The sequence below is a fragment of the Enterobacter sp. TCD1-1 genome, assembly GCF_020567405.1.
GTDB lineage: Bacteria > Pseudomonadota > Gammaproteobacteria > Enterobacterales > Enterobacteriaceae > Enterobacter > Enterobacter quasiroggenkampii.
In genome coordinates this window covers 916,042-1,143,362 of record NZ_JAJCXF010000001.1, presented here as the reverse complement: position 1 = coordinate 1,143,362, position 227,321 = coordinate 916,042, and the positions used below count along the sequence as shown (strand labels likewise).

The window sequence follows — 227,321 nt, the reverse complement described above, 5'->3', positions numbered from 1 at the left end:
CGCCTACCGTGCAAAACCCATTGGGTGCCAGCATGCCCGTCGCGCGCAAGCAGGAACTGGTTGCTCTGCTTGAAGAAGCCGGTATTCCTCTGATTGAGGACGACGTTTACGGTGACCTGGTCGGTGACGGGCAACGTCCTCCGGCCTGCAAAGCCTTCGACCAGAGCGGGAATGTGATTTACTGCAGCTCCCTGTCTAAAACGCTTGCGCCGGGGTGGCGAATCGGCTGGATTGCCGCCGGACGCTATTACACGCAGGTCTTGCAGGCCCGCATGGCCGGAGAGTGGGCAGGTACGCCGCTGCTGGAAGCCGCGACGAGCGAGATGCTGGCAAGCGGCGACTACGACCGTCACCTGCGGCGACTAAAGCGGCGGATCGCAGAGGGAATCGCCGCCGTCGTGGCGCAGGTCGGGGCCAGTTTTCCCCCCGGTACCCGCGTAAACGTCCCCGCAGCTGGCTTTCTGTTGTGGGTCGAACTTCCTCCGCAGGTCAACGCGCTGGAGGTGCATCGTCGCGCACTGGCGCGGGGTATTGGCGTCAGCCCCGGTCCCCTGTTTTCTCCTGGCGCAGAACTCACGCACTTTCTGCGGCTAAACTGTGCAAACGAACCGACGCCCCGCCTGCTCAATGCCGTGGAGCAGATTGGTGCGCTATGCCATGAGCTGGCCGCTTTCACACCAGACTCTCCAGCCACTCGGTAAATACCCGCACCTTGCGGGAGAGATGGCGGTGTGGGTAGAGCAGTGACAGTTTGCGGTCCGGCGAGCGATAGGCTGGCAAGACCTCAACCAGCAGGCCGCGGTCAATGTAAGGCTGAAGAAAGAGATTCATCCCCTGCATTACCCCGAGCCCGGCCAGGCCTGCCGCGATGTAGGCCTCGGAGTTATCCACCACCAGCTTACCGGGTAGCGCGATCTCCGCGACGCCCTCTGGCGTGGTAAACGTCCACGGCTGAATGTGCCTGCTGCTGTTGTTAATCCAGTTGATAGCCTGATGCTTGCGTAAATCCTCCAGCGTTTCTGGCGTACCGTGTTTTGCCAGCCAGGCCGGGCTGGCACAGGTCGTGATTTTAATGTTCCCGACTTTACGCGCGATATAGTCGCCAACGTCCAGCTCGCCCACCCGCAGCACGCAGTCCAGGCCATCCCGCAGCATATCCCGACGGCGGTCAGAGCTGCTCAGAATGATCTCGATCTCGGGATGCTGACGATAAAAATCAGGCAGATTGGGTATCACCCGCAGTGTTGCAAAAGAGACAGGCATATCGACTCGCAGCTGGCCGTGTATTGCACGGTCCGTACCAAACGACTCCAGTAATTCATCCGCCTGCGCCAGCAGGGGTTTACTGCGGCGATAAAACGCTTCCCCATCCGGCGTCAGGCTAATCCGACGCGTTGTGCGCTGCAGGAGCCGCGTGCCGCTGTGTTGTTCCAGAAGCTGCAGCGCTTTGGTCACTGCCGGTCGATGGACCTGCAGATTCTCTGCCGCCTGGGTAAGGCTCCCCGAGTCGACAATTTCAATAAAAATCCGAATAGATTCAAAGAGGTTTATTTGCATAAGGGATGTCTTGCCGCGAGCGGGAGAAAATGATTGTTATTGATTTTATAACAGTGATGAATTTTTTTGGCTATTTTTCCTAACAATCTTACTCTCTACACTCTTCCTCATTCAAACGTAAGGGAGAGTCTGCTATGAAAAATAACCGTATCTGTCAGATCCTGGGTATCGAAAAGCCCGTTATTCAGGGACCGTTATCCTGGCTTACTGATGCCCGTTTAGTGGCCGCGGTCAGCAATGCCGGAGGACTCGGCGTGCTGGGTCCCAACGCAGGGTTAACCGCCGATACCGCGGTCTCCACGCCGGAAGCAACCGCCGAAAAAATGCGGGAAGAAATTCGTAAAACCAAACGGCTGACCGAAAAACCCTTCGGCGTCAACCTGATCCCCACCGCCGTTAATGACGTCTGGACCGGGCCAATTCTTAAGGTGGTAAAAGAGGAAGGCGTCAGGGCCGTGGTGTACACGGGCTACGGGGAAGGCAGCATTATTCCCGCGCTGTTTAGTGAGTTAAAAGAGGCGGGTATTGCCATTATCTACCGCGACATCAATCCCACGCCGGAAAACACCCTTCTGGCTGAAGAGATGGGGGCAGACATCATCGTCGCCACCGGTTTTGACGAGGGTGGGACGCTACCCGCGACGGCGCTGGGTACCTTTTCCATCGTGCCGCTGATTGCCGACGCCGTGAAGCACGTCCCGGTGATGGCCGCGGGCGGTATTACCGATAATCGCACCGCCAGAGCGGCGCATGCATTGGGGGCGGAAGGCGTGTTTGCCGGTTCGGTGTTTATCAGTACCGAAGAAAGCCGCGTGCCGCAGGGGGTCAAAGAGAAAATTGTTGCCGCCAACGGCCTGGACCTGCTGCTTTTCCGCACCGTCCCCCACTACTATCGTTCTCTTCCCGGCAAGCTGGCGGAAAAACTGGCGGCGATGGATAAAGCGGGCGCAAGCAACGAAGCGCTGGGCAAGGCGATGGGCGGATTACGGGGTCTGCGCCTGGGCATGCTGGAAGGTAACACCGATGAAGGCTATATCGCGCTCGGCACGGGGATCGGGAATATCCGCAGCGTGAGAACCGTGGCCGAGGTTGTCGATGCATTAACGGTTGAGTAAGCCCTTAACCCTGGTACTATGGACGCTGCCCGCGTGCGGCGTCCGCAAAGCGTCTGCGGTTCTTTTTCATAGATTGAGGATTGCGCGTTCTTTAATGACAGCGTCAGGATTGGCACGTTTTACCGCTGCCAGAAAAGCCGTGAAGTTATGATTCCAGAGTGTAAGATTGTTATAAAACTGCACCTGCTTTTCATTAACACCGTCGCGGTAAATAACAATCCAGACCCGTCTGCTGTTTATCTCTGTATTCCCCGGTCTGATTTTAATGATGTTAGCCAGCGCAATTTTACGGGTGGCGTTGTTTTTAACTTCATATAAAAACTGGTCATCATAAAACCAGGTTTTACCTCCATTCCCGCCAAATATTGAGGGACTGGCAGAGATCTTTTTCATCCCGTTACGGTCTGAAATGATGCGTTTTGCCTGGCGAATGCGTCTGACCAAAAAGCTTAACAGAATGAGAAGCGCAATGAGGGGCAGAGCGACTGATATCATTTTTAGACTTTCGTGCATATCCCTGCCCCACAATACATTTATTTTAACGCGTGAGTATAACGCGCCGATCGTTGATGACAACAACCCTTACGGTCAGGGAATAATCCGCGCGGCTCTCAACTGCGCGAACCGGTGGAAAAACATCTCATCCGTCGCCTGCATTTGCGTAAAGCCCGCCCTGCGCAGCTTGCTCCCGTCACCAAACATGTCGTAGTTCCAGCTAAAGACAAAATCGGCAAACCGCCCGTCGCTCAACTGCAGAATATCCGCTTCCACCAGCCGCTCTCCGGCAAGCTCGCACCATACGCCGCGATAGTCCGTAAACAGCTGTTGAAATGACAGCCTCACCGGCGGTGCAGAGTCCAGGTCAAACCAGCGTGCGATGCGCGGCCAGAGCTCGCTCCAGCGCCAGATATCACCATTATTCACGTTGAACGCCTGATTCTGTGCCGCAGGTGACGCGGCGGCCCACAGCGTTGCCTCGGCCAGCAGCCCGGCGTCGGTATGGTCAACGATACTGTGCCAGGTCTGTTCCGAACCGGGAAAACGCAACGGTAAACCCAGCGCCTTGCACAGGGAGGCGTACAGGGCAATGCTCAGCGCAAGGTTCATGGCATTGCCCGGTACCGCACTCCCTACCACGCCCGGCCTGATGGCATTCCAGTGCCAACCTTTCCCCCGCTGAAACTGGCTGAGCCACGCAAGCTGCGCGGCGTTAAATTCGGCACCCGGTACGCCGGGATCGCTTTCGCGCGCCGGGGTTTTAAACGGCCCCAGATGCGCGCCGTAGACCTTGTACCCCTGCATCAGGCTTACCGTCTGCAAAGGTGCCGTTTTTTCGAGGATGCTGACCAGATTACGCAGCATGGTGACGTTCGGCTCAACCATGTCTTCCCAGTTCGCCGCGTTCGCCCAGGCGCTGTAAAAGAGATGGGTGGCACCGTCCAGGGAGCACAGCGCCCGGGCGCTGTCCTTTTCATCCAGCAAATCGATCTTGACCATCGGAATGCCGTCAGGATGCGACCCGGCATGGCGGCTAAGGCCGATCACCTGCCACTGATGGTGCAGGAGCGTGTTGACCATCTGTCTGCCGACAATGCCGCTGGCGCCCGCGACCAGGGCGACGTTGTGTTGCTGCCTATTATTCATGGTATTTCTCCGGAAAGGGTGACAGACGCAGTGTGATATATTATTTTTTCTGGAGATATCCCATGAAACCGATGGCACTTATAAGCAAAATCATTAAATGAATAATAAGCTCAATGCCATTTCTACTTTTCTGCGCGTCGCTGAAGCGGGCTCGTTTTCAGCGGCTGCCCGTCAGACCGGTATTAAGCAGTCCGCCGTCAGTCAACAGATCGCGGCGCTTGAGGAATCGCTGGGTGTGGTACTGCTGCACCGTACGACGCGTACGATGAAGCTGACCGAACAAGGGGAACGCTACCGGCGTGATATGCAGCTCGTGCTGGACGCCATGGGGGAAGCGGAGAGGCGTTTACATCCTGTCGATCATAGCGTTCAGGGACGCGTCCATGTCCAGTTGCCGAGCGGCCTGGGGCAGATCATTTTGCCGCATCTGCTGGCGCTACAGCGCCTGCATCCCGAACTGCAGCTGATGCTTTCTCTGGATGACCGCCTTGCCGATCTGGTGGCGGAGGGCGTGGATGTCGCGATACGGCTGAGCAGCGAGCCTCCGCAGGCGCACGCGGCTCGCGTGCTGGGGCGTATTGAAGCTGCACTGTTTGCCGCTCCCGGTTTTCAGGCGGTACACGCGGTCAGCGAACTGGCGACGCTGCCACACGTACGGTTCAGCGGCATTCCGCCGGATGCTCCCCTGCGCCTGATGTCTGACGAGGAAACGGTCGAGGTCAACGTGAATACCGTTTTCCGTGCCAACACCAGTGAGGCGCTGCTGCAGGCGCTGGAGTCAGGCATCGGTATCGGCGGCATGCAGCGACCGCTCGTGGCCAGGGCTCTGCAGGCGGGCACGCTGGTACCGGTGCTGCCCGACTGGCGGTTACCCGATCGCTTCCTCTATGCCGTTTATCCTGATGCCCGCTTTATTCCGCAGCGCGTCAGAAAGGTCGTCAGCGTGATTGAGCAATTACTGCCTGAGATCGCGACCCACAACGCCACAAAATAACCGCCTTTTACCTCGCCACCGGTAAATCCGCGTACCGCGTCGTATAGGCCGGTGACAACATCTCTCGCTTCATCGCCCACGGTTTCTCAATCCCCTGCCCGGCGAACCATATCTTCCCTTTGCCGGAGTGATTGACGCTGTCGATCATCTCCATCAGCGCCGCGCTGTTGGCGCGCAGGCGATTGTCGTCAAACAGATTAAGCTGAGCGACACCGCTGCTGAAAAAGTCCGCCAGCATGACCCCGGCCTTCATATAGCGATACCCGTCGAGCCATCGTAGAACTTATCCTTTGTTATCTTTTCTGTTTTCAGGCGATATAATGCCTGTTAAACAAACAATGTTGGGTGAACTGCATGAGAGGACCATCCCGAATGGAAGCACTGATGCCGGTATTCAGTGCTGACGATGATCAGGACGAACAGATACGTATCGCCTATGAACCGCTGACGCCTTCGGTCATTAAGGACGAAAAGGCGCAAAGCTATATCGAAGCCCTTAATTTTGCCTGTTCTCGTCCTGATATCAGAAATATTGCCGTTACTGGCCCCTATGGGGCAGGTAAAAGCTCGGTATTACTGACGTGGGAGAAAGCGGAAAATAATAACTTCCGGATTATGACCGTTTCTCTGGCTGATTTTGAAATGCAGCAGGCATCATCAGCGGATGCCGGGGCGGGGGATGGCAAGGGCAACGGAGATACAGCTGATAAAAAAACGGCTAAAGCTGAAGAGAAAACAATTGAGTACAGCATCCTGCAACAGCTGCTCTATAAAGAGAAAAAAAGTGTGTTGCCCTATTCCCGTCTGGAGCGTATTTCCGACGTCAGCGCGCGTCAGATAGCCATGATGGCCGCCAGCTTGTTGCTCATTCTGGCGTTGACGGCCACGGGCCTGCTTTTTCTTTTTCCTGATTACATCCGTGCGAAGCTGTCTTTTCCGAAAGACCTGAGTCAGTTTATCCTGGCTTTGCCTGTACTCATCAGGGTTGGTGGCGCTGGGATGTTTCTTTTTTCTGCCTTATTCTTTGCTCTAAAAAAACTGCACCGTACAGGGATTTTTGACCGCCGCGTCAGTATTGATAAAGTTGATGTCCTGAAAGGGGCGATTTCTACCCGCGCCACAACCCCCTCTCTTCTCAATGTGTACATTGATGAAATTGTCTACTTCTTCGAACAGACGCAATACAATGTGGTCATATTTGAAGATCTTGACCGTCATAACGACGGAGCCATCTTTATCAAACTTCGTGAAATAAACCAGCTTATCAATAATTGTCTCCCCGCTGACAGGCCGGTGAGATTTATTTATGCGGTAAGAGATAATCTTTTCAGCACGCCAGAATCCCGAACAAAATTTTTTGATTTTGTCATGCCAGTGATCCCAGTAATGGATACGGAAAACGCATCCGAACATTTTTTTGAGAAGTTTACATCAGATGAACTGCAGGAAGAGGGATTCAGAGACTGCCTTGCTAGACTGGCACTTTTTATTCCTGACATGCGCGTGATGCACAATATTGCCAATGAATTCCGTCTTTACAGGAATATCGTGAATAACGGAGAAGATCTTAAGCGACTGATTGCACTTCTGGCCTATAAAAATCTTTGCGCTGAAGATTATCACAGGATAGACCAGAAAAACGGTTTACTGTACTCCATCGTTGCCGAATACACATCAGGAAAATTAAGAGAAACGTATTGTACTGAACTTAACGCAAGGATGATAAAGTATCAGCATGAACTTGACGTTTTACATAATGAAAAAGCATTACAGGAACCTGAAGTAAGAAGGGAAATTCTGCACGCTTATATTAATGAAAAAACAGCACCTGCTTTGTACATACTGGCCGAAAATGGTGCCCAGTATCAACTGGAAATGGTCACCGACGATGAAAATGCTTTCTATACTATGCTGAGCGGTACCTCTGTTCATTTCAGAACAAGACGCTATAATCAAGATATTGCAACAATTGACAAAACAACCATCGATAATTTAAAGAAACAATATGAAGAGAGAAAAACGATTCTCCGAAAAAAAATAGATGGGGGGCTCGCTCGTTTAGAGGAAAAAATCAAAACTGTCAGTTATGAGATTCAAAATGCCTTCTCATATCCTCTTGCATTTTTCATCAACAAAATGGGAAGAACAGATTTTGGGCTGTGGGCCAAGGAATGTATTTCATCTGATCAAGACGGCAATACGGCATTGCCTGATAACGCAGGACAAATCGATTTCCTTTATTTTCTGTTATCCCATGGTTACCTTTCGACTGACTATATGGCCTACCGCTCAGTGTTTATACCGGGTAGCCTGAGTACGGATGACAATAACTTTATCCGGGCTGTGACGGCGGGAAGAACGCCTGATGAAACGGCAGGAATGCCCCTCAGCAGTGTTGCTAACACCGTGGCAAAATTACGCGGACTGGGCATGCTTATGCATGACAATGCATGGCATTCACAGGTATTAAAGTATCTTATGTACAATGACACGGTTTCGCTGAAAACAATCATGGGAATGCAGGTGGAAGCAGGGGCAGAAGAGCGTATGGTACGACTGACCAGTCAGACCTTCCCCAACTGGGAAACTGCCGTGCGGCGGACTTACATTCAGTTAATGGTTGCGGGAAATGCTCACCTGCCCACATTTATCCATCAGGTCCGGCGCCTGAATGATACCGCTGCTGAACATACTCTGCTCCCGTTATTATTGTCCTTACCAGCGCTGCCCTGGAACTCAGTTTCGGAAGGACATCGGAAGGAATTGCAGCTGCTCATCGATTCGCAATTCAATCTCATCACGTCCTTGCCGGAAAGTTGTGAACAGTTTTTCTGTGAAAATCTGCGTAATTCAGGCTGTCGTCTGACTCATATTCCTCTGGTTCAGAGCACCTCCGGAAAGAAAACCCTGCAGTCGGTGGCACAGGAAAGATTGTGGTTCTATTCCACATTCAACCTGCAAAATCTCTGTTTATCACTTACACATGATGTAGAAAACGGCATTGAAATCTTCCGTAAGAAACCGATGGCAACGATAAGGTCGCTTCGTATTTCTGATGTTGAAGCATATGTTTATGAACATCTGCCATTGTTTGTTCGTGAAATCTTTATTCATTCAGAAGAAAATGAACTTATTCCTGAAGTCCTTAATTCGACATCGATTGACTGGGATGATTCACAATACCTGATAACAAGGATGCAGTTTGCGCTGGAAGATATAACGGTTATCTTGAACAAGGAAAATAACGACAGCACAAATATCAGCCATGTTCATAACCTGCACTCGCTCTTGGTTGAAAATAATCGCATCGTTCCATCATGGAACAATATCGCTTCCTTGCTTGATGTCGACACTAAAGTATCTGATGTCATTCTTTGTGAATGGCTCAATAAAAATCACAGCAAATTGAATGCCGGGTTAGTATGTTTGTCTGTTCCTGTTTTCTCGCAGTTAATCAACAAAGTTATTTCGTCTTCGCATATCAGTAAAGAAGCTCTAGCTTCCGTTATAGAAGCTTTAAAAATAAATCTCGTTACCGTTCCTGAGAATATTCCGCTGAATAATGCGGAAATACTGATCGGGCAGCAATGGCTGGCACCAACCAGAACTGTGTTTGAACAACTTTATCAGGCACTATACGAAGAAGGTGACAAACTTACACCACTACTTTACGCGCTGATCTGTGCCCGTCCTGAATTAGTGAGTGAGAATTACGAGCTTGTTTTGTATGCTGATGACCAGTTTGATCGGGGAATTACCCGTTTAATTCTGAATGGCGGTAAGATTGCAGACGAAGTCTGTATCAGTATCCTGAACTGGCTCTGGAAAAAAGATGAAGCCCTGCTCTCTGAGGGACCACTTCTCAGCCAGCAAGCCCTGATCAGGTTCTCCACGAAACTGACCGATGATCGGCAGAAGCAGGCACTGCTGATGCAGTGCCTTAAAAATGACGGGGGGGCGCGCAAGTTCATCAGACTAGTGCTAATGACGTTCGGGCATCAGGATTATGCTTCTTTCCTCACAGAGAGGAGTTACCGTAGCATTCCTTGGACTGAAGCCATGTGGCAACTTGCCGTCCAGCTGGGAAAAAGTGGATTTATCAGGCCGCCGAAACTCACGCATGGGAATACACGTATTCGTATAGAGCCGTTCAGTAACGATGAAAAGGAATATGTGTAACATCGCTGAATGACTGTCAGGCCACCGGATGGTGGCCTGACTACATTAGCATCCGGTCTTCAAGTATCAGACCAGGTACCCGCTCAAAATCTCTCACATTATTGGTCACCAACACGGCGGCGATGGCTTGTCCGGTAATCGCCACGTCGTTCGGGCTAATCGGCGTCCCGGCCATGGCCAAGGCTGCCATGGTCTCTATGTCGCATCCACCGCAGCGCCGTCCCAGAGCAGAGCCGAAGGTCTGTCCAAGAATGATACGCCGGTACAGATCCCATAAGGTGGCCTCCGGATCGACGATCCGCTTTTTATTAAAACTCGATCAAGCTGGTTAAGCATCATCGTTCCCCTTGATCTTTGCTACCGCCCTACAATACTGTATATAAACACAGTAATCATTAACGGTGATCATCATGCAGTTTTTCACGCCTACCGAGCTACGCCAGATAATGGCTTTTCCCATGTTCAATGACCTTGTTCCTTGCGGTTTTCCTAGTCCTGCACAGGACTATGTTGAGCGTCGTATCGACCTGAACGAACTTATGGTCCAGCACCCAAGTGCGACCTATTTCGTCAAATCTAGCGGCGACTCAATGATTGAAGCCGGAATTGGCGAAGGCGATTTGCTGGTTGTAGACAGCTCCCGGAAGGCCGAACATGGCAGCATTATCATTGCTACCGTTGACGGTGAGTTCACCGTTAAACGCCTGCAGTTGCACCCTATTGTTATGCTCAAGCCTGAAAATCCCGCTTACAAGCCCATACTGATCGGGAGCGAAGACAATCTTGAGGTTTTCGGTGTAGTAACCTATATCGTGAAATCAGCGAGATGACCATGTTTGCACTATGTGATGTGAACTCTTTCTATGCTTCCTGCGAAACCGTTTTTCGCCCGGACCTAAAGGGCCGACCCGTGGTCGTTTTGTCAAATAACGATGGCTGCGTTATTGCTCGTTCTATAGAAGCAAAACCCTTTGTAAAAATGGGCGAGCCCTATTTTAAACAAAAGGATCTCTTCAGGCGGCACGGTGTGGTGTGCTTCAGCAGCAACTATGAACTCTACGCCGATATGTCCAACCGGGTGATGACCACGCTGGAAGAGATGTCTCCTCGCTGTGAAATATACTCAATTGACGAACTATTTTGTGACCTAACCGGTGTTCAAAACTGTCGCGATCTTTCGGAGTTTGGACGTGAAATTAGAGAAACTGTACTACAACGTACGCATCTGACAGTAGGCGTCGGTATTGCACAGACAAAAACCCTGGCCAAACTGGCAAATCATGCGGCAAAGCGATGGCAGCGGCAGACGGGAGGCGTCGTTGATTTGTCAAATAAGGACCGCCAGAGAAAACTGATGGCAGTCCTGCCGGTCGACGAGGTCTGGGGAGTGGGCCGACGGATTACAAAAAATCTTGAAGCTATGGGTATCAAAACGGTATTGCAGCTGGCGGACTCCGATATTCGGTTCATCAGAAAGCATTTTAATGTTGTGCTGGAGAGAACGGTCCGCGAATTGCGGGGAGAACCGTGCCTTGAGCTGGAAGAATTTACACCGGTAAAGCAGGAAATCATCTGTTCTCGTTCGTTCGGCGGGCGCATCACCGGATATGAAGAGATGCGTCAGGCAATCTGTAGCTATGCGACCCGGGCCGCAGAGAAATTGCGTAATCAGCACCAGTACTGCCGATTTATATCAGCATTTGTTAAAACCTCCCCCTTCGCGCCTGACGAACCGTATTATGGTAATAGCGCTTCGGTAAAACTGCTCACACCGACCCAAGACAGCAGAGATATCATCGAGGCGGCCATACGCTGTCTGGATGTTATCTGGAGAAACGGGCACCGGTATCAGAAAGCGGGCGTCATGCTGGGCGATTTTTATAGCCAAGGCGTCGCACAATTTAATCTGTTTGACGACAATACACCAAGGAAAAATAGCCAAAAGTTAATGGATGTATTAGATCATCTGAACGCTGAAAATGGCCGTGGAACGCTCTACTTCGCGGGACAAGGTATCCAGCAACAATGGCAGATGAAACGGGAAATGCTCTCACCTCGATACACAACACGATTTGCTGATCTACCCACTGTTAAGTAGTTTGGATGATAAGAAAAGAGAGTGTCCACAATGCCTTTCCCGCCAGATACTGAGATGGATGACAAATCCCGCCATGAGTAATGTAGCGGCCTTTCTTGCCGGGTGACGCTACGCTTACCAGGCCTACAATCCGTATGGATATCAATACATTGCACAGTACATTCTAGGCTCATGCAGGCGTAACGTCGATGGTCGATGCACACAAAACACACACTGTGTATACATATACAGCATTAACGCGTTGAAGTGTCAGAAGATTTAAAACGCGCAAAGCCCGGAAGCGCATGTCGGGCTTTGCGCCTGTGACGATCAGTCCATCAGCGTATTCAATGTTTCCAGTGCGTCAGGCGGCAGCTGCAGTTCCCCCGCCGCGAGGTTTTGCCGCAGATGCGCCACGGAAGAGGTGCCCGGGATCAGCAGAATATTCGGGGAACGCTGCAGCAGCCATGCCAGCGCAACCTGCATTGCCGTGACGCCCAGTGAATCCGCCACAGCCTTCAGCCCGGACGATTGCAGCGGCGTAAAGCCGCCCAGTGGGAAGAACGGCACATACGCAATCCCCTGCTGCGCGAGCAGATCCACCAGCGCATCATCGCCCCGGTTCACAATGTTGTACATGTTCTGCACGCACACCACCGGCACCATCTTCTGCGCTTCCGCGACCTGGGTGGCCGTGACGTTGCTCAGGCCAATATGCCGCACCAGCCCCTGCTGCTGTAATTCTGCCAGGGTGGAGAGCGGTTCAGCAATCGACCCTTCCGCTGGCCCGTGCGCGCTAAACATGATCCGCAGGTTCACCACGTCCAGCACGTCCAGCTGCAGATTACGCAGGTTGTCATGCACCGCCTGCGTCAGCTCCTGCGCGGAAAAGGCCGGCAGCCAGGCGCCTTTGTCGTTGCGACGGGCACCAATCTTGGTGACGATCGTCAGATCGTCCCGATAAGGATGAAGCGCCTCGCGGATCAGCTGGTTGGTGACATGAGGGCCATAAAAATCACTGGTATCAATGTGGTTCACCCCCGCCGCCACGGCCTCGCGTAACACGTCCAGCGCGGCCTGCTTATCCTTCGGCGGCCCAAAGACGCCCGGCCCGGCCAGCTGCATCGCGCCGTAGCCCAACCGTTTCACCGTCCGCGTCCCAAGCGCGTATGTCCCGCTTTTATCAATGCTGCTCATGTTGACCTTCCTCATAAAAATGATCCGGATTTACAACAGGTTCCCTCTGGGAGCCTTTAGTTAAGCGCGAGTTAATTAAAGTTTACATTCTCTACGACGATAGTAATGAAGTAACCCTGCATCTTCTCTAACGGACGACCGCTATGCTGAAAAATCTGCACGTGATTACCGGTATTATCTTTGCCCTCACCATATTCTGTCTGCTGCAAGTTGTCACGGGAGGGTTGTTCTACTCTGCCGTCAGCAACGATCGCCATAACTTCCAGAACTCCGGCGTGCTCAACGCCCAGCAGGAAAGCCTGAGCGACAGCGTGAACACGCTGGTGAAAACGCGCGTCACCGTCACCCGCGTGGCGATCCGCTACCTGAAAAACCAGCGTGACCCGGCTTCCCTTGCGGCGATCAATAAACTGCTGGGCACCGCAAGCGACTCGCTGGCAAAAGCCGAAGCCTATAACAAAGAGTGGCAGAAACTGCCGCAGGTTAAGGGCCAGGAGGCGGCATTGACCGACGAGATGCAGAAATCCTGGAACCAGATGCACGAAGTCATGCGTTTATCGATTGAGTATCTGCGCGCCGATAACTATCAGGCCTATGGCGATCTGGACGCGCAGCAGGCGCAGGACGATATGGAAGCGGTCTATAACCGCTGGCGCGCCGAAAACAACACCCTGCTGAAGGCCGCAACCGAAGAGAACCAGAGCAGCTTTACGCAGATGCAGTGGACGCTGGCGGCAATTCTGCTGGCCGTTATCGCGGTTCTGGTGGTCATCTGGCAGGGTTTACAGCACCTGCTGTTAAAACCACTCCACTCCATTATGAACCATATTCGCGCCATTGCAGGGGGCGACCTGACGCAGGATATCGCTATCTCGGGCCGCAATGAGATGGGTCAACTGGCCGCGGGCCTGCATGAGATGCAGCAGTCGCTGGTAACCACCGTCAGCGCCGTGCGCGGAAGCACCGATTCCATCTACACCGGCGCAGGCGAAATTGCCGCAGGAAGTAACGATCTTTCCGCCCGCACCGAGCAGCAGGCCGCCTCGCTCGAAGAGACCGCCGCCAGCATGGAAGAGCTGACCGCGACGGTTAAACAGAACTCCGATAACGCCCGTCAGGCCACGCTGCTGGCGAAAAACGCCTCTGAAACGGCCGCGCGCGGCGGTCACGTCGTGGATAACGTGGTTCGCACCATGAACGAAATCGCCGACAGTTCGCAGCAAATTGCGCATATTACCAGCGTGATCGACAGCATTGCGTTCCAGACCAACATTCTGGCGCTAAACGCCGCGGTGGAAGCGGCACGCGCCGGGGAACAGGGGCGTGGCTTTGCGGTTGTCGCAGGCGAGGTCCGTACGCTAGCGAGCCGCAGCGCGCAGGCGGCGAAAGAGATCAAAGGGCTTATCGAAAACTCCGTCAGCCGGGTGAATACCGGTTCGGAGCAGGTTAGCGAGGCCGGCACCACCATGAAGGAAATCGTCGCCGCCGTTACCCGCGTGACCGATATCATGGGCGAGATTTCCTCTGCCTCTGACGAGCAGAGCCGCGGCATTGAACAGGTGAGCCTGGCCGTTTCGCAGATGGACAGCGTGACGCAGCAAAACGCCGCGCTGGTGCAGGAGTCCGCCACGGCGGCAGCGGCGCTGGAGGATCAGTCCGAACAACTGCGCCAGGCGGTAGCCGCGTTCCGTCTCAACGGAAAAGAAAAAGCGGTCACCCCGCGCCCGGCCAGCGTGAAGACGCCCCAGCTGTTGCGCCCGGCAACCGCAAACGCCGCCACCGACAGCAACTGGGAAACCTTCTGAGTTTCAGGCGGGCGAGAATATCGCCCGCTAGCGGCTGCGCTTGGCGTGCCGCTCCCAGTTCTCCTGCTTTGCTTCATCGGATTTACGCAGTGAAACGTAGCATGCCCCGCTGCCGCCGTGATGCGGCAGCGCCACGCAGAAGGCCTGTACATCCTCGAACTCGGTTAACCAGCGCGCCAGATAGCTGCGCACCACATTAGGATGTGAGTTCTGCTCCCGCCCTTTCCCGTGAATAATAATCAGGTTACGTAACCCGTCACGTCTGGCCTGGCAGATAAAAGAATAGAGCATCTGACGGCAGCGTTCGGCGGGCTGACGCAGGAGGTTTAAGCTGGCCTGGCGGGCATATTTACCCGAGCGCAGCTTATCGATAACGCCCTGCTGCACCCCTTCGCGCTGGAACGCCAGCGGTTCTTCCAGGGGAAGAAGGTCAAGAAAATCCAGCGTCAGGAAGTTATCCAGCTGTTCACTATCCACCTCCTGGCGCGTCCGCGTATTGCGGCTGGGCTGCCAGTGAATATCCGGGCCACGCTTCAGCGGCTGGACATCTTCCATGGCGTCAAGAAAAAAGGATTTGTCGTCAGGGTTCATGGATATCCTCCGGCTACAACTGAGGACGGTACTATACCTGCGCCCGAGACAGGCCTCAATCACCGTTACAGGCCGTCGTGCGCAACAAATATTAACCTGATGAATATATATAGTATTTATAAAATAAACTTAAATATGACTTAACTAAAATTTCAGCAAAGATGAAATAAGTGATTTGTGTTAAATTTTCGTAAAATCAAACACTCAATATCCTTTCATTTTGCGGGAAAGGTGTTATACCTAAATATACCTGCTTCATGGATATAATACTCAGGATTGGCGAAAGGACGCACTGCTGTGTGTACTGGAGGATCTGTCTGATGTCGGGCAGATCCTGTTTTTTTATTATCTCACTTTCACGCCACGATTATTTTCCTCGCTTCCCGCCTGAACTGTGTAATTAATGATTCAGCCAGGGGCGTCTGACGTGAATCGCGGCGCTGAATTAAATAATATGCTGCTTTCGGAAGCGATTCGACAACCGGCAGCATGACCAGGCGGTGCGCCAGCAGCGGGTCACACCCTAGCTCCTGCGGCAATATGCTTAGAAAATCACTTTGCGCAACCAGACTAATACAGGAGGAAAAGGTTTCGCAGACCACACCAATTCGCGGTATTTGCGAGCGATGGCTAAATACCTCTTCTAACTGCTTATAATAACTTCCCCGCGGCGTCGGCATTGTCCAGTTATAATGCAGAAGTTCATTAATTGACGTTGCCCCTGTTGCCGGATGCCCTTCGCGACAAAATACCGCAAACGGCTTCTCGAAGAGTTTTTCAAACGTAAATTCCTGGTCGTAAGGTCCCTGATAATAGGTGTTGATGGTGAAGTCCAGTTCGCCCTGCCGTAATTCGTTAATCATCGACACCAGCTGTCCTTCCATTATCCGCACTTTGACCTGCGGATGTTGGGCATGAAAGCGGGTGATGACGGCGGGCATCAGGCTGCGCGAAACGCTGGCCCCCATCCCGATGTTGATCTGCCCGGCCTGTTCCCCCTGCCGCTGACGAATATCATCCTGCGCCGCGCGCAGCTCTTCCAGAATTAGCCGGGCGCGCTGGTAAAAGCCCTCGCCGCATTCGGTCAACGCGACGCCCTTACTCCTGCGCACGAAAAGCTGCGCCGCCATGCCCTCCTCCAGCTCTTTGATGGATTTGGTCAATGCCGGCTGGGAAAGATTCAGCGTCCTGCTGGCACCGCGAATGCTGCCCTGGCGAGCAACTTCAACAAACGCCCGGAGATGATGGAATTTAACCTGAAATGACATAGCCCGACCGATAACCGTTGTTTATCAGAGTAAAGAAACTGTCATCTACTTTACTGGAAAGGGATGTGCGAGGGTAATTCCTGAACGGTTAAAACTGTGAAATATCGGTTAGTGATAAGTAAAAACTATCACAGCGTGAAGCAGTTCACATATTTTAATGATGACAGGAACAGATATGGACACACTGGCGCAGTACATCCAGACGTTAACCCCGCAGCTGAGCGCGTGGCGTCGCGATTTTCACCATTATGCGGAATCCGGCTGGGTAGAGTTTCGTACCGCCGCGAAAGTCGCGGAGACCCTGGACTCGCTGGGTTACGCGCTGGCGATGGGGCGCGACGTCGTCGATGCCGAAAGCCGGATGGGGCTGCCCGATGACGCGACCCTGGCGCGAGAATTTGCCCGCGCGCGCGCGCAAGGCGCGCCTGAGAAATGGCTGGCGCCGTTTGAAGGCGGCTTTACCGGCATTGTTGCCACCCTGAATACCGGCCGCCCTGGCCCAACCCTGGCGTTTCGCGTGGACATGGACGCCCTTGATTTAAGCGAAGCGCTCAACGACAGCCATCGCCCGTTCCGCGACGGGTTTGCCTCCTGCAATCCGGGAATGATGCACGCCTGCGCACACGACGGCCACACCACCATTGGTCTGGGGCTGGCACAGGTGCTTAAGCAGAATGAAGCCCGGCTGAACGGCACCATCAAGCTGATCTTCCAGCCTGCCGAAGAAGGAACGCGCGGCGCGCGCGCCATGGTTGCCGCCGGGGCGCTGGATGACGTGGACTATTTCACGGCCATTCATATTGGCACCGGCGTACCTGCCGGGACGGTAATCTGCGGCAGCGATAACTTTATGGCTACCACCAAGTTCGACGTGAGCTTCACCGGCGTGGCCGCACACGCGGGCGGTAAACCGGAGGACGGTCGTAACGCCCTGCTCGCCGCCGCGCAGGCCGCCCTCGCCCTGCACAGCATCGCCCCGCACAGCGACGGCGCATCCCGGGTAAACGTCGGCGTGATGCAGGCGGGCAGCGGACGCAACGTGGTCCCCGCGAATGCGCTGATGAAGGTTGAAACCCGCGGTGAAAGCGAAGCGATTAATCAGTATGTCTTTGAACGCGCGCAGGCGGTGATTACCGGCGCGGCGGCGCTCTACGGCGTGAGCGCGGAGATGCGCCTGATGGGGGCAGCCACCTCCAGCGCGCCGACGCCGGCCTGGGTTGATTATCTGCGCGAACAGGCGAGCCAGGTTTCCGGGGTTGTTCACGCCATCGATAAGGTGAAAGCCCCGGCCGGATCCGAAGACGCCACGCTGATGATGGCCCGCGTGCAGCAGAACGGCGGCATGGCGTCCTATATGGTGTTTGGCACGGATTTGAGCGCCGGACATCACAACGAAAAATTCGACTTCGATGAGCAGGTGATGCCTGTCGCCATCGAAACGCTGGCGCGAACTGCGCTGAATTTCCCGTGGACGCGAGGTGTGTAATGCAGGAGAACTACGCTTTTATTGCCGATGCGATCGATACGCGATGTCGGACGTTAACCGATATTGCCGACGCGATCTGGGATCGCCCCGAAACCCGCTTTGAAGAGTTCTGGTCCGCCGAACGGCTGGCCAGCGAGCTGGAAGCCGAAGGCTTCACGCTGACCCGCGAGGCAGGCGGTATTCCAAATGCCTTTATCGCCAGCTTCGGCAGCGGAAAACCGGTTATCGCCCTGTTGGGCGAGTACGACGCGCTGGCCGGGTTAAGCCAGCAGGCACACTGCGCGACCGCGCAAACCGCCACGCCGGGGGCTAACGGCCACGGCTGCGGACATAACCTCTTAGGCACCGCGGCGCTTGCGGGCGCGGTGGCGGTGAAAAGCTGGCTGGAGCAGCACGGCGGCAGCGGAACGGTGCGTTTTTACGGCTGTCCCGGTGAAGAAGGCGGCTCCGGGAAAACCTTTATGGTGCGCGAAGGGCTGTTTGATGACGTCGATGCCGCCGTCACCTGGCACCCGGAAGCCTTTGCCGGGATGTTTAACGTCAGCACGCTGGCGAATATTCAGGCCGCCTGGCGTTTTCACGGCGTGGCGGCGCACGCGGCCAACTCCCCTCACCTGGGACGCAGCGCGCTGGACGCCGTGACGCTGATGACCACCGGCACCAACTTCCTTAACGAACACATTATCGAGAAAGCGCGCGTCCATTACGCCATTACCGATACCGGCGGGATTTCGCCCAACGTGGTGCAGGCGCAGGCCGAGGTGCTGTACCTGATCCGCGCCCCGGAGATGGCGGATGCGCAGCAAATCTACGAGCGCATCGAGAAAATTGCCCAGGGCGCGGCGTTGATGACTGAAACCACCGTCGAATGCCGCTTTGATAAAGCCTGCTCCAGCTATCTGCCGAACCGCACGCTTGAGGCGGCGATGTATCGCGCCCTGCAGCACTACGGCACGCCGGAGTGGACCGACGAAGAGCGAGAGTTTGCCCGCGAGATCCGCGCCACGCTGACGCCCAACGATTTGCAAAACAGCCTGAAAAATATTGCCGCCACGGGTGGCGAAGCGGGTAAAGCGTTTGCCCGTCGTCATCAGGCGACGCTGCTGGTGGATGAAGTCGCGCCTTATGCCGTCACCGACAACGTGTTGGCAGGTTCAACCGACGTGGGTGACGTCAGCTGGAAAATGCCGGTCGCCCAGTGCTTCAGCCCCTGCTTTACCGTCGGCACGCCGCTGCACACCTGGCAACTGGTATCTCAGGGGCGAACCTCTATTGCCCACAAAGGCATGCTGCTGGCCGGGAAAGTGATGGGCGCGACCGCGCTCAATCTGCTGCAGGACGCCGCGCTGCTGAAAAAATGCCGCGAAGAGTTCGAACAACAAATACAAGAAAAACCGTACGTGTGTCCGATCCCAGGAGGCGTGACACCGTCACCTTTAAAATAAAAAAACACAACACAACAACACAACAACACAACAGTCCCGAGGAACGCCCATGAGTATGTCATCCATACCTTCGCATTCCCCATCCGGTAAGCTCTATGGCTGGGTTGAAAGGATCGGCAATAAAGTGCCGCACCCTTTCCTGCTTTTTATCTATTTGATTGTGATTTTGATGGTCGCCACCGCCGTGCTCTCCGCCTTTGACGTCAGCGTGCGCAGCCCAGCCGACGGGAGCCTGGTGGCGGTGAAAAACCTGCTGAGCATTGAAGGGCTACACTGGTTTTTACCCAACGTGATTAAAAACTTCAGCGGATTTGCCCCGCTCGGCGCCATTCTGGCGCTGGTGCTGGGCGCCGGGCTGGCTGAACGCGTCGGCCTGTTGCCCGCATTGATGGTGAAGATGGCTTCTCACGTCAGCGCGCGCTACGCGAGCTACATGGTGCTGTTTATCGCCTTCTTCAGCCATATCTCCTCCGACGCCGCGCTGGTGATCATGCCGCCGATGGGGGCGCTGATCTTCCTCGCCGTCGGGCGCCATCCCGTGGCGGGGCTGCTGTCCGCGATTGCAGGCGTGGGCTGCGGCTTTACCGCCAATCTGCTGATCGTGACCACCGACGTGTTGCTCTCGGGCATCAGTACGGAGGCGGCGAAAACCATTGATGCGGCCATGCACGTCAGCGTGATCGACAACTGGTACTTTATGGCAAGCTCGGTGATTGTCCTGACGATTGTCGGCGGGCTGATTACCGATAAGATCGTCGAGCCGCGACTGGGTAAATGGGAAGGCCGCAGTGATGAAAAGCTGGAAACGCTGAGCAAAGAGCAGCGCTTCGGCCTGCGCGTGGCGGGGATTGTCTCGCTGGCGTTTATTGCCGCGGTGGCGCTGATGGTGGTGCCGGAAAACGGCATATTGCGCGATCCGGTTAAACATACCGTCCTGCCCTCGCCGTTTATCCAGGGCATCGTGCCGCTGATTATTCTGTTTTTCTTTGTCGTCTCGCTCGCCTACGGTATCGCCACCGGTAAAATCCGCCGCCAGGGCGATCTGCCGCAGCTGATGATCGAGCCGATGAAAGAGATGGCGGGCTTTATCGTGATGGTGTTCCCGCTGGCCCAGTTTGTGGCGATGTTTAACTGGAGCAACATGGGCAAGTTTATGGCCGTGGGCCTGACCGACGCGCTGGAGGCGGCCGGGTTAAGCGGCGTACCGGCGTTTGTCGGCCTGGCGCTGCTCTCCTCCCTGCTGTGCATGTTTATCGCCAGCGGCTCCGCCATCTGGTCGATTCTGGCCCCGATCTTTGTGCCGATGTTTATGATGCTGGGGTTCCACCCGGCTTTCGCGCAGATCCTGTTCCGCATCGCGGACTCTTCGGTCATTCCGCTGGCGCCGGTTTCGCCGTTTGTTCCGCTGTTTTTAGGCTTCCTCCAGCGCTATAAACCCGAGGCCAAACTGGGTACCTACTATTCGCTGGTTTTACCCTACCCGCTTATCTTTTTAGGGGTATGGCTGGTGATGCTGGTGGCATGGTATCTTGTCGGCCTGCCGATTGGACCGGGGATTTACCCGAGGCTGAACTAAAGGAATGAGGATGCTGAGATTACTCGAAGACAAGATTGCGACGCCGCTTGGCCCGCTGTGGGTGATCGCGGACGAGCAGTTTTGTCTGCGCGCCGTTGAGTGGGAAGAGCACAGCGACCGCATGGAAGAACTGCTTGCGATTCACTACCGCTCACAGGGGTATGAACGTATCCGCGCCACCAATCCGGGTGGACTGAGCGACAAGCTAGAAGCGTACTTCGAAGGCGATCTCAGCATCATCGACACGCTGCCCACCGCCACGGCAGGCACCCCTTTTCAGCGCGAAGTGTGGCAGGCGCTGCGGGCCATTCCCTGCGGACAGGTGATGCATTACGGCCAACTCGCGGAGCAGTTAGGTCGCGCAGGGGCCGCACGGGCCGTAGGCGCCGCGAACGGCTCTAATCCGGTCAGCATCGTGGTGCCCTGCCATCGCGTTATTGGCCGCAACGGTACCCTGACAGGCTATGCCGGCGGCGTGCAGCGAAAAGAGTGGTTACTGCGTCACGAAGGGTATCTTTTGCTCTAGTTCCCAGGCTTTTTGTGCTTAATTTTCTACCGGTTAGGCTAAAAATCCATAATCAAGCTGTGGAATTTCAAGAAGATGGCGACGCATTGTCGTCTCTTGTCCTTATTGAGGGTTTGTCAGGCTTACGTACTTACCAAAAAGATGTTAAAATTGACCAATATCAATTAAGGCTTGAGCAAACCTATGATCCCGGAAAAGCGAATTATACGACGCATTCAGTCTGGCGGTTGTGCTATCCATTGCCAGGATTGCAGCATCAGCCAGCTCTGTATCCCGTTTACCCTGAATGAGCATGAACTCGATCAGCTTGATAATATCATCGAGCGTAAAAAGCCTATTCAGAAAGGGCAGACGCTGTTTAAAGCGGGAGACGAACTGAAATCGCTCTATGCTATCCGTTCTGGCACCATCAAGAGCTACACCATCACCGAGCAGGGTGATGAGCAGATCACCGGCTTCCATCTGGCAGGTGACCTGGTAGGCTTTGATGCCATCGGTACGGGCCATCACCCGAGCTTTGCTCAGGCACTCGAAACCTCGATGGTTTGCGAAATTCCGTTTGAAACCCTGGACGATCTGTCCGGCAAGATGCCTAACCTGCGTCAGCAGATGATGCGTCTGATGAGCGGTGAGATCAAAGGCGATCAGGACATGATTCTGCTGCTTTCTAAAAAGAACGCAGAAGAGCGTCTGGCCGCGTTTATCTACAACCTCTCCCGCCGCTTCGCCGAGCGTGGCTTCTCGCCGCGTGAATTCCGTCTGACCATGACGCGTGGCGATATCGGTAACTACCTGGGTCTGACCGTGGAAACCATCAGCCGTCTGCTGGGTCGTTTCCAGAAAAGCGGGATGCTGGCCGTTAAGGGTAAATATATCACTATCGAAAACGGTGAAGCGCTGGCCGTTCTTGCCGGGCACGCCCGCAACGTGGCGTAAACGCCATACGTATACAGCCAGACCGATAAATTTTCCTGATTTAGCGGTCTGGCCTGTCACCCCGTCCTTTATCTGACCTTTTCACCGTAGCACGTCCCCACACAGCACCCAAAAGGTTCTCGTTGAGGTTATCAATTGAGAGAAAGTTTGTTTTTCGTTTCAGTCGTGATTGCCTCCGTGACCTTTATCTTCATCTGGATCATGCTTGTCGGCCCAATGAAGGGGGAGGAAAAAACCTACGTTCAGGATTCCACGACCTTTGCGATAGCGGTGATGGTGCTGCTGTTTATTGCGTTTGTTGCGGTAACGACCACGGTGCTTTTCCTCTGATAAATTTTCATGAATTATTGATCTGGCAAAACCTCCCCTCTGTTTCATTCAGGATATATAGGTTACTCTTTTAATTACAGACTGTGGTGACAGTAGTAAGGAGACCTGTATGGCCAAGTATCAAAACATGCTGGTAGCAATCGATCCGAATCAGGACGATCAGCCGGCATTACGACGTGCTGTGTATTTACATCAACGGATTGGTGGCAAAATCAAAGCGTTTTTGCCGATCTATGACTTCTCGTATGAGATGACCACCCTTCTGTCGCCTGACGAGCGCACCGCTATGCGTCAGGGCGTCATCAGCCAGCGTACCGCGTGGATCCGCGAACAGGCGAAGTATTACCTGGAAGCGGGTGTGCCCATTGATATTAAAGTGGTCTGGCACAACCGACCTTTTGAAGCCATCATTCAGGAAGTCGTTGCCGGTGGGCACGATCTGCTGCTGAAGATGGCGCACCAGCACGACAAGCTGGAATCCGTGATCTTCACCCCGACCGACTGGCATTTGCTGCGTAAATGCCCTTGCCCGGTCTGGATGGTGAAAGACCAGCCGTGGCCTGAAGGCGGGAAAGCCGTTGTGGCGGTAAACCTCGCCAGCGAAGAGGATTACCACAATTCACTGAACGAGAAGCTGGTGAAGGAGACTATCCAGCTTGCCGACCAGGTCAATCATACCGAAGTGCATCTGGTTGGCGCCTATCCGGTCACCCCGATTAACATCGCCATTGAACTGCCGGAATTTGACCCGAGCGTGTACAACGACGCGATCCGCGGTCAGCATCTGCTGGCCATGAAAGCGCTGCGCCAGAAATTCAGCATCGATGAGAAAATGACCCACGTGGAAAAAGGGCTGCCTGAAGAGGTGATCCCGGACCTGGCTGAACACCTGCAGGCGGGGATTGTGGTGCTGGGTACCATTGGCCGTACCGGTATTTCTGCCGCCTTCCTCGGCAATACCGCCGAGCAGGTGATCGACCATCTGCGCTGCGACCTGCTGGTTATCAAGCCGGATGAGTACCAGACGCCGGTTGAGCTCGACGATCCGGAAGACGATTGACCCCTAACGCCCGGCGGCGCAAGCTTGCCGGGCCTACAAAACCGTAGGCCGGGTAAGCGTGAGCGCCACCCGGCAATAAAAAAACCGCCGGATTCGGCGGTTTTTTCGTTTCAACGCAACTTACAGCGCTTTCAGAATCGCATCCACGCTGGCTTTGGCATCGCCAAACAGCATATGGGTGTTCTCTTTGAAGAACAGCGGGTTCTGCACACCGGCATAGCCGGTATTCATTGAACGTTTAAACACGATCACGTTCTGCGCCTTCCACACTTCCAGAACCGGCATCCCGGCGATTGGGCTACGTGGATCGTCCTGCGCCGCCGGGTTAACGGTGTCGTTAGCGCCAATGACCAGCACGGTGTCGGTGTCGGCGAAATCATCGTTGATCTCGTCCATCTCCAGCACGATGTCGTAAGGCACTTTCGCCTCCGCCAGCAGCACGTTCATGTGGCCTGGCAGACGCCCCGCCACCGGGTGAATACCAAAGCGCACCTTGATACCGCGCGCGCGCAGCTTCTCGGTGATTTCCGCCACCGGATACTGCGCCTGTGCCACCGCCATGCCGTAGCCCGGGGTGATAATGACCGAGTGCGAGTTCTTCAGCATCTCGGCGGTATCTTCCGCGCTGATCTCACGGTGCTCACCCACTTCCTCATCGGAACCGGTAGACGAGCCGTCAGAACCAAAGCCACCGGCAATGACGCTGATGAACGAGCGGTTCATCGCCTTACACATGATGTAAGACAGGATCGCACCCGAAGAACCCACCAGCGCACCGGTAACGATCAGCAGGTCGTTGCTCAGCATAAAGCCCGCCGCCGCCGCCGCCCAACCTGAGTAGGAGTTCAGCATGGAGACCACCACTGGCATATCCGCACCACCGATGGACGCCACCAGATGCCAGCCGAAGGCCAGCGCGATGATAGTCATCACCAGCAACGCCAGCACCTGCAGACCGACGCTTTCGGTACGCACGAAGACCACCAGCAGCACAAACGACACCACCAGCGCCGCCAGGTTCAGCTTATGGCGGTTTGGCAGCATCAGCGGCTTAGAGGAAATCTTCCCGCGCAGCTTGCCAAACGCGACAATGGAACCGGTGAAGGTGACCGCACCGATGAAGATACCGAGGAACACTTCCGTCAGGTGAATATTCACCAGAATCGGTTCCAGACCCGGCGTGTGGTACAGGTAGCTGTTGAAGCCCACCAGCACCGCGGCCAGACCCACAAAGCTGTGCAGAATCGCCACCAGCTCCGGCATCTCGGTCATTTCAACGCGTTTCGCCAGGCGAATACCAATCGCACCGCCGATGATCATCGCCACCAGGATCCACGCTACGTTGCCAGTATCCGGCCCGAAGATGGTGGCAATCAGCGCAATCGCCATCCCGGCGATACCAAAGTTATTCCCCTGCTGAGACGTTTCGTGTTTGGAAAGCCCCGCCAGACTGAAAATAAACAGGATTGCAGCAACAATGTATGCGGCTGTCACTAATCCTCCAGACATATGCTACCCCTTAGCCTTTACGAAACATTTTCAGCATGCGCTGAGTCACGGTGAAACCACCGAAAATATTGATACTGGCGATCAGCACCGCGATAAAGCTCAGGAAGCTGATCCAGCCGCCGTGGCCAATCTGCAGTAACGCCCCCACCACGATGATCCCGGAGATGGCGTTGGTTACCGACATCAGCGGCGTATGCAGCGCATGGGAGACGTTCCACACCACGTAGTAGCCCACAACGCAGGAGAGCGCGAAGACGGTAAAGTGGCCGAGGAACTCTTTCGGCGCGACGTCAGCCAGCCAGCCGAAGAGAATAATCACCAGCGCCATGATCGCGTATTTGCGCCACGGGGAAGCCGGTTTGGCAGGTTCTTTTGGCTCAGGCGCCGCTTTAGGCGCTGCCTGAGGCTGGGCCGAAACCTGAATCGGCGGCGCAGGCCAGGTAATTTCACCTTCACGCACCACGGTCACACCGCGCACCACCACATCGTCAAAATCGACGGTGATGTTGCCGTCTTTCTCTTTGCAAAGCAGCTTCAGCAGGTTGACGAGGTTAGTGCCGTACAGCTGAGAAGACTGGGTCGGCAGGCGACCCGGCAGATCGGTATAGCCGATCACCTTCACGCCGTTCGCGGTCGTGGTCACCTGATTCGCTACGGTATATTCGCAGTTGCCGCCGTTTTGCGCAGCCAGGTCGACAATCACGCTGCCCGACTTCATGGAGTCAACCATTTCACGGGTAATCAGCTTCGGCGCTGGTTTGCCCGGGATAAGCGCGGTGGTGACAATGATGTCGACATCTTTCGCCTGGGCGGCGAAAAGTTCCATTTCGGCTTTGATAAAGGCTTCCGACATCACCTTCGCGTAACCATCACCGCTGCCCGCTTCTTCCTTGAAGTCCAGCTCAAGGAATTCGGCACCCATACTCTGGACCTGTTCCTTCACTTCAGGACGGGTATCGAACGCGCGCACGATAGCGCCCAGGCTGTTTGCCGCACCGATGGCGGCAAGTCCCGCCACGCCCGCGCCAATCACCATCACCTTCGCAGGAGGGACTTTACCCGCCGCGGTGATCTGACCGGTAAAGAAGCGCCCAAATTCGTGGGCCGCTTCAACGATGGCGCGGTAGCCCGCAATGTTTGCCATCGAACTTAAGGCGTCCAGCGACTGGGCGCGCGAAATACGCGGCACGGAGTCCATCGCCATGACGGTAACGCCGCGCGCGGCCAGCTTTTCCATCAGCTCAGGATTTTGCGCAGGCCAGATAAAGCTCACCAGCGTGGTGCCCGGATTCAGCAGCGCAATCTCACTCTCTTCCGGTGCGTTGACCTTCAGAATTACAGGCGACTGCCATACGTCGGCACCGTCCACCACTTCCGCGCCAGCCTGGATAAAGGCCTCGTCATCGAAACTCGCCAGTTTGCCTGCGCCGCTTTCAACCGCGACGGTAAAACCCAGCTTAAGCAGTTGCTCCACCGTTTTCGGTGTTGCCGCTACGCGGGTTTCATTGGCTAACCGTTCTTTTGGTACCCCAATACGCATAGTTTTCCCTTCCATCGGTTTTTGATGATGGTTTATCGATAAATGCCCGCGGTTTGTATCATTTTTCGCCATCACACAAGCAATGAGACACAATTCACCCCGGAAAATAAAACAGTAACAAACTGTCTATAACCTACTGAAAATACCGGCCGTGATCTACCGCCAGAAAACACTATTTCTTACTTTATCTGTGAAAAATAAGCGATCGGCGTCACTGACAGTGATATTTACCTTAAATTCATCGCCAGAACCGATAATTCGCGCAAGCGAAGCGGTAAAAACATGATATAGCGCCATAAGAGAACAACTTATTAACATTAAATTAACTTGTAAAAGTCATAAGCTTTATCAGTTTTACTTGTCAAACGCGTGTTTTTTCAACATATCACTAAATGTTATCGAATAAGGTGATTCAGTGAGCACTGGCTGTGAAAAATGGCGCAGACAGCGACGGGTTTTAAATGCCATAATCGGAACCGTCTCAAATTAACAACAATACCAGTACATGGTTTGCGCAAGGCGAAGGATCATTTTTATGAAGCTTAAGAACACACTCCTGGCGTCCGCACTTCTCTCCGCGACCGCCCTGTCTGCGAATGCCGCAACAGAGTTAACGCCGGAGCAAGCGGCAGCGTTAAAACCTTTTGACCATAAGGTCATTGTGGGTCGTTATAATTCTATTGGCGACGCCGTCGCCGCTGCATCAAAGGCCGCTGATAAAAACGGGGCAGCATCGTTTTATGTTGTTGACCAGTCTGATAACGGCAACAGCGGTAACCAGCGCGTGACTATTGCGCTGTATAAAGACAACGCGCCAAAAGCTGACGCACCGAAAAACCGCGTGATCAACGGTGTTGTTGAACTGCCGAAAGATCAGGCAATTGCGCTGGAACCGTACGACACCGTCACCGTTCAGGGCTTCTACCGCAGCCAGCCTGAAGTGAACGATGCCATCACCAAAGCCGCGAAAGAGAAAGGGGCCTACTCGTTCTACATCGTGCGTCAGGTCGATGCTAACCAGGGCGGCAACCAGCGTATTACCGCGTTCATCTATAAAGAAGATGCGAAGAAACGTGTTCTGCAGAGCCCGGATGCGATTCCGGCGAACTCAGAAGCCGGTCGCGCGGCGATAGCGAAAGGTGGCGAAGAAGCGAAGAAAGTGGAAATCCCAGGCGTCGCAACGACGGCTGCGCCAAGCGCTGAAGTGGGCCGTTTCTTTGAAACGCAGTCCACAAAAGGTGGCCGTTATTCGGTTACGCTGCCAGACGGTACCAAAATTGAAGAGCTGAACAACGCCACTGCCGCGCAGATGGTGCCGTTCGACAGCATCAAATTTACCGGCAACTACGGCAACATGACGGAAGTCTCTTACCAGGTCGCGAAGCGTGCGGCGAAGAAAGGGGCGAAGTTCTACCACATCACCCGCCAGTGGCAGGAACGTGGAAACAACGTGACCATCAGCGCCGACCTGTACAAGTAACAAAATCGTTTAAGAAAGGCGGCGCAATGCCGCCTTTTTTGTTACTTTTTTTGAATTTCTGCCACACGTCATTGCATGCTTTCGTTACACTCCGTAAAATCCCGCGCCTTAGTGTGATCCACCATTTTTATGCGCCTGAGCGAAATAATTATTCTGGATTTTGACCTTTCATAACAGGAAGCCAATGGAAAAGAAACTTGGCCTGAGTGCTCTGACTGCACTCGTTTTAAGCTCAATGCTGGGTGCGGGCGTATTCAGTTTGCCGCAAAATATGGCGGCCGTCGCCAGCCCGTCTGCGCTCATCATTGGCTGGGGCATTACGGGAGTCGGAATATTGCTGCTGGCCTTCGCCATGCTGCTGCTGACCCGCATTCGCCCGGACCTGGACGGCGGCATTTTCACCTATGCCCGTGAAGGCTTCGGCGAGCTGATTGGCTTCTGTTCCGCATGGGGATACTGGCTGTGTGCGGTTATCGCCAACGTCTCCTATCTGGTGATTGTCTTCTCGGCGCTCAGTTTCTTTACCGATACGCCTGAATTGCGCCTCTTTGGCGACGGGAATACCTGGCAGTCTATTGTGGGCGCTTCGGTATTACTGTGGTTCGTCCACTGGCTGGTGCTGCGTGGCGTACAAACGGCCGCCAGCATTAACCTGGTGGCGACGCTCGCGAAGCTGGTTCCGCTCGGCCTGTTTATCGTTCTGGCCTTCATTGCGTTCCGTCTCGACGTGTTTAAGCTCGATTTCAGCGGCGTTGCGCTGGGCGTCCCCGTCTGGGAGCAGGTGAAAAACACGATGCTGATTACCCTGTGGGTATTCATCGGCGTTGAGGGTGCGGTTGTGGTTTCTGCCCGGGCCCGAAATAAACGCGATGTAGGACGCGCCACGCTGCTGGCCGTACTGGCTGCGCTCGGGGTCTATCTGCTGGTAACGCTGCTGTCGCTGGGCGTGGTGGCGCGTCCTGAACTGGCTGAAATGCGTAACCCGTCAATGGCAGGCCTGATGGTGAAAATGCTCGGCCCCTGGGGCGACGTGGTGATTGCGGCGGGTCTTATTATCTCCGTCTGCGGAGCCTACCTGAGCTGGACCATCATGGCGGCAGAAGTGCCCTTCCTGGCCTCTACGCACAAGGCGTTCCCACGGCTGTTTGCGCGTCAAAACAAAAACAGCGCGCCGTCTGCCTCACTCTGGCTGACCAACATCAGCGTTCAGATCTGCCTGGTGCTGATCTGGCTCACAGGTTCAGACTATAACACGCTGCTGACCATCGCCTCGGAGATGATTCTGGTACCCTATTTCTTAGTGGGTGCGTATTTGTTAAAAATTGCCACTCGCCCCGCGCATTATGTCGTGGGTGTCGGAGCCTGTATTTACGGCCTGTGGTTGTTGTATGCTTCCGGACCTATGCATCTGCTGCTGTCAGTGGTGCTGTACGCACCGGGCCTGCTGGTGTTTATCTACGCCCGCCGCACGCATCAGCTGGAGAACGCGCTGAAACGCCGCGAAATGGCATTAATTGGACTCTTACTGGTTGCTGCCGTGCCGGCAACCTGGATGTTAGTGGGATAGCATCGCCTTTCCCATTGTTGAACTGTAAAGGAGAATACGATGGGAAATGCACCGCTTCGCCCCATACTGATCACCGGTGGAGGCCGCCGTATCGGCCTCGCTCTCGCCCATCACTTTCTCAACCTTCGCCATCCGGTCATTGTGAGCTACCGTACGGAATACCCGTCGATTGAAGGGTTACGCAAAGCCGGGGCGGTCTGCATTCAGGCTGATTTTTCAACCGATGAAGGCATTCTGGCCTTTGCGGAAAAGGTGAAATCCACCACTGCGGGGCTGCGCGCCGTGATACATAACGCCAGCGCATGGCTGGCCGAGAAATCCGGTACCTCGCTCAGCGAAACGCTTGCCGCCATGTTGCAGATCCATGTTAATACCCCTTATCTGCTGAACCATGCTCTGCAGGATCTGCTTCGCGGCCACGGGCATGCTGCGGGCGACATCATTCACTTCACTGATTATGTGGTGGAGCGCGGCAGCGACAAGCACATCGCCTATGCGGCCAGTAAAGCCGCGCTGGATAACATGACCCGCTCGTTTGCCCGCAAGCTCGCCCCCGAGGTGAAGGTGAACGCCATCGCCCCGGCGATGATTTTATTCAACGAAAACGATGATGCGGAGTATCGCCAGCAGGCGCTGAATAAGTCGCTCATGAAAATTGCCCCGGGCGAGAAAGAGGTCATCGACCTCGTGGATTACCTGCTCACCAGTTGCTACGTCACCGGCAGAACCTTTGCCGTGGACGGCGGCCGACCGCTGCGTTAGTGAAAGCGGCTCCAGAAGAAAATTAACAGCCAGGCGCTGAGCCCCCAGCAGACCACCGCCCCGCTCAGCGCCAGTGGGAGACGCAGAAAACCGGTGAAATACCACAGCGAAAGCAGGTAGAGAAAATACGGAATGATTGACCACATGCCAAACACGATGGTCGTGCGTAACGCTTCCGTACCGCGTTCAGATGCCACGATATAGTGGGCAATGAGCGCAAAGGTCGGGAAGAGAGGGATCAGCCCGGCAATATAGTAGTTTTTCGTTTTCGCCAGCATGCCAATCAGCAACACCACCAGCGCGCCCAGCCCGGCTTTGATCACCAGCCCCATCGTTTTCCCTATAATAATCAACTCACAATATCAGCCAGAATAACGGAACCGGCGTTAATTTTGAAAGATTAATGGAAGGTTAAGGTTTCGCGGTGTATGTTGGCTTTTTTCACGAAAACAGACGCTGTATGAATAAGATTGTTTATGTTGAAGACGAACCCGAAGTCGGGCAGCTGATCGCCGCCTATCTGGGTAAACATGATATGGACGTCATTGTTGAACCTCGCGGCGATCGTGCCGAAGAGGTGGTCGTCCGTGAAAACCCGGATCTGGTATTGCTGGATATTATGTTGCCAGGCAAAGACGGAATGACGCTCTGCCGGGACCTGCGCGCCCGTTGGGAGGGCCCTATCGTCCTGCTCACCTCACTGGACAGCGATATGAACCATATTTTGTCGCTGGAGATGGGTGCCAATGATTACATTCTGAAAACCACACCGCCTGCCGTCCTGCTCGCTCGCCTGCGCCTCCATTTACGCCAGCACGCCAGCATCGAACGTGAAGCACCGGCGCCGTCTCTGACGCCGCACAAAGCGATGCGCTTCGGTACGCTGTCTATTGATCCGATTAACCGTCAGGTGCTGCTCTCTGGCGAGCTTATCGCCCTTTCCACCGCAGATTTTGACCTGCTGTGGGAGCTGGCAACGCATGCCGGGCAGATCATGGACCGTGACGCGCTGCTGAAAAACCTGCGTGGCGTAAGCTATGACGGAATGGACCGCAGCGTTGACGTGGCGATTTCGCGTCTGCGCAAAAAACTGCAGGATAACGCCACCGAGCCCTACCGCATTAAAACCGTGCGTAACAAGGGCTATCTGTTTGCCCCACATGCGTGGGAAACCTGATCGCCGGATAAGATAACCTGTGCGAAATGAAGGCATTGCGCGACGATGCCTTCTCTTCGGGCGTTTATTTTTACGTTTGCGCAACAATTAACTTGCTAAGCACGCGAACTATTCCATAATTACCTTCTCGACTCTCCTTTCTTCAGCTCGCCCCGCTCTTGCGATTGTTTTACTCATTTTCGCCGTGAAGCTTTCACGACATCTCTCCTAAAAATCTTGAAATGAGGATTTAAGCTTATGAATTATGTATAGCTACGGTCAGGTAGAAGCGATAAAAACCAATCTTGAGTGGATTGTTAATCAGGCAACCCTGAACCACGCCTCCCCCTCACGCACCGATCAAAAAGCGCTCTTTGACCTGCTGGAACTCATTCAGTCTTACGAAATACTGCTGGACCTCATCAGCGAACACGGGACGGATGTAATTGATACGCACATTGCAGAAGGCCTGGCCGTGACGGAAAAACTCATCGCCAAGGTAAAAAACAGCGCGAAAGCCATGTAACACGCTCGACAGACGTGAAAAACTCGAAGGGTTTTCATGTATATTCTGCACATAGCGTTTTTTCGGTGAGATCCAATGAAAAAGCTGTTTGTGCAGTTTTATCTTTTACTGTTTGTCTGCTTCCTGGTAATGACCATGCTGGTCGGGCTGGTCTATAAATTTACCGCCGAACGTGCGGGCAGGCAGTCTCTGGACGACCTGATGAAAAGCTCGCTCTATCTGATGCGCAGCGAGCTGAGAGAGATCCCGCCACACGACTGGGCGAAAACCCTGAAAGAGCTGGATCTCAATCTTTCATTTGATTTACGCATCGAGCCGTTGAAAGATTTCGATCTGGACCCGCCCGCCATGCAGCGTCTGCGCGACGGGGATATCGTCGCGCTGGATGAGAAATACACCTTTATTCAGCGCATTCCGCGCAGCCATTACGTGTTGGCCGTCGGGCCGGTGCCCTATCTCTATTATCTGCATCAGATGCGCCTGCTGGACATGGCGCTGATGGCCTTTATCGCCATTTCACTCGCGTTTCCGGTTTTTATCTGGATGCGCCCGCACTGGCAGGACATGTTGAAGCTGGAATCCGCCGCGCAGCGTTTTGGTGAGGGACACTTTACCGAGCGCATTCACTTCGACAGCGGTTCCAGCTTTGAACGTTTGGGCGTGGCCTTTAACCAGATGGCCGATAACATCAATGCCCTTATCGCCAGTAAGAAACAGCTCATCGACGGGATTGCGCACGAGCTGCGCACGCCGCTGGTGCGCCTGCGCTATCGTCTGGAGATGAGTGAGAATCTGACAGAAGCTGAGTCTCAGGCGCTTAACCGCGACATTGGCCAGCTTGAGGCGCTGATTGAGGAGCTGCTGACCTACGCGCGCCTCGATCGTCCGCAAAACGAACTGAATCTCAGCACGCCGGATCTGCCCGCGTGGCTGCAAACCCACATTGACGACGTTCAGAGCGTGAACCCGCAGCGTACGCTGTTGACGCGCGTTACGCCGGGTGACTACGGAGCACTCGATATGCGCCTGATGGAACGCGTGCTGGACAATCTGATGAACAACGCCATGCGCTACAGCGAAAGTACGCTACAGATTGGGCTGGATTTGCAGGGCAGTCAGGCCAGCCTGACGGTAGAGGATGACGGGCCGGGGATTGCGCCGGAGGCACGCGAAACCGTGTTTGAACCATTTGTCCGCCTCGACCCCAGCCGCGATCGCGCCACCGGAGGCTGTGGTCTGGGGCTGGCGATTGTCTACTCTATCGCGCAGGCAATGGGCGGCACGGTGCATTGCGAGGAGAGCGAGCTTGGCGGCGCGCGCTTCTGCTTTAGCTGGCCGGTATACCATAACATCGCCCTTCCCGTTCCTGCCTGACCTCAACCGCACGCTGGCCTGACCCGGCGTGCTGTGCTATATGATAAGTATGTTGTAACTAATGAGGGTACTTATGGCGACCTACGATCTTATTGAACGGCTGAACAGCACGTTTCGGGAAATAGAACACGAGCTGCTGACCCTGACAGAACGTTTGCAGACCTGCCGCCTGCTGGCCGCGCGCGTTTTTACCCTGCCCGAGGTGGTCAAAGGGGCCGAGCACGATCCGCTGGACACCATCGACGTGAAGCAGCACATCGGCAAGGCCGCGCTGGAACTGGCGATGAAACACTATCGCCATCTTTTTATCCAGCAGCAGTCTGAACAGCGCAGCAGCAAGGCGGCCGTGCGGCTGCCGGGCGTGATCTGCCTGCAAACCGATGCCGCCGCGCGCGAGGCGCTGGAAAGCCAGATTGCCCATATCAACAGCCTGAAAGCGGCATTTGAGAAGATCGTTACCGAGGAGTCGGGCCTGGCCCCTGCCGCCCGGTTTGAATGGGTCCACCGTCAGCTTCCGGGGTTAATTACGCTGAATGCCTATCGTACGCTGACGGTACTGCGCCACCCCGCCACGCTGCGCTTCGGCTGGGCGAATAAGCACATCATTAAAAACTTCACCCGGGATGAGATCCTGGCGCAGCTGGAAAAAAGCCTCAAGGCGCCACGCACCGTCGCGCCGTGGTCGCGTGAGCAGTGGATTGAGCGCCTGGAGCAGGAGTACCACAGCATCGCCTCGCTACCGGCGGATACGCGCCTCAAAATTAAGCGCCCGGTGAAGGTTCAGCCTATCGCCCGCGTCTGGTATTCCGGCCAGCAAAAACAGGTGCAGTATGCCTGTCCAACGCCGCTGATTGCGCTCTATGATGCCGATCAGGGGGCTATCGTGCCGGATATTGGTGAGTTGCTGAATTACGATGCTGAAAATGTCCAGCACCGTTACCGACCCCAGGCGCAGCCGCTACAGCTGATTATTCCGCGGCTGCACCTGTACGTGGCGAGTTGATTATTTCAGACTGCCGACCATCGCTTCAGGGCGCACCCAGGCATCGAACTCCGCCTCCGTCAGATAGCCCAGCGCCAGGGCGGAGGCTTTCAGCGTCAGCCCCTCCTTATGCGCTTTTTTGGCGATCTCGGCGGCTTTGTCGTAGCCAATGTGGGTATTGAGCGCGGTCACCAGCATCAGCGACTCATTTAACAGCTGGCTGATGCGCTCGCGGTTTGGCTCGATCCCCACCGCGCAGTGTTCGTTAAAGCTCTCCATGCCGTCCGCCAGCAGACGAATCGATTGCAGAACGTTGTGGATGACCATCGGGCGATAGACGTTCAGCTCAAAGTTGCCGGATGCACCGCCCAGGTTAACGGCCACGTCGTTGCCCAGTACCTGACAGCAGAGCATGGTCATGGCTTCGCACTGGGTCGGGTTGACTTTACCCGGCATGATGGAGCTGCCCGGCTCGTTTTCCGGAATGCTGATTTCACCGATGCCGCAGCGCGGGCCCGAGGCCAGCCAGCGCACGTCGTTGGCGATTTTCATCAGCGACGCCGCCAGCCCTTTCAGCGCGCCGTGGGTGTGGACCAGCGCATCGCAGGTCGCCAGCGCTTCGAACTTGTTGGGCGCCGTGACGAACGGCTGTCCGGTAATGGCCGCAAGCTCCTCCGCCACGCGCACCGCATACTCAGGATGGGTGTTTAATCCGGTGCCCACCGCCGTGCCGCCGAGCGCCAGCTCCGCCAGGTGCGGCAGGCTGTTCTCAATGTGCTTCAGGTTGTGTTCCAGCATCGCCACCCAGCCGGAAATCTCCTGGCCGAGCGTCAGCGGCGTGGCGTCCTGCAGGTGCGTACGGCCAATTTTGACGATGTCGCGGAAGGCCTGCGCCTTCTCGTTGAGCGTAGATTTCAGGACGTTAAGCTGTGGGATAAGCTGTTCGCGAATAGCAATCACCGCCGCCACGTGCATGGCCGTGGGGAAGACGTCGTTAGAACTCTGGCTCTTGTTGACGTCATCGTTCGGATGAACCTTACGCTCCATGCCGCGCACGCCGCCCAGCAGTTCGCTTGCCCGGTTCGCCAGCACTTCGTTCATGTTCATGTTGCTTTGGGTGCCGGAACCGGTCTGCCAGATGGCGAGAGGGAATTCGTCGGGATGCTTGCCCGCCAGCACTTCGTCGGCGGCATTTATGATGGCGGTGGCCTTGTCTGCCGCCAGCAGGCCTAAATCCTGGTTCACTTTTGCGGCCGCACGTTTGGTGAGGGCCAGCGCCTGAATCAGCGAGACGGGCATTTTTTCAGTCGAGATACGGAAATGCTCCAGCGAACGCTGGGTTTGCGCGCCCCATAGCTTGTCAGCCGGGACGTCGATGGCGCCCATCGAGTCTTTCTCATGGCGTACCGTTGTCATTACTTTCTCCTTGATAACACTGTCGGGATTGCTCACATGCTTAAGAGATAAGTATTGATGACTTCTGAGAAACGTTATGGCGCTTTGTGCGCTCTTTTTGGTGTCGGGTGGCGGCTGCGCCTTACCCGACCTACGAGAATCCAGGCCGGGTAAGCGTCAGCGCCACCCGGCAATTTACAGAATTACTTCACACACGCCGAACACTGGGACGACTGGATCTGCTTGAAGAAGTCGTTGCCTTTGTCATCCACGAGGATAAACGCCGGGAAATCTTCCACTTCAATTTTCCAGATCGCTTCCATACCCAGTTCCGGGTATTCCACGCACTCCAGGCTCTTGATGCTGCCCTGCGCCAGAACCGCAGCCGGGCCGCCGATGCTGCCGAGGTAGAAGCCGCCGTGCTTGTGGCAGGCGTCCGTCACCTGCTGGCTGCGGTTGCCTTTCGCGAGCATGATCATGCTGCCACCGTTGGCCTGCAACTGGTCGACGTACGAGTCCATACGGCCAGCCGTAGTCGGGCCTAACGAGCCAGAGGCGTAACCTTCAGGCGTTTTCGCCGGGCCCGCGTAGTAGATCGGGTGATCTTTAATGTACTGCGGCAGCCCTTCGCCGTTGTCCAGGCGCTCTTTCAGCTTCGCGTGCGCGATGTCACGGCCCACGATAATCGTGCCGTTGAGGGAGAGACGGGTCGAAACCGGATACTGAGACAGCTGCGCCAGGATCTCTTTCATCGGACGGTTCAGGTCAACGCGAACCGCTTCCCCCTCGCCCGCTTTACGCAGCGCTTCCGGAATGTATTTACCCGGGTTGTTTTCCAGTTTTTCGATCCACACGCCTTCGCGGTTGATCTTCGCTTTGATGTTGCGATCCGCAGAGCAGGAGACGCCCATCCCGACCGGGCAGGAAGCGCCGTGACGCGGAAGACGGATCACGCGCACGTCGTGAGCGAAGTATTTGCCGCCAAACTGCGCGCCGAGGCCCAGGTTACGCGCTTCTTCCAGCAGCTCCTGCTCAAGCTGCACGTCGCGGAACGCCTGCCCGTGCTCGTTACCTTCGGTAGGCAGGCCGTCGTAGTATTTGGTTGAGGCCAGCTTCACGGTTTTCAGCGTGCTTTCCGCCGAGGTACCGCCAATCACAAACGCGATATGGTACGGCGGGCACGCCGCGGTGCCGAGGGTGCGCATCTTCTCAACCAGGTAGTTCTTCAGCTTGCCCGGGGTAAGCAGCGCTTTGGTTTCCTGATAGAGATAGGTTTTGTTGGCCGAACCGCCGCCTTTGGCGATACAGAGGAATTTGTACTCATCACCGTCGACGCTGTAGAGGTCAATCTGTGCTGGCAGGTTGGTGCCGGTGTTGACCTCTTTGTACATGTCCAGCGCGGCGTTTTGCGAATAGCGCAGGTTGTCTTCGGTGTAGGTGTTATAAACACCGTGCGCCAGCGCCGCTTCATCACCGCCGCCGGTCCAGACGCGCTGGCCTTTTTTACCGACGATGATCGCCGTACCGGTATCCTGACAGGTTGGCAGAATGCCTTTCGCCGCGATATCGGAGTTACGCAGGAACTGCAGGGCAACGTACTTATCGTTTTCGCTGGCTTCCGGGTCACTCAGAATATCGGCCACCTGCTGCTGATGGGCAGGACGGAGCATAAACGAGGCGTCGTGGAAAGCGTGCTGCGCCAGCAGCGTCAGCGCCTGCGGATCCACCTTGAGGATCTCTTGTCCTTCAAACTCAGAGACGGAGACGTGATCGCGGGTTAACAGGTAATACTCGGTCTGATCCTTACTGAGGGGAAAAGGATCCTGATAATGGAAGGGTTTATTCGACATTGTTCTCTCACTTACTGCTTCGGTCTGTTTATTCAGGGCAGATGTTCCGCTGCCCGGCTTAAAAGCGAGTCAGCTTATCCTACACAATTTTTTAACAAAAACTGAGACTAGTACGACTTTTTACATCCACAGGTTACTTCCATGTGGTTTATTGCTTTAATACCCGGAGTTAATTCCATCATTGAATCAGGGCTTGATAATGCAAAAACTCATTAACTCAGTGCAGAACTACGCCTGGGGAAGTAAAACTGCGTTAACGGATCTCTACGGTATCGCGAACCCGAACAACCTGCCGATGGCAGAACTGTGGATGGGGGCGCACCCGAAGAGCAGCTCAAAAATTGAAGACGCCAGCGGCCAGGTGCGCAGCCTGCGTGACGTAATAGAGGCCGATAAAGCCGCGCTGCTGGGCGACAAGGTGGCTCAGCGCTTTGGCGAACTGCCGTTCCTGTTTAAAGTGCTGTGCGCAGACCAGCCGCTCTCCATCCAGGTTCACCCGAACAAGCAAGCGTCTGAAATCGGCTTTGCGAAAGAGAACGCGGCAGGTATTCCGTTAGACGCCGCCGAGCGTAACTACAAAGATCCTAACCACAAGCCGGAGCTGGTGTTCGCGCTGACGCCGTTCCTGGCGATGAACGCATTCCGCGAGTTTTCAGAAATTATCTCCCTGCTGCAGCCGGTCGCGGGTGCCCATAACGCTATCGCGCATTTCCTTGAAAACCCGAATGCCGACGCGCTGAGCCAGCTGTTTGCCAGCCTGCTGAATATGCAGGGTGAAGAGAAGTCCCACGCGCTGGCGGTACTGAAAGCCGCCCTGGACAGCCAGCAAGGTGAACCGTGGGAGACCATCCGTCTGATTTCCGAATTCTATCCGGACGACAGCGGCCTGTTCTCCCCTCTGCTGCTGAACGTGGTGAAGCTGAATCCGGGTGAAGCAATGTTCCTGTTCGCTGAAACCCCGCACGCCTACCTTCAGGGCGTGGCGCTGGAGGTGATGGCCAACTCCGATAACGTGCTGCGCGCGGGCCTGACGCCAAAATACATCGACATCCCCGAGCTGGTTGCCAACGTGAAGTTTGTGGCGAAACCTGCCGCAGAGCTGCTGACTCAGCCAGTGAAAAACGGCGCGGAGCTGGACTTCCCGATTCCGGTGGACGATTTTGCCTTCTCCCTGCACGACCTGAGCAGCGCCGAAACGTCGGTCGCTCAGGAGAGCGCGGCGATCCTGTTCTGCGTGGAAGGCGAAGCGACGCTGCGCAAAGGCGAACAGTATCTGGTGCTTAAGCCCGGTGAGTCAGCATTCGTTGCAGCCAATGAGTCTCCGGTCAGCGTAAGCGGCACCGGTCGTCTGGCGCGCGTTTTCAATAAGCTATACCCTAAATAATTCGAGTTGCATGAAGGCGGCGACGCAGCGAATCCCCAGGAGCGTACATAAGTACGTGACTGGGGTGAGCGAGGAAAGCCAACGCACAGGCAACTTGAAGTATGACGGGTATTAGGGACTTACTGATTTTTTTAACAACTCTTGCTAAGCTAGTTGCAGGCTTAATATCTCCAGGCGGTTTTTACCGCCTGGTTTCATTTTAGGGATAGTCGCAATGAAAAAATCGGTCGTAGCGGTAGGAGTGATTGTAGCGTTAGGCGTGGTCTGGACGGGTGCCTCCTGGTTTACCGGGAAACAGCTGGAAGGCCGTCTGGCTGAGATGGTGGCGCAGGCTAACGGAGAGATTAAGCGTAGCGCGCCGGAAGCGGGCCTTGAGCTGAGCTACCAGAACTATGAGCGCGGTGTGTTTACCAGCCGTATGCAGGTTGTGGTGAAGCCGGTTGCCGGTACGGAGAACGGCTGGCTGAAACCGGGCCAGAGCGTGGTGCTGGATGAAGTGGTAAGCCACGGTCCATTCCCGCTGGCGCAGCTGAAGTCCTTTAATCTGATCCCGTCGATGGCGTCCGTTCACACGGTCCTGGTGAATAACGACGTCACCAAACCGCTGTTCGACCTGGCCAAAAATACCTCCCCTTTCGAGATCGACACCCGCATCAGCTATGCCGGTGACACGAGTTCTGATATTGCCCTGAAAGCGCTGAACTACGAGAAAGAGAATGAGAAAGTCGCTTTTAGCGGCGGTCACTTCAAACTTGACGCGGACCGCGACGGGAACGTGTTCTCCCTGACGGGTGAAGCGGAAAGCGGCCTGGTCAATGCCGTGAACGAATACAATCAAAAAGTTCAGCTCACCTTCAACAACCTGAAAGCCGACGGCAACAGCCGCATGACCGATTTCAAAGAGCGTATCGGCGATCAGAAACTGTCTCTCGATAAAGTTGCCATTGCGGTTGAAGGGAAAGAGATGGCCGTGCTGGAAGGCATGGACGTGAACGGAAAATCCGACGTGTCCAAAGACGGTAAGAGCATTAATACCCAGTTGGATTACACGCTGAAGAGCCTGAAAGTACAGAATCAGGATCTGGGCACCGGCAAATTGTCGCTGAAGATCGGCAATATCGACGGCCAGGCGTGGCACGAATTCAGCCAGAAATACAGCAAAGAGAGCCAGGCGCTGCTGACCGATACCGCACTGCAGCAGAATCCGGAAGTGTACCAGCAGCAGGCGATGGCGGTACTGTTCAACAACCTGCCGATCCTGCTGAAAGGCGAGCCGGTGATCACCGTTGCGCCGCTGAGCTGGAAAAACAGCAAAGGCGAAACCAGCTTCAACCTGTCTCTGTTCCTGAAAGATCCGGCCACTGCAACGGGTGAACCGCAGACGCTGGCGCAGGAAGTGGATCGCAGCGTGAAGTCGCTCGACAGCAAGCTGACCATCCCGATGGATATGGCGACCGAGTTTATGACCCAGATTGCGAAACTGGAAGGCTACGGCGATGAAGATGCCGGCAAGCTGGCGAACCAGCAGGTGAAAGGTCTGGCGGCAATGGGCCAGATGTTCCGCATCACGAAGGTGGACAACAACACGATTTCCACCAGCCTGCAGTACGCCAACGGCCAGGTCACGCTCAACGGCGACAAAATGCCGCTGGAAGACTTCGTCGGCATGTTTGGTATGCCTGCTCTGGGGATGCCGGAACCGGCTGAACCGGCAGCGCCAGCCGAACCGGCGGCGCCTCAGCAGTAAACGTCAAAACCCCTCGCATGAGGGGTTTTTTATTGCCGGGTGGCGCTGACGCTTACCCGGCCTACGATTCCGGGCCAGCGCAGCGCCGACGGGCGATATTATTTCACCGTCACTAACCGCGCCGCCACAATCTGGTGCCCGGCCTGTACATCCGTATTGTCGATACGCTGCATGATTCTGTCCGCCAGGGTGTAACCCATCTCCCGCGCAGGGGTGGTGGCCCAGACGATCGGCAGGTCGTCGAGGGCGTTTTCCCCGACGTCGGCGAACGCCCCCAGCGCCACCTGGTGGCCGAAGAAGGTTTCCACCCCGCCCTCGCCGCTCTGGCGCCCGGCGCGGATCAGGCCAAACCAGGCGCCCATGGCGATCACATCGTTATAGCAAATCACGGCGCTGATGGTCGGGCTGCTTCGCAGCAGCGCGCCTATCGCTTCCGCCGCCATCTTCTGGCTGGATTCACACTCCACGACCCACTCGCTGTGGAACGGCAGGCCGTATTTAATCAGCGTCGCACAATAGCCGCCGACCCGCTCGGCGCGGGTGAGGGACGAGCTTTTACCGCCCAGCCAGGCAATGCGCTGATGCCCACGACGAATAAGATGCTCGGTCAGCATTTGCGCGGCCTGCATGTTATCCGGGCGCAACGTATCGGCTTCGTCGAGGTAGCTGGCGCGCGAGGCAAACACCAGCGGCACGCCTTTTTCGGCGGCGCGCTCGCACAGTTCACTGCCCACGCCCGATGCTCCGGCGACGATCACCCCGTCCACCCCCTGGTTCAGCAGCATATCGAGCCGGGAAAGCAGCTGATCGGCCTCGCGACCGCCATGCAGCAGAAAGACCATCCGCCCCTGCGCTTCAAGCGCTTCGGTTAAGCCGGCGGTTAACTCCGCATAGAACGGTGACGTCAGGTCACGAACAATCAGGCCAATCACCCCGCTTTGCCCACCGCGCAACGCCGACGCCTGGCGGTTACGCACAAAGCCCAACTGTTCAACCGCCTCGTTCACCCGCTGACCGGTCGCGGGAGAGATGCGCCCTTTTCCGCTCAGTACCAGAGAAACGGTGCTGACGGAAACCCCCGCCGCCAGCGCGACATCGTTGATGGTGACTTTCTTCGCTACAGCCATGTCCTGGAGTGACTCCCTGAAAAATGAGATCGGTAAAACGTTTTATCAATACGTTATCTTTATACTACCAGTCAAAGCCTGAGAATGTGATTTAGCGCGCACTAAACTTTGATAAAACGTTTTATCTTCTCGCAGCATTGAAGCAGACAAACTGATTTTAACAATAAAGGAGTCGTTTTATGACGGCGAAAGCAGCACAAAAAATATCGCTGTGGGAATTTTTCCAGCAACTGGGTAAAACCTTTATGCTGCCCGTGGCACTCCTCTCGTTCTGCGGGATCATGCTGGGTATCGGCAGCTCCCTCAGCAGTAAAGACGTCATCACGCTGATCCCGTTCCTCGGCACCCCCGTGCTGCAGGCGATCTTTATCTGGATGAGTAAAGTCGGCTCCTTCGCGTTTAGTTTCCTGCCCGTGATGTTCTGTATTGCTATCCCGCTGGGCCTGGCCCGCGAGAACAAAGGCGTCGCGGCGTTTGCCGGTTTTGTGGGTTACGCGGTGATGAACCTCGCGGTTAACTTCTGGCTGACGGCGAAAGGCATTCTGCCGACCACTGACGCTGCCGTGCTGAAAGCTAACAACATTCAGAGCGTGATTGGTATCCAGTCTATTGATACAGGGATCCTCGGGGCGGTGATCGCTGGGGTGATTATCTGGATGCTGCACGAACGCTTCCACAATATCCGTCTGCCGGATGCCCTGGCCTTCTTCGGCGGTACCCGCTTTGTACCGATTATCACCCTGGTGGTGATGGGCCTGTTTGGTCTGATCATTCCGCTGATTTGGCCAGTTTTCGCGATGGGCATCAACGGCATTGGCCGCATCATCAACGGCGCGGGAGATTTCGGTCCGATGATCTTCGGTACCGGCGAGCGTCTGCTGCTGCCGTTTGGCCTGCAGCATATCCTGGTGGCCCTGATTCGCTTCACCGAAGCGGGCGGGACGATGGAGGTGTGCGGTCACGACGTGAGCGGTGCGCTGACCATCTTCCAGGCGCAGCTGAGCTGCCCGACGACACACGGCTTCTCCGAAAGCGCCACCCGCTTCCTGTCTCAGGGTAAAATGCCGGCCTTCCTCGGCGGCCTGCCGGGTGCCGCACTGGCGATGTACCACTGCGCGCGTCCGGAAAACCGTCATAAAATTAAAGGCCTGCTGATTTCCGGCGTGATCGCCTGCGTCGTGGGCGGGACCACCGAGCCTATCGAGTTCCTGTTCCTGTTCGTTGCGCCGGTGCTGTATCTGATTCACGCTGTGCTGACCGGTCTGGGCTTTACCGTGATGGCGGTGCTGGGCGTCACCATCGGTAACACCGACGGCAACGTGATTGACTTCGTGGTCTTCGGGATCCTGCACGGCCTCTCCACCAAGTGGTATCTGGTGCCGGTCGTGGCGGCAATCTGGTTCGTGGTGTACTACGGGATCTTCCGCTTCGCCATCACCCGCTTTAACCTGAAAACGCCAGGCCGCGATACCGATACGGCCACCAGCGTGGAACAGGCGGTTGCCGGTACCGTGGGTAAATCCGGCTACAACACCCCTGCCATTCTGGCGGCGCTGGGCGGTGCGGATAACATCACCTCGCTGGATAACTGCATTACCCGCCTGCGTTTGTCGGTGGCGGATATATCAAAAGTGGATACCAACGCCCTGAAAGCCAACCGGGCCATCGGCGTGGTACAGTTAAATCAGCACAATTTGCAGGTGGTTATCGGCCCGCAGGTACAGTCAGTGAAAGATGAGCTGGCAACCCTGATGCGAACAGTAGAAGCCTGATGCCTCCGCCCCCTCACCATGAGGGGGTTTTACGTTAAGGATTAAAGCATGTTTGATTTCTCCACCGTCGTGGATCGACACGGCACCTGGTGTACGCAGTGGGACTACGTCGCCGACCGTTTTGGCGCGGACGATCTGCTGCCCTTCACCATCTCGGATATGGATTTCGCCACCGCCCCCTGCATAATCGACGCGCTGCATCAGCGCATTCATCACGGCGTGTTTGGCTATAGCCGCTGGAAAAACGACGAGTTTCTCGCCGCCGTCGCGCACTGGTTCCAGCAGCGTTTTAACAGCCGGATTGATACTGAAAGCGTGGTTTATGGTCCGTCAGTCATCTACATGGTCTCTGAACTGATACGCCTCTGGTCAACCCCCGGCGACGGCGTGGTGGTGCACACCCCGGCTTACGATGCGTTTTATAAAGCCATAGAGGGTAACGCGCGTCGTGTTGTGGCGGTTGAGATGGAAAAGCAGGCTGCAGGCTGGCAGGGCAATATGGCGGCCCTCGAAGCGGCGCTGGCGAAACCGGAAAACAAAATTTTACTGCTGTGCAGCCCGCAGAACCCGACCGGCAAGGTCTGGACGCGGGATGAGCTGACGCACATGGCGGAACTGTGCGCACGCTATGACGTGGCGGTTATCAGCGATGAAATCCATATGGACATGGTGTGGGGAGAACATCGTCACACGCCGTGGAACGCCGTGGCGCGGGGCAAATGGGCGCTTCTGACCTCCGGCTCGAAAAGCTTTAACATTCCGGCGCTGACCGGGGCTTACGGCCTGATCGGCAACGTAGAGAGCCGTAACGGCTATCTCAGCGCGCTAAAAGGACGGGACGGGCTCTCTTCCCCTTCCGTGCTGGCGCTGACGGCGCATATCGCCGCCTACCAGCAGGGGGAGCCGTGGCTGGATGCCCTGCGGGGTTATCTCGAAGGGAATTTGTCGTATATTGCGCAGGAAGTAAACCGCGCTTTTCCGAAACTGAACTGGCAGCCACCGGAAGCGACCTATCTGGCCTGGATCGATCTGCGCCCACTGAACATTGACGATCGGGCGCTGCAAAAAGTGCTGATCGATCAGCAAAAAGTCGCCATCATGCCGGGATATACCTACGGGAAAGAGGGATATGGCTTCGTGCGCTTAAATGCGGGCTGCCCCCGCAGCAAGCTGGAGCAAGGAGTTCAACGCCTCATCGCCGGGATTAACACGCTCCTGTAATTAACTTGCGCAACGGAATATTCCCTTGCGCAAATAGCTTTTTACCCCGTTTTGTTTTTATAATATGGCGCACTTTAACCAGAAAAGAGTGCGACCATGATTGATACACGCCTGCCTTTAACTGATATTCATCGTCACCTTGACGGTAACATTCGTGCCCAAACCATCCTCGATCTTGGCCGCCAGTTCAATTTAACGCTTCCTGCTCAGACCCTTGAGTCCTTGATCCCTCACGTACAGGTGACCTCTAATGAACCGGACCTGGTGAGCTTCCTGAGCAAACTCGACTGGGGCGTGAAGATGCTGGCGTCGCTGGATGCCTGCCGCCGCGTGGCGTTTGAGAACATCGAAGATGCCGCCCGCAACGGCCTGCACTACGTCGAGCTGCGCTTCTCGCCGGGCTATATGGCGATGACCCACAACCTGCCCGTTGCAGGCGTGGTGGAAGCCGTCATTGAAGGCGTCCGCGAAGGGTGTAAAACCTTCGACGTTCAGGCCCGCCTGATCGGCATCATGAGCCGTACGTTCGGTGAAGCCGCCTGCCTGCAGGAGCTGGAGGCGCTGCTGGCCCATCGTGATGCCATCACCGCCGTCGACCTCGCCGGTGACGAACTGGGCTTCCCGGGTAGCCTGTTCCTCTCCCACTTCAACCGCGCGCGCGATGCCGGCTGGCACATTACCGTACATGCGGGTGAAGCGGCTGGCCCGGAAAGCATCTGGCAGGCCATCCGCGAGCTGGGCGCAGAGCGTATTGGTCACGGCGTGAAGGCAGTCGAAGATCGCGCGCTGATGGATTTCCTGGCGGAGCAGCGTATCGGTATTGAGTCATGCCTGACGTCTAACATTCAGACCAGCACCGTAGCATCGCTGTCGCAGCACCCGCTGAAAACGTTCCTTGAACACGGCGTGCTGGCCTCTCTGAATACGGACGATCCGGCGGTTCAGGGCGTGGATATCATCCACGAGTACAACATCGCAGCTCCGCAGGCGGGGTTGAGCCGCGAGCAGATCCGTCAGGCGCAGATTAACGGGCTGGAGATCGCCTTCCTGACGCCTGCGGAGAAGCAGGCTCTGCGGGATAAGGTGGCAACCGCGTAAACCCTTTTGCCGGGTGGCGGCTACGCCTTACCCGGCCTACAACAACGTCAAAACTTATGCCAGACAGAGCGTGGCGCGATGTTTGGCAGATTCGATGCCCAGCTCAATCAGCTCCATAATCTGTATCGCCTGGCTGGCCGGAACCGGGTTCTCCCCCGTGCCGTTTAGCGCATCGCGGATAGCGGCATAATACGCCGGATAGTTACCCGGTATCGTCAGCAAGGTCTCTTCGACCAGCTCCTCGCCTTCCACCCGCGTGACGACGCCGTCGCGCATATCATAGCCCCAGTCTTCCTGCGGCAGACGCTCACCGTTTTTCAGCCTGTCTTCCTGCGGGTCGAGACCAAACTTCACGTAGCTCCCGCGCGTGCCGTGAATAATATAGCGGGCAGATTCTGCAGCCGCGACCATCGTACCGTGCAGCACAATCCGCCGCTGCGGGTAACTGAGCACCGCGTGGAAGTAATCGGTTGTCTGCGCCCCGGGTCTGAGCTGGGCCAGATCGACCGTCATGCTCACCGGAAGGCCAAAAAGATTGACGGCCTGATCCAGCAGATGCGGGGCTAAATCATACCAGATGCCGCTGCCAGGGCCGGCCTGCTCGCGCCAGCGGTTTCGTACCTGCGGACGAAAACGGTCAAAGTGGGATTCAAAAAAGAGGATCTCCCCTAACGTGCCTTCACTGAGAAGCCGTTTTACCGTCAGAAAATCGCTGTCCCAGCGGCGGTTATGAAACACCGACAGCAGCCTGCCCAGACTCTTTGCTAGGGCATCCAGCTCGCGCGCCTGTGACAGTGTCACGGTGAAGGGTTTATCGACAACCACATGTTTCCCGGCTTCCAGCGCGGCCTTTGCCAGCGGAAAGTGGGTATCGTTCGGCGTGGGGATGACGATTAAATCAATATTGGGATCGTTGAAAAGATGTTTCGGCTCTGAGACAACCGGCACGGAAGGCCAGTCGGCATGGACTTTTGTAGCGTCGCTGCTGGATACCGCCGCCAGCGCCATGCCCGGCGTCCCGGCTATCAGAGGCGCATGAAACGTTTTGCTCGCGTACCCGTAACCGATAAGCCCAACGCGGATATTATCACTCATAGTGCCATCCTCTGTTATGACGTTCTTATTTCACACTGGCTAGCCTGGCATTACCACGGATTAATAATGTGCCCTATGACGTAAAATAGCAGGTTATACGGATTGTTTTTGTTACATAGTATTAACCTACTGATTTTGTTTAAGGGAACCGTTCCCAAAGCCCTTGCCGTCAGGGAAACGTCGCTGTAACATTTGCGCCCTGTCTTTATGGATAAAGTACAATTACGTATCATGACGTCAATTATTAATCGAATCATTGAATTAGCGGGATGGATTGTCCTTGGGGTTTCGGTCATTTTGCTGGGCGTTGCCAGCCATATCGATAACTACCAGCCGCCGGAGCCTGTCACCGTCGCTCAACCTAAGTAACCGGTTACTGCAATAAAGAGTGACATAATATGTCAGTTACTTATTGCCAGCCCTGGTGAACACGGTTAACCTTCTCTTCCAGGCATCGTCTGATGCCTGAATTTCAGCAAAGAAAACTCCTAATTTCGTCGCGTTACCTGAGTGGGCTGTTTACGTCTTTATTAATCCGTTTATTATTCGAACGAATTACCTTAACTGGTATTACTCACTTTTATATGGAAACTTATTAATATGACAGTTCAGGACTATTTATTAAAATTTCGCAAGATCAATTCGCTTGAGAGCCTGGAAAAACTGTTTGACCATCTGAACTACACCCTGTCGGATAATCAGGACATCATTAATATGTATCGCGCCGCTGACCATCGCCGTGCGGAGCTGGTCTCCGGTGGTCGTTTGTTCAACGTCGGCGAAGTGCCTAAGTCCGTATGGCGTTACGTTTTATAAGAAAGTAGCCATCCGCGCGAAATGTTATATACTCTCCGCCCTGCCAACTGGCTGTACAACATTTCGCGCAGATTATGGGAGAGTTCATGACCGCAACGCCTGGAGAACGCATTGGAGGCTGGTTAATCGCCCCACTGGCATGGCTGCTGGTTGCCTTATTAAGCGCATCACTTGCGCTGCTGCTTTATACCACCGCACTGATTACCCCCCACGCCATCCAGACCCTGATGTCGCAAAGCGTGCTTAATATTGCGTTGTGGTTTGTGTCGTTCGTTTTCGCGATCGGGATGTGGTACTACACGCTGTGGCTGACCATCGCCTTCTTTAAGCGCCGTAAGAATGTGCCTAAGCACTACATTATCTGGCTGCTGATTTCGGTCCTGCTGGCGGTGAAGGCATTTGCTTTTTCGCCCGTTTCAGACGCGCTGGCCGTTCGTCAGCTGCTTTTCCCGTTGCTGGCCGCGGCACTGCTGGTGCCCTACTTTAAGCGTTCGACACGGGTGAAAAACACTTTCGTGAACCCGTAATAACCCTACAGATAACCTGTTGTCGCCTGCGTGTGTTTGTCCGATAATAGGCGGCTTTTTTATTTCAGGCTAAATAATGACCGATTACTTACTGCTCTTTGTCGGCACCGTGCTGGTTAACAACTTCGTTCTGGTGAAGTTCCTTGGCCTGTGTCCGTTTATGGGCGTTTCCAAAAAACTGGAAACGGCAATGGGCATGGGGCTGGCGACGACCTTCGTCATGACGCTGGCGTCCATCTGCGCGTGGTGGATTGATACTTGGATCCTCATTCCGCTGGGGTTAACCTATCTCCGTACGCTGGCCTTTATTCTGGTTATCGCGGTGGTGGTGCAATTTACCGAAATGGTGGTGCGCAAAACCAGCCCGGCGCTCTATCGCCTGCTGGGTATCTTCCTGCCGCTGATCACCACCAACTGCGCCGTTCTCGGCGTGGCGCTGCTAAACATCAACCTTGGCCATAACTTTATGCAGTCGGCGCTGTATGGTTTTTCTGCGGCCGTCGGTTTCTCGCTGGTCATGGTACTGTTTGCCTCTATTCGCGAGCGCCTGGCCGCAGCGGATATTCCTGCGCCCTTCCGCGGTAACGCGATTGCGCTGGTGACCGCCGGTTTAATGTCTCTGGCCTTTATGGGCTTTAGTGGTCTGGTGAAGTTGTAATGAATGCTATCTGGATTGCCATCGCCTCTATCAGCGTCCTGGGGTTGGTGTTTGGCCTTATCCTGGGTTACGCCTCCCGCCGTTTCGCGGTAGAGGACGATCCCGTTGTAGAGAAAATTGATGAGCTTCTGCCACAAAGCCAGTGCGGGCAGTGTGGCTACCCGGGCTGCCGCCCCTATGCCGAAGCGGTAGGGGTTCAGGGTGAGAAAATTAACCGCTGTGCGCCCGGTGGCGAAGCGGTGATGTTGAAAATTGCGGCCCTGCTAAACGTTGATCCGCAGCCAGTTGACGGCGATGCGGATGTGCAGGAGCCAGTCCGCGCGCTGGCCGTGATCGACGAAGCGAACTGCATCGGCTGCACCAAATGTATTCAGGCCTGCCCGGTCGACGCCATTGTTGGCGCAACGCGCGCCATGCACACCGTGGTGGCGGACCTGTGCACCGGCTGTAACCTCTGCGTAGCACCCTGCCCGACGCAATGTATCGAGCTGCGCCCGGTTGAAACGACTACCGAAAGCTGGAAGTGGGATCTTCAAACCATTCCGGTTCGCAATATTCCTGTGGAACAACATGCTTAAGTTATTTTCTGCTTTCAGAAAAGAGAAGATTTGGGACTTTGACGGGGGTATTCACCCACCGGAGATGAAAACCCAGTCTAACGGCACGCCGCTGCGTCAAATTCCGCTGGCGACCCGTTTCGTTATGCCGCTCAAGCAGCACATCGGCGCGGAGGGTGAGCTGTGCGTGAAAGAAGGCGATACGGTTCTTCGCGGTCAGCCGCTGACCTTTGGTCGCGGACGTATGCTGCCGGTGCACGCCCCCACCTCCGGTAAGGTGGTCGCCATCGCGCCCCATACGGTGGCCCATCCATCAGCGCTCTCAGAGCTGAGCGTGATAATTGAAGCCGACGGCGAAGACCGCTGGATCGACCGTGACGGCTGGAGCGACTACCGCTCCCATAGCCGCGAAGCGCTCATCGAGCGCATTCATCAGTTCGGCGTTGCCGGCCTCGGCGGCGCAGGCTTCCCGACCGGCGTCAAACTGCGCGGCGGTGGCGATAAGATTCAGACGCTGATTATCAACGCCGCCGAATGCGAACCGTACATCACCGCCGACGATCGTCTGATGCAGGACTGCGCCGCCCAGGTGGTGGAAGGCATCCGCATCCTCACGCACATTCTGCAGCCGCGGGAAGTGCTGATCGGTATCGAAGACAATAAACCGCAGGCTATCTCTATGCTGCGCGCCGTGCTGGCGGGCAGTCACGATATTAGCCTGCGCGTTATCCCGACCAAGTACCCCTCTGGCGGTGCTAAACAGCTGACGCAAATTCTCACCGGTAAGCAGGTTCCGCACGGCGGACGCTCTTCAGATATCGGCGTGCTGATGCAGAACGTCGGCACCGCGTACGCCGTGAAGCGCGCGGTGATCGACGGCGAGCCGCTGACCGAGCGCGTGGTGACGCTGACCGGGGAAGCGGTCTCTCGTCCGGGCAACGTCTGGGCGCGTCTGGGTACGCCGGTGCGTCACCTGCTGGAGCAGGCTGAGTTTTGCCCGTCAAGCGACCAGATGGTGATCATGGGCGGTCCGCTGATGGGCTTTACCCTGCCGTGGCTCGATGTGCCGGTGGTCAAAATCACCAACTGCCTGCTCGCCCCTTCCCCGACCGAGATGGGTGAAGAGCAGGAAGAAAAAGGCTGTATTCGCTGCAGCGCCTGTGCCGACGCCTGCCCGGCGGATCTGCTTCCGCAGCAGCTGTACTGGTACAGCAAAGGCCAACTGCACGACAAGGCGAAAGCCCATAACCTGGCCGACTGTATCGAATGCGGCGCCTGCGCCTGGGTCTGCCCTAGCAACATTCCTCTGGTGCAGTATTTCCGCCAGGAGAAGGCGGAAATTTATGCCATCTCCATGGAAGAAAAACGCGCGGCAGAAGCCAAAGCGCGCTTTGAAGCGCGTCAGGCACGACTGGAACGCGAAAAAATTGCTCGTCAGGAGCGCCATAAGCAGGCCGCCGTTCAGCCTGGCGAGAAAGATCAGGATGCGATTAACGCCGCACTGGCGCGCGTTCGCGAGAAAAAAGCCACTGCGGCGCAGCCTGTGGTGATCCCGGCCGGCGAGAAGCCGGACAACAGCGAAGCGATTGCTGCGCGTGAAGCGCGTAAAGCTCAGGCCCGCGCCCGTCAGGCAGAAAAAGCGCAAACAACCCAGACGGATGCTGAGGTTGACCCACGCAAAGCCGCCGTTGAAGCAGCAATAGCCCGCGCCAAAGCACGCAAAGCCGGCGAGCAGAACGTGGTGGTTGAGCAGGAACCGGTCGACCCTCGCAAAGCGGCCGTTGAGGCGGCGATTGCCCGTGCCAAAGCGCGCAAGGCGGCACAGCAGACGCAAACCGCAGAACCCGAAGCGCCGGTTGACCCGCGTAAAGCCGCCGTCGAAGCGGCGATTGCCCGCGCTAAAGCGCGCAAAGCGGCGCAGCAGGATGAACAACCGCAGGCCGCCAACGATGACCCGCGCAAAGCCGCCGTCGCCGCCGCCATTGCGCGCGTTCAGGCAAAGAAAGCCGCACAGCAAGCAGTTAACGAGGATTAAATGGTTTTCAGAATCGCAAGCTCCCCTTACACCCACAATCAGCGCCAGACATCGCGCATTATGATGCTGGTCTGCCTGGCGGCGCTGCCGGGCATTGCCGTTCAGTGCTGGTTTTTCGGCTGGGGAACCCTGTTCCAGATAATCCTGGGCTGCGCCAGCGCCCTGGCGGCGGAAGCGCTTGTCCTTAAGCTGCGCAAGGCAGCGGTCTCCCGCATTCTTGCCGATAACTCCGCGTTGCTGACCGGCCTGCTGCTGGCGATCAGTATCCCGCCGTTTGCCCCGTGGTGGATGGTGATCCTCGGCACCGTGTTTGCGGTGATCATTGCCAAACAGCTGTATGGTGGACTGGGCCATAACCCGTTTAACCCGGCGATGATTGGCTACGTGGTGCTGCTGATCTCCTTCCCGGTACAGATGACCAGCTGGCTGCCACCGCACGAGATTGCGGCCACGGTTCCGGGCTTCATGGATGCTCTGCACGTGATCTTTACCGGCCATACGGTACTCGGTGCCGATATGAACGCGCTGCGTATGGGCGTGGACGGTATCAGCCAGGCGACGCCGCTTGATACCTTTAAAACGTCCCTGCATGCCGGGCACAGCGTTGAGCAGATCATGAAATCGGCGATCTACAGCGGCGTGCTGGCGGGTGCCGGCTGGCAGTGGGTCAACCTGGCGTATCTGCTGGGCGGCCTGTTCCTGCTGCAACAGAAAGCCATCCGCTGGCATATTCCGGTCAGCTTCCTCGTGACGCTGGCGGTCTGCGCCACGCTGGGCTGGGTATTCTCTCCTGAATCACTGGCCAGCCCGCAGATGCACCTGCTCTCCGGCGCGACCATGCTGGGTGCCTTCTTTATCCTGACGGATCCGGTAACGGCCTCAACGACTAACCGCGGACGCCTGATCTTCGGCGCGCTGGCAGGCCTGCTGGTCTGGCTCATTCGCAGCTTCGGCGGCTACCCGGACGGCGTGGCTTTTGCCGTCCTGCTCGCCAATATAACCGTTCCGCTCATCGACTATTACACGCGTCCACGCGTGTACGGTCATCGCTAAGGGTTTCGCCATGTTAAAAACGATGCAAAAACACGGCGTCACGCTGGCTGTCTTCGCCGCGGTCCTGACAGGGCTAACGGCGCTGGTTAACGCGCTGACCAAAACGACCATCGAAGAGCAGGCCTCGAAGCAGCAAAAGGCGCTGTTCGATCAGGTGATCCCGTCCGACTTCTACGATAACGACCTGCAAAAAAGCTGCTTTGTGGTAGACGCGCCGCAGCTTGGGAAAGGCCCGCACCGCCTCTTTATTGCCCGCAAAGGGGATAAACCGGTCGGCGCAGTAATGGAAGCGACGGCGCCTGACGGCTATTCCGGTGCCATTCAGCTGCTTGTGGGCAGCGATTTCTCCGGCACCATACTGGGCACCCGCGTGACGGAACACCATGAAACGCCGGGTCTTGGCGATAAAATTGAAACCCGTCTGAGCGACTGGATTTTGCACTTTGCCGGTAAAGTGATCCATGGTGAAGATGACACCGCGTTTGCGGTGAAGAAAGATGGCGGCGAGTTTGACCAGTTCACCGGTGCGACCATCACCCCACGTGCGGTGGTGAATGCCGTAAAACGAGCCGGGCTGTATGCTGAAACGCTGCCCGCGCAAATCAACAATCTTCCGGCCTGTGAGGAGTAATCATGAGCCAGGTTAAAGAGGTTATTGTCCAGGGGTTGTGGAAAAACAACTCCGCGCTGGTTCAGCTTCTGGGCATGTGCCCACTGCTGGCGGTGACATCCACCGCCACCAACGCGCTCGGTCTGGGTCTGGCAACCACGCTGGTATTGACCCTGACCAACCTCTCCATCTCTGCCCTGCGCCGCTGGACGCCGTCGGAAATTCGTATTCCGATTTACGTCATGATCATTGCGTCGGTGGTCAGTATTGTTCAGATGCTGATTAACGCCTACGCGTTCGGTCTGTACCAGTCGCTCGGGATCTTCATTCCTCTTATCGTCACCAACTGTATCGTGGTCGGGCGTGCGGAAGCCTTCGCGGTGAAAAACAGTCCAGCCATGTCGGCGCTGGATGGTTTTTCCATTGGCATGGGCGCCACGTGCGCCATGTTCGTGCTGGGATCCCTGCGTGAAATCCTCGGCAACGGTACGCTGTTTGACGGCGCAGATGCGCTGCTGGGCGGCTGGGCTAAAGCGCTGCGCATTGAAGTGTTCCACACCGATACGCCATTCCTGCTGGCGATGCTGCCGCCCGGTGCGTTTATTGGCCTTGGCATGATGCTGGCGATAAAATACCTGATTGATGAGAAACGTAAGCGCCGCGCGGCTGAGCGCAGCGTTCTGGAAGGGACACCCGAGAAGGCCTCATGAATAAAGAAAAGCGCATTGCGATCCTGACCCGTCTGCGGGACGAGAACCCGCACCCGACGACGGAGCTGAATTTTACCTCCCCGTTTGAGCTGCTGATCGCGGTGTTGCTCTCTGCACAGGCGACCGACGTGAGCGTCAATAAAGCCACCGCCCTGCTCTATCCGGTCGCCAATACGCCGAAGGCCATGCTGGAGCTGGGCGTGGAAGGCGTGAAGTCGTATATCAAAACCATCGGCCTGTTTAACAGCAAAGCCGAGAACGTCATTAAGACCTGCCGGATCCTGCTGGAACAGCACGGAGGCGAAGTGCCGGAAGACCGTGCTGCGCTGGAAGCTTTACCGGGCGTAGGTCGTAAAACCGCGAACGTGGTGCTCAATACCGCGTTTGGCTGGCCTACTATCGCCGTCGATACGCATATATTTCGCGTGTCTAACCGGACCAACTTTGCGCCGGGGAAAAATGTCGAGCAGGTCGAAGAGAAGCTGCTTAAAGTGGTTCCGGCTGAATTTAAGGTTGATTGCCATCACTGGCTGATTCTGCACGGCCGTTACACGTGTATTGCCCGTAAGCCTCGCTGCGGCTCCTGCATTATTGAAGATCTCTGCGAATACAAAGAAAAAGTGTATCCCTGAGCCACACAAGCCCACACCAAAAGAAGGGTGATGGTACACGCTTCTTTTGGCCGTTATTTGTTCGCCTTTCGTCTCTCCCAGGCTGTCACTTGTTCGGTGCTTTAACGCTCAAACAGGTTAATACTTTTTTCATAGCCGAAAATTTCTATACATCTGTGATCGCGATCACCCTGATAACTTCATGTTATTTTTTTGTTGTCAAAATCGAGCTAAAGCCTTTGTCTGACAAGACACTCTTCTTTTTTTACCGACGATAAGACCAGCTATTTTTCAGAATTTGGGCTATATCACTACCAGAGACGGCAAATAGCAGAACATATCGCCAAGCACCGGTCCTGACGGGTCTCTGCCAGTCGAAAAAACTACCTTTACACATCGTATAAAATTTAACGCTGAATAACATTTGTATGAACCGACGATTATACCACTCCAGATATATGTAACAGATTATTACAAACGTATTGCCAGATGGGGCAGGATAGTGAACATTACCCGCCGTTTCTCCTCCCAATATAACTATAAGGCGTATGGACTACGGCCATCACGCTATGAACACCCCCGTTAATATGGGATGTAAAAAAAGAGGTATATGTGTCTACTGCAAACAATAAACCAACAGATGAAAGCGTGAGTCTTAACGCTTTTAAACAACCAAAAGCGTTCTATCTCATCTTCTCTATCGAGTTATGGGAGCGTTTTGGTTATTACGGCCTGCAAGGGATCATGGCAGTTTACCTGGTGAAACAGCTGGGTATGTCCGAAGCCGATTCCATCACGCTGTTCTCCTCCTTCAGTGCTCTGGTGTACGGTCTGGTCGCGATTGGCGGCTGGCTGGGCGATAAAGTCCTTGGCACTAAACGTGTCATCATGCTGGGCGCCATTGTCCTGGCAATTGGCTATGGTCTGGTTGCATGGTCAGGGCACGATGCCGCTGTCGTGTATATGGGTATGGCGACGATTGCCGTCGGTAACGGTCTGTTCAAAGCGAACCCGTCCTCCCTGCTCTCTACCTGCTACAGCAAAGACGATCCGCGTCTGGACGGTGCATTTACCATGTACTACATGTCCATCAACATCGGTTCGTTCTTCTCAATGCTGGCCACCCCATGGCTTGCAGCAAAATTCGGCTGGAGCGTGGCGTTTGCGCTGAGCTTCGTCGGTATGCTGATCACCGTGGTGAACTTCCTGTTCTGCCGCAGCTGGGTTAAAAACTACGGTTCAAAACCGGACTTCGAGCCTGTGCATATGGGCAAACTGCTGGCGACCATTGTGGGCGTTGTTGCCCTGGCGGCGATCGCCACCTGGCTGCTGCACAACCAGGGCATCGCACGTGCCGTTCTGGGCGTGGTCGCGCTGGGTATCGTGGTCATCTTTGCGAAAGAAGCATTCGCCATGCAGGGTGCTGCCCGCCGTAAGATGATCGTGGCGTTCATTCTGATGCTGGAAGCGATTATCTTCTTCGTGCTGTACAGCCAGATGCCAACCTCTCTGAACTTCTTCGCCATTCGTAACGTTGAGCACTCCATCCTGGGTATTGCGTTCGAACCGGAGCAGTATCAGGCGCTAAACCCGTTCTGGATCATGATTGGTAGCCCGATTCTGGCCGCGATCTACAACAAAATGGGCGACCGTCTGCCAATGCCGCACAAATTCGCTATCGGTATGGTGCTGTGCTCCGGCGCGTTCCTGGTGCTGCCGCTGGGTACCAAATTTGCTACCGACGCCGGTATCGTATCCGTTAACTGGCTGATCCTGAGCTACGCGCTGCAGTCTATCGGCGAACTGATGATCTCTGGTCTGGGTCTGGCGATGGTTGCACAGCTGGTGCCACAGCGTCTGATGGGCTTCATTATGGGTAGCTGGTTCCTGACGACTGCGGGTGCAGCCATTATCGCAGGCAAGATTGCGAACCTGATGGCCGTACCGGAAAACGTCACTGATCCACTGGTTTCTCTGAACGTCTACGGTACCGTGTTCATGCAGATTGGTATCGCGACTGCCGTTATTGCCGCTCTGATGCTGCTGACTGCACCGAAACTGAATCGAATGACTCAGGACGACGACAAGACCGCTAAGGCGACCAAAACCGCTACTGCGTGATATCCGTGAGAAACGACTGACCAGAAGCCGCTAATTGATTAGCGGCTTTTTTTTTATCCGTTTGCGCACTAACATAGCTGAAACCTCAGCGAAAAGGAGTTACCGATGAAACTGTTCTACAAACCGGGCGCGTGCTCTCTTGCTTCCCATATCACCCTGCGCGAGAGCGGCAAAGATTTCACGCTGGATGGCGTTGATCTGATGAAAAAACGTCTGGAAAACGGCGATGATTTTCTTGCCATTAACCCGAAAGGACAAGTTCCGGCGCTCCTGCTGGATGACGGTACTCTGCTGACCGAAGGCGTGGCGATTATGCAGTTCCTGGCCGATAGCGTGCCCGATCGCCAGCTACTGGCCCCGGTCAGTACCATTTCTCGCTATAAAACGCTGGAGTGGCTGAACTACATTGCCACCGAGCTGCACAAAGGCTTTACTCCCCTGTTCCGCCCGGATACGCCGGAAGAGTTTAAACCTACCCTGCGCGCCCTGCTGGAGAAAAAGCTGCAGTACGTTAACGAATCGCTGAAAGACGAGCAGTGGATTGGCGGGTCGCGCTTTACGATTGCCGATGCGTACCTGTTCACCGTGCTGCGCTGGGCGCGTGCGGTTAAGCTGAATCTGGAAGGGTTAGACCACATTGCATCGTATATGAAGCGTGTGGCAGAGCGTCCTGCGGTGGCTGCGGCGCTGAAAGCGGAAGGGTTGAATTAACCGAGCAGACTGTGTTGCCGGGTGGCGCTGACGCTTACCCGGCCTACGAATTCCGTAGGCCCGTGCAAGCGCAGCGCCGCCGGGCGGTGTTTAAAGCTGGGTTGCGCTGAAATAGTGCTCTGGCTTCGCGATTCGATCCTGTGCTGCAACCACCTGCAGCTCATATTCCTGCATCTCTTTCGTCGCCATCATAATTTCGTACACTGCCGCAGTAACATGCTCCAGCGCATCGCGCAGCGTTGCCCCTTGCAGCAATTTCACCAGCAGCAGGCCGCTGGTCACATCCCCCACGCCCACCGGCTGGCGCAGGCCAAAATCCACCAGCGGACGGCTGATGTGCCAGGCATCCTCTTTCGTCACCAGCAGCATCTCAAAGCGATCCTGACTTAGCCCTGCGCGCGCGAGGTGTTTTACCAGCACAACCTCAGGCCCCTGCGCGATCAGCTCGCGAGACGCGCTTACGGCCTCTTCTACGCTGTTAACCGGATGCTCGCAGAGAATTTCCAGCTCAACCAGGTTTGGCGCAATGATATCGCTGGCGGGCAGCGCGTGGCGGACGTGGAACTCCGCTACACCCGGCGCCACGATGCAGCCTTTCTCCGGATGGCCCATAACGGGGTCGCAGAAGTATTTTGCAGCCGGGTTAGCGGCCTTCACCTGGCGTACGATGCCGAGGATATGCTCCCCCTGCTCCGCGGAACCAAGATAACCGCTCAGTACGGCGTCACAGCGCTTGAGCTGGCCGATATCGGCAATGCCCTGCACCACCTCGGTGAGGTGTGAAGGCGGCATTACGCAGCCGGTCCATTTGCCGTACTGCGTGTGGTTGGAAAACTGAACGGTATTGAGGGGCCAGACGTTGGCGCCGAGGCGGCGCATCGGGAATTCCGCTGCGCTGTTGCCAGCATGTCCAAAAACAACGTGGGACTGAATGGCGAGGATGTTCTTCATTTTATGCTTACCCAACCCTGAAAAAACAAAAGGGGCGTGGTTTCCCACGCCCCTGGAGACTGTGACTTATTTCCAGCAGACAAGGCAGTAGTTTTTCTTACCGCGACGCAGCAGGGTGTAGCGGCCATACAGACGGTCGCCGTCAACAAAGGTGTATTCCGGGTCGGCCTGCTTTTCACCGTTGATGGTGATGGCGTTGGACGCGATGGTTTTACGCGCCTGACCGCGGGAAGGCTGGAGTTCAGAGTCCACCAGCGCCTGCATCAGGTCAGCCCCTTTCTCCATCTCAACCATTGGCACGCCGTCCTGCGCCAGCTGTTCGAAGTCCGCTTCGCTCAGATCGCTCAGGGTACCGTTAAACAGGCTATCGGTAATGCGTTTTGCCGCGGCCAGACCTTCTTCACCGTGAACCAGTTTGGTCACTTCATCTGCCAGCACGTACTGCGCGCGTGGCGCTTTACCGCTGTTCTTGTCTTCTTCTTCCAGCGCATTGATGTCTTCAATATCCATAAAGGTGAAGAACTTCAGGAAGCGATAAACATCGGCATCCGCCGTGTTGATCCAGAACTGGTAGAATTTGTACGGGCTGGTTTTCTTCGGATCGAGCCATACCGCGCCGCCTTCGGTTTTACCAAATTTGGTACCGTCTGCTTTGGTAATCAGCGGAACGGTCAGACCAAACACCTGATTCTGGTGCAGGCGACGGGTCAGGTCGATACCGGAGGTGATGTTACCCCACTGGTCAGAACCACCAATCTGCAGGGAAACACCGTGCAGTTTGTTCAGGCAGGCAAAGTCATACCCCTGCAGCAGGTTGTAGGAGAACTCGGTAAAGGAGATACCCTGGTCGTCACGGTTCAGACGCTGCTTCACGGCCTCTTTGTTAATCATCTGGTTAACAGAGAAGTGCTTGCCGATGTCACGCAGGAAGGTCAGCACGTTCATGCTGCCAAACCAGTCGTAGTTGTTCGCGGCAATCGCGGCGTTATCGCCACAGTTGAAGTCGAGGAACGGTGCAACCTGTTTGCGGATCTTATCGACCCACTCCTGCACGGTATCTTCGGTGTTCAGTTTACGCTCAGCGGCTTTGAAGCTTGGGTCACCAATCAGACCGGTCGCGCCGCCCACCAGGGCAACAGGCTTATGGCCCGCCATCTGGAAGCGTTTCAGGCATAACAATGGAACAAGATGCCCCAAATGCAAGCTGTCAGCGGTGGGATCGAAGCCGCAATAGAGCGCGATCGGGCCTTGCGCCAGTCGCTCTGCTAACGCTTCCTCGTCCGTCACCTGGGCCACGAGGCCCCGCTCTTGCAATTGTTTAATCAAGTTACTGCTTGCCATCAAATTCTCCATGTATAAACGACTGCACCTTTGCCGGTACACGACTTTTCGCCTGATGCGAAAGGACCATAGAATAAAGCGCAAGCGCGGTGTGCGCTAGCGCTTAAATCAACAAATTTCGGGGATTACGGCGCCAGTCTGTCGATTTTCCAGCCGCCATTCTCGCGCTGGTATAAAAAGCGGTCGTGCAGGCGATGTTCGCCCCCCTGCCAGAACTCGATTTGCTCAATCGGGATGCGGAAACCACCCCAGAAGCTCGGCAGCGGGATTTCACCCTGCTGGAACTTCTGCTTCAGCTCCAGGAATTTACTTTCCAGCACGCCGCGGGCGGAAATGCGGCTGGACTGTTTTGATACCCAGGCACCAATCTGGCTGTCACGCGGGCGGCTGTGGAAATACTTCACCACTTCCAGCGTCGAGAGACGTTCCGCTTTGCCGGTCACCATGACCTGACGTTCCAGCATGTGCCAGGGGAACAGCAGGCTGATACGCGGATTGTTTTCCAGATGGTGTGCTTTGCGGCTGCCGAGGTTGGTGTAGAACACCAGTCCTTTCTCGTCATAATGCTTGAGCAATACGATGCGCTGATACGGTTGACCGTTTTCATCCACCGTCGCGACGACCATGGCCGTGGGGTCGGCCAGTTTCGCTTCGCAGGCCTGTTTCAGCCAGCGTTCAAAAAGCACGAGGGGTTCAGCGGGAAGATCCTGGCGACGCAGGCCGCCTTTGGTGTATTCACGGCGCAGATGCGCAATTTGCTGCAGTTCGTCGTTATCTGACATGGCGTTAGCTGACATTGAGAGTGGGTGGCGCTATTGTGCGCCGCCCCTGTAAAAATCTCAACGCTTCGGATTTTCGAGCTGGCAATTGTTCAGCACAATACGGTCACGTTTGTAGACCGTGGCGCTGTCGCCTTTCGACCAGAAGACATAGATACCGTCGGTGTAACGCGCGCCCGAGGCTGAAATGCCCTGCTTCAGCGTCAGCAGTTTATTGTCATAAACAAAACTGGCTTCCTGGCGTGGATTGTTCAGCTTCACGGTCAGCGGTTTTTCGTCGCAGCGATACTCAAGCGTATCGGTCTGCATGCGCTCAAGGAGCTGGTTGTAGACGCTGCATCCTGACAGCAACAAAGGGGCGGCAATAAGAAGAAGTTTTTTCATGGGCGTATTCCGAAGACTTTCCTGGTCCTGGAGGGCATGGCTGCCCCCCTGTTTCGTTCCATTTTAACGACGACGCGCCGCGCTGAATTTCAGTTAACTCTGATTATGACGCGAATTTGCCGGGAAAATCGCCCCAAGGACGCTCGCCTCGCGCGCGCCGGTTACCGACGGTAAATTGCCCGGCAGCCCGGCAATGGTGCGCCAGGCAAGCCAGGCGAAGGCCAGCGCCTCCATATCATCACCGCTGATGCCGGCCTCATCGGTTGTCGACACTTCGGTGCCCGGCAGCAGCCCGGCAAGACGCGCCATCACCAGCGGGTTACGGCTTCCCCCGCCGCACACCAGCAGGCGTTCACATCCGCCACTGAGGAGCACCTGTTCGGAAATCGACACGGCCGTGAGCTCGGCAAGCGTCGCCTGAACATCCTGCGGCGCGAGCGCCGGGAATGACGCCAGCTGGCGCTCAAGCCAGTCAAAGTTGAAGTATTCACGCCCCGTGCTTTTCGGTGCCGGTAAGGCAAAATAAGGATCGCTCAGCATGGACTGCAACAGCGGGATAATCACCTTACCCTCGCTCGCCCACTCCGCGTTTTTATCGTACGGTTGACCGCACTGTCGCCAGATCCAGGCATCCATTAACATATTGCCCGGGCCGGTATCGTAGCCGCGGACCGGCTGCCCGGGGATAAGCATCGACAGATTGGCGATCCCACCAATGTTGAGCACCATACGCCGTTCTGAAGGGTGCGCCAGCAGCGCCTGATGAAACGCGGGCACCAGCGGTGCGCCCTGTCCGCCAAGGGCAATATCGCGACGACGGAAATCGCCGACCACCGTGACGCCCGTCTTCGCCACAATCTGGTTGTTATCGCCGATTTGCAGAGTATGCGGGGCCTCTCCGATGGGCTCATGCCAGACCGTTTGTCCGTGACACCCGATGGCGACCACATCCTGCGGGCGAAGATGTTCTTTTTGCATCAAAGCCTGCACCGCATCCGCAAACAGCGCCCCGAGGCGGACATCCAGCTGTCCAAGCTGGGAGAGGGTCAGCTGCTGCCCCTGACAGATACTGAGAATATCCTCTTTCAGTGAAATGGGGATTGGCCAGGTCAGGCTCGCCTGCTGTGCCACCATGTTTTCATCAATGGCGGCCAGAACGACATCTACCCCATCCAGACTGGTGCCTGACATCACACCAATGTAGCGACCCGATTTCATGCGCTTTCCTTACGTTGCGTGGGCTAAGGATATCCACTCAACCATAAACGGCGTCGCTTTGCCATCCGGCAATAATATTTTTTAACAATGTCAGACGGGTAGCGCGGGCGGATCCTGTTTATGTCTCGTTAAGTCAAATTCAAGTACAATTTTCCTATTGTTAGTGCAAAGATATGAACTATGGCTCCTTATGCCATATAATTTAGCCATAACGGATGCCCCCAATCGGGCGTTTTTGGTGAACAGGAGATTCAAATGATTTTACGTGTACTGGGCGTTTCGCTGATTGGTTTAACTCTGGCTGGCTGTGTGAATGACAGTTCACTTTCTGGCGACGTTTACAGCGCTTCTGAAGCGAAACAGGTTCAGAACGTGACTTACGGTACCGTTGTTAACGCACGCCCTGTACAGATTCAGGGTGGTGATGAAAACAACGTGATGGGCGCAATCGGCGGTGCCGTTCTGGGTGGTTTCCTGGGTAATACCGTCGGCGGTGGTACGGGACGCTCTCTGGCGACAGCCGCAGGTGCCGTTGCGGGTGGCGTAGCCGGCCAGGGCGTTCAGGGTGCGATGAACAAAACTCAGGGCGTAGAGCTGGAAATTCGTAAAGACGACGGCAGCACGATCATGGTTGTTCAGAAACAGGGCAGCACCCGCTTCTCTGCAGGCCAGCGCGTTGTACTGGCGAGCAACGGAAGCCAGGTGACCGTTTCTCCACGTTAATTAAAAGTGGATGTGGTCTTCGGGCCACATCCATTTACAATATATATCACTCTCACAAATATAATTACAAAATACATTCACCCCATCCATTATTAATCACTCCTTATATTGTTTCTGCGCAAAGTATTTACTGCATTAATTGATTAGACTCTTCGCAATCACCTTCTCTTTATTCATTATAATTTGTAAAAATTCTATGCTTGCGAATCGTCGTGCTCTACCGAGCCGTTATATCGCGTTCTGTCTCGGTTGCCTTGTTGTTATCGGGATATTACACGCGCTGTTTTTAAAACTCGTTGAATGGGTTCCGTCCTTTTCACCGCTTTTATTCCCTACGCTCACCATTTTTCTTCTGGTGTTTCACCTGTTTATTGCCTGTTTTATGGCGATGAAATACGGGTGTGACAAAAGACGACTGTATCTGGTCGCAATCGCCTTTGCCTTTGCCGGATCCGCATTGCTGATGGTCGGAACGCTGACCAGCTTCCCCGCCTGGCTGGATCTCTATCAGTTCAACGTCGTGAACTACAACGATGCGATGATCTACTATATGTTCCGCCACTTTTTAATGGCGGTGCTGTTCATCGTGGCGGCAATACTCTATCCCATGCGCAAATACCCTCTTTCACGGCTGGCGCATATCTCAATTGTGAGCGGGGCGTCTCTTTTTACCGCCTGTGCAGTGGGACTGGCCTGGATATATTCCAGCCACTCGCCCTTGTTATCGATTGACCTGGTTGATAATGAAACCCGGCAGTTTATGGTCCTCTGGAGCCATTGCATTAATATCTCTTTAATTGTTTTCTGGGTGATAACATTAGTAGCGCTGATGTTTGTCACGCGCGTGCGCAATTTATTCTGGGTAGGCGGAAATTTTCTGTGCGTTTGCTATATCGTCACACTTTCAATGCTGTTAGCGGGTGGACATGCCGAAGATATCTCCTGGTACCGCGCCCGGTTATTTGAAACTGTCGCCACGCTGCTGATTATTTTTGTTCTGCTTTACGATGTCTTCAGACTGTATCGCGACTCGCACGTAAAATATCAGCAGTCCTATCAGAACTCGATTCGCGATCCGCTCACGCGCCTTTATAACCGCAGCTATTTTTATGAATCGTTAAACCAGGCGCTGGATATCGCCAGACCCAACCGCCCCGTTTCCGTCATTGTCAGCGATCTCGATCGCTTCAAGCGCATTAACGACACCTACGGGCATCTTCAGGGCGATAAAGTCCTGCAGTTTGTCGCCAACCTGCTGATGGATTCCGTGCGCCCGCAGGACATCGCGGCCCGTATCGGCGGCGAGGAGTTTGTGCTGATGCTGGCCAACACGTCGTCAGACTCCGCGTACCAGGTGGCCGAGCGCATACGTCTGAAGCTAAGCAGCTTTGATAAAACCAGCAGCGGCGGTCAGTTGCCGGAGCCCATCACCATCAGTATGGGGGTGTTTACGGCAACATCATCAACGATAACCGCAGAAGCGTGCGTGGAAAGTGCCGACAAGGCGATGTATGAAGCGAAGGAGACGGGTCGTAATCGTGTGGTTGTCTTTAAGTAAAAAAAGGCCTTGCTGGTGCAAGGCCTTCGTGTTTATCAGTCGCGAGACTGCAGCTCATGGATATTTTGCTCAAGGCGAGCAATGAGGCTGATGAGCATTTCCAGCTCCGCCGGTGAAACGCCTGAGAGGATTTCACCGCGCGTTTTGGTGATGACGGCTTCCATTTCGGTGATGATAGGCGCCGCTTTCTCAGTGAGTTTAATCCGCTTAGCACGACGATCGCTGGCGCAGGTTTGTCGGGAGATCAACCCCTTCTCTTCCAGCTGATCAAGCGTGCGCACCAGCGACGGTTGCTCAATGCCTATCGCTTTTGCCAGCTGAATTTGTGACTGATCGGGCGGAAGCTGATGAATGTTGTGCAGCGTGACCCAATGCGTCTGTGTTAATTCCAGAGGTTTCAGGCGATGGTCAATCAGAGCACGCCAGACGCGTACCAACCTTGCCAGATCAGAACCTAATGGCGATTCCAATTTCATCTCCTTATAATTAGCTTGCTAAGTTATTATACTGATTTTAGAATAGTGTGCAGCATTTGTATTGCCAAAACAAATGCAATACTGCATTCATCGAACTTAAAAGTATGACTTACACTGAATTGTGATGCTTCATCATACTAAGACAAGCCAACGCGGCATTCTGTTCACTGCAAAGGATTTCTGCCCGTGACGTTTTTTCATCGCTCAGAGGGGTTACCCCTTCAGGATCTGATCTTCGGTGCGTCAGTCTACTTTCCTCCCCTGTTTAAGGCCGTGCTGGTGGGCTTTATTCTCTGGCTCATCGCGCATCGTCTGCTTCGCGACTGGATGTACTCCGGCGAAATCTGGCATCCCATGCTGATGGATCTTTCCCTGTTTGCCCTCTCCGTATGTCTGGGCCTTGCTGTCTTGATGGTGTGGTGACTATGCCTCTGAAAACGCTGAAGTACTTTTCCACCCTCTTTGTTCTCGCCCTCGCGCTGGTTGCAGGCTGGTGGATGTGGAATTTTTATATGCAGTCCCCCTGGACCCGTGACGGCAAAATTCGCGCTGAACAGGTCAGCATCACTCCGCAGGTGTCGGGAAGCATCACGACGCTGCTCGTTAAGGATAACCAGTACGTCAAAAAGGGTGAGGTACTCTTCCGGATCGACGATACCCCGTACCACATCGCGATTCTGAACGCCGAGGCGCAGCTGGCAAAAGCCCAGTCAGACTTAGCGAAAGCGAATAACGAGGCCAACCGCCGCCGGCATTTATCGCAAAATTACATCTCAGCGGAAGATTTAGACACTGCCAACATCAACGTGAAGGCCATGCAGGCGAACGTCAACGTGGCCGAAGCCACGCTGAAGCAGGCCCAGTGGGAGCTGACCCAAACGGTGATTACCGCGCCGGTTGACGGGTGGGTAACCAACCTTTCCGCTCGCGTGGGGAATTATGCCACCACGGGCCAACCCGTTTTTGCCCTCGTCGACAGCCACTCCTTCTACGTGGTGGGCTATTTTGAAGAGACCAAGCTTCGCCATATTCGCGAGGGATCGCCCGCCGCCATTACGCTTTACAGCGGCTCGCAGAAGTTACAGGGTCACGTATCCAGCATTGGCCGCGCCATTTATGATCAAAGCGTCGAAACGGATTCCGGCCTGGTGCCGGACATCAAGCCGAACGTGCCCTGGGTGCGTCTCGCTCAGCGCGTGCCGGTTCGCGTGGAGTTTGACCATTTACCGCAGGACATCACGCTGGTCTCCGGCACCACCTGTACTGTCTCCATCGGAAACCGGTGATGAAGCTGCCGGCACTCTCCTGGCAAAACACGCCGTGGATCAAAGCGACGCGCCCTCAGTGGCGCTACGCGCTGCGTAACGGCATTGCCATGTGTCTGGCGCTGACCGTCGCCTATTACCTGAACCTGGATGAACCCTACTGGGCGATGACCTCTGCCGCGGTGGTGAGTTTTCCTACGGTCGGCGGGGTGATCAGTAAGAGCCTTGGGCGCATCGCCGGCAGCCTGCTGGGTGCCACGGCGGCGTTAATTATCGCCGGCCATACGCTGAACGATCCGTGGATGTTCCTGCTGAGCATGGCGGCGTGGCTGGGGTGCTGTACCTGGGCCTGCGCCCATTTTACCAATAACGTCGCCTATGCTTTCCAGCTGGCGGGCTATACCGCCGCCATTATCGCCTTCCCGGTGGTGAACGTGCTCGACACCACCGAACTGTGGGATATCGCGCAGGCGCGCGTCTGTGAAGTCATTGTCGGGATCCTCAGCGGCGGCTTCATGATGATGATCCTCCCCAGCACCTCCGACGGCACCGCGCTTATCACTGCCCTCAAGACCATGCACACCCGGCTGCTTGAGCACGCGAGCCTGCTATGGCAACCGGATACCAGCGATGAGATCCGCCTCGCGCATGAAAAGGTGATCGGACAGATCCTGACGATGAATCTGTTGCGTATTCAGGCGTTCTGGAGCCACTACCGCTTTCGTCGTCAGAACACCCTGCTAAATTATTTACTACACCAGCAGCTGCGTATGACCAGCGCCATCTCCAGCCTGCGCCGGATGCTGCTCAACTGGCCGACGCCGCCGGAAAACACCCGTGCCGTCATCGAAACGCTGCTCGCTGCTCTCGCGCGCCCGGATGCGGACATCTACACCGTTGCGAAGATCATCGCCCCGCTCGCCCCGGTTGATGAGTACGACTATCGCCATCGCGCCTTCTGGCAGCGTCTGAATTACTTTTGCCGACTCTACCTGCGCAGCAGCCGCTGGATTAACGCGGTTGAGAATGCCACGCCGGTCACGGAGTTCAACGTGCCCGGGAGTCCGGCTCTCGCCCGCCATACCGACTACCTGGAAGCACTGTGGAGCGGTTTTCGCACCTTCTGCGCGCTGATGCTGGTGGGGACGTGGAGCATCACCACGCAGTGGGAGTCCGGTACGGCGGCCCTGACGCTTGCTGCCATCAGCTGCGTGCTTTACTCCGTCGCGGCCTCGCCGTTCAACTCGCTGACGCTCCTGCTACGCACCCTGGTACTGCTGTCGTTGTTCAGTTTTGTGGTGAAGTTTGGCCTGATGGTGCAGATAAGCGATCTGTGGCAGTTCCTGCTGTTTCTGTTTCCGCTGTTGACCACCATGCAGCTACTCAAGCTGCAAATGCCAAAACAGGCGGGCCTCTGGGGGCAGCTGATTGTCTTTATGGGCTCGTTTATCTCCGTGACCAATCCGCCGGTTTATGATTACGCCGATTTTCTTAATGACAACCTGGCGAAAATCCTTGGCGTGGGGCTGGCGTGGCTGGCTTTCGCGGTGTTGCGCCCCGGCTCAGATGCCCGCAAAAGCCGCAGGCATATCCGGGAGTTACGCCGGGGGTTTGTGGACCAACTCAGCCGTAAACCGCATCTTCGTGAAAACGAGTATGAATCGCTGGTTTATCATCACGTGAGCCAGCTCAATAACAGCCAGGACGCGCTTTCCCGGCGCTGGCTGCTGCGCTGGGGCGTGGTGCTGTTGAACTGTTCGCACGTGGTCTGGCAGCTTCGCGGGTGGGAAACACGTTCCGACCCGCTGTCGCAGGTTCGCGATGTATGCATCTCTCTGCTGCGCGATGTGATGAGCGAACGCGGTGTCCAGCAGCGACCGCTGGCAACCACGCTGAATGAACTACAGCGGATCTGCGATACGCTTGCACGACATCATCTCCCCGCCGCCCGTGATTTGGCCTCGATAATCTGGCGGCTGCACTGCTCGCTGTCGCAGCTGGAGCAAGCACCACCGCCGGGTACCATTGGGGATCAGATCACGCCGCAGGCATAACGCGCCCCGCCGCCGCCAAGCGGTTTAGGCTGATCGGACATATTGTCGCCGCCGACATGAATCATTAGCGCTTTACCTTTTACCTCATCCAGCTTTTTCAGACGCGGCGCGACAACGGGATCGGTGGCTTTACCGTCGTTATTGACCACCAGCACGGGCAGATCGCCCAGGTGTCCCATTCCATCCGGGCCCTCATGCTTGCCGGTATGCTGGGGATCCAGGTGCCCCCCTGCCGCTTCCGCCGCTGACGCTTTACCCTCTTTTAATGCGGGCTGACAGCTGCCTTTGGCGTGAACATGGAAACCATGCTCACCGGGAGGGAGTGCTTTGAGGTTGGGAGCGAACTCCAGCCCTTTGTCGGTTTCCGTGATTTTCACCGTACCGATGGACTGACCCACACCCTGAGAGGTGACGAGATTCATTTCCACTTCGTCGCTGGCTGCCTGCGCCCCTGCGCAAACAACCAGCGCGACCATTGCCAGAGCAAAACGCTTCATATGACCTCCGCTGGTTATTTTTTGCCCCTTAAGTGTATACCAGGGGCAAAGATTTCACCGAAAAGTCACCTTCTGGCGGTTTATGGCACGTCGTAACCCAGCGCGGCTTTGCGGATGCGGAACCACTGCTGGCGGGTCATCTGCAGCTCTTCAGCGGCCAGTGCAGAACGCACGCGTTCTATTTTGCCAGAACCAATAATGGGCAGCGGTTTTGACGGCAGACGCAGGATCCAGGCGTAAACCACCTGTTCGATGCTCTCCGCGTTCAGCTCGCGGGCGATAGTGTCAAGCTCGTTGCGCAGCGGCTGGAATTCATCATCATTAAACAGGCGTCCGCCTCCCAGGCACGACCAGGCCATCGGGCGAATACGCAGCTGTTGCAGCTGGTCGAGGGTACCGTCCAGCAGCAGCGGCTGGTGTACCGGGGAGATCTCCACCTGATTGGTGGCCAGGGTAAACGGCAGACGAGACTGAAGCAGTGCAAACTGCGCCGGGGTAAAGTTGGAAACGCCAAAGTGACGCACTTTGCCGCTCTGATGCAGGTTCAGGAAGGCTTCTGCCACCTCATCGGCATCCATGAGCGGATCCGGACGGTGGATTAACAGCAGGTCGATACGGTCGGTCGCCAGATTGACCAGCGACTGCTCAGCGCTCTTGATGATATGCGCGCTGTCGGTGATGTAATGCCCAAGGGCGTGTTCCGGTTTTGCCGTGGTGGCAATCCCGCACTTCGTGACGATCTCCATGCGGTCGCGGAGTGCCGGAACCAGCTTGAGCGCCTCGCCGAATGCGGCTTCACACTGATAGCCACCGTAAATGTCCGCATGGTCGACCGTGGTAACGCCCAGATCGATATGCTCTTCAATAAAGCTCGCCAGCTGGAGGGGGGACATATTCCAGTCCATCAGGCGCCAGTAGCCCATCACAAAACGGGAGAATTCTGGCCCCTGGGGGGCAAGGGTAATTCGCTGAACCATAACATTTTCCTCAAGGATGTAATGTCATGAGTATACGCAATTACCGTGTTAAAAAAGTGAAGGTTGCTGGGGTTCTTCGGTCTCACCGGCTTTGTTTGCGCGTATTTTGCGCAGAAGACGCTGTCGGCAGAGGCGTAGCACCTCCTGCTTTTGCGTGTCGCTAAAGTTTTGCCAGTTGAAACGCTCGTCGCGGGTACGCATGCACCCGCGGCAATATCCGCGTTCATCCACCTGACAAATCCCCCGGCACGGGCTCTGGATGGGGAAAAACTCCAGTTGCTCTGCCACACTCACCTCCGGATAACCACTCTCACCTACAGTGAAGACGCTAAACGCGCCACGTGCAAGGCCTATACCACAGATTTGTGGCATTAAGGTTTCACTAATCTTCCCTCTTTATACTCGGCCCATCATGACAATGACAGGTTTACCGATCGATGTGGTTAATCAAAAAGTTACAATGTAACGACATTAAATTTACTCTGGGCTGTGCACTCTTCTTTACGCTAATCAACGGGCTGTTTATCCAGCGCAGCTGGGCCATTATTGCCCCTGCGCACCTGCACGACATCCTCTTTGCCGCGTCCGTACCGCTGGTGCTGTTTTGCGGCTGGGTGATTGTGTTTAGCCTGCTGAATATCCCCTATATCCGCAAGCCGCTGCTGATTGTATTGACGATCGGATGCGCAGCGGCAACCTACTTTATGTACACCTACGGCTCGGTGATCGATCAGAACATGATTGTGAACGTGTTCGAAACCAACTCTCAGGAAGCGACAGCCCTGGTGACGCCGCAGATGATTCTGTGGATTGTTATTGCTGGCCTCGTGCCTTCCGTGGTGCTGGCGCTGACCCGCATTCGTACCGGGAAATGGTGGTATGCCCTGCTGACGCGCGTTGCCGCGATGCTTGGCGCCCTGCTGGTGATTATCCTGATTGCGGCAGTGTTTTATAAAGATTACGCCTCGCTGTTTCGCAACAACAAAAGCATCGTCAAAATGGTGACCCCGGCCAACTATGTCAGCGCCGTGGTGAAGTACAGCAAAATGCGCTGGTTTGCCGGCGATCAAACGCTGGTACGGATTGGCGAAGATGCCCATAAAGGACCGTTGATTTCAGGTCAACAAAAGAAAACCGTTCTGGTACTGGTCGTTGGTGAAGCCTCTCGAGCGGCGAACTACTCCCTGAATGGTTACGATCGTGAAACGAACCCGGAGCTGAAAAAGCAGGATGTGATTAACTTCCCGCAGGCCTCCTCATGCGGCACTGAAACCGCCGTTTCCGTTCCGTGCATGTTCTCCGGCATGACGCGTAGCAAATACGATGCCGACCTGGCGCACCATCAGGAAGGTCTGCTCGATGTGCTGAAGCATGCGGGTATCAACTTGCTGTGGCGCGACAACGACGGCGGCTGTAAAGGCGCCTGCGATCGCGTGCCGCATACCGATATGACGCAGTGGAATCTGGATCAGTTCTGCAAAGACAAATCCTGTATTGATGATGTGAATTTCTACCGTCTGGACAATGTGCTGGATGGTCTGAAGCAGGACACGGTGCTGGTTATCCACCTGATGGGGAGCCACGGTCCGGCGTACTATCGCCGTTACCCGGACACTTTCCGGAAATTCACCCCAACCTGCGACACCAACGAGATTCAGGATTGCGATCATCAGGCGCTGATGAATACCTATGACAACACCATTCTGTATACCGACAGCATGGTCAGCAAAACCATTGATGCGCTGAAAGCTCGCCAGGCAAGCATGAATACCGCGCTGATTTATCTCTCGGATCACGGTGAGTCACTGGGTGAAAGCGGCATTTATCTGCACGGGACGCCGTACATGCTGGCGCCGGAGCAGCAAACGCACATTCCGTTTATGTTCTGGCTGTCACCGGACTACGCGAAAAACTTTGGCATCAATGAACAGTGTTTACGCGACCATGCAGCAAAAAATGCGGTCTCCCAGGACAATTTATTCTCAACCGTATTGGGTATGATGGACGTTAAATCAACGGTTTATCAACAGCAGCTGGATATTCTGAACGCATGTCGTCAATAAACTCGCTTGCATTAGACCGAACGGTCTATTAGAGTGCGGCCATGAGCAGAAATACTGAACACGATACCCGCGAACATCTACTGGCAACCGGCGAGCGTCTTTGCATGCATCGCGGGTTTACCGGTATGGGGTTGAGCGAGTTATTAAAAACCGCTGAGGTACCGAAGGGGTCGTTTTATCACTACTTCCGGTCCAAAGAGGCCTTTGGCGTGGCAATGCTGGAGCGTCATTACGCGGGATACCACCAGCGTCTGGCCACCCACTTTGCGTCGGGTGAAGGAAACTATCGGGATCGTGTTCTGAACTACTATCAGGAAACGCTGAACCAGTTCTGTCAGCAGGGCATTATCAGCGGATGCCTGACGGTCAAGCTGTCTGCCGAGGTGTGCGATCTTTCCGAAGACATGCGCTCGGCGATGGATAAGGGTGCCCGCGGCGTGATCGCCCTGCTGGCCCAGGCGCTGGAAAAGGGCCGCGACGAAAAAACGCTGGCCTTTTCCGGCGACCCCTTAATGCAGTCTCAGGTGCTCTATTCCCTGTGGTTAGGGGCCAACCTGCAGGCAAAAATTTCGCGCAGTGCCGTGCCGCTGGAAAGCGCGCTGGCACATGTGAAAAACAGCATTACTGCGCCTGGCGTATAACGGGCGCTTTTTATTTACCTTATTACTAGTCGACTGGTCTACTCAGGAGTCTTTATGTCAGCTGAAAAACTGTTTACCCCATTGAAAGTGGGTGCCGTCACGGCGCCAAACCGCGTGTTCATGGCTCCGCTGACCCGTCTGCGCAGCATTGAGCCGGGTGACATCCCCACCCCGCTGATGGTCGAATACTATCGTCAACGCGCAAGCTCTGGCCTGATCATCACCGAAGCCACGCAGATCTCTGCTCAGGCGAAGGGTTACGCCGGTGCGCCGGGCCTTCACAGCCCGGAACAGATCGCGGCATGGCAGAAAATCACCGCGGGCGTTCACGCTGAAGAGGGTCGTATTGCGGTCCAGCTGTGGCATACCGGTCGTATCTCACACAGCAGTATCCAGCCTGGCGGTCAGGCACCGGTCTCCGCGTCAGCCCTGAGCGCCAATACCCGTACTTCCCTGCGCGATGAAAACGGCAACGCGATCCGCGTGGATACCTCTATGCCGCGCGCGCTGGAGCTGGACGAAATCCCGGGGATTGTTAACGACTTCCGTCAGGCCGTGGCCAACGCCCGTGAAGCCGGTTTTGACCTGATTGAGCTGCACTCCGCGCACGGCTATCTGCTGCACCAGTTCCTGTCACCGTCGTCTAACCACCGCACCGACCAGTACGGCGGCAGCGTCGAAAACCGCGCCCGTCTGGTGCTGGAAGTGGTGGATGCGGTATGCAAGGAGTGGAGCCCGGACCGTATCGGGATCCGCGTCTCCCCAATCGGGTCTTTCCAGAACGTCGACAACGGCCCGAACGAGGAAGCAGATGCGCTTTATCTGATTGAAGAGCTGGCCAAACGCGGTATTGCCTATCTGCACATGTCCGAGCCTGACTGGGCTGGCGGTAAGCCTTACACTGAAGCCTTCCGCCAGAAAGTGCGCGAGCGCTTCCACGGGGTGATCATCGGTGCAGGTGCCTATACGCCTGAGAAAGCCGAAGATCTGATTAATAAAGGGCTGATCGATGCCGTCGCGTTTGGCCGCGACTACATCGCCAACCCGGATCTGGTTGCTCGCCTGCAGAAAAAAGCGGCGCTCAACCCGCAGCGTCCGGAAAGCTTCTACGGCGGCGGCGCGGAAGGCTACACCGACTACCCTTCACTGTAATCTCGCCATTGTTCATTGATAGCGGCGACAGTTCGCCGCTATACTAAAACATCGTTTCTGATCAAAAAGCTTTTTTATTCCATTGGTTAATGAGGAAATTATGCGCCTACTTCACACCATGCTGCGCGTTGGCGACCTGCAACGTTCTATCGATTTCTACACTAACGTCCTGGGCATGAAGCTGCTGCGCACCAGCGAAAACCCGGAATATAAATACTCACTGGCATTCGTGGGTTACGGCCCGGAAACGGATGAAGCGGTGATCGAGCTGACCTACAACTGGGGCGTTGACAGCTATGAGCTGGGCACGGCCTACGGCCATATCGCGCTGGAAGTGGATAACGCGGCCGACGCGTGCGAACGCATTCGCAAAAATGGCGGTAACGTCACGCGCGAAGCGGGCCCGGTAAAAGGCGGCACCACCGTGATTGCGTTTGTGGAAGATCCGGACGGTTACAAAATCGAGCTGATTGAAGCCAAAGATGCCGGTCGCGGTCTGGGCAACTGATCCCTCAGGGCGCAACGTGCGCCCGTAGTTTTACTGCATCACCCCGCAAAATTTGCCATAATGCGCTCTGCTTTTTCCCCATGTAAGAGACCCTGATGTCCGATAACGCTCAATTTAGCGGTCTGTGCGACCGTTTTCGTGGTTTTTATCCCGTTGTCATTGATGTAGAAACAGCCGGATTTAACGCTAAAACCGATGCGCTGCTCGAAATTGCCGCCATCACGCTGAAGATGGATGAACAGGGCTGGCTTACACCGGACACCACGCTGCATTTCCACGTTGAACCTTTCGAAGGGGCAAACTTACAGCCGGAAGCGCTGGCGTTTAACGGTATCGATCCGCATAACCCGCTGCGCGGTGCCGTCAGTGAATATGACGCGCTGCACGCCATTTTTAAAATGGTGCGTAAAGGCATGAAAGAGAGCAACTGCAGCCGCGCCATTATGGTGGCCCATAACGCCACCTTCGATCACAGCTTTACCATGGCTGCCGCGGAGCGCGCGTCGCTTAAACGCAACCCCTTCCACCCTTTTGTCACCTTCGACACCGCCGCGCTGAGCGGCCTGGCGCTGGGACAAACGGTGTTATCAAAGGCCTGTATTACGGCTGGCATTCCGTTTGACGGCACGCAGGCACACTCCGCGCTGTATGACACGGAGCGTACCGCAGAGCTGTTCTGTGAGATCGTCAACCGCTGGAAGCGTCTGGGCGGCTGGCCGCTGCCGATGGGTGATGAGGCCGAGCGCCAATCGTAGTTCGGATAAGCGCAGCACCACCCGACAAAAAAAAAGCGACCCCATAGCAGGTCGCTTTTTTATTTCCGCAGAAAATTACTCTGCGTCAGGCTCTTCCGTTTTGTACTTCGCCGCGGTTTCTTTGATCAGCTGCTGCAGTTCACCGCGCTGATACATTTCAATCAGAATATCGCAACCGCCAACCAGTTCACCGTCTACCCACAGCTGTGGGAACGTCGGCCAGTTCGCGTACTTCGGCAGCTCAGCGCGGATGTCCGGGTTCTGCAGGATATCAACGTAAGCAAAACGCTCACCACAGGCAGACAGCGCCTGAACCGCTTGCGCGGAGAAGCCGCAGCTTGGCAGCTTTGGAGAACCTTTCATATACAGCAGAATCGGGTTTTCAGCGATCTGGCGCTGGATTTTTTCAATAGTGGTGCTCATGTCTTGCTTCCTTTAACTTCTGTTACGGCATTCGTCTGACATTGTAGCGGTTCAGACTGGCATCGGAAAATAACATTTTTGTCACGTATAGACATTTTACGCCGAGTCACGAAAAGTTGCATTGCAAATGGTGTTTACCCCTGCGGCGGCCAGGGTTTTGCTTAGGGAATGGGCAAATGTACGACAGAACGATGAATTTTTTTGCACTTGCTAACGAAACAGGATTAGAGATTGAAAAATGGTATTAACTTTCTGGCTTTTTATGGATTAGAATCGACGGGCTTTGTAAATCACACGCGGGTATTATTGATGACCTGCATTTATCAGGGGACTGCCCAGTGGCGCGGATAAATAAAATCTCGATCACGCTCTGTGCTTTACTGTTTACTTCACTCACTTTCACGCCAGTGGCAAACGCCTCTCAGCAGGCGCGGCATTCTGCTGTACAAAAAAACCATCTGGTGAAAGCCACAGAACGTAAGAAAAAAACCACCGCTAAAAACGACAAGAAAAAGACAAACACACAGACTAAAAAAACCGCTTCCAGCAAGACGAAAACCACTTCTTCCCGCACTGCCCACACCGCCAAAAGTAAAGCTTCGCAAACCGCCGCTAACCTCGTGACTGAAAAATGCACCGCGCGTAAAGGCCATAAGGCGAAATGCACCAAGGTCACCAAAATAGCGGAAGTGCATAAAGTACGCGTCCAGAAAGCGCAAAAAACCGCAATGAACAAGCTGATGGGGCAGATTGGCAAACCTTATCACTGGGGCGGGACTTCACCGCGTACCGGTTTTGACTGCAGCGGCCTCGTCTATTACGCCTATAAAGATCTGGTCAAGTTCCGCATTCCGCGCACCGCCAACGAAATGTACCACCTGCGCGACGCGTCCCCGGTCAACCGTGGAGAGCTGGAGAACGGCGATCTGGTCTTCTTCCGCACGCAGGGCCGCGGGACAGCTGACCACGTTGGCGTCTATGTCGGCAACGGAAAATTCATCCAGTCACCGCGTAGCGGCCAGGATATTCAGATCACCTCTCTCAGTGAAGACTACTGGGTACGCCATTACGTCGGCGCACGCCGCGTGATGACGCCGAAAACCATTCGCTAACCCCTGCCCTGCCACACCCGTGGCAGGGTAAGTTCCTCTTTTGCATACCCTTTCAATTTGCTATCCTGTCCTTGTTGTCTGTGTGGTTATTGACAACACAAAATACAATAAGGAGAGAAGCAATGTCGTTCGAATTACCTGCACTACCGTATGCAAAAGACGCCCTGGCCCCGCACATTTCTGCGGAAACCCTGGAATATCACTACGGCAAGCATCACCAGACGTACGTCACCAACCTGAACAACCTGATCAAGGGCACCGATTTTGAAGGCAAAACGCTGGAAGAGATCGTGCGCAGTTCTGAGGGTGGCGTATTCAACAACGCCGCTCAGGTGTGGAACCACACCTTCTACTGGCACTGCCTGGCGCCGAACGCCGGTGGCGAACCTGTCGGTGAACTGGCTACCGCCATCAACGTCGCCTTTGGCAGCTTCGCGGATTTCAAAGCGAAGTTCACCGATGCCGCCATCAAGAACTTCGGTTCGGGCTGGACGTGGCTGGTCAAAGAGGCGGATGGCAAACTGGCTATCGTGTCTACCTCTAATGCGGGCACACCGCTGACCACCAGCGCGAAGCCGCTGATGACCGTGGACGTATGGGAACACGCTTACTACATCGATTACCGTAACGCGCGCCCTAACTACCTGGAGCACTTCTGGGCACTGGTTAACTGGGACTTTGTGGCGAAGAACTTCGCCGCGTAAGAGACACGCAGAAGGGTTCGCCCTTCTGCGTTTTTGGTTTATTCCGCAGCGCAGGCTGCTTCTGGCTGTTTACGACCCGACATCATCACCAGCAGCAGGCCGAGCGCGGCAATAATCGCCCCCATCACCGGCACAAAACTGTACCCCAGCCCCCCTGAAATCACGGCCCCACCGGCCGCCGCACCGAGCGCATTGCCCAGGTTAAAGGCACCAATATTGACCGAGGATGAGAGGCCCGGCGCTTCATGCGCGACGCGCATTACGCGCATCTGCAGCGGTGGCACCACAGCGAACGTTGCAGCCCCCCAGACGACCATCGCCACCGCGGCGCCAAACTCGTTACGCGCCAGCCACGGAATGGCGATCATGATAACAATCAGCAGGGTTAAGAAGCCCTTCAGCGTTCCGCTCACCGAACGGTCGGCAAATTTCCCGCCGAGATAGTTGCCAATCGAGAAGCCCACGCCAATTAGCACCAGCATCGCGGTCACAAAGAGAGGCGTTGCGTGGGTGATGTCATGCAGCACAGGTGAAATATAGGTGTAGAGGGTAAACATCGCCCCTGCCCCCAGCACGGTCGTAAGCAGCGCAGAGAGCACCTGCGGGCGCACCAGCACCGACAGCTCTCTGCGTACGTCAGGGCGTTCACCCGCGCTGCCTTTTGGCAGGGAGAAGAACAACGCCACCATCGCGACTACGCCCAGTCCAGCCGTCGCCAGGAAGGACATCCGCCAGCCAATGACCTCGCCCAGCCAGGTTGCCGCAGGAACGCCGCCGATGTTAGCAATGGTCAGGCCCATAAACATGGTGGCTACGGCGCTGGCCTGCTTATGTTTTGGCACCACGCTTGCCGCCACAACCGACCCGAGCCCAAAGAACGCGCCGTGGTTGAGGCTGGTCAGAATACGCGACAGCATCAGCGTGGTGTAGTCCGGCGAAATGGCCGAAAGCACGTTACCGAGGGTGAAAATCGCCATCAGGAAAATCAGCGCATTGCGGCGCGCGCGGTGCGAAAGGAGAAGCGTCATCAGCGGCGCCCCCACCATCACGCCGATAGCGTAGGCGCTGATTAACATGCCTGCCGCAGGAATCGAGACGTCCACGCCGCGGGCGATGACGGGCAGTAACCCCATCGGGGAGAATTCAGTGGTGCCAATCCCAAAAGCGCCAATCGCCAGGGCCAGCAGGGGAAAATTGATTTTCATGCGTCAACTCCGGATGCCGTGTCATGTGATGACACAGAACAAAGAAGCGGAAAGCATGACATCAATCACAAAAAATGAGAAGTTAACAAAATGGCAAAAGATTTTTGCCTTAGGAGTAACAATCGGGGTGAGCGGGAGGGAGAAGGCTCTCCCTCCGCGTAAATCAGTGCAGCGCGGCCGTAAGACCCGCCGCGACAATCAGAGCCAGCACAACAACGGTGGTGAACAGCGAAAACTTCAGATCGGAACTCATCAATTTTTCTCCTTTTAATCCCCCCACGAAAAGTGAGCCTGCTCATTTTTGCATAATTTACGTCAAAAATCTTCCTGGATTTAGGCTGATAAACACTTTACCTCTTCCCCTTTTCATCAAGATAGGACAAAATTCCACGCTAAATTTATTAGCGTACCGGCCATTGACCCCCTCCTGACGTCCCGTGTCGTTTTCCCGGCGTGCCGCAATTCAAGATTGCGTGATAAGGGTGAGAGAAGGCAAACGTTTACCTTCAAGTTTTTCAGGAGTTTAGGATATGGTCTGGAGTGACATTTAATGGCAACAATTAAAGACGTAGCAAAACGCGCAAACGTTTCCACTACAACCGTATCACATGTAATTAACAAAACCCGCTTCGTGGCGGAAGAGACGCGCAACGCCGTCTGGGCAGCGATCAAAGAGCTGCACTATTCGCCAAGTGCGGTTGCGCGCAGCCTCAAGGTTAATCACACCAAATCCATTGGATTGCTGGCCACCAGCAGTGAAGCGGCCTATTTTGCCGAGATCATTGAAGCGGTAGAGAAGAACTGCTTCCAGAAAGGCTATACCCTGATTCTGGGCAACGCATGGAACAGCATAGAAAAACAGCGTGCCTACCTGTCGATGATGGCGCAGAAGCGCGTGGATGGCCTGCTGGTGATGTGTTCCGAGTACCCGGAATCCGTGCTGTCGATGCTTGAAGAGTATCGCCATATCCCCATGGTGGTCATGGACTGGGGTGAAGCGCGCGCGGACTTCACCGACTCCGTTATCGACAACGCCTTTGAAGGCGGTTACATGGCGGGTCGTTACCTGATCGAACGCGGTCACCGCGAAATTGGCGTGATCCCGGGTCCGCTGGAGCGTAACACCGGCGCGGGCCGTCTGGCCGGTTTTATGAAAGCGATGGAAGAAGCGCTGATCACCGTGCCGGAAAACTGGATCGTGCAGGGCGACTTTGAGCCGGAATCAGGCTACCGCGCAATGCAGCAGATCGTTTCCCAGCCGCACCGCCCGACCGCCGTTTTCTGCGGGGGTGACATCATGGCCATGGGTGCGCTCTGCGCCGCCGATGAGCTGGGTCTGCGCGTACCGCAGGATATCTCCGTGATCGGGTATGACAACGTGCGTAACGCGCGCTTCTTCACCCCGGCGCTGACAACCATTCACCAGCCAAAAGATTCGCTGGGCGAAACGGCTTTCAATATGCTGTTGGACAGAATCGTCAACAAACGCGAAGAGTCGCAGTCCATTGAAGTTCACCCACGCCTGATTGAACGCCGTTCCGTTGCGGATGGTCCGTTCCGCGACTACCGTCGTTAATCCCTTGACGGGGCCAGCTACGCTGGCTCCCGTAACCATTCCCGGTTTAGCGTTTCGCTGTCTCCCAGATAATCCAGCAGCCAGGCCATGGCGGGCGAGACATCATTTTGTTGCCAGGTCAGGCAGCAGGCCGCGTCCGGGAACGGATTCTCCAGCGTCAGTTCAACCCATTCTCCGGTATCGATGCGCGGACGCGCAAAATGAACGGGCACCATCGCGACGCACAGCCCGGCGCTGAGGCACGTCGCCGACGATTCCCAGTCAGGGGCCACCACTCGCCGCTGGTTGTCCAGAAGCCAGGTAATACGCTTGGGCAGTGAACGGGACGTATCCTCCAGCACCAGCGAGGGCCAGTTACGCAGCGTATCGTCGCTCAGCGGCCCGTCCATCGCCGCCAGGGGATGATCGCTGGCCACCACGCATTTCCAGCTCAGCATCCCCATGTCGCGAAAGGCGTAACGTCCCCCAACCGGGATCGCCTGCGTAGCGCCGATCGCCATCTCCGCCCTGCCGTCCGCCAGCGCATCCCACACCCCGTTGAACACCTCCTGCGAGACCCGCAGCTCAACGTCAGAGAAATGACGATAGAAATCCACGATCATCTGCCGGGTGCGTTCCGGCTTCACGATGTTATCCACCGCGATGGAGAGATGTCCCCGCCAGCCGTTGGCGATCTGCTGACACTGTTCACGGGTGATCTGCATTTTTTTGATAACAGAACGCCCTTCTTTCAAAAACCACGCCCCCGCGGGCGTTAATTCCACGTCGCGATGCCGCCGTTCAAACAGCGGAACCGCCAGCCACTCTTCAAGCTGTCGCACCGTGTAGCTAATGGCCGAAGGGACGCGGTGCAACTCCTGCGCTGCACCGCTAAAGCTGCCGTTACGCGCAACAGCATCGACCACTTCAAGAGAATAATCTGACCACATTTTCTGCCTGCAAAAAATTTGAATGCACCCGCCAAATATTAGCGTTTCACAAGCCGCTTTGCACTCCCTACACTCTGCGCCAACGTACACCTGCCTCCTCAGGAGAATAAGAGAATGCAACCCAGGAAAGGATTTTTAGTCTGGCTCGGCGGCTTAAGCGTGCTGGGCTTTTTGGCCACCGACATGTACCTGCCCGCGTTTGCCGCGATGCAGGAAGACCTGCAAACCCCTGCGGCGGCCATCAGCGCCAGCCTGAGCCTGTTCCTTGCCGGTTTTGCTTTCGCGCAGCTCCTGTGGGGACCGCTCTCGGATCGCTTTGGCCGTAAACCGGTACTGCTGCTGGGTCTGGCCATTTTTGCCGTGGGCTGTCTGGGGATGTTGTGGGTGCGCGATGCCACCTGGCTGCTGGTGCTGCGCTTTATTCAGGCCGTGGGCGTCTGTGCTGCGGCGGTGACCTGGCAGGCGCTGGTCACCGACTACTATCCGGCTAACCGCACAAACCGTATTTTCGCCACTATTATGCCGCTGGTGGGTCTTTCCCCTGCCCTGGCTCCGCTGCTGGGCAGCTGGATCCTCGCGCACTTTGACTGGCAGGCCATTTTTGCCACGCTGTTTGCCATCACGCTGGTGCTGATGCTGCCGGCGTTTGCCCTTAAGCCCGCGCATAAAAAAGAGGCGCATGCCGACGCGAAGCCGATTACCTTCACCTCCCTGCTGAGCGCCAAGGCGTATCGCGGGAATGTCCTGATTTATGCCGCCTGTTCGGCCAGCTTCTTCGCGTGGCTCACCGGCTCGCCGTTTATTCTGCACGATATGGGCTACAGCCCGGCGGCCATCGGTCTGAGCTATGTTCCGCAGACCATCGCGTTCCTGGTGGGCGGGTACGGCTGCCGCGCGGCGCTGCAAAAATGGGAAGGTCAGCAGATGCTGCCATGGCTGCTGGTGCTCTATGCGCTGAGCGTCATCGGTACCTGGGCCGTCGGGTTTATTCCGGGCGCGGGCCTGGCTGAAATTTTGATTCCCTTCTGCGTGATGGCCGTGGCGAACGGGGCGATTTACCCGATCGTGGTGGCACAGGCGTTACGTCCGTTCCCGCAGGCGACAGGCCGCGCCGCCGCGCTGCAAAATACCCTGCAGCTGGGTCTGTGCTTCCTGGCAAGCCTGGTGGTCTCGGCGCTGATTGCGACGCCGCTGTTAACCACCACCAGCGTGATGCTGGTCACCGTTGCGCTGGCGGTATTGGGTTACCGCATGCAGGCGTCCGCGCAGCGTGAGCAGGATAGCGGTGCGCAGGTGGAAACCTCGCATGCCTGATTGCGCCAGAAATCATGTTACATTTCAGTGATTAGGTTGCTAACAATTTTCTATTGAATCACCAAATTTTGAGGCCTATACTAAATTTGGTTCGATTAAATACGATAAATATTAAGTGTTAACGGGAGCCGGAGTGCTCCCGTTTTACCATGGAAGGCATTTCGGCAAGGGTTATCTCCCTTCCTCTGTTCTACGTCGGATACTAGCCTCGCGGTATTTACCGTGAGATTTCTCACAAACCAAAAAAAGCGTCTACGCTGTTTGAAGGTTCTGATCACATCAGGGTGATGGAGAAGCTATGAGTTCATCGTGTATAGAAGAAGTCAGCGTTCCGGACGACAACTGGTCCCGGATCGTCAGTGAACTGTTAGGTCGAGCAGGCATCACTATCAACGGATCTTCGCCATCCGATCCCCAGGTTAAACATCCCGACTTTTTTAAACGCGTGTTGCGGGAAGGGTCGCTAGGCCTGGGAGAAAGTTATATGGATGGCTGGTGGGAATGTGAACGGCTGGATATCTTTTTTGCCAGCGTGTTGCGTGCCGGTCTGGAAAATCAACTCCCCCGCAATCTGAAAGACACTTTGCGTGTCGCCTCTGCCCGACTGTTTAACTTGCAAAGTAAAAAACGCGCCTGGATCGTCGGCAAAGAGCATTACGATCTCGGCAATGACCTGTTCAGCCGCATGCTGGACCCTTTCATGCAATACTCCTGCGCCTACTGGAAAGACGCGTCGACGCTTGAGGAAGCACAGCAGGCCAAGCTGCGTCTGATCAGTGAAAAACTGCAGCTACAGCCCGGCATGCGCGTGCTGGATATCGGCTGCGGCTGGGGCGGGCTGGCGTATTTTATGGCGAAGCACTATGGCGTCAGCGTGGTCGGCGTGACGATCTCAGCGGAACAGCAAAAAATGGCGCGAGAGCGCTGCCAGGGTCTCGATGTGGATATCCGGCTGCAGGACTACCGTGACCTGAACGAGCAGTTCGACCGGATCGTTTCCGTCGGCATGTTCGAGCACGTGGGGCCAAAAAACTACGATACCTACTTTGAGGTGGTGGACCGTAATCTGAAACCGGACGGGCTCTTCCTGCTGCACACCATCGGCTCTAAACGGACCGACAATAACGTTGACCCGTGGATCAATAAATACATCTTTCCGAATGGCTGTTTACCGTCCGTTCGCCAGATCGCCAACGCCAGTGAATCCCATTTCGTGATGGAAGACTGGCATAACTTTGGCGCGGACTACGACACCACCTTAATGGCGTGGCATGAACGTTTCCAGAAAGCCTGGCCCGAGATTGCGGACAACTATTCAGAACGATTCAAACGGATGTTTAGCTATTATCTGAATGCCTGCGCGGGGGCGTTTCGCGCACGGGATATTCAGCTCTGGCAGGTGGTATTCAGCCGGGGGATCGAACACGGACTGCGTGTCGCACGCTAAAAAAATAACCCCGGATAGCCGGGGTTATTTTTTATTCTTCTTCTGCGGTCTTTATTATTGCGGCTTCTTTAGCTGCCAGCACGCGTTCAACCGTATCCACCACCGCCTGGGTTTGCGGATCGATTTCGATATTCACGCGATGCCCCAGTTTTTTGGCGCCCAGCGTGGTGCGCTGCAGCGTTTCAGGAATTAAATGCACGCAAAAACGCGTTGGCGTCACTTCTCCCACGGTCAGGCTAATCCCGTCAATGCCAATAAATCCTTTATAGAGGATGTATTTCATTAATGACGGGTCCTGCATTTTAAACCAGATTTGACGGTTATTTTCCGAGGTCACGATTTTCGCCACTTCGGCAGTGGTCATGATATGCCCCGACATCAGGTGACCGCCAATCTCATCGCTGAACTTCGCCGCGCGCTCAACGTTGACGGTATCGCCTACCACCAGCTCGCCCAGGTTAGTGATCCGCAGCGTCTCTTTCATTAAATCAAAGCTAATCTGGTTGCCGTTAATTTCGGTCACGGTCAGGCAGCAGCCGTTATGGGCAATCGAGGCGCCGGTTTCGATACCCTCAAGCATATATTCCGGCAGCTCAACAACATGAGTACGGAAATTAGGTTTTTCATCAATGGACACCACTTTGGCAGTGCCCTGCACAATACCAGTAAACATGCTTACAACTCCTGTTTTTTCCGAACGGTGATGACACCGTTTAATCCCTCCACAATAACAGTTGGAAAAACAGGTTGCCAGCGGAGCGCATTTTCTGGCGATTTTTTCACTAGATAAATAGCTAAAGCCCGCTACAATAGCTGGCACCCCCCTGCATTTTCTTCTTGCTGCCCGTTTCGGCGGCTTTTTTAGTCTCTCAAATAACTACAAAATAAAGGTGTTCACGTGCAGAAGTACATGAATGAAGCGCGCCAGTTATTGGCACTGGCTATACCAGTGATCGTCGCGCAAGTGGCCCAGACCGCAATGGGATTTGTGGATACGGTAATGGCAGGTGGCTACAGCGCCACCGACATGGCAGCCGTGGCTATCGGCACGTCAATCTGGCTTCCGGCCATCCTGTTCGGTCACGGTCTGCTGCTCGCGCTCACGCCTGTTATCGCTCAGCTCAATGGCTCGGGCCGCCGCGAGCGCATCGCCCATCAGGTTCGCCAGGGTTTCTGGCTGGCAGGGTTTGTCTCCGTGCTGATCATGGTGGTGCTCTGGAACGCGGGCCATATCATTCGCGCTATGCATAATATTGACCCGGCGCTGGCGGACAAAGCCGTGGGCTATCTGCGCGCGCTGCTCTGGGGCGCGCCGGGCTACCTCTTTTTCCAGGTGGCGCGTAACCAGTGTGAAGGCCTGGCGAAAACCAAACCCGGCATGGTGATGGGTTTTATCGGGCTGCTGGTCAACATCCCGGTTAACTATGTCTTTATTTACGGTCATTTCGGGATGCCTGAGCTGGGTGGCGTCGGCTGCGGCGTGGCAACGGCTGCCGTTTACTGGGTCATGTTCTTCTCGATGCTTACCTTCGTGAAGCGCGCCCGCTCCATGCGCGATATTCGTAACGAGAACAGATTCAGCACGCCGGACTGGAGCATCATGACGCGTCTGGTGCAGCTAGGGTTGCCGATTGCCCTTGCGCTGTTCTTTGAGGTGACCCTGTTTGCCGTGGTCGCCCTGCTGGTCTCCCCGCTGGGCATAGTGAACGTCGCCGGGCACCAGATTGCGCTGAACTTCAGCTCCCTGATGTTTGTCCTGCCGATGTCGCTGGCGGCGGCAGTGACGATCCGCGTGGGCTTCCGCCTGGGGCAAGGCTCGACGCTCGACGCGCAAACCGCCGCGCGGACCGGACTGGGCGTCGGCGTTTGCATGGCCATTTGCACGGCGCTTTTTACCGTGGCACTGCGCGAGCAGATTGCCCTGCTCTATAACGACAATCCGGAAGTCGTCGCACTGGCATCGCACCTGATGCTGCTGGCCGCGATTTACCAGATTTCGGACTCCATTCAGGTGATTGGCAGCGGCGTGCTGCGCGGCTATAAAGACACGCGCTCCATTTTCTTTATCACCTTCATCGCCTACTGGGTGCTGGGTCTGCCATGTGGGTATATTCTGGCCCTGACCGACCTGGTGGTGGACCGCATGGGACCGGCGGGGTTCTGGATGGGCTTTATCATCGGCCTGACGTCGGCGGCGATTATGATGATGATGCGCATGCGCTTCCTGCAGCACCAGCCATCCACGATCATTTTGCAACGCGCTGCACGTTAAATACGCAGTAGCCGCCACCCGGCGGCTACTTTCTCTTCACTTTGCGCGGTAATACAGCAATCGCGTGAAATCAGAGAGAAAATTGCATTTTCCCTCTTGCCACCTCGGTGCTGTGCCGCTAATATTCGTCCCCGTTGTCACCGACAACACGTTGCGTTCATAGCTCAGTTGGTTAGAGCACCACCTTGACATGGTGGGGGTCGTTGGTTCGAGTCCAATTGAACGCACCATTCTGCGTCCGTAGCTCAGTTGGTTAGAGCACCACCTTGACATGGTGGGGGTCGGTGGTTCGAGTCCACTCGGACGCACCATTTCAGTCCTGAAATGGTGCAAATTCTCCTCTGATAGCCTGAATTTTCTTAATCCTTTATTTTCATCATTATTCTCCTGCTACGCTTTTCCTATGGAAAAAAAACACAGGAAACGTGTCGATGAAGAAGATCGCGATTATCGGCTCCGGCCCCACAGGGATTTACACCTTTTATCACCTGCTTCAAAACAGCACGCCGCTCTCCGTTTCCGTCTTTGAACAGGCCGATGAAGCTGGCGTGGGCATGCCCTATAACGACGACGATAATTCCCGGCTGATGCTGGCGAACATTGCGAGCATTGAAATCCCGCCTATTTTTATGACCTACCTTGACTGGCTTAAGGAACAGAGCGACGCCCATCTGGCACGCTTTAAGGTGGATAAAGCCAGCCTGCATGACCGACAGTTCCTGCCCAGGCTTCTGTTGGGAGAGTACTTTCGCGACAGTTTTCGTTCAATCGTAAAAGAGGCGAAAAAGCTGGGGTTCGAGGTTAAAGTCCATGAATCCGCGAAGGTCACCGACATCATCCCTTCGACAACCGGCGTGACGATTTCGGTCAACGACCGCACCTTACCAGATCAATTCGACCTGGCGGTTATTGCCACCGGCCACGTCTGGCCAGAGGAGGATGAAGCCACGCGCACGTTCTTCCCAAGCCCGTGGTCCGGTCTGATGGACGCCCGCATTCCCCCTTGCCGCGTGGGCATTATGGGTACCTCGTTGAGCGGCCTGGACGCGGCTATGGCGGTGGTGATGCAGCACGGTGCGTTTCGTGACGGTAAATTCATCCTCGATAAAAGCAGCGAAGGGTTACACATTACGCTGATGTCCCGGACGGGCATTCTGCCGGAAGCTGATTTTTATTGCCCTATTCCTTACGAGCCGCTGTCGGTATTGACCGAATTCGTGGTGGAAAGCGAGATAGCCAAAGGACCGGATGGCCTGCTTGACCGCATTTTTGCCCTGATGGTCAAAGAGCTTCAGCTTGCCGATCCGGCGTGGTGCGAGAAGATGTCTCTGTATACGCTGAATGCGGACACTGTTCGTGAGGCCTGGTTTGAGGATCGTCAACGCCACGGCCCCTTTACCTGGGCGGAAGAGAATCTCAACGAGGTTGAACGCAACAAACGGGAACGCCGTACCGTGGCCTGGCGCTATACCGTGCTGCGGCTGCATGAGGTCGTTCAGGAGATTGTCCCCCATCTCGACGAGCGAGACGGTGAACGCTTCAGGCAGGGGCTGGCTCGGGTATTTATCGACAACTATGCCGCCATCCCTCCGCAGTCTATCCGCAGGCTGCTCGCACTTCGCGAAGCCAGCATCATCAGCGTGGCCGCACTCGGTGACGGCTACACGCTCGACGTTGGCAGCGATCGAACGGTGATAACCACAAAAGAGACCGTCTATCGTTTCGACGTATTTATTGACGCACGCGGACAAAAGCCGCTCAAAACGAAAGATCTGCCCTTCCCGACGCTGCGCAAACAGCTGGAAGCGACCGGCGATGAGATACCCGATATCGGCGAGGATTACACCTTAAAAGCACCTGACACCGTTCGCGGGCGCATCGCCTTCGGTGCGATACCGTGGCTGATGCACGATCGTCCCTTCGTTCAGGGGCTGGTGGAGTGTGCAGAGATTGCAGAGGCGATGGCGAAAGCGGCGGAAAAACCCGCGTCACGCGTGCGGCGGAGATTACCCTATTTTGAATACTGACAGGGCATCCGTGCCCTGCTGTTGCGGATTACTCGAAGAAGACTTCCGGGTTTTCCGACAGCGAGACGAAGCTTTTCGTCGCTTTATCCAGCGCGAGGATTTCGCCGCTTTCAATGTCGTACACCCAGCCGTGGAGTCGGATGGAGTTATTACGCAGGCCCACCGCGACGGACGGATGGGTCTTGATGTTGCTCAGCTGCGCAAAGACGTTTTCCTGCACCATCGCATTCACTTTATCGATCGGCTTATCCCAGCTTTTCTTCTCTACCACGGCTTTTGCCGCGTCGGAATAGCGCAGCCAGTGTGACACGGCAGGCATCGGCTCCAGGTTCGCGTTATCGGCAATCGCCTTCATCGCGCCGCAGTTGGAGTGACCGCAAATCACGATATCCGTGACGCCCAGCGCCACGACGGCGTATTCGATGGTAGCGGACACACCGCCTGGCTCCGGTCCGAACGGCGGCACAATGTTGCCAGCATTACGAATGACAAAGAGTTGTCCTGGCTCTTGCTGGGTGACCAGTTCCGGGACCAGACGGCTGTCAGAGCATGAGATGAACAGCGCTTTGGGATTCTGGCTGGACGCTAAACTGCGGAAGAGTTCTTTACGTTGCGGGAAAATCTCTTTTTGAAAGCTGAGAAAACCTTCAATGATATGTTGCATAGCAATGTCTCTTTTATCTGTTTTAGTTTAGGTATGATCGAGATCACACTCGTAAAGTTTACCCATCGTGGTTTACTTCAGACAAGCAATATATTTCTGGCCCGACCGCTGCACAATTTCGTCCGCATTAGCGAGGATGTTCTGCCCTTCGAACGCGCCGTACAGACGTTCAAACGTTCTGCCTTCCAGATGACTCACGACGGACGCCACGGCGCGGGCAGGCAGCGGAAGATAGTTCGGGTAGCTCCACATAAACGAGACGGCGTCTTTACCCGGCGTGACCTGCAGAATATCGCCCACCAGCAGCACCCCGTCCCCCTCCTGCCAGTGCAGCACCGTTCCCCCGGCAAAATGCCCGCCCAGACGCAGCAGGGTAACCGACGGGAAAATCTCCAGCGCATCGCCTTCCCAGAAATGAATGGCCGGGCTGTCGCGCATCACCCACTCTCTGTCGCTGGCGTGCAGGTACACCGGCGCATCAAACGCCGTAGCCCACTCCTGCATCGTGGTGTAATAGTGCGGATGTGAAATCGCAATCGCGCTGATGCCGCCAAGGGCGTTAATAAGCGTTTTGGTTGCCGGGTCAATGTTGGCGATACAGTCCCAGAGAATGTTGCCGTGCGGCGTTTGCAGAAGCAGCGCCCGCTGGTTGATAGCAAACGCCGGAACGGTTTTGATACCGAACAATCGCGGCTCCAGCTGCTGCCATTTGTTGCTGTGCGTCGCGTTGACGGTATCGAGATCGGTCCACGCCTGCCCCGTGATGGGCACATACTGGCGTTCATCCTCACAAATTGGGCATCTGTCCGGCTGCGTATCGTAGGCGGTCCCGCAGGTTTTACAGAGTGTAATCATGTGCTCTCCTCAGCGATAAAGCACTGAGTATGGCAGGGATTATCCTTATGTGCTGCGAGGTACATTGCTGGCTTTTTTTGCCCTATACTGTGCCAGTATCGAAAACTGAACAGAGCAGGTGCAACATGGAAATTGATCTCGATAACTTAGTGTTTAACGGTCTGGATGAAGCAGAAGAGCGTAATGCGGAACGTCTGGACGACGCGGATAAAAAAGCGCAGGCGATTGTCGCCGACGACGACTGCGGCGACGCCTGCAAGATCTAATAAAAAAGCACCGGTAAACCGGTGCTTTTTTATTTCACTCGTTAAACGTCACGCACACTTCGTTCCAGTACGTTTCGCGCGTGCGGCGCAGTTCAGCGTGGCGTTTTATCATGGAACCACTCCGGGTCAATGTTGGCAACGTCTACGCCATACAGGCTGGCGACAGGCAGTATCGACTCAAGAACACGTTGCGCGCTGTTCTCCGCATTCGCTGGTCGGGCCGCAAAAAACCGCCGTAACGTGCTGATCCATTTTTTCATCGTCTAACCCTCTCTCGCCGTATCTGCCTTCAGTTAAGCACCCCAATCCCGTGCAGGGGAAATACCAAAATCCACTGTCGATGTGCAGGATCTGCAAATAGCACCCTCGTCCTTTTCACGCTTCATTAACACCTTGTTCACTAATGCTTTTTTGCTCATAGCAAAGAACGATTTCTTATTTGGCGATAGCTTTCCCTTATGGGAGCGTAACGGGGTAAAACAAAAACAACGGGATGGCGAATGACTATGGCAGCAAAAATGAAAGGGTTTAAGAAACGGACGCTGGCTCTGGGCGTAGTGGCAGCCTGGGGCCTGTTTTCAGCGCAGGCGCAGGCCGATCAGCTGGCGGATATCAAGGCAGCAGGGGTGGTGAAAGTGGCCACGTTTGATGCCAACCCGCCGTTTGGCTCGATTGATGCCAAAACGCATGAGATCGTGGGTTACGACGTGGACTTCGCCAAAGCGCTGGCAAAATCGCTCGGCGTGAAGCTTGAACTGGTTGCCACCAATCCGGCCAACCGCATTCCGCTGCTGCAGTCCGGCAAAGCCGACCTGATCGTGGCGGATATTACTATCACCCCGGAACGCGCACAGGTCATTGATTTCTCGACGCCTTACTTCGTCACTGGCCAGCAGTTCCTGGTTCCGGCGAAATCGCCGGACAAGCTCGATGACTATAGCCGGGCGCGCATTGGTGCAGTCAAAGGCACAACAGGCGAGCAGGCGCTGCACCAGCGTTTCCCGCAGTCCCGCGTCCTCTCTTATGACGACATTCCCCTGGCGCTGACCGCACTGCGCAACGGCAACGTACAGGCCATCACTCAGGACAGCACCATCCTGGCCGGTCTGCTGGCGCAGGCGCCGGACAAAGCCAACTTCAAAATCCTGCCCGACCTGCTCAGTAAAGAAGAGATTGGCGTGGGGGTGAAGAAAGGTGAAACGGCACTGCTGAAAGCCGTTAACGACGAGCTGGTTAATCTTGAGAAGACCGGTCAGGCGGCAAAAATCTATGATGTCTGGTTTGGTCCTGGCACCCCTGCTCCACAGCCTCGCGGCTTTAAAATAGAAGCCAGGTAATTATGCTCTCAGGTTTATTTTCACACTCCGCGGCCGGTGCCGCGGATTTTTCACATCTGGAACAGGCCAGCGTCGAGTTTCGTCATGTGGACAAACGCTACGGTGACCATCAGGTTTTGAACGACATTAACCTCACCATCACGCCCGGTGAAGTGGTTGCTATCCTCGGCCCGTCGGGTTCCGGTAAATCCACCCTGATTCGTCTTATCAACCAGCTTGAACCCCTGAGCGGCGGAGAGATCCTGGTCGACAACAAGCCTACCGGAAAGCTCTCCGGTAGCGGGCTGCGCCAGCTGCGAAGCCGCGTGGGGTTTGTATTCCAGCAGTTCAACCTTTATGCCCATCTCACCGCCAGCCAGAACATCACCCTGGCACTGGAGCACGTTCACAGCTGGAAGCCACAGCCAGCCCAGGCGCGCGCGCTGGCCCTACTGGAGAAAGTCGGGATGCTGGAAAAGGCCCACCATTTCCCGGCAGAGCTATCCGGCGGACAGCAGCAGCGCGTGGCGATAGCCCGCGCCCTCGCCTCTTCACCGCAAATCATTCTTTTCGATGAACCCACCTCCGCGCTGGATCCGGAGATGATTGGTGAAGTGCTGTTCGTGATGAAAACCCTCGCCCACAGCGGGATCACGATGATCGTAGTGACCCATGAGATGCAGTTTGCCCGGGAAATCGCCGACCGGATTGTCTTTATCGACGGCGGGCAAATTCTGGAAACCGCGCCGCCAGCGCAGTTTTTCAGCCAGCCAGCGCATCCGCGCGCGCAGCGTTTCCTGCAAAAGGTGCTGGATCCGCTGCATCAGGAGCATCTGTAATGCCCGCGCTCGACTGGCAGGGGGTACTGACCGGACAGCCTCTGCAGTGGATACTTTCCGGATTTCTCACCACCCTGTGGGTGACGCTGGCGGGGATCGTGCTGGCCAGCCTGCTCGCACTGCTCTTTATGCTCCTGCGCCTGTCCGGTGGACGCGTCGGGAAAGCGATCGTCAGCGGCTGGGTATCGCTGTTTCGCAATACGCCGCTGCTGGTGCAGCTGCTGTTCTGGTATTTTGCCGCCTGGAACGGGCTGCCGCAGGCGTTTCGCGACGTGGTCAACGCCGATCACAGCTGGTCCATTCTGCCCGGCGACGTCTGGTGGTTTACGCCCGAATTTTTATGTTCTGCCTGGGGGCTGGGCGTTTTTACCTCGGCGTTTTTAATCGAAGAAGTGGAAGCCGGGTTGCGTTCTGTGCCAGTCGGGCAACGGGAGGCGGCGCTCGCCCAGGGATTCTCGGCATGGCGCGTATTTCGCTACATCCTGCTGCCGCAGGGGCTGGCTAACGCCTGGCAGCCCGTTGTGGGCCAATATCTCAACCTGATGAAGCTCTCCTCGCTCGCCAGCGGGATTGGCTTCGCCGAGCTCACCTACCAGGTCAGGCAGATCGAAAGCTTTAACGCACACGCGCTGGAGGCATTTACCCTCGGTACTGCACTCTATCTGCTGACCGGTCTGGTCATGGGAATGGTGCTGGTCCGCCTTGGGCCGCAGGCGAAACGTAAACGCCCGATCGTCGCCACCACAGGGAGTGAAAAACATGATTGCCGGACTTAATGTCATCACCGATAACCTCGATTATCTGCTGTGGGGACGCGCGGCAGCCGGTGAACCGGGAGGCGTACTGCTTTCGTTAATGATGGCAGCAGGCGCTGCGGTTATCGCTCTGCCCGGAGGGATACTGCTCGCGTGCCTGGCCTGGCGCTTTACCGGGCTCGTGCGAAAAGTCCTCTTTTTATGGGCAGAGCTGATTCGCGGGATCCCGCTCATCTTCGTGATTTTCTGGATGTGGTATCTCCTGCCGCTCATGACCGGGGGCGATCTGCCCGGGGCGCTGACCGTCACGCTGGCGCTGGCCTGGTTTACGGCGGCCACCGTGATGCACTCGGTGCTGGCCGGGCTGAGCGCGCTGCCGACCGGGCAGTTCGAAGCCGCGCTGTCACAGGGATTCAGCACGCAGCAAACCCTGTGGCGCGTGCTGCTGCCGCAGGCGCTGAGGAATATTCTGCCGTCGCTGGTGGGGATTTTTATCAGCCTGCTGAAGGATACGTCGCTGGCGTTTATCGTGAACGTCCCGGAGCTGACCACGGTGGCGGGACAGGTCAACAACCGGGTGCAAATCTACCCGGCGGCCATATTTATCTTTACGGGCGTGGTCTATTACCTGCTCTGCTGCTCGCTCGAGCAGCTTGCGAAACGCTGGCGCCTTACCCGGCCAGCGCTTTAACCACCGTTTCCATTGCCTCAGTAGTCAATGCACTGCGTTTCACGCGCTGGTTCGCCAGCGCGGTACGCAGTACCCCGGCAATGACAATATGCTTTGGCTCCTGCCCTAAATCACGCATCTCAAGCACGACCTTCCCGACCACCCGGCACATCTCCTGATACAGCGCTTCATCTTTGGTCACGTTACCCATCGTCATCACTCCATTGCCTGTTAAACGTTGAGCTTAAATGATTCTCCTGCCGGATACAAAAAAGAAGCCCGGCGAGGAACTCGCCGGGCTTCATCTGTAAAATCAGCTAATTAGTTGTTTACTGGAATGACCGCGCCTTTGTACTTGGTGCGGATCCAGTCCTGAATCTCTTTCGAGTGCAGCACGTTCACCAGCGCGACGATGTCTTTCTTCTTCTCGTCACCGCGATGCACGGTGATGATGTTGGCATACGGGTTGTTTTCACCGCTCTCAACCGCAATCGGGTCGTGAACCGGATCCAGACCGGCGTCAATCGCGTAGTTGGCGTTAATCACCACCGCGTCGCCTTCGTTGTTGTTGTACATCTGCGGCAGCAGAGACGCTTCCACGTTAGGCGTGAACTTCAGCTTCTTCGGGTTCTCGACGATGTCGCTGATGCGCGCGGTCACTTTATCGATGCCCGGTTTCAGCTTGATCACGCCCTCTTTCTCGAAGATGGAAAGAATACGGCCCTCTTCAGAAACCGCGTCACGCATGATGATCTTGCCACCTTCCGGCAGGTCTTTCAGCGACTTGTATTTTTTGGAGTAGATGCCGATTGGTTCAATGTGGATCGCGCCCGCACTGACAAAATCGTAGTCCTTATCGCCCGCATGATCTTTCAGCACGCTGTTCAGGTAAGGAATGTGCTGGAAATAGTTCGCATCGATGTCATGACCCGCCAGCGCGGTGTTCGGCAGAATGTAGTCCTGGAACGGTTTAATCTCCAGGTCGATACCCTGCTTCGCCAGAATCGGCTTTGCCTGCTCCAGAATTTCCGCATGCGGCGTGTTGGATGCCCCCACGGTCAGGGTGTCGGCCCAGGAGGCGAAGCTCAGGGCGCTCAGGGTTGCAGCGGCGATCAGTGTCAGTGTCTTTTTCATGATGTGGTTCCTGTGTGTATTTATTAGCGTTTATCTAACAGTGAAGTAATGACATCGCCGCAGAACTGGATAATGAAAACGATGATCAGAATGGTCACCGTTGCCACCAGCGTGACGTCACCATGGTTGCGCTGGAATCCTTCCAGATAAGCCAGATTTCCCAAACCACCGGCGCCAATCACCCCCGCCATTGCGCTGTAGCTCACCAGCGCAATCAGCGTTACCGTAATACCCGATACCAGTGCAGGTGATGATTCCGGCAGTAAAACCCGAAATACGAGCGTGCTCAGTCGTGCGCCCATCGAACGCGTCGCTTCAATCACGCCTTTATCCACTTCACGCAGGGCGATTTCCACCAGGCGTGCGTAGAACGGTGCGGCACCCACAATCAGGGCCGGCAGCGCCGCGTTGGCGCCAAGAATGGTGCCGACAACGGTCTTGGTGAACGGGATCAGCAGCACAATCAAAATGATGAACGGAATCGAGCGGAACACGTTCACCACAATCGAAATGACGCTATACACCGTGCGGTTGTGGAACAATCCGCCGCGCGCGGTTAAAAACAGCGCCAGACCCAGCACGATGCCTAATACAAAGGTCGCCACGCCGGAAAGCGCGGTCATGTACAGCGTCTCCAGCGTCGCCGCCCAGAGCTGATCCCACTTGAGATGCGGAAAGAGATTCTCAGCCATGTTTAATCACCTCGCCTTCAATATCGCTGTGCTGCAGGTCGGCGAGGATATTGTTCAGTTGTTCATCAGATGCCACGACGTGCACCCAGAGTTGACCAAACACGCCGTGAGCGGTTTGGGTCATTTTTCCGTGCAGGATGTTAAACGGCAGGCCGTAGCGCAGCGTCAGTTCGCCCACAATCGGTTTGTGCGTGCTGTGCCCGGTAAAAGTCAGCCTGATGACCGTACCTTCCAGATCATTTGCCAGTTCGGTATTGAAGGTTTCTTCTTCAGCGTACTGGCTCACCTGACGGACAAACTGCTGCGTAATCGGCTGCTGCGGATGGGTAAAGACGCTCAACACGTCGCCCTCTTCCACCACTTTACCGTTCTCCATCACCGCCACGCGGTCGCAGATTTTGCGCACCACGTGCATCTCGTGCGTGATCAGCACGATGGTCAGCTTGAACCGACGGTTAATATCCAGCAGCAGATCGAGGATCTGATCGGTGGTCTGCGGGTCAAGCGCGGAGGTGGCTTCATCGCAGAGCAGCACATCCGGGCGATTAGCCAGCGCACGCGCAATGCCCACGCGCTGCTTTTGCCCACCGCTCAACTGTGACGGATAAGCATGCTCGCGACCTTTCAGGCCAACGAGTTCAATAAGCTCGGCCACGCGGGCCTTAATTTCGGCTTTCGGTACGCCAGCAATTTGCATCGAGAACGCAATATTCTCGCTGACCGTGCGCGACCACAGCAGGTTGAAGTGCTGAAACACCATGCTGATCTTCAGACGCGCCTGGCGCAGTGCTTCACCTTTTGCGGCAGAAATGTTCTGCCCGTTGATGGTTACGCTGCCGCTGCTCGGTTTTTCCAGACCATTCAGCAGGCGGATAAGCGTACTTTTACCTGCGCCGCTGTAACCAATGATCCCGTATATCTGTCCCTGTGCTATCGTCAAATTGACATTATCAACGGCTGTGAGTGCCACCTTTCCGTTGTCAAAAACCTTCGAAATATTGCTCAGTACAATCATTCTTATTCGTTATCCGTGCCGCCCGTGGCGGTTTAGCAGTATGGATGTCCAAACGATAGTAAACAGGCGTTATCAGCTTTTAAATGAACAAAAAAGAATGTGTTATAACTTTCGGCAATAAACAGCGGATTTACCGGGTGGGAAGCATTTAGACCAATTTCAGCAATGATTATCTGCCGGATGCATATCTGCTGGCGGACGGGCGCAAAAAACGCTCATTTTTGCAGCATTTTATCCCGATATAGCCATCCTCACATCCAGACAACTTTACGTCTTGCTGTCCTGCCATCCAGAAATGGCATTTATATTCCTTTCTGTTCTAAACGGCAGTGAATGGTTCTTTATTGAGAAAATTTCACCGCCCTATCATCCCGTCATGACATCCAGAAAGGAAAACATCATGACGATTTATCACTCCGTCACCGAACTGATTGGTCGTACCCCGCTGATCCAGCTGCATAAGCTTGATACCGGTCCCTGCTCGCTGTTCCTGAAGCTGGAAAACCAAAATCCGGGCGGGTCGATTAAGGATCGCGTTGCGCTGTCGATGATTAACGAAGCGGAACGTACCGGCCAGCTGCAGCCAGGCGGCACGATTATTGAGGCCACGGCGGGCAATACCGGTCTCGGCCTGGCCCTGATCGCCGCCCAGAAAGGCTACTCGCTGATCCTGGTGGTGCCGGACAAAATGAGCCGCGAGAAGATTTTCCACCTGCGCGCGCTGGGTGCCCAGGTGGTGCTGACCCGCTCCGACGTCAACAAGGGCCATCCTGCCTATTACCAGGATTACGCCCAGCGTCTGGCGAACGAACTGCCCGGCGCGTTTTACATCGACCAGTTCAACAACGAAGCCAACCCGTTGGCGCACCGCACCACCACGGCGCCGGAACTGTATGAACAGCTTGACGGCAAAATCGACGCCATCGTGGTGGGCGTCGGCTCAGGCGGCACGCTGGGCGGCCTGCAGGCGTGGTTCGCCGAGCACTCTCCGCACACGGAATTTGTCCTGGCTGACCCGGCAGGATCCGTTCTCGCCGACCAGGTGGAAACCGGACGCTACCACGACGCGGGCTCCTGGCTGGTTGAGGGAATTGGCGAAGACTTTATTCCTCCGCTGGCCCACATTGAAGGGGTGAATCGCGCCTGGCGCATCACCGACCGCGAGGCCTTCACCACCGCGCGCGAGCTGCTGAAAACGGAGGGCATTCTGGCGGGCTCCTCCAGCGGTACGCTGCTGGCGGCCGCGCTGAAGTATTGCCAGGCACAAACCACGCCGAAGCGGGTGGTGACCTTCGCCTGCGACAGCGGCAATAAATATCTCTCGAAGATGTTCAACGACGACTGGATGCGACAGCAGGGGCTCATCACGCGCCCTCAGGCCGGCGATCTCTCTGACTACATCGCCCTGCGCCACGATGAAGGCGCTACCGTCACCGCTGCCCCGGACGACACGCTCTCCACTGTCCTGGCGCGCATGCGTCTGTATGACATCTCCCAGCTGCCGGTGCTGGAGAACGGCAAGGTGGTGGGCATTATCGACGAGTGGGATCTCCTGCGGCATATCGGCGGCGACGGCGATCGCTTCGCGCTGCCGGTGACGGCAGCCATGACGCGTCAGGTCGAGTTCCTTGATAAACACGCGCCGGAAAGCGCCCTGAACGCCATCTTCGACCGCGGCCTGGTGGCCGTCATTAATGACAACGACCGTTTTCTCGGTCTGATTACGCGCAGCGACGTTCTGACCGCCTGGCGCAACCGTCTACAGCAATAAAGGAATCAATGATGAAAAATCTGGCCACCCTCAGCGTACACAGCGGCGAATTCAACGACCAGCACGGCGCCGTCATGCCGCCGATTTACGCCACCTCGACGTTTGCGCAACCCGCGCCCGGGGAGCATACCGGTTATGAGTACTCCCGCAGCGGCAACCCTACCCGCCATGCGCTGGAAACGGCGATTGCCGAACTGGAAGGCGGCACGCGCGGCTACGCTTTTGCCTCCGGTCTGGCGGCCATCTCCACGGTGCTCGAACTGCTGGATAAAGACAGCCATATTGTCGCCATTGATGACGTTTACGGTGGGACGTACCGCCTGATCGAAAATGTGCGCAAGCGCAGCACCGGGCTGCAGGTCAGTTGGGTTAAACCGGACGACCTGGCCGGGCTCGAGGCAGCCATTCGCCCGGATACCCGCATGGTATGGGTTGAAACGCCGACCAACCCGCTGCTGAAGCTGGCCGATCTGGCGGCCATCGCGGCAATCGCCCGTCGTCATAACGTCATCAGCGTGGCGGATAACACCTTCGCGTCGCCGGTGATCCACCGTCCGCTGGAGTCCGGTTTCGATATCGTGGTGCACTCTGCCACCAAATACCTTAACGGCCACTCTGACGTGGTGGCCGGGCTGGCGATTGTCGGGGACAACAAGGAACTGGCGGACAAGCTGGGCTATCTGCAAAACGCGGTGGGCGGCGTTCTGGATCCGTTCAGCAGCTTCCTGACGCTGCGCGGTATTCGCACGCTTGCGCTGAGGGTCGAAAAGCACAGCACCAACGCGCTGGCGATTGCGCAATGGCTCGATCAGCATCCTCTGGTCGAAAAGGTATTCTATCCTGGCCTGGAATCACATCCGCAATACCAGCTGGCCCGCACGCAGATGGCGCTGCCCGGTGGCATGATTTCCGTCGTGGTAAAAGGCGATGCGCAACGCGCCACCGAGGTGATTCGCAACCTGAAGCTGTTCACCCTTGCGGAAAGTCTGGGCGGCGTGGAGAGTCTGGTAAGCCAGCCTTACAGTATGACGCACGCCTCGATTCCGCTGGAACAACGGCTGGCAAACGGCATTGTGCCGCAGCTGATCCGCCTGTCGGTGGGAATTGAAGATCCTAAAGACCTGATTGCAGACCTCAGCCAGGCGCTGCAAAAATAAGCAAATGGCGGCAGGTTACTCACCTGCCGCCACAAGTTGTCATCATGGCTTAACGCCTTGATAACAATATTATGTGAAACAGCATTGATTATTTCTGAAACACCGTTTCCATTTTCCTTTTATCTTAAAATCAGCGTATAATGCGCGCCAAATCCCTGGTGAATGGTTTCAGCGCTTGGAATACAAAAAACAACGTACAACTTCTCCTCTCCTTCGTTGGGCTGTCACTCAGGCACACTTTCTTCTGCACGCTCATTTGATGTCTCCTATCCTTAGTGCGTGTCATATACTCTTTTGCAACACAGGTTTGACTCCGCGGCGGTGCGCCCCCGGAGCGAGATTTCCATATCCTTCCCAACTTAAAGACTAAGACTGTCATGAAAAAGACGAAAATTGTTTGTACTATCGGCCCGAAAACCGAATCTGAAGAGATGCTGAGCAAAATGCTGGACGCCGGCATGAACGTGATGCGTCTGAACTTCTCCCACGGTGACTACGCAGAGCACGGCCAGCGCATCCAGAACTTGCGCAACGTGATGAGCAAGACCGGTAAAAAAGCGGCCATCCTGCTGGATACCAAAGGTCCAGAAATCCGTACCATCAAACTGGAAGGCGGTAACGACGTCTCTCTGAAAGCGGGCCAGACCTTCACCTTCACCACCGACAAATCCGTCGTCGGCAACAGCGAAATCGTTGCAGTGACCTACGAAGGCTTCACCAGCGATCTGTCCGTCGGTAATACCGTGCTGGTCGACGATGGTCTGATCGGTATGGAAGTCACCGCTATCGAAGGCAACAAAGTTATCTGTAAAGTGCTGAACAACGGCGACCTGGGCGAAAACAAAGGCGTTAACCTGCCGGGCGTCTCCATCGCGCTGCCAGCCCTGGCTGAAAAAGACAAACAGGACCTGATCTTCGGCTGCGAGCAAGGCGTTGACTTCGTCGCGGCCTCCTTCATCCGTAAGCGTTCCGACGTGGTTGAAATCCGTGAGCACCTGAAAGCGCACGGCGGCGAGAAGATCCAGATCATCTCCAAAATCGAAAACCAGGAAGGCCTGAACAACTTCGACGAAATCCTCGAAGCGTCTGACGGCATCATGGTTGCACGTGGCGACCTGGGCGTTGAAATCCCGGTTGAAGAAGTGATCTTCGCGCAGAAGATGATGATCGAGAAGTGTGTGCGCGCGCGTAAAGTGGTTATCACCGCAACGCAGATGCTGGACTCCATGATCAAAAACCCACGCCCAACCCGCGCTGAAGCTGGCGACGTGGCAAACGCCATCCTCGACGGTACTGATGCGGTTATGCTGTCCGGCGAATCCGCGAAAGGTAAATATCCGCTGGAAGCGGTCGGCATCATGGCGACCATCTGTGAACGTACTGACCGCGTGATGACCAGCCGTCTGGACTTCAATAACGACAGCCGCAAGCTGCGTATCACCGAAGCAGTATGCCGCGGTGCAGTAGAAACCGCTGAGAAACTGGAAGCCCCACTGATCGTGGTTGCCACTCAGGGCGGTAAATCTGCGCGCGCCGTGCGTAAATACTTCCCGGATGCGACCATCCTGGCCCTGACCACCAACGAAACCACCGCTCGTCAGTTGGTACTGAGCAAAGGCGTCGTTGCGCATCTGGTTAAAGAGATCGCCTCTACTGACGATTTCTACATTCAGGGTAAAGCACTGGCTCTGGAAAGCGGTCTGGCACAGAAAGGTGACGTTGTGGTCATGGTTTCTGGCGCGCTGGTACCAAGCGGCACCACCAATACCGCATCTGTTCACGTGCTGTAATAATTCCCGAACGAATTAATTTGGATAAAAAGCGCCCGTCGGGCGCTTTTTTTATTCCTGGCATTAGCCAAAGTCATTCAAAATGCAAATCGGGTTTTTCTATTTAATTGCGAATTATCTAAGATGAATCCGATGATAAATGCCTTTTTTTCCTTAGATTTTTACCCGAAACCGGCTGATTCGATGCTTCTTTGAGCGAACGATCAAAAATAGGTGTATTCCCATCAAAAAAATATTCTCAACCCAAAAAACTTTGTGTAATACTTGTAACGCTACATGGAGATTAACTCAATCTAGAGGGTATTAATAATGAATCGTACTAAACTGGTACTGGGCGCGGTAATCCTGGGTTCTACTCTGCTGGCTGGTTGCTCCAGCAACGCTAAAATCGATCAGCTGTCTTCTGACGTTCAGACTCTGAACGCTAAAGTTGACCAGCTGAGCAACGACGTGAACGCAATCCGTTCCGACGTTCAGGCTGCTAAAGACGACGCAGCTCGCGCTAACCAGCGTCTGGACAACCAGGCTACTAAATACCGTAAGTAATAGTACCTGTTAATAAAATGGCGCACATTGTGCGCCATTTTTTTTGCCTGCGTCAAATGGCTACTGCGTCACCTTCTCCCCTTCATCTTCCGCTACCGCAGCAGATACCCGGCTGTTCTGCACCGACAACACGCTATTGCTGGCTGACGGGCCGCTACCGGCCGACACGATAACCGGGATCCCGGCGCGACGTGACAGCGCTTTATCAATTAGCGCCTTATCGCTTCCCGACTGGGAAACAAAGGTCGTAAACTCGGCGGAATGGGTAATGGGCGAGACCTGTGGATTTTCCCCTTCTACCTGCGCCAGCGGACGGTGGACCTCAATATAGCGTTTACCATCCGGCTCAACGGAAAACTTCACGGGTTCATTAATAATCTGCACCCGCGTGCCCACCCGCACCTGTTCGAACAGGGCCTTAATGTCCGGGGCGTTCATCCGCATACAGCCAGAGCTGACCCGCAGGCCGACGCTGTCCGGCGCGCTGGTACCGTGGATAAGATATTCCCCATTCCCCACGCCTAAACGCAGCGCGAAGCGTCCCAGAGGGTTATTTGGCCCGGCAGGAACCACCGGAGGCAGTTTAATGCCCTGCTCCAGAGAGCGTGCTCTGATGCCCGGCGTGGGTGTCCAGGTCGGATTAGGGATTTTCTGGCTCACCCGCGTGGTCGTCACCGGTGTTTCCAGCCCCAGCTGACCAATGCCCAGGGGGAAAACCTGAACAATGTTTTGCCCCGGCGGGAAGTAGTAGAGCCGAAGCTCAGCGAGATTGACCACAATTCCCTCGCGGGGCGTATCCGGCAACAACATTTGCGACGGAATGGTTATCACGGTTCCCGGCGCAGGGTTTACCGGCGCAATGGTATTGTTGGTTTCCAGGATCACCTGCGCCGCCGTATTAAACCGACGGGCAATGGTCTGCAGCTTATTATCCCCTTCCTGTATCGTGTAGGTTTGATTTTGCCCAATCAGACGACTGCCTGCGGGCGGCAACGGATAGTCCATCGCACGGGCCGAATTAAGGGCACCGAGCGAACTGAGGAGTAATACAGTAATGAGAGACGCGCGCTTCATGCTGAGATTCCTTATTCACTGACAGAACGCCAGAAAGCTGAAAAACCAGCGAGGCGGGAACCACCTCGCGAAACAGAATGAATGCAGTTCTGTAAGTCTAGCTAAGGATTGCAGCTTTGGCGCGGATGGCGCGAATCATCGCTTCCAGTCCCTGAGAACGGGACGGGGTGAGGTGTTGGGTTAAGGCCATTTTTTCAAACCATGGACGGACATCGAACGCGACGATATCCTGCGCCGACATCTGCTGGTAAAGGCTAAAGACGACCGCAATAAGCCCTTTTACAATGGCGGCATCGCTGTCGCCGCGCAATTCGATCGTGCCGTCATCAGACTGCGCCATCACAATCCACACCTGGCTCTGACAGCCCTGAATAGTGTTCTCTGCGCTGTGCGCCTCTTCCCCGAGCGGTGGTAAGCGTTGTCCCAGCTCAATGATATAGAGATACTTCTCTTCCCAGTTTGCGCAACGCGAGAAGTTGCGCAGTAATTTATCTTTTTCCGGCAGCTCTGCCATCTTTCGCCTCTCCGTTAGCCCAGCAGCTGGTGAATGCGCTTAAGCCCCGCCACCAGCCTGTCGACCTCTTCCGTCGTGTTGTACATCACCAGCGATGCGCGGCACATTGCCGGTACCTGGTAAAACGCCATCAGCGGCATGGCACAGTGGTGCCCGGTACGGACCGCAACGCCATAGTTATCGAGAAAACTGCCCACGTCATAGGCGTGGTGTTTACCGAGATTAAACGCAATCACCCCTTGCCGATCGGCAGGCCCGTAGAGGGTCAAATCCGGCACGCTGGCAAGTTCCGCCAGCGCGTAGTGCATCAGCAGCTGTTCGTACTCCTGAATGGCGTCCAGGCCGATGGCAGAGACGTAGGAGACCGCCGCCCCCAGCCCGATAATCCCCCCGGTGTTGGGCGTGCCCGCCTCAAAACGCCACGGCGCGCGCGCGTAGGTCGTGCCTTCCGTCAGGCTGACGGTGGCGATCATCGACCCGCCCCCTTCCCACGGCGGCATCGCCTGCAGGATGTCTTCTTTCACATATAGCACGCCGATCCCAGTCGGCCCATAGAGCTTGTGGCCTGAAAAGACGTAGAAATCACAGTCCAGCGCCTGGACGTCAACCGCGTGGTGCATCACCGCCTGGGCACCGTCAATCAGGACCTTTGCGCCCGCCTGATGGGCCTTTTCGACGAGCTCTGCCACCGGGTTTTCTGTCCCCAGCACGTTGGAGACCTGGGTAACCGCCACCAGCCGCGTACGGTCATCCAGCAAGAGGTCAAGCTGCTCAAGCTGAAGCGTCCCGTCAGCGTTTAGCGGGATCACCCGCAGCTGGGCGCCCACGCGCTCGCAGAGCATCTGCCACGGCACGATATTGGCGTGGTGCTCCATCTGGGTGATGATGATGTTATCCCCCGCGTGGACCTGCGCGTTGCCCCAGCTGTTAGCGACAAGGTTAATCCCTTCGGTGGTCCCGCGAACAAAGACCAGTTCTTCCGGCGAGCGGGCGTTAAGGAAGGCGGCAAGCTGCGTGCGCACGTTTTCCATCCGCTGGGTCGCCTCGGCGCTCAGGGTATGAATACCGCGATGCACGGCGGCATAGCCGTGGCGATAGAACTCGGCTTCGGCATCCACCACCTGATTCGGCTTCTGCGCGCTGGCCGCGCTGTCCAGGTAGGCCAGCGGCAGACCGTTTACTTCACGGGTCAGAACCGGGAAATCTGCCCGTACTTTCTCGACGGGAAAACTCATGCTTCGCCTCCAGGCAGGCGCTGACCGATCCGATCCAGCACCTGCAGTTTTAACTGACCATCGTGCAGCGCTTCCGTCAGTTCGGCGGCAAACGCGTAGATAATCATTTTCTGCGCCGCCTGCTGGTCGATGCCGCGGGAGCGCAGGTAGAACATCTGCTCGTCGTCGATTCGCCCGACCGTCGCACCGTGGCTGCATTTGACGTCATCCGCGTAGATTTCCAGCTGCGGTTTGGTGTCCACCTCCGCCAGTCGCCCTAACAGCAGATTGTTGTTGGTCATCTGCCCGTCGGTTTTAATGGCGTGCTGCGCCACGTTAATCAGGCCGTTAAACACCGCACGCCCTTTATCACTGACAATGGTTTTGTGCAGCTGGCGGCTGTTGCAGTAGCCTTTGTTGTGCTCCAGCCACGTGCGCGTGTCACACACTTCCGATTTAACCGGCATCGCCAGGCTGTTGATGCGCAGCGTGGTGTTTTCCCCGTTAAGCTGCGTGCTGGTGTTGTGGCGCAGCACCGCCCCACCGAGCAGGAAGCTGTGGCTGTACGCCGCGGCATCCTGGCCCAGGACAATGTCGTTATGGGCAAAGTGATGGCTCTGCGCATTCTCAAACGCCAGTTTGATGTGGTGTAGCTGGGCATTGGCCGCCACGTTCATCGTCAGACGCGACCCGGTAAAGTGACGCGTCTCATTGAGGCTGACGTAATGTTCGATGACCGTGGCCTCCGCGCCCTCCGCCAGCTCAAGATGGTGACGATAGTGCGCGGTATTGATTTCATCGCCGTCCAGACCCTGAGTGATATGCATCAGCAGCAGCGGCTTTGACGGACGCTGGTTACGCTTCACGGCGATATGCGTCACGCTGCGGGCCAGGCTCTCGGTCAGGTGCAGGAAAACCTCGGGCTGAACCGGGGCGCTCAGGCGCTGGCGATCGTCGTTTATCTCAATCTCAAAGCCGCTCTCCTGGAGCGTGTCGCTCAGTTCCGGACGGAACTGGCCATCGACAAACACCAGGCGCACGGCATCGACACGCAAGGCCAACGCGTCGCGCTGCGCTGGGGTGAGATCCGCCAGACGGGTAACAAACTCGGCGTTCAGCAGGCCATCGAGCGGGGTATATTTCCAGTTCTCATGCTTACGCGTCGGCAGGCCAAGACGCAGCATCTGCTGCAGATGCTGCTGCGCCTGCGCCGAGCGCGTGCCGCCCTGGGCTTCAAACAGCCGGTGCCACTGCTGGAGCGCATTACTGCTGTTCGGTAAGCCAGCCATAACCCTGCTCCTCCAGTTGTTTAACCAGCGTAAAATCACCGGATTTCACAATGCGCCCCTGGTAAAGCACGTGGACGTAATCCGGCTTGATGTAGTCCAGAATGCGCTGGTAGTGGGTGACGATAATAAACGAGCGATTGCCGTCGCGCAGGGCGTTGACGCCGTCAGCGACAATCTTCAGGGCGTCGATATCCAGACCGGAATCGGTCTCATCCAGAATGCACAGTTCGGGCTCGAGTACCGCCATCTGCAGAATGTCGTTACGCTTTTTCTCGCCGCCGGAAAAACCGACGTTCACCGAGCGGGTCAGCAGATCTTCCGGCATTTTCAGCAGCCTGATCTTCTCTTCCATCAGATCCTGGAAGTCGAAGCGGTCCAGCGCCTCCAGCCCACGGTATTTGCGCACCGCATTCAGCGCCGTCTGCAGGAAGAACTGGTTGCTGACGCCAGGAATTTCGACCGGGTACTGGAAGGCCATAAAAATGCCCTCTCCCGCACGATCTTCCGGCGACATCTCCAGCAGATCTTTGCCGTTAAACTCGACCGAGCCGTGGGTTACTTCATAATCTTCGCGCCCGGCCAGCGTCGCAGAAAGCGTACTTTTCCCGGAACCGTTCGGCCCCATGATGGCGTGGACTTCGCCCGGCTTAACGTCAAAATTGAGGCCACGCAGGATGGCTTTATCTTCTACGCTGACCTGTAAATCTTTAATGCTTAACATGTGCTTTCCTTAACCGACGCTGTGTTCAAGACTGATGGCGAGGAGTTTCTGGGCTTCAACGGCAAATTCCAGCGGCAGTTCAGAGAACACGTCCTTACAGAAGCCGTTGACAATCATCGAGATGGCGTCTTCTTCGCTAATCCCGCGCTGCAGGCAGTAGAAGAGCTGGTCTTCCCCAATCCGTGACGTGGTCGCCTCGTGCTCCAGCTGGGCCGTGTTATTACGGCATTCGACGTACGGGAAGGTATGTGCGCCGCAGTCCGCGCCAATCAGCATCGAGTCACACTGGGTAAAGTTTCGCGCATTGGTGGCCGTCGGCATGATTTTCACCAGCCCGCGATAGCTGTTCTGGCTGTGTCCGGCGGAGATACCTTTCGAGATAATGGTCGATTTGGTGTTTTTACCAATGTGGATCATCTTGGTGCCGGTATCGGCCTGCTGATGGCCGCTGGTGAGCGCCACCGAGTAGAACTCGCCGATGGAGTTATCCCCCCGCAGGATGCAGCTCGGGTATTTCCAGGTGATGGCCGAACCGGTTTCGGACTGGGTCCACGACATCTTGCTGTTTTCCCCTTCGCACAGCGCACGCTTGGTTACGAAGTTCAGGATACCGCCAGTATTGCCGTCGCCCGGGAACCAGTTTTGCACCGTCGAGTATTTCACCTCGGCGTCTTTATGGATGATGACCTCCACCACCGCCGCGTGCAGCTGATAGCTGTCGCGGACCGGGGCGGAGCACCCTTCGATGTAGCTGACGTAGCTCCCCTCATCGGCCACCAGAATGGTACGTTCGAACTGGCCGGTTTTTTCGGCATTAATACGGAAATAGGTGGAAAGCTCCATCGGACAGCGCACGCCTTTCGGCACGTAAATAAAGGTACCGTCCGAGGCCACCGCCGCGTTAAGCGCCGCAAAGAAGTTATCGTTTGAAGGCACAACGGTCCCGATGTACTTTTTCACCAGTTCCGGATGATCGTGAATCGCTTCGCCGAAGGAGCAGAAAATGATCCCCTGCTCTGCCAGCTTCTCGCGGTAGGTGGTGGCCACCGAGACCGAGTCAAAGATAGCGTCCACCGCCACCTCTTTCCCTTCGCGCACCGGTACGCCCAGTTGGTTAAAGGCTTCTTCCACCTCTTTGCTGAGGAAACTGTTCTCCGCGCCGGTTTGCTGCACCGCGCCGGGCTGCGAGGCGCAGGTGTCATCACAGCTGCCGCAGGACGGCGCGGAGTAGTAGCTGTAATCCTGGTAGTTCAGCTTGTCATAATGCGCTTTCAGCCAGTGCGGCTCTTCCATCTCCAGCCAGGCGCGGTAGGCACTCAGGCGAAACTCCAGCATCCACTCGGGCTCGTTACGTTTCGCCGAAATAGCCCGCACGACATCCTCGTTGATGCCTTTTGCCAGCTCATCGGTCTGCAGCTGGGTGAAGAACCCCTCTTTATAGTTGAGGTGCCCGCCGCTCCAGGTATTTACTTCACTCGTTGCTTCAGTATTACGAGACATAGTTCCGCCTATACCCCAAAGCTTTCGCCGCAGCCGCATTCGTTCTGGGCTTTCGGGTTATGAAATTTGAATAACTGATTTAAGCCTTCGCGGACGTAGTCCACTTCGGTGCCATCGATAAAGGGCATGGCCTGCAGCGCGACGTACAATTTTGCGCCGTCGGTCTCGAACACCAGGTCATCTTTCTCGGGTTCGGTGACGGTATCAAGCACGTAACCGAAACCTGCGCAGCCGGTCTGTTTGACACCTAAACGCACGCCAAGGATCTCGGGCTTTTTCGCCACCAGCTCGTGAATATGTGCCGCCGCCGCTGGCGTGAGCGTTAACCCGCGCCAGGCGAAATCGGCAGGATTAAAGGTTTCTGAATGCAGTTCCATAGGTCCACCTCATCTGATAAGCCATCAGGGCATAACACCATGTTAGTGATAACGATTATCACTTCAACCCTCTGTCAGCAGGGGCATTCGGCTAAACCGCCCTTTTTGCCTACTTTTATTAAGCATAGACCCTGTGACAAGATGCAGGCAGGATGGATTTAATTGTTCAATGCATTGATTAATAATGCATTTCGTCGTGGGATTTGTGGCGGAGAGGTGAAAAGTAAAATATGCATCGGAAATGCCTATTTTTGAGATAGCCGCTTTGATTATCGTGAACTCAGTCTAACAGATGCGATTTGGCGCACTAAAAGAAGGCCAGGGCTTCAGGTGCCCGGCCAGCAAGCGCTCCTCAGCAGTAGACAACCTGTTGATGCGAGTCTTTTTCTGAAAATCATACACTCACTCTGGATCACATTATTAATCACTGTAGCATTAACCACACTCTTGCAAAGGAAGTAAGGTGGCATATGGCGTTACAGGGAAAGATGATTCTGAATGGCGCAGATTACGCGCCTTTCAATCTGTATGGTGTGGGCGTGTTCATGGCGCATTCCGGGTTGGGAGCCAACAGAAACAATGCCAGTTGCGGACATGTCGCCAATACTGGCCCTATTCCCCCGGGGAAATACTGGATTGTTGATCGCAGGGGGGGTAACTGGTTCTCCCAAAAAAAGAGGAGATTCACGATGCAGCTAACAGATTTATTGGCCGAAATGCTTTTGGTAAATCTGACTGGTTTGCTTTGTGGCGTGATGACTGGGGTATAGATGATTACGCATGGATAGAAAATGTAAAACGTGGAAATTTCCGACTACATCCCGGCACGGTTTCAAAGGGATGCATAACTATCGCCAACATGTCTGATTTTGCGATGATTCATAACGCGCTAATGAGTACATCGCTTATTCAGGTTCCATGCATGCGGTCACTCATGGCGCGAGGATGGGTGGAGGTAGTAGCGGGTGGCTACATTAAAAATCCTTGCTCGTAGGGCAAGTAAAATTATTTATTTTCTCATTTTATTATTTGCGATAGGCCATATACTACCGGCTCCTGAGTCATATATTAACTATGATTTAGCCCGAACAACAGCAATCACTATCACCGGAAATGAAAATGCTGAATCTATGTATGATGCTTATTCATTCATTGACTGGCTTGCAATGCTAATCATCACTACCTCTTTCTATATTTTAACAATGAAGTTAACCAAAAAACTAAGGAAATAATAAAATGCCTATACCTCCCTATATGTGGCTTAAAGACGATGGCGGTGCAGATATCAAAGGATCTGTTGACGTACAAGATCGTGAAGGAAGCATTGAAATTATCGGCCTGAGCCATGGTATAAATTTGCCCTTTGACAGCGCTAACGGCAAAATCACCGGCACCCGCCAACATTCATCTATGATGATTGAAAAAGAAGTTGATAGCTCTACGCCATATCTTTACAAGGCTGCAGCAACCGGGCAAACGCTGAAAAGCGCAGAAATAAGGTTTTATCACATCAATGATGCAGGCCAGGAGGTCTGCTACTATACCGTTCTTATGGAGAATGTGAAATTAACTGGCGTCCACTGCAGCGTTCCAAATGTTAAGCTGGCGGGAAACGATAAAATGAATCACATAGAAAGCGTCAGCATTCAATATGAAAAAATCACCTGGAGAATTCTTGACGGTAATATTCAATTTTCAGATGCATGGAATGAGCGCCATACTCGCTGAGTATTAATAAGGGGACACAGTCCCCTATTGAACAAGTAGCCAACTGCAAAGCCCCAGAAAAAATTAGATGTTCTTTAAAATTAGCCGGGTAAATCTCATCTGCAGGAATAATGCCTATTCTTGAGATAGATTTTGCATGGAAAGAGACAAAAACAAAAAAAGGCCCTCAAGGCCTCTTACACTCAATTATGGAATGAGACAGCAAAACCCTGCTCACGCCAGTGGTCGAGCTGTTCCTGCTGTCGAGGCGTTGGCGATTTCCCCGTCCAGACGAAGATTTTCTGCCCCGGGAAAAGCTCGGGACGCGGCGAATCAATCGGTTCTGCCAGGACATCAATGTGCCAGCCCTTCTGCGATAAGCGCGCGGCTTCAAGCCACAGATGGGTGCGGTCATCACACTCCCAGCCAATCAGGAGCGCGTCTTTACCGGCTTTCTTGCGGGACTCCGCCAGGCTTGCGATCGCGAATTCGATCAGGACCCCGTCAAACAGGCTCGCCATGTGACGCACGGTATTTTGGTCCTGGTTCATCCGCTGACGGACGGGAGAAATAATATTGTCAATCAGGGCGTCTATCGAGTGATCGCGGCGGAACTCACCGACTTTGGCGCGCAGCTTTGCCGGGCTGGCATAGCGCAGAACGGTCATCATCTCTTCCTGGAACGAGACCCAGTTACCCTGAGTCAAAACTTCCTTGTTTTCCAGCAAGGCTTTTACTTTCCCGACCGAAACGCCACTCTTCATCAGGCGTTTGATCTCTTCGATACGCAGGATATCTTCATCGTCAAACTGACGATGACCCCCTTCGCTGCGCTGCGGCTTCAACAATCCATAACGGCGCTGCCAGGCACGCAGCGTAACGGGGTTGATACCGCATCGTTCGGCCACTTCGCCGATACTGTAATAGGCCATTAACTCCCTCACGCTCAGAACTTCCATACCTAACTGCACCAACCTTATCAGATTGTACACACCATTTGTATAACTAAGACCGCATTTTGAACGGGTGAATGGCTTACGACGCCATTCACCTGTTAATACATTGTTGTATAAAATTTACCGTTCGTACAGTTACGTCTGTCCGATTGTGTACAGCTTTATCACAATTCGAACTTTTTCTCCGGCCACGCAATGGCTGGAATCCCGCCGTGCCGGGGGCTGGCAAAAAGATGCCCCTGGAACTGGGAAATCCCCGCAGATTCCAGCCACATCCACTCTTCCGCCTTCTCTACTCCAACCGCGCAGAACTGGATTTCAAGCGAGGAACAGCATTTGATGATGGCCTGAATAATGGCCTGTCGGGGGCCACTTTTATGCACGTTCGCGACCAAATCACGATTAATCTTAATTCTGTCAGGCTGGAAGTGGGCCAGCAGCTGCAGCCCGGCAAAACCGGCACCAAAGTGATCGATCGTCACGCTGATACCCGCGCTTTTTAACTGCCTGACCGAATCCGTGAACTCATCAAAGCGGGAAATGGCTTCGCTCTCGGTGAACTCCACCACGATTTGTTCAGGTACAAAACCGTTTGCTTCGATCGCGGTAAGCAGAAAATCCACGGCGTTGGGAATGTTAACCAGTGTCATAGGAAGCAGGTTAAGGGATAACGTCTGGTCCTGTAACCCCAGCGCGCTGGCCATGGAGAGCGCCACCTGCTTGCTTTGCAAATCAGACGCGTACACTTCCTCATGCGGAAGGCTGGCGAAATAAGCTCCCGGCGAGTCGCCGGACGGGGTGCGGAGAAGCGCCTCCCAGGAGACAACCTGCTGCATAAACGGATCGACTATCGGCTGGAACGCGAAGCTGCAATCCGCCCCCTTCGCGACCACCTCAGGTTGCGCGGACAAGCGCGTTTCTTCGCGAACGAATTCCCATGAGTCCGCAGGCGGCAGTTCAAAATAGTTCGCTTTTTCCGTGGCCTCGACAAAGGTGCGGAAAAACTGCAGAGGGCGGTCGTTATACGTCAACTGGTAGCGTGTCGTCCCCTTATTGAGCACCTGCTGCAGTACCTCGTCCCTGTCGAAGTGGCGCAAATCAAAAAGCTCCATACCCACGTTGCCAAAACGCCGGACAGGTCCGTGATCGCGCATTAACTCGACCACGTTATGGTGGCGCGGGTCGTTGCAGATCTGCTCATAGATAGCCGAAACCTGCTCAACCGGCCCTTCCAGCAGTTGAAAAAAATGTGTGCCGTTAAACAGCAAGATCCCCGTGACATTGGATTGCCGATTTTTACGATTTGCAGCAGCGACCATTGCTTCCAGCGCTTTCACTGGAACGTCCTCGCAGATATGACTGCGGTAAATGATGGTTGTGAGCATGCTATTCCTGGGGGTTAGGGTTTTGGCCACGAAAGACGTGGGTAATGTTCATTTATAGCACATTAATTGCCTGACAAATAATTTACATCTCAACCATTTACGGCAGTTAATGAGACCTTTTGACTCGGCTGTACAACTTACCAGCACCTGCGCTTTTTGTACAATATATCCTGCACTCACCCCCCATCACAACGCCAACCCAACGTAATGAAAAATAAATGATTTATAAGATATATCGTAAAAAATCTAAAAAATTGTACATTTTAGATGTACAGATTTGGAAATTATGTATACCTTAAATGTAACGTTACTGATTACAAAATTTTACAGGAGCGAAACATGCAGCAGAAAGGTTACGTCGCAGATTCCGCAGCAGCAATCGCACAGTACTTCGAAAAAGCCGCGCTTCCTACCCAGCAGGAAACGCTGGGCCAGGTGGTGGTTGAAATTCTCAGCGACGGGCGAAACCTTAATCGCAAATCGCTTTGTACAAAATTGCTGAGTCGCCTCGAAAAGGCCGACGGCCCGGAAGAGGAAGAGCATTACCACATGCTGCTTGGTCTGCTCTTCGAACGGTAAGGATATGAATAGCAGTAACGCAGACCGACTGATAGACCAGCTTATCGGTGAAGCCGTTCTCTCTCTTCTGAAAGAGCGGGGACCGGTGACAACTGAAGGCTTACTACAGCGTCTGCGGGTCATGAAAGAACATGAAAAGGATCCCCAGCGGCGGGAGACACTTGCGGTGGTGATTGCCGAGATCGGCTCAAACAGCACCGCCTTTACACGTCGCAGAACCGCGCAAGGACGAACGAAAAGAGAGGGATCTCTCAACGATACCCGAGACAATGTTGTGCCGTTATTTGGAAGTGGAAAACCGTCCGATCCAAAAAAAATACATTGACTGCAATTTAACAGCTACGGTGAGAACAAATGAGACAAAATATTCAGCTTCAACCCGAATACCACTCTGCTTTTTTAGACAGTGCGCTGGCGGAGTATTTCCGCCATGCAGGCGATCGTTTTGCTGAAGAGTCCGCTATTTTTTCTACTGCAGTACGCTGTGTTCTGGCCTCCGAAGGGCATCTGTCCAATAAGGCGATCATCCTCTGGCTCATTCAGACGCTGGAAGCCACCAACGACGTGGTTCAGGCGGATGTGATTCGCAAGACGCTGGAAATCGTGGTGGGTTACACGATGGACGATCTCTGAGTTCCTGCTCGCCACGCCCCCTAGCGTGTCATCGTCAAAACTGACGATCGGCCTGACGATGACACGCGCCCTCCCCGCATAACGCCCTGTAATCCACGCAAAATCAACCTGGCACGGTTCCTGCTTATTTACTCATACGGGACTGGGTTTCCAGTCAACTTTGCTTCATTTCTTAACAGGTCTGTTATTGATGAAAAAGATCGCCAGCGTCTGCCCGTACTGCGGTGCAGGCTGTAAATTGAACCTTGTCGTTGAAAATAACCGTATCATCCGTGCCGAAGCGGCAGCGGGAGTCACAAACCAGGGCACTTTATGTCTGAAAGGATTTTACGGCTGGGACTTCCTTAACGATACCCGTCTGCTCACCCCTCGCCTCACCCAGCCCATGATCCGCTACCGCAAAGGCGAAGCCTTCACCCCTGTTACCTGGGAAGAGGCGATCCGCTACACCGCCCACAGGCTCAGCAGTATTAAAGCACAGCACGGGCCGCGGTCGATCATGACCACCGGCTCCTCGCGCGGAACCGGCAATGAAACCAACTACGTGATGCAAAAGTTTGCCCGCGCGGTGCTGAACACCAACAACGTGGACTGCTGTGCGCGCGTCTGTCATGGCCCGTCCGTCGCCGGTTTACAGGAAACGCTCGGTAACGGCGCGATGAGCAACTCCATTAACGATATTGAAAACTCAAAATGCCTGCTGGTCTTTGGCTATAACTGCGCGGACTCCCACCCTATCGTCGCCCGCCGCGTGCTGAAAGCGCGTGAAAACGGCGCAAAAATTATCGTCTGCGATCCGCGGCGTATTGAAACGGCGCGTATTGCCGACCAACATCTGCAGCTGAAAAATGGCAGCAACATGGCGCTGGTGAACGCCTTTGGCTATGTGCTGCTGGAAGAGGAGCTGTACGATAAAAGCTACGTGGCGCGTTTTACGGAGGGGCTTGAGGCCTACCGGCAAACGGTAAAAGACTATGCGCCGGAAAAGGTCGAACATCTTACCGGCATCCCCGCCCGTGACGTCCGCCAGGCAATGCGCACCTTCGCAGCGGCCCCTTCCGCCACCGTGATGTGGGGGATGGGCGTGACCCAGTTTGGACAGGCTGTGGATGTGGTCAAAGGGCTGTCCAGCCTGGCGCTGCTGACCGGGAATCTCGGTCGCCCCGCCGTCGGCGTCGGGCCGGTGCGCGGTCAGAACAACGTCCAGGGTGCCTGCGATATGGGCGTTCTGCCGAATATGTTCCCCGGCTATCAGGATGTGACCGATCCGGCGGTCAGGCAGAAGTTCGCCAACGCCTGGGGAATTGACGTCAATGCGATGGACGATCGCGTCGGGACGCGCATTACCGAACTGCCGCACCTTGCGCTGGAAGGCAAGGTGAAGGCCTATTACATCATGGGGGAAGATCCGCTTCAGACCGAAGCCGATCTCGGCCTGGTGCGCAGCGGTTTTGAGGCACTCGAGTTTGTCGTGGTTCAGGACATCTTTATGACCAAAACGGCAGAGGTGGCGGACGTTCTGCTTCCGGCAACCTCCTGGGGTGAACACGGCGGCGTCTTTACCTGTGCCGATCGCGGCTTCCAGCGTTTTGGCAAAGCCATCGACGCCAGCGGCAACGTGAAGCGCGACTGGGAGATCATCAGCCTGCTCGCCACCGAGATGGGCTACCCGATGCATTATGATTCCAACCAGCAGATCTGGGATGAGATGCGCGCGCTGTGCCCGCTCTTCTACGGCGTGACGTATGAAAAAATGGGCGAGATGGGCCACGTGCAGTGGCCCTGCCCGACGCTGGATCACCCCGGTACGCCGTACCTGTACAAAGACAATCAGTTCGACACGCCGAGCGGTAAAGGGCAACTCTTTGCCGCGCCGTGGCGCGCGCCGGCGGAAACCCCGGATGCGGATTTCCCGCTGGTGCTGTGTACGGTACGCGAGGTGGGACACTACTCCTGCCGCTCCATGACCGGGAACTGCGCCGCGCTGCAAAGCCTGGCCGACGAGCCGGGTCGGGTGCAAATGAACCCTGCCGATGCAGAAAAGCTGGGCATTACTGACGGGCAGCTGGTCTGGGTACGTTCACGTCGCGGGAAAGTGATTACCCGCGCCAGCATCAGCGAGCGTATCAACGCCGGGGCCGTCTATATGACCTATCAGTGGTGGATTGGCGCCTGCAACGAGCTGACCCAGGACAACCTCGATCCCATCTCCAAAACCCCGGAAACGAAGTACTGCGCGGTGCAGCTGCAGGCGATTGAGGACCAGCGCTGGGCGGAGGACTATGCCGCGTCGGCATATCAGTCCATGAAGTCGCGGCTGATTAACGCGGTGAATATCTAAGGGAAACACCCTGTAGCTTCTGGTCTACCCGGCCCAAGGATAAGTGTTTTTGGAGCCGGGTAAACGCTAACGAAACTGCTCTAATGCTTCGCGAAACAAATTGGGGTTACAGCGTTTTTCCAGTAAGCGGTTCAGGAGCTCAAGCAACTCGTGTTCACTGCTCAGGTTGAACTTATGCATAACAGCATACTTATGGGCATAGATCGTCTTTGGCGTGAGCATCATCTCTCTGGCTATGTTTTTGACGGATTCCCCCTTGTAAAGACCGGCCATAATATTGAGTTCGCGCTGTGATAACGTTTTATGCTTACAGCTTTCACAGGCTTTTAAAAAGACAGGGATAGCTGACGCACTGTAGGCCACCCATGCCTGACGGAATACCCTTTTCAACAGATAGAGTGGTGCTGAGCGTGATACAAAATAAGTCTGCTGAATGCAGAACGGTAAAAACGATGATGACGGTTCTTCCGCTTCAGTAATACCAATGATGACGCATTTACGCGCACTTTTTAATTCTGGAAAGCAGGTATGGTGTTCACCCTTACTGAACGCATAAACGATAATTTCCGCCCGGGCAATATTCTCAGGCACATAGCCTTTGAGAAAATGGACATTTTTCGCATACTCATTTTTAAAAAAATCGCTAATAAATGACCTGAGGCTATGGTGATATAAAAAATCTTCTTCTTTAATTAAAACATTTATCATTTATCAGACCGGGACATAATCAATACTCAATCTTTTCTCAGGCCAAAGAAATCCTTGCATTAAATTGCATCCTGTACCCTGAGCCAAAGCAAGTAGTTCGTTATCTTCGATGCCTTCTATAAGCACCTGCTCTACCATCAACGAGCAGTAGGCAATCATTGATTTTAATACCCATGGGGAACCTCTGTTTTCCCATAGACTCATTTTATCTACCTTGACACCGTCAAATAAACAAATGCGTTCACCCAGCAGTGACAAATGCTCATGTTTAATATCATCCAGCCATATCTTTGCACCTGTATTTTTTATTTTTTGATGCATGGAGTAAAAAACCTCCTGTTCTTTTTTTGACAATGAAATAAAATTACAGGGATCTTGTATCTCAATAACAATGCCAGAGTGCAGGCTGGGCAATAGTTCATCAATCAAAACTGAACGACAGAGTAATTTCGCAGGCACATTAATAAAATACGCTTCACTGTCTACACAAAGAGAAGCTATACGCAACTGCCAGCATAATAAACGAAAGCTAGCATTTAACGACATCTTTTCAAAAAAGGTTTCGCAGTCGATCCCCTGGCGTAAGGCACTTAGCATTTCCCATGCCTTTATCTTTTTTTCCTGTAAAGAATAGATGGGCTGGAACCGAACACCACATATAGCATGCTCAAGCAAGGAATTAATCAACATGAAAGTCTCAAACTAACAATTTTTAAAAAAAATTTCAGCCGTTACTGATAGGTAAAATCAACGTTCATTACTGACTGGAATGTTCCGGCAGTGGAATTTCCTTGCGGCGTAAACATTCTCGCTGACAGCGGAAAGGTGGAGCTGCGCGTGCTGCTATCGACATTCACCTGCATTGTGCTGTTTACGCTATATGTTGTCGCATGATCCCTGCTGGCGATACGTAATGCAACATTGTTGCTGGTCCCGCTGTTTTTCCATGCGGTGGGATCTTGCGTATCTGCATTGCCCGTAAATTTGGCCGTTACGCTACTGGTGCCAGCAGGACAGTTTTGCACCAGCAAATCAAAGTCAGACCAGACGCCCCCATCACCGGCATTAATGAGATTCTGCTTGGTATCTTCCCCCAGATTGACCACTTTAGAAACGGTGCCCGTGTCAACGACACACGGGCTGGCAATGACCTGGCCGGTAACATTGATATTGGTATCAGCGCAGGTAATTAACGGGGCTGAACTCAAGAGGAAGGCAGATAAAAAGAGTTTAGTATTCATATAATTTTACTTTCACTGATAACTCATTGTAACAATTATAACCGAATTAATCGTACCAGGTGTCGTATTGCCATAAAGAGAATATGCGCCAACTTTAAGTGCCATCGATGCTGTACGGTCGCTCTGCACTGGTAAAAATACTGCAGAGCCAGGACCTAAAGAATCACCCGTCACGCCATTATACAAAACAACATAAACATTCCCTGCTGTACCTGAATTCTCATAAAGATTAGGCGCATCATGTGATGCAGAACCCCCTATATCAGCTCGGACAGTACTGGTACCTGTTGGGCAATTTGTGACTGTCAGTGTAAACGGTACCGCAGTAGATGATGAGTCAGGAGCTGCCAGTGCTGTTGCCTGAATATTACCTAAATCAACATTAAGGCTGCTTGCTCCTCCGTTGACAATACAGGGTGATGCCACGATATTACCTGTCACGTTAATATTTACCGTATCTGCTGAATAAGACAAAAACGGTATCATTGCGAACCAGCTCAGGACTAAACATTTAATATTCATATCTTCCCCCTTATTGATAGGTAATGTTCAACGTTGCTGTTGTGTTCGCTGTCCCAGGTAAAACAACAGATTTAGTCTGATAATAACGGGCCACGATTGGGAATGACGCCAACCCACCGCCAGATTGCTGCAGGAAAACGGTATTATTAAGATTAAGAGGTGTACCACCATATAATATTTGTACACCTACTCCCTGCGCGACCCCCGGGCCACCCTGACCCGATAACGCTAAAACGCTGGTATTGGCCACATCAGGGTTTTGCTGTCCACTCAAAGAAATGTTGATATTTGCGCCAGGATTGCAGGTCAAGCCGAGAGTCTGCGAAACCTGAGTATTAACTGGCGTTGTACCCACTGTTGAGCCAAAGCTTGTCGCAGGGATATTACCTATCGGAAAACTCAGCGATCCCGAAGAAAGACTACAGGCAAGTGTCGTAATGCTTCCGCCAGTGATGTTCCATGTCGCAATGAAAAATTGGTTTGAAATAGATACGTTAGCAATTTGACCGCTGCGTAGCGATCCGGATGCGGCAGTACCAGACGTCCTGACCAATTCAACTTTATACATATATGACGCGCTATAACTGCCAATAGTAAACCCCATTGGAAAATAATGGTGGAAACCGCCACCTGAATCATTTTCTGACACACGTATGCCGTATCCACTTACGCCTATATCATAGAGGTTATTTCCCAGAGAGGTACCGTTCATCGCTTCCTGATAGGTATTCGTGGAATCAGTACATGAGAAATTCACATTGTAAATACCCGACTGTGCAGCGACAACCGTTCCCGGCGCCACGTCCCGCTGAGCAGTAACTGCATTAAAATTTAAATTAAAGTTTTGCGTAGCGATATTGTTCGTACAGCCTGCAAAGCTTTCTACGGATATTAATGTCAAAAGCAACAGCAAATAATATTTAAATGCATTCATTTTCTTTCCTATCGACAGACAGTACTGACAACCGCAATGTTATTTTTAACATCGGTAGGTTTTAAAATATATGAGGCTTTACACTGTTTATCACTACCCTCACCCCACTGAGCAATAAGGTCGACATTCTCGCCTAAGCCTGTGAGATAAACCTGTCCATTATCGCCGACAATAAAGCCATTGTTTTTGATCCCATTGACGCTGACAATCGCCCCAAATGGAACAGGCTTTCCGTTACCACGCAATAACGTAAATAATGCACGTTGACCGACGTTGGCAGTGTATTCAGCGCGAACAACAGCCCCACGCGTTGGCACAACGGTTCGGGTCGTGAGATCCAGTTCTACATCATCGGACATACTTTCTGGATCGATTACAATATCGTTTTTACGGTAGACGTTGACGTTATTTACCGTTGTATATCCCCGATAGTCCGTTTTCGCGCCCGTTTGGTTTCGCACCGTCAGACCTTTCGCCCCCGGGACTTTTACCAGGACGTTCGTTTCTCCCAGCGGTTGCGATAACGTCACGCCGTCAGCATGCGCGATGACGCCGCCCTGAATACCATAGTTCAGACGCTCATTATTCTGGTCGTAGCTGTATCCGGCCGTCACCTCACCATAGGTACCCTTGTAATCACCGTTCACGTTGCCGCTGTATCCGACATTGTCACTGCCGTACCCCTGTTGAACGTTCCAGTTCAGGGCATTGTTATCCAGCGCGGTCCCGTTGATGCCAACCGTATGGGTCGTTCCGCTATTTTTACTGTTACTGACGCTATAGTTTGCCCACGTCTGCGGCAGGAATTTATCCAGCGGCACGCTAATGTTAAAGGCCACCATCCGGTCTTTGTCATAGCTTGTCGGGTTACCATAGGTGCCTGGCGTGCCGTTTCGCGTGGAGGTATACGTCAGGCCGTAGCTGATGCCGTTCCAGAAATTGTTATACCCCAGACTCCAGGACTCCATCGCTCGCCCGGAATTCCAGTAATCTTCGCGAACGGCGCTCACCATGATCGAACCTAATGAACCGCCCAGAGACTGGTTCATCGTCAGTTCCATACGGTTACGACGTCTGTTTTGCATCACACCGTTATCGCCATAGGAATCAAGCACTTCCTGCATACCGTAAAAGCCTTTGGTCGAATAGCGGTAGCCTGCAATAGCAAAGTTAGTACCGGTTTCGACAAAGTTTTTACTGTAGCGCGCGCGCCAGGACTGACCGCTATCGCTCGGCAGATTTTGTGGGGTGGACCATGCCTGAATAACGTCGACAGAAACTGCGCCGAGATCCCCCATATTCTTGCCCATACCGGCGGCGACCGACTGGTAGTGGCTCGACGTTTGACCACCGCCGTAAGCCGTTAAGCCATACGGTAAGCCATAGATGCCCGTAATTTGCGCAAACGGCGTCTTATCTACACTACTGTTGTAGGAACGATATTGCCCACCCGTGACGGCGTACTTGAATCGCCCTTCTCGCTGCAGTACAGGCAGTGACGCAAAGGGAACGGTAAACTGTTGAATGCTACCGTCGGCCTCTTTTATCGTGACCTGCAGATCGCCAGCTCCCCCTGTCGGATACATATCCGTAATCTCGAAGGCGCCAGGCGCAACGTAGGTCTGATAAATCTCATACCCATTCTGACGGACAATAACCTGCGCATTGGTACGCGCGATACCGCGGACGACGGGTGCGTACCCTTTGAGTGAATCGGGTTGCATATCATCATCGGAGGCCAACTGCGCACCGCGGAACGGCATGCTGTCGAAAACATCAGCAGGCGCAGTGCTGTCCCCGAGCGTCATCTGTGCTTTTAGCGGTACGATCGCGCGCTGGGCGTAGGTATAAACGCTATCCCATTTGTCCTTGCCATCTTCATCTCGTGACCAGGTCGTGTAGTTGCGCAGACGCCATGGCCCGATGTTGATTCCCGGACGCAAATTAGCGTACTGCGTGTTGCTGGTATCACTGCTCCCGTTGCGCGAGCGGTTATTGGCCCCACTCAGGCTGTAGTTGAGCAGTGCAGCCGTGATTCCGTCATCCCACTGTTCCGGTGGAACGTATCCGCGGGCCTGACGAGAAATTGCCGCCTGAGGGATACTGATAAGCAGACGCTGCGCGCCAAACTGAAATTCAGTGGATCCGGAAGGTATCGCGTGCAGGTTCGCACAACGCTCGTTGTCCACTGCCAGCGCCGGGAACAGCTCGGTTTTTACGCCCCATTCTTTAAGCTGCTCCACGGTCAGACAAGGTTCTAATTTCCCCTCATCATTGGGAGCACCTGAGGTTTTGAATTCGATATCTCGCGTATCAACGAGTTCGTTATCCAGCATCACATCGACGTGATAGGTTCCCGGCGCCTGCGAGCCCGCTTCAAACGCAGCGAGATCGGCTTTACCCCCATTTTGCGGATTATCGAGTTCAACCAGGTCCGGGTTGAAGTAATCACGCGCCATGGCATTCTGCATTGAGCCAGCAAGGGCAAATGCAATTAATAAAGCCAATCGCGCAGGTTTAAAATTATTATATTCCCTTACTATCATCATTCACGTCACCTTGGAAACGACATTCCAAAACCAATTATTTTCACAAGCTTGCGCTTTGCACGTCACTCACCGCCCCATAATCATTAATGACTTTATAATTAATAGAGGTTGAGTTAGCGCCAGCAGGCAGCGTGAAATTCATTGATTCCCCAGGAAGTACATACGAAACATTTTCAATTTTTTTACCGCCCAGACTGATTTCATTGAAGTTAATGACATAGCTGGTTGGGTTGGTAACCTGAAGTTGGTTTCCATTGCGGCGCCAGGTTAACTGGTGACTCAGCTCCTGCGGCTGCTGAGATTTTAATCCTGCCGGACGATAAATCAGCTTAATGCGCGTTTTGATCGCAATTTGCAGCGTATTATCTTTTTTGGGCGCTGACGGTATCGCTTTAATATTTAGCCAGTAAAGACTTTCCTTATCCTGTGGCAAGTTGCCGGTCACTACGACACGCTCAATATTTTGCTGGCCACCATCGAGTCGATACAACGGAGGGGTGATAATAAAAGGAGCTTTCTCAGCGCCACCATTTAATGTTTCAACCCACGACTGAATAAGGTACGGCGTCTTATCCGGGTTGTTAACATCAATGGAAGCTTCTTTTTTATTGCCATCATAAACGACACGCGTTCCGCCAATAATGACACCCGCATTGGCAAAGGACACGCTTGCTGAAATTACTGCGCAGGCAATTAAAGTTTTGCTAAGAAAATTCATTTTACACCTCGATAAAAAAGGGCCGTATACCGGCCCTCATATATGTTTCCGGTCAGGAAGATTACTGGTAGCTAACGGAGAAGTTAGCTACACCGTTTGCTGGACCTACGCCGACAGTTGCAGACGTTGCTTCGTACTGAGCAAAGAAGTCCAGTGTGTTTGGTACAGTTTCAGCCAGGCTGTATACGTGGCTGTTTACGCCCGCCAACGGCAGATCCTGGCTATCAGCCGTCATCAGGTTAATAGCAACGCCCGTTGCGCCACCGGTTACAGCCAGCAGGTTGGAGTTTGCTGGGTCCGCAGAACCGTCAAACTTGATAGTTGCACCTGTTACGGTTGCCGGGCAGTCGGTCAGAACGATAGAGAATTTAGTCGCAGCGGTTTTATCGCCAGCAGCGGTAAATTCAGATTTGCTGTAACGGCCCAGATCAACGGTCTGGTTTACAGAACCCGCGTCAACGGTGCACGCTGCATCGATGATTTCGCCGGTGAAATTAACGGTACCAGCAGCAGCGAATGCGTTAGACATGGTCAGAGCAGCAGTCGCAGCGAAAGCAGCAGCAATAATCGTCTTTTTCATGATTTAATTTCCTTAATAACTTTATAAATTACCGAAATTTAGGCGGCAACATCCAGATGGATTTAGACCATTTATTTTTTGCGCCAGATATCTCATTTCCAACGTGCAGTAAGCAGAACGCAAAGATATTTATTCGATAACTTTGTTTTCATCCTCTCACTTGCTGAGGCGAAATTTACAGAAGTTTAATTTTTCCGACAAATGGTTTTTAGCCCAACAGTGGACTTTAATTTTAACTATTATTTAACACGCAAAATTTGTTTAAGTGGGCCATTTCAAATTATTAAATATTTGTTAATGGGCGAGTCCATTATGAAACCAACCTATTATTTATTTACACTCCCCTCGGATAGATAATCTCTGGCGCATCTTTTGACAAACATAAAGAGCGTCTGGAGTGATTAATATGAATACTAAAATGTCAACGGGAGAAATCACTGAGGTTACACCTTCTCATGCATTCAAGCCCGTGAGTGATATCGATAAAATGATTGAACAAATCGCTCCCTTTGCCACACGTTTTAATGCGAATAAAGGCGAAATCCTGCGCTATCATTCCGGTAAAAAAAGAACCTGCTATATACTTCATCAAGGCGGCGTCACGCTGAACCGTCGAGGCGATGGTATGGTGCTTAACTCTGAACAAGCGACTTTCATTATGGGGATCAGTAATCAGTTCTCTCAGACCGAAAACCTTTACGTCCGAGTGAATGAAAATGCTGTGATGAGTCGCCTTCCACTGGAACGCTTCAATCTGCTTATCGAGAGTTTTGGACTGTGGGAAAGCTTATGCAAGTTAGTGATTTACACCGCTTCTCGCGTATACGAGCATTGCACGTTGATATCGCAGATGTCCTCATATGAGATAATCCGGTTCCAGTTGCTTGAGCTGATGAACGAATCGGAGCGAATTCGCAGCAATATTACCGCAGCGAATTACATCCAAAGCAGAACCTACCTGTCTCGTAGCGGTATAATGCGGATTCTTGCAGATCTTCGGGATGCCGGATGCGTTGAACTTAAACGTGGAATTTTGATTTCTATCAATCATTTACCGCTGAAATACTAAACAAAAATGGCGCCTCAGGAAGACTCAGCAGGATCCACGCTATACTGAATCCCATGACTACTGGAAGGTTTGACGGACAGGCGCGCGTATGCTCGATGAGTTCTCCACAAAATGGGTATGTGATCCTTCATCAGCGACAAAATTGCTGATCGATTATCTTAAACACGGTTCAGATTTGAAAAGAGTGCTACCACGCCGTCGATTAAATTTTGTGGTTGGCAATGAACGTCTCTGTTATGTATTACTCAAAGGACGCGTCATGATTCACCGCGGCAACGACGATTTAGCGATGGCAACGGTTCAAGGACCCGCGGTGATCGGCCTCAGTAATCTGCATCAGACCCAGATGCGCGGCTATATCAAAACGTTTAATAACTGTGACATCGTTACCCTCAAAATGGATTTCGTTAATACGACTATTACGAATCATAAGCTTTGGGAGCCCCTAGCATATCATCTGATGGGCCTGGCAGGTAAGCTATTTCACAGTTATGAAGATTTAACGGGACCTTCCGCTTATGACATTGTAAGCGCACAACTTTATGCCCTCTCAAACGAAGAATCCTCATTCAGACTCAACGTTACTGCAGAAAGCTATATCAGAGATAAAACCCACCTCTCCCGTAGTGGCGTGATGCGCATACTGTCGGCATTAAAAGAAGGCGGCTATATCGAAATGCAAAGAGGAGTGTTACTCAATATTGTTAAATTGCCTGAAAAATTTTGATAGATAATGACTGGGTCATGCGTCATTGTTTTCCAGGAATTCGCGAAGCAGGTTCGGCCGGCTCTTTTTCTCCATCAACCTTCTCAGCAATGCGATCATCTCGTAATCGTTTCGCAGATTAAATTTTTGCATCATCATATATTTGTGGGTAAAGACCGTTTTCTCGCTCATCTCGAGCGCGTGAGCGGTCTGCATAACCGACAGCCCTCTGTAAAAATTCACCATAATACGAATTTGTTGCCGGGATAAACTTTTATGCTGGCAGTTGAAACAGTTCCTTTTGGTCCACGTGTAACCCGGTAGTCGCGTCCTGAACCACGCGATAAACAGTTCGCCACTGATTCGATCAATCGATGCACGGCGAGGAAGTAAAATGATGTCCTGAAAGCAGGAGGGCAACGCCGAAACCGACTGCTCATCGTCGACGAACCCTATCACAATCCCTTTTTGCCGGGCCAGTAACTCGGGAAAACAGGTCAGTGTCTCACCCTGACATAATGACAGGATAATAATATCGGCCTGACTGACATTTTCATGGGTTAAGCCAGGATTAAATGTGATAGTGCGATGAAAGTTATGCTTAAAAAAACTCTCTAAAAAGTCCTGCAGCCCAGCCTGAAAAAACAGATCCGTTTCCTGAATCAGAATATTTAACATAGTTCATACCAACATCTTTAATAAACAGGTATCACTGACATTCAGTTGTACTGCATCGTCATCACGACAACGGCACTGATGCTTCCAGGCGTAATACCGCCTGAAGCGGATTTTACCCAGGCCTGCATAGGCATCGTTGCAGTGCTGTCTGCCGCAATGGCCTTTGTGATGCTGGAGCCCGTCCCTTTAAGCGAGCCGGTTGCGGCGTCACTCATGGCGACGGCAACGCCGGTGGCCGAGCCGCTGTTCATGTAGTAGTCCGCGCCTGCTGCGGGATCAGGGGTTCCTGCGAACGTCACCGTGACGCTGCGGGTTCCCAGCGGACAGCTTGTAAAGAGCAGATCGAACGCAACCGGGTCTGACGTGGACCCTGGCGTCACCATATTGGAAGCCTGAATATTGCCGAGGTTGATATCCAGATTCGTATTCCCCCCGTTAAATACGCAGGGCGACGCAACGATATTTCCCGTTACGCCGATATTGACCGCATCGGCGGAAAACGCCTTCCAGCTCAACAGGGCAAGCAGGAGTTTTTTTTTGTGCGATATATTCATCTTCTCACCGGCTACTGGTAGGTTAAATTAAGCGTGGCCGAGGCGTTTGCCGTTCCCGACTGAACGGTCCCCAGCGTTTGATAATAACGGGCCGTTAATGGGAGTGTTTCGACCCCACCCGCGGACTGTTTTAATAGCAGGCGGCTGTTCATGGCTAGCGGAGTACCGTTATAGAGGAGCTGAACGCCCACCCCTTTTGCCGTTCCGGTATTACCCTGCCCCGTAAGGGCCATCACGCTGGTATTGCTGATATCCGGGTTTTGGATGCCGCTTAACGTGACGTTGATATTGGTCCCGGCGCTGCAGTTTAATCCGAGATTCTGCGTATTTTGCGCCCCTGCCGGCGACGTTCCCACGCCTGCGTTAAAGGAAGAGGCAGGTATATTTCCAATGGCGAAGGTCAACTGTGGCGTATTGATCGTGCACGCCAGGGCATTGATCGTTCCGCTGCTCAACTGCGTTATCAGACCATCGCGATAAATAGCGTCGCTGCCCTGAAGGGTTACCACGCCGATTACGCCGGGGGTGAGCGCCCCTGAGGAAACCGGCCCGGTCACCACCAGTTCAATTTTTCCGCCATACCAGTCGACGTATGAGGTTTGTGCGTTATATGAGAAGGTATTGCTCGGGTTTTCGAAATAATTATTCGATGAAAATCGGATCCCAATCCCGCTGACGTTGGTGTTGTAAACATGATTCCCATAGGTACTGAGCGTGGCGCCGTTATAACGCATGCTAAAACCCAGCATTAATGGATTGCTGCAGCCGGTGAGATAGGATCCCGTGTTTGACGCTGCACCGGAAAATATCACCGTTCCCACAGGCGCATCGCGCTGCACGGTGAGGGTACCTACCGACAGCGTAGACGTCTGCGGTACGATCGTCGTGCACGTCCCGGCGTGGGCATAATTCCAGCCCGCAAAAAAACAGAGTGACAGCAAAAATTCCATCGTTTTCATCTTAATGTTCCTGACGGCAAAGGGCGTTAATGAGGGTGACGCCACCGTAGGTGGCCTGTTTCGGCAGGGTGAAATCCACGCGACACTGCTGGGCGGACTGATTTCCCCATGCCACGATCAGTGTCCCCTGCTCGCTCATGCCGGTTAAATAGACCTGTCCTCGATCGCCAACGATAAAGCCACCGCGACCGTCTTCGGCGAGCGTCACCACCGCCCCAAACGGAACGAAGCGGCCGTTGTCCATCAGGGTCATCAGCACCTTGCGCCCCACTTTGGAAAGGTAATCAGCCCTGACGACCGCCCCTCGCGTCGGCGTGACCGTACGCGTATTGATCTCCAGCTCAACGTCGTCAGGCATATTTTCTGGATCGAGCGTGAGGTCGTTTTTACGATACACGGAGAGATTGCTGACTACCGTAAAGCCCCGGTAGTCCGTTCGCATGCCGGACTGGTTTCGAATATCCACCCCGTGGGCGCCGGGTGCCTTAATCAGGGCATTGGTTTCCCCCAGCGGCTGGGAAAAGGTGATACCGTCCGCGTGGGCCAGGATCCCCCCCTGCAGGCCGTAGTTCAGGCGCTCGCTGCTCCTGTCGTAGCCATAGCCCGCAGTCACTTCGCCGTAGGTACCTTTGTAGTCACCGTTCATGTTGCCGGTATAGTCGACGCCGTCCGTACCGTAGCCCTGCTGCACGTTCCAGTTCAGGGCATGGTTTTCCAGGGCCACGCCGTTCATACCCAGGTTGTGCGTGGTGCCATTATTCTTGCTGGCGTTCATGCCATAGTTTGCCCACGTCTGCGGGAGGAATTTATCCAACGGCACACTGACGTTAAATGCCAGAAGCTGATCGTGGTCATACGTTTTGCTGCTCCCGCTACCATAAGAGGCTGTGCTAGCGTTTCTGCTGTATGTCCAGGTCACACCATAACTGATGTTATGCCAGTAGTTGTTATACCCGACGCTCCACGACGCCATCGATTTACCCGAATTCCAGTAGTCTTCCCGCGCGGCGCTGAGGGTCAGGGAACCTAAATCCCCGCCCAGCGTCTGGCTCATGGTCAATTCGGCGCGGTTACGCCTCCTGTCCTGCAGCGCGGTACTGTCTCCCCAAGAATCCAGCACTTCCTGCATCCCGTAGTAGCCGCTGGTCGAATAGCGATACCCCGCAATCGAGAAGTTCGTTCCGGTATCGATAAAGTTCTTGCTATACCGCGCGCGCCAGGACTGCCCGCTGGTTTTTGCCGTGTTATCCGGTGTAGACCAGGCCTGGGTGACATCGGTGGAGAGCGCACCAAAATCCCCCATGTTTGTCCCCCCGCCAACGGCGAACGACCGGTACTTGCTCGATCCCTGCACGCCACCGTATAGCGTCAGGCCATGCGGGAGACCATAAATACCTGTCAGTTGCCCGAAAGGCGTCTTTCCCACGCTGCTGCTGTAGGCGCGATACTGACCGCTCGTGATGGCATACTTCAGACGCCCTTCGCGCTGCAGCACCGGCAGTGAGGCGTAAGGCAGTGTGAAATGCTGTTCGCTTCCATCCGCCTCTTTGATTGTTACGTCAAGATCCCCGGCACCGCCCGTCGGATACATGTCGGTTATCTCAAACGCCCCCGGGGCGACGTAGCTCTGATAGATCTGATAGCCATTCTGGCGCACCACCACCTGCGCATTCGTGCGCGCAATACCGCGAACCACGGGCGCGTAGCCCTTCAGAGAATCCGGCAGCATGTCATCGTCGGATGCCAACTGACCGCCGCGAAAAGGTATACTGTCAAACACGTCAGCCGGGGAAGAGCTGTCGCCGAGTGTCAACTGCGCCTTCAGGGGAATAACAGCCCGCTGCGCATAGGTGTATACGGTGTCCCATTTATCCTGACCCGACGCCTCCCGGGACCAGGTTGTGTAGTTGCGCAGGCGCCACGGCCCAATGTTGATCCCCGGACGCAGGTTGGCATACTGGCTGTCAGTTCTGGCAGCCTCACCGGTTTTCGCCCAGGTATTGGCCCCGCTCAGGCTGTAATTGAGCATGGCGGCATTGATACCCTCGTCCCACATTTCCGGCGGCACATAGCCACGCGCCGGTATATCGATAGCGGCCTGCGGAATACTGATAACCAGACGCTGCGCGTTGAACTGGAAATCCGTCGAGGACAGCGGAATGGCCATAAGATCGGCACAGGTGCTTTTCGCCGAGGCCAGCTGAGGAAACAGCGCTGTCTTCACGCCCCACTGTTTTAATTGTTCAATGCTCAGGCACGGCTGTAATACGTCATTTCCGTCGGGCGTTTTCGCTGCGTCAAAGGTAATATCCCGGGTCTCAATGAGCCGATCGTCAAGAATAATATCAACATGGTACGTACCCGGCGCCTGAGAGCCTGCTTCAAACGCGGATAAATCGGCTTTCCCCATGCCTGGGTTATCCAGCTCAACCAGTTCAGTATTAAACGTTTCGCTGGCATAAAGCGTGGGAGAAGACCCCGTCATCGCCAGAGCGATGAGTGTCGCCAGGCGTCGTACTTTATGATGTTGTATTTTCATTGCGGATGACCTGAGTAATGCGGGTATTACCGTTTGCCAAAATCACAAACTGGCTTGATGCAACGCGCCGGGGCTTCCATAATCGTTGATAACTTTAAACGTCAGCGTATTTCCGCGGGTTCCATGAGATAACGGGAATCGGGCCGACGCGCCGGGTAATACATACGAAACATCGTCCAGTTTTTTTCCGCCCACGGATATTTCATTAAAATTGATGACATAGGGAGTCGGATTCATTACCTGAATTTCATTCCCGTTGCGTTGCCATGTTAATTTTCCGGCCTGATCTTCGGGCGTTGACGCGTGAAGACTTGCCGGGCGATAAATCAACTTGATACGCGTTTTAACTGCAATTTGCAGTGAATTAGCCTGTTTCGTTGCAGAAGGAATGGCTTTTATATTGAGCCAAAATAAACTTTCTTGTTCCTGAGGGAGTGACCCGGTCATGACAATGCGTTCGATATTTTTCTGGCCACCATCCAGTCGATAAAGCGGAGGCGTAATGATAAAAGGCGCTTTATCTGTTTTCCCCTCCGGCACGTCAATCCACGACTGAATTAAAAAGGGCACGCTATCGGCATTGTCCACGCTAATGGATGCTTCTTTTTTTGCACCGTCGAAAATAACGCGCGTGCCGCCAATAATGACGCCAGCATGGGCCATTGAAAATGTTAGTGGTAACGCTGCCGCGGCCAGGCCGATTGTTGTGATAAAACGCATTAAATACCTCATAAAACAAAGGGGCCGGGTGGCCCCATACTGATTACTGCAAAAGACTTAGTTATAAACCACAGAGAAGTTAGCAACCGAGTTAGCCGGGCCCGCGGTCACTGATGCCGCAGTTGAAATATACTGAGCATAGAAATTGAGCGTATTATCAGCGGTGCTGCTCAGCACATAGGAATAGCTGTTGCTACCATGCAGCGGCAGATCGGCCTTATCGGCCGTCATCAGGTTGATGGCCACGCCCGTTGCTGCTCCCACAACGGAGGAATCAATCGCCAGCAGGTTTGCGTCGGTTAAATCTGGCGTGCCGTCAAAACGCACCTTCGCGGAGGTAACGGTCACCGGGCAATTTTTCAGTACGATATCGAACTGCGTCGCTGCGGTTCTGGAACCCGTTGTCGGAAATTCCGTTTTATAATAATCGCCGAGAACCACGACCTGATTCTGAGATGCCACATCTACATCGCAGGCATTATCCAAAATATTACCGTTAAAATTAACCGTACCTGCCGCCGCGAAAGCCTGAGTCATTGTCAATGCAGAGCCTGCCGTAAAGATGGCAACAATAATTTTCTTTTTCATAAAGCCATTTCCTGTATTACTTTATTTATTACTGATATTCAGGCAAAACAGACGTTCCTCATTCTGCCATTCTTTTTCAGAGGCCATCAGAAACAAAATACAGCTCTCATCGTGTCTAGCGTTTCAGATTTATGTTTCTGTCGACGAGTCAAAATTTATACAACACTTTTCTACGAAACAATCTTTTTTAAGGTCTAGCTGTAGACTGTGGTTTAACAAATAATAAACATTTTGATTGCTTGCTTTATCGCCAGTCTACTTTTAGACCTTCACCGTTTAACGATAATATTCATAACGTTAAGATTCTCAACACCTCCGGTCTATTATTAGACTTTTGAGTGTTATTCCCTGCTTCGCAGCTTTTTAAGATAATTCTCCATGTCGATTGGAAAACGATCGCATCTGTTGACGTGAGGTATATTATGAACACGCGAATTGCAGCCGTATTGGACAATGAGAAATCGTTGGTGCTGGGATTAAAACCCTTAAGACACATAGAGCGTTTAATTGATAATGTCCTTCCTGGCGCAGAGAAGATCATTCTTTCGAAAAGTGAAGTCGTACAGTATTACCGAAATGACGAACGCTACTGTTTTATGCTGTTACACGGCAGCGTGGCGTTGCACCGCCGCGGCGACGGTATTGTGTTAAATTCGGAATCGGCTCCCTTTATACTGGGTGTCAGCAGTCAGTTTTCATCGGAACATCTTTACGTCAGGGCACTGGAGACATCAGAACTCGCTTGCGTGTCGCTGGATGCGTTTAATAAAGTGGTTGCACAGCACGATCTCTGGGAACACTTTTCTAAATTGCTGATTTATACTGCATCGCGGGTGTACGAGCACTGCGCGCAAATTTCACAGATGTCCGCATACGATATCATCCGCTTTCAGCTGGTTGAATTAATGCAGGAACCTGAGACAATTAGACAAAACATCACCGCAGCGGCCTATATTAAGAGCCGTACCTATCTTTCCCGCAGCGGGATTATGCGAATTCTGGCAGAACTGCGTACGGGGAAATACATCACCATGGAACGTGGCGTGCTGATTGAGATTAACCATTTACCTCGGAAGTACTGAAATCACAATAATATCTGGAGATAGCGCGAGAGAAGAGCGAAACTATAAGCATAAGATTATCTTCCAGGTTTACGGCTATGTCCTATACAGATAAATCGTCTCGCGGCTCCCCTTACGCCCAGGAACTGATCGCGCATCTGGAGCCCTATTGCACCGTGCGTCGAACAGGCCGCGGCGAACGACTTAACCTTGAGGTTGACGGTCAGGGGATCTGTTATTTAATCCTTGAGGGAACGATTGCCATCTACCGCAGCAGCGATAACATGATGCTCTCGACCTCCCGCAGCCCTACCCTGTTTGGTCTGGCTAACCTGACAGACATCTATTTTAATGATTACCTCATCACGGTGAGCCCTTGCCTGATTGGCAGTATCCCTACTGAACAGGTAGCTGACATTATTAAAGAAAAAGGGCTATGGGGACTGCTCTCTCAACAGCTCATGTTTGTCTATAGCCGTCTTTATAACAACGTGATGCCGCAGGGCGCGCCCACGGCGTATGAGATGATTCGCCAGCAGCTCATAAAACTGATGGATGAAGATGAGAGCTATCGCGGCAGCGTGACGGCGGAAAGGTATATCAGGGAGAAAACCCAGCTCTCCCGCAGCGGCGTGATGCGCATTCTGGCGGATTTAAAAACCGGCGGATTTATCGAAATGGAAGAAGGCAGGCTTATTAAAATCAACAAGCTCCCCGCTAAATACTGAACGTCAGACACAAAAAAGGCCGCTCTTGCGGCCTTTTTTACTCTCTCAATGGACGTGAACGCCCAACCGCCAGGCAAAGTAAATCTCTTCTTTCAACTCATTCGAAGAGAGCGCCAGCAAATCTGTAAATTCCAGCTCAAGCTGTTTCAGCTTTTTCAGGTACTGCGCCGGGGACAGATTGCTCTTATCGCGACGTAAATATTCAATTGCCAGCTGTGTTGGGGTTATTTCAGTATCCATGATGTCCTCGCTTATGTACAAAACCTGACCAGTATATCACAACCCACTGACTAGTTTTTGACCAAAGGCAAAACATCTGAAAACTTTACACGACCGCCGTCGTCAGCCGCGACGAGCAGCACAGGCGATCCTGCTCGTCGAGAATGTCAATCTGCCATACCTGATGGCGGCTACCGGCGTGCAGCGCGCGGCAAACTCCGCGCACGCGCCCGCTGCGTACCGAGCGGATATGGTTAGCATTCACCTCGAGTCCGACCACCTTCTGCTCCCCTTCGGTACAGAGATATCCCGCCACCGAGCCCAGAGTTTCGGCCAGCACGACGGACGCCCCGCCGTGCAATAAACCAAACGGCTGATGTGTGCGACGATCGACGGGCATGGTGGCCTCGATATCATCGTCGCCAATGCGGGTGAACTGGATGTCCAGCAGCCCCACCATATTCCCCTCGCCCATGGCGTTCAGCGCCTGCAGCGTCACGGCACGTTTCCAGATCATCCAATTATCTCCAGTAAAGCCTGCAATGGGTGACGTACACCGTTACCTTCTACCCGTTTCACCTGGCTTCGACAGGAGTAGCCCGTTGCCAGACAGCGGTTTCGCGGCAAACGCTGCATCGCCTGATGCCAGGACAGCTCATAGATGCCGAGCGAGTTGGCGTGGTTTTTCACTTCGTGCCCGTAGGTGCCGGCCATGCCGCAGCAGCCCACGCTGACGCTCTCCAGCTTCGCGCCGAAGCGGGCAAAAACGGAGGCCCACTGCGCGGGGGCGCCCGGCAGCGCGGTGACTTCCGTGCAGTGTCCGAACAGATACCACGGCTCACCGCTGACGTCCTGAACCGCTTTGTCTTCCAGGGCCGTCGGCAGCCACTCGTGCACCAGCATGACGTGGAAATCACCGCGCTTATCGCCCAGCGTCTGCCTGTATTCATCGCGGTAGCACAGCACCAGCGCCGGGTCGACGCCGACCATCGGTATCCCGAGTTGCGCCACGCGGTTTAAGAAGTCAGATGTTTTCTGCGCGGTCTTCGCAAAGCGCGTCAGGAAGCCTTTAATGTGCTGCGCCTTACCGTTGGGTGAGAACGGCAGGACCACCGGCTGATACCCCAGCTTTTCGGTCAGGCGGATGAAATCCGCCACGACCTGGGCATCGTAGTAGCTGGTAAACGGATCCTGCACCACCAGCACCACCTTCGCTTTTTGCTCAGGCGTGAGTGCCTCCAGCTGCTCCAGGGTCATGTTCGCCGAGCGATGCCCGACGAGCTGGCGCTGCAGAGACGGCACCGACAGCAGCGGCAGATCGACCATGCCGATATGTTTTTCGGAGAGCTTGCGCACCAGCGGCTGGTTGATAAAGAAGTTGAAGGTCTTCGGCGCGCGCGCCATCAGCGGCGCGTAGCTTTCCACCGTTGCCACCAGATGGTCGCGCACCGGGCGGAGGTAGCGGGTGTGATACAGCTGCAGGAAGCGCGAGCGGAATTCCGGCACGTCGATTTTAATCGGGCATTGGGTTGAGCAGGCTTTACAGGCCAGACAGCCGGACATCGCCTCTTTCACCTCATGGGAGAAATCATACTCGCCCTTGTTGGCATGCCAGCTGTTGCGGGTGCGTTCAATCAGCGAGCGCAGGCTGGCCCGTTTTTCCGGAAGCTGCTGCTCCAGCCTGAGCGGGTCAACCCCGCGATCGGCCAGCAGACGCAGCCATTCACGCACCAGCGTCGCCCGCCCCTTTGGAGAGTGGATACGGTTGCTGGTGATTTTCATTGACGGACACATCGGGCTTTTCACATCAAAGTTAAAGCACAGGCCATTGCCGTTACACTCCATCGCGCCGCGCCAGGAGGAGCGCACCGCAATCGGGATCTGTCTGTCGTACGTGCCGCGCTTGACGGCATCCACCTGCATCATTGGCGCGTCCACGCCTTCAGGCGGGCAGATTTTGCCCGGGTTGAGGCGGTTATGCGGGTCGAAAGCCGCCTTCACCTTGCGCAGCTCCACATAGAGCTGTTCGCCAAAGAATGCCGGGCTGTATTCCGCGCGGAATCCTTTCCCGTGCTCTCCCCAGAGCAGACCGCCATATTTGGCGGTTAAGGCCACCACATCGTCGGAGATCTGCTTCATCAGGATCTCCTGCTGCGGGTCGCACATATCCAGCGCCGGACGCACGTGCAGTACCCCGGCATCGACGTGGCCGAACATGCCGTAGCTCAGGCCGTGGCTGTCCAGCAGGGCGCGAAACTCGACGATATAATCCGCCAGATGCTCAGGCGGCACGCAGGTATCTTCGGCAAAGGGAATCGGCTTCGCCGCCCCTTTCGCATTGCCGAGCAGGCCCACGGCTTTTTTACGCATCGCATAGATACGCTCAATCCCGGCCAAATCGTTACAGAGCTGCCAGCCGATCACACCGCCTTCGCCCTGCGCAATCAGCTCATCCAGCCGCTGGCAAAGCGTGGCGACCTGGCTCTCAATCAGCGCCGCATCGTCGCCGGCGAACTCCACGATATTGAGGCCGAGCATCTCTTTATCCGGCACGTCGGTAATGAGATCGCTGACGGAGTGCCAGACAATATCTTCCCGCGCCAGGTTGAGCACTTTGGAGTCAACCGTTTCCACCGACAGCGCTTTCGCTTCCACCATAAACGGCGCATTGCGCAGCGCGGAATCGAAGGAGTCATATTTGACGTTCACCAGCCGACGCACCTTCGGCAAGCGGGTGATATCCAGCCGCGCCTCGGTGATAAACGCCAGCGTCCCTTCGGAACCGGTGAGCACGCGGGTTAAATCAAACTGGGTCAGATCGTCGTTAAAGACGTGACGCAGGTCGTACCCGGTCAGGAAGCGGTTCAGTTTGGGGAACTTATCAAGAATAAGCTGGCGGTTGTCGCGGCAGCGCTCCAGCACGGTACGATAGATGCGTCCGCTGGCCGTGTTATCTTTGCCTAGCGTTTCCGCCAGTTCGACCGGCATCGGCTGCGTATCGAGAATATCGCCGCCCAGCAGAACGGCACGCACGCCCAGCACGTGATCGGAGGTTTTGCCGTAGACCAGCGAGCCCTGACCGGAGGCATCCGTGTTGATCATCCCGCCGAGGGTCGCGCGGTTACTGGTGGAAAGCTCCGGGGCAAAAAAGTAACCGTAAGGCTTGAGGTACTGGTTAAGCTGATCTTTGATAACGCCCGCTTCGACCCGCACCCACCCCTCTTCCGGGTTGATCTCAATGATGCGGTTCATATAGCGCGACATATCAACAATGATGCCCTGGTTCAGCGCCTGACCATTGGTGCCGGTGCCGCCGCCGCGCGGCGTAAAGACCAGCGAGGCAAAGCGCTCCTGTGTGGCCAGCCGGGCAATCAGCGCCACGTCAGCCGTTGAACGAGGGAAAACGACGGCATCGGGAAGAAGCTGGTAAATACTGTTATCAGTCGCCATCGTCAGCCTGTCGGCATAGTTCGTGGCGGTATCACCTGTAAAACCCTGTTGCTCCAGTGCTTGCAAAAAATTAAGCACCAGCTGAACGACGCCAGGTGCCTGAGAAATCTGTGGGATCATAACTGTCGACCCTAATTAGAGTTGTATGAAATCGTTTGCGTGTATCTTAAAAGTTTTATCACATTTTTTTCTTATAATCTCTGCTGAATTACAGGCAAAATCCGCCTGTCAAAAACCGCTGAGATCATCAATGATTAGAGAGACGCGGTTTTCCGTTCCCGCCAGCCACGCTGGCGTTCTTTTAAGGAAAGTTTCATTTATGGTCAATCTTCGCCAGCCCAGGGATGTTGCGCAAATTTTGCTGTCGGTGCTGTTCCTGGCCCTCATGATTATTGCGTGTCTGTGGATTGTTCAACCCTTTATTCTCGGCTTCGCCTGGGCCGCGACCGTTGTCGTTGCCACGTGGCCTTTGCTGCTGCGTTTGCAGAAGCTGCTGTTTGGCCGCCGCGGGTTAGCGGTGCTGGTCATGACGCTCCTGCTGTTCCTGCTGTTTATTATTCCGATTGCCCTGCTGGTGAATAGCCTGGTGGATTCCAGTGGCCCCGTTATTCGCGCTATTAGCAGCGGTGACCTGACGCTGCCGGATCTCGCCTGGCTGAACAGCATTCCGGTGGTGGGCGCCAAGCTCTACAGCGGCTGGCATAGCCTGCTGGAGATGGGCGGCAGCGCGCTGATGGCAAAAGTCCGCCCGTACATTGGCACGACCACGACCTGGTTTGTGGGTCAGGCGGCGCATATCGGCCGGTTTATGATGCACTGTACCCTGATGCTGCTCTTCAGCGCCCTGCTCTACTGGCGCGGCGAGCAGGTGGCTTTAGGCGTTCGTCACTTCGCCACCCGCCTGGCGGGCAAACGGGGTGACGCGGCGGTTTTACTGGCTGCGCAGGCCGTGCGCGCGGTGGCGCTGGGCGTGGTGGTGACCGCTCTGGTGCAGGCGGTGCTGGGCGGTATCGGTCTGGCGATTTCCGGCGTACCGTACGCTACCGTGTTCACCGTGGTCATGCTGATGACCTGTCTTGCGCAACTGGGACCGCTGCTGGTGCTGGTCCCTAGTATTATCTGGCTGTATTGGACGGGTGATACCACGTGGGGAACGGTGCTGCTGGTCTGGAGTTGCGTGGTCGGCACCATGGATAACGTCATTCGTCCGATACTCATCCGCATGGGTGCTGACCTGCCGTTGATCCTGATCCTCTCCGGGGTCATTGGCGGACTGATTGCCTTTGGCATGATAGGCCTGTTTATTGGCCCGGTACTGCTCGCCGTCACCTGGCGTCTGTTCTCCGCCTGGGTGCATGAAATTCCGCCTCCGGGAACAGACCCGGACGTGATTTTGAGCGAACTGGAAGAGCTGGAAGAGAAGAACACGCATTAAGTTTTTTTGCCGGGTGGCGCTAACGCTTACCCGGCCTACATTCCCCCTCATAATACTTTAACTCTGCTAAAGTATTTATTCGTTGCTCACTGGTCAGACCCGCCTTTTTTGCTCTAAGTCCGCTATTCACCTTAAAAAATCTTTACGTCTCTTTAACTATTGAGACGAATCCGATCGACGCTAAAAGATGACATGCCTACTATTAGGACACGGTTATAGATCAACACCTTGATTTATAAGCATGGAAATCCCCTGAGTGAAACAACGAATTGCTGTGTGTAGTCTTTGCCCATCTCCCACGATGGGCTTTTTTTTATCCTGACTACGCGCGCTTAACCTCACAGGTACTGAGCATCCGCCACTCAGCAGGCAGCACCCGCGTTTCCCCTGTCACATTAACCATCACCGCCGCGCGGATATCCGCCGACGATGCGCCAACCTGCAGTTCAAACTCGCCCGGCTCAACGATGCGTTTCCCGTCCCGGCGGGTAAAGTTGAACATCTCAACCGGTAGCGTAAAGCTGAGCGTGGCGGTTTCGCCCGGCGAAAGCGTGACGCGCTGGAAGGCTTTCAGCTCCTGAAGCGGTCGCACCTGGGTGGCGACCTTATCCCTCACGTAAACCTGCACCACCTCGCTGCCGCTGCGTTCCCCGGCATTGGTGATATCCACGCTCAGCGTCACCTCGCCGTCGACCGGCACGCTGCTTTCAGCTACGCGGGCAGCCCCCCAGCTAAACGTCGTCCAGCCAAGGCCGAAGCCAAACGGATAACGTGAACCGAAGTGGAACGCAAACGGCGTGCCGCCGCTTTTGAGCTTGTGATTGTAGTAATACGGCATTGCCCCGGCGCTTTTCGGCACGCTCACCACCAGACGCCCCTGCGGCTCAGCGCGTCCCGTTAGCACGTCCGCGATCGCCCAGCCCCCTTCCTGCCCTGGCGCCCACGCCACCAGCAGCGCTGCAATCTTATCCTCCAGCCCCTGAAGGTTGTATGGGCGCCCGCCGGTCATCACGACAATCACCGGTTTGCCCGTCGCCACCAGCGCCTCCAGCAGCTGTTGCTGCACGCCCGGCAGATTCAGGGAGTCGGTGTCGGAACCTTCCCCCACGGTTCCGCTCTGGAACAGCCCGGCGAGATCGCCCACGCAGGCCACCACCACGTCACTCTCCTGCGCCGCGTTCACGGCCTCGGGGATCAGCGCGGTGCTTTGCGAGACCGGCGACTGCTGCATCGGCTTACCGCCGCTGTCTCCCGGGAAGACCGGCGCACCCGCCATCCGTTTCTCGATGATGTGACACCCTTTGGCGTAACGGACCTGCGACGCACCGAGGTAATGTTCCAGCGCCGCGCGCGGGGTCGTCACCTGTGAGGTCTCTTCCACCATATCGCTGATGATCAGATGCACCGGGAAGCTGTAGCCGCTGAGCAACGCCAGCGGATCGTCTGCCGTCGGCCCCACCACCGCCACGCGGGGCTTACCGCCGAGCGGTAAAATACCGTTGTTTTCCAGCAGCGTGACCGATTTCGTCGCCACCTCCCGCGCAACCTGTCGGGTGGTGTCATTTTGCAGATCGATACCATTTTCATCCGCGTACGGGTTTTCAAACAGGCCCAGGCGGAATTTTTCGGTCAGCACGCGCGCCACGATCTCATCCACCCTGGTCATAGAAATCAGCCCGCGCTCAACGGCGTCCGCCAGATGGCGCGCGCAGTCATCTTTCGGCAGCTCGACGTCCAGCCCGGCGTTAAAGGCCAGCGCGGCGGATTCGGCCGCATCGTGGGACACCCCGTGATGCTGGTGCAGCAGGCTGACGCCGCCGTAATCCGCGACAATAATCCCGTCGAAGCCCCACTGTTCGCGCAGGACGGTGGTCAGCAGGAAGCTGTCGCTGTGCCCCGGCTGATTGTCGATATCGTGGTAGGCCGGCATCACCGACCCGGCATTGGCCAGCTTCACCGCCATTTCAAACGGCAGCAGGAAGGTGTCGTTCAGTTCGCTAAAGCCCAGATGTACCGGCGCATGGTTGCGCGCCCCTTCGCTGAACGAGTGGCCCACGTAGTGCTTGAGCGTCGCCAGCAGATCGCGCCTATCGCCCTGCAACCCTTTCACGTAGGCGGTTGCCATCACCCCCACCAGCCAGGGATCTTCCCCGAAGGTCTCTTCGGTTCGCCCCCAGCGCACGTCGCGGGAAACGTCCAGCACCGGCGCCAGCCCCTGCTGACAGCCGACGGACCGCGCCTCTACACCGATCTGCTCTGCCGCGCGCTGTACCAGTTCAGGGTCCCAGGTAGAGCCGTAGTTCAGCGACGACGGGAACAGGGTGGCGTCTTTGCACAGCAGCCCCACCAGGCACTCTTCATGGAACAATGCCGGAATGCCGAGGCGCGTCTCTTCCATCATCATGCGCTGCAGGCGGTTAGCGGCGCGCACCCCGGTTTTCGCGTCAACGATATGGGTACCCAGCGGACGGGTGATCTGCCCGACGCCCAGCTTTAGCCGTTCGCTCAGCGCAGCCTGCTCGCTCACGCCAGCGAATTCATCGCTGAGATCGCTGCGTTCGCGATGGTTGCCGTTTTCATCGAGGATCAGCCAGTAGGCATGCATCTGGGCGAACTTCTCTTCCGGGGTCATACGCGCCAGTAAATCGGCGACGCGCTCGTGCACGGGACGTCCCGCGTCCTTATAGATAGCTGTCATGTTTTACTCCTGTAGTGCGGAAGGGATTGTTGGGCTGAGCTGCCCCGCGTCGGGTCTCACCTCACGCTTGCTGGCCAACTCCCGGGCGATGGAATCCACCAGCCGACTGTTGAGCTTGTAGATAGCAAGCAGCGCGACCATGCAAAGGAACAGCGCGCAAGGGATAAGGGTGAACAGCGCGTTAATCGTAGAGAGTACGTGGGGCGCCTGAGTTGCCTGTCCCGGGGCGTAATCCACCATGCCCAGCACCCAGCCGACCACCGCGCCACCCAGCGCCAGGCCGAATTTGATGGCAAACAGTGCGGTGGAAAAGACCAGCCCGTCAAGGCGGCGGCCGCTGCGATGCTCTTCGTAGTCGACCACATCGGAGAACATGGTCCACTGCAGCGGCGTGGTCAGGTTTTGCACAAAGCTAAAGACGATGTTGAGGCCAAAAATCAGCCACACCTGTGAAGGCGGCAGGAAGAAAATCAGCGCGCCGAAAATAACGAAGGAAATAATGGTCCACTGGTAGGCGCGCACGCGGTCAAATTTCCCCAGCAGCCGTTCAGATAATAATGCGCCGCTTAAGGAGGCGACCATTCCGGAAACAATAAAGGCAAAAACCAGCTCCGGGCGCAACAGCACATAGTTCACGTAATACATCGTGGCGGAACCACGCGTTACCACCGCCGTTAACAGCAAAATATTAAACAGGAAAACAATGCGCCACTGGCTGTTACCGGCCAGCAGTTTTAAATCGGTCAGCATGGAGCCGGAGGTATCATTGCGCGGCGAATAGCGCTCTCGGGTCATCAGGAAACAGCAGAAAAAGAGCACAATGCCCAGCAGCCCCATCAGGCTCATGGCATAGAAATAGCCTTTCTGCACGTTGCCCTGGCCTAACAGCGAGACCAGCGGCAGGGCAATCACCGTCACAATCAACCCGCCGATAAACGACAGGCCAAAGCGCCACGACTGCAGGGAGTGACGCTCGCGCGGATCCAGCGTCAGCGCGCCGGGCATGGCGCAGTAAGGTACGTTAATGGCGGAGTAAATCAGGCTTAAGATCGCGTAGGTCACACAGGCATAAACGATTTTCGCCGTCGGCCCCACGTCCGGTACATAGAAAGTAATGAGGCAGCTTACGCCAAACGGAATGGCGAACCACAGCAGCCAGGGACGGAAACGACCGTGACGCGTCTGGGTGCGATCCACCAGGGCGCCAATGCACGGGTCGACAAACGCATCAACCACGCGCACCACTAAAAACATGGTGCCCATGATTGCGGCGGGTAGCCCAAAAACGTCCGTATAGAAATAAGCGAGAAATAAGGTTGCCGTTTGCCAGACCAGCGCGCTGGCCATATCACCTAAGCCATAACCTATTTTATCTTTGGTACGCAATACAGAGGAGAGTGTCATTGTTATTTGCCTTTTTATCAGGTTAAAACGTATTTCAACCAGTTGCGCATCACTGAAAGGGAAATGCGCAGTAAGGCTCAAGTATTAGCAACGCGTTGCGCGCTAACAATTGTCTAAATTGACAGACAAATTATGATATTTGGTTTTTTACTTTATTTGTGATGGGGAGCAAATAAGAGGGAAAATAAAAAAGGCGAGGAGATATCTCCTCGCCTTTATCCGTTTTTAAGCGGTTACTTGTTCAGTTCCGCCAGGCTCAGCCAGGTTTGCACCACCGTATCCGGGTTCAGGGACAGGCTATCAATCCCCTCTTCCATCAACCAGGCAGCGAAGTCTTCATGGTCGGATGGACCCTGACCACAAATCCCGACGTATTTGCCCTGCTTCTTCGCCGCGCGAATGGACAGGGAGAGCAGCGCCTTCACCGCCTCGTTACGTTCATCGAACAGCTCGGAGACCACGCCGGAGTCGCGGTCCAGACCCAGCGTCAGCTGCGTCATGTCGTTCGAGCCGATAGAGAAGCCGTCGAAGTGCTCGAGGAACTGCTCGGCCAGCAGGGCGTTGGACGGAATTTCACACATCATGATGATCTTCAGCCCGTTCTCGCCGCGCTTCAGCCCCTGACGCGCCAGCTCGTCCACAACCGCTTTCGCCTGATCCACGGTACGTACGAACGGGATCATGATCTCCACGTTGGTCAGCCCCATGTCGTTGCGCACGCGCTTCACCGCCTCACACTCCAGCGCGAAGCAGTCGCGGAAGCTGTCGGACACGTAGCGTCCGGCCCCGCGGAAGCCCAGCATCGGGTTCTCTTCTTCCGGCTCGTAGCGCTCGCCGCCGACCAGGTTGGCGTATTCGTTAGACTTAAAGTCAGACAGACGCACAATCACGCGTTTCGGATAGAAAGCGGCACCCAGCGTCGCGATCCCTTCGGTCAGACGGCCGACGTAGAACTCTTTCGGCGAGTCGTAGCCTTTCATCATCTCGCGGATTTCGTTCTGCAGCTTCGGATCCTGGTCGTCAAACTCCAGCAGCGCACGCGGGTGAACGCCGATCATACGGTTGATGATAAACTCCAGGCGCGCCAGGCCTACGCCTTCGTTCGGCAGGCAGGCGAAGTCGAACGCGCGGTCCGGGTTACCGACGTTCATCATGATCTTCAGCGGCAGGTCCGGCATGGTATCCACGCTGGAGCTCTTCACGCTGAAGTCGAGGATATCGGCATACACGTAGCCGGTATCGCCTTCGGCACAGGAGACGGTCACGTTCTGTCCGTCCTTCATGCGCTCGGTAGCATCACCGCAGCCGACAACCGCAGGAATACCCAGTTCGCGGGCAATGATCGCCGCGTGACAGGTACGGCCGCCGCGGTTGGTGACGATAGCCGCCGCTTTCTTCATGATCGGTTCCCAGTCCGGGTCGGTCATGTCGGTCACCAGCACGTCGCCGGGCTCAATACGGTTCATCTCGCTGATGTCGTGGATCACTTTCACCGGGCCAGCACCGATGCGGTGACCGATAGCACGGCCTTCCGCCACGATTTTGCCCTGGGCGTGCAGCGTATAACGCTCCATCACCTGGCCGCGAGAGCGGACAGTTTCCGGACGCGCCTGCACGATAAACAGCTTGCCGGTGTTCCCGTCTTTCGCCCATTCGATATCCATCGGACGGCCGTAGTGTTTTTCAATCTGCACCGCCTGCTTCGCCAGCTCCTGCACTTCGGCGTCGGTCAGGGAGAAGCGGTCGCGCTGCTCCTGCGGTACGTCTTCAATTTTAACCTGCTTGCCATGCTCCTGGGTCGGGGCATAGATCATGCGGATTTTTTTCGAGCCCATGGTGCGGCGCACCACCGCCGGACGGCCAGCGGCCAGCGTAGGCTTGTGAACGTAGAATTCGTCAGGGTTTACCGCACCCTGCACAACCATCTCACCCAGACCCCACGCGGAGGTGATAAACACCACCTGGTCGAAGCCGGATTCGGTATCAATGGAGAACATCACGCCGGATGAGCCTACGTCCGAGCGCACCATGCGCTGCACGCCAGCGGAAAGTGCCACGCCGCGATGGTCGTAGCCCTGGTGCACGCGATAGGAGATGGCACGGTCGTTAAACAGGGAAGCAAACACGTGCTTCACGGCCACCAGCACCGCATCGTAACCCTGGACGTTCAGGAAGGTTTCCTGCTGCCCGGCAAACGAGGCGTCCGGCATGTCTTCCGCGGTCGCAGAGGAACGCACGGCAAAGGAGGCCTGCGCATCGTCAGCAGAGAGCTGGTTGTATGCGTCGTGAATGGCTTTTTCCAGTTCCGGCTGGAAAGGTGTGTCGATGATCCACTGGCGGATCTGCGCCCCGGCTTTGGCAAGCTCGGTGACGTCATCAATATCCGTTTTATCCAGCAGGTCGTAAATGCGCTGGTTAACACCGCTCTGGTCTAAAAACAGGTTAAAGGCATCGGCGGTGGTGGCAAACCCGTTCGGTACGGAGACACCCATACCCGACAGGTTTGTAATCATTTCACCCAGGGAGGCATTTTTGCCCCCAACTCTGTCTACATCATTCATGCCGAGTTGGTTATACCAAAGCACCAGCGGTGACGAGCCATTGTTGGACATCGAAACAATCCTTTTGTGATATTTGATCGGAGTAAGTAACACCTGACTACGTATTTATACTGGCATATTTATTTCCGCTAAAAAAACGGTGAATCGTGTAAGCAATTTAAAATTTCAACTTTTCGGATACTTTCCCATCAACGATTAACCCGATGATTCCTCTATATTCAGCCAGAAACCCCAAAAATAAAGTCGCTATTAGAAAAATGAAATCCACTTTTCAGGAAAATCAAAAACAGCGTTTCATTCATAATTAGGATAAGTTCTTTGCTGTGTAAATTACTTTTTTAATTTATGCTTTCAGACAATTACGTCTGATATTCAGGGTGGGTAAAATGGATAGTGCTGTCGATCGTCACGTTTTTTATATTTCTGATGGTACGGCGATCACCGCCGAAGTGCTGGGCCACGCGGTGATGTCGCAGTTTCCCGTATCGATCAACAGCATTACGCTGCCGTTTGTCGAAAATGAGAGCCGCGCCAAAGCGGTGAAGGACCAGATCGACGCCATTTACCAGCAGACCGGCGTTCGCCCGCTGGTGTTCTACTCCATCGTGATCCCCGAGATTCGCGCCATCATTCTGCAGAGTGAAGGCTTCTGCCAGGATATCGTGCAGGCGCTGGTGGCTCCGCTGCAAAGCGAGCTGAAGCTCGACCCGACGCCTATCGCCCACCGTACCCACGGGCTGAACCCCGGCAACCTGACCAAGTACGACGCACGTATCGCCGCCATCGATTACACCCTCGCGCACGACGACGGTATCTCTCTGCGTAATCTCGACCAGGCGCAGGTGATCCTGCTAGGCGTGTCGCGCTGCGGCAAAACGCCGACCAGCCTCTACCTGGCGATGCAGTTCGGCATTCGCGCCGCCAACTACCCGTTTATTGCTGACGATATGGATAATCTGGTGCTGCCCGCCGCCCTTAAGCCGCTGCAGCACAAACTGTTCGGCCTGACCATTAATCCGGAACGCCTTGCCGCCATCCGCGAAGAGCGCCGCGAGAACAGCCGTTACGCCTCCATGCGCCAGTGCCGGATGGAGGTATCCGAAGTGGAAGCCCTGTACCGCAAAAATCAAATCCCGTGGCTGAACAGCACCAACTACTCTGTGGAAGAAATTGCCACCAAAATTCTCGACATCATGGGGCTTAACCGCCGCATGTACTAATATGCTAGTACATTAGCTCAGATTCAGGTATCATCATCGGTAACCACGGGGCGGTGTCGCCCCGAACTTGAAATCAGCAGGGATTGGTTTAAGGTGATGCCCATCACTTCCCGGTAGTCTGCCGATGAAGCAAAAATTTTCTGAGACATTCCATGAATAAAACCGATGAACTCCGCACTGCGCGCATTGACAGCCTGGTTACGCCGGCTGAACTGGCCCAGCGGCATCCTGTTTCCGCTGCCGTTGCGGAACACGTGACGGCCTCCCGCCGCCGCATTGAAAAAATACTTAATGGTGAAGACAAGCGTCTTCTGGTGGTGATTGGTCCCTGCTCCATCCACGATCTGGATGCCGCGATGGATTATGCAAAACGGCTTCAGGGCCTGCGGGATAAGTATCAGCACCGCCTTGAGATTGTGATGCGAACCTACTTTGAAAAACCGCGGACCGTGGTGGGCTGGAAAGGGCTGATTTCCGACCCTGACCTGAACGGCAGCTATCGCGTGAACCACGGCATCGAGCTGGCACGTAAGCTGCTTTTGCAGGTCAACGAGCTGGGCGTGCCGACCGCCACCGAGTTTCTTGATATGGTGACCGGGCAGTTTATCGCCGATCTGATCAGCTGGGGCGCGATTGGCGCACGCACCACCGAAAGCCAAATCCACCGCGAGATGGCCTCCGCCCTCTCCTGTCCGGTCGGCTTTAAAAACGGGACCGATGGCAATACCCGTATTGCGGTTGATGCCATCCGCGCTGCCCGTGCCAGCCACATGTTCCTGTCGCCGGACAAGAGCGGTCATATGACCATCTACCAGACCAGCGGTAACCCGTACGGGCATATCATTATGCGCGGCGGCAAGAAACCCAATTACCATGCACAAGATATTGCGGCAGCCTGTGAAACCCTGGCCGAGTTCGACCTGCCGGAACATCTGGTGGTGGACTTCAGCCACGGCAACTGCCAGAAGCAGCATCGCCGCCAGCTGGACGTTTGCGATGAGATCTGCCAGCAGATCCGCAGCGGTTCAACCGCTGTTGCAGGGATTATGGCGGAGAGCTTTATCAAAGAAGGCACGCAGAAAATCGTTGCTGGCCAGCATATGGTATACGGACAGTCGATCACCGACCCGTGCCTGAGCTGGGAAGACAGCGAGTTGCTGCTGGAGAAACTCGCAGCAGCCGTGGACACACGCTTTTGACATCCTGCCGGGTGGCGCTGCGCTTACCCGGCCTACGATTCTTGCCGTTGTAGGCCCGGTAAGGCGAAGCCGCCACCGGGCTTTTCATTGCACAATATTGATCCTCTCGCCCTTTTTTCACAAAAACGCTTGCCGTGAATTTGCAGTTTATTGATAATGATTATCATTGTTACATTGATTGTTATTTATAAACATTATGTCACGTACGGATAACAGCGCGGCAACGCCAGCAAAAACAGACACAGCACCAGCCCCTATCGAGCGTCGGATTGACAGCAAAACCCTGCTCGGTGATGAGGGCCGGGTCATTATCGAGCATGACGGCCAGCGCTATCTGCTGCGCCAGACCCATGCCGGAAAACTGATCCTCACAAAATAAACAACACAAAAAACTACGCCAGCCACCCAGGTAAACCCCAGGCAGCCAGCGCTTTTCAATTCTAATGGAGAGTTGCTATGCCACACCTGCCTTCCGCGTCTTTACGCCCGTCACTTCTGACGCTGGCAATTGTCAGCGCCCTGCCGACCGCGGCGTTTGCTGCCACAGATGACATTACCGTCACCGCCACGGGCAACGCCCGCAGCGCCTTTGAAGCCCCCATGATGGTGAGCGTGATTGACGCCAGCGCGCCGGAGAAGCAAACCGCCAGCTCGGCGGCCGACCTGCTGCGTAGCGTCCCCGGCCTGACGCTGGACGGCGCCGGGCGCACCAACGGGCAGGACGTGAACCTGCGCGGCTATGACCGGCGCGGCGTGCTGGTGCTGGTTGACGGCGTGCGTCAGGGCACCGACACCGGTCACCTGAACAGCACGTTCCTCGATCCGGCGCTGATTAAACGTATCGAAGTGGTTCGCGGCCCGTCGGCCCTGCTGTACGGCAGCGGCGCGCTGGGCGGCGTGATTTCCTATGATACCGCCGATGCAAAAGATCTGCTGGAGCCGGGTAAAAACAGCGGCTACCGCGTGTTTGGAACGGGCGCGACGGGCGATCACAGTCTCGGCATGGGGGCCAGCGCCTACGGCCGCACCGACACCCTGGACGGTCTGGTGGCCTGGTCCAGCCGGGATCGCGGTGATATTCGCCAGAGCGACGGAGCAACCGCCCCTAACGACGAATCCATCAATAACATGCTGGCGAAAGGCAGCTGGAAAATCGACCCGGCCCAGACCCTGAGCGGCTCCCTGCGCTACTACAATAACGACGCTCAGGAACCGAAAAACCCGCAAACCCCCGGGGCGGACAGCAGTAACCCGATGACCGATCGCTCCACCATTCAGCGTGACGCGCAGGTGGGCTATCACATCGCCCCGGAAGGTAACGACTGGCTGAACGCCGACGCGAAGGTCTACTGGTCCGAAGCGCGCATTAATGCCCAGAATATCGACAACAGCGGTGAGTTCCGCAAGCAGACCACCAAAGGTGGCAAGGTGGAAAACCGCACCCGCCTGTTCAGCGACACCTTAGCATCACACCTCCTGACCTACGGCGGGGAATATTATCGTCAGGAGCAGCATCCGGGCGGGGCAACCACCGGCTTCCCGGAGGCGAAAATCGACTTCAGCTCCGGCTGGCTGCAGGACGAAATTACCCTGCGCGATCTGCCGGTCACCCTGCTGGGCGGCACGCGGTATGACAACTACCGCGGCAGCAGCAATGGCTACGACGATGTCGATGCCGATAAATGGTCCTCCCGCGCCGGGTTGACCGTCAGCCCGACCGACTGGCTGATGCTGTTTGGCTCTTACGCGCAGGCGTTCCGCGCCCCCACCATGGGTGAGATGTACAACGACGCCAAACACTTCTCCATTGGCCGCTTCTATACCAACTACTGGGTGCCGAACCCGAACCTGCGCCCGGAAACCAACGAAACGCAGGAGTTTGGTTTCGGTCTGCGCTTTGACGATCTGCTGCTTGCCAACGATGCGCTGGAGTTTAAAGCCAGCTATTTCGATACCAAAGCCAAAGATTATATCTCCACCACCGTCAATTTCGCGGCGGCAACCACCATGTCGTATAACGTCCCGAACGCCAAAATCTGGGGCTGGGACATGATGGCAAAATACTCTGCCGACCTCTTCAACCTCGACCTGGCCTACAACCGCACGCGCGGGAAAGATACCGATACGGGCGAGTACATCTCCAGCATCAACCCGGATACCGTTACCAGCAAGCTGGACATTCCGGTGGCGCAGAGCGGTTTTTCCGTCGGCTGGATTGGCACCTTTGTCGATCGCTCAACGCATATCAGCAGCAGCTACAGCGAGCAGCCGGGCTATGCGGTCAATGACTTCTATGTCAGCTATAAGGGCCAGGAACGGCTCAAAGGCGTGACCACGACGCTGGTACTCGGCAACGCCTTCGACAAAGCGTACTGGTCACCTCAGGGCATTCCGCAGGACGGCCGTAACGGGAAGATTTTCGTCAGTTATCAATGGTAATCCCTTCGCCCCGGCTGACCGGGGCATTGCTTTGAAAGGAAGAGACAATGAATCACTACACACGCTGGCTTGAGCTAAAAGAAGAAAATCCGGGTAAGTACGCGCGCGACCTTGCAGGGTTAATGAACATCAGCGAAGCGGAGCTGACCTTTGCCCGCGTGGGCCACGACGCCTGGCGACTGCACGGTGAAATGCGCGAGATCCTGGGCGCGCTGGAGGCGGTGGGCGAAACCAAATGTATCTGCCGCAACGACTACGCCGTTCACGAGCAGGTCGGGAACTTCACCAACCAGCACCTGAACGGCCATGCCGGGCTGGTGCTGAACCCGCGCGCGCTGGATCTGCGCCTGTTCCTCAACCAGTGGGCAAGCGCGTTTCACATCAGTGAAGCCACCGCCCGCGGCGAGCGGCAAAGTATTCAGTTCTTCGACCATCAGGGCGATGCCCTGCTGAAGGTCTACGCCACGGACAACACCGACCGTTCCGCCTGGGGCGACGTGCTGACCCGTTTTATCTTTGCCGATAATCCACCGCTGGTGTTAAAGGCGCCCGATGCGCCTGCTCACGCGGAAAGTCCGCAAGCCGCCCTCGTGGACAAAGAGTGGCGCGCCATGACCGACGTGCATCAGTTCTTCAGCCTGCTGAAACGTCATAACCTCAGCCGCCAGCAGGCGTTTCGCCTGGTGGGGGACGATCTGGCCTGTCGGGTAGAGAACAGCGCGCTGGCGCAGCTGCTGGAGACGGCGCGTCGGGACGGCAATGAAATCATGGTCTTCGTCGGCAACCGCGGCTGCGTGCAGATTTTCACCGGCGTGGTGGAAAAGCTGGCGCCGATGAAAGGCTGGCTGAATATCTTCAACCCAACCTTTACCCTGCACCTGCTTGAAGACGCGATTGCCGAGACGTGGGTCACGCGCAAACCGACCGCGGACGGGCATGTCACCAGCCTGGAGCTGTTTGCCGCCGACGGGACGCAAATCGCCCAGCTGTACGGCCAGCGCACCGAAGGGGAGCCGGAGCAGAGCCAGTGGCGCAGCCAGATTGACGCCTTAACGGCGAAAGGGCTGGCCGCATGAAACGGTGGCTTGCCCTGATCAGCGCCCTGCCCCTGCTGGCGTTTGCTGCGCCGCAGGAGAAAATCATCACGCTCGGCGGCGACGTCACCGAGATTGTCTACGCCCTCGGCGCGGCTTCTTCCCTCGTGGCCCGCGACAGCACCAGCCAGTGGCCGCAGGCGGCAACCGCACTGCCGGACGTGGGCTATCTGCGCCAGCTCAACGCGGAAGGGATCTTATCCATGCGCCCTACGCTGGTGCTGGCCAGCGCCCAGGCGCAGCCGTCTCTGGCGCTCAAGCAGGTTGAGCAAAGCCACGTCAGGGTCATCGCAATTCCTGCCGGTAACGATCTGAGCGTCATTGACGAAAAGGTACGGATCGTCGCTGAAGCGACGCACCGCGAGGCCGAGGGGGAAGCCTTGCGCAAGACGCTGCGTCAGGCGCTGTCGGCGCTTCCCGCGTCGCCGCTCAAAAAGCGGGTGCTGTTTATTCTCAACCACGGCGGAATGACCGCCATGGCTGCCGGACAACAGACCGGCGCGGACGCGGCCATTCGTGCGGCGGGGCTGCAGAACGCGATGCAGGGGTTCACCCGCTATCAGCCGCTGTCTCAGGAAGGCACGATTGCCAGCCGACCCGATCTGGTGGTGATTTCGCAGGACGGCATCAACGCCCTGGGTGGGGAGGCGAATCTGTGGACGCTGCCCGGCCTGGCGCAAACCCCTGCAGGACGGAACAGGCAGGTGCTGGCGATTGATGACATGGCGCTGCTGGGCTTCAGCGTGCGAACGCCGGAAGCCATCCGGGAGTTGCGTGCCAAAGCGGAGCAACTGCCCTGATGTCCCGGCGAGCCGCCCTGTCATTATGGATGCTGGCCGCGCTGCTTGTCGTCACGACGCTGACGGCCAGCGGCATTGGCGCGCTGCGCCTGCCGGTCAGCCTGCTGTGGAACGGCACCGACGAGGCCCTGCGCCAAATATGGCTGACGATCCGCCTGCCTCGCGTGCTGCTGGCACTGGCGATCGGCGGTTCGCTGGCGCTGGCTGGGTGCGTAATGCAGGGGCTGTTTCGCAACCCGCTGGCGGACCCGGGCCTGCTCGGCATCAGCAGCGGCGCGGCGCTTGCCGTCGCCCTGTGGGTGGTGCTTCCGCTCTCGCTGCCAGCGCTGGTGATGCTGTATGCCCCGATGCTGGCGGCGTTTCTCGGCGCGCTGGCCGCCACCGTCGTGATTTTCCTGCTCAGCCGACAGCGTGACGCTTCCCTGTCGCGCCTGCTGCTGGTAGGGATTGCCATCAACGCCCTGTGCGGCGGCGCCGTCGGCGTGCTGTCATGGCTCAGCAATGATGCCCAGCTTCGCCAGCTTTCCCTCTGGGGAATGGGCAGCCTCGGCCAGGCGCAGTGGTCGACGCTGCTGGCCGTCGCGTCGCTGATGATCCCCACCCTGCTGGCGATCTGGCGTCTGGCAGGGCCCCTCAACCTGCTGCAGCTGGGCGATGAAGAGGCGCACTATCTCGGCGTGGAGGTTGCCGCTGTGCAGCGCATCCTGCTGTTGTGCAGTGCCCTGCTGGTGGCTGCCGCCGTTGCGGTCAGCGGCGTGATCGGTTTTGTCGGCCTGGTGGTGCCGCACCTGGTGCGCATGTGGCTGGGAGCCGACCACCGGGCCACGCTCCCCGGTTCGGTGCTGGCCGGTGCGCTGCTCCTGCTGGTGGCCGATACGCTGGCGCGTAGTCTGGTCGCCCCGGCGGAAATGCCGGTCGGCTTGTTGACCAGCCTTCTCGGCGCGCCGTGGTTCCTGTGGCTTATCTTTCGTCGCGGAGGTGCGCATGGCTGAACGCTATTGTGCAGAAAACCTTGTTTTTCGCGCCGGGCAACGCACGCTGATTCACGACGTGACGCTGACCTTATCTCAGGGCGAGCTGGTGGCGCTGATTGGCCCCAACGGCGCCGGGAAATCGACGCTGTTGCGGCTGCTTACCGGCTACCTTAAACCTGCGGGCGGACGGTGCAGCCTGGCGGGCACACCGCTTGCGGTCTGGTCGCCGGACAAGCTCTCCCGCTACCGGGCGGTGATGCGCCAGAGCACACAGATCGGATTTGACTGGCCGGTTGAGGCGGTCGTCGGTATGGGGCGTGCGCCCTGGACCCGCACGCCTGAAGCGTCGGTGATCGAGGAGGTGATGGCCATCACCGGCTGTTTACCGCTGGCGGGCAGGCAGTTTGCCGCGCTCTCCGGCGGCGAGCAGCAGCGCGTTCAGCTCGCCCGCGCGCTGGCTCAGCTCTGGTGCGACGGTGCGCCGCGCGGCTGGCTGTTTCTTGATGAACCCACCTCTGCGCTCGATCTCTATCACCAGCAGCATCTCCTGCGCCTGCTGAAATCCCTGACCAGCCGGGGACATCTGCACGTTTGCGCGGTGCTGCACGACCTCAACCTGGCAGCGCTGTGGGCGGATCGCCTCCTGCTCCTGCACAGCGGCAGGATCGTGTCTCAGGGAGAGCCGGAAACCGTTTTGCAGCCCGATGCGCTGGCGCACTGGTACGGCGCACAGGTTCATGTCGGCAGGCACCCGGCTCACGCCGCGCCGCAGGTGTTTCTTGTCCCTTAATCGGGCTGATAAAAATCCTTCAGCGTTTCCAGCAGGGCATGCGCCGCTTTTGAAAGCTGCGTATGCCCTGGATGGATCACTCCGATACACTTTTCAATAGGCGGACTGTCCAGCGGAATACAGACCGCGCCCAGCGACGCCATCTGCGTCTTGCAGAGCGCCGGTACGGCGCTGCCGCCCAGCCCGCTTGCGACCATCCGCCCGACCGTCACCAGCTGATGACTTTCAAGCGCGACGTCCAGCTTTCTGCCGCTTCGCGCCAGCTCCTCTTCCATCATCAGACGCACCGCCGACGGGCGCTGCAGGGTGATGAAATCCAGCGTCAGCAGCGCTTCCCATGTCAGGCGTTTTTTGCCCGCCAGCGGGGAATCTTTCGGCACAATAGCAACAAAGCGGTCGAGACCCAGCGGGGTAAACAGCAGGTTGTGCGTGGGCGCGGGCTCAAAGGCGATGCCCATCTCGACCCGCCCTTCCCGCACCATCTCAATCACCTGCTCGTTAATCACGTCATGCACGGTGACGTTGATCCCGGCATGGCGATCGCGAAACGCTTTCAGCACCTCGGGCAGGACATTCGCGGCAAACGACGGCATCGCCGCGACCGAGATTTTACCGCGCTGCAGGGTAAAGCACTGGTGCATCGCCTCTTCGACATTATCCCAGTCGGCAAGCAGCTGCCGCGCCATCGGCAAAAACGTCTCGCCCTCCTGCGTCAGCGCGACCTTGCGCGTGCTCCGCTGCAGCAGCGGTCCGCCGAGCGCGTCCTCCAGGGCTTTAATCGTCAGGCTCAGAGCTGGCTGGGAGAGATTCAGCCGTTCGCTGGCGTGGGCGAAATTCAGAGTGTGAGCTACCGCTAAAAACGCGCGTAACTGTTTGACACTCATTCTCATTTTTCATCCTGTTAACTAATTGAAAAAATTTAGTTAACAGGAAATTAATAAAAAAACCTAATGAGTGGGTCACAAATTCAAAATTAACAAATGAGTTGCCGCCCCTAATGATACCGCCACGGTTAAGAGGAGGAATGACGATGGCGGGACTGGATAAGCGCGTCGACAGCTATGCGCAGGCGCTGGATGGGCTGACGGACGGGATGACTTTGCTGGCGGGCGGCTTCGGCCTGTGCGGTATTCCGGAGAACCTGATTGCAGAGGTCAGACGCCGTCAGGTGAAAGATCTGACGGTGGTATCAAACAACTGCGGCGTGGACGGCTTCGGTCTCGGGCTCCTGCTTGAGACGCGGCAGGTTCGTAAGGTAGTGGCTTCTTACGTCGGCGAAAACGCGCTGTTCGAGCAGCAGGTACTGAGCGGTGAACTGGAGATTGAACTCACGCCTCAGGGCACGCTGGCGGAAAAGGTGCGCGCGGGCGGCGCGGGTATTCCGGCATTTTACACGGCCACCGGCTACGGCACCCCCGTGGCTGCAGGCAAAGACGTGCGCCAGTTTGCCGGTAAGCATTACATCCTCGAAGAGGCCATTACGGGGGATTTCGCGCTGATCAAGGGCTGGAAAGCGGACTGGTACGGCAACGTCGTCTACCGGCATACCGCGCAAAACTTTAATCCGCTGATGGCAACGGCGGGCCGGATAACGGTCGTCGAGGTGGAGGAGATTGTTGCGCCGGGTGAGCTTCCCCCGTCGGCCATTCATACCCCGGGCATTTACGTCGACAGGCTGATTGTTGGCCAGTTTGAAAAACGCATTGAACAGCGCACGCTGCGCGCGGAAGGAGTGTGACGATGTTAACCCGTGAACAGATGGCCATGCGCGTCGCCCGCGAACTGCGCGACGGATATTACGTCAACCTGGGGATCGGCATTCCTACCCTGGTGGCGAACTACATTCCGGAAGGAATGGACGTGATGCTTCAGTCGGAAAACGGGCTGCTGGGGATGGGCGCGTTCCCTGACGAGCAGAGCCTCGACGCCGACATGATCAACGCCGGTAAACAGACCGTGACCGCACGCACGGGCGCGGCCATTTTCGACTCGGCCCAGTCGTTTGCCATGATCCGCGGCGGCCATGTTGACCTGACGGTGCTGGGCGCGTTTGAGGTGGACGTCGAAGGCAATATCGCCTCATGGATGATCCCCGGAAAGATGGTCAAGGGGATGGGCGGCGCGATGGATCTCGTCGCCGGGGCGCAGAACATTATCGTGGTGATGACCCACGCGTCAAAAAGCGGTGAGTCAAAGCTGCTGTCGCGCTGCACGCTGCCGCTTACGGGCGCGGGCTGCATCCGCCGGGTCTTAACCGACCTCGCGCTGCTCGAGATCGCGGACGGCGCGTTCATCCTGCGGGAATACGCCCCCGGCGTCAGTATCGACGAAATAGCGGCTAAGACAGCCGGAAAAATGATTGTGGCGGACGACGTTCGCGAGATGCGCTTTAGCTGAGGACTCAGGATGAAAGAGGTCATGATTGTCGGGGCAACGCGGACCCCCATTGGCAGTTTTCGCGGATCGCTCGCGCCCCTCTCTGCGGCTGAACTGGGGGCCGTCGCGGTTCATCGTCTGCTTGAAAACAGCGGTCTTCCTGCTGAGACGATAGATGAGGTGATTTTCGGCCAGGTGCTGACGGCGGGATGCGGACAAAACCCTGCGCGTCAGACGGCCATCGCCGCCGGGTTACCCGTCAGCACGCCAGCGACAACGGTCAACCTGGTGTGCGGCGCGGGATTAAAAGCGGTGCAGCTCGCCGCGCAGGCGATCCGCTGCGGCGACGCTGAGGTAGTGATTGCCGGCGGACAAGAGAGCATGAGTAACGCCCCCTATCTGCTGGATGGCGCGCGTTCAGGGCTGCGTTTTGGCCATACGGGCCTGCAGGACAGCATGATCACGGACGGTCTGTGGGACGCGTTCAACGATTACCACATGGGGATCACCGCTGAAAACGTCGTCCGGCAGTACGGCATTTCTCGCGAGCAGCAGGACGCCTTCGCTGCCCGGTCGCAGCAAAAAGCGGCCTCCGCCGCCGAAGCGGGCCGGTTTGATGCCGAGATAGCGCCGGTGACGGTGAGGCAGGGTAAAAAGCCGCCGCTTATTGTCAGCCGTGACGAGCAGCCCCGGACAGGCACCACCGCCGAGCAGCTTGCGCAGTTGCGCCCCGCCTTTTTGCAGGAGGAAGGCACGGTCACGGCGGGAAATGCCTCCACGCTCAACGACGGCGCCGCGGCGGTGCTGCTGATGAGCGGCGAAAAGGCGCGGGAGAGCGGTTTGCCGATTCTGGGGCGCATCGTGAGCTATGCCGTGACGGGCGTTGACCCGTCGGTGATGGGCATCGGGCCGGTCAGCGCCTGTCAGACGGCGCTTGCGCGGGCGGGCTGGACGCTCGATGACGTGGACCTCATTGAAGCCAATGAAGCCTTTGCCGCCCAGGCGCTGGCGGTGGGCCAGCAGCTCGGCTGGGATGAACGCAGGGTGAACGTTAACGGCGGCGCGATCGCCCTCGGTCATCCGATTGGCGCCTCCGGCTGCCGCATCCTCGTGACGCTGCTGTACGAAATGCAGCGCCGTGACGTCAAAAAGGGGCTCGTCACCCTGTGCGTAGGCGGCGGGCAAGGCATTGCCCTCACCGTCGAGCGTTAAACATCTCGTTGGTACCCGAATAATAATGACAGTGAGGAGTCGTGATGAGTGTATTAATTGCCCTGGCGGCGCTGGCGCTGCTGATGCTGGCGGCCTATCGCGGATATAGCGTGATTTTGTTTGCGCCGATTGCGGCGCTCGGTGCGGTACTGCTGACCGATCCGGGCGCCGTTGGCCCGACGTTTACCGGTCTGTTCATGGAAAAAATGGTGGGCTTCGTCAAGCTCTACTTCCCGGTGTTCCTGCTGGGGGCGGTGTTTGGCAAACTGATTGAGCTTTCCGGCTTCTCGCGCTCCATCGTCGCCGCCGCGATTCAGATCCTCGGTCGTCGCCACGCCATCCCGGTGATTGTCCTGGTGTGTGCGCTGTTAACCTACGGCGGCGTGTCGCTGTTCGTGGTGGCGTTTGCGGTTTACCCGTTCGCCGCGGAACTGTTCCGCCAGAGCGGTATCCCTAAACGGCTGATCCCGGCCACGGTGGCGCTGGGGGCATTCTCGTTTACCATGGATGCCCTGCCCGGCACGCCGCAGATCCAGAACATCATTCCCACCAGCTTCTTTGGTACCAACGCCTGGGCCGCACCGTGGCTGGGGCTTATCGGCTCTCTGTTCATTATCGTCTTTGGCCTGCTCTGGCTGGAACGCCAGCGGCGTAAGGCGCTCAGCAACAACGAAGGTTACGGCACGGATCTGAAAAATGAACCGGAGACGCCGGACAACATTAACCTTCCGCATCCGCTGATTGCCATCGCCCCGCTGCTGGTGGTGGGCATACTCAACCTGCTGTTTACCCGCTGGATCCCCGGCTGGTACGGCACGAGCCACGAGCTGACCCTGCCCGGTCTGGCGAAACCGATCGTGACCGAGGTGAGCAAGATCACCGCCATCTGGGCCGTTGAGGCGGCGTTGATATCCGGTATCGTGCTGGTGCTGATTTTTGGCTTCCGCAACATCCGGGGACGCCTGGCAGAAGGCAGCCGGACGGCGGTGAGCGGTGCCATTCTGGCGGCGATGAATACCGCCTCGGAGTACGGTTTCGGCGCGGTTATCGCCGCCCTGCCCGGTTTTCTGGTGTTATCCCACGCGCTGGCGGCCATTCCGAATCCGCTGCTGAATGAAGCCATCAGCGTGACCGTTCTCGCGGGGATCACCGGCTCGGCGTCCGGCGGGATGAGTATTGCGCTCGCCGCCATGTCCGACACGTTTGTCGCCGCCGCGCACGCCGCCAATATCCCCCTTGAGGTGCTGCACCGCGTGGCGTCAATGGCGAGCGGGGGAATGGATACCCTACCCCATAACGGGGCGGTGATTACCCTGCTGGCTATCACTGGCCTGAGCCATCGCCAGGCCTACGGCGGCATTTTTGCTATCACGATTATTAAAAGTCTGGCAGTGCTTTTTGTCATTGCCGTGTTCTATCTGACCGGCATTGTGTAAGGAGAGAAAGATGAATCTGAACGGTAAAACCGCCCTGGTCACCGGCTCGACCAGCGGCATTGGCCTGGGGATCGCCCGCGTGCTGGCGAAGGCCGGGGCGCAGCTGATCCTCAACGGTTTCGGCGACAGTGAATCAGCAATAGTTGAGATTGCGCAACTGGGCAAAAAGCCGGGCTATCACGATGCGGACCTGCGTGACGTCCTGCAAATAGAGGCCCTGATGCGCTACGCCGAATCGCAGTTTGGCGGCGTGGACATTCTCGTCAACAACGCTGGCATACAGCACGTGGCACCGGTTGACGCGTTTCCGGTGGAGAAATGGAACGACATTATCGCCATTAACCTCTCGTCGGTGTTTCACACCAGCCGGCTGGCGCTCCCTGCCATGCGCGAGAAAAACTGGGGGCGCATCATTAATATCGCCTCCGTTCACGGGCTGGTCGCGTCAAAAGAGAAGTCGGCCTACGTGGCAGCCAAGCACGGCGTGGTGGGCTTTACGAAATCGCTGGCGCTGGAAACCGCGCGCACCGGCATTACCGCCAATACGATCTGTCCCGGCTGGGTGCTGACCCCGCTGGTGCAGCAGCAAATTGACAAACGTATCGCTGACGGCGTACCGCCGGAGCACGCTCGCGAACAGCTTCTGGCGGAGAAACAGCCTTCGGGCGAGTTTGTTACCCCGGAGCAGCTGGGTGAACTGGCGCTGTTTTTGTGCAGCGACAGCGCCGTTAACGTTCGCGGCGCCGCGTGGAATATGGACGGCGGCTGGGTCGCGCAGTGATGTTCAGGCCGGGTAAGACGAATCCGCCCCCCGGCCAAAAGACTAGCTTGAGCAGCTGACCTCCAGCCGCTTGCCCCAGTCAGGCGGGCGGCTGACGTAATCATCACCCCGGTCGGCAAACGGCGTGCGCAACGCCACGTGCAGACGGTGTAACTCGTCATACTCGCCCTGCTCTGCCTGCTCAATCGCCCGCTGTGCCAGCCAGTTGCGCAACACCATCGCCGGGTTCGTGGCGTTCATCTGCGTCTGGCGGGTCGCGTCATCCACCTGCTCCTGCTGCAGCCGCGCGCGGTAGGATGCAAACCAGTCGTCAAACGCCTGTCTGTCAATAAACTCATCGCGCAGCGGCGAGGCGGCGCTGTGCTGCTCCGTCTGCCCCAGCATCCGGAAGGTGCGCGTGTAATCGCTGCCCTCGCGCGCCATCAGGGCAAACAGGCCATTGAGGATGTCGTTATCGCCCTTCTCCTGCGTCACCAGCCCCAGCTTAGTGCGCATCAGCGTGCCATATTCCCGCAGTAAGATCTCCTGATAGCTGTCGAGCGCATCATTCAGGGCATCAACGTCGATAAACGGCGACAGGGTTTGCGCAAGCCGCTGCAGGTTCCACAGGCCCACCGCGGGCTGATTGTCAAAACTGTAGCGCCCCTGATAGTCGGAGTGGTTGCAGATATAGCCTGGCTGATAATCATCCAGGAAACCAAACGGGCCGTAGTCAAAGGTCAACCCGAGAAGCGACATGTTGTCGGTATTCATGACGCCATGGGCAAAGCCTACCGTTTGCCAGCGGGCAATCAGGGTGGCGGTACGGGCCACCACGTCCCTGAACCAGAGAACGTATTTATCCGCCTCGTCCTGCCAGTGCGCCCAGTGGTGACGAATGGCAAAGTCTGCCAGCTGGCGCACCTTTTCCGGCTCGCGACGATAGTAAAAGTGCTCAAAATGGCCGAAGCGCAGATGGCTTTGCGCGATACGCATCAGCATGGCGCCCTTTTCCACGGTTTCGCGCACAACCGGTGTGTCGCTGGTCACGATCGACAGCGCTCGGGTGGTGGGGATACCCAGGGCATGCATCGCTTCGGAGCCCAGGCTCTCGCGGATCGTTGAACGCAGAACCGCACGCCCGTCGCCCATCCGCGAATACGGCGTCAGGCCCGCGCCTTTGAGGTGCCAGTCAACCGTCTCCCCGTTGGGAAGCTGTTGTTCACCGAGCAGGATCCCCCTGCCGTCGCCCAGCTGTCCTGCCCAGACGCCAAACTGATGTCCGCTATAGACCTGAGCCAGGGGTTGCATACCGGCGAGAAGCGTTTCGCCTCCCCAGATGCCAGCGCTCTCTGAATGCTGAAACAGCTCAGGCGGAATGGCCAACTCTTCTGCCAGCCGATCGTTATGCCAGATAAGACGTGAATTTTGTAATGGTGTGGGTTTGAGTGCGGTATAAAATCCCGGCAACTCGTCATGCCAGCGAGCAGTAAAAGACAGGGTCATAAGTCCTCCTGCTTTTAGTGTAGAGGGTTTACCCGGACTTAAACACGGGCGAAAGCAAGGGTTATCGCTGCTGAACCAGCGTAGTGACGTGTTCCGCCGAGACGGCAGGCCAGAGTGTTCCCTGCATGGCGCCAAAATTAAAGGACAGCACGCGCTGCAAGAGGCCGTGGTCATCAATGCCTGAGACAATCACAGACTGACAGTGCGGCGTGATTTGCCAGAGGATGGCGCGCATAAAGGGCTCAAAAGAGAGTTCCGCCGCACGCTGCTGAATGAAGCCTTTATCGAGAATGACCCGTTTAAATAATCCATCGTAGACCGCCTTGAGCGATGCCGCGCCTGCGCCAAAGTTTGCCAGCACCAACGGAAAATGGATCGCCATTCTCGCCAGCTGAAGATCGTCCTTTCCGTTATTTAAACCTGGATAATTCTCATTAACAGTAAACTCAAGAAACGGATAACGCTCAAGAATTGAAACAGCGTTTCCATTACTTAATAAAAATTCAACTATTGCAGGTGTAATATTGATCCATGCAATTAACTGATGCTGAATAAAAAACAGTTTACAGGTATCAAGCAATTGCAATTTTTCGTTAAACAGCGTTAACTCTTCAGCCGCTGAAAGTCGTGGGATAACAAGCTCAGTGGGGATCCGCACATCGCTGCCGACGCCAGTAAAGTTAACCAGAATTTCTAAACCTTTAAGCTCCCCTGCGCTATTACGGGCAGGCAGAAGCAGCAGTTCAGACTGGTAAGCATTATCTAGCGTAATTATCATTGCACTCGCCCCGCATTAAAGATGAGAGAGGACATCCTGGAGCAATTGCCGACACAATTCCACTGTCTTGATTTTAATAAGATTAATTTCATTAGTTCCGTATTAATTTTCAGATTTATCCCTGAATCTAAAATAATCTTATCCTGGTTGCAGAATAATAGCCAGTTTTAGATAAAACAGACACATGCGGGATTCGCTAATTTTAGATAAATTTAACTTTAATCATCTTATTTGAGAAAAAACGGCATGTTTTATTCGTTTCCATGCCGTCATAAGAGAGGTATACGACGAAGACTATATACGTCGTGCCTGCCAGAAATTTTTACGCCAGTAGACATTATCCAGGGAAGAGCGCATCACGCCGCGGCTGGTTGACGCGTGAATGAACTGGTTGTCAGTGTCATAAATGCCCACATGAAGACCGCTTTCCCCCGATCCGGTTTTGAAGAAAACCAGGTCCCCGGGCAGAAGATCGTCTTTATCAATTTCCGTGCCGATTTCTGCCTGTTTGCGCGTTTCGCGCGGCAGCTGTAAATCAAACTTGTCGCGGAAGGTCATCAGAACGAAGCCGGAGCAATCCACACCGCCACGGCTCATACCGCCGTAGCGATAAGGCGTGCCGCGCCAGTTGCTCAGCTGATCGTTGAGGCTGGCGATGACGGTGATCGAATCTGAAAGCCGTGGGTTAGGCGGCGGTGCACGATGGCTACTGCATCCCGCAAGAAAAAGTGTGGCCATCAGGAGAAACCAGAATCGCATTTTCAGACGAATCCTCTGCTTTTTTTGTTCTTTTCGTAATTTAGCGTGCAACTGTGCTCACAGGCAAGAAACGCTTACTCCTGCCCGGTCGAAATCAGCATCTTATGGCCCTCGATATCCAGCCTGCGGAACGACATGTTGTACGCGCGGGCAAGATTGGGCGGCGTCAGAACCTGATCCCGCGTACCGCTGGCGATCATCTTCCCCTTCGCCAGCAGCCACACCCGATGGGCATGTCGCAAAGTGTGGTTGAGGTCATGACTGCTCATCACCACGGCGATGCCTTTTCGGCTCAGCGCGCTTAGCAGCGTATCCAGGGCCGCCTGCTGCGCCACATCCAGACCGCTCATCGGTTCATCGAGAAGCAGCATCCTCCCATGCGGGTTACCGGCCGGGTGGATCTGGACGATGACAGCCGCCAGACGCACCCGCTGCCATTCACCGCCGGATAGCTGGCTGACATGCCGGGAGAGTTTATCTTCCAGCCCCAGCGCCGCGGCCACGTCCGCCAGCAGCGCCGTACGGTGTTTGTCGTGCAAATGCAGCATCAGATACTGCCAGACCGGCATCGCAAAGGGCGGCACCTGCTGCTGCACGAGATAGCTGCGCCGATGCGCCAGTGAGACCGGCGACCAGTCGGCCAGCGTATGCTCCAGCAACGTTATCTGCCCTTCTCCGGCAGTCATGCCCGCCATCCGTGCCAGCAGCGTGCTCTTTCCGGCGCCGTTTGGCCCGACAAGATGCAGGATTTCGCCCGCATTGACGGTGCCGGTTATCGGCTCCAGACGTCCCTTCTCGGCAACGTCCGTGAGCTGCATCAGCAGCGACATTATTTCGCCAGCGCCAGCTTGATAGATTCCATGACGATCGGATCTTCAGGGGTCATATCCGGTGAAAAACGCTGAACGACCTGGCCGTCGCGACCAATCAGGAATTTTTCGAAGTTCCAGAGTATATCGTCCGGGTAAAGCGGCGCGCGGCCTTTGCTGGCCATGCGTTCATAAAAACCGCTGCCTTCCGGCGCAACGGCTTTCGGTGCGGCAGCGATCAGCTTCGCATACAGCGGATGGCGGCCTTCCCCGTTGACATCGATTTTGCTGAACAGCGGGAACGTCACGCCGTAAGTGGTGCTGCAGAAGGTTTTAATCTCCTCTTCGCTGCCCGGCTCCTGGCCCAGGAACTGGTTGCAGGGGAAGCCCAGTACGGTGAAACCGTCTTTTTCCCAGGCCTTCTGAATGTTTTCCAGCTGCTCGTACTGCGGCGTCAGGCCGCATTTGGATGCCACGTTGACGATCAGCAACACGTTGCCTTTGTAGCCTTCCAGCGTGGTTTTATCGCCATCAATGGTGGTCACTTCAGTATTCAGGATATCTGACTGCATAGCATTTCCTCAGGTTGTCGATTTAACGTCCAGCTTTTAATAGTAGCCAGATAAAGACCGGCGCGCCCAGCGTGGCGGTCACCACGCCGATAGGCAACTCTGCAGCCGTCAGGGCAAGCCGGGCGATGATGTCAGCTACCAGCAGCGTGACGGCCCCGGCAACCGCCGAGGCCGGAAGCAGGGTTCGATGGTCCGTGAGGCCACACAGACGGAGCATGTGCGGGATCACCAGGCCAATAAAGCCAATCGCGCCCGCCAGGGCAACGCTGACGCCGACCAGCCAGCCAATGGCGATCACCAGCGCATTACGCCAGAACCCAATCGGCATGCCCAGCTGGCGGGCTGAGGTTTCACCCAGCGCGAGCATATTCAGCGGCTGCGCCTGCAGGGCAGCCCACACGATGACCGGCACCAGCAGCGCCATCAGCCAGCCCTGCTGCCAGTCGACGCCGCCAAAGCCGCCCATCATCCAGTACATGAGCTGCCGCAGGTCAAAGGAGGTCGAGAAGTAGACCGCCCAAGTCATCAGCGCGCTACAGATGATCCCCAGCGCCACGCCGGCAAGCAGCAGACGGCTGGTCGATAAATGCCGTCTGGCAAAACGAAGCAGGATGAGCGTTATCAGTAATGCGCCGAGAATCGCGCTCAGGCTAATACGCCATCCGGAGAGTTCGCCTCCGCCCAGCATTACCGCCGCAATCAGCCCCACGCCCGCACCGTTGGACACGCCGAGCAGCCCGGGCTCCGCCAGGGGATTCTCAAACAATGCCTGCATTATGGTGCCGCACAGCGCCAGCGCGGCACCCACCAGCATCACCGCGACGGTACGCGGCAGACGAATTTGCCAGACGAAGAGCTGTCCGTCAGGCCCCCACCAGCTTTCGGGCCCTATCCATCGGTCACCGGCGCAGAGGCTAACGCCTGCGGCAATAATGAGCAGCAGCGCCAGCAAAAGCAGGCGACGCCGATCGGAACGGTGCTGGTGATGGGCATAATCAAGCATGTGTACGGTTTTAGTAGCGTGAGATGTAATTGATTTTACGGCGGGTTTACCAAAGAGCGCAAAGAAAAAAGGCCGCGTGGGCGGCCTTTTTAGTTAGTTCATATTACTCTGCTTTGGGCGTTGCGTTTTCGACACGGCTTTTTAACTTCTGGCCGGGTCTGAAGGTCACCACGCGGCGGGCTGTAATGGGAATATCTTCCCCCGTCTTCGGGTTGCGGCCCGGACGTTGGTTTTTGTCGCGCAAATCAAAATTGCCAAAACCGGAGAGTTTTACCTGCTCACCATTTTCCAGAGCACGACGGATCTCTTCGAAAAACAGCTCTACCAGCTCTTTGGCATCCCGTTTGCTAAGCCCAAGCTTATCAAACAGATATTCTGACATTTCAGCTTTTGTAAGCGCCATAGGTTCAATCCCTCAATGATGCCTGGAATCGCTCTTTTAATGCCTCTACACATTTGGCGACGGTAGCGGCAATCTCCTCTTCTTCGAGTGTACGGCTGGTATCCTGAAGGATCAGGCTGATAGCCAGGCTCTTAAAGCCCTCTGCTACGCCCTTGCCGCGGTACACGTCAAATAAGTTTACGCCAACTACCTGATTTACGCCAACTTTCTTACATTCGGCCAAAATATCTGCTGCGGGCACATTTTCCGCGACCACAACCGCGATATCACGGCGGTTTGCCGGGAAGCGGGAGACGTCCTGAGCCTGAGGAATCACGCGGTCTGCCACCAGGTTCCATTCCAGCTCGAACACGATGGTACGGCCGTTCAGGTCCAGTTTACGCTCCAGCTCAGGGTGAACAACCCCAATAAAACCAATGCGTTTGCCGTCTAAATAGAGGGCAGCACTCTGGCCTGGATGCAGGGCCGGGATGGCTTCTGCGCGGAATTCAATTTCAGATAATTTACCGGTCAGATCCAGAATCGCTTCCAGATCGCCCTTCATATCGTAGAAATCAACCGTGCCTTTTGCCAGGTCCCAGTGTTCTTCATAGCGGTTACCGCTGATGGCGCCAGCCAGCATGAGATCCTGACGGATGCCTAAATTTGCCTGATTATCCGGTACAAAGCGCAAACCGCTTTCGAAAATTCGCACGCGGTTTTGCTGGCGATTCTGGTTATAAACGATAGTGCCCAACAGGCCCGTCCACAGGGACAGACGCATCGCGGACATTTCGCTGGAGATTGGGCTTGGCAGGATCAGCGCTTCCTGACCCGGGTGGATCAGTTGCTGCAGTTTTGGATCAACAAAGCTGTAGGTGATCACTTCCTGGTAGCCTTTGTCGTTCAGCATGGTTTTCACACGCTTCAGGGACAGGTCGGCTTCACGGTGGGTGCCCATCACCAGACCGGCCTGGACAGGCTCGTCAGGGATGTTGTTGTAGCCATAAACACGGGCCACTTCTTCCACCAGATCTTCTTCAATTTCCATGTCGAAACGCCAAGACGGCGCAACGGCTTTCCACTCGCCCTGACCTTCGGTCACGTCGCAACCCAGACGCTTCAGGATATCGGTCACCTGCGCATCAGCAACATGGTGCCCAATGAGGCGATCCAGCTTGCTGCGGCGCAGGGTGATGGTCGCACGCTTCGGCAGCGTCGCTTCGTTGGTGACGTCGATCACCGGGCCCGCTTCGCCGCCGCAGATGTCGATCAGCAGGCGGGTGGCACGTTCCATTGCTTTGTACTGCAGCGCCGGGTCAACGCCACGCTCGTAGCGATGAGACGCATCGGTGTGCAGACCGTGACGGCGTGCGCGACCGGTGATAGAGAGCGGGCTGAAGAACGCGCACTCCAGCAGCACGTTTTGGGTTTCGTCGTTGACGCCCGAATGTTCGCCACCGAAGATACCGCCCATTGCCAGCGCTTTGCTGTGGTCAGCAATCACCAGGGTGTCGGCGTTCAGTTTCGCTTCGCTGCCGTCCAGCAGAACCAGGGTTTCACCCTCTTTCGCCATGCGCACCACAATGCCGCCTTCGATACGATCTTTATCGAACGCGTGCATTGGCTGGCCCAGCTCCAGCAGAACGTAGTTGGTCACGTCGACCACGGCGTCGATAGAGCGGATACCGCAGCGGCGTAGCTTCTCTTTCATCCACAGCGGGGTTGGCGCCTTAACGTTGATGCCTTTCACCACGCGACCGAGGTAGCGCGGGCAAGCATCCGCAGCGTCAACCTGAATAGGCAGCACGTCACTGATGGTCGCTTCAACCGGCGCAATGTCCGGCGCGTTCAGTTCGGTCTGGTTCAGCACGGCAACGTCGCGCGCCACGCCGATGATCCCTAAGCAGTCGGCACGGTTTGGCGTGACGCTGATTTCGATGGTGTTGTCATCAAGCTTCAGGTACTCACGGATATCGGTGCCGATTGGCGCATCCAGCGGCAGCTCAATGATGCCGTTGTGATCGTCGGAAATACCCAGCTCGGAGAAGGAACACAGCATGCCTTCAGACGGCTCGCCGCGCAGCTTAGCCGCTTTGATTTTGAAATCGCCCGGCAGTACCGCACCGACGGTCGCCACGGCCACTTTCAGCCCCTGACGGCAGTTTGGCGCACCGCAGACGATATCCAGCAGACGGTCACCGCCTACGTTTACTTTTGTTACGCGCAGTTTGTCCGCGTTAGGATGCTGGCCGCACTCTACCACTTCGCCGACGACCACGCCGTTGAATGCGCCAGAAACCGGCTCAACGCCGTCCACTTCCAGACCAGCCATGGTGATCTGGTTAGAAAGCGCGTCGCTGTCCAGCGTGGTGTTTACCCACTCGCGTAACCACAGTTCACTGAATTTCATTGTTCTGTCCTGCCCTTATTTAAACTGTTTGAGGAAACGCAGATCGTTTTCGAAGAATGCACGTAAGTCGGTCACGCCGTAGCGCAGCATGGTCAGACGCTCCATGCCCATACCAAAGGCAAAGCCGGAGTAAACTTCCGGATCGATACCCACGTTGCGCAGTACGTTTGGATGCACCATGCCGCAGCCCAGCACTTCCAGCCATTTGCCGTTTTTGCCCATCACGTCAACTTCCGCAGACGGTTCGGTGAACGGGAAGTAGGACGGACGGAAACGAACCTGCAGATCTTCCTCAAAGAAGTTGTTCAGGAAATCGTGCAGCGTGCCCTTCAGGTTGGTGAAGCTGATGTTTTTATCAACAATCAGGCCTTCCATCTGGTGGAACATTGGGGTGTGGGTCTGATCGTAGTCGTTACGATAGACGCGGCCCGGCGCGATAATACGGATTGGCGGTGCCTGATCCTTCATGGTGCGGATCTGAACGCCGGAGGTCTGGGTACGCAGCAGACGCGTCGCGTCGAACCAGAAAGTGTCGTGGTCAGCGCGTGCCGGATGATGGCCAGGAATGTTCAGAGCATCGAAGTTGTGGTAATCATCTTCGATTTCCGGGCCAGTCGCCACGGTAAAGCCGAGCTCACCGAAGAAACTTTCAATGCGATCGATGGTACGGGTAACCGGGTGCAGACCGCCGTTCTCGATGCGGCGACCCGGCAGAGAGACGTCGATCGTCTCTGCGGCCAGACGCGCATTCAGCACCGCGCTTTCCAGCTCGGCTTTGCGTGCGTTCAGCGCCTGCTGTACCTGCTCTTTGGCTTCGTTAATCACCGCCCCCGCTGCCGGGCGTTCTTCTGGCGGCAGCTCACGCAGGGTTGTCATTTGAAGGGTCAAGTGCCCTTTCTTCCCAAGATATTCGACGCGGACATTGTCTAACGCGGCAACATCTGAGGCCTGATTAATGGCGGCTGTTGCACTGGCAACCAGCTCTGCGAGATGTGACATGATTTTCCTCATTATGTCGGTGCAGACACCGATTTGGTGGAGTTATTCTCTCAAATTCAGGCACAAAAAAAGCCTCCATCGGGAGGCTTATCTGGCGCTGTTTTTCGTTTCATCTTTCACGCGCTAGCCTCCTGAAGTCAGGTGCTAAAGTAAAAGAAGAAGCGGAAAATAGCAGCATTCATGCTTGCGTTACCTTGTTGGGTAAAAACCGTTGAGACCTTATTGAAAAGCCTGCACGGGTAAATGTCAATCTTCTTACAGGGTTATATGAAAAGAGGGAGCCAGGCCCCCTCTCTCAACTGGCTTATGCCAGTGCTGCTTTCGCTTTTTCGACCAGAGCGGTGAACGCTACTTTGTCGAATACTGCGATGTCAGCCAGGATCTTACGGTCGATTTCAACAGAGGCTTTTTTCAGGCCGTTGATGAATTTGCTGTAAGAAATACCGTTCTGACGTGCTGCTGCGTTGATACGCGCAATCCACAGTTGACGGAACTGACGCTTACGCTGACGACGGTCACGGTAAGCGTACTGACCTGCTTTGATAACAGCCTGGAAGGCAACGCGGTATACGCGTGAACGCGCACCGTAGTAGCCTTTAGCTTGTTTCAAAATTTTCTTGTGACGTGCACGTGCAATTACACCACGTTTTACGCGAGCCATGTGTGCTCTCCTGTATCTATTCTAAGTTAAAAAAGTTAAACGAAACGACTTATGCGTACGGCAGGCACGCGATGACCAGGCCCAGATCGCCTTTAGAAACCATGGCTTTTGGACGCAGGTGACGTTTACGCTTGGTAGCTTTCTTAGTCAGAATGTGACGCAGGTTAGCGTGCTTGTGCTTAAAACCACCTTTACCGGTTTTTTTGAAGCGCTTAGCAGCACCGCGTACGGTCTTAATTTTTGGCATTTTAATAACTTCCACTTCGCATTGTTAAATAAACGAAACATAGGCGAACAAAACCTATGAAACCCGAAGGCTCCACAGATTTTGCTGCTTGAAGGCCTTACTGTTTCTTCTTAGGAGCGAGCACCATGATCATCTGGCGGCCTTCGATCTTCGTAGGGAAGGATTCGACTACTGCCAGTTCACTCAGATCGTCACGGACGCGGTTAAGCACTTCCATACCAATCTGTTGGTGGGCCATCTCACGACCGCGGAAACGCAGTGTGATCTTGGCCTTATCGCCATCTTCCAGAAAGCGAATCAGGCTGCGGAGTTTTACCTGATAATCGCCATCGTCGGTACCAGGACGGAATTTGATTTCCTTAACCTGGATAACTTTTTGCTTCTTCTTCTGTTCCTTAGAAGACTTACTCTTTTCATAAAGGAACTTGCCGTAGTCCATGATACGACAAACTGGCGGTTCGGCGTTAGGGCTGATTTCAACTAAATCTACTCCAGCTTCTTCAGCCTTTTCGATTGCTTCTCTCAGACTCACAATCCCCAGCTGCTCGCCTTCCAGACCTGTTAAGCGAACTTCCTGGGCGCGAATCTCGCCATTGATACGATTCGGACGTGCCGTTTGAACTCGTTTTCCGCCTTTAATACCTTATTCCTCCAGTTGTTGAAGACTGCGGCTGCGAATCTCTTGTTGCAGCTTCTCAATCACTTCACTTACGTCCAGGCTGCCCAGGTCTTTACCACGGCGGGTGCGAACGGCAACTTTGCCTGCTTCCACCTCTTTATCACCACAGACCAACATATACGGGACACGACGTAAAGTGTGCTCGCGGATTTTAAAGCCAATCTTCTCATTTCTCAAGTCTGCTTTTACGCGAATGCCCGCATTTTGTAGTTTCTGCGTCAATTCTTTAACGTAATCTGCCTGAGAATCGGTAATGTTCATCACCACCACCTGCACCGGCGCAAGCCAGGTTGGGAAGAAGCCGGCGAACTCTTCGGTCAGGATGCCGATGAAGCGCTCCAGAGAACCGAGAATGGCACGGTGAATCATTACCGGCACCTGACGCTCGTTGTCTTCGCCAACATAAGAGGCGCTTAAACGCTGCGGCAGGGAGAAGTCCAGCTGTACAGTACCGCACTGCCATGCGCGATCGAGGCAGTCATACAGGGTAAATTCAATTTTCGGACCGTAGAATGCGCCCTCGCCCAGCTGGTATTCGAACGGAATGCCGTTCTCTTCCAGCGCCACGGCGAGATCCGCTTCTGCGCGATCCCAGGTCTCATCGCTACCGATACGTTTTTCCGGACGCGTTGAGAGTTTGACCACGATCTTCTCGAAGCCAAAGGTGCTGTACATATCGTAGACCATACGGATACAGGCGTTAACTTCGTCACGAACCTGATCTTCGGTACAGAAGATATGCGCATCATCCTGCGTAAAGCCACGCACGCGCATCAGACCGTGCAGCGCACCTGATGGCTCGTTACGGTGGCAGCTACCGAACTCCGCCATACGCAGCGGCAGGTCACGGTAGGATTTCAGACCCTGGTTGAAGATCTGAACGTGTCCCGGGCAGTTCATTGGCTTGATGCAGTATTCACGGTTCTCAGACGAGGTGGTGAACATCGCATCTTTGTAGTTGTCCCAGTGGCCGGTTTTTTCCCACAGCACACGGTCCATCATGAACGGGCCTTTCACTTCCTGATACTGGTACTCTTTCAGCTTGGAGCGTACGAAAGTTTCCAGTTCACGGAAGATGGTCCAGCCGTCGTTATGCCAGAACACCATACCCGGCGCTTCTTCCTGCATGTGGTACAGGTCAAGCTGCTTACCGATTTTACGGTGGTCACGCTTCGCCGCCTCTTCCAGGCGCAACAGGTAGGCGTTCAGGGCTTTTTTATCGGCCCACGCGGTACCATAGATACGCTGCAACATCTTGTTGTTGCTGTCGCCACGCCAGTAGGCGCCGGCGATCTTCATCAGCTTAAAGTGATGACAGAAGCGCATGTTCGGCACGTGCGGTCCACGGCACATGTCGACGTATTCTTCGTGATGGTACAAGCCAGGCTTGTCATCATGCGAAATGTTTTCGTCAAGAATCGAGACCTTATAGCTCTCGCCACGCTTCACGAAGGTTTCACGCGCTTCGTGCCAGCTGACTTTCTTCTTGATGACGTCATAGTTTGTTTCGGCGAGCTCGTGCATACGTTTTTCGAGCGCGTCGATATCTTCCTGAGTCAGGGTGTGGTCAAGGTCAACGTCGTAGTAGAAACCATTATCGATAACCGGACCGATCGCCATTTTGGTGTTTGGCCACAGCTGTTTGATGGCATGGCCTAACAGGTGCGCGCAGGAGTGACGAATGATCTCCAGACCTTCTTCATCTTTTGCGGTGATGATCGCAAGCGTCGCATCGTTTTCGATCAGATCGGAGGCATCTACCAGCTCACCGTTAACGCGGCCGGCGATAGTCGCTTTCGCGAGACCAGGACCGATGTCCAGGGCAACATCCATTGGGCTAACAGCATGGTCGAAATGGCGTTGGCTGCCATCAGGAAGAGTAATTACAGGCATTTTATATCCTTATTTGCAGTGATGCCCCACACATAAGAGCATATACAAAGAAAATAATCGTGATTTGACAATAGATTACGACACCATCTGACCAACAATCGTCAAATTGGTTCGTCATCATTCACCTGCCGGAAAATCAGACAACGCCGGATATACGGCAAGCCTTGCAATGTTAACACTAACAAAAGGGAGATTGCACCCTCTGCTGGCAGATTGATGTGCTGGCACTTTCGCATGAATTTGCAGGTCGCATGATCCCGGTGCTCGCATTTCAAAGATGCTGGGCTAATCTTGAACAGGTCTTTAAACCCAAAGGTGCATACTATGAACGTATCCAGTAGAACGGTTGTGATTTTAAACATCCTTTCCGCCACAGGTTTATTGTTGATTCTCGCCGAACGATTCCACTGGTTCTGAGCCGAACCCTGCGCTGGCATAACCCAATCGTTCCTGAGTAGGGGCATATTTCGGCCCTGTTTGGTAGACTGTGGGTATCAACGAACAAGGGTTAGGTTATGCCAACAAAACGATTTGCCGTAAAACACTGGAAAATGGTGCTGGTGCTGATCGCCATCTGCGGCGCAATGCTGTTACTCCGTTGGGCGGCAATGATTTGGGGTTAGGGGCGAATACTGCTCATCAGAAGGGACGTCACAAGACCAGACAGAATAAACGGGCCGACATGATCATCGGCCCGTCTTCATTACATTCTATAACCCAGTGAAACCGTGGTTCTGCGGTCGGTATGATCCGGTGCAGATTCGGGTGGTGAAGAGTTCCAGGTCACGTTGTAGGCGACTTTCAGACCAAAGTGTTCGTTAATGGCCACGTTCAGCGCCGTCTCAGAGTTCAGCGTCGTATCGTCGGCACCAAATACAGAAACACCCTGGGTAAATTTGGTGTTGTCAGTCATCTGCCAGGCATAGGTGCCGGAAGCGTAACCGAGCGGTTGGGTTTTGGTATCGCCATTGGTGTACTCGTCATAACGCACACCCGGACCGAATTCAAAACGGAGGCTGTGTACCGGACCGTTCAGGAACTGACGACCATAACCCGCGGTGAACACGTCACGCTGGCGATAACCATTGTAACGGTCGGTTAACCAGCTTGCCTGACCAAACAGGTAATCATAGTCGGTCATGTTGTAACGGCTACGTCCGCCAACCGCATATTTCTCGGAAGAACGTTCGTCATTAGCGGACGTATTGCTGGCATTACCCCACAGAGACCAGGCGGTGGTATTACCGTACCAGGTAAGCGTACTGTCCGCCGTCAGAGAAGAGCTTTTCGTGTTACCGGATTGTGCCAGGTACCCAGCGTTCAGGTTACCTTCAAACGGTTTTTTCGCGGTGGAGGGATCGTCCATGACAGTAAAAACGGAATCATCGGCGGTCGCGTTCATAGCCGCAAACACGCCACCCGCCAGCATCAGTGCAGCGGGAACTGTCTTTAAAAGCTTCATTTTATTAAGGAGTCCGTACAACAAAAAAAGAGACCACACGGTCCCGGAATCTTTCTTGAGGATCAATGACAAGGCGTCCAGAGAAAGGTAACAAATTATAAAAAGCCGCAAATAACATAGCAATGTTTTCTTATTTCATTTTTTGAATAAGAACGATCCCAAAAAGCGTTTTATTTTATATATCTCCGGTCTTACTTTTATTCAGTATTCATATTTAAAATCATACTGTTATTTACGTTGCCTTCCTGACAAATGGTGCCAGACTAAAAGGAACCCATGCTAAAAGGAGGTAATGATGGTTTCTATCTACACCCTGACGCTCTCCCCTTCCCTTGATTCCGCCACCCTGACGCCGCAGATTTACCCGGAAGGTAAATTGCGCTGTAGCGCCCCGGTCTTTGAGCCCGGCGGTGGCGGTATCAACGTGGCGCGCGCCATTACCCACCTCGGCGGCAAGGCCACGGCCATTTTTCCCGCAGGCGGTGCCACCGGCGAACACCTGGTCTCTCTGCTGGCAGATGAACAGGTTGCCGTAGAGACCGTCGAGGCGAAAGACTGGACGCGGCAAAACCTGCATGTCCACGTTGAATCCAGCGGCGAGCAGTACCGGTTTGTCATGCCGGGCGCGAAACTCACCGATGACGAGTTTCGTCAGCTTGAAGAGAAAGTACTGACCATTGAAAGCGGCGCGCTGCTGGTGGTAAGCGGCAGCCTGCCACCCGGCGTCAGCACGGAAAAATTAACCGCGCTTATTCAGGCGGCGCAGCAACGTGGTATCCGTTGCATCGTTGACAGCAGCGGCGAGGCCCTGCAGGCGGCCTTAGTGCCGGGCAATCTTGAACTGGTCAAACCCAACCAGAAAGAGTTAAGCGCGCTGGTCAACCGCGACTTGACGCAGCCTGACGATGTGCGCACCGCCGCGCAGGAGCTGGTGCGCAGCGGCAAAGCGCGGCGCGTGGTGGTTTCCCTTGGTCCGCAGGGGGCACTGGCCGTCGATGAAACGTCGTCCGTTCAGGTTGTTCCACCGCCGATGAAGAGCCAGAGCACGGTTGGCGCGGGTGACAGCATGGTAGGCGCGATGACGCTTAAGCTGGCGCAGGGCGCGTCACTGCTGGAGATGACGCGCTACGGCGTGGCGGCGGGTAGCGCCGCTACCATCAACCAGGGCACGCGTCTCTGTTCGCTGGCCGATACGCAAAAAATTGTCGATTATCTGTCCCGAAATTAACCCCTGTTCCCCTTCATCCTTATGGAGGGGAATGTCATCACCGAGTCGCCAAACGCAAACTATCGACTATGCTAAGAAAACTTCCATGATAACAATGAGGTGAATTATGAGCAGTGGTGACATCACCCGCTACGTCGTAACCGTCAACCTTCATGAAGCATCGCTGACCGAGCTGAATGAGCTCAACAACGCCTTCACCCGGGCTAATTTTCTCCTCACGCTCACGGATGACGAGGGCAATATTCATGATTTAGGCACCCTGGCATTTGGTCTGATAGGTGCCCTGAATAAAGAAGAGGTTCATGCGCTGGCCGCCAGTCTGGTGGAAAGTGTGACCGACAAGCCAGCCGAAATTGACGTCGACACCTGGGAAAGCTGGCAGAAAAAAGAACAATAAGTGCCCTGTATGAAATTAAACCGCTCAGGTGTGCGTTAGTTCGTATTTTTTTACCGCAATAATGCGCTAACTTTATGATCTGGCAGACAACATGGGAGAGTCAACATGTGGCAGGCTATCAGTCATCTTTTAAGTGAGCAGCTGGGTGAAGGTGAAATTGAACTGCGTAACGAACTGCCAGGCGGAGAGATCCACGCCGCGTGGCATTTACGCTACGCAGGGCGCGATCTCTTCGTAAAATGCGATGAACGTGAGCTGCTTCCGATATTTACCGCCGAAGCCGATCAGCTTGAACTGTTGTCGCGCAGTAAAACGGTGACGGTCCCGCAGGTGCTGGCCGTCGGTAGCGACCGCGATTACAGTTTTCTGGTCATGGAATATCTCCCCGCCCGTCCGCTGAATGCCCATAACGCTTTCATTCTTGGCCAGCAGCTAGCACGTCTCCATCAGTGGAGCGACCAGCCGCAGTTTGGTCTCGATTTTGACAATGACCTCTCCACCACGCCACAGCCCAATGCCTGGCAGCGCCGCTGGTCGACCTTTTTTGCCGAACAGCGTATTGGCTGGCAGCTCGAGCTTGCCGCCGAGAAAGGGCTGGAATTTGGCAATATAGACGCCATCGTCGAGCACGTGCAGCAGCGTCTGGCCTCCCACCAGCCTCAGGCGTCTCTGCTCCACGGTGATTTGTGGTCCGATAACTGCGCGCTGGGGCCCAACGGCCCCTATATCTTCGACCCGGCCTGCTACTGGGGTGACCGAGAGTGCGACCTTGCCATGCTGCCGCTGCACCCTGAACAACCGCCGCAGATATATGACGGTTATCAGTCGGTTTCTCCCCTGCCGCCCGGCTTCCTCGACCGTCAACCGGTGTACCAACTTTATACGCTGATGAACCGCGCCATACTTTTTGGTGGGGAGCACCTGGTTAACGCACAGCGTGCGCTTGAGCGCATGCTTGCCGCCTGAGACGCGAACGGGTGGCCTTGCCGCCACCCGTATCGGTTACAGAAAACCGAGCAGTGAGAAGAAGAAGTATCCTGCCACAATGATAATTACGGGAAGGATATAGAGCGGGAAGATTTGCAGGAAAATAGTGTGGCGCGGCACAACAATGCGGGATTCAATCTGCTCCCGGCTCATGCCTTCCGGGCCTTTAGCCTGTTCCAGAATGAGCTGGTCCTCGACGCCCTCGCGTAAGAAGCGCGTCTGACGGCTCATTCGTGCGCCAGAGGCCTGCAGCGCCAGCGCAACAAAGATCAGGGCGTATATCACCCAAAAGCCGATATTCAGCTGATGGTGAAAATCCGGGGTGGGTGAGTTAAACCAGAAGACATTCAAGAATGGCGTATTAAAACGCATCATCTCAATCATCACATGCGCAAAATCAAGCATAACCGCATTGATACCCGGCTGTTTTTCGCTGTGATCGTACATAAATTTGAGTACAGAAATCAGCGTAGAAATGACGGCAGGAATAAAAATCACCCAGCCAGCAATACGTTTTAAGACCGCAATGCGTCCAGCTTGTTGATACGTCATCAGTTCCTCTTCATAAAGACGCGTTATTTGTGCATAAGTCTACCTGCTGGTCATCAATTTCGCCCGCTCTTTAAAAGCAATATGCTAAATTGCAGAGTGTGCTTAGCACTTATCGTCTGTCGAACACCCTGGATAAGGAGACGTTGTGATGTCGACACCGCGCCAAATTCTTGCCGCAATTTTTGACATGGATGGATTACTGATCGATTCCGAACCGTTGTGGGATCGCGCTGAACTGGACGTCATGGCCAGCCTGGGCGTGGATATCAGCCGCCGTAATGAACTTCCCGATACGCTGGGCCTGCGCATCGATATGGTGGTTGACCTGTGGTATGCCCAACAGCCGTGGGCTGGACCAGGTCGTGATGAAGTGACCGCGCGCATTATCAGCCGCGCCATTTCGCTGGTAGAAGAGAGCAAGCCGCTGCTGCCCGGCGTACGTGAGGCGGTCGCGCTGTGTAAAGCCCAGGGGCTGAAGGTCGGCCTGGCCTCGGCGTCACCGCTGCATATGCTGGAAAAAGTGCTCGTCATGTTTGAACTGCGCGACAGTTTCGACGCGCTTGCCTCCGCTGAGAAATTGCCTTACAGCAAGCCGCACCCGCAGGTCTATCTGGACTGTGCCGCTAAGCTCGGCCTGGATCCCCTCAACTGCGTTGCGCTGGAAGATTCCGTTAACGGCATGATTGCATCTAAAGCCGCGCGGATGCGCTCCATTGTGGTGCCTGCGGAAGAAGGCCGCCACGATCCCCGGTTTGCGCTTGCCGATGTGAAGCTGACTTCGCTGGCAGAACTCACGGCGCGCCATCTGCAGGGCGGTTAACGCCCTCCTCCGGTTTGTGACAAACAGTTACACCGTCACCTCTTCCGCCTACTGTATAAAAACCCTATACTGTATGAATTGACAGTTTTGTGGGTTTTATCATGACGGCGGAAGGCCACCTGCTTTTTTCTATCGCGTGCGCAGTATTTGCCAAAAACGCTGAACTCACCCCCGTGCTGGCACAGGGGGACTGGTGGCATATCGTCCCTTCCGCCGTATTGACCTGTCTGCTGCCCGACATCGACCACCCCAAGTCGTTCCTCGGACAGCGCCTGAAGTGGGTATCGAAACCCATCGCCCGCGCGTTTGGCCACCGGGGGTTTACGCACAGCCTGCTGGCCGTGTTTGGCCTGCTGACGCTTTTCTATTTAAAAGTGCCCGAAAGCTGGATCGTCCCCGGTGATGCCATTCAGGGGATGGTGCTGGGATATTTAAGCCATATTCTGGCCGATATGCTGACGCCCGCGGGCGTACCGCTGCTGTGGCCCTGCCGCTGGCGCTTCCGTTTTCCCATTCTCGCACCGCAGAAAGGGAACCAGCTGGAGCGCGTCTTGTGCATGGCGCTGTTTGCTTACGCCGTCTGGATGCCGCAAACGTTGCCCGAAAACAGTGCAGTCCGCTGGTCTTCCCAGATGATTAATTCGCTGCAATTTCAGTTCAATCGCTTTATTCATCACCAGATTGAACAGTAAACCAACAAAATTATCCCATTTGTCATAACCCATTCCATTTGGATATAAGCGCTACATCACACTTCTGCTAACCTTCCGCCAACAGGATCGGTAAAAACCGAACCGATAATAAATCAGGAGAACGGGGATGAATTTTCCACTCATCGCGAACGTCGTTGTGTTCGCTGTATTGCTATTGCTTCTCGCGCAGGCGCGCCACAAACAGTGGAGCCTGGCGAAAAAGGTGCTGGTTGGTCTGGCCATGGGTGTCGTATTTGGTCTGGCATTACAGGCAATTTATGGCTCCGATAATCCAGTTCTGAAAGATTCCATTCAGTGGTTCAACATTGTCGGTAACGGCTATGTCCAGCTGCTGCAGATGATCGTTATGCCGCTGGTCTTCGCCTCTATTCTGAGCGCCGTTGCCCGCCTGCACAACGCGACCCAGTTGGGAAAAATCAGTTTCCTGACCATCGGCACGCTGCTGTTCACCACGCTGATTGCCGCGCTGGTGGGTGTGCTGGTCACTAACCTGTTTGGTCTGACTGCAGAGGGTCTGGTTCAGGGTACCGCTGAAACGGCGCGTCTGACCGCGATTCAGACCAACTACGTTGGGAAAGTGGCTGACCTGACCGTGCCGCAGATGGTGCTCTCCTTCATTCCGAAGAACCCGTTTGCTGACCTGACCGGTGCGAGCCCAACCTCGATCATCAGCGTGGTTATTTTCGCCGCGTTCCTGGGCGTAGCGGCGCTGAAGTTGCTGAAAGACGATGCGCCAAAAGGCGAACGCGTGCTGACCGCAATTGACACCCTGCAAAGCTGGGTGATGAAGCTGGTCCGTCTGGTCATGCAACTCACCCCTTACGGCGTGCTGGCGCTGATGACCAAAGTGGTTGCCGGTTCTAACCTGCAGGACATCATTAAGCTGGGCAGCTTCGTTGTCGCCTCTTATCTGGGCCTGGGCATTATGTTCGTGGTGCACGGCATCCTGCTGGGCGTGAACGGCGTCAGCCCGCTGAAGTACTTCCGTAAGGTCTGGCCGGTACTGACCTTTGCCTTCACCAGCCGTTCCAGCGCCGCATCTATTCCGCTGAACGTGGAAGCGCAAACCCGTCGTCTGGGCGTGCCTGAATCTATCGCCAGCTTCTCTGCCTCCTTTGGTGCCACCATTGGTCAGAACGGCTGTGCGGGTCTGTACCCGGCGATGCTGGCGGTAATGGTTGCTCCTACAGTCGGCATCAACCCGCTGGATCCGGTCTGGATCGCCACGCTGGTCGGGATTGTCACCGTAAGCTCCGCAGGCGTTGCGGGTGTTGGCGGCGGCGCAACCTTCGCCGCACTGATTGTGCTGCCTGCGCTGGGTCTGCCCGTGACGCTGGTCGCCCTGCTGATCTCCGTTGAGCCGCTGATCGACATGGGTCGTACCGCGCTGAACGTGAGCGGCTCCATGACCGCCGGTACGCTGACCAGCCAGTGGCTGAAGCAGACCGACAAAGCGATTCTGGAAAGTGAAGACGACGCCGAGCTGGCGCACCGCTAAACACGTTAGAAATAAAAAAACCGCCTGATGGCGGTTTTTTTATGGCTGTTATTCTTCAACCTCTTCATCCTGGCGGATTTGCATCGCCCACCGCTGTGCGGACTCCGGCACCGTAAAGGTGGGAGAGCGACGGAAATGCTCGCCGACCAGCACAAAGGCCACGTATTTCCCCCGTAACTGCCACACATCGCGAAAGCCCTCCACTTTCAGGGCATGGTCTGGCGGCGCGGGCTCAACGCGGGGCACATAGCTAATAACCTGGCGGTTTTGTTGACGAAGAGGTTTCATAAGCAACGGATTCACTAAAGCAAATTCTTGAAGCAGGAAAATTCTATGATAGCCGATCCTGCTGCCTTCCGTCGCGCTCCGAGTGGGTGAGATGGCTCCTTTCGCTAATCACGGCATATGAAAACTCTTAGTTCGCGAACCATGTCGCGACATTGTTCTATCCTTAATAGGGTTTTTAGCAATGGATAAAGGAGAAGCGTGCAATGTCGAACAAAGATAAAACACATCAATCACCCATTCATGGCACTGAAGAATCTCAACCGGGTATGGACTCTCTCGCTCCCGCTGACGGCTCTCACCGCCCCTCCCCTGGCCCCTCCGCACCGGGCGAACAGCCTACCGCACCGGGAAGCATGAAATCGCCGGACACGGGAAACGAGAAGCTGAAATCTCTTGAACCACACCGAAAAGGCGGTGAAGGTTTCGCGCTCACGACCAATCAGGGCGTACGCATTGCTGACGATCAAAACTCCCTTCGCGCAGGCGCGCGCGGGCCAACCCTGCTGGAAGACTTTATCCTGCGGGAAAAAATCACCCATTTTGACCACGAGCGGATACCAGAACGCATCGTCCACGCGCGCGGTTCCGCTGCGCACGGCTACTTTCAGCCCTACAAGAGCCTGAAAGCGATCACCAAAGCGGATTTCCTCTCCGACCCGGATAAAATCACCCCGGTCTTTGTGCGTTTCTCCACCGTGCAGGGCGGCGCGGGGTCGGCAGATACCGTCCGGGATATCCGCGGCTTTGCCACCAAGTTTTATACCGAAGAGGGTATTTTCGATCTGGTCGGCAATAACACGCCGGTGTTTTTCATTCAGGACGCGCATAAATTTCCTGACTTTGTCCATGCGGTAAAACCGGAGCCCCACTGGGCCATACCGCAGGGACAAAGTGCGCACGACACCTTCTGGGACTATGTTTCCCTGCAGCCTGAAACCTTACACAACGTGATGTGGGCGATGTCAGACCGCGGCATTCCGCGCAGCTACCGCACCATGGAGGGGTTTGGTATCCATACCTTCCGTCTGATCAATGCCGAGGGGAAAGCCACGTTTGTCCGCTTCCACTGGAAGCCTGTCGCGGGTAAAGCCTCGCTGGTGTGGGACGAGGCGCAGAAGCTGACCGGGCGCGATCCGGACTTCCATCGCCGCGAGCTGTGGGAATCCATTGAAGCGGGCGACTTCCCGGAATACGAACTTGGCCTGCAGCTCATACCGGAAGAGGACGAATTTAAGTTCGATTTCGACCTTCTGGACCCGACGAAGCTGATCCCGGAAGAGCTGGTGCCGGTGCAGCTGGTGGGTAAAATGGTGCTTAACCGTAACCCGGATAACTTCTTTGCCGAAAACGAGCAGGCCGCGTTCCACCCGGGGCATATTGTGCCGGGGCTGGACTTCACCAACGATCCGCTCCTGCAGGGACGCCTGTTCTCCTATACCGATACGCAGATTAGCCGACTCGGCGGGCCGAACTTCCACGAAATTCCGATTAACCGCCCAACCTGCCCGTATCACAACTTCCAGCGCGACGGGATGCACCGTCAGGATATTGATACCAACCCGGCAAACTATGAGCCGAACTCCATCAACGATAACTGGCCGCGTGAAACGCCTCCCGGACCGAAACGCGGTGGATTCGAATCGTATCAGGAGCGTATCGATGGCAATAAAATTCGCGAGCGCAGCCCCTCGTTCGGTGAGTATTACGCCCACCCTCGCCTGTTCTGGAACAGCCAGACGCCGATTGAGCAACAGCACATCATCGGCGGTTTCAGCTTCGAGCTGAGTAAAGTGGTGCGCACCTACATCCGCGAGCGCGTGGTCGATCAGCTGGCGCATATTGATATTCAGCTTGCCCAGAGCGTCGCGGACAACCTGGGCATTACGCTGACCGACGAGCAGCGTAACCTTGCTCCGCCGAAAGAGGTTAACGGCGTGAAGAAAGATCCGTCGCTGAGCCTGTATGCGGTGCCGGGCGGCTCGATTAAAGGCCGCGTGGTCGCCATTCTGCTGAACGACAAAACCCGCGCCAGCGACGTGCTGGGGATTATGCAGGCGCTGAAAACCCAGGGCGTGCATGCCAAACTGCTCTATTCCCGCATGGGTGAAGTGACGGCCGACGATGGTTCTGTGCTGCCGGTCGCGGCGACCTTTGCCGGTGCGCCATCACTGACCGTCGATGCGGTGATCGTGCCGTGCGGGGATATTGCCAGCCTGCTGACCAACGGCGACGCCGTCTATTATTTGCTGGAAGCCTATAAGCACCTGAAGCCGATCGCGCTGTCCGGCGACGCGCGACAGTTCAAAGCGCAGCTGAAGGTGGCCGATCAGGGTGAGGACGGGATTGTCGAGGGAGATAACGTTGACGATGCCTTTATGACGAAGCTGTTTGATTTGCTCGCCGCGCACCGTGTCTGGTCGCGAAGCAGCAAGATCGATCAGATTCCGGCGTAAAAAAAGCCGGGTGGCGCTTGCGCTTACCCGGCCTACATTCGATTGGTTTTGTAGGCCCGGTAAGGCGAAGCCGCCACCGGGCTTTATTTCAAAGATCCCCGAACGTCCCCAACCGATACCCGCGCTCGGCAATCGCGTATTTCAACGACGGCGACGTCAGCACATCCAGCTCCGCCAGTCGCGGCCAGCAGTAGGCGCTTTTACGCACGGTGTTATCGACAAAGGCAGGATGTGCCATGACCTCCAGCGAACGTTCACCCCGCGCGGCGGAATCATCCAGCACCTTCAGGAACAGCGCGTCGTCAATCTCGTCGCCGTAAAACGCGCTGCTGAACCCCTCAGTGGATGTAACGGTGCAGTCCGGCAATCCGTGCACCTCGCGATCCACGCGCATCGCCACGCCTTTGCGCTGTGCAAACCCGGCGACAAGCGGGAAAATCGCCGGGATCATATGCACGTGGTGATGGCTGTCGATGTGCGTCGGCGTCTGACCAAACACATCAACGAAGCGGTTGAACTGACACTCCAGCTCGCGGGCAATCTCTTCGAGCGGCAGAGCCCCCTGCTCCGCCAGTTCCCAAATCCATTTACCCAACTGGCCATCGCGCGTCAGGCCCGGCATTGGCGAAAGCGGCATCCCGAGCGTCAGCACAAAATGCATGCCGACGCCCAGCTCCGGCACTTCGCGGCTCAGCTGCGCCGCGTGTTCAACCGCCTCACCATTGACCAGCGCCGTTGTAGAGGTCACAACCCCCCGGCGACAGGCTTCAATAATGCCGTAGTTCTGGCCTTTAGAGAGGCCAAAATCATCAGCATTAACGATCAGCAGGTTTTCCATTGTGCGTCCTCTTATTGCTGTTTGAACTTCAGCTTCTCGATCGTGGCGGCAAAGTTCGGCAACCATTTTTCATGCGCCAGGATCATCTCGCTGGCCAGCTGCTCCGCGTCGCGGTCAGAATGCACCAGCGGGCTGAGATTCAGGGCCAGCAGCACGTCATTGAGCTCACCGCTCAGCGCCGCGTTGCTTGCCGCCACTTCAAAGCCTTTGATGGTGTGGATCAGCCCCATGACCTTGTCATCGAAGTGGGTGATGCGTGGATGCGGTTTAGCCCCCTCGCGTCCCAGGATGCAGGTCATTTCGACGGCCCAGTCAGCCGGAATATTGTCGACATGGCCGTGGTGCGGCACGTTGACATAGTGCTCCGCCTGCTTGTCGTTGTAGATGGCGTTGATCACTTCACACGCCGCATCGGAGTAGTAGGCCCCGCCGCGCTGCTCCAGCTCTTTCGGTTTGACGTTCAGGTTCGGGTCTTTATACAAATCGAACAGCTGCTTCTCAACCTTCTGAACGATCTGCGCACGTGCGCCGCCCTTATAATACTCGCCCATTTCGATGGCCAGCATCTCTTTCTGCTTGAAGTAGTAAAGCAGGTACGAGCAAGGCAGCAGATTCAGCGAGCGGATCAGCCCTTCGCTGAACGGCAGGTCAAAGATGTTTTTCACCGATGCCGCAGTCAGACGACCGGAGGCCACGCCGTCGAGGAGCTCGGCAAAGCGCGATTTTCCGTTCACGATGACATCTTTAATAAACACCATGTGGTTCAGGCCGAACAGATCGATGGAGAGATCGTCGCTGTCGGTCAGCGCCAGCACGTCGCGGATAAACATCTTCATGCCAATCGGAATGTTGCAGACGCCGATAAAACGTTTGAAGCCGGTATGACGATAGACCGCTTCAGTGACCATGCCGGCCGGGTTGGTGAAGTTAATGACCCACGCGTTCGGGCAGATCTCCTGTACGTCTTTGACGATGTCGAAAATGACCGGGATAGTACGCAGGCCTTTAAACAGGCCGCCCGCGCCGTTAGTCTCCTGCCCCAGATACCCGTGGCTCAGCGGAATACGCTCGTCCAGCTCACGCGCCTTCAGCTGGCCGACGCGCAGCTGGGTGGTGACGAAATCCGCATCTTTCAGCGCCAGACGACGATCGAGGGTTTTATGCACGGTCAGAGGCACGCCCGCTTTTTCCACCATGCGCTTGCACAGGTCGAAAATAATATTCAGCTTCTCCTGACCTTCCTCAACGTCCACCAGCCATAATTCGCTGACCGGTAATTCATGATAACGTTTCAGGAAACCTTCAAGTAATTCCGGGGTATAGCTGCTGCCGCCACCAATGGTTACGACTTTTAATTTCTTCTGCATAATATCTCCCTTAGCGTATCAGGTTAATCGCCTGCAAGGTATAGCGTGCTCTTCCCGCTATTTGGGCAAGCCATTAAAGCAATATTCGTGGCGGGTAATCCGCCGAAAGTTAATTAATTACCGTCAAATTTTTCCGGTAACTGTTCGGTGTGAATGACGTCAATTTCTTAAAGGTTTTAATAAACAGGCTGGGACTGCTGTATCCTGACTCGTAAGCAATATCGGTGACAGAATAGTTGGTAATTTCCAGCTGTTTTTTAGCAAAATTAATGCGAATTTCATTAATAATTTGCACGGGCGTTTTACGATAATAACGCTGCGTCGCACGGGTCAGATATTCCTGGGATTTGCCCGACAGAGAGACCATATTTTCCAGCGCATTTTCGCTGAACTGGCCTTTGTCGTGCATCAGCTCAACGGTGCTGCGTAGCCATTGCGGAATATCATCCGTCACCTGCTGCTCTTCACGATGATGACGCAGCCGGTTCATCACGTAGAAGGTCACCGTTTCAATAAACTCATCAAATTCATTGTCGCGGAAGTTAAGCGAGGCGATCACCGTTTCAATCCAGGTCATGAACTCGTTTTTGACCCGATAGACCTGAGAGGCCACAAAGCAGAACGGCACCAGCGGCAGATAGTGCTTCTCGAAGAAACGTCTGCTGACGCCCACATTCAGAATACGGGTGGCACCAAATTCGTAAAAGCTCTGGTGATAAGACCCCATCGGCAGGAAGACGAAATCCCCTCGTTCAAGCAGGACGCGCTTACCGTTGATCTCCTGATAGTAACGACCGGTCAGAACAATCGTGAACTCGTAGTAGTCATGCTGATGCAGACCACTGGCGCTCTCCGTCTTGTTGTAGATAACCACGTGAAAATTTTTGCCATTAAACAGCTGCTGTTCAAGTGCGGTTTTAATTTCCATCGTGCTGACCTCCTGCTACTCAGTCTGACTTACTGCATCTTCTCGTGAAGCTCAATGAGCTCCGCCACCAGCTCACGTGCCAGCATCGAGGTCATCAGGTGATCCTGCGCGTGAACCAGCACCAGGCTGACCTTCATCTTCCCTTCACCCTGATCGCTTTCAATCAGCTTTGTCTGCACCAGGTGCGCTTCGTTCAGCGCCGTGCGTGACTGTTCCATCATGGTTTTTGCCGCGGCGAAATCCCCCTGCTTGGCCTGCTTCAGTGCGGCATAGGCCAGGCTGCGGGCCTGCCCGGAGTTGATGATAAGCCCCATCACCACTTCTTCCAGATCGTTCTCGGCGGCTTCGTCTGCGACAATACTATCCAAATCTAACATGTTTGAGCTCCTTGTGGCTGGCGCGGGTTTCCCCGCGCCGTCAATCTTAGAATTTCAGTGAGAGGGCAATATCCTCTTCGCTCTCTTCTTCATCAATGATGGTGGCGGCTTTGTTCGCAATCGCCACGAATGGCATGTACAGCAGGGTGGCAATCCCGAGGTTGAATATCGCCAGCAGGAAGGCCGCGACGCTGCCGTTGGTGTTGAAGAAGGCACCCAGGCCCGCCGGCATGGTCCACGGTGCAATGTTGGTAACCGGTGGAATGATGCCCATGTAGTACGCCGTCAGGGTGATAGCGGCCAGCAGCGGCTGAATCAGGATGAACGGAATGAACATGACCGGGTTCATGATGATTGGCAGACCGAACAGGATCGGTTCGTTAATCTGGAAGATGCCTGATGGCAGCGCCAGCTTCGCGACCTGACGATAGTCAGCACGACGAGAGACAATAAAGACCGCGATGATCAGACCCAAGGTCGCCCCGGTACCGCCCAGGAAGATATAGGAGTCAAGCATCGGCTTCGCCCACACATGGAAGGTTTTACCCGCTGCCAGCGCCGCGTCAACGGAGCCGTACTGCTGATAAAGTGCAACGTTTTCCAGTGCCCATGGGGTCATAATTCCGCTGTCCAGCGCAGCCAGTGCCAGTGAACCATGCACGCCAAAGAACCACAGCAGAGAGGTGAAAATCACATACGCCCAACCGACCACGCCCCCCATCGACGCCAGCGGCGTAGAGATAGAGTCCATGATGATCTGGTGGAAGTTTGTGCCCCAGTGAGAGAGCGCCCAGGCAATAATCCCCATGATGGAGAGAATAATGAAGCCTGGAATCAACGCGGAAAATGAACGGGATACAGAAGCCGGTACGCTATCCGGCAGGCGAATCACCCAGTTTCGACGGATGATAAAGGTGAACATCTCTGCCACCACCAGGCCGATAACAATACCGGAGATGATGTTAGCCCCACCCAGCCAGTTGGCACCAACGGCATAGGCTTCACCCACGCTGTAAGGCGTGACGGTCATAAAGGCGGCGACGGATAATAACCCGGCGGCCAGCGGATCGACCTTACGCTCTTCCGCCAGCGCCATCCCAATAAAGAAAGGCGCCATCAGCGACATAATTCCCAACGTACCGTTATAGACGTTGCCGCCGATGGCTTTAAAACCATTAAGGGTTTCAATAGTGGAAGCGTCTAACCGAATTCCTAATGAATAAAAGAAGGAACCTTCACCAAAGCTCAGAAAAACGTTGTTAATTAAAACGAACATGGCCCCGGCCAACGTCAACGGCATTAATTTAATAAAGCCGTTTTTGATGGCATTAACGTGAGGCTGCTTTCCTATTTTAACAGCAAAAGGAAGGAGTACCTTTTCAAGTGAAGCGATGACTTTACTCATAGGAAAATACCCTTAAATGCCGTAACGCATGTTACGGCGTATTGTGTGTGAAATAACTCTTTGACGGGAAAAATAAAAATTAATTAGCAGCTTTTTTAATGGCTGCCACAGCAGCTTTAAGAACACCTAAACCATCAATCTTGCCGTACAGCCCCGAGTCGATCACTTCGACCGGTTTATTCGGTAACAGTCGTTGAATTTCGGGCAACATATAGGCAATTTGCGGTCCAAGTAAAACAACATCGGCTGTCTGACCTTTTTCGCCCGCCAGCGTCTCGGGGAACGCTTCGATCACCACAGGGACTTCATATTTTTCAGCCTGCGCACGCATCTTTGAGACCAGAAGCGAGGTTGACATGCCCGCTGAGCAGAACAGGTAGATATGTTTCTTTTCCATCGTGATTTCCCTCTTGTATGACTACCTGCCATCGCGCTATCACTCGACTCGCTGTCCCGGCAGACAGGTAGTTTGCGTACTGTTGTTTATCGTTGGAGTGAGTATACGCAATGGTACAGACAGGGGATAATTCTGGATAGACTAGAATTGTCTCTCATTGACCTGGCTTGTTGACTACCCTCACATTTCGGGCAAATAATTCGCGAAAAGAAATAAGATTTTCTGATGCATAAAAAAACCGGCCCCGGGGCCGGTTTGTTAACATCCTCAGGCAAGCAGGGTGACTACGCCTTAGGTGCCTGCGGATCGGTGTCGTATTCAGCACAGGTCTGATAGCCGGAGTTGATCACATGACCGGTATCATCTAGGGCGACGAAGTAGGTTTCTGCCTTACCATCACGTTGACCCAGGATATAGGTCTGGCAGGTCCCTTTCGCATGAATCATGGTGACTTCAGAAGAAGGTTTACCGGCAATCGCAGCCACCTGCGAACGGGTCATCCCCTTTTTAACGTCTTTTACTACGGGCTGCGTAAACTGATCCTTGGTGCGATCGTAAGCCGTACACCCTGCCAGCATAGTCAGTACCGCCGCTGCGCTAAGAATTCCTGCTACGTTCTTGTTCATATTCCGTCCTCTTGTTTATCAGCGTGTTATCTAAGCATGGGATAAAAAGTACTATTGTTCAACTTTGTGCGTTACGCCAGACGAATTTCGGAAAATTCTAATAAAACAACGATAAGCTGCTAAATCGGCGCAAAATAGCGCACTCGAAACTGTGATCCTTGTCGTTTCTCGCCCAAAGGGTTAGTTTTAACAGTTAACACATTCTGTTTATGGAGAGCGTGATGACTCTGCAACAAGAGATTATCCAGGCGCTGGGCGCGAAGCCTGCGGTAGATGCAAATGAAGAGATCCGCCGCAGCGTGGATTTTTTAAAAGCGTATTTAAAGAAGAACTCTTTCCTGAAATCTCTGGTGCTGGGCATCAGCGGCGGCCAGGATTCAACGCTGACCGGCAAGCTCTGCCAGATGGCCATTTCAGAGCTTCGCGAAGAGACGGGCGATGAGACGCTGCAGTTTATCGCTGTGCGCCTTCCTTACGGCGTACAGGCAGACGAGCAGGATTGCCAGGATGCCATTGCCTTCATTCAGCCTGACCGCGTGCTGACCGTGAATATTAAAGGCTCGGTGCTGGCAAGCGAGCAGGCGTTACGCGAAGCGGGCATTGAGCTGAGCGATTTCGTTCGCGGCAATGAAAAGGCACGCGAGCGCATGAAAGCGCAGTACAGCATCGCCGGGATGACCAAAGGCGTCGTGGTCGGCACCGACCATGCGGCCGAAGCGATCACCGGCTTCTTCACCAAATATGGCGACGGCGGCACCGACATTAACCCGATCTTCCGCCTGAACAAACGTCAGGGCAAGCAGCTGCTTGCCGCGCTGGGCTGCCCTGAGCATCTGTATAAGAAAGCGCCGACAGCTGACCTTGAAGACGATCGCCCTTCCCTGCCGGATGAAGCGGCCCTTGGCGTCACCTACAACAACATTGATGATTATCTGGAAGGCAAAAAGCTGGATGAAGGCACCGCGAAGATCATCGAAGGCTGGTATCTGAAAACCGAGCACAAGCGTCGCCCACCGATTACGGTGTTTGACGACTTCTGGAAATAAACGCAAAACGGTAACCCAGGTTACCGTTTTTTGTGTTTGCGCCCTCTCCCGTGTGAGAGGGTTGGGGTGAGGGCATCAGGCCGCACGTCCTGGCCGGGAAAGGCGTCGCCGCCACCCGGCTCTTTTTTAACCACCACTCTCCTGCTACACTGTATACCTGAACAGTATATGGAGCAGTATGTGAGCAGGCGTCAATCCGCCCCGCGTCTTGAGTTTGAAGCGGCGGCTATCTACGAATATCCCGAGCACCTTCGCCCCTGGCTTGAAGCATTGCCTAAACAGCCGGGCGTGTACATCTTTCACGGCGAAAGCGACACCCTGCCGCTCTACATCGGCAAGAGCGTTAACATTCGCAGTCGGGTATTATCCCATCTGCGTACGCCGGACGAGGCCGCCATGCTGCGCCAGTCGCGACGCATTACCTGGTTCCAGACGGCGGGAGAAATGGGCGCGCTGTTGCTGGAGGCGCGGTTGATAAAAGAACAACAGCCGCTGTTCAACAAGCGCCTGCGCCGCAACCGTCAGCTCTGCTCCCTGCAGATCAACGAAGGCAAGCCGCAGGTCGTCTACGCGCGCGACGTCGATTTTTCTCATGCCCCGAATCTCTACGGACTGTTCGCCAATAAACGTGCCGCACTTCAGGCGCTGCAGACGCTGGCGGACGAGCTCCAGCTTTGCTACAGCCTTTTAGGTCTGGAGGCAACCACGCGCGGACGCGCCTGTTTTCGATCCGCGCTGAAGCGCTGTGCTGGTGCCTGCTGTGGGAAAGAGAGCGTTGAGGCGCACCACGCACGGCTCCTCTCCGGTCTGGGGGCCATCAGCGTGAAGTGCTGGCCCTGGGAAAGCGCCGTTGCGCTCAAAGAAGTGGGTGACGCGATGACCCAGTATCACATCGTCAATAACTGGCTCTGGCTGGGCGCTGTCGACGATATCAGCGACGCGGCAACCCTGCTGCGCACGCCCGCCGGATTTGACCACGATGGCTACAAAATTCTCTGTAAACCTGTGCTGTCCGGTAAGTTTGAGATCATTGAACTCAATGGCCTGGCAGCCACGTGATTTCGCTGAACAATAAGGTACCCTGAGCCTCCAGCAGACGCAGCGTATGGGTACCCTCCTCCCAGCTGGCGCCCTGATCGGCCATCAGCAATTTATCACCCAGCTGCCACGCCCCGCTTAACACAAACACCACGCCCCCGCGTGTGCCAAAGGTGGTAAAGGTACGGTCAGCCACGCGCACCTTCGCCCGGCAGCAGTCGCGACGGGTCATGATGTTGAAGTCCATTGCCATCCGCCCATCGGACAGCAGCGCTTTCACCGGCAGGTCGCCGGCAAAACTATAGGGCTGATGGTGCTTCAGGGTATGGAAGAACGCCTGACCGGCATCCAGCGTCACCTCCCCACCTTCCAGCAAGGTAATCACCCGATCGACGCCGGGGAAAGAGGAGAATTCGCCGTTGCTGGCGATAGTCGCGATACTGGCACGCCAGTGAAAATCACGCGTCGCGGGAGGGAAACAACAAATCTCACGCGTTTCACCCGCACCATTGCGCCACAGGCTGACCGGCATTTTACGGATATCAAAGAACTCCATCACCACTCCTGAATGGCACAACCCGTGCCAGGGCAAGGATATTGCTATCGTTGCTGTCTTGTTTGTTATCGTTAGGTATTCACAGACACAGTATCGGCAGCAGAGCGGGCAGGCCTTAGCGGAACGTTAATAAAAATGCTAACGCCATGACTCTACAAACATTCTCTGATGCGACTACAGGAGCATACCGCGCTGGCGGCGGCAGACAAGAGGGCAGGAAAGAAAAACCGCCGGTCCTGTCCACAGCGTTTTCGCTTTTGTGGACAGGATCCCGGCGGTCTTAAGAGAGTGAACCGATTATTCGGTTGGTGCTGGCATTTTACCTTCCATCGCCGGACGTTCTGTCAGACGCTTCTCAAAATTCGCATTAAATTGTTTTTTCTGTTCCGGGGTCAGAATGTTGTAGATCTTGTTCTGGGTTTCCAGGTGAGCCAGCATGCGGGCTTTGTGCTGCTCGGCCATTTTGTCGATCTGCGCTTCGGCTTTCGCCTTGTCGAAGCTGTCGCTGGCGATGATGTCATGCATGGCACGACGCTCTTCCAGCGGCGGACGTTTCATCTGGTCGCGTTCGCTTTTCCGGATATCGCGGATCTGCTGTTTCTGCGCATCCGTCAGGTTGAGATCCTTAAACATCATCATCTCGTTGTGCATACCCGGGCCTTTATGATGCATCATCATTTTGCCTTCAGCAGGCGCGGCAGCGGTTGTGGTCGCAGTATCTGCGGCGAACGCCATGCTGGTAGCGCCCAGAGCCAGGGTAGAAGCAACAAACAGTGCAGTAAACTTACGCATAATTTATTTCCTTTCTTTCAGTTATTCTTCGGCGCTATGCCGTGTTGACGAGATTAACTTTACGGGGTTTATCGTCAATTAGTCAGAGCAACGGTAAAACAATGAAAGTGTAAAAAACAAATTTTCGCCAAATGTGGAGGAAATAAGGATAAAGCGTGGAGAGTTGCAACAAAAAATATTCAATGCGATGATTTTAAAGCGATTTGGAAAAAGTATAACGGAGTGAAGGTGAATAATAAAGCAATTCACCAGGAATATTCTGCAAAACACGTACAGGCGCTTTAATTGCTAAGAAAGGGTATTTTACTTCCCCTCCCGGATGAAGAGAGGGGAAAGGTTCAGGATATTTTTTCCAGCATCAGTCCGGCACGCAGGCCAAACGCCACGGTGGGATTAGGAAATAAAACATACTCGGTGGTTTTCTGCACCTCATAACGCTCCTCGCCATCCTCGGCCAGCAGCGCCCCTTTGCGGAACGGCGTGAAGTTCAGGGTATGCGCGGCCATATGGAGCAGGAAGGCATCGCTGCGGCGCGTGATCTGCTGTACGACCCGGTACCGCTCGACGGGCTGATGCGCAGGCTCGGGAGCCTTTCCTCCCAGCAGCGCCCGCAGGGCGAGATGCGTGGGCGCAAAGCGAGAGAGATCGTTTTGCCCAAACGGCAGCCCTTTCCCCAGCTCCAGCGTACAGGACAACGCACCAAAGTGCTCACAGGTGAAGTGCGTAAAGGTTCCGCCCGGCGACTGGTGAAACACCAGCGCCTCCAGCCCGGCGTCTCCCAGCCAGCTCAAAAAATCTTCCTCCCACGGCTGATTGCGCTGCGGCAACACGCCGAAGCGAACATGGTAGGACGCGCGGATAGCCGTATGCAGATCCAGATGCCAGCGCGCCGGTCCCGCAGCGGCAAAAAACGCGGTCACGACGTTTTCCAGCCACGCTGCCCGCGCCGTTTCGTCACTCTGCGGAAACTGCGACCAGCGGCCGCCGAACATGCGGTTAATGTCGCTCACCAGATACCGTTTGTTTTCCGCCAGCGCAGGCGGATTGCCGAGCACCACCAGCATGCGGCACGTCAGGGCAATCTCACTGCGATACAGCGCGCGCAGCAGCAGATCGACAATCTCAACGGGTGCCGTTTCATTCCCGTGAATGCCCGTTGAAAGCAGCAGCGACAGATCGCTTTTTGCTGTCGGCGTCAGCTCAAGCACCCCGCGCCCCAGCCACCGCCAGCGAAATGAGGGACCGTCCCCCTCTTTCTGTTCCGGCGTTTCATCGGCCAGGGTCAGCGCCAGTAAATTTTCCATATCCACTCCTTTAGCGCTGGAACGGATAAACCGATCCCAGTTGCAGGATTGTCGATAACGCGTCCAGCGCCTCGCGTCCTTCACGCAGAAGCTGCGGGTCAACCAGATCGGCCTGCGTTAGCCGGTCGCGATAGTAGCGATCGACCCAGTCATTCAGGCGTGTAAAAAGCGTATCGTTCATCATGACCGCCGGATTAACCGCCTGCATTTCGTCCTGAGTCAAGACCACGCGCAGACGTAAACAGGCTGGACCACCGCCGTTGGCCATACTTTCACGCAGGTCAAACACGCGCAGTTCGTCAATCGGGTTATCGGCCTTCACCAGTTCGGTCAGGTAGCGCCACACGCCCTGATGATCCCGGGACTCTTGCGGCAGAACCAGCATCATGCTGCCGTCATCGCGGCTCAGCAGCTGGCTATTGAACAGATACGTTTCGACCGCGTCCTGCACGCTTACCGCCGCCGTTGGCACCTGAATGGGCGTAAAGCCGCGTACGCGCTCATGCAGCGTGGCGAGCAGCTTTTCCTGATGGGCAAACGCCTGCTCGTGGCAGAACAGCACCTGGCGGTTGGAAACGGCAATCACGTCGTTGTGGAACACTCCCTGGTCGATCACATGCGGGTTCTGCTGGGCGAAAATCACCTGGGAAGGATTGACCTGGTTCAGGCGGGCAACGGCCTGGCTGGCCGCCAGCGTCTGACGCGCAGGATAACGGGTTGGCGCGGCGTGGCCCCCCTCTTCGCGCCCGTAAATAAACAGCTGCAGACCCGGCTCGCCGTAATCGCCCCCCAGGCGGTTATGGTTGGCCGCGCCTTCGTCGCCAAACATCGCCACCTGCGGCAGGGCCTGATGCACCGCGAAATGGGCGTCCTGGTTGAAAATAGCGCGAAGCACGCGCTCGGTGGTTTCCGCTTCGGTGGCGCGGTGAAACTTGTTATTCAGGTTCGCCACCGTCAGATGGACTTTGCCATCCAGCGTATCGGCTGACGGCGCGACGGTTGCCGCGTTGGCGACCCACATCGAAGAAGCTGAGCTTGCCGCCGAGAGCAGATGCGGCGTCTGCGTACCCGCTTTTTCGACCACCTGCTCATCGGTGCCGCTAAAGCCGAGCTGACGCAGCACCGCCACGTTCGGACGCTCCTGTGGCGGGATCACCGCCTGCGGGAAACCGGCATCCGCCAGCGCTTTCATCTTCAGCAGCCCCTGCTTCGCCGCCAGCTTCGGGTTGGAAACCTGAAAACGGTGCTTCGTGGAGGCTTCATTACCAAAAGAGAGACCGGCGTAGTGGTGGGTCAGCCCCACCAGCCCGTCAAAGTTGACTTCACGCGCTTTCATGACGATCCCCTCCGGTAAAGTCCAGCCCCGGATTAAGCGTCTCCGGCAGCGTCAGCGCCGGGGTTTCCAGGCTCGCCATCGGCCAGGCACAGTAATCGGCGGCATACCACGCGCTGGCGCGATGGTTGCCCGATGCGCCCACGCCGCCAAACGGCGCGGTGCTTGCGGCCCCGGTCAGCGGTTTATTCCAGTTAACAATCCCGGCGCGCGCTTCCAGCAGCAGTTGTTCAAACTTCTCGCGATGCGGCGAAATCAGACCGCTCGACAGGCCGTAGCGGGTGTTATTGGCCATCGCAATCGCCGCATCAAAATCGTCGTAGCGCCAGACGCACAGCAGCGGGCCAAAGACCTCTTCATCCGGCACGTTGCTCGCGCCGCTCATCTCAACGATGCCCGGCGTCAGCAGCGAGGTACCCGGCTGAACCTGCTTCGGTTCGAGAAGGGTTTTCGCGCCGCGGGCGACGTGGTCCTGCCAGGCCTTCAGCACGTTCAGCGCGGCCTGTTCGGAAATCAGCCCGCCGATAAACGGCTGCGGATCGGCATCCCACGCGGCTGGCACCAGGCGCGCGCTTACCTCTATCAGACGCTTCAGGAAAGCATCACCCTGCGCGCCTCTTTTTACCAGCAGGCGGCGGGCGCAGGTGCAGCGCTGTCCGGCGGTAATAAAGGCGGACTGAATCGTCAGGTGCACCGCGGCGTCAATATCATCCGGGTCTTCCACAATCAGCGGGTTGTTGCCCCCCATCTCCAGCGCCAGAATTTTTTCCGGCTGCCCCGCCAGCTGGCGGTGCAGCTGATAGCCCGTCCCGGCGCTGCCGGTAAACAGCAGGCCGTCGATATCGCTCAGCGCGCTCAGCGCCTGGCCGGTTTCACGTCCGCCCTGCACCAGGTTCAGCACGCCCGGCGGCAGGCCAGCCTGTTCCCACAGCTTAACCACCGCCTCGCCGGTGAAGGGCGTGAGCTCGCTCGGTTTAAAGATGACGGTATTGCCCGCCAGCAGCGCGGGCACAATGTGGCCATTCGGCAGATGCCCCGGGAAGTTGTACGGCCCAAACACCGCCAGCACGCCGTGCGGACGGTGGCGCAGCGTGGCCGCGCCGTCCGGCATCTCGGTGTGCTGTTCGCCGGTACGGGTGTGGTAAGCCTTCACCGAAATGGCGATTTTGTTGATCATGGCCGTCACTTCGGTTGCCGCTTCCCAGCGCGGTTTACTGGTTTCAGACGCGATGATGCGCGTCAGCTCGGCCTTGTTTGCCTCCAGCAGCCCGGCAAACTTTTCAACAAGCGCCTGGCGCACGGCGAAAGGCTGTTTTGCCCACGCCGGGAACGCGCGGCGAGCGGCATGGCAGGCTTGTTCCACCTGTGCGGCGCTGGCGTCGTTCCCCTTCCAGAGCACCTCTTTTCCTACCGGATTGGTCTTTACGCGCTGTTCGCCTTCGCCCGTGACCCAGTCACCGTTAATCCATAATGTCATGCTGTTTTCTCCTCAGGGCAGAGACGCACCAGGCGAACCTTATCGCCGGCGTTACATTTCAGGGCATCCAGTTCTGCAGCCGTCAGCACCAGACGTTCACATTTCGGGTTGGTCCGCACCAGCATGGCGCGGAAGTTGGCATAATTTTCGTTCGCCACCAGGCATGCCGGCCAGTCGCCCGGCGCGGGCTGGCCTTCAGAGACCTCAACCAGCCGGCTCTTACGGATCGCGCGCACGCGGTCGATATCGCACTCAAGCGTAGGCCCGCCGTCAAAGATGTCGACATAGTTACGGTAGCGGAAGCCCTCTTTCTCCAGCACCGCGCGGGCAGGCGCGGTTTGCGGATGCACTTCGCCGATCACCGCCTGCGCTTCCGGGCTGAGGAAATGGGTATAGATAGGATGCTTCGGCATCAGTTCGGCAATAAAGGCCTTCTGACCGGTGCCGCAAAGATAGTCCGCCCGGCTGAACTCCATCGAGAAGAAGCGCTCGCCCAGGCTCTCCCAGAACGGTGAGTAGCCGGTGTCGTCGATCACGCCGCGCATCTCCGCAACCACTTTTTCGTTAAAGCGATCGCGGAAGGCGGCCATAAACATAAAGCGCGATTTGGAGAGCAGATAGCCGTTGCCCTCTTTGCGCCACGCCGGATCGAGGAACAGCGTGCAAAGCTCGCTGGCGCCCGTGTGGTCATTGCAGAGAAACAGCGTGGGCAGCGCGTTATAGACGTTCAGCTCTTTCGAGGCGTGAACCATGGTACCCACGCGGTAGTTGTACCACGGGTCGTTCAGCCCGACGGCCACTTCAATGGCGCAGATCCCGGCCACGGTTCCCGTATCGGTGTCTTCCAGCACGAACACATACCCCTGTTCGCTTTTTGGCAACGTCCCCTGCCAGGTTTGCAGGGCGCGCTCAATGCGCGCCGACAGCGTTTTTTCATCGGCAGGAAGCGAGGTCAGCCCGCCTCCCGTCTTACCGGCAAGCTGCATGAGCCCGGCGAGATCGCCGCGCTCAACGGGACGGATGACCATCATGATGACACCCCGGATTTCACTTTTTCACACGCCAGCGCAAAGCGGTCCAGACCGGTTTGCACCTCTTCCTCGCTGACAATCAGCGCAGGAGCAAAACGCACGACATTAGCACCGGCAATCAGCACCATCACGCCTACTTTTGCCGCTTCCTGTGAAATAAGTTTAGCTTTTCCGGCAAACTCAGCGGTGAGCTCGCAGCCAATTAACAGCCCCAGGCCGCGAATTTCTTTAAACAGGCCAACCTTGCTGTTGATGGCATTCAGGCGCTCAACAAACCAGTCGTGGCGCTGCTTAACGCCCTTCAGCACCTCAGGGGTGTTAATGATGTCGAGCACCTGTCCGGCGACGGCGGTGGCCAGCGGGTTGCCGCCGTAGGTGGTGCCGTGGGTGCCGACGGTCATCACGCTGGCGAATTTATCGGTGGTCAGCGTTGCGCCAATCGGGAAGCCACCGCCCAGCGCTTTGGCGGTCGACAGCACGTCCGGCGTCACGCCGTAGTGCATATAGGCATACAGCTCGCCGGTGCGGCCCACGCCGGTCTGCACTTCGTCGAAAATCAGCACCGCGTTGTGACGATCGCACAGCTCGCGCAGCCCCTGCAGGAACGCTTTTTGCGCCGGAAGCACGCCACCCTCGCCCTGCATCGGCTCGACGATCACCGCGCAGGTGGTGTCGTTAATCAGCTCGCTGGCGGACTGCAGATCGTTATAAATACCGTGACGAATATCCGGCGGCAGCGGCGCGAAATCCTGCGAGTAGGAAGGCTGACCGCCCGCGCTGACGGTAAAGAGCGTGCGTCCGTGGAAGGCATTTTTGAACGCCACGATACCGCTCTTGTGGGTTCCAAATTTATCGTGCGCATATTTGCGCGCCAGCTTCAGCGCCGCCTCGTTGGCTTCCGCCCCCGAGTTACAGAAAAAGACCTTCTCGGCAAACGTCGCGTCGATCAGTTTTTTGGCCAGGCGCAGCGCGGGCTCGTTGGTAAAGCCGTTGCCGGTATGCCAGAACTTCGCCGCCTGATCGTTCAGCGCCTGACGCAGCGCCGGGTGCGCATGACCCAGCGCGTTCACCGCAATCCCACCTGCAAAGTCGATATACTCTTTACCCTGCTGATCCCACAGGCGCGAGCCTTCCCCACGAACCGGAATAAAAGCCGCCGGAGCGTAAACCGGCATCATCCATTCATCGAAATTTTCACGCGTAATTGACAGAGACATAGCGACCTCATCCGGTAAATAAAAGGTTATTTGAATGTTAAATAATTGAGTGTTTGCACTGTGAATGTAGATTGCAGCCTTCGTGCCAGCCAGCGATAAAAATGCATAAACGGGTTGAGGTAACAGAATATCAATGGGTTACAATATGGAGTTATTCACTGTTAGTGCATAAAAAGTGAATATTTTTACGACAAGCGGCGCTTTGCCGCATGAAAATCAGAAAGAGTATGCACAGGCCAAATATAATTCTGGAATTGTGATCGCTCGCGAAATTTATCGGCCATTTACGCCCTGTTTGGGGGCGAAGCGCGTCAGAATGGTGCAAATATTGCACCACCGGCATTATCTGTTGCAGTTATTGGTCGAAGCCGGTAACAGTTGACGCAAATTCTGCTACCATCCTTGCACTATTCACCTTGCACTGGCAGCGACTATGAAATTTGTCTCTTTTAATATCAACGGCCTGCGTGCCCGCCCTCATCAGCTTGAAGCTATCGTTGAGCAACATCAGCCAGATGTGATCGGCCTGCAGGAGACAAAGGTTCACGACGACATGTTCCCCCTCGAAGAGGTGGCGAAACTCGGCTACAACGTCTTTTATCACGGCCAGAAAGGTCACTATGGCGTCGCGCTGCTTACCAAAGCGCCGCCGGTTTCCGTGCGTCGCGGCTTCCCGGGCGACGGTGAAGAAGCGCAGCGTCGTATTATCATGGCGGAAGTCCCTTCTGCGATCGGGAATATCACGGTCATCAACGGCTATTTCCCGCAGGGTGAGAGCCGTGACCATGAAACCAAATTCCCGGCGAAAGCGAAGTTTTATCAGGATCTGCAGGACTACCTGACCACCGAACTCAAAAAAGAGAATCCGGTGCTGATCATGGGCGACATGAATATCAGCCCGACGGATCTCGATATCGGTATTGGCGAAGAGAACCGCAAACGCTGGCTGCGTACCGGCAAATGCTCCTTCCTGCCGGAAGAGCGTGAGTGGATGGAGCGCCTGCTGGGCTGGGGCCTGGTGGATACCTTCCGCAATGCCAACCCGGAAACGCAGGATCGCTTCTCCTGGTTTGACTACCGCTCAAAAGGCTTTGACGACAACCGTGGCCTGCGTATCGATCTTCTGCTCGCCAGTTCGCCGCTGGCCGAGCGCTGCATCGAAACCGGGATCGACTACGACATCCGCAGCATGGAAAAACCGTCTGACCACGCGCCAGTGTGGGCTAAATTCAAGCTGTAATGACGCTGAACATTCCAAAAACACTCTTCCTGTGCGCCCTTCTGGGCGCATTTATGTTGACGTTTGTCATGCTTCCCCCGGGAACCCTCTCCCTGGAAGGGATTAAAACGCACCATCAGGCGTTACTCGCCTATGTCGACCACGCGCCGCTGCGCAGCGCGCTGATCTTTTTTGCGGTCTATGTGGCGGTCTCCGCCCTCTCGATACCCGGCGCGGCGGTCCTGACCCTGCTGGGCGGGGCATTGTTTAGCCTGTGGGAAGGCACCGTGCTGGTCTCCTTTGCCTCCACGCTCGGGGCCACGCTGGCGATGCTCGCCAGCCGCTATTTTTTGCGCGACTGGGTGCAACGACGGTTTGCCCGGCAGATGAGTACGGTGAATACCGGCATGGCACGCGACGGCGCGAACTTTCTTTTTGCCCTGCGCCTGATGCCGCTGTTCCCGTTTTTTCTGGTGAATTTGCTGATGGGGCTGACCCGGATCGGGGTATTTCGCTACTGGTGGGTCAGCCAGGTCGCCATGCTGCCCGCCACGATTATCTTTCTGAACGCCGGGCGCGAGCTGGGAAAAGTGACCTCGCTGCGCGATATTTTGTCGCCGGGCATGGTATTCGCCTTTACACTACTGGGGTTATTACCGCTGGTCACCCGCCGGCTGTTTTCCCGTTTTCTCCCGTCTGCTAAAAAGTGAGGCATTATGCGCCGTGTGCGTTTTTGCACGTTTCTGACCGGTCTGCTGCTGGCAGCCCCCCTATTTGCCGCCGACGGCTGGCAGGCCATTCAGCAACAGGCTAAAGGCCAGACCGTCTGGTTTAACGCCTGGGGCGGCGATCCGGCGGTCAACCGCTATCTGGAGTGGGTCAGCGGTGAGATGCAAACGCACTATGCCATTACCCTTAAAATTGTCCCGCTGGCGGATGCCGCCGACGCGGTAAAACGTATTCAGACCGAAGCCGCCGCGGGGCGTAAGACCAACGGCTCCGTCGACCTGCTGTGGGTTAACGGCGAGAACTTCCGCACGCTGAAAGAGGCAAACCTGCTGCAGACCGGATGGGCGCAGACGTTGCCCAACTGGCGCTATGTCGATACCCGCAAACCGGTTACGGAGGATTTTGCTATCCCCACAGACGGCGCGGAATCGCCGTGGGGCGGCGCGCAGCTGACCTTTATCGCCCGAAAGGCCAGCATGCCGACGCCGCCAGTGGATCCTCAGGCGCTGCTGGCTTACGCGCAGCAGCACCCCGGCAAGATCAGCTATCCTCGCCCGCCCGATTTTACCGGCACGGCATTTCTTGAGCAGTTGCTGCTGACGCTGACCGCTCACCCGGACACGCTGCAAAAGGCCCCCGATAGCACCTTTGCCGAGGTGACGGCGCCGTTCTGGGATTATCTGGACAAACTCCACCCGCTGCTGTGGCGCGAAGGGAAAGATTTTCCCCCTTCTCCTGCACGGATGGATGCCCTGCTTGCCAGCGGCAGCCTGAACCTGTCCCTGACCTTTAACCCCGCACATGCGCAGCAAAAAGTGGCGAGCGGCGAACTGCCCGCCGACAGCTACAGCTTTGGTTTCCACGGCGGAACGATTGGCAACGTCCATTTTGTGGCGATTCCGGCCAATGCCAGCGCCAGCGCAGGGGCGAAAGTGGTCGCCAATTTCCTGCTTTCACCGCAGGCGCAGATCCGCAAAGCTGACCCGGCCATCTGGGGCGATCCGAGCGTGCTGGATGCGAAAACGCTGCCTGAAGATGAAGCCAGACAGCTGCTGGCCCACACGCCGCAGGGGCTGCCGAAGGTGCTTGCAGAGCCCCAGTCCGCCTGGGTAAATGCGCTGGAGCAGGAATGGCTGCGTCGTTACGGCACCCGCTGAGCGGGCTTGTCTGGCTGGCGATGGCGGTAATTTATCTGCCGCTCCTGCCCGCCGGCGCCATGCTGTTTGCCCCGGCGTTTTCGGTGACAAACTGGCAGCGGCTACTGAACGATCCGCAGCTGCCTCAGGCAACCATTGCCACGCTGGTCTCAACGCTCATCGCCACGCTGGGGGCGTTGCTGATTGCCCTTCTCCTCGTCAGCCTTGTCTGGCCCGGGAAACGCTGGCGACGTCTCACAACCCGCCTGCCGTGGCTGCTGGCGATCCCCCATGTGGCGTTCGCCACCGGCGCGCTACTGCTGTTTGCCGAGGGCGGTCTGTTTTATCAGGTCTGCACCGTCTGTTCCCCACCGTTTGACCGCTACGGCGCCGGGCTGGGGCTGACGCTCGCGGTCAAAGAGAGCGCCTTTGTCCTGTGGGCGATTTACGCCGTGCTGCCGGAAAAACGGCTCGCGCAGCAGAAAATCGTCCTGCAGACATTCGGCTATGGCCGTTTTCAGACGCTCAGCTGGCTCATCCTGCCGGCTATCGCGCCCGTTCTCGGCGCGGTGATGCTGGCGGTGCTGGCGTGGTCGCTGTCGGTCGTCGATGTGGCGATCGTTCTCGGGCCGGGCAACCCGCCTACCCTGGCCGTGCTGGCCTGGCAGTGGCTGAGCCAGGGCGACGCGCAGCAGCAGGCAAAAGGGACGCTGCTGTGCCTGCTTCTCCTTCTGCTGCTGGCCGCGCTTGCCGCCCTGGGATACGGCCTCTGGAAGGCATGGGTTCGCACGCTTGCGGACTTCTCCGGAACGCGTCCCCGGTCTCAGCTCGCCCTGCCTGAGCGAGCACTGAGCGGGTTCCTGCCCGCGTGCGGCGTGCTGTGCGCCGCGGTGCTGCTGATGCTGGCGCAACGGGAAGACGTTGGCCCGGTGGGAACCAGCCTTTCCTTCGGTCTGCTTTCAGCCCTGATCGCCCTGGTCGTCGGCTTACTCTGGCTGGAATGGGGCCCGCAGCGCGGCGCGCTGTGGGTATGGTTACCGCTCGCCCTTCCGGCCCTCCCGCTCGTCACCGGCCAGTATGCGATTGCGTTGCACCTGGGCGTCGACGGGCACTACGCCGCCGTGCTCTGGAGCCACCTGCTGTGGGTATTGCCGTGGACGCTGCTGGTGCTGCAACCCGCCTGGCGCAGGATCGATCCCCGTCTGCTCCTCACCGCCAGAACCCTCGGCTGGCGACGGGCCAAAGTCTTCTGCCTGGTGAAATGCCCCCTGCTGGTGCGCCCTGCGCTATTGGCCTTTGCCACCGGCTTTTCCGTTAGCATGGCGCAATACATGCCGACGCTGTGGCTGGGCGCGGGGCGTTTCGCCACGCTGACCACCGAAACCGTGGCGCTGAGCAGCGGGGGCAGCATCCCGATTCTTGCTAACCGGGCGCTGGGATTACTGCTGGTCACGGGCACGGTGTTTGGTCTTGCCGCCCTGCTATCCCGGCTCGTGGGCCGCTACCGACAAGGGTTACGTTAATGCTGAAGGTAAAAGATCTTACCATCGAACCGCTTTTCCGCGAGGTCAGTTTTTGCGTGCCCCGGGGGGAGATCGTCACTCTGATGGGGCCGTCCGGCAGCGGCAAATCGACCCTTTTTGCCTGGATGGTCGGCGCGCTGTCAGACGATTTCCAGGCGCGGGGCGAACTGTGGCTCGACGCGCGTCGCTGCGACGGTCTTCCCGTAGAGTCCCGCGGGCTGGGTATTCTCTTTCAGGACGCGCTGCTGTTCGACCAGTTCAGCGTCGGGCAAAATTTGCTGCTGGCGCTGCCTGAGCGGATCGCCGGCAGCGCGCGGCGGGAAGCGGTCGCGCAGGCGCTGGATTCCGCCGGGCTGAGCGACCATTACGCCAGCGATCCGGCCACCCTTTCCGGCGGGGAGCGCGCACGGGTCAGCCTGCTGCGGGCCCTGCTCGCGGAGCCGCAGGCGCTGCTGCTGGATGAACCGTTCAGCCGCCTCGATAAAGCGTTGCGGGCCTCATTTCGGGCATGGGTGTTTGACGCCGTCCGCGCGCGCAATATTCCGGTGGTGCTGGTCACGCACGATGAGGACGATATTCCACCCGGCGGCGAGCTGATTGAGATTTCTCGCTGGCAATAATGTGCTAACGCAATGTTTTCCGATTCGGGAGAGACGACAATGCCCCCCTCTTTTACTGACGTCAGGTTATTCGATGAAACGTGTTTCTCAACTGACCGCGCTGGCCCTGCTCTGCGGCCTCGCTTCTTTTTCCTCGCTGGCGGCTGATATGCCCAACGCCATCACGCTGTCTCAGCTTCAGGCACAGCACGGCACGCCTGTCGACACACGCGCCAGCGCCTTCTATAACGGCTGGCCGCAGACGCTTAGCGGCCCCTCCGGGCATGAACCCACCGCACTCAACCTTGCTGCCGCCTGGCTTAGCGCCATGAGCGACGAGCAGATTGCGCTGTGGGCCAAACAGCATCAGCTTACCCCTGCGACGGCCATCGCGCTGTACGGCGACGAGAACGATAACCAGGCGGTGAAAGCCCGCCTGGAGAAAGCCGGATACCGCCACGTTTCGCTGCTCAGTGACGCACTGCAGACCCCAGACCGCCTTCAGCGTCTGCCCCACTTTGAACAGCTGGTTTACCCACAGTGGATCCACCGGCTCCAGCAGGGTAAACCCGTGACTGCCGCACCGGCGGGCGACTGGAAAGTGATCGAAGCCGCCTGGGGCGCGCCGAAGTTTTACCTGCTGAACCACATTCCCGGCGCGGGCTATATCGACACCAACGAGGTGGAAAGCGAACCGTTGTGGAATAAAGTCTCCGACGACAAGCTGAAAGCGATGCTGGCGAAGCACGGGATCCGTCACGACACCACTATCATCTTGTATGGCCGCGACGTCTACGCCGCCGCGCGCGTGGCGCAGATTATGCTGTATGCGGGCGTGAAGGATGTGCGTATTCTCGACGGCGGCTGGAAGGCGTGGTCAGATGCAGGCCTGCCGGTTGAGCGCGGCACGCCAGGTAAAGTAACGCCAGCCCCCGATTTTGGCGCGCCGATCCCCGGTCAGCCGCAGCTGATGGTGGATATGGAACAAGCGCGCGGCATGCTGCACCGTCAGGATGCCTCCCTGGTCAGCATCCGCTCGTGGCCGGAGTTCATCGGCGAAACCAGCGGCTACAGCTACATCAAGCCAAAAGGTGAAATTGCCGGTGCCCGCTGGGGCCACGCGGGCAGCGATGCTACCCATATGGAGGATTTCCATAACCCGGATGGCACCATGCGCAGCGCTGACGACATCGCCGCTCAGTGGAAGCGCTGGAATATTCTGCCGGAACAGCACGTTGCGTTTTACTGCGGCACCGGCTGGCGGGCGTCTGAAACCTTTATGTACGCCCGGGCGATGGGCTGGAAGAATATCGCCGTCTATGACGGCGGCTGGTACGAATGGAGCAGTCACCCGCAGAACCCGGTGACGACCGGTGAACGCGGGCCTGAAAGCGCGCTCTAAGGGTTAAGTGACTTCAGCGTCACGTAGCCGCTCCAGATGCGCGTTGTGGTGGTCAGCCAGCACAGCGCGCCAAATACCCACGCGAAGAGCGTAAAGTGCGCCGGAAAGAGGCAGCACAGCACAAACAGCGCGAGGGTCTCCGTCCCTTCCGTTAACCCGCCGATGTAATAAAACGACTTGTGCGCATAGCCGGGGTTGTCGATGTCGTGCTTCGCGGCCAGCGCCGCAAACGCCAGAAAACTGCTGCCGGTCCCGATAAACGCAAACAACAGCCAGGCCGCGGCCAGCGCATTCTCAACGGGTGCTGCCAGCGCAAAGCCAAACGGCACCAGGGCGTAGAACAGAAAATCGAGCGCAATATCGAGAAATCCCCCCGCATCGGTCAGCCCTCTGCGGCGCGCCAGCGCCCCATCCAGACCGTCCAGCAGGCGGTTCAGCACGATGACGACCAGCGCCGCCGGATACCAGCCAAGGGCCAGAAACGGCAGCGCCAGCACGCCGATGGCAAACCCGGTCAGGGTTAATCCGTCGGGCGTTATTCCCGGTCGGTCCAGCACGGAGACCAGACGATTCAGCGCCGGTTTTATCCGCGGATGAAGGTGGCGATCAAGCATGAGGCGTCTCGTTAAAGGTGGCGCACAGCCCCTGCGCCGGAATATCCAGCGCGGCGTTAAAGCGGGCAGAGAGATTCTGAAAGGCAATGAGCGCCGTCATCTCGGTGATAGCGTCATCCGTAAAGTGACGCTTCAGCGCCGCTCTGATGGCCTCATCCGCCCGGGGCGGCGTGGCGGTCACCGCCTCGGCGTAGGCCAGCGCCGCGCGCTCCTGATCCGTGAACAAGGCGGAACCCTGCCAGTCGCTCACGGCCTGCACCTTATCCAGCGCCCCGCAGCGCTCGGCCAGCCGCAGGCTGTTGGCATCAATACAGAAAGCGCAGTGGCAGAGCTGGGACACCCGCGTCATGAGCAGCGAACGAAGCACGGGCGTCAGGCGCGCGCGACGACGCTCCAGAAAACCGACGAACAGCGCCACCAGCCAGAACAGACGCGGCATGCGCCCCCACCAGCGCGTGGGATTCAGCACGGCGCCAAAATGTTTTTTCTGCATCACGGCAATGGGTTTAAGGCTGGCGGGAAGGGATTCGATAGGGGCAACCCAGGCGGTAGTCTCTTTCACCTGATTCTCCTGATAGCTGGACTCTGAGAAAGGGCACGATAATATGTCTTTTTTTGCTATCAATTATTGACGACCATGCTGAAAACACTCGATGTCGTTGCCGCCATCATCGAAAAAGACGACAAAATTTTACTGGCACAGCGCCCTGCCCACGCCGACCAGCCGGGCATGTGGGAATTTGCAGGCGGCAAAGTCGAGGCGGGAGAAACCCAGCCCGAGGCGCTTATCCGCGAGCTGCGTGAAGAGTTAGGTATTGAAGCACGCCCTGCGCAATACGTGGCCAGCCACCAGCGCGAAGTCTCGCAGCGCTTAATCAACCTGCACGCCTGGCACGTTCCTGCGTTTAGCGGCGAGCTCACGGCGCACTACCACAGCGCGCTGGCGTGGTGTACGCCGGAAGAGGCGTTCGGCTACGCCTTAGCCCCCGCGGATATTCCCCTTCTGGAAGCGTTTATTGTTTTACGCGACGCCAGACCAGCGGGTTCGTGCCAATAACGCGCTCGTCGCGCTGGCACTGCAGCAGAACGCCCTCCGCTTTCACCACGGCCCCTTCCGAGTAGTTCTGATTCTGATAGATGCAGCACTGATTACAGGGCTGCACCGTTTGATTCTGGCCGCTGGAGCTAAACACTTCCGGCGGCACATTCACTTCCACGTCCGGGCGAATGCGGTCAGCCTGCGCACCTGCGGTAAAAATCACACATAACGCGGTCAGTAGATAACGGTTCATAGACACATCTTCCTGTTGTTCCCTTGATAATGACTATAACGGTAAACCAGCGCGGAACCTTTAATATATCTCGTCATCGCTTTTAGTTATGACGTAGCTCATTTCATTAATTTCCCTTTCGCCCTGAATTTCTGCTTGCCAGACAAAGCAGTACGGGTGGTATAGTCAAAAAAACAACACAAAACGCATAAGTCATATACAAACATTATTATAAGAGGTTCTTATATCTATGGATCAGACACGCTCTCTGGAAAGTTTCCTTGCCCATGTTCAGCAGCGCGACCCGCACCAGAGCGAGTTCGCCCAGGCCGTGCGTGAAGTGATGACCACCCTGTGGCCCTTCCTTGAACAAAACCCGCGCTATCGCCAGATGTCTTTGCTTGAACGCCTTGTCGAGCCAGAGCGCGTGATCCAGTTCCGCGTGACGTGGGTGGACGATCGCAACCAGGTGCAGGTTAACCGCGCGTGGCGCGTACAGTTTAACTCGGCCATCGGTCCGTTTAAGGGCGGCATGCGTTTCCATCCGTCCGTGAACCTGTCGATTCTGAAATTCCTCGGCTTCGAGCAGACCTTTAAAAACGCGCTGACCACGCTGCCCATGGGCGGCGGGAAAGGCGGCAGCGATTTCGACCCGAAAGGCAAAAGCGAAGGCGAAGTGATGCGTTTCTGCCAGGCGCTGATAACCGAACTCTATCGCCATCTTGGTCCTGACACCGACGTGCCTGCCGGTGATATCGGCGTGGGCGGACGTGAAGTGGGCTTTATGGCCGGGATGATGAAAAAGCTCTCCAACAACAGCGCCTGCGTCTTTACCGGCAAAGGGTTGTCGTTTGGCGGGAGCCTGATCCGCCCGGAAGCGACCGGGTACGGCCTGGTTTACTTCACCGAAGCCATGCTCAAGCGCCACGGCTTAGGTTTCGAAGGTATGCGCGTCGCGGTGTCCGGCTCCGGTAACGTGGCGCAGTACGCAATTGAGAAAGCGATGCAGTTTGGCGCTCGCGTAGTGACCGCCTCTGATTCCAGCGGAACGGTGGTGGATGAAGCGGGCTTCACGGCAGAGAAGCTGGCGCGCCTGTGTGAAATCAAAGCCAGCCGCGATGGACGCGTAGCGGATTACGCCCGGGAGTTTGGCCTGACCTACCTCGAAGGTAAACAGCCGTGGGGCGTGCCGGTGGATATCGCCCTGCCGTGCGCCACGCAGAACGAGCTGGATGCTGAAGCCGCGCGCACGTTAATTAGCAATGGTGTAAAAGCGGTCGCCGAAGGGGCAAACATGCCGACCACGATCGACGCGACGGACCTGTTCCTGGAGGCAGGCGTGCTGTTTGCACCGGGCAAGGCCGCCAACGCGGGCGGCGTCGCAACCTCCGGCCTCGAGATGGCGCAAAACGCCGCGCGTCTTGGCTGGAAGGCGGAAAAAGTGGACGCGCGCCTGCACCATATCATGTTGGATATTCACCATGCGTGCGTGGAGTACGGCGGTGAAGCATCGCAAACCAACTACGTGCGCGGGGCGAATATCGCCGGGTTCGTGAAGGTAGCGGATGCGATGATTGGGCAGGGTGTGATTTAAGTTTTCGCTGCGTTCTCGCCCTGTAGGCCCGGTAAGGCGTAGCCGCCACCGGGCTTTTTTCAAGCCGCAGAGCTGTCTTTCGCCGGGTGGCGGCTTTGCCTTACCCGGCCTACGGATTAAGAGGCGGCCGCGCTCTTTTTCTTTTTAAACGGTTTCTTCGCACCCGCGCCTGGTGCAACCATCCCTCTGAAGCGCTTCACCGGCGTGCTGCGCGCCTGATCGATCAGCTGGTAAAGCGTCCCCACCAGCGGCTGCATAAAGTCCTGATAGCGACACTGCTTCTCGCTGATCTGCGTCAGCACCGACTCCCAGTGCGCGGTCATGTCCGGCCTGGCGGCCAGCTCAGGCAGGGAGTGAATCAGCGCGCGGCCCGGCTCGGTCGAATGGATATAGCGCCCCTTTTTCTCAAGAAAACCGCGCTTAAAGAGCAGCTCGATGATCCCCGCGCGGGTTGCCTCCGTACCCAGACCGTCGGTGGCGCGCAGGATCTTCTTCAGATCTTTATCCTGCACGAACCGGGCGATGCCGGTCATCGCGGACAGCAGCGTCGCATCGGTAAAATGGCGCGGCGGCTGGGTCTGACGTTCCACCACTTCGCCTTTCTCGCAAAGCAGTTCGTCATTTTTAGCAACGACCGGCAGCGGCGTGCCGTCGTTCTCCTCATCACGCTCTTTATTCCCCAGCAGCGTGCGCCAGCCTGCTTCAGCAAGGAAACGGGCTTTCGCAATGAATTTCCCTTTCGCGATTTCCAGTTCGATCACGCATTTGCGGAACACCGCGTCCGGGCAGAACTGCATCAGGTACTGGCGGGCGATCAGGTTATAGACCTTTGCTTCGTTGTCGGTCAGATTGACGTTGCTGGCGCGCGCCGTCGGGATAATCGCGTGGTGGGCGTCCACCTTTTTGTCGTCCCAGCAGCGGTTATGGGTGTCCGGGTTCACCACCGGCTGCGGCAGCAGATCCGGCGCATGCACGCTAATGGCGTTCATCACCGAATGACGACCGGCAAAATGCTCTTCCGGCAGATAGCGGCTATCTGAACGCGGATAGGTGATTAGCTTGTGGGTTTCATAGAGCTTCTGGCAGATGTCCAGCACGTTCTGCGCGCTGAGGCCGAAGCGCTTCGCGGCCTCGATCTGCAGGGCCGACAGCGAGAACGGCAGCGGCGCGGGTTCTGATTCCCGTTTATCGTTATAGCTGGTAACGATAGCCGGCTGTCCGGTAATGCGGTTAACCACATGATCCGCCAGCGGGCGGTGCAGCAAACGCCCCTCTTCATCCTGATACGACTCGCAGGCATCGCTCGGCTGCCAGACGGCGGTGAAGCGCTCGTCTTTAGGCGTGACGATATGCGCTTTCACCTCAAAGAAATCTTTAGCGACGAAGTTCTCAATCTCTTCGTCACGACGCACGACCAGCCCCAGCACCGGCGTCTGCACGCGCCCCACGGAGAGCACGCCCTGATAGCCCGCGTTGCGCCCGAGGATGGTGTAGGCGCGGGTCATGTTGATACCGTACAGCCAGTCGGCGCGGGCACGCGCGAGCGCCGAGACGCACAGCGGAATAAACTCGCTGTTGGCGCGCAGGCGCGAAATGGCTCGCTCGACCGCCTGTGGGTTGAGGTCGTTGATCAGACAGCGCTGCACCTGCTGGCGCTTTTCCGGCGCCAGCTCCAGATAGTCCAGCACCTCATCCACCAGCAGCTGCCCTTCCCTGTCCGGGTCACCCGCGTGCACGATTTCTTCGGCTTCATGCAGGAAGCGCTTGATCACGTTGAGCTGTTTGGTGACTGAAGGCCGGGGCTGCAGGCGCCATTTTTCCGGCACGATGGGCAGATCGTTCAAATTCCAGCGGGCGTAGCGGCTGTCATAGACATCCGGCTGCGCCTGCTCAAGCAGGTGACCGATACACCAGGTGACCACCTGCCCGTTACCGCATTCGATAAAGCCGTCGCCTTTGCGATGCGGCTTAGGCAGCACATCGGCAATGGCACGGGCCAGGCTCGGCTTTTCGGCAATAAACAACCGCATCGAATTAACGGATCTCAATCATCGGTCGGCCACCGCGCGCGGTTACCAGCTCGCCGATCGCCGTCAGGGTAATGCCGAATTCGGCGGCCGTGGCCTGGACCTCGGCTTCGGAGTCCGGCGTCACCGCCAGCAGCAGGCCGCCGGAGGTTTGCGGATCGCACAGCAGGTTGCGCCATTCTTCTGGCATTTCGCCCATCAGGTGACCATAGCTGGCGAAGTTACGCTGGGTACCGCCCGGAACGGCGCCCTGAGCTATGTACTCCTCCACGCCCGGCAGCTTCGGCACGTCCTGATACCAGACCTGCGCCTGCACGCCCGCGCCCTGACACACTTCGGAGAGGTGCCCCAGCAGACCAAAACCGGTCACGTCGGTCATCGCCTTCACGCCGTCGATATTGGCGAACGCCGCACCGGCGAGGTTCATCTGGCACATGACGTCGGTTGCCAGCCCTTTGTGCTCCGGTTTCAGCAGGGACTTTTTCTCGGCGGTGGTCAGCACGCCAATGCCCAGCGGCTTGGTGAGGAACAGCTTGCAGCCCGCCTGCGCGGTGCTGTTGCGCTTCACGCGTTCGGTCGGCACCACACCGGTGACGGCCAGGCCGAAGATAGGCTCCGGCGCATCGATAGAGTGACCACCGGCCAGCGCAATTCCTGCCTGCTGGCAGGCGAAACGGCCGCCATCAATCACTTCACGAGCCACTTCCGGCGGGATGGTGTTGATCGGCCAGCCCAGAATGGCGATCGCCATAATCGGCTTACCGCCCATGGCAAAGATATCACTGATGGCGTTGGTGGCCGCAATGCGCCCGAAATCGAACGGATTGTCGACAATCGGCATAAAGAAGTCGGTGGTACTGATAATGCTGGTGCCGTTACCTAAGTCATAAACTGCAGCATCGTCGCGCGTTTCATTGCCGACAAGCAGGTTCGGGTCGACAAACTTCGCCTGTTCACTGTGAAGGATGGTCTCCAGCACTTTCGGGGAAATTTTACAACCGCAACCGGCTCCGTGGCTGTACTGCGTTAAACGAATGGTTTGCTCGCTCATGGACGTCTCCTGTCATCTCAATCGCGCTATGGTAGCGCTCATTCCATAAAGAGGTAAGTATGACTGTCTGAATTCTGCGGCAGATGCTCAGAATCCAGACAGTTTAGCGTGCGTTATCAGAAGCGGCTGACGAAAGGCGTGGTGTCCGGCACGCTGATGGTGCTGGAGGCTTTAAGCTGCGGGGTGCCGAGGTAGAGGAAACCGACAATTTTGTCATGCTCACCGCAGCCAAAACCGTCACGGACCGCCGGGCTTTCGGTCAGCGCACCGGTGCGCCAGATACCGTTGAAGCCTTGCGCGACGGCGGCCATTTGCATCGCCATCACCGCACAGCCCGCGGACATTTCCTGCTCCCAGACCGGCACCTTATGGCCCGCCTGACATTTTGCCACGACGGCGATGATCATCGGGGCGCGGAACGGGGCATTACGCGCCTTGTCGATCCCCTTCTCATCCTGCCCTGCGGCCAGCGCCCCCTGCTCCAGCAGCTGGCTGAAACGATCGCGTCCTTCGCCTTCAATTACAAAGAAGTGCCACGGCTGCAGTGTGCCATGATCGGGGGCACGCATGCCGGCCCGCAGAATGTTCTCCAGCTGCTCGCCTGCCGGGGCAGGTTCGGCCAGACGGGAAGCGCTACGGCGGTTAACAAGCAGTTCGAGTGCGTCCATTGGTTAACTCCTTTCTTGAAATTTACTCATAAAATTAACACGACGGCAGATTTTGTTACAGCCTGGCAGGCGATTCCTGCTGACAAGTGGCGGTTGGGTCATTACGATAACCCAACATTACCGTCCAGTGGCGACGGAAACAGTCATTTTCTGGTTAGGGAGAATACATGCGAACCCTTTGGCGAATTATTGCCGGTTTCTTTAAATGGACGTGGCGACTGCTCAACTTCGTCCGCAACCTGGTGATGAACATCTTCTTCATCCTGCTGGTTCTGGTTTGCGCGGGTATCTGGATGCACATCAGCAACGCGAATCAGGCGCAGCATTCGACTCGCGGGGCCTTGTTACTTGATATCACCGGCGTAATCGTTGATAAACCGTCAGCCAGCAACCGTCTGGGCGTAATCAGCCGTCAGCTGTTTGGCGCCACTTCAGACCGTCTGCAGGAAAATTCCCTGTTCGATATCGTCGATGCCATCCGTCAGGCCAAAGATGACCGCAACATCACCGGCATCGTGCTGGATCTGAAAGATTTTGCCGGCGGCGATCAGCCGTCTATGCAGTACATCGGTAAAGCGCTGCGCGAATTCCGCGACAGCGGCAAGCCGGTGATTGCCGTGGGCGACAGCTACAGCCAGGGACAATATTATCTGGCGAGCTTCGCCAATAAGATCTGGCTCTCCCCACAGGGTACGGTCGATCTGCACGGCTTTGCCACCAACGGCCTGTACTACAAATCGCTGCTCGATAAGCTGAAGGTCACCACCCACGTCTTCCGCGTCGGTACGTACAAATCTGCCGTGGAGCCGTTTATCCGCGACGATATGTCCCCTGCCGCCCGCGAAGCGGACAGCCGCTGGATTGGTGAGCTGTGGCAGAACTATCTGGGCACCGTTGCCGCGAACCGTCAGATTACGCCTGAACAGGTGTTCCCTGGCGCGCAGGGCGTGCTGGCAGGCCTGCGTAAGGTTGACGGCGATACCGCGAAATATGCGCTCGATAACAAACTGGTTGATGCCCTGGGCACCAGCGCCGAGATTGAAAAATCCCTGAGCAAACAGTTTGGCTGGAGCAAAGAGGACAAAAATTACAGTGCCATCAGCATGTATGATTACTCGACGAAGAAACCGGATGAGAACGGTGACAGCGTCGCGGTGGTCTTTGCTAACGGTGCGATTATGGACGGTCAGGAGACCCCGGGGAACGTGGGCGGCGATACTACCGCGTCACAAATCCGCGATGCGCGCCTGGATCCGAAAGTGAAGGCGATTGTCCTGCGGGTCAACAGCCCTGGCGGTAGCGTCAGCGCCTCCGAAGTGATCCGCGCTGAACTGGCCGCGGCGCGCGCCGCCGGTAAGCCGGTCGTCGTCTCAATGGGCGGAATGGCCGCCTCCGGAGGTTACTGGATCTCCACGCCAGCCAACTACATCGTGGCTAACCCAAGCACGCTGACCGGCTCGATTGGTATCTTCGGGGTGATCAACACCGTAGAGAACAGCCTGGATTCTCTGGGCGTGCATACCGACGGCGTAGCGACTTCTCCGCTGGCGGATGTCTCGGTGACCAAATCCCTGCCGCCGGAAGTCTCTGAGATGATGCAGCTCAGCATTGAGAACGGCTATAAACGCTTTATCACCCTGGTCGCAGACTCGCGTAAAAAGACGCCTGAGCAGATCGACCAGATTGCACAGGGCCACGTCTGGACCGGTCAGGATGCGAAGAGCAACGGACTGGTGGACAGCCTGGGTGACTTCGATGACGCGGTGAAGAAAGCCGCCGAACTGGCGAAGCTGAAGCAGTGGCATATCGAGTATTACCAGGACGAACCGTCGTTCTTCGATATGGTCATGGACAGCATGTCCGGCTCGGTACGCGCCATGCTGCCGGAGGCGCTGCAGGCTTACCTGCCTGCGCCGGTCGCCACGGCGGCAAAAGCGATGAAGGCGGAAAGCGATAAGCTTGCGGCCTTTAACGATCCACAGAGTCGTTACGCGTTTTGCCTGACCTGCGCGAACGTCCGTTAAAAACCGTCCCCTCTTCCCGCGAAGAGGGGATTTTTTTCTTTTGAAGAACAAGAACTCACTACCATGCAGAAGAAATCGATTTATGTAGCCTACACTGGCGGTACCATCGGTATGCAGCGCTCCGAAAATGGCTATATCCCCGTCTCCGGCCACCTGCAGCGTCAGCTTGCGCTGATGCCCGAATTCCACCGTCCGGAAATGCCTGACTTTACCATCCACGAATACGAGCCGCTGATGGACTCCTCCGACATGACGCCGGAAGACTGGCAGCACATCGCGGATGACATTAAAGCCCATTACGACCAGTACGACGGCTTCGTGATCCTGCACGGTACCGACACCATGGCGTTTACCGCCTCGGCGCTCTCCTTCATGCTGGAGAACCTGAGCAAGCCGGTTATCGTCACCGGGTCGCAAATCCCGCTGGCGGAGCTGCGCTCCGACGGGCAGATCAACCTGCTGAACTCCCTGTACGTGGCGGCGAATTACCCGATTAACGAAGTGTCGTTGTTCTTTAACAATCGTCTGTATCGCGGTAACCGCACCACCAAAGCCCACGCCGACGGCTTTGACGCCTTTGCCTCACCTAACCTGCAGCCGCTGCTGGAGGCCGGTATTCATATCCGTCGTCTGGGAACCCCTCCTGCGCCGAACACCGCGGGCGAGCTGATTGTTCATCCGATTACTCCGCAACCGATTGGCGTGGTCACCATCTATCCGGGTATCTCTGCGGACGTGGTGCGTAACTTCCTGCGCCAGCCGGTGAAGGCGCTGATCCTGCGCTCCTACGGCGTGGGCAATGCGCCGCAGAACGGTGAATTCCTGAAAGAGCTTCAGGAAGCCAGCGAGCGTGGAATTGTGGTGGTGAACCTGACCCAGTGCATGTCCGGTAAAGTGAATATGGGCGGCTATGCCACTGGCAACGCGCTGGCGCATGCGGGGGTGATCAGCGGTTTCGATATGACCGTTGAGGCAACGCTGACTAAACTTCACTATTTACTGAGTCAGGATCTGGACATTCAGTCCATTCGCAGCGCGATGATGCAAAACCTGCGCGGCGAACTGACGCCTGACGAATAAGGAGGTCTCATGAAGCAACGCGCCCTGCTCCTGGTCGATTTGCAAAATGATTTCTGCGCGGGCGGTGCGCTGGCCGTCGCCGAAGGTGACAGCACCGTTGACGTGGCCAACACGCTGATTGACTGGTGCAAAGCCCGCGGTGAAGCAGTTGTCGCAAGCCAGGACTGGCACCCGGCAAATCACGGCAGCTTTGCCAGCCAGCACAATGTCGAGCCCTTCACCCAGGGTGAACTCGACGGGCTGGCGCAAACTTTCTGGCCGGATCACTGCGTACAGCAGACGGAAGGTGCGGCGCTGCATCCGCTCCTGAATCAAAAGGCCATCGATGCGGTGTTCCACAAAGGCGAAAACCCGGCTATCGACAGCTATAGCGCGTTTTTTGATAACGGGCATCGTCAGAAAACCGCTCTTGATGCGTGGTTACGTCACCACGAAATCACGGAGCTGATTGTGCTGGGGCTGGCAACGGACTATTGCGTGAAGTTCACCGTGCTGGACGCGCTTCAGTTAGGCTACACCGTCAGCGTCATCACCGACGGCTGCCGCGGGGTGAACATTCACCCGCAGGACAGCGCCCAGGCGTTTATGGATATGGCTGCGGAAGGCGCGACGCTGTATACGCTCGAAGACTGGCTGGAAACGCAGGCTTAGGCCTTTTAAGCCGGGTGGCGGCTGCGCCTTACCCGGCCTACTTCTTTGGTTTTGTAGGCCGGGTAAGCGTCAGCGCCACCCGGCAAACCCCCTCCGATCTCCCATAAAGTGAACTCCCTCGCAGCCTCAGCGAAGCGGCAATGCTATTCTCTTTAGGCTGTTTTTTCGCCACGCCTTTTCCGTGGCGTGGTTAATTTTATTAAGTCAAAGAGGAACTTGTATGAAACGTTTGCCCTTGCTGGCAGCATTACCCTTGCTTTGCGCGTCAGTTGCCTCCGCCAGTTCCCTGATGTCCGTGGGCTACTTTAACGGGGGTGGCGATGTCACCGCCGGACCGGGTGGCGATATCAATATACTGGACGTTCGCCAGATCACCCACCTGAACTACTCGTTTGGTCTGGTCTATAACGACGAAAAAGACGAAACCAACGCCGCGCTGAAAGATCCGGCGAAGCTGCATCAAATCTGGCTATCGCCAAAAGTGGCGTCCGATCTGGCCTTAATCCCCACTCTGCGTAAGCAAAACCCAAATCTTAAGGTCCTGCTCTCCGTCGGCGGCTGGGGCGCGCGTGGCTTCTCTGGCGCAGCGGCAACCCAAGAGAGCCGCGCGGTGTTCATCCGCTCCGCACAGGAGATTGTCGAAAAATATGGTCTGGACGGGATCGATCTCGACTGGGAGTATCCGGTCAACGGCGCCTGGGGGCTGGTGGCAAGCCAGCCCGCCGACCGGGATAACTTTACCGCCCTGCTGAAGGAGATGCGCGACGCGTTCGGGCATAAAAAGCTGGTGACCATTGCGGTAGGCGCGAATGCGGAAAGTCCGAAAAGCTGGGTGGATGTGAAAGCCATTGCGCCCCTGCTCGACTACATCAACCTGATGACCTACGACATGGCGTACGGTACGCAGTACTTCAATGCCAACCTGTATGACTCCAGCACCTGGCCGACGGTGGCCGCCGCGGACAAATACAGCGTTGATTTTGTGGTGAACAACTATCTGGCCGCCGGACTCAAGCCGCAGCAGATGAATCTCGGGATTGGTTTCTATGGCCGCGTACCGAAACGCGCCGTGGAGCCGGGCATTGACTGGACGAAACCCGATGCGCAAAAAAATCCGGCCACTCAGCCCTACTTCGGGCCGCAGGAGATTGGGTTATTCAAATCACTCGGCTATGACCTGACCAAAGATACCTACGTGAAGTACAACGATATCGTCAAAAAGCTGCTGAACGATCCGCAGAAACGCTTTACTGAACACTGGGACGACCAGGCAAAGGTGCCGTGGCTCTCGGTGAAAGGTGCCGATGGCAGCGCGCTGTTTGCGATTTCGTATGAAAACCCGCGATCTGTGGCGATCAAAGCGGACTACATCAAAGAGAAAGGGCTCGCCGGAGCGATGTTCTGGGAGTACGGCGCGGATGACGAAAACCAGTTAGCGAAGCAGCTGGCGGCGTCGCTTGGGATCCCACACTAAGGTGTAGTGTGCCGGGTGGCGCTCACGCTTACCCGGCCTACAGGGAGAGCCTTATTTGAAAGTCGCAATCGGCTTCGGCGTGATACCGAAGTCCTCTTTCAGCTCACGCTTGCTCTTCATCACCATCTGGCCACGGGTGTCGATCGTCATGTGCTGCGCGTCGGTGTTGTTGCGCGCCTGCCACAGCATCACCAGCTGCAGGCTGTTCTCTTTCTGCTCCGGGGTCAGCGCGACGCCATCGGGCCATTTTCCCAGCTCTACGGCGGTGACCAGACGCTGATAAATTTCCGGCGTCATACCGCTAATCATGTCTTCAATATTCACAATCCCGCCCTTTCGAAGGAATAATTTGCTGAATCGTTTTTTCAACCCTTGATCTGGTCGCCATTCTCATCATCGGTGAAGCTCATTGAGGCTGAATTCACGCAGAAACGCTCGCCCGTTGGCTGAGGGCCATCCGGGAACACGTGTCCAAGGTGCGCATCGCAGTTGCCACAGCGAATTTCCGTGCGCACCATGCCGTGCGACGAGTCGGTCAGATAGCGGATAGCCTCATCGCTCACCGGCTCGTAAAAGCTCGGCCAGCCGCAGCCCGAATCAAATTTCGTTTGTGAATTAAACAGCGGGGCATCACAGACCAGGCAGTGGTAGACACCGTCCCGCTTGTTGTGCAGTAAACGCCCGGTGAACGGGGGTTCCGTTCCGTGGTTCTGCGTCACGTAAAACTGCATTTCTGTGAGGTTTTTTTTCAAATCGTCAGGGTTACGTTGGTTCGACATATGCTTACATCTCGCTGTAGAAACAGACATCTTTTACCCCGCATTCTAACAAAACATTAACACCCTTGCGTGCACTTTTGATCTAAACTTATGTGTCGCGAAAAGGCGGTCAGGCAATTGTGATCACTTTCACATTTTTATCCTGCGAGGACTTTAAAATTCCGGGCGCAGCCCCCATGTGGTTGCAAGCTCAAAGGGAAAGTGAGGCGAGTCAGTCGCACAAACGTTAGTCACAGGATTGATTTGTCGCAATGATTGACACGATTCCGCTTGACGCTGCGTAAGGTTTTTGTAATTTTACAGGCAACCTTTTATTCACTAACAAATAGCTGGTGGAATATATGACTATCAAAGTAGGTATCAACGGTTTTGGCCGTATCGGCCGTATTGTTTTCCGTGCTGCTCAGAAACGTTCTGACATCGAAATCGTTGGTATCAACGATCTCCTGGACGCTGAATACATGGCGTACATGCTGAAGTACGACTCAACTCACGGTCGTTTCGACGGCACCGTTGAAGTGAAAGACGGCCACCTGGTTGTAAATGGCAAAACCATCCGCGTTACTGCTGAGAAAGACCCAGCTAACCTGAAATGGAACGAAATTGGTGTTGACGTTGTTGCTGAAGCAACCGGTATCTTCCTGACCGACGAAACTGCACGTAAACACATCACTGCGGGTGCGAAGAAAGTTGTTCTGACTGGTCCTTCCAAAGACAACACCCCAATGTTCGTTCGTGGTGCAAACTTCGAAACTTACGCTGGCCAGGATATCGTGTCTAACGCATCCTGCACCACCAACTGCCTGGCACCGCTGGCTAAAGTTATCAACGACAACTTCGGCATCATCGAAGGTCTGATGACTACCGTTCACGCAACCACCGCTACTCAGAAAACCGTTGATGGCCCGTCTCACAAAGACTGGCGCGGCGGCCGTGGCGCGGCTCAGAACATCATCCCATCCTCTACCGGTGCGGCTAAAGCTGTAGGTAAAGTACTGCCAGAACTGAATGGCAAACTGACTGGTATGGCGTTCCGCGTTCCAACTCCTAACGTATCCGTTGTTGACCTGACCGTTCGTCTGGAAAAAGCTGCTTCTTATGAAGAAATTAAGAAAGCAATCAAAGCTGCTTCCGAAGGCGCAATGAAAGGCGTTCTGGGCTACACCGAAGACGACGTTGTTTCTACCGATTTCAACGGCGAAGTGTGCACTTCCGTGTTTGATGCTAAAGCAGGTATCGCACTGAACGACAACTTCGTTAAACTGGTATCCTGGTACGACAACGAAACCGGCTACTCTAACAAAGTACTGGACCTGATCGCTCACATCTCCAAATAAGTTGAGATGAGTGTTTGATCCAAAAAGGCGACTTCGGTCGCCTTTTTTATTTATAAGACAGAGGATTGCTTAATGATTAATAAAATTTTTGCACTTCCGGTAGTCGAACAACTTACCCCTGTGCTCTCCCGCCGCCAGATTGACGGTGCTGACGTTATCGTCGTTGACCATCCACGCGTTAAGGCCTCCGTGGCGCTGAACGGCGCCCACCTGCTCTCCTGGAAACCCGAAGGTGAAGCAGAGGGATTGTGGCTGAGCGATGCGACCTCTTTCAAAAAAGGGGCGGCGATTCGCGGCGGCGTACCGATCTGCTGGCCGTGGTTCGGCCCGTCCGCACAGCCGGGTTTGCCTTCTCACGGTTTTGCCCGTAACCAGCAGTGGACTCTGAAAGCGCATAACGAAGACGACAACGGCGCCGTGCTGACCTTTGAGCTGCAGGCTAACGATGAAACTCGCGCCCTCTGGCCGCATGATTTCACCCTGTACGCCCGCTTTAAGCTGGGTAAAACCTGTGAAATCGAACTGGAAGCCCATGGCGAGTTTGAAACCACCTCCGCCCTGCACACCTATTTCAACGTGGGTGACATCAGCGCAGTGAAGGTGAGCGGCCTTGGCGATACCTTTATCGACAAAGTCGATAACGCCAAAGAAGGGAAGCTGAGTGACGGCGTTCAGGCGTTTCCTGACCGTACCGACCGCGTCTATCTGCATCCGGAAGCATGCAGCATGATCCACGACGGTGCCCTGAACCGCGGCATCGAGGTGGTACATCACCACCATAGCAACGTGGTGGGCTGGAACCCGGGTCCGGCGCTGTCTGTCAGCATGGCCGACGTGCCTGACGACGGTTATAAAACGTTCGTCTGCGTGGAAACCGCCTGCGTGACCACCCCGCAGAAAGCGAGTGAAGAAAAGCCATCTCGTTTAGGGCAGACGATCCGCATTGTTAAGCGATAATCTCGCTGCACCACACTAAAGCAAACGGGGCGCATGCGCCCCGTTTTAATGCATCAATTGCACACTTTGAGTGCACAATCAGAACTTGTAGGTCACACCGACAGAGAAGATGCCTGCCCAGGACTTATCGACCATCGGGCTATCCTTCACTTCATCGCTCAGACGCTCATAACGGCCAGTACCGTACACGCTCCAGTCGCCGAGGAAGTTATAGCTCGCGGTCAGCTCCAGGTACGGATCCCAGCCGTCATCTGCGCTGTAACTCTTCAGACCGCTACGACGGGACTCGTTTTTAGAGACGCCATAATAGTAGTCGTTGTAGTTCTCGCTGTTGTACTGCACACCAATCCCCGGGGTCAGAGTCAAAGCACCGTTGGTATAGCGGTACAACCACGCCAGGTCCCAGATAAAACCGTTGCTGTTATCCAGCGTATCGCCTGCCAGGGCTGTACGCAGGAAGCCATACTGGGTGTTATGCACATAAGAGAGGCCGGCCATCATTGAGCTTTTACGCTTGTCGAGCTGGCGAAGCGCGTGGCTGTCGCTGTCACCCGGCTTGAAGTGCGTCGGATCGTAGTAGGCCATGATGGAGAGCTTATCGGCCGTATCATTCCACAGATAGTAGCCGCCGCCGAGCCCACGGAACCAGACGTTATCCCCTTCATAGGTGATAACGGGAACAGGGTAAACATCACGGTCATACTGTTTGTACGGGCTGTTAATGACGCCAACACCCGCGCCAACCGTCCACTGACTTTCCGCCTGTGCGGTGCTTACTGCGGTCGCGGCAAGGATGCCTAATGCCAGAAGTTTGAGTTTGGTCACAATCCATTCTTTCCTGTAGTCAAATAATCAGCGGGTGAAGTGTAACCGCCATTCCCGTACATCCCAAAATTTTTTGCCTGCTAATCAGTCCGATTAACCCATTATTTTTAACTTATCAGATGACAACCTGCTTTCATTTACATGACCACTGAATGAAAAACGTGCTTTTGCCTTATTACCAGAGTGGAAATTTTTGGATGAGTTATTGATATGTCATTGAAAGTAGATTTTATGGGCATGCAAGTTTTGCAAATGCCATCTACGCTTTAATTTAAGAAGAGTTTTCCTGAACACCTGCGGTTCTTAGCGTCTGACCTGGCACACAGGTTGCTGCTCTGGCAGTGAGGTGCGAGAGATTCTCTTCCGGGAGCCTCCACTACTCATACGAACGGCTCTTATCCTGTGCTAAAAAACGAAAGGACGGCATGCCATGAATATATTCGATCACTATCGCCAGCGCTATGAAGCTGCCAAGGACGAAGAGTTCACACTGCAGGAGTTTCTTACCATCTGTCGGCAAGATCGCAGTGCCTATGCCAATGCGGCAGAACGGCTATTAATGGCTATTGGTGAGCCAAACATGGTTGACACTGCCCTGGAACCCCGGCTTTCCCGTCTCTTTTCGAATCGGGTGGTCGCCCGATACCCGGCGTTTGAAGAGTTCTATGGTATGGAAGATGCCATCGAACAGATTGTCTCCTACCTGAAGCATGCCGCTCAGGGTCTGGAAGAGAAGAAACAGATCCTCTATTTACTCGGCCCCGTGGGCGGCGGTAAATCCTCGCTGGCGGAACGCCTGAAGTCGCTGATGCAGCGTGTGCCTATCTATGTGCTGAGCGCCAACGGCGAGCGCAGCCCGGTGAATGACCATCCGCTGTGCTTGTTCAATCCGCAGGAAGATGCGCAGATTCTGGATAAAGAGTACGGCATCCCGCGTCGCTACCTCGGCACCATCATGTCCCCGTGGGCGGCCAAACGCCTGCACGAGTTTGGTGGCGACATCACCAAATTCCGCGTGGTGAAAGTCTGGCCGTCGATCCTGGAACAGATCGCCATCGCCAAAACGGAACCCGGTGATGAGAATAACCAGGATATTTCGGCGCTGGTCGGTAAGGTCGACATCCGTAAGCTGGAAAACTTCGCGCAAAACGACCCGGATGCCTACGGCTACTCGGGCGCGCTGTGCCGGGCTAACCAGGGGATTATGGAATTCGTCGAGATGTTTAAAGCGCCCATCAAGGTGCTGCATCCGCTGCTGACGGCGACTCAGGAAGGAAACTACAACGGGACGGAAGGTATCTCTGCCCTGCCGTTTAACGGGATCATTCTTGCCCACTCGAACGAATCTGAATGGGTGACTTTCCGTAATAACAAAAACAATGAGGCCTTCCTTGACCGCGTGTACATCGTCAAGGTGCCTTACTGCCTGCGGATCTCCGAAGAGATCAAAATTTACGAGAAACTGCTTAACCACAGTGAGCTGGTGCATGCGCCGTGCGCACCAGGCACCCTGGAAACGCTGTCACGCTTCTCCATCCTTTCGCGCCTGAAAGAGCCGGAAAACTCCAGCATCTATTCGAAAATGCGCGTGTATGACGGTGAGAGCCTGAAGGATACCGATCCGAAAGCGAAATCGTATCAGGAATACCGCGACTACGCCGGGGTTGATGAAGGGATGAACGGTCTGTCCACGCGCTTCGCGTTTAAGATCCTCTCCCGCGTCTTTAACTTCGACCATGCGGAAGTGGCGGCCAACCCGGTTCATCTGTTCTATGTGCTGGAGCAGCAAATTGAACGCGAACAGTTCCCGCAGGAGCAGGCTGAACGCTACCTTGAGTTCCTGAAAGGTTACCTGATCCCGAAATACGCCGAGTTCATTGGCAAAGAGATCCAGACGGCCTACCTGGAGTCCTATTCAGAGTACGGGCAGAACATTTTCGACCGTTATGTCACCTACGCTGACTTCTGGATCCAGGATCAGGAGTACCGCGACCCGGATACCGGCCAGTTGTTTGACCGTGAATCCCTGAACGCGGAGCTGGAAAAAATCGAGAAGCCTGCCGGGATCAGCAACCCGAAAGACTTCCGTAATGAGATTGTGAACTTCGTCCTGCGCGCCAGAGCGCATAACAACGGGCGCAATCCGAACTGGACCAGCTACGAGAAACTGCGCACGGTCATTGAGAAGAAAATGTTCTCCAATACCGAAGAGCTGCTGCCGGTGATCTCGTTTAACGCCAAAACCTCAACCGATGAACAGAAAAAACACGACGATTTTGTCGACCGTATGATGGAAAAAGGCTACACCCGCAAACAGGTCCGCCTGCTCTGCGAATGGTACCTGCGCGTGCGTAAATCGTCTTAAAACAAGTGCCCGGCGGCGGTTAGCGCCTGCCGGGCCTACAAAATGCAAGTTGGCAAATGCAGTACGGGGGGTATATGACCTGGTTTATTGACCGGCGTCTTAACGGCAAAAACAAGAGCACGGTAAACCGCCAGCGCTTCTTGCGTCGTTATAAAGCGCAAATTAAACAGTCTATCTCCGAGGCCATCAACAAACGCTCGGTGACCGACGTCGACAGCGGCGAGTCTGTCTCCATCCCCACCGATGACATCAGCGAACCGATGTTTCATCAGGGGCGAGGCGGCCTGCGCCATCGCGTACACCCAGGTAATGACCACTTCGTTCAGAACGACAGAATTGAGCGCCCTCAGGGCGGCGGCGGTGGTTCAGGAAGCGGTCAGGGACAGGCCAGCCAGGACGGTGAAGGTCAGGACGAATTTGTCTTCCAGATTTCGAAAGATGAATATCTCGACCTGCTGTTCGAAGACCTGGCGCTGCCGAATCTGAAAAAGAATCAGCATCGTCAGCTTAATGAATATAAAACCCACCGCGCGGGTTATACCGCCAACGGCGTGCCCGCCAACATCAGCGTCGTGCGTTCGTTGCAGAATTCGCTGGCGCGACGCACGGCCATGACGGCAGGCAAACGTCGCGAACTGCGCGAGCTGGAGAGTAGCCTGAAGGTGGTGGAAAACACGGAACCGGCGCAACTGCTGGAAGAGGAGCGCCTGCGTAAAGAGATTGCAGAGCTGAGGGCGAAGATCGAACGGGTACCGTTTATCGACACCTTCGACCTGCGCTACAAGAACTACGAAAAACGCCCTGAGCCCTCCAGCCAGGCGGTGATGTTCTGTCTGATGGACGTGTCCGGCTCGATGGATCAGGCCACCAAAGATATGGCGAAGCGTTTTTATATCCTGCTCTATCTGTTCCTGAGCAGAACCTATAAGAACGTGGAGGTAGTCTATATCCGCCACCACACCCAGGCGAAGGAGGTGGATGAACATGAGTTCTTCTACTCGCAGGAGACCGGGGGCACCATCGTCTCGAGCGCGCTGAAGCTGATGGATGAAGTGGTCAAAGAGCGCTACGACCCGGCGCAGTGGAATATTTATGCCGCGCAGGCGTCGGATGGCGATAACTGGGCCGACGACTCGCCGCTGTGTCACGAGATCCTGGCGAAGAAAATTCTGCCGGTCGTGCGTTACTACAGCTATATCGAAATCACCCGTCGCGCGCACCAGACCCTGTGGCGGGAGTATGAGCATCTGCAGGCAATGTTCGATAATTTCGCCATGCAGCATATCCGTGACCAGGATGACATTTATCCGGTGTTCAGGGAGCTGTTCCACAAGCAGTCTGCTACCAGCAACGCATAAACCCACAGCCAGCGAACCCGCTGGCTGTTTTCTTTCGACCCTGTTCATCCCGTGCTAATGTAGAGAGCTGCATACTGGATTATCACCGGGAAAATCGTTATGACTGACGACGTTATTGGAACAGGAACCCACCAGCAGCTCATTACCTTACTTACCGAGCAGGGCGCGCGTTTTCGCGTCATGGAGCATGAGGCGGTCGGGAAATGTGAAGCGGTAAGTGAAATTCGCGGAACCGATCTGCGGCAAGGCGCCAAAGCCCTGGTCTGCAAGGTGAAGGGAAACGGCGTAAAAAAACACGTTCTGGCGATCCTGGCCGCCGACCTGCAGGCTGACCTGAGCCAGCTTGCCAGCCATTTTGGCGGGCTAAAGGCCTCCCTCGCCAGCCCGGCCGAAGTCGATGCCCTGACCGCCTGCGTTTTCGGCGCTATCCCGCCCTTTAGCTTTCATCCTGATCTGGCACTGGTTGCCGACCCGCTGCTGTTCGAGCGCTTTGACGAAATCGCGTTTAACGCCGGCCTGCTGGAGAAATCCGTGATTATGGATACCCAGGATTACCTGCGCATCGCCCGTCCTGAGCTCGTCACCTTCCATAAAGCGTAACTGCGATGGCTGACGCCCTGTCAGCCTTTTCGTTCCAGAAACAGCACGGAGGCAACGAGAATAACGGCAATAGCGAAAAACGATGAGGAGATAATCAGCGTTTCCACAAACATGTGATCGTTCATGATGGCGACCCCTTTTGTGATATCTGCTTTCGTTTTAATCCGCGTAAATGACAAGGTTATGACAACGACAAAATCTTTTTAACACTGTTCTCTGCCGCGTTTGCGCGTACAGTAAACAGAACAATTTTTCTGGCAAGGATTCCCTATGTTTGACCCTACTCTGCTCATTCTTCTGGCACTCGCCGCGCTCGGCTTTATCAGCCATAACACTACCGTCGCCATCTCGATTCTGGTGCTGATTATTGTGCGCGTGACCCCGTTAAATACCTTTTTCCCGTGGATAGAAAAACAAGGCCTCACCATCGGGATTATCATCTTAACCATTGGGGTGATGGCGCCGATTGCCAGCGGCACCCTTCCCGCCTCAACGCTGCTGCACTCGTTTGTAAACTGGAAATCGCTGGTGGCGATCGCGGTGGGGATTTTTGTGTCGTGGCTGGGCGGTCGCGGCGTCACGCTGATGAGCAGCCAGCCCTCGCTGGTGGCGGGTCTGCTGGTGGGCACCGTGCTGGGCGTGGCGCTCTTTCGCGGCGTGCCGGTCGGCCCGCTGATTGCGGCTGGCCTTGTCTCGCTGTTTATTGGGAAGTCGTAGTCAGGCTGGCCATATAACGCGCCGGCGTCTGGCCCAGTCCCTTCCTGAACATGGTGATAAACGCGGTGGTCGAGTCATAGCCCAGTGACTGGGCCACCTGCTGTACCGATTTCCCGCCGATCAGGTGCTGTAATGCCACAATCAGCTGCAGCTGGTGGCGCCAGCGGCGAAAGCTTAAGCCGGTCTCTTTCACCACCAGCCGCGCCAGATTGCGCTCGCTCATGGCGAAGTGGCTCGCCCACTGCGTTAGCGTCTGCCAGGCGGCGGGCTCTTCCGCCATCTTCTCGCTCATCAGCCTGATTTTGGGATGGGGCGACACGGGCAGCTGCAGATGCTCCTGACGCTGGAGCGGCAGCTCGTCAAACAGCACGTCCACCAGGCGCGACGTGGTCGCAAGAGAGAGCTGCTCACGTGATTTTTCCGCCAGCGATAAAATCAGCTCCCGCACCAGAGGGGAGATTTTCAGGGTACAGCAGCGCTCGGGCAGGCTGACGGCCCCCGGCTCAATAAACAAAAAGCAGAGCTGCGCGCCCGGCGTGGCCCTGTTGCTGTGCGGCATCTGGCCGGGGATCCAGACGGCATACTGAGGCGGCACCATCAGCATCGCATTTTCCACTTCGCAGGTAATTGCGCCGCCGAGAGCCAGAATCAGCTGCCCCTTACGGTGATGATGCCGGGGAATATACTGTTCCTCCGCCACCACCTGAATGCGAAATGCGACGGCCGCATCGTGCTGGCTATCTGGATCGTAGCCTTCCAGTCCCAGACCAATCATCAGTTTGTCCGATATTAGCGATAAACTGTCATTTTAGCCTGATTTCAACCGCTGAGAAAATCGGTATTGTGTGCGCTCGCTTGAACGTATGAGAACATAATGACTACTGCTATTCGCACCTCAGGAAAACACGGCGCGCTGTTGATTGCAGGCATCCTGATGATTGCCACTACGCTTCGCGTCACCTTTACCGGCGCAGCGCCGCTGCTTGATACCATTCGTCTTGATTATGGCTTAAGCACGGCGCAAACCGGTCTGCTGACCACCCTGCCCCTGCTGGCTTTCGCCCTCGTCTCGCCGCTCGCCGCAGGCGTTGCCCGGCGTATCGGCATGGAGCGCAGCCTGTTTATCGCCCTGCTGCTGATTTGCGCCGGGATTGCCGTTCGCTCGCTGCCCTCCGCCGCTTTGCTTTTCACCGGAACGGCGATCGTCGGGTGTGGTATTGCGCTCGGGAACGTGCTGTTACCCGGATTAATTAAGCGTGATTTTCCAGGCCAGGTGGCGAAGCTCACCGGCGCCTATTCCCTGACGATGGGCGTTTCGGCAGCGTTTGGCTCAGCGATGATCGTTCCCCTGGCACAAGGGAGTACGGGCTGGCATGGCGCGCTGCTGATGCTGATGGCGTTTCCGCTGGTCGCATTGCTGCTCTGGCTACCGCAGTGGCGTCAGAAACACGTCGCAACGGTAACGGGCGCAGGCGCGCTGCATAACCGCGCGATCTGGCGCTCGGCCCTCGCCTGGCAGGTCACGCTCTTTTTGGGGATTAACTCGCTGATTTACTACGTCATCATCGGCTGGCTGCCGGCGATACTGCTGAGCCACGGCTACAGCGAAGCGCAGGCTGGCTCGGTGCACGGTCTGTTGCAGTTGGCTACGGCCGTGCCGGGACTCGCCGTTCCGCTG

225 protein-coding genes, 2 tRNA genes, 1 other RNA gene, 3 pseudogenes and 1 other annotated feature (2 of these 232 only partly in view) are annotated in these 227,321 nt (G+C 55.7%); of the genes and pseudogenes, 123 read left to right on the top strand and 108 right to left on the bottom strand.

Features of this window, described 5'->3' with window-relative positions; translation table 11 throughout:
* A protein-coding gene (locus LJA86_RS05560) for a PLP-dependent aminotransferase family protein (protein WP_229225759.1) crosses the window boundary here: on the top strand, positions 1-701 show its final stretch. It extends 754 nt beyond the left edge of the window; the window shows 701 of its 1,455 coding nt (coding positions 755-1,455); its start codon lies off the left edge, out of view; the stop codon is at positions 699-701.
* On the opposite strand, the gene LJA86_RS05555 is transcribed toward LJA86_RS05560, so the two are convergent.
* Entirely contained in the window at positions 673-1,557 is an 885-nt protein-coding gene (locus tag LJA86_RS05555; RefSeq protein WP_229225758.1) for a LysR family transcriptional regulator, read from the bottom strand. The genes LJA86_RS05560 and LJA86_RS05555 overlap by 29 nt on opposite strands.
* Positions 1,558-1,691: 134 nt before the next feature.
* On the opposite strand from LJA86_RS05555, the gene LJA86_RS05550 reads away from it, so the two are divergent.
* On the top strand, positions 1,692-2,672 hold the full coding sequence (locus LJA86_RS05550; protein WP_126288094.1) for an NAD(P)H-dependent flavin oxidoreductase: 981 nt from the start codon (positions 1,692-1,694) through the stop codon (positions 2,670-2,672).
* Positions 2,673-2,738: 66 nt separating this feature from the next.
* Here LJA86_RS05550 and LJA86_RS05545 read toward each other — a convergent pair whose 3' ends face one another.
* The gene (locus tag LJA86_RS05545) at positions 2,739-3,185 is read right to left on the bottom strand and encodes a hypothetical protein (protein WP_229225757.1); all 447 of its coding nucleotides are present in this window, start codon (positions 3,183-3,185) and stop codon (positions 2,739-2,741) included.
* Between the two features lie 75 nt (positions 3,186-3,260).
* Positions 3,261-4,316, bottom strand: a complete 1,056-nt coding sequence (locus LJA86_RS05540; RefSeq protein ID WP_229225756.1) for an SDR family oxidoreductase — start codon at positions 4,314-4,316, stop codon at positions 3,261-3,263.
* Between the two features lie 97 nt (positions 4,317-4,413).
* On the opposite strand from LJA86_RS05540, the gene LJA86_RS05535 reads away from it, so the two are divergent.
* Positions 4,414-5,310 carry a LysR family transcriptional regulator gene (locus tag LJA86_RS05535; RefSeq protein ID WP_048222843.1) on the top strand — a complete coding sequence of 299 codons (897 nt, stop codon included), beginning with the start codon at positions 4,414-4,416 and terminating at the stop codon, positions 5,308-5,310.
* Positions 5,311-5,317: 7 nt separating this feature from the next.
* Here the strand turns inward: LJA86_RS05535 and LJA86_RS05530 are convergent.
* A pseudogene (locus tag LJA86_RS05530) lies at positions 5,318-5,584 on the bottom strand (DUF4113 domain-containing protein); the annotation flags it as partial.
* A gap of 98 nt (positions 5,585-5,682) precedes the next feature.
* On the opposite strand from LJA86_RS05530, the gene LJA86_RS05525 reads away from it, so the two are divergent.
* On the top strand, positions 5,683-9,489 hold the full coding sequence (locus LJA86_RS05525; protein WP_229225755.1) for a pcar: 3,807 nt from the start codon (positions 5,683-5,685) through the stop codon (positions 9,487-9,489).
* 40 nt (positions 9,490-9,529) lie between these two features.
* Here the strand turns inward: LJA86_RS05525 and LJA86_RS05520 are convergent.
* Positions 9,530-9,726 (bottom strand): annotated as a pseudogene (locus LJA86_RS05520) (VapC toxin family PIN domain ribonuclease); the annotation flags it as partial.
* A gap of 173 nt (positions 9,727-9,899) precedes the next feature.
* On the opposite strand from LJA86_RS05520, the gene LJA86_RS05515 reads away from it, so the two are divergent.
* Together LJA86_RS05515 and LJA86_RS05510 are read left to right on the top strand one after the other, a co-directional pair.
* A complete protein-coding gene (locus LJA86_RS05515) occupies positions 9,900-10,319 on the top strand; it encodes a translesion error-prone DNA polymerase V autoproteolytic subunit (protein WP_229225754.1) in 420 nt (139 codons plus the stop codon).
* Between the two features lie 2 nt (positions 10,320-10,321).
* On the top strand, positions 10,322-11,587 hold the full coding sequence (locus LJA86_RS05510) for a Y-family DNA polymerase (protein ID WP_229226249.1): 1,266 nt from the start codon (positions 10,322-10,324) through the stop codon (positions 11,585-11,587).
* A 309-nt stretch (positions 11,588-11,896) separates the two neighbouring features.
* On the opposite strand, the gene LJA86_RS05505 is transcribed toward LJA86_RS05510, so the two are convergent.
* Entirely contained in the window at positions 11,897-12,763 is an 867-nt protein-coding gene (locus tag LJA86_RS05505; protein ID WP_039025407.1) for an aldo/keto reductase family oxidoreductase, read from the bottom strand.
* A gap of 143 nt (positions 12,764-12,906) precedes the next feature.
* Between LJA86_RS05505 and tcp the strand changes: the two genes are divergently transcribed.
* Positions 12,907-14,568, top strand: coding sequence for a methyl-accepting chemotaxis citrate transducer (tcp, locus tag LJA86_RS05500; protein WP_048030711.1), 1,662 nt, complete (start codon positions 12,907-12,909; stop codon positions 14,566-14,568).
* 27 nt (positions 14,569-14,595) lie between these two features.
* Here tcp and smrA read toward each other — a convergent pair whose 3' ends face one another.
* Entirely contained in the window at positions 14,596-15,159 is a 564-nt protein-coding gene (smrA, locus tag LJA86_RS05495) for a DNA endonuclease SmrA (protein WP_045910355.1), read from the bottom strand.
* Positions 15,160-15,515: 356 nt separating this feature from the next.
* On the bottom strand, positions 15,516-16,427 hold the full coding sequence (locus LJA86_RS05490) for a LysR family transcriptional regulator (RefSeq protein WP_023292606.1): 912 nt from the start codon (positions 16,425-16,427) through the stop codon (positions 15,516-15,518).
* A gap of 175 nt (positions 16,428-16,602) precedes the next feature.
* Between LJA86_RS05490 and LJA86_RS05485 the strand changes: the two genes are divergently transcribed.
* The 7 genes from LJA86_RS05485 to uspE all read left to right on the top strand — a co-directional run bounded on the left by LJA86_RS05485 (position 16,603) and on the right by uspE (position 23,786).
* Positions 16,603-17,913, top strand: a complete 1,311-nt coding sequence (locus LJA86_RS05485; protein ID WP_229225753.1) for a M20 family metallo-hydrolase — start codon at positions 16,603-16,605, stop codon at positions 17,911-17,913.
* Positions 17,913-19,358: a M20 family metallopeptidase gene (locus LJA86_RS05480; protein WP_229225752.1), complete on the top strand. Its 1,446-nt coding sequence runs from the start codon at positions 17,913-17,915 to the stop codon at positions 19,356-19,358. Before LJA86_RS05485 ends, LJA86_RS05480 begins: the two co-directional genes overlap by 1 nt.
* A gap of 49 nt (positions 19,359-19,407) precedes the next feature.
* Positions 19,408-20,934, top strand: coding sequence for a p-aminobenzoyl-glutamate transporter (gene abgT / locus LJA86_RS05475; protein ID WP_045910351.1), 1,527 nt, complete (start codon positions 19,408-19,410; stop codon positions 20,932-20,934).
* A gap of 10 nt (positions 20,935-20,944) precedes the next feature.
* Positions 20,945-21,460, top strand: coding sequence for a methylated-DNA--[protein]-cysteine S-methyltransferase (gene ogt / locus LJA86_RS05470; protein WP_229225751.1), 516 nt, complete (start codon positions 20,945-20,947; stop codon positions 21,458-21,460).
* A gap of 183 nt (positions 21,461-21,643) precedes the next feature.
* The gene (gene fnr, locus LJA86_RS05465) at positions 21,644-22,396 is read left to right on the top strand and encodes a fumarate/nitrate reduction transcriptional regulator Fnr (RefSeq protein WP_006174991.1); all 753 of its coding nucleotides are present in this window, start codon (positions 21,644-21,646) and stop codon (positions 22,394-22,396) included.
* A 135-nt stretch (positions 22,397-22,531) separates the two neighbouring features.
* Positions 22,532-22,726: a hypothetical protein gene (locus tag LJA86_RS05460; protein ID WP_044596726.1), complete on the top strand. Its 195-nt coding sequence runs from the start codon at positions 22,532-22,534 to the stop codon at positions 22,724-22,726.
* 109 nt (positions 22,727-22,835) lie between these two features.
* Positions 22,836-23,786: a universal stress protein UspE gene (uspE, locus tag LJA86_RS05455; RefSeq protein ID WP_032640084.1), complete on the top strand. Its 951-nt coding sequence runs from the start codon at positions 22,836-22,838 to the stop codon at positions 23,784-23,786.
* Between the two features lie 120 nt (positions 23,787-23,906).
* Here uspE and pntB read toward each other — a convergent pair whose 3' ends face one another.
* Both pntB and pntA read right to left on the bottom strand, forming a co-directional pair.
* Positions 23,907-25,295 (bottom strand): Re/Si-specific NAD(P)(+) transhydrogenase subunit beta, encoded by a 1,389-nt coding sequence (gene pntB / locus LJA86_RS05450; RefSeq protein WP_021241158.1) that lies wholly within the window; start codon positions 25,293-25,295, stop codon positions 23,907-23,909.
* Positions 25,296-25,305: 10 nt separating this feature from the next.
* Positions 25,306-26,835: a Re/Si-specific NAD(P)(+) transhydrogenase subunit alpha gene (pntA, locus tag LJA86_RS05445; protein WP_229225750.1), complete on the bottom strand. Its 1,530-nt coding sequence runs from the start codon at positions 26,833-26,835 to the stop codon at positions 25,306-25,308.
* Between the two features lie 535 nt (positions 26,836-27,370).
* Between pntA and ydgH the strand changes: the two genes are divergently transcribed.
* The 3 genes from ydgH (at position 27,371) to folM (ending at position 30,644) form a co-directional block, all read left to right on the top strand.
* On the top strand, positions 27,371-28,315 hold the full coding sequence (ydgH, locus tag LJA86_RS05440) for a DUF1471 family protein YdgH (protein ID WP_045910349.1): 945 nt from the start codon (positions 27,371-27,373) through the stop codon (positions 28,313-28,315).
* Between the two features lie 184 nt (positions 28,316-28,499).
* Positions 28,500-29,882, top strand: a complete 1,383-nt coding sequence (locus LJA86_RS05435; RefSeq protein WP_045910348.1) for an amino acid permease — start codon at positions 28,500-28,502, stop codon at positions 29,880-29,882.
* A gap of 39 nt (positions 29,883-29,921) precedes the next feature.
* The gene (gene folM / locus LJA86_RS05430; RefSeq protein WP_229225749.1) at positions 29,922-30,644 is read left to right on the top strand and encodes a dihydromonapterin reductase; all 723 of its coding nucleotides are present in this window, start codon (positions 29,922-29,924) and stop codon (positions 30,642-30,644) included.
* Here folM and LJA86_RS05425 read toward each other — a convergent pair.
* Complete coding sequence (locus tag LJA86_RS05425; protein WP_045910346.1) at positions 30,641-30,976, bottom strand: GlpM family protein; 336 nt, start codon at positions 30,974-30,976, stop codon at positions 30,641-30,643. The genes folM and LJA86_RS05425 overlap by 4 nt on opposite strands.
* Before the next feature lie 128 nt (positions 30,977-31,104).
* On the opposite strand from LJA86_RS05425, the gene rstA reads away from it, so the two are divergent.
* The 4 genes from rstA to tus all read left to right on the top strand — a co-directional run bounded on the left by rstA (position 31,105) and on the right by tus (position 34,703).
* The gene (gene rstA / locus LJA86_RS05420; protein ID WP_021241154.1) at positions 31,105-31,821 is read left to right on the top strand and encodes a two-component system response regulator RstA; all 717 of its coding nucleotides are present in this window, start codon (positions 31,105-31,107) and stop codon (positions 31,819-31,821) included.
* Positions 31,822-32,065: 244 nt separating this feature from the next.
* Positions 32,066-32,326, top strand: a complete 261-nt coding sequence (locus LJA86_RS05415) for a hypothetical protein (RefSeq protein ID WP_063621473.1) — start codon at positions 32,066-32,068, stop codon at positions 32,324-32,326.
* A 75-nt stretch (positions 32,327-32,401) separates the two neighbouring features.
* Positions 32,402-33,700 carry a two-component system sensor histidine kinase RstB gene (gene rstB / locus LJA86_RS05410; RefSeq protein WP_229225748.1) on the top strand — a complete coding sequence of 433 codons (1,299 nt, stop codon included), beginning with the start codon at positions 32,402-32,404 and terminating at the stop codon, positions 33,698-33,700.
* Between the two features lie 73 nt (positions 33,701-33,773).
* Positions 33,774-34,703, top strand: coding sequence for a DNA replication terminus site-binding protein (gene tus, locus LJA86_RS05405; RefSeq protein WP_126534401.1), 930 nt, complete (start codon positions 33,774-33,776; stop codon positions 34,701-34,703).
* On the opposite strand, the gene fumC is transcribed toward tus, so the two are convergent.
* On the bottom strand, positions 34,704-36,098 hold the full coding sequence (gene fumC, locus LJA86_RS05400) for a class II fumarate hydratase (RefSeq protein ID WP_025911542.1): 1,395 nt from the start codon (positions 36,096-36,098) through the stop codon (positions 34,704-34,706).
* A 182-nt stretch (positions 36,099-36,280) separates the two neighbouring features.
* The gene (gene fumA, locus LJA86_RS05395) at positions 36,281-37,927 is read right to left on the bottom strand and encodes a class I fumarate hydratase FumA (protein WP_028012930.1); all 1,647 of its coding nucleotides are present in this window, start codon (positions 37,925-37,927) and stop codon (positions 36,281-36,283) included.
* A 199-nt stretch (positions 37,928-38,126) separates the two neighbouring features.
* Here fumA and manA point away from each other — a divergent pair, with 199 nt between their 5' ends.
* Entirely contained in the window at positions 38,127-39,311 is a 1,185-nt protein-coding gene (gene manA / locus LJA86_RS05390; protein ID WP_229225747.1) for a mannose-6-phosphate isomerase, read from the top strand.
* A gap of 214 nt (positions 39,312-39,525) precedes the next feature.
* Positions 39,526-41,058 (top strand): YdgA family protein, encoded by a 1,533-nt coding sequence (locus LJA86_RS05385; protein ID WP_045910341.1) that lies wholly within the window; start codon positions 39,526-39,528, stop codon positions 41,056-41,058.
* Between the two features lie 98 nt (positions 41,059-41,156).
* Here the strand turns inward: LJA86_RS05385 and LJA86_RS05380 are convergent, their stop codons facing one another.
* Positions 41,157-42,185 carry a Mal regulon transcriptional regulator MalI gene (locus LJA86_RS05380; protein WP_021241148.1) on the bottom strand — a complete coding sequence of 343 codons (1,029 nt, stop codon included), beginning with the start codon at positions 42,183-42,185 and terminating at the stop codon, positions 41,157-41,159.
* A gap of 179 nt (positions 42,186-42,364) precedes the next feature.
* Here LJA86_RS05380 and malX point away from each other — a divergent pair, with 179 nt between their 5' ends.
* From malX to add, 3 genes are all read left to right on the top strand, one after another.
* Positions 42,365-43,957, top strand: coding sequence for a maltose/glucose-specific PTS transporter subunit IIBC (gene malX, locus LJA86_RS05375; protein WP_229225746.1), 1,593 nt, complete (start codon positions 42,365-42,367; stop codon positions 43,955-43,957).
* Positions 43,958-44,005: 48 nt separating this feature from the next.
* Positions 44,006-45,178: a MalY/PatB family protein gene (locus LJA86_RS05370; RefSeq protein ID WP_229225745.1), complete on the top strand. Its 1,173-nt coding sequence runs from the start codon at positions 44,006-44,008 to the stop codon at positions 45,176-45,178.
* Between the two features lie 96 nt (positions 45,179-45,274).
* Positions 45,275-46,276 carry an adenosine deaminase gene (add, locus tag LJA86_RS05365; RefSeq protein ID WP_023343982.1) on the top strand — a complete coding sequence of 334 codons (1,002 nt, stop codon included), beginning with the start codon at positions 45,275-45,277 and terminating at the stop codon, positions 46,274-46,276.
* A 54-nt stretch (positions 46,277-46,330) separates the two neighbouring features.
* Here the strand turns inward: add and LJA86_RS05360 are convergent, their stop codons facing one another.
* Positions 46,331-47,371, bottom strand: a complete 1,041-nt coding sequence (locus tag LJA86_RS05360; protein WP_045910337.1) for an oxidoreductase — start codon at positions 47,369-47,371, stop codon at positions 46,331-46,333.
* 243 nt (positions 47,372-47,614) lie between these two features.
* On the opposite strand from LJA86_RS05360, the gene blr reads away from it, so the two are divergent.
* The 12 genes from blr to gstA all read left to right on the top strand — a co-directional run bounded on the left by blr (position 47,615) and on the right by gstA (position 57,780).
* Positions 47,615-47,740 (top strand): division septum protein Blr, encoded by a 126-nt coding sequence (gene blr, locus LJA86_RS05355; protein ID WP_168112406.1) that lies wholly within the window; start codon positions 47,615-47,617, stop codon positions 47,738-47,740.
* 231 nt (positions 47,741-47,971) lie between these two features.
* The gene (gene ydgT, locus LJA86_RS05350; RefSeq protein WP_013096896.1) at positions 47,972-48,187 is read left to right on the top strand and encodes a transcription modulator YdgT; all 216 of its coding nucleotides are present in this window, start codon (positions 47,972-47,974) and stop codon (positions 48,185-48,187) included.
* An 86-nt stretch (positions 48,188-48,273) separates the two neighbouring features.
* A complete protein-coding gene (locus tag LJA86_RS05345) occupies positions 48,274-48,714 on the top strand; it encodes a DUF2569 domain-containing protein (RefSeq protein ID WP_167212935.1) in 441 nt (146 codons plus the stop codon).
* Between the two features lie 76 nt (positions 48,715-48,790).
* Positions 48,791-49,372: an electron transport complex subunit RsxA gene (gene rsxA, locus LJA86_RS05340; protein WP_008500564.1), complete on the top strand. Its 582-nt coding sequence runs from the start codon at positions 48,791-48,793 to the stop codon at positions 49,370-49,372.
* On the top strand, positions 49,372-49,950 hold the full coding sequence (gene rsxB / locus LJA86_RS05335) for an electron transport complex subunit RsxB (RefSeq protein ID WP_032651615.1): 579 nt from the start codon (positions 49,372-49,374) through the stop codon (positions 49,948-49,950). Before rsxA ends, rsxB begins: the two co-directional genes overlap by 1 nt.
* The gene (rsxC, locus tag LJA86_RS05330; protein ID WP_229225744.1) at positions 49,943-51,964 is read left to right on the top strand and encodes an electron transport complex subunit RsxC; all 2,022 of its coding nucleotides are present in this window, start codon (positions 49,943-49,945) and stop codon (positions 51,962-51,964) included. Before rsxB ends, rsxC begins: the two co-directional genes overlap by 8 nt.
* The gene (gene rsxD / locus LJA86_RS05325; protein ID WP_196352546.1) at positions 51,965-53,017 is read left to right on the top strand and encodes an electron transport complex subunit RsxD; all 1,053 of its coding nucleotides are present in this window, start codon (positions 51,965-51,967) and stop codon (positions 53,015-53,017) included.
* 10 nt (positions 53,018-53,027) lie between these two features.
* Entirely contained in the window at positions 53,028-53,648 is a 621-nt protein-coding gene (gene rsxG / locus LJA86_RS05320; protein ID WP_045261492.1) for an electron transport complex subunit RsxG, read from the top strand.
* 2 nt (positions 53,649-53,650) lie between these two features.
* Complete coding sequence (locus LJA86_RS05315; RefSeq protein WP_008500569.1) at positions 53,651-54,337, top strand: electron transport complex subunit E; 687 nt, start codon at positions 53,651-53,653, stop codon at positions 54,335-54,337.
* Positions 54,334-54,969, top strand: a complete 636-nt coding sequence (nth, locus tag LJA86_RS05310) for an endonuclease III (RefSeq protein ID WP_008500570.1) — start codon at positions 54,334-54,336, stop codon at positions 54,967-54,969. The genes LJA86_RS05315 and nth overlap by 4 nt, the downstream gene beginning before the upstream one ends.
* A 591-nt stretch (positions 54,970-55,560) precedes the next feature.
* On the top strand, positions 55,561-57,069 hold the full coding sequence (gene dtpA / locus LJA86_RS05305) for a dipeptide/tripeptide permease DtpA (protein WP_045910333.1): 1,509 nt from the start codon (positions 55,561-55,563) through the stop codon (positions 57,067-57,069).
* A 105-nt stretch (positions 57,070-57,174) separates the two neighbouring features.
* Complete coding sequence (gene gstA, locus LJA86_RS05300) at positions 57,175-57,780, top strand: glutathione transferase GstA (RefSeq protein ID WP_008500572.1); 606 nt, start codon at positions 57,175-57,177, stop codon at positions 57,778-57,780.
* 90 nt (positions 57,781-57,870) lie between these two features.
* Here the strand turns inward: gstA and pdxY are convergent, their stop codons facing one another.
* The 5 genes from pdxY to anmK form a co-directional block, all read right to left on the bottom strand.
* The gene (gene pdxY / locus LJA86_RS05295; protein WP_229225743.1) at positions 57,871-58,731 is read right to left on the bottom strand and encodes a pyridoxal kinase PdxY; all 861 of its coding nucleotides are present in this window, start codon (positions 58,729-58,731) and stop codon (positions 57,871-57,873) included.
* 66 nt (positions 58,732-58,797) lie between these two features.
* Positions 58,798-60,072 (bottom strand): tyrosine--tRNA ligase, encoded by a 1,275-nt coding sequence (gene tyrS / locus LJA86_RS05290; RefSeq protein WP_229225742.1) that lies wholly within the window; start codon positions 60,070-60,072, stop codon positions 58,798-58,800.
* Positions 60,073-60,197: 125 nt separating this feature from the next.
* Positions 60,198-60,854, bottom strand: a complete 657-nt coding sequence (gene pdxH / locus LJA86_RS05285) for a pyridoxamine 5'-phosphate oxidase (RefSeq protein WP_008500575.1) — start codon at positions 60,852-60,854, stop codon at positions 60,198-60,200.
* Between the two features lie 57 nt (positions 60,855-60,911).
* On the bottom strand, positions 60,912-61,235 hold the full coding sequence (gene mliC / locus LJA86_RS05280; protein WP_025758348.1) for a C-type lysozyme inhibitor: 324 nt from the start codon (positions 61,233-61,235) through the stop codon (positions 60,912-60,914).
* Positions 61,236-61,328: 93 nt separating this feature from the next.
* Entirely contained in the window at positions 61,329-62,453 is a 1,125-nt protein-coding gene (gene anmK / locus LJA86_RS05275; RefSeq protein ID WP_229225741.1) for an anhydro-N-acetylmuramic acid kinase, read from the bottom strand.
* 255 nt (positions 62,454-62,708) lie between these two features.
* On the opposite strand from anmK, the gene slyB reads away from it, so the two are divergent.
* Together slyB and LJA86_RS05265 are read left to right on the top strand one after the other, a co-directional pair.
* Complete coding sequence (gene slyB / locus LJA86_RS05270) at positions 62,709-63,176, top strand: outer membrane lipoprotein SlyB (RefSeq protein ID WP_008500578.1); 468 nt, start codon at positions 62,709-62,711, stop codon at positions 63,174-63,176.
* 196 nt (positions 63,177-63,372) lie between these two features.
* Positions 63,373-64,734, top strand: coding sequence for a GGDEF domain-containing protein (locus LJA86_RS05265; RefSeq protein WP_229225740.1), 1,362 nt, complete (start codon positions 63,373-63,375; stop codon positions 64,732-64,734).
* Positions 64,735-64,769: 35 nt separating this feature from the next.
* On the opposite strand, the gene slyA is transcribed toward LJA86_RS05265, so the two are convergent.
* Positions 64,770-65,210 (bottom strand): transcriptional regulator SlyA, encoded by a 441-nt coding sequence (slyA, locus tag LJA86_RS05260; RefSeq protein WP_021241135.1) that lies wholly within the window; start codon positions 65,208-65,210, stop codon positions 64,770-64,772.
* A 186-nt stretch (positions 65,211-65,396) separates the two neighbouring features.
* Between slyA and LJA86_RS05255 the strand changes: the two genes are divergently transcribed.
* From LJA86_RS05255 to LJA86_RS05245, 3 genes are read left to right on the top strand one after another with little or no spacing between them, the layout of a single operon-like run.
* Positions 65,397-65,633, top strand: a complete 237-nt coding sequence (locus LJA86_RS05255) for a DUF1656 domain-containing protein (RefSeq protein ID WP_024909360.1) — start codon at positions 65,397-65,399, stop codon at positions 65,631-65,633.
* A gap of 2 nt (positions 65,634-65,635) precedes the next feature.
* Positions 65,636-66,496: an HlyD family secretion protein gene (locus LJA86_RS05250; protein ID WP_048030737.1), complete on the top strand. Its 861-nt coding sequence runs from the start codon at positions 65,636-65,638 to the stop codon at positions 66,494-66,496.
* Positions 66,496-68,529 carry an FUSC family protein gene (locus tag LJA86_RS05245; protein ID WP_229225739.1) on the top strand — a complete coding sequence of 678 codons (2,034 nt, stop codon included), beginning with the start codon at positions 66,496-66,498 and terminating at the stop codon, positions 68,527-68,529. The genes LJA86_RS05250 and LJA86_RS05245 overlap by 1 nt, the downstream gene beginning before the upstream one ends.
* On the opposite strand, the gene sodC is transcribed toward LJA86_RS05245, so the two are convergent.
* From sodC to LJA86_RS05230, 3 genes are all read right to left on the bottom strand, one after another.
* Positions 68,508-69,026, bottom strand: a complete 519-nt coding sequence (gene sodC, locus LJA86_RS05240) for a superoxide dismutase [Cu-Zn] SodC (protein ID WP_048030739.1) — start codon at positions 69,024-69,026, stop codon at positions 68,508-68,510. The two genes, LJA86_RS05245 and sodC, sit on opposite strands and share 22 nt — an antisense overlap.
* An 80-nt stretch (positions 69,027-69,106) precedes the next feature.
* Positions 69,107-70,003: an aldo/keto reductase gene (locus LJA86_RS05235; protein ID WP_021241132.1), complete on the bottom strand. Its 897-nt coding sequence runs from the start codon at positions 70,001-70,003 to the stop codon at positions 69,107-69,109.
* A gap of 48 nt (positions 70,004-70,051) precedes the next feature.
* Entirely contained in the window at positions 70,052-70,291 is a 240-nt protein-coding gene (locus LJA86_RS05230) for a DUF1289 domain-containing protein (protein WP_008500587.1), read from the bottom strand.
* A gap of 149 nt (positions 70,292-70,440) precedes the next feature.
* On the opposite strand from LJA86_RS05230, the gene eptA reads away from it, so the two are divergent.
* The 5 genes from eptA (at position 70,441) to rnt (ending at position 75,122) form a co-directional block, all read left to right on the top strand.
* Complete coding sequence (eptA, locus tag LJA86_RS05225; protein ID WP_229225738.1) at positions 70,441-72,066, top strand: phosphoethanolamine transferase EptA; 1,626 nt, start codon at positions 70,441-70,443, stop codon at positions 72,064-72,066.
* Between the two features lie 41 nt (positions 72,067-72,107).
* A complete protein-coding gene (locus LJA86_RS05220) occupies positions 72,108-72,707 on the top strand; it encodes a TetR/AcrR family transcriptional regulator (RefSeq protein ID WP_045910326.1) in 600 nt (199 codons plus the stop codon).
* A gap of 54 nt (positions 72,708-72,761) precedes the next feature.
* Positions 72,762-73,859, top strand: coding sequence for an alkene reductase (locus LJA86_RS05215; RefSeq protein ID WP_229225737.1), 1,098 nt, complete (start codon positions 72,762-72,764; stop codon positions 73,857-73,859).
* Between the two features lie 100 nt (positions 73,860-73,959).
* Positions 73,960-74,367, top strand: coding sequence for a lactoylglutathione lyase (gloA, locus tag LJA86_RS05210; protein WP_008500591.1), 408 nt, complete (start codon positions 73,960-73,962; stop codon positions 74,365-74,367).
* Between the two features lie 95 nt (positions 74,368-74,462).
* The gene (gene rnt, locus LJA86_RS05205) at positions 74,463-75,122 is read left to right on the top strand and encodes a ribonuclease T (RefSeq protein WP_023618191.1); all 660 of its coding nucleotides are present in this window, start codon (positions 74,463-74,465) and stop codon (positions 75,120-75,122) included.
* Positions 75,123-75,197: 75 nt separating this feature from the next.
* Here the strand turns inward: rnt and grxD are convergent, their stop codons facing one another.
* On the bottom strand, positions 75,198-75,545 hold the full coding sequence (gene grxD / locus LJA86_RS05200; RefSeq protein WP_003832760.1) for a monothiol glutaredoxin 4: 348 nt from the start codon (positions 75,543-75,545) through the stop codon (positions 75,198-75,200).
* Between the two features lie 338 nt (positions 75,546-75,883).
* Between grxD and LJA86_RS05195 the strand changes: the two genes are divergently transcribed.
* Both LJA86_RS05195 and sodB read left to right on the top strand, forming a co-directional pair.
* Positions 75,884-76,657, top strand: a complete 774-nt coding sequence (locus LJA86_RS05195; RefSeq protein WP_229225736.1) for a C40 family peptidase — start codon at positions 75,884-75,886, stop codon at positions 76,655-76,657.
* 122 nt (positions 76,658-76,779) lie between these two features.
* Positions 76,780-77,361 carry a superoxide dismutase [Fe] gene (gene sodB / locus LJA86_RS05190; protein ID WP_229225735.1) on the top strand — a complete coding sequence of 194 codons (582 nt, stop codon included), beginning with the start codon at positions 76,780-76,782 and terminating at the stop codon, positions 77,359-77,361.
* A 38-nt stretch (positions 77,362-77,399) separates the two neighbouring features.
* Here sodB and LJA86_RS05185 read toward each other — a convergent pair whose 3' ends face one another.
* Positions 77,400-78,566, bottom strand: a complete 1,167-nt coding sequence (locus LJA86_RS05185; protein ID WP_048030744.1) for an MFS transporter — start codon at positions 78,564-78,566, stop codon at positions 77,400-77,402.
* A 163-nt stretch (positions 78,567-78,729) separates the two neighbouring features.
* The gene (locus LJA86_RS05180) at positions 78,730-78,819 is read right to left on the bottom strand and encodes a YnhF family membrane protein (RefSeq protein WP_008500596.1); all 90 of its coding nucleotides are present in this window, start codon (positions 78,817-78,819) and stop codon (positions 78,730-78,732) included.
* Positions 78,820-79,116: 297 nt separating this feature from the next.
* Here LJA86_RS05180 and purR point away from each other — a divergent pair, with 297 nt between their 5' ends.
* Entirely contained in the window at positions 79,117-80,142 is a 1,026-nt protein-coding gene (purR, locus tag LJA86_RS05175; protein WP_008500597.1) for an HTH-type transcriptional repressor PurR, read from the top strand.
* A gap of 17 nt (positions 80,143-80,159) precedes the next feature.
* Here the strand turns inward: purR and punR are convergent, their stop codons facing one another.
* Positions 80,160-81,071: a DNA-binding transcriptional activator PunR gene (gene punR, locus LJA86_RS05170; protein ID WP_048222755.1), complete on the bottom strand. Its 912-nt coding sequence runs from the start codon at positions 81,069-81,071 to the stop codon at positions 80,160-80,162.
* Positions 81,072-81,185: 114 nt separating this feature from the next.
* Between punR and punC the strand changes: the two genes are divergently transcribed.
* Together punC and cfa are read left to right on the top strand one after the other, a co-directional pair.
* Positions 81,186-82,385: a purine nucleoside transporter PunC gene (punC, locus tag LJA86_RS05165; protein WP_045910322.1), complete on the top strand. Its 1,200-nt coding sequence runs from the start codon at positions 81,186-81,188 to the stop codon at positions 82,383-82,385.
* 298 nt (positions 82,386-82,683) lie between these two features.
* Positions 82,684-83,832 carry a cyclopropane fatty acyl phospholipid synthase gene (gene cfa / locus LJA86_RS05160; protein WP_008500601.1) on the top strand — a complete coding sequence of 383 codons (1,149 nt, stop codon included), beginning with the start codon at positions 82,684-82,686 and terminating at the stop codon, positions 83,830-83,832.
* A 31-nt stretch (positions 83,833-83,863) separates the two neighbouring features.
* On the opposite strand, the gene LJA86_RS05155 is transcribed toward cfa, so the two are convergent.
* Positions 83,864-84,505, bottom strand: a complete 642-nt coding sequence (locus LJA86_RS05155) for a riboflavin synthase (RefSeq protein WP_008500602.1) — start codon at positions 84,503-84,505, stop codon at positions 83,864-83,866.
* Positions 84,506-84,730: 225 nt separating this feature from the next.
* Between LJA86_RS05155 and mdtK the strand changes: the two genes are divergently transcribed.
* The 4 genes from mdtK to LJA86_RS05135 all read left to right on the top strand — a co-directional run bounded on the left by mdtK (position 84,731) and on the right by LJA86_RS05135 (position 88,131).
* The gene (gene mdtK, locus LJA86_RS05150) at positions 84,731-86,104 is read left to right on the top strand and encodes an MdtK family multidrug efflux MATE transporter (protein ID WP_229225734.1); all 1,374 of its coding nucleotides are present in this window, start codon (positions 84,731-84,733) and stop codon (positions 86,102-86,104) included.
* Between the two features lie 153 nt (positions 86,105-86,257).
* A tRNA-Val gene (locus tag LJA86_RS05145) sits at positions 86,258-86,334 on the top strand.
* Between the two features lie 4 nt (positions 86,335-86,338).
* A tRNA-Val gene (locus tag LJA86_RS05140) sits at positions 86,339-86,415 on the top strand.
* Between the two features lie 120 nt (positions 86,416-86,535).
* Positions 86,536-88,131 carry an FAD-NAD(P)-binding protein gene (locus LJA86_RS05135; protein ID WP_229225733.1) on the top strand — a complete coding sequence of 532 codons (1,596 nt, stop codon included), beginning with the start codon at positions 86,536-86,538 and terminating at the stop codon, positions 88,129-88,131.
* A gap of 28 nt (positions 88,132-88,159) precedes the next feature.
* Here the strand turns inward: LJA86_RS05135 and LJA86_RS05130 are convergent, their stop codons facing one another.
* Both LJA86_RS05130 and LJA86_RS05125 read right to left on the bottom strand, forming a co-directional pair.
* Positions 88,160-88,795, bottom strand: coding sequence for a carbonic anhydrase (locus LJA86_RS05130; RefSeq protein ID WP_047075163.1), 636 nt, complete (start codon positions 88,793-88,795; stop codon positions 88,160-88,162).
* Positions 88,796-88,867: 72 nt separating this feature from the next.
* Positions 88,868-89,650, bottom strand: coding sequence for an MBL fold metallo-hydrolase (locus LJA86_RS05125; protein WP_048030747.1), 783 nt, complete (start codon positions 89,648-89,650; stop codon positions 88,868-88,870).
* 125 nt (positions 89,651-89,775) lie between these two features.
* On the opposite strand from LJA86_RS05125, the gene LJA86_RS05120 reads away from it, so the two are divergent.
* Complete coding sequence (locus tag LJA86_RS05120; protein WP_003857665.1) at positions 89,776-89,916, top strand: hypothetical protein; 141 nt, start codon at positions 89,776-89,778, stop codon at positions 89,914-89,916.
* A gap of 92 nt (positions 89,917-90,008) precedes the next feature.
* Here LJA86_RS05120 and LJA86_RS05115 read toward each other — a convergent pair whose 3' ends face one another.
* Positions 90,009-90,176 carry a hypothetical protein gene (locus tag LJA86_RS05115; RefSeq protein WP_032666818.1) on the bottom strand — a complete coding sequence of 56 codons (168 nt, stop codon included), beginning with the start codon at positions 90,174-90,176 and terminating at the stop codon, positions 90,009-90,011.
* A gap of 246 nt (positions 90,177-90,422) precedes the next feature.
* Here LJA86_RS05115 and LJA86_RS05110 point away from each other — a divergent pair, with 246 nt between their 5' ends.
* The 4 genes from LJA86_RS05110 to LJA86_RS05095 are packed head-to-tail and all read left to right on the top strand — an operon-like array spanning position 90,423 to position 93,517.
* The gene (locus LJA86_RS05110) at positions 90,423-91,253 is read left to right on the top strand and encodes an ABC transporter substrate-binding protein (protein ID WP_080347292.1); all 831 of its coding nucleotides are present in this window, start codon (positions 90,423-90,425) and stop codon (positions 91,251-91,253) included.
* Positions 91,254-91,255: 2 nt separating this feature from the next.
* Positions 91,256-92,071 (top strand): amino acid ABC transporter ATP-binding protein, encoded by an 816-nt coding sequence (locus tag LJA86_RS05105; RefSeq protein WP_229225732.1) that lies wholly within the window; start codon positions 91,256-91,258, stop codon positions 92,069-92,071.
* Positions 92,071-92,847 (top strand): amino acid ABC transporter permease, encoded by a 777-nt coding sequence (locus LJA86_RS05100; RefSeq protein ID WP_229225731.1) that lies wholly within the window; start codon positions 92,071-92,073, stop codon positions 92,845-92,847. The genes LJA86_RS05105 and LJA86_RS05100 overlap by 1 nt, the downstream gene beginning before the upstream one ends.
* Positions 92,831-93,517 carry an amino acid ABC transporter permease gene (locus LJA86_RS05095; RefSeq protein ID WP_048030750.1) on the top strand — a complete coding sequence of 229 codons (687 nt, stop codon included), beginning with the start codon at positions 92,831-92,833 and terminating at the stop codon, positions 93,515-93,517. The genes LJA86_RS05100 and LJA86_RS05095 overlap by 17 nt, the downstream gene beginning before the upstream one ends.
* Here the strand turns inward: LJA86_RS05095 and fumD are convergent.
* The 4 genes from fumD to LJA86_RS05075 form a co-directional block, all read right to left on the bottom strand.
* Positions 93,498-93,707 (bottom strand): fumarate hydratase FumD, encoded by a 210-nt coding sequence (gene fumD, locus LJA86_RS05090; protein WP_023343959.1) that lies wholly within the window; start codon positions 93,705-93,707, stop codon positions 93,498-93,500. The two genes, LJA86_RS05095 and fumD, sit on opposite strands and share 20 nt — an antisense overlap.
* A 110-nt stretch (positions 93,708-93,817) precedes the next feature.
* A complete protein-coding gene (locus LJA86_RS05085; protein ID WP_008500616.1) occupies positions 93,818-94,630 on the bottom strand; it encodes a MetQ/NlpA family ABC transporter substrate-binding protein in 813 nt (270 codons plus the stop codon).
* Positions 94,631-94,653: 23 nt separating this feature from the next.
* Positions 94,654-95,322: a methionine ABC transporter permease gene (locus tag LJA86_RS05080; RefSeq protein ID WP_008500617.1), complete on the bottom strand. Its 669-nt coding sequence runs from the start codon at positions 95,320-95,322 to the stop codon at positions 94,654-94,656.
* Positions 95,315-96,337 carry a methionine ABC transporter ATP-binding protein gene (locus LJA86_RS05075; protein ID WP_045910313.1) on the bottom strand — a complete coding sequence of 341 codons (1,023 nt, stop codon included), beginning with the start codon at positions 96,335-96,337 and terminating at the stop codon, positions 95,315-95,317. The genes LJA86_RS05080 and LJA86_RS05075 overlap by 8 nt, the downstream gene beginning before the upstream one ends.
* Positions 96,338-96,737: 400 nt before the next feature.
* On the opposite strand from LJA86_RS05075, the gene LJA86_RS05070 reads away from it, so the two are divergent.
* The 5 genes from LJA86_RS05070 to lpp all read left to right on the top strand — a co-directional run bounded on the left by LJA86_RS05070 (position 96,738) and on the right by lpp (position 101,601).
* A complete protein-coding gene (locus tag LJA86_RS05070; RefSeq protein WP_024909384.1) occupies positions 96,738-98,108 on the top strand; it encodes a pyridoxal-phosphate dependent enzyme in 1,371 nt (456 codons plus the stop codon).
* 11 nt (positions 98,109-98,119) lie between these two features.
* On the top strand, positions 98,120-99,265 hold the full coding sequence (locus LJA86_RS05065; protein WP_024909385.1) for a trans-sulfuration enzyme family protein: 1,146 nt from the start codon (positions 98,120-98,122) through the stop codon (positions 99,263-99,265).
* A 175-nt stretch (positions 99,266-99,440) separates the two neighbouring features.
* The gene (locus tag LJA86_RS22230; protein WP_418721936.1) at positions 99,441-99,635 is read left to right on the top strand and encodes a hypothetical protein; all 195 of its coding nucleotides are present in this window, start codon (positions 99,441-99,443) and stop codon (positions 99,633-99,635) included.
* A 7-nt stretch (positions 99,636-99,642) separates the two neighbouring features.
* The gene (gene pykF, locus LJA86_RS05060; protein ID WP_045284943.1) at positions 99,643-101,055 is read left to right on the top strand and encodes a pyruvate kinase PykF; all 1,413 of its coding nucleotides are present in this window, start codon (positions 99,643-99,645) and stop codon (positions 101,053-101,055) included.
* A 309-nt stretch (positions 101,056-101,364) separates the two neighbouring features.
* Positions 101,365-101,601, top strand: coding sequence for a murein lipoprotein Lpp (lpp, locus tag LJA86_RS05055; protein WP_010430241.1), 237 nt, complete (start codon positions 101,365-101,367; stop codon positions 101,599-101,601).
* A 60-nt stretch (positions 101,602-101,661) separates the two neighbouring features.
* Here the strand turns inward: lpp and ldtE are convergent, their stop codons facing one another.
* The 7 genes from ldtE to sufA form a co-directional block, all read right to left on the bottom strand.
* Positions 101,662-102,675 carry a L,D-transpeptidase LdtE gene (gene ldtE, locus LJA86_RS05050; protein WP_229225730.1) on the bottom strand — a complete coding sequence of 338 codons (1,014 nt, stop codon included), beginning with the start codon at positions 102,673-102,675 and terminating at the stop codon, positions 101,662-101,664.
* 97 nt (positions 102,676-102,772) lie between these two features.
* Complete coding sequence (sufE, locus tag LJA86_RS05045; RefSeq protein ID WP_229225729.1) at positions 102,773-103,189, bottom strand: cysteine desulfuration protein SufE; 417 nt, start codon at positions 103,187-103,189, stop codon at positions 102,773-102,775.
* Between the two features lie 14 nt (positions 103,190-103,203).
* The gene (gene sufS / locus LJA86_RS05040) at positions 103,204-104,424 is read right to left on the bottom strand and encodes a cysteine desulfurase SufS (RefSeq protein WP_229225728.1); all 1,221 of its coding nucleotides are present in this window, start codon (positions 104,422-104,424) and stop codon (positions 103,204-103,206) included.
* Positions 104,421-105,692, bottom strand: a complete 1,272-nt coding sequence (gene sufD / locus LJA86_RS05035; RefSeq protein WP_229225727.1) for a Fe-S cluster assembly protein SufD — start codon at positions 105,690-105,692, stop codon at positions 104,421-104,423. Before sufD ends, sufS begins: the two co-directional genes overlap by 4 nt.
* Positions 105,667-106,413, bottom strand: a complete 747-nt coding sequence (gene sufC / locus LJA86_RS05030; RefSeq protein ID WP_048027583.1) for a Fe-S cluster assembly ATPase SufC — start codon at positions 106,411-106,413, stop codon at positions 105,667-105,669. The genes sufD and sufC overlap by 26 nt, the downstream gene beginning before the upstream one ends.
* 9 nt (positions 106,414-106,422) lie before the next feature.
* Entirely contained in the window at positions 106,423-107,913 is a 1,491-nt protein-coding gene (gene sufB, locus LJA86_RS05025) for a Fe-S cluster assembly protein SufB (protein WP_021241107.1), read from the bottom strand.
* Positions 107,914-107,921: 8 nt separating this feature from the next.
* The gene (sufA, locus tag LJA86_RS05020; protein WP_008500631.1) at positions 107,922-108,290 is read right to left on the bottom strand and encodes a Fe-S cluster assembly scaffold SufA; all 369 of its coding nucleotides are present in this window, start codon (positions 108,288-108,290) and stop codon (positions 107,922-107,924) included.
* 470 nt (positions 108,291-108,760) lie between these two features.
* On the opposite strand from sufA, the pseudogene LJA86_RS05015 reads away from it, so the two are divergent.
* The 3 genes and pseudogenes from LJA86_RS05015 to LJA86_RS05005 all read left to right on the top strand — a co-directional run bounded on the left by LJA86_RS05015 (position 108,761) and on the right by LJA86_RS05005 (position 110,018).
* Positions 108,761-109,284, top strand: a pseudogene (locus tag LJA86_RS05015) (DUF2778 domain-containing protein).
* A complete protein-coding gene (locus LJA86_RS05010; protein ID WP_229225726.1) occupies positions 109,256-109,522 on the top strand; it encodes a hypothetical protein in 267 nt (88 codons plus the stop codon). The pseudogene LJA86_RS05015 and the gene LJA86_RS05010 overlap by 29 nt, the downstream one beginning before the upstream one ends.
* 4 nt (positions 109,523-109,526) lie before the next feature.
* Positions 109,527-110,018, top strand: coding sequence for an Hcp family type VI secretion system effector (locus LJA86_RS05005; protein WP_229225725.1), 492 nt, complete (start codon positions 109,527-109,529; stop codon positions 110,016-110,018).
* A gap of 182 nt (positions 110,019-110,200) precedes the next feature.
* Here LJA86_RS05005 and LJA86_RS05000 read toward each other — a convergent pair whose 3' ends face one another.
* Positions 110,201-110,929 (bottom strand): MerR family transcriptional regulator, encoded by a 729-nt coding sequence (locus tag LJA86_RS05000; protein ID WP_229225724.1) that lies wholly within the window; start codon positions 110,927-110,929, stop codon positions 110,201-110,203.
* Between the two features lie 188 nt (positions 110,930-111,117).
* Positions 111,118-112,338 (bottom strand): diguanylate phosphodiesterase, encoded by a 1,221-nt coding sequence (locus tag LJA86_RS04995; protein ID WP_039266179.1) that lies wholly within the window; start codon positions 112,336-112,338, stop codon positions 111,118-111,120.
* 339 nt (positions 112,339-112,677) lie between these two features.
* Here LJA86_RS04995 and ycgZ point away from each other — a divergent pair, with 339 nt between their 5' ends.
* From ycgZ to fdhF, 4 genes are all read left to right on the top strand, one after another.
* Complete coding sequence (gene ycgZ / locus LJA86_RS04990; RefSeq protein WP_008500634.1) at positions 112,678-112,917, top strand: regulatory protein YcgZ; 240 nt, start codon at positions 112,678-112,680, stop codon at positions 112,915-112,917.
* Between the two features lie 4 nt (positions 112,918-112,921).
* Complete coding sequence (locus LJA86_RS04985) at positions 112,922-113,242, top strand: hypothetical protein (RefSeq protein WP_045910303.1); 321 nt, start codon at positions 112,922-112,924, stop codon at positions 113,240-113,242.
* 29 nt (positions 113,243-113,271) lie between these two features.
* Positions 113,272-113,550 (top strand): biofilm development regulator YmgB/AriR family protein, encoded by a 279-nt coding sequence (locus LJA86_RS04980; RefSeq protein WP_023327185.1) that lies wholly within the window; start codon positions 113,272-113,274, stop codon positions 113,548-113,550.
* A 190-nt stretch (positions 113,551-113,740) separates the two neighbouring features.
* Positions 113,741-115,891 carry a formate dehydrogenase subunit alpha gene (gene fdhF, locus LJA86_RS04975; RefSeq protein ID WP_229225723.1) on the top strand — a complete coding sequence of 717 codons (2,151 nt, stop codon included), beginning with the start codon at positions 113,741-113,743 and terminating at the stop codon, positions 115,889-115,891.
* A gap of 66 nt (positions 115,892-115,957) precedes the next feature.
* Here the strand turns inward: fdhF and LJA86_RS04970 are convergent, their stop codons facing one another.
* The 8 genes from LJA86_RS04970 to LJA86_RS04935 form a co-directional block, all read right to left on the bottom strand.
* A complete protein-coding gene (locus LJA86_RS04970) occupies positions 115,958-116,599 on the bottom strand; it encodes a LuxR C-terminal-related transcriptional regulator (protein WP_048027572.1) in 642 nt (213 codons plus the stop codon).
* Between the two features lie 3 nt (positions 116,600-116,602).
* Positions 116,603-117,289 carry an EAL domain-containing protein gene (locus tag LJA86_RS04965; RefSeq protein ID WP_229225722.1) on the bottom strand — a complete coding sequence of 229 codons (687 nt, stop codon included), beginning with the start codon at positions 117,287-117,289 and terminating at the stop codon, positions 116,603-116,605.
* 41 nt (positions 117,290-117,330) lie between these two features.
* On the bottom strand, positions 117,331-117,840 hold the full coding sequence (locus LJA86_RS04960; protein WP_229225721.1) for a fimbrial protein: 510 nt from the start codon (positions 117,838-117,840) through the stop codon (positions 117,331-117,333).
* Between the two features lie 12 nt (positions 117,841-117,852).
* Positions 117,853-118,362, bottom strand: coding sequence for a fimbrial protein (locus LJA86_RS04955; RefSeq protein ID WP_126534375.1), 510 nt, complete (start codon positions 118,360-118,362; stop codon positions 117,853-117,855).
* A gap of 10 nt (positions 118,363-118,372) precedes the next feature.
* On the bottom strand, positions 118,373-119,296 hold the full coding sequence (locus tag LJA86_RS04950; RefSeq protein WP_139125293.1) for a fimbrial protein: 924 nt from the start codon (positions 119,294-119,296) through the stop codon (positions 118,373-118,375).
* An 8-nt stretch (positions 119,297-119,304) separates the two neighbouring features.
* On the bottom strand, positions 119,305-121,845 hold the full coding sequence (locus LJA86_RS04945) for a fimbria/pilus outer membrane usher protein (protein WP_229225720.1): 2,541 nt from the start codon (positions 121,843-121,845) through the stop codon (positions 119,305-119,307).
* A 40-nt stretch (positions 121,846-121,885) separates the two neighbouring features.
* Positions 121,886-122,563, bottom strand: coding sequence for a molecular chaperone (locus tag LJA86_RS04940; RefSeq protein ID WP_045910296.1), 678 nt, complete (start codon positions 122,561-122,563; stop codon positions 121,886-121,888).
* A gap of 61 nt (positions 122,564-122,624) precedes the next feature.
* Positions 122,625-123,143 (bottom strand): fimbrial protein, encoded by a 519-nt coding sequence (locus LJA86_RS04935; RefSeq protein ID WP_126534374.1) that lies wholly within the window; start codon positions 123,141-123,143, stop codon positions 122,625-122,627.
* Between the two features lie 406 nt (positions 123,144-123,549).
* On the opposite strand from LJA86_RS04935, the gene LJA86_RS04930 reads away from it, so the two are divergent.
* Together LJA86_RS04930 and LJA86_RS04925 are read left to right on the top strand one after the other, a co-directional pair.
* Positions 123,550-124,212, top strand: coding sequence for a winged helix-turn-helix transcriptional regulator (locus LJA86_RS04930; RefSeq protein WP_045910294.1), 663 nt, complete (start codon positions 123,550-123,552; stop codon positions 124,210-124,212).
* Between the two features lie 88 nt (positions 124,213-124,300).
* Positions 124,301-124,939 carry a winged helix-turn-helix transcriptional regulator gene (locus LJA86_RS04925; protein ID WP_111966849.1) on the top strand — a complete coding sequence of 213 codons (639 nt, stop codon included), beginning with the start codon at positions 124,301-124,303 and terminating at the stop codon, positions 124,937-124,939.
* A gap of 15 nt (positions 124,940-124,954) precedes the next feature.
* Here the strand turns inward: LJA86_RS04925 and LJA86_RS04920 are convergent, their stop codons facing one another.
* Genes LJA86_RS04920 through LJA86_RS04895 form a run of 6 tightly spaced genes read right to left on the bottom strand, consistent with a single transcriptional unit; the run spans position 124,955 to position 130,956 of the window.
* Positions 124,955-125,596 carry a helix-turn-helix transcriptional regulator gene (locus tag LJA86_RS04920; protein ID WP_111966850.1) on the bottom strand — a complete coding sequence of 214 codons (642 nt, stop codon included), beginning with the start codon at positions 125,594-125,596 and terminating at the stop codon, positions 124,955-124,957.
* A 41-nt stretch (positions 125,597-125,637) separates the two neighbouring features.
* A complete protein-coding gene (locus LJA86_RS04915; protein ID WP_126534372.1) occupies positions 125,638-126,150 on the bottom strand; it encodes a fimbrial protein in 513 nt (170 codons plus the stop codon).
* Between the two features lie 11 nt (positions 126,151-126,161).
* Positions 126,162-127,109: a fimbrial protein gene (locus LJA86_RS04910; RefSeq protein ID WP_126534371.1), complete on the bottom strand. Its 948-nt coding sequence runs from the start codon at positions 127,107-127,109 to the stop codon at positions 126,162-126,164.
* A 1-nt stretch (position 127,110) separates the two neighbouring features.
* Positions 127,111-129,648: a fimbria/pilus outer membrane usher protein gene (locus LJA86_RS04905; protein WP_048027562.1), complete on the bottom strand. Its 2,538-nt coding sequence runs from the start codon at positions 129,646-129,648 to the stop codon at positions 127,111-127,113.
* Between the two features lie 42 nt (positions 129,649-129,690).
* Positions 129,691-130,368 carry a molecular chaperone gene (locus LJA86_RS04900; RefSeq protein ID WP_048222696.1) on the bottom strand — a complete coding sequence of 226 codons (678 nt, stop codon included), beginning with the start codon at positions 130,366-130,368 and terminating at the stop codon, positions 129,691-129,693.
* Between the two features lie 57 nt (positions 130,369-130,425).
* The gene (locus tag LJA86_RS04895; RefSeq protein ID WP_045910287.1) at positions 130,426-130,956 is read right to left on the bottom strand and encodes a fimbrial protein; all 531 of its coding nucleotides are present in this window, start codon (positions 130,954-130,956) and stop codon (positions 130,426-130,428) included.
* A gap of 422 nt (positions 130,957-131,378) precedes the next feature.
* Here LJA86_RS04895 and LJA86_RS04890 point away from each other — a divergent pair, with 422 nt between their 5' ends.
* Positions 131,379-132,038, top strand: a complete 660-nt coding sequence (locus LJA86_RS04890) for a winged helix-turn-helix transcriptional regulator (protein ID WP_229225719.1) — start codon at positions 131,379-131,381, stop codon at positions 132,036-132,038.
* 77 nt (positions 132,039-132,115) lie between these two features.
* Positions 132,116-132,745 (top strand): helix-turn-helix domain-containing protein, encoded by a 630-nt coding sequence (locus LJA86_RS04885; protein WP_045910285.1) that lies wholly within the window; start codon positions 132,116-132,118, stop codon positions 132,743-132,745.
* Positions 132,746-132,790: 45 nt separating this feature from the next.
* Here the strand turns inward: LJA86_RS04885 and LJA86_RS04880 are convergent, their stop codons facing one another.
* The 3 genes from LJA86_RS04880 to LJA86_RS04870 form a co-directional block, all read right to left on the bottom strand.
* Positions 132,791-132,985, bottom strand: coding sequence for a YdiH family protein (locus LJA86_RS04880; RefSeq protein ID WP_003857766.1), 195 nt, complete (start codon positions 132,983-132,985; stop codon positions 132,791-132,793).
* 85 nt (positions 132,986-133,070) lie between these two features.
* Positions 133,071-133,481 (bottom strand): 1,4-dihydroxy-2-naphthoyl-CoA hydrolase, encoded by a 411-nt coding sequence (gene menI / locus LJA86_RS04875; protein WP_021241102.1) that lies wholly within the window; start codon positions 133,479-133,481, stop codon positions 133,071-133,073.
* Positions 133,478-136,534 (bottom strand): FAD-binding and (Fe-S)-binding domain-containing protein, encoded by a 3,057-nt coding sequence (locus LJA86_RS04870; RefSeq protein WP_229225718.1) that lies wholly within the window; start codon positions 136,532-136,534, stop codon positions 133,478-133,480. Before LJA86_RS04870 ends, menI begins: the two co-directional genes overlap by 4 nt.
* 199 nt (positions 136,535-136,733) lie before the next feature.
* Between LJA86_RS04870 and ydiK the strand changes: the two genes are divergently transcribed.
* Together ydiK and rprA are read left to right on the top strand one after the other, a co-directional pair.
* The gene (gene ydiK / locus LJA86_RS04865; RefSeq protein WP_045910283.1) at positions 136,734-137,849 is read left to right on the top strand and encodes an AI-2E family transporter YdiK; all 1,116 of its coding nucleotides are present in this window, start codon (positions 136,734-136,736) and stop codon (positions 137,847-137,849) included.
* 209 nt (positions 137,850-138,058) lie between these two features.
* An RNA gene (gene rprA / locus LJA86_RS04860) (antisense sRNA RprA) lies at positions 138,059-138,166 on the top strand.
* Positions 138,167-138,171: 5 nt separating this feature from the next.
* Here rprA and LJA86_RS04855 read toward each other — a convergent pair.
* The 3 genes from LJA86_RS04855 to ppsA form a co-directional block, all read right to left on the bottom strand.
* Entirely contained in the window at positions 138,172-140,547 is a 2,376-nt protein-coding gene (locus LJA86_RS04855; RefSeq protein WP_229225717.1) for a glycoside hydrolase family 3 N-terminal domain-containing protein, read from the bottom strand.
* A gap of 3 nt (positions 140,548-140,550) precedes the next feature.
* Positions 140,551-141,951, bottom strand: a complete 1,401-nt coding sequence (locus LJA86_RS04850) for an MFS transporter (RefSeq protein ID WP_045910281.1) — start codon at positions 141,949-141,951, stop codon at positions 140,551-140,553.
* Between the two features lie 233 nt (positions 141,952-142,184).
* On the bottom strand, positions 142,185-144,563 hold the full coding sequence (gene ppsA, locus LJA86_RS04845; RefSeq protein WP_045910280.1) for a phosphoenolpyruvate synthase: 2,379 nt from the start codon (positions 144,561-144,563) through the stop codon (positions 142,185-142,187).
* Positions 144,564-144,898: 335 nt separating this feature from the next.
* Here ppsA and ppsR point away from each other — a divergent pair, with 335 nt between their 5' ends.
* From ppsR to LJA86_RS04805, 8 genes are all read left to right on the top strand, one after another.
* The gene (gene ppsR / locus LJA86_RS04840) at positions 144,899-145,732 is read left to right on the top strand and encodes a posphoenolpyruvate synthetase regulatory kinase/phosphorylase PpsR (RefSeq protein ID WP_008500644.1); all 834 of its coding nucleotides are present in this window, start codon (positions 144,899-144,901) and stop codon (positions 145,730-145,732) included.
* Between the two features lie 152 nt (positions 145,733-145,884).
* The gene (gene aroH / locus LJA86_RS04835) at positions 145,885-146,931 is read left to right on the top strand and encodes a 3-deoxy-7-phosphoheptulonate synthase AroH (protein ID WP_229225716.1); all 1,047 of its coding nucleotides are present in this window, start codon (positions 145,885-145,887) and stop codon (positions 146,929-146,931) included.
* 196 nt (positions 146,932-147,127) lie between these two features.
* Positions 147,128-147,310, top strand: coding sequence for a hemin uptake protein HemP (hemP, locus tag LJA86_RS04830; protein WP_045910279.1), 183 nt, complete (start codon positions 147,128-147,130; stop codon positions 147,308-147,310).
* Between the two features lie 77 nt (positions 147,311-147,387).
* Positions 147,388-149,370 carry a TonB-dependent hemoglobin/transferrin/lactoferrin family receptor gene (locus LJA86_RS04825; RefSeq protein ID WP_229225715.1) on the top strand — a complete coding sequence of 661 codons (1,983 nt, stop codon included), beginning with the start codon at positions 147,388-147,390 and terminating at the stop codon, positions 149,368-149,370.
* A 47-nt stretch (positions 149,371-149,417) separates the two neighbouring features.
* Entirely contained in the window at positions 149,418-150,446 is a 1,029-nt protein-coding gene (gene chuS / locus LJA86_RS04820) for a hemin-degrading factor (protein ID WP_229225714.1), read from the top strand.
* Positions 150,443-151,264, top strand: a complete 822-nt coding sequence (locus LJA86_RS04815) for a heme/hemin ABC transporter substrate-binding protein (RefSeq protein ID WP_229225713.1) — start codon at positions 150,443-150,445, stop codon at positions 151,262-151,264. The genes chuS and LJA86_RS04815 overlap by 4 nt, the downstream gene beginning before the upstream one ends.
* Positions 151,264-152,256: a FecCD family ABC transporter permease gene (locus tag LJA86_RS04810; protein ID WP_229225712.1), complete on the top strand. Its 993-nt coding sequence runs from the start codon at positions 151,264-151,266 to the stop codon at positions 152,254-152,256. The genes LJA86_RS04815 and LJA86_RS04810 overlap by 1 nt, the downstream gene beginning before the upstream one ends.
* Positions 152,249-153,028: a heme ABC transporter ATP-binding protein gene (locus LJA86_RS04805; RefSeq protein ID WP_229225711.1), complete on the top strand. Its 780-nt coding sequence runs from the start codon at positions 152,249-152,251 to the stop codon at positions 153,026-153,028. Before LJA86_RS04810 ends, LJA86_RS04805 begins: the two co-directional genes overlap by 8 nt.
* Here LJA86_RS04805 and LJA86_RS04800 read toward each other — a convergent pair.
* The gene (locus tag LJA86_RS04800) at positions 153,025-153,918 is read right to left on the bottom strand and encodes a LysR family transcriptional regulator (protein WP_032645461.1); all 894 of its coding nucleotides are present in this window, start codon (positions 153,916-153,918) and stop codon (positions 153,025-153,027) included. The two genes, LJA86_RS04805 and LJA86_RS04800, sit on opposite strands and share 4 nt — an antisense overlap.
* A 140-nt stretch (positions 153,919-154,058) precedes the next feature.
* Here LJA86_RS04800 and LJA86_RS04795 point away from each other — a divergent pair, with 140 nt between their 5' ends.
* The 5 genes from LJA86_RS04795 to LJA86_RS04775 are packed head-to-tail and all read left to right on the top strand — an operon-like array spanning position 154,059 to position 158,833.
* Entirely contained in the window at positions 154,059-154,766 is a 708-nt protein-coding gene (locus tag LJA86_RS04795) for a CoA transferase subunit A (protein WP_045910273.1), read from the top strand.
* A gap of 2 nt (positions 154,767-154,768) precedes the next feature.
* Positions 154,769-155,425, top strand: coding sequence for a CoA transferase subunit B (locus LJA86_RS04790; RefSeq protein WP_045910272.1), 657 nt, complete (start codon positions 154,769-154,771; stop codon positions 155,423-155,425).
* 9 nt (positions 155,426-155,434) lie between these two features.
* The gene (locus LJA86_RS04785; protein ID WP_229225710.1) at positions 155,435-156,616 is read left to right on the top strand and encodes an acetyl-CoA C-acetyltransferase; all 1,182 of its coding nucleotides are present in this window, start codon (positions 155,435-155,437) and stop codon (positions 156,614-156,616) included.
* Positions 156,617-156,657: 41 nt separating this feature from the next.
* Entirely contained in the window at positions 156,658-158,052 is a 1,395-nt protein-coding gene (locus LJA86_RS04780; RefSeq protein ID WP_229225709.1) for a GntP family permease, read from the top strand.
* A 10-nt stretch (positions 158,053-158,062) separates the two neighbouring features.
* Positions 158,063-158,833 carry a 3-hydroxybutyrate dehydrogenase gene (locus LJA86_RS04775; RefSeq protein WP_045910269.1) on the top strand — a complete coding sequence of 257 codons (771 nt, stop codon included), beginning with the start codon at positions 158,063-158,065 and terminating at the stop codon, positions 158,831-158,833.
* A gap of 42 nt (positions 158,834-158,875) precedes the next feature.
* Here the strand turns inward: LJA86_RS04775 and selO are convergent, their stop codons facing one another.
* The 14 genes from selO to thrS form a co-directional block, all read right to left on the bottom strand.
* Positions 158,876-160,318, bottom strand: a complete 1,443-nt coding sequence (gene selO, locus LJA86_RS04770) for a protein adenylyltransferase SelO (protein ID WP_229225708.1) — start codon at positions 160,316-160,318, stop codon at positions 158,876-158,878.
* 61 nt (positions 160,319-160,379) lie between these two features.
* Positions 160,380-161,096 (bottom strand): EAL domain-containing protein, encoded by a 717-nt coding sequence (locus LJA86_RS04765; protein ID WP_048027544.1) that lies wholly within the window; start codon positions 161,094-161,096, stop codon positions 160,380-160,382.
* Positions 161,097-161,390: 294 nt separating this feature from the next.
* On the bottom strand, positions 161,391-161,855 hold the full coding sequence (locus LJA86_RS04760; protein WP_023335377.1) for a C40 family peptidase: 465 nt from the start codon (positions 161,853-161,855) through the stop codon (positions 161,391-161,393).
* Positions 161,856-161,929: 74 nt separating this feature from the next.
* On the bottom strand, positions 161,930-162,685 hold the full coding sequence (btuD, locus tag LJA86_RS04755) for a vitamin B12 ABC transporter ATP-binding protein BtuD (RefSeq protein WP_045910266.1): 756 nt from the start codon (positions 162,683-162,685) through the stop codon (positions 161,930-161,932).
* Positions 162,685-163,236, bottom strand: a complete 552-nt coding sequence (locus LJA86_RS04750; protein ID WP_048027541.1) for a glutathione peroxidase — start codon at positions 163,234-163,236, stop codon at positions 162,685-162,687. Before LJA86_RS04750 ends, btuD begins: the two co-directional genes overlap by 1 nt.
* A 22-nt stretch (positions 163,237-163,258) precedes the next feature.
* Complete coding sequence (gene btuC / locus LJA86_RS04745; RefSeq protein WP_045910264.1) at positions 163,259-164,239, bottom strand: vitamin B12 ABC transporter permease BtuC; 981 nt, start codon at positions 164,237-164,239, stop codon at positions 163,259-163,261.
* A gap of 103 nt (positions 164,240-164,342) precedes the next feature.
* Positions 164,343-164,642 carry an integration host factor subunit alpha gene (gene ihfA, locus LJA86_RS04740; protein ID WP_003857805.1) on the bottom strand — a complete coding sequence of 100 codons (300 nt, stop codon included), beginning with the start codon at positions 164,640-164,642 and terminating at the stop codon, positions 164,343-164,345.
* A 4-nt stretch (positions 164,643-164,646) separates the two neighbouring features.
* Positions 164,647-167,034 (bottom strand): phenylalanine--tRNA ligase subunit beta, encoded by a 2,388-nt coding sequence (pheT, locus tag LJA86_RS04735; protein WP_063621416.1) that lies wholly within the window; start codon positions 167,032-167,034, stop codon positions 164,647-164,649.
* Positions 167,035-167,049: 15 nt separating this feature from the next.
* Positions 167,050-168,033, bottom strand: a complete 984-nt coding sequence (gene pheS, locus LJA86_RS04730) for a phenylalanine--tRNA ligase subunit alpha (protein ID WP_021241084.1) — start codon at positions 168,031-168,033, stop codon at positions 167,050-167,052.
* Positions 168,034-168,095: 62 nt separating this feature from the next.
* Positions 168,096-168,220 (bottom strand) — a sequence feature (Phe leader region).
* Positions 168,171-168,215, bottom strand: coding sequence for a pheST operon leader peptide PheM (gene pheM, locus LJA86_RS04725; protein WP_001386830.1), 45 nt, complete (start codon positions 168,213-168,215; stop codon positions 168,171-168,173). Its footprint overlaps the feature before it by 45 nt.
* Positions 168,221-168,337: 117 nt before the next feature.
* A complete protein-coding gene (gene rplT / locus LJA86_RS04720; RefSeq protein WP_000124850.1) occupies positions 168,338-168,694 on the bottom strand; it encodes a 50S ribosomal protein L20 in 357 nt (118 codons plus the stop codon).
* Between the two features lie 49 nt (positions 168,695-168,743).
* Positions 168,744-168,941 (bottom strand): 50S ribosomal protein L35, encoded by a 198-nt coding sequence (gene rpmI / locus LJA86_RS04715; RefSeq protein ID WP_001124225.1) that lies wholly within the window; start codon positions 168,939-168,941, stop codon positions 168,744-168,746.
* 97 nt (positions 168,942-169,038) lie between these two features.
* Complete coding sequence (gene infC / locus LJA86_RS04710; protein WP_023616141.1) at positions 169,039-169,581, bottom strand: translation initiation factor IF-3; 543 nt, start codon at positions 169,579-169,581, stop codon at positions 169,039-169,041.
* 3 nt (positions 169,582-169,584) lie between these two features.
* Complete coding sequence (gene thrS / locus LJA86_RS04705) at positions 169,585-171,513, bottom strand: threonine--tRNA ligase (protein WP_025757343.1); 1,929 nt, start codon at positions 171,511-171,513, stop codon at positions 169,585-169,587.
* Positions 171,514-171,837: 324 nt separating this feature from the next.
* Between thrS and yncL the strand changes: the two genes are divergently transcribed.
* Positions 171,838-171,930 carry a stress response membrane protein YncL gene (gene yncL, locus LJA86_RS04700; RefSeq protein WP_021241082.1) on the top strand — a complete coding sequence of 31 codons (93 nt, stop codon included), beginning with the start codon at positions 171,838-171,840 and terminating at the stop codon, positions 171,928-171,930.
* A 98-nt stretch (positions 171,931-172,028) separates the two neighbouring features.
* Entirely contained in the window at positions 172,029-172,136 is a 108-nt protein-coding gene (gene yniD, locus LJA86_RS04695) for a small membrane protein YniD (protein ID WP_008500658.1), read from the top strand.
* 80 nt (positions 172,137-172,216) lie between these two features.
* Here the strand turns inward: yniD and LJA86_RS04690 are convergent, their stop codons facing one another.
* Complete coding sequence (locus LJA86_RS04690; RefSeq protein ID WP_021241081.1) at positions 172,217-172,975, bottom strand: DUF481 domain-containing protein; 759 nt, start codon at positions 172,973-172,975, stop codon at positions 172,217-172,219.
* 295 nt (positions 172,976-173,270) lie between these two features.
* On the opposite strand from LJA86_RS04690, the gene pfkB reads away from it, so the two are divergent.
* The 3 genes from pfkB to LJA86_RS04675 all read left to right on the top strand — a co-directional run bounded on the left by pfkB (position 173,271) and on the right by LJA86_RS04675 (position 175,566).
* Complete coding sequence (gene pfkB / locus LJA86_RS04685) at positions 173,271-174,203, top strand: 6-phosphofructokinase II (RefSeq protein ID WP_045336121.1); 933 nt, start codon at positions 173,271-173,273, stop codon at positions 174,201-174,203.
* Between the two features lie 106 nt (positions 174,204-174,309).
* Positions 174,310-174,600 carry a type V toxin-antitoxin system endoribonuclease antitoxin GhoS gene (ghoS, locus tag LJA86_RS04680; protein ID WP_008500661.1) on the top strand — a complete coding sequence of 97 codons (291 nt, stop codon included), beginning with the start codon at positions 174,310-174,312 and terminating at the stop codon, positions 174,598-174,600.
* Positions 174,601-174,705: 105 nt separating this feature from the next.
* Complete coding sequence (locus LJA86_RS04675) at positions 174,706-175,566, top strand: fructosamine kinase family protein (RefSeq protein WP_229225707.1); 861 nt, start codon at positions 174,706-174,708, stop codon at positions 175,564-175,566.
* A gap of 36 nt (positions 175,567-175,602) precedes the next feature.
* On the opposite strand, the gene LJA86_RS04670 is transcribed toward LJA86_RS04675, so the two are convergent.
* Positions 175,603-176,139, bottom strand: a complete 537-nt coding sequence (locus LJA86_RS04670; RefSeq protein WP_048222644.1) for a YniB family protein — start codon at positions 176,137-176,139, stop codon at positions 175,603-175,605.
* A 148-nt stretch (positions 176,140-176,287) separates the two neighbouring features.
* Here LJA86_RS04670 and hxpB point away from each other — a divergent pair, with 148 nt between their 5' ends.
* From hxpB to LJA86_RS04655, 3 genes are all read left to right on the top strand, one after another.
* Positions 176,288-176,959, top strand: coding sequence for a hexitol phosphatase HxpB (gene hxpB, locus LJA86_RS04665; RefSeq protein WP_196346165.1), 672 nt, complete (start codon positions 176,288-176,290; stop codon positions 176,957-176,959).
* A gap of 101 nt (positions 176,960-177,060) precedes the next feature.
* Positions 177,061-177,651, top strand: coding sequence for a metal-dependent hydrolase (locus LJA86_RS04660; RefSeq protein WP_032644865.1), 591 nt, complete (start codon positions 177,061-177,063; stop codon positions 177,649-177,651).
* Positions 177,652-177,778: 127 nt separating this feature from the next.
* The gene (locus tag LJA86_RS04655; RefSeq protein WP_045336125.1) at positions 177,779-179,170 is read left to right on the top strand and encodes an L-cystine transporter; all 1,392 of its coding nucleotides are present in this window, start codon (positions 177,779-177,781) and stop codon (positions 179,168-179,170) included.
* A 48-nt stretch (positions 179,171-179,218) separates the two neighbouring features.
* Here the strand turns inward: LJA86_RS04655 and cedA are convergent, their stop codons facing one another.
* Complete coding sequence (gene cedA / locus LJA86_RS04650) at positions 179,219-179,494, bottom strand: cell division activator CedA (protein ID WP_258526576.1); 276 nt, start codon at positions 179,492-179,494, stop codon at positions 179,219-179,221.
* 167 nt (positions 179,495-179,661) lie between these two features.
* Here cedA and katE point away from each other — a divergent pair, with 167 nt between their 5' ends.
* Positions 179,662-181,911, top strand: coding sequence for a catalase HPII (gene katE, locus LJA86_RS04645; protein WP_048991585.1), 2,250 nt, complete (start codon positions 179,662-179,664; stop codon positions 181,909-181,911).
* An 88-nt stretch (positions 181,912-181,999) separates the two neighbouring features.
* Here katE and chbG read toward each other — a convergent pair whose 3' ends face one another.
* From chbG to osmE, 7 genes are all read right to left on the bottom strand, one after another.
* Positions 182,000-182,749, bottom strand: coding sequence for a chitin disaccharide deacetylase (chbG, locus tag LJA86_RS04640; protein WP_167212800.1), 750 nt, complete (start codon positions 182,747-182,749; stop codon positions 182,000-182,002).
* Positions 182,750-182,760: 11 nt separating this feature from the next.
* Entirely contained in the window at positions 182,761-184,116 is a 1,356-nt protein-coding gene (locus tag LJA86_RS04635; RefSeq protein ID WP_045910256.1) for a 6-phospho-beta-glucosidase, read from the bottom strand.
* A gap of 109 nt (positions 184,117-184,225) precedes the next feature.
* A complete protein-coding gene (gene chbR, locus LJA86_RS04630) occupies positions 184,226-185,044 on the bottom strand; it encodes a transcriptional regulator ChbR (protein ID WP_029740446.1) in 819 nt (272 codons plus the stop codon).
* A gap of 29 nt (positions 185,045-185,073) precedes the next feature.
* Complete coding sequence (chbA, locus tag LJA86_RS04625) at positions 185,074-185,421, bottom strand: PTS N,N'-diacetylchitobiose transporter subunit IIA (RefSeq protein WP_024909443.1); 348 nt, start codon at positions 185,419-185,421, stop codon at positions 185,074-185,076.
* 46 nt (positions 185,422-185,467) lie between these two features.
* Complete coding sequence (gene chbC, locus LJA86_RS04620; RefSeq protein ID WP_023311283.1) at positions 185,468-186,826, bottom strand: PTS N,N'-diacetylchitobiose transporter subunit IIC; 1,359 nt, start codon at positions 186,824-186,826, stop codon at positions 185,468-185,470.
* Between the two features lie 79 nt (positions 186,827-186,905).
* Positions 186,906-187,223 (bottom strand): PTS N,N'-diacetylchitobiose transporter subunit IIB, encoded by a 318-nt coding sequence (gene chbB, locus LJA86_RS04615; protein WP_008500676.1) that lies wholly within the window; start codon positions 187,221-187,223, stop codon positions 186,906-186,908.
* 284 nt (positions 187,224-187,507) lie between these two features.
* Positions 187,508-187,849 carry an osmotically-inducible lipoprotein OsmE gene (gene osmE, locus LJA86_RS04610; protein WP_008500677.1) on the bottom strand — a complete coding sequence of 114 codons (342 nt, stop codon included), beginning with the start codon at positions 187,847-187,849 and terminating at the stop codon, positions 187,508-187,510.
* A gap of 221 nt (positions 187,850-188,070) precedes the next feature.
* On the opposite strand from osmE, the gene nadE reads away from it, so the two are divergent.
* Both nadE and cho read left to right on the top strand, forming a co-directional pair.
* On the top strand, positions 188,071-188,895 hold the full coding sequence (gene nadE / locus LJA86_RS04605) for an ammonia-dependent NAD(+) synthetase (RefSeq protein WP_229225706.1): 825 nt from the start codon (positions 188,071-188,073) through the stop codon (positions 188,893-188,895).
* A gap of 180 nt (positions 188,896-189,075) precedes the next feature.
* Positions 189,076-189,954 carry an excinuclease Cho gene (gene cho, locus LJA86_RS04600; protein ID WP_229225705.1) on the top strand — a complete coding sequence of 293 codons (879 nt, stop codon included), beginning with the start codon at positions 189,076-189,078 and terminating at the stop codon, positions 189,952-189,954.
* Here the strand turns inward: cho and ves are convergent.
* From ves to astC, 7 genes are all read right to left on the bottom strand, one after another.
* A complete protein-coding gene (ves, locus tag LJA86_RS04595) occupies positions 189,932-190,489 on the bottom strand; it encodes an environmental stress-induced protein Ves (RefSeq protein ID WP_024908548.1) in 558 nt (185 codons plus the stop codon). The genes cho and ves overlap by 23 nt on opposite strands.
* Before the next feature lie 297 nt (positions 190,490-190,786).
* Positions 190,787-191,281, bottom strand: a complete 495-nt coding sequence (gene spy / locus LJA86_RS04590; protein ID WP_008500682.1) for an ATP-independent periplasmic protein-refolding chaperone Spy — start codon at positions 191,279-191,281, stop codon at positions 190,787-190,789.
* A gap of 338 nt (positions 191,282-191,619) precedes the next feature.
* A complete protein-coding gene (astE, locus tag LJA86_RS04585) occupies positions 191,620-192,585 on the bottom strand; it encodes a succinylglutamate desuccinylase (RefSeq protein ID WP_229225704.1) in 966 nt (321 codons plus the stop codon).
* A gap of 10 nt (positions 192,586-192,595) precedes the next feature.
* On the bottom strand, positions 192,596-193,921 hold the full coding sequence (gene astB, locus LJA86_RS04580) for an N-succinylarginine dihydrolase (RefSeq protein WP_111966877.1): 1,326 nt from the start codon (positions 193,919-193,921) through the stop codon (positions 192,596-192,598).
* Positions 193,908-195,395: a succinylglutamate-semialdehyde dehydrogenase gene (astD, locus tag LJA86_RS04575; protein ID WP_229225703.1), complete on the bottom strand. Its 1,488-nt coding sequence runs from the start codon at positions 195,393-195,395 to the stop codon at positions 193,908-193,910. The genes astB and astD overlap by 14 nt, the downstream gene beginning before the upstream one ends.
* Positions 195,392-196,426, bottom strand: coding sequence for an arginine N-succinyltransferase (astA, locus tag LJA86_RS04570; protein WP_008500686.1), 1,035 nt, complete (start codon positions 196,424-196,426; stop codon positions 195,392-195,394). Before astA ends, astD begins: the two co-directional genes overlap by 4 nt.
* Complete coding sequence (gene astC / locus LJA86_RS04565) at positions 196,423-197,643, bottom strand: aspartate aminotransferase family protein (protein ID WP_045910251.1); 1,221 nt, start codon at positions 197,641-197,643, stop codon at positions 196,423-196,425. The genes astA and astC overlap by 4 nt, the downstream gene beginning before the upstream one ends.
* 433 nt (positions 197,644-198,076) lie before the next feature.
* On the opposite strand from astC, the gene xthA reads away from it, so the two are divergent.
* The 6 genes from xthA to LJA86_RS04535 all read left to right on the top strand — a co-directional run bounded on the left by xthA (position 198,077) and on the right by LJA86_RS04535 (position 204,251).
* Positions 198,077-198,883 (top strand): exodeoxyribonuclease III, encoded by an 807-nt coding sequence (gene xthA, locus LJA86_RS04560; protein ID WP_008500688.1) that lies wholly within the window; start codon positions 198,077-198,079, stop codon positions 198,881-198,883.
* A gap of 5 nt (positions 198,884-198,888) precedes the next feature.
* Positions 198,889-199,572, top strand: coding sequence for a TVP38/TMEM64 family protein (locus LJA86_RS04555; RefSeq protein WP_063621408.1), 684 nt, complete (start codon positions 198,889-198,891; stop codon positions 199,570-199,572).
* Between the two features lie 15 nt (positions 199,573-199,587).
* A complete protein-coding gene (locus LJA86_RS04550; RefSeq protein ID WP_414455307.1) occupies positions 199,588-200,748 on the top strand; it encodes an ABC transporter substrate-binding protein in 1,161 nt (386 codons plus the stop codon).
* Positions 200,721-202,250, top strand: coding sequence for a thiamine ABC transporter permease (locus LJA86_RS04545; RefSeq protein WP_229225701.1), 1,530 nt, complete (start codon positions 200,721-200,723; stop codon positions 202,248-202,250). The genes LJA86_RS04550 and LJA86_RS04545 overlap by 28 nt, the downstream gene beginning before the upstream one ends.
* On the top strand, positions 202,250-202,870 hold the full coding sequence (locus LJA86_RS04540) for an ATP-binding cassette domain-containing protein (RefSeq protein WP_229225700.1): 621 nt from the start codon (positions 202,250-202,252) through the stop codon (positions 202,868-202,870). Before LJA86_RS04545 ends, LJA86_RS04540 begins: the two co-directional genes overlap by 1 nt.
* Before the next feature lie 73 nt (positions 202,871-202,943).
* Positions 202,944-204,251, top strand: a complete 1,308-nt coding sequence (locus LJA86_RS04535) for a rhodanese-like domain-containing protein (RefSeq protein WP_229225699.1) — start codon at positions 202,944-202,946, stop codon at positions 204,249-204,251.
* Here LJA86_RS04535 and LJA86_RS04530 read toward each other — a convergent pair.
* A complete protein-coding gene (locus tag LJA86_RS04530) occupies positions 204,248-204,865 on the bottom strand; it encodes a CDP-alcohol phosphatidyltransferase family protein (RefSeq protein WP_167212773.1) in 618 nt (205 codons plus the stop codon). The genes LJA86_RS04535 and LJA86_RS04530 overlap by 4 nt on opposite strands.
* Entirely contained in the window at positions 204,858-205,427 is a 570-nt protein-coding gene (locus tag LJA86_RS04525) for a carboxymuconolactone decarboxylase family protein (RefSeq protein WP_229225698.1), read from the bottom strand. Before LJA86_RS04525 ends, LJA86_RS04530 begins: the two co-directional genes overlap by 8 nt.
* 75 nt (positions 205,428-205,502) lie before the next feature.
* Here LJA86_RS04525 and LJA86_RS04520 point away from each other — a divergent pair, with 75 nt between their 5' ends.
* Positions 205,503-205,922 (top strand): pyrimidine (deoxy)nucleoside triphosphate diphosphatase, encoded by a 420-nt coding sequence (locus tag LJA86_RS04520; protein ID WP_048222605.1) that lies wholly within the window; start codon positions 205,503-205,505, stop codon positions 205,920-205,922.
* Here the strand turns inward: LJA86_RS04520 and LJA86_RS04515 are convergent.
* Positions 205,879-206,157: a DUF1496 domain-containing protein gene (locus tag LJA86_RS04515; protein WP_045910243.1), complete on the bottom strand. Its 279-nt coding sequence runs from the start codon at positions 206,155-206,157 to the stop codon at positions 205,879-205,881. The genes LJA86_RS04520 and LJA86_RS04515 overlap by 44 nt on opposite strands.
* Before the next feature lie 229 nt (positions 206,158-206,386).
* Between LJA86_RS04515 and gdhA the strand changes: the two genes are divergently transcribed.
* A complete protein-coding gene (gdhA, locus tag LJA86_RS04510) occupies positions 206,387-207,730 on the top strand; it encodes an NADP-specific glutamate dehydrogenase (RefSeq protein WP_229225697.1) in 1,344 nt (447 codons plus the stop codon).
* A gap of 116 nt (positions 207,731-207,846) precedes the next feature.
* On the opposite strand, the gene LJA86_RS04505 is transcribed toward gdhA, so the two are convergent.
* The 3 genes from LJA86_RS04505 to LJA86_RS04495 form a co-directional block, all read right to left on the bottom strand.
* On the bottom strand, positions 207,847-209,760 hold the full coding sequence (locus tag LJA86_RS04505) for a DNA topoisomerase III (protein WP_229225696.1): 1,914 nt from the start codon (positions 209,758-209,760) through the stop codon (positions 207,847-207,849).
* Between the two features lie 4 nt (positions 209,761-209,764).
* Positions 209,765-210,808: a selenide, water dikinase SelD gene (gene selD / locus LJA86_RS04500; protein WP_063621402.1), complete on the bottom strand. Its 1,044-nt coding sequence runs from the start codon at positions 210,806-210,808 to the stop codon at positions 209,765-209,767.
* A gap of 116 nt (positions 210,809-210,924) precedes the next feature.
* Positions 210,925-211,476, bottom strand: coding sequence for an NAD(P)H nitroreductase (locus LJA86_RS04495; RefSeq protein ID WP_045910240.1), 552 nt, complete (start codon positions 211,474-211,476; stop codon positions 210,925-210,927).
* Positions 211,477-211,643: 167 nt separating this feature from the next.
* Here LJA86_RS04495 and sppA point away from each other — a divergent pair, with 167 nt between their 5' ends.
* The 4 genes from sppA (at position 211,644) to LJA86_RS04475 (ending at position 216,705) form a co-directional block, all read left to right on the top strand.
* Positions 211,644-213,500 (top strand): signal peptide peptidase SppA, encoded by a 1,857-nt coding sequence (gene sppA / locus LJA86_RS04490; RefSeq protein WP_045910239.1) that lies wholly within the window; start codon positions 211,644-211,646, stop codon positions 213,498-213,500.
* A gap of 63 nt (positions 213,501-213,563) precedes the next feature.
* Positions 213,564-214,580, top strand: coding sequence for an asparaginase (ansA, locus tag LJA86_RS04485; protein WP_008500705.1), 1,017 nt, complete (start codon positions 213,564-213,566; stop codon positions 214,578-214,580).
* A gap of 9 nt (positions 214,581-214,589) precedes the next feature.
* Positions 214,590-215,231 carry a bifunctional nicotinamidase/pyrazinamidase gene (gene pncA / locus LJA86_RS04480; RefSeq protein WP_023327146.1) on the top strand — a complete coding sequence of 214 codons (642 nt, stop codon included), beginning with the start codon at positions 214,590-214,592 and terminating at the stop codon, positions 215,229-215,231.
* A gap of 220 nt (positions 215,232-215,451) precedes the next feature.
* Positions 215,452-216,705, top strand: a complete 1,254-nt coding sequence (locus LJA86_RS04475) for a glycoside hydrolase family 18 protein (RefSeq protein WP_229225695.1) — start codon at positions 215,452-215,454, stop codon at positions 216,703-216,705.
* 51 nt (positions 216,706-216,756) lie between these two features.
* Here the strand turns inward: LJA86_RS04475 and LJA86_RS04470 are convergent, their stop codons facing one another.
* Both LJA86_RS04470 and msrB read right to left on the bottom strand, forming a co-directional pair.
* Positions 216,757-217,029 carry a YeaC family protein gene (locus LJA86_RS04470; RefSeq protein WP_023327144.1) on the bottom strand — a complete coding sequence of 91 codons (273 nt, stop codon included), beginning with the start codon at positions 217,027-217,029 and terminating at the stop codon, positions 216,757-216,759.
* Positions 217,030-217,070: 41 nt separating this feature from the next.
* Positions 217,071-217,484: a peptide-methionine (R)-S-oxide reductase MsrB gene (gene msrB, locus LJA86_RS04465; RefSeq protein ID WP_008500710.1), complete on the bottom strand. Its 414-nt coding sequence runs from the start codon at positions 217,482-217,484 to the stop codon at positions 217,071-217,073.
* Positions 217,485-217,825: 341 nt separating this feature from the next.
* Here msrB and gapA point away from each other — a divergent pair, with 341 nt between their 5' ends.
* Together gapA and LJA86_RS04455 are read left to right on the top strand one after the other, a co-directional pair.
* Positions 217,826-218,821 (top strand): glyceraldehyde-3-phosphate dehydrogenase, encoded by a 996-nt coding sequence (gapA, locus tag LJA86_RS04460; protein ID WP_014831506.1) that lies wholly within the window; start codon positions 217,826-217,828, stop codon positions 218,819-218,821.
* 72 nt (positions 218,822-218,893) lie between these two features.
* A complete protein-coding gene (locus LJA86_RS04455; RefSeq protein ID WP_048027505.1) occupies positions 218,894-219,778 on the top strand; it encodes a D-hexose-6-phosphate mutarotase in 885 nt (294 codons plus the stop codon).
* A gap of 78 nt (positions 219,779-219,856) precedes the next feature.
* On the opposite strand, the gene LJA86_RS04450 is transcribed toward LJA86_RS04455, so the two are convergent.
* Positions 219,857-220,603, bottom strand: coding sequence for a MipA/OmpV family protein (locus LJA86_RS04450; protein ID WP_045910236.1), 747 nt, complete (start codon positions 220,601-220,603; stop codon positions 219,857-219,859).
* 430 nt (positions 220,604-221,033) lie between these two features.
* On the opposite strand from LJA86_RS04450, the gene yeaG reads away from it, so the two are divergent.
* The 3 genes from yeaG to LJA86_RS04435 all read left to right on the top strand — a co-directional run bounded on the left by yeaG (position 221,034) and on the right by LJA86_RS04435 (position 224,926).
* Entirely contained in the window at positions 221,034-222,968 is a 1,935-nt protein-coding gene (gene yeaG / locus LJA86_RS04445; protein ID WP_008500713.1) for a protein kinase YeaG, read from the top strand.
* 74 nt (positions 222,969-223,042) lie between these two features.
* Positions 223,043-224,326: a YeaH/YhbH family protein gene (locus LJA86_RS04440; protein ID WP_032651499.1), complete on the top strand. Its 1,284-nt coding sequence runs from the start codon at positions 223,043-223,045 to the stop codon at positions 224,324-224,326.
* A gap of 99 nt (positions 224,327-224,425) precedes the next feature.
* Positions 224,426-224,926 (top strand): YbaK/prolyl-tRNA synthetase associated domain-containing protein, encoded by a 501-nt coding sequence (locus tag LJA86_RS04435; RefSeq protein ID WP_008500735.1) that lies wholly within the window; start codon positions 224,426-224,428, stop codon positions 224,924-224,926.
* Between the two features lie 20 nt (positions 224,927-224,946).
* On the opposite strand, the gene yoaI is transcribed toward LJA86_RS04435, so the two are convergent.
* Positions 224,947-225,051 (bottom strand): small membrane protein YoaI, encoded by a 105-nt coding sequence (gene yoaI / locus LJA86_RS04430; RefSeq protein WP_010430055.1) that lies wholly within the window; start codon positions 225,049-225,051, stop codon positions 224,947-224,949.
* 145 nt (positions 225,052-225,196) lie between these two features.
* Here yoaI and LJA86_RS04425 point away from each other — a divergent pair, with 145 nt between their 5' ends.
* On the top strand, positions 225,197-225,643 hold the full coding sequence (locus LJA86_RS04425) for a DUF441 domain-containing protein (RefSeq protein ID WP_008500737.1): 447 nt from the start codon (positions 225,197-225,199) through the stop codon (positions 225,641-225,643).
* On the opposite strand, the gene LJA86_RS04420 is transcribed toward LJA86_RS04425, so the two are convergent.
* On the bottom strand, positions 225,627-226,418 hold the full coding sequence (locus LJA86_RS04420) for an AraC family transcriptional regulator (protein WP_045910235.1): 792 nt from the start codon (positions 226,416-226,418) through the stop codon (positions 225,627-225,629). The genes LJA86_RS04425 and LJA86_RS04420 overlap by 17 nt on opposite strands.
* A 99-nt stretch (positions 226,419-226,517) precedes the next feature.
* Here LJA86_RS04420 and LJA86_RS04415 point away from each other — a divergent pair, with 99 nt between their 5' ends.
* Positions 226,518-227,321, top strand: partial view of a CynX/NimT family MFS transporter gene (locus LJA86_RS04415; protein WP_229225694.1) — the 5' portion only. Its footprint extends 384 nt past the window's final position; 804 of the gene's 1,188 nt are visible here — the first part of the coding sequence; it begins with the start codon at positions 226,518-226,520; its stop codon lies beyond the right edge, outside the window.

Excerpts from the sequence above, each read along its gene's own strand:
- chbR (WP_029740446.1), bottom strand. The coding sequence starts at position 185,044 with ATGGAAATTAAAACCGCACTTGAACAGCAGCTGTTTAATGGCAAAAAT.
- gdhA (WP_229225697.1), top strand. The coding sequence starts at position 206,387 with ATGGATCAGACACGCTCTCTGGAAAGTTTCCTTGCCCATGTTCAGCAG.
- tcp (WP_048030711.1), top strand. The coding sequence starts at position 12,907 with ATGCTGAAAAATCTGCACGTGATTACCGGTATTATCTTTGCCCTCACC.
- LJA86_RS04655 (WP_045336125.1), top strand. The coding sequence starts at position 177,779 with ATGAATTTTCCACTCATCGCGAACGTCGTTGTGTTCGCTGTATTGCTA.
- rpmI (WP_001124225.1), bottom strand. The coding sequence starts at position 168,941 with ATGCCAAAAATTAAGACCGTACGCGGTGCTGCTAAGCGCTTCAAAAAA.
- rsxC (WP_229225744.1), top strand. The coding sequence starts at position 49,943 with ATGCTTAAGTTATTTTCTGCTTTCAGAAAAGAGAAGATTTGGGACTTT.
- LJA86_RS04940 (WP_045910296.1), bottom strand. The coding sequence starts at position 122,563 with ATGAATTTTCTTAGCAAAACTTTAATTGCCTGCGCAGTAATTTCAGCA.
- LJA86_RS05380 (WP_021241148.1), bottom strand. The coding sequence starts at position 42,185 with ATGGCTGTAGCGAAGAAAGTCACCATCAACGATGTCGCGCTGGCGGCG.
- LJA86_RS04750 (WP_048027541.1), bottom strand. The coding sequence starts at position 163,236 with ATGCAGTCAGATATCCTGAATACTGAAGTGACCACCATTGATGGCGAT.
- yniD (WP_008500658.1), top strand. The coding sequence starts at position 172,029 with ATGCCAACAAAACGATTTGCCGTAAAACACTGGAAAATGGTGCTGGTG.
- LJA86_RS04900 (WP_048222696.1), bottom strand. The coding sequence starts at position 130,368 with ATGCGTTTTATCACAACAATCGGCCTGGCCGCGGCAGCGTTACCACTA.
- gstA (WP_008500572.1), top strand. The coding sequence starts at position 57,175 with ATGAAACTGTTCTACAAACCGGGCGCGTGCTCTCTTGCTTCCCATATC.
- LJA86_RS04795 (WP_045910273.1), top strand. The coding sequence starts at position 154,059 with ATGGCGGGACTGGATAAGCGCGTCGACAGCTATGCGCAGGCGCTGGAT.
- fumA (WP_028012930.1), bottom strand. The coding sequence starts at position 37,927 with ATGTCGAATAAACCCTTCCATTATCAGGATCCTTTTCCCCTCAGTAAG.
- LJA86_RS05245 (WP_229225739.1), top strand. The coding sequence starts at position 66,496 with ATGAAGCTGCCGGCACTCTCCTGGCAAAACACGCCGTGGATCAAAGCG.
- chbA (WP_024909443.1), bottom strand. The coding sequence starts at position 185,421 with ATGTTAGATTTGGATAGTATTGTCGCAGACGAAGCCGCCGAGAACGAT.
- LJA86_RS04955 (WP_126534375.1), bottom strand. The coding sequence starts at position 118,362 with ATGAATATTAAATGTTTAGTCCTGAGCTGGTTCGCAATGATACCGTTT.
- LJA86_RS04420 (WP_045910235.1), bottom strand. The coding sequence starts at position 226,418 with ATGATTGGTCTGGGACTGGAAGGCTACGATCCAGATAGCCAGCACGAT.
- yncL (WP_021241082.1), top strand. The coding sequence starts at position 171,838 with ATGAACGTATCCAGTAGAACGGTTGTGATTTTAAACATCCTTTCCGCC.
- LJA86_RS04635 (WP_045910256.1), bottom strand. The coding sequence starts at position 184,116 with ATGCAGAAGAAATTAAAAGTCGTAACCATTGGTGGCGGCAGCAGCTAT.
- LJA86_RS05435 (WP_045910348.1), top strand. The coding sequence starts at position 28,500 with ATGGAAAAGAAACTTGGCCTGAGTGCTCTGACTGCACTCGTTTTAAGC.
- yeaG (WP_008500713.1), top strand. The coding sequence starts at position 221,034 with ATGAATATATTCGATCACTATCGCCAGCGCTATGAAGCTGCCAAGGAC.
- LJA86_RS04515 (WP_045910243.1), bottom strand. The coding sequence starts at position 206,157 with ATGAACCGTTATCTACTGACCGCGTTATGTGTGATTTTTACCGCAGGT.
- LJA86_RS05075 (WP_045910313.1), bottom strand. The coding sequence starts at position 96,337 with ATGATTGTACTGAGCAATATTTCGAAGGTTTTTGACAACGGAAAGGTG.
- astE (WP_229225704.1), bottom strand. The coding sequence starts at position 192,585 with ATGGAAAATTTACTGGCGCTGACCCTGGCCGATGAAACGCCGGAACAG.
- ppsR (WP_008500644.1), top strand. The coding sequence starts at position 144,899 with ATGGATAGTGCTGTCGATCGTCACGTTTTTTATATTTCTGATGGTACG.
- LJA86_RS04880 (WP_003857766.1), bottom strand. The coding sequence starts at position 132,985 with ATGGATACTGAAATAACCCCAACACAGCTGGCAATTGAATATTTACGT.
- hemP (WP_045910279.1), top strand. The coding sequence starts at position 147,128 with ATGTCACGTACGGATAACAGCGCGGCAACGCCAGCAAAAACAGACACA.
- pykF (WP_045284943.1), top strand. The coding sequence starts at position 99,643 with ATGAAAAAGACGAAAATTGTTTGTACTATCGGCCCGAAAACCGAATCT.
- LJA86_RS04815 (WP_229225713.1), top strand. The coding sequence starts at position 150,443 with ATGAAACGGTGGCTTGCCCTGATCAGCGCCCTGCCCCTGCTGGCGTTT.
- LJA86_RS05535 (WP_048222843.1), top strand. The coding sequence starts at position 4,414 with ATGAATAATAAGCTCAATGCCATTTCTACTTTTCTGCGCGTCGCTGAA.
- manA (WP_229225747.1), top strand. The coding sequence starts at position 38,127 with ATGCAAAAACTCATTAACTCAGTGCAGAACTACGCCTGGGGAAGTAAA.
- rsxD (WP_196352546.1), top strand. The coding sequence starts at position 51,965 with ATGGTTTTCAGAATCGCAAGCTCCCCTTACACCCACAATCAGCGCCAG.
- LJA86_RS05135 (WP_229225733.1), top strand. The coding sequence starts at position 86,536 with ATGAAGAAGATCGCGATTATCGGCTCCGGCCCCACAGGGATTTACACC.
- LJA86_RS05485 (WP_229225753.1), top strand. The coding sequence starts at position 16,603 with ATGGACACACTGGCGCAGTACATCCAGACGTTAACCCCGCAGCTGAGC.
- LJA86_RS05095 (WP_048030750.1), top strand. The coding sequence starts at position 92,831 with ATGATTGCCGGACTTAATGTCATCACCGATAACCTCGATTATCTGCTG.
- rplT (WP_000124850.1), bottom strand. The coding sequence starts at position 168,694 with ATGGCTCGCGTAAAACGTGGTGTAATTGCACGTGCACGTCACAAGAAA.
- LJA86_RS04760 (WP_023335377.1), bottom strand. The coding sequence starts at position 161,855 with ATGCGATTCTGGTTTCTCCTGATGGCCACACTTTTTCTTGCGGGATGC.
- LJA86_RS05000 (WP_229225724.1), bottom strand. The coding sequence starts at position 110,929 with ATGGCCTATTACAGTATCGGCGAAGTGGCCGAACGATGCGGTATCAAC.
- LJA86_RS04790 (WP_045910272.1), top strand. The coding sequence starts at position 154,769 with ATGTTAACCCGTGAACAGATGGCCATGCGCGTCGCCCGCGAACTGCGC.
- LJA86_RS05345 (WP_167212935.1), top strand. The coding sequence starts at position 48,274 with ATGACCGCAACGCCTGGAGAACGCATTGGAGGCTGGTTAATCGCCCCA.
- tyrS (WP_229225742.1), bottom strand. The coding sequence starts at position 60,072 with ATGGCAAGCAGTAACTTGATTAAACAATTGCAAGAGCGGGGCCTCGTG.
- sufA (WP_008500631.1), bottom strand. The coding sequence starts at position 108,290 with ATGGAACTGCATTCAGAAACCTTTAATCCTGCCGATTTCGCCTGGCGC.
- rsxA (WP_008500564.1), top strand. The coding sequence starts at position 48,791 with ATGACCGATTACTTACTGCTCTTTGTCGGCACCGTGCTGGTTAACAAC.
- LJA86_RS04985 (WP_045910303.1), top strand. The coding sequence starts at position 112,922 with ATGAATAGCAGTAACGCAGACCGACTGATAGACCAGCTTATCGGTGAA.
- katE (WP_048991585.1), top strand. The coding sequence starts at position 179,662 with ATGTCGAACAAAGATAAAACACATCAATCACCCATTCATGGCACTGAA.
- eptA (WP_229225738.1), top strand. The coding sequence starts at position 70,441 with ATGTGGTTAATCAAAAAGTTACAATGTAACGACATTAAATTTACTCTG.
- nth (WP_008500570.1), top strand. The coding sequence starts at position 54,334 with ATGAATAAAGAAAAGCGCATTGCGATCCTGACCCGTCTGCGGGACGAG.
- ydgH (WP_045910349.1), top strand. The coding sequence starts at position 27,371 with ATGAAGCTTAAGAACACACTCCTGGCGTCCGCACTTCTCTCCGCGACC.
- LJA86_RS05555 (WP_229225758.1), bottom strand. The coding sequence starts at position 1,557 with ATGCAAATAAACCTCTTTGAATCTATTCGGATTTTTATTGAAATTGTC.
- LJA86_RS04435 (WP_008500735.1), top strand. The coding sequence starts at position 224,426 with ATGACTGACGACGTTATTGGAACAGGAACCCACCAGCAGCTCATTACC.
- pheS (WP_021241084.1), bottom strand. The coding sequence starts at position 168,033 with ATGTCACATCTCGCAGAGCTGGTTGCCAGTGCAACAGCCGCCATTAAT.
- rnt (WP_023618191.1), top strand. The coding sequence starts at position 74,463 with ATGTCCGATAACGCTCAATTTAGCGGTCTGTGCGACCGTTTTCGTGGT.
- LJA86_RS05080 (WP_008500617.1), bottom strand. The coding sequence starts at position 95,322 with ATGGCTGAGAATCTCTTTCCGCATCTCAAGTGGGATCAGCTCTGGGCG.
- LJA86_RS04895 (WP_045910287.1), bottom strand. The coding sequence starts at position 130,956 with ATGAAAAAGAAAATTATTGTTGCCATCTTTACGGCAGGCTCTGCATTG.
- ves (WP_024908548.1), bottom strand. The coding sequence starts at position 190,489 with ATGGAGTTCTTTGATATCCGTAAAATGCCGGTCAGCCTGTGGCGCAAT.
- fumD (WP_023343959.1), bottom strand. The coding sequence starts at position 93,707 with ATGGGTAACGTGACCAAAGATGAAGCGCTGTATCAGGAGATGTGCCGG.
- fnr (WP_006174991.1), top strand. The coding sequence starts at position 21,644 with ATGATCCCGGAAAAGCGAATTATACGACGCATTCAGTCTGGCGGTTGT.
- LJA86_RS04855 (WP_229225717.1), bottom strand. The coding sequence starts at position 140,547 with ATGACAGCTATCTATAAGGACGCGGGACGTCCCGTGCACGAGCGCGTC.
- LJA86_RS04670 (WP_048222644.1), bottom strand. The coding sequence starts at position 176,139 with ATGACGTATCAACAAGCTGGACGCATTGCGGTCTTAAAACGTATTGCT.
- malX (WP_229225746.1), top strand. The coding sequence starts at position 42,365 with ATGACGGCGAAAGCAGCACAAAAAATATCGCTGTGGGAATTTTTCCAG.
- btuC (WP_045910264.1), bottom strand. The coding sequence starts at position 164,239 with ATGCTTGATTATGCCCATCACCAGCACCGTTCCGATCGGCGTCGCCTG.
- fumC (WP_025911542.1), bottom strand. The coding sequence starts at position 36,098 with ATGACAACGGTACGCCATGAGAAAGACTCGATGGGCGCCATCGACGTC.
- aroH (WP_229225716.1), top strand. The coding sequence starts at position 145,885 with ATGAATAAAACCGATGAACTCCGCACTGCGCGCATTGACAGCCTGGTT.
- LJA86_RS05490 (WP_023292606.1), bottom strand. The coding sequence starts at position 16,427 with ATGTCATTTCAGGTTAAATTCCATCATCTCCGGGCGTTTGTTGAAGTT.
- LJA86_RS05385 (WP_045910341.1), top strand. The coding sequence starts at position 39,526 with ATGAAAAAATCGGTCGTAGCGGTAGGAGTGATTGTAGCGTTAGGCGTG.
- LJA86_RS05130 (WP_047075163.1), bottom strand. The coding sequence starts at position 88,795 with ATGCAACATATCATTGAAGGTTTTCTCAGCTTTCAAAAAGAGATTTTC.
- ghoS (WP_008500661.1), top strand. The coding sequence starts at position 174,310 with ATGAGCAGTGGTGACATCACCCGCTACGTCGTAACCGTCAACCTTCAT.
- LJA86_RS04890 (WP_229225719.1), top strand. The coding sequence starts at position 131,379 with ATGAACACGCGAATTGCAGCCGTATTGGACAATGAGAAATCGTTGGTG.
- LJA86_RS04870 (WP_229225718.1), bottom strand. The coding sequence starts at position 136,534 with ATGATCCCACAGATTTCTCAGGCACCTGGCGTCGTTCAGCTGGTGCTT.
- LJA86_RS04765 (WP_048027544.1), bottom strand. The coding sequence starts at position 161,096 with ATGATAATTACGCTAGATAATGCTTACCAGTCTGAACTGCTGCTTCTG.
- ihfA (WP_003857805.1), bottom strand. The coding sequence starts at position 164,642 with ATGGCGCTTACAAAAGCTGAAATGTCAGAATATCTGTTTGATAAGCTT.
- LJA86_RS05105 (WP_229225732.1), top strand. The coding sequence starts at position 91,256 with ATGCTCTCAGGTTTATTTTCACACTCCGCGGCCGGTGCCGCGGATTTT.
- ogt (WP_229225751.1), top strand. The coding sequence starts at position 20,945 with ATGCTGAGATTACTCGAAGACAAGATTGCGACGCCGCTTGGCCCGCTG.
- ansA (WP_008500705.1), top strand. The coding sequence starts at position 213,564 with ATGCAGAAGAAATCGATTTATGTAGCCTACACTGGCGGTACCATCGGT.
- LJA86_RS04810 (WP_229225712.1), top strand. The coding sequence starts at position 151,264 with ATGTCCCGGCGAGCCGCCCTGTCATTATGGATGCTGGCCGCGCTGCTT.
- cfa (WP_008500601.1), top strand. The coding sequence starts at position 82,684 with ATGAGTTCATCGTGTATAGAAGAAGTCAGCGTTCCGGACGACAACTGG.
- LJA86_RS05100 (WP_229225731.1), top strand. The coding sequence starts at position 92,071 with ATGCCCGCGCTCGACTGGCAGGGGGTACTGACCGGACAGCCTCTGCAG.
- LJA86_RS04805 (WP_229225711.1), top strand. The coding sequence starts at position 152,249 with ATGGCTGAACGCTATTGTGCAGAAAACCTTGTTTTTCGCGCCGGGCAA.
- xthA (WP_008500688.1), top strand. The coding sequence starts at position 198,077 with ATGAAATTTGTCTCTTTTAATATCAACGGCCTGCGTGCCCGCCCTCAT.
- sodB (WP_229225735.1), top strand. The coding sequence starts at position 76,780 with ATGTCGTTCGAATTACCTGCACTACCGTATGCAAAAGACGCCCTGGCC.
- pncA (WP_023327146.1), top strand. The coding sequence starts at position 214,590 with ATGAAGCAACGCGCCCTGCTCCTGGTCGATTTGCAAAATGATTTCTGC.
- LJA86_RS05370 (WP_229225745.1), top strand. The coding sequence starts at position 44,006 with ATGTTTGATTTCTCCACCGTCGTGGATCGACACGGCACCTGGTGTACG.
- LJA86_RS04660 (WP_032644865.1), top strand. The coding sequence starts at position 177,061 with ATGACGGCGGAAGGCCACCTGCTTTTTTCTATCGCGTGCGCAGTATTT.
- LJA86_RS05110 (WP_080347292.1), top strand. The coding sequence starts at position 90,423 with ATGGCAGCAAAAATGAAAGGGTTTAAGAAACGGACGCTGGCTCTGGGC.
- LJA86_RS04885 (WP_045910285.1), top strand. The coding sequence starts at position 132,116 with ATGTCCTATACAGATAAATCGTCTCGCGGCTCCCCTTACGCCCAGGAA.
- sufS (WP_229225728.1), bottom strand. The coding sequence starts at position 104,424 with ATGAGTTTTCCCGTCGAGAAAGTACGGGCAGATTTCCCGGTTCTGACC.
- grxD (WP_003832760.1), bottom strand. The coding sequence starts at position 75,545 with ATGAGCACCACTATTGAAAAAATCCAGCGCCAGATCGCTGAAAACCCG.
- punR (WP_048222755.1), bottom strand. The coding sequence starts at position 81,071 with ATGTGGTCAGATTATTCTCTTGAAGTGGTCGATGCTGTTGCGCGTAAC.
- yoaI (WP_010430055.1), bottom strand. The coding sequence starts at position 225,051 with ATGAACGATCACATGTTTGTGGAAACGCTGATTATCTCCTCATCGTTT.
- LJA86_RS04800 (WP_032645461.1), bottom strand. The coding sequence starts at position 153,918 with ATGAGAATGAGTGTCAAACAGTTACGCGCGTTTTTAGCGGTAGCTCAC.
- pfkB (WP_045336121.1), top strand. The coding sequence starts at position 173,271 with ATGGTTTCTATCTACACCCTGACGCTCTCCCCTTCCCTTGATTCCGCC.
- fdhF (WP_229225723.1), top strand. The coding sequence starts at position 113,741 with ATGAAAAAGATCGCCAGCGTCTGCCCGTACTGCGGTGCAGGCTGTAAA.
- purR (WP_008500597.1), top strand. The coding sequence starts at position 79,117 with ATGGCAACAATTAAAGACGTAGCAAAACGCGCAAACGTTTCCACTACA.
- pntB (WP_021241158.1), bottom strand. The coding sequence starts at position 25,295 with ATGTCTGGAGGATTAGTGACAGCCGCATACATTGTTGCTGCAATCCTG.
- sodC (WP_048030739.1), bottom strand. The coding sequence starts at position 69,026 with ATGAAGCGTTTTGCTCTGGCAATGGTCGCGCTGGTTGTTTGCGCAGGG.
- LJA86_RS05550 (WP_126288094.1), top strand. The coding sequence starts at position 1,692 with ATGAAAAATAACCGTATCTGTCAGATCCTGGGTATCGAAAAGCCCGTT.
- LJA86_RS05360 (WP_045910337.1), bottom strand. The coding sequence starts at position 47,371 with ATGAGTGATAATATCCGCGTTGGGCTTATCGGTTACGGGTACGCGAGC.
- LJA86_RS04690 (WP_021241081.1), bottom strand. The coding sequence starts at position 172,975 with ATGAAGCTTTTAAAGACAGTTCCCGCTGCACTGATGCTGGCGGGTGGC.
- selD (WP_063621402.1), bottom strand. The coding sequence starts at position 210,808 with ATGAGCGAGCAAACCATTCGTTTAACGCAGTACAGCCACGGAGCCGGT.
- LJA86_RS05505 (WP_039025407.1), bottom strand. The coding sequence starts at position 12,763 with ATGAGCAGCATTGATAAAAGCGGGACATACGCGCTTGGGACGCGGACG.
- LJA86_RS04775 (WP_045910269.1), top strand. The coding sequence starts at position 158,063 with ATGAATCTGAACGGTAAAACCGCCCTGGTCACCGGCTCGACCAGCGGC.
- LJA86_RS04440 (WP_032651499.1), top strand. The coding sequence starts at position 223,043 with ATGACCTGGTTTATTGACCGGCGTCTTAACGGCAAAAACAAGAGCACG.
- LJA86_RS05515 (WP_229225754.1), top strand. The coding sequence starts at position 9,900 with ATGCAGTTTTTCACGCCTACCGAGCTACGCCAGATAATGGCTTTTCCC.
- LJA86_RS04995 (WP_039266179.1), bottom strand. The coding sequence starts at position 112,338 with ATGCTCACAACCATCATTTACCGCAGTCATATCTGCGAGGACGTTCCA.
- astA (WP_008500686.1), bottom strand. The coding sequence starts at position 196,426 with ATGATGGTCATCCGTCCCGTTGAGCGCGGCGATCTCGCCGGGCTCATG.
- LJA86_RS05180 (WP_008500596.1), bottom strand. The coding sequence starts at position 78,819 with ATGAGTTCCGATCTGAAGTTTTCGCTGTTCACCACCGTTGTTGTGCTG.
- sppA (WP_045910239.1), top strand. The coding sequence starts at position 211,644 with ATGCGAACCCTTTGGCGAATTATTGCCGGTTTCTTTAAATGGACGTGG.
- sufB (WP_021241107.1), bottom strand. The coding sequence starts at position 107,913 with ATGTCTCGTAATACTGAAGCAACGAGTGAAGTAAATACCTGGAGCGGC.
- LJA86_RS04970 (WP_048027572.1), bottom strand. The coding sequence starts at position 116,599 with ATGATAAATGTTTTAATTAAAGAAGAAGATTTTTTATATCACCATAGC.
- LJA86_RS04785 (WP_229225710.1), top strand. The coding sequence starts at position 155,435 with ATGAAAGAGGTCATGATTGTCGGGGCAACGCGGACCCCCATTGGCAGT.
- LJA86_RS04675 (WP_229225707.1), top strand. The coding sequence starts at position 174,706 with ATGTGGCAGGCTATCAGTCATCTTTTAAGTGAGCAGCTGGGTGAAGGT.
- LJA86_RS05545 (WP_229225757.1), bottom strand. The coding sequence starts at position 3,185 with ATGCACGAAAGTCTAAAAATGATATCAGTCGCTCTGCCCCTCATTGCG.
- sufD (WP_229225727.1), bottom strand. The coding sequence starts at position 105,692 with ATGGCTGGCTTACCGAACAGCAGTAATGCGCTCCAGCAGTGGCACCGG.
- LJA86_RS04545 (WP_229225701.1), top strand. The coding sequence starts at position 200,721 with ATGGCTGCGTCGTTACGGCACCCGCTGAGCGGGCTTGTCTGGCTGGCG.
- LJA86_RS05525 (WP_229225755.1), top strand. The coding sequence starts at position 5,683 with ATGGAAGCACTGATGCCGGTATTCAGTGCTGACGATGATCAGGACGAA.
- thrS (WP_025757343.1), bottom strand. The coding sequence starts at position 171,513 with ATGCCTGTAATTACTCTTCCTGATGGCAGCCAACGCCATTTCGACCAT.
- ldtE (WP_229225730.1), bottom strand. The coding sequence starts at position 102,675 with ATGAAGCGCGCGTCTCTCATTACTGTATTACTCCTCAGTTCGCTCGGT.
- pdxH (WP_008500575.1), bottom strand. The coding sequence starts at position 60,854 with ATGTCAGATAACGACGAACTGCAGCAAATTGCGCATCTGCGCCGTGAA.
- pheT (WP_063621416.1), bottom strand. The coding sequence starts at position 167,034 with ATGAAATTCAGTGAACTGTGGTTACGCGAGTGGGTAAACACCACGCTG.
- ydgT (WP_013096896.1), top strand. The coding sequence starts at position 47,972 with ATGACAGTTCAGGACTATTTATTAAAATTTCGCAAGATCAATTCGCTT.
- LJA86_RS04925 (WP_111966849.1), top strand. The coding sequence starts at position 124,301 with ATGCTCGATGAGTTCTCCACAAAATGGGTATGTGATCCTTCATCAGCG.
- LJA86_RS05415 (WP_063621473.1), top strand. The coding sequence starts at position 32,066 with ATGTATAGCTACGGTCAGGTAGAAGCGATAAAAACCAATCTTGAGTGG.
- LJA86_RS05265 (WP_229225740.1), top strand. The coding sequence starts at position 63,373 with ATGCTTGCGAATCGTCGTGCTCTACCGAGCCGTTATATCGCGTTCTGT.
- LJA86_RS04905 (WP_048027562.1), bottom strand. The coding sequence starts at position 129,648 with ATGAAAATACAACATCATAAAGTACGACGCCTGGCGACACTCATCGCT.
- LJA86_RS05220 (WP_045910326.1), top strand. The coding sequence starts at position 72,108 with ATGAGCAGAAATACTGAACACGATACCCGCGAACATCTACTGGCAACC.
- uspE (WP_032640084.1), top strand. The coding sequence starts at position 22,836 with ATGGCCAAGTATCAAAACATGCTGGTAGCAATCGATCCGAATCAGGAC.
- LJA86_RS05115 (WP_032666818.1), bottom strand. The coding sequence starts at position 90,176 with ATGAAAAAATGGATCAGCACGTTACGGCGGTTTTTTGCGGCCCGACCA.
- astC (WP_045910251.1), bottom strand. The coding sequence starts at position 197,643 with ATGTCTCTGTCAATTACGCGTGAAAATTTCGATGAATGGATGATGCCG.
- punC (WP_045910322.1), top strand. The coding sequence starts at position 81,186 with ATGCAACCCAGGAAAGGATTTTTAGTCTGGCTCGGCGGCTTAAGCGTG.
- add (WP_023343982.1), top strand. The coding sequence starts at position 45,275 with ATGATTGATACACGCCTGCCTTTAACTGATATTCATCGTCACCTTGAC.
- ycgZ (WP_008500634.1), top strand. The coding sequence starts at position 112,678 with ATGCAGCAGAAAGGTTACGTCGCAGATTCCGCAGCAGCAATCGCACAG.
- chbG (WP_167212800.1), bottom strand. The coding sequence starts at position 182,749 with ATGGAAAACCTGCTGATCGTTAATGCTGATGATTTTGGCCTCTCTAAA.
- LJA86_RS04475 (WP_229225695.1), top strand. The coding sequence starts at position 215,452 with ATGAAACGTTTGCCCTTGCTGGCAGCATTACCCTTGCTTTGCGCGTCA.
- LJA86_RS05070 (WP_024909384.1), top strand. The coding sequence starts at position 96,738 with ATGACGATTTATCACTCCGTCACCGAACTGATTGGTCGTACCCCGCTG.
- LJA86_RS04950 (WP_139125293.1), bottom strand. The coding sequence starts at position 119,296 with ATGAATGCATTTAAATATTATTTGCTGTTGCTTTTGACATTAATATCC.
- osmE (WP_008500677.1), bottom strand. The coding sequence starts at position 187,849 with ATGAACAAGAACGTAGCAGGAATTCTTAGCGCAGCGGCGGTACTGACT.
- LJA86_RS05510 (WP_229226249.1), top strand. The coding sequence starts at position 10,322 with ATGTTTGCACTATGTGATGTGAACTCTTTCTATGCTTCCTGCGAAACC.
- astB (WP_111966877.1), bottom strand. The coding sequence starts at position 193,921 with ATGAAAGCGCGTGAAGTCAACTTTGACGGGCTGGTGGGGCTGACCCAC.
- tus (WP_126534401.1), top strand. The coding sequence starts at position 33,774 with ATGGCGACCTACGATCTTATTGAACGGCTGAACAGCACGTTTCGGGAA.
- smrA (WP_045910355.1), bottom strand. The coding sequence starts at position 15,159 with ATGAACCCTGACGACAAATCCTTTTTTCTTGACGCCATGGAAGATGTC.
- pntA (WP_229225750.1), bottom strand. The coding sequence starts at position 26,835 with ATGCGTATTGGGGTACCAAAAGAACGGTTAGCCAATGAAACCCGCGTA.
- LJA86_RS05120 (WP_003857665.1), top strand. The coding sequence starts at position 89,776 with ATGGAAATTGATCTCGATAACTTAGTGTTTAACGGTCTGGATGAAGCA.
- LJA86_RS04915 (WP_126534372.1), bottom strand. The coding sequence starts at position 126,150 with ATGAATATATCGCACAAAAAAAAACTCCTGCTTGCCCTGTTGAGCTGG.
- lpp (WP_010430241.1), top strand. The coding sequence starts at position 101,365 with ATGAATCGTACTAAACTGGTACTGGGCGCGGTAATCCTGGGTTCTACT.
- LJA86_RS04850 (WP_045910281.1), bottom strand. The coding sequence starts at position 141,951 with ATGACACTCTCCTCTGTATTGCGTACCAAAGATAAAATAGGTTATGGC.
- sufE (WP_229225729.1), bottom strand. The coding sequence starts at position 103,189 with ATGGCAGAGCTGCCGGAAAAAGATAAATTACTGCGCAACTTCTCGCGT.
- ydiK (WP_045910283.1), top strand. The coding sequence starts at position 136,734 with ATGGTCAATCTTCGCCAGCCCAGGGATGTTGCGCAAATTTTGCTGTCG.
- folM (WP_229225749.1), top strand. The coding sequence starts at position 29,922 with ATGGGAAATGCACCGCTTCGCCCCATACTGATCACCGGTGGAGGCCGC.
- msrB (WP_008500710.1), bottom strand. The coding sequence starts at position 217,484 with ATGTCGAACCAACGTAACCCTGACGATTTGAAAAAAAACCTCACAGAA.
- LJA86_RS05480 (WP_229225752.1), top strand. The coding sequence starts at position 17,913 with ATGCAGGAGAACTACGCTTTTATTGCCGATGCGATCGATACGCGATGT.
- LJA86_RS05215 (WP_229225737.1), top strand. The coding sequence starts at position 72,762 with ATGTCAGCTGAAAAACTGTTTACCCCATTGAAAGTGGGTGCCGTCACG.
- LJA86_RS04960 (WP_229225721.1), bottom strand. The coding sequence starts at position 117,840 with ATGAATACTAAACTCTTTTTATCTGCCTTCCTCTTGAGTTCAGCCCCG.
- menI (WP_021241102.1), bottom strand. The coding sequence starts at position 133,481 with ATGATCTGGAAACGTGCCGTGACGCTGCAGGCGCTGAACGCCATGGGC.
- LJA86_RS05235 (WP_021241132.1), bottom strand. The coding sequence starts at position 70,003 with ATGGTTCAGCGAATTACCCTTGCCCCCCAGGGGCCAGAATTCTCCCGT.
- LJA86_RS05065 (WP_024909385.1), top strand. The coding sequence starts at position 98,120 with ATGAAAAATCTGGCCACCCTCAGCGTACACAGCGGCGAATTCAACGAC.
- spy (WP_008500682.1), bottom strand. The coding sequence starts at position 191,281 with ATGCGTAAGTTTACTGCACTGTTTGTTGCTTCTACCCTGGCTCTGGGC.
- LJA86_RS04965 (WP_229225722.1), bottom strand. The coding sequence starts at position 117,289 with ATGTTGATTAATTCCTTGCTTGAGCATGCTATATGTGGTGTTCGGTTC.
- LJA86_RS04825 (WP_229225715.1), top strand. The coding sequence starts at position 147,388 with ATGCCACACCTGCCTTCCGCGTCTTTACGCCCGTCACTTCTGACGCTG.
- LJA86_RS04505 (WP_229225696.1), bottom strand. The coding sequence starts at position 209,760 with ATGCGGTTGTTTATTGCCGAAAAGCCGAGCCTGGCCCGTGCCATTGCC.
- LJA86_RS04455 (WP_048027505.1), top strand. The coding sequence starts at position 218,894 with ATGATTAATAAAATTTTTGCACTTCCGGTAGTCGAACAACTTACCCCT.
- LJA86_RS04520 (WP_048222605.1), top strand. The coding sequence starts at position 205,503 with ATGCTGAAAACACTCGATGTCGTTGCCGCCATCATCGAAAAAGACGAC.
- LJA86_RS05125 (WP_048030747.1), bottom strand. The coding sequence starts at position 89,650 with ATGATTACACTCTGTAAAACCTGCGGGACCGCCTACGATACGCAGCCG.
- LJA86_RS05085 (WP_008500616.1), bottom strand. The coding sequence starts at position 94,630 with ATGAAAAAGACACTGACACTGATCGCCGCTGCAACCCTGAGCGCCCTG.
- slyA (WP_021241135.1), bottom strand. The coding sequence starts at position 65,210 with ATGAAATTGGAATCGCCATTAGGTTCTGATCTGGCAAGGTTGGTACGC.
- LJA86_RS04495 (WP_045910240.1), bottom strand. The coding sequence starts at position 211,476 with ATGGACGCACTCGAACTGCTTGTTAACCGCCGTAGCGCTTCCCGTCTG.
- LJA86_RS04530 (WP_167212773.1), bottom strand. The coding sequence starts at position 204,865 with ATGCTTGATCGCCACCTTCATCCGCGGATAAAACCGGCGCTGAATCGT.
- LJA86_RS04930 (WP_045910294.1), top strand. The coding sequence starts at position 123,550 with ATGAATACTAAAATGTCAACGGGAGAAATCACTGAGGTTACACCTTCT.
- ppsA (WP_045910280.1), bottom strand. The coding sequence starts at position 144,563 with ATGTCCAACAATGGCTCGTCACCGCTGGTGCTTTGGTATAACCAACTC.
- LJA86_RS05250 (WP_048030737.1), top strand. The coding sequence starts at position 65,636 with ATGCCTCTGAAAACGCTGAAGTACTTTTCCACCCTCTTTGTTCTCGCC.
- LJA86_RS05185 (WP_048030744.1), bottom strand. The coding sequence starts at position 78,566 with ATGAAAATCAATTTTCCCCTGCTGGCCCTGGCGATTGGCGCTTTTGGG.
- LJA86_RS05315 (WP_008500569.1), top strand. The coding sequence starts at position 53,651 with ATGAGCCAGGTTAAAGAGGTTATTGTCCAGGGGTTGTGGAAAAACAAC.
- selO (WP_229225708.1), bottom strand. The coding sequence starts at position 160,318 with ATGACCCTGTCTTTTACTGCTCGCTGGCATGACGAGTTGCCGGGATTT.
- LJA86_RS04910 (WP_126534371.1), bottom strand. The coding sequence starts at position 127,109 with ATGAAAACGATGGAATTTTTGCTGTCACTCTGTTTTTTTGCGGGCTGG.
- chbC (WP_023311283.1), bottom strand. The coding sequence starts at position 186,826 with ATGAGTAAAGTCATCGCTTCACTTGAAAAGGTACTCCTTCCTTTTGCT.
- rstB (WP_229225748.1), top strand. The coding sequence starts at position 32,402 with ATGAAAAAGCTGTTTGTGCAGTTTTATCTTTTACTGTTTGTCTGCTTC.
- abgT (WP_045910351.1), top strand. The coding sequence starts at position 19,408 with ATGAGTATGTCATCCATACCTTCGCATTCCCCATCCGGTAAGCTCTAT.
- pdxY (WP_229225743.1), bottom strand. The coding sequence starts at position 58,731 with ATGAAGAACATCCTCGCCATTCAGTCCCACGTTGTTTTTGGACATGCT.
- rsxB (WP_032651615.1), top strand. The coding sequence starts at position 49,372 with ATGAATGCTATCTGGATTGCCATCGCCTCTATCAGCGTCCTGGGGTTG.
- LJA86_RS05005 (WP_229225725.1), top strand. The coding sequence starts at position 109,527 with ATGCCTATACCTCCCTATATGTGGCTTAAAGACGATGGCGGTGCAGAT.
- LJA86_RS05425 (WP_045910346.1), bottom strand. The coding sequence starts at position 30,976 with ATGGGGCTGGTGATCAAAGCCGGGCTGGGCGCGCTGGTGGTGTTGCTG.
- sufC (WP_048027583.1), bottom strand. The coding sequence starts at position 106,413 with ATGTTAAGCATTAAAGATTTACAGGTCAGCGTAGAAGATAAAGCCATC.
- LJA86_RS05155 (WP_008500602.1), bottom strand. The coding sequence starts at position 84,505 with ATGTTTACTGGTATTGTGCAGGGCACTGCCAAAGTGGTGTCCATTGAT.
- LJA86_RS04980 (WP_023327185.1), top strand. The coding sequence starts at position 113,272 with ATGAGACAAAATATTCAGCTTCAACCCGAATACCACTCTGCTTTTTTA.
- LJA86_RS04935 (WP_126534374.1), bottom strand. The coding sequence starts at position 123,143 with ATGAAAAAGACGATTATTGCTGCTGCTTTCGCTGCGACTGCTGCTCTG.
- LJA86_RS04920 (WP_111966850.1), bottom strand. The coding sequence starts at position 125,596 with ATGTTAAATATTCTGATTCAGGAAACGGATCTGTTTTTTCAGGCTGGG.
- LJA86_RS04540 (WP_229225700.1), top strand. The coding sequence starts at position 202,250 with ATGCTGAAGGTAAAAGATCTTACCATCGAACCGCTTTTCCGCGAGGTC.
- mliC (WP_025758348.1), bottom strand. The coding sequence starts at position 61,235 with ATGAAAAAACTTCTTCTTATTGCCGCCCCTTTGTTGCTGTCAGGATGC.
- btuD (WP_045910266.1), bottom strand. The coding sequence starts at position 162,685 with ATGTCGCTGCTGATGCAGCTCACGGACGTTGCCGAGAAGGGACGTCTG.
- hxpB (WP_196346165.1), top strand. The coding sequence starts at position 176,288 with ATGTCGACACCGCGCCAAATTCTTGCCGCAATTTTTGACATGGATGGA.
- rsxG (WP_045261492.1), top strand. The coding sequence starts at position 53,028 with ATGTTAAAAACGATGCAAAAACACGGCGTCACGCTGGCTGTCTTCGCC.
- nadE (WP_229225706.1), top strand. The coding sequence starts at position 188,071 with ATGACTCTGCAACAAGAGATTATCCAGGCGCTGGGCGCGAAGCCTGCG.
- slyB (WP_008500578.1), top strand. The coding sequence starts at position 62,709 with ATGATTTTACGTGTACTGGGCGTTTCGCTGATTGGTTTAACTCTGGCT.
- chuS (WP_229225714.1), top strand. The coding sequence starts at position 149,418 with ATGAATCACTACACACGCTGGCTTGAGCTAAAAGAAGAAAATCCGGGT.
- LJA86_RS04425 (WP_008500737.1), top strand. The coding sequence starts at position 225,197 with ATGTTTGACCCTACTCTGCTCATTCTTCTGGCACTCGCCGCGCTCGGC.
- rstA (WP_021241154.1), top strand. The coding sequence starts at position 31,105 with ATGAATAAGATTGTTTATGTTGAAGACGAACCCGAAGTCGGGCAGCTG.
- LJA86_RS04945 (WP_229225720.1), bottom strand. The coding sequence starts at position 121,845 with ATGATGATAGTAAGGGAATATAATAATTTTAAACCTGCGCGATTGGCT.
- anmK (WP_229225741.1), bottom strand. The coding sequence starts at position 62,453 with ATGAAATCGGGTCGCTACATTGGTGTGATGTCAGGCACCAGTCTGGAT.
- gloA (WP_008500591.1), top strand. The coding sequence starts at position 73,960 with ATGCGCCTACTTCACACCATGCTGCGCGTTGGCGACCTGCAACGTTCT.
- gapA (WP_014831506.1), top strand. The coding sequence starts at position 217,826 with ATGACTATCAAAGTAGGTATCAACGGTTTTGGCCGTATCGGCCGTATT.
- LJA86_RS05540 (WP_229225756.1), bottom strand. The coding sequence starts at position 4,316 with ATGAATAATAGGCAGCAACACAACGTCGCCCTGGTCGCGGGCGCCAGC.
- astD (WP_229225703.1), bottom strand. The coding sequence starts at position 195,395 with ATGACATTATGGATTAACGGTGACTGGGTCACGGGCGAAGGCGAACAG.
- chbB (WP_008500676.1), bottom strand. The coding sequence starts at position 187,223 with ATGGAAAAGAAACATATCTACCTGTTCTGCTCAGCGGGCATGTCAACC.
- LJA86_RS04535 (WP_229225699.1), top strand. The coding sequence starts at position 202,944 with ATGAAACGTGTTTCTCAACTGACCGCGCTGGCCCTGCTCTGCGGCCTC.